The organism is Candidatus Gromoviella agglomerans (assembly GCF_021065005.1).
Classification (GTDB): domain Bacteria; phylum Pseudomonadota; class Alphaproteobacteria; order CAJXXZ01.
In genome coordinates this window covers 57,672-288,357 of sequence record NZ_CP069247.1, presented here as the reverse complement: position 1 = coordinate 288,357, position 230,686 = coordinate 57,672, and the positions used below count along the sequence as shown (strand labels likewise).

182 protein-coding genes, 13 tRNA genes and 2 pseudogenes (2 of these 197 only partly in view) are annotated in these 230,686 nt (G+C 32.6%); 123 read left to right on the top strand and 74 right to left on the bottom strand.

All coding sequences use genetic code 11. The features are described 5' to 3' along the window. The 3 genes from dnaG to Gromo_RS01185 all read right to left on the bottom strand — a co-directional run. A protein-coding gene (gene dnaG, locus Gromo_RS01195) for a DNA primase (protein ID WP_231159253.1) crosses the window boundary here: on the bottom strand, positions 1 to 1,606 show its 5' portion. 245 nt of this gene lie to the left of the window's left edge; only the first 1,606 of its 1,851 coding nucleotides appear in the window; it begins with the start codon at positions 1,604 to 1,606; its stop codon lies off the left edge, out of view. Positions 1,607 to 2,053: 447 nt separating this feature from the next. Continuing rightward, entirely contained in the window at positions 2,054 to 4,519 is a 2,466-nt protein-coding gene (locus Gromo_RS01190) for a BamA/OMP85 family outer membrane protein (RefSeq protein ID WP_231159251.1), read from the bottom strand. A 50-nt stretch (positions 4,520 to 4,569) separates the two neighbouring features. After that, a complete protein-coding gene (locus Gromo_RS01185) occupies positions 4,570 to 5,655 on the bottom strand; it encodes a M50 family metallopeptidase (RefSeq protein ID WP_274381158.1) in 1,086 nt (361 codons plus the stop codon). A gap of 65 nt (positions 5,656 to 5,720) precedes the next feature. Here Gromo_RS01185 and tilS point away from each other — a divergent pair, with 65 nt between their 5' ends. Beyond that, positions 5,721 to 7,067 carry a tRNA lysidine(34) synthetase TilS gene (gene tilS, locus Gromo_RS01180; RefSeq protein ID WP_231159248.1) on the top strand — a complete coding sequence of 449 codons (1,347 nt, stop codon included), beginning with the start codon at positions 5,721 to 5,723 and terminating at the stop codon, positions 7,065 to 7,067. Between the two features lie 538 nt (positions 7,068 to 7,605). Here tilS and Gromo_RS01175 read toward each other — a convergent pair. The 3 genes from Gromo_RS01175 to efp form a co-directional block, all read right to left on the bottom strand. Next, a tRNA-Asp gene (locus Gromo_RS01175) sits at positions 7,606 to 7,682 on the bottom strand. Between the two features lie 73 nt (positions 7,683 to 7,755). Continuing rightward, a complete protein-coding gene (locus tag Gromo_RS01170) occupies positions 7,756 to 8,967 on the bottom strand; it encodes a TolB-like translocation protein (protein WP_231159245.1) in 1,212 nt (403 codons plus the stop codon). 260 nt (positions 8,968 to 9,227) lie between these two features. After that, complete coding sequence (gene efp, locus Gromo_RS01165; RefSeq protein ID WP_231159243.1) at positions 9,228 to 9,803, bottom strand: elongation factor P; 576 nt, start codon at positions 9,801 to 9,803, stop codon at positions 9,228 to 9,230. Positions 9,804 to 9,935: 132 nt separating this feature from the next. Here efp and Gromo_RS01160 point away from each other — a divergent pair, with 132 nt between their 5' ends. From Gromo_RS01160 to Gromo_RS01130, 7 genes are all read left to right on the top strand, one after another. Further along, on the top strand, positions 9,936 to 11,252 hold the full coding sequence (locus tag Gromo_RS01160) for an aminoacyl--tRNA ligase-related protein (RefSeq protein ID WP_231159242.1): 1,317 nt from the start codon (positions 9,936 to 9,938) through the stop codon (positions 11,250 to 11,252). A 74-nt stretch (positions 11,253 to 11,326) separates the two neighbouring features. After that, positions 11,327 to 12,586: a serine--tRNA ligase gene (serS, locus tag Gromo_RS01155; protein ID WP_231159240.1), complete on the top strand. Its 1,260-nt coding sequence runs from the start codon at positions 11,327 to 11,329 to the stop codon at positions 12,584 to 12,586. Further along, a complete protein-coding gene (locus Gromo_RS01150) occupies positions 12,583 to 13,410 on the top strand; it encodes a peptidoglycan DD-metalloendopeptidase family protein (RefSeq protein ID WP_231159238.1) in 828 nt (275 codons plus the stop codon). Before serS ends, Gromo_RS01150 begins: the two co-directional genes overlap by 4 nt. Beyond that, on the top strand, positions 13,400 to 13,792 hold the full coding sequence (yajC, locus tag Gromo_RS01145) for a preprotein translocase subunit YajC (RefSeq protein ID WP_231159235.1): 393 nt from the start codon (positions 13,400 to 13,402) through the stop codon (positions 13,790 to 13,792). Before Gromo_RS01150 ends, yajC begins: the two co-directional genes overlap by 11 nt. A 9-nt stretch (positions 13,793 to 13,801) precedes the next feature. After that, positions 13,802 to 15,340 carry a protein translocase subunit SecD gene (gene secD / locus Gromo_RS01140; RefSeq protein WP_231159233.1) on the top strand — a complete coding sequence of 513 codons (1,539 nt, stop codon included), beginning with the start codon at positions 13,802 to 13,804 and terminating at the stop codon, positions 15,338 to 15,340. Between the two features lie 15 nt (positions 15,341 to 15,355). Next, positions 15,356 to 16,246 carry a protein translocase subunit SecF gene (gene secF, locus Gromo_RS01135; protein ID WP_231159231.1) on the top strand — a complete coding sequence of 297 codons (891 nt, stop codon included), beginning with the start codon at positions 15,356 to 15,358 and terminating at the stop codon, positions 16,244 to 16,246. Positions 16,247 to 16,513: 267 nt separating this feature from the next. Continuing rightward, positions 16,514 to 17,803, top strand: coding sequence for an APC family permease (locus tag Gromo_RS01130; RefSeq protein WP_231159229.1), 1,290 nt, complete (start codon positions 16,514 to 16,516; stop codon positions 17,801 to 17,803). Positions 17,804 to 18,088: 285 nt separating this feature from the next. Here Gromo_RS01130 and Gromo_RS01125 read toward each other — a convergent pair. From Gromo_RS01125 to tatC, 3 genes are all read right to left on the bottom strand, one after another. Continuing rightward, positions 18,089 to 18,161, bottom strand: a tRNA-Thr gene (locus Gromo_RS01125). A 339-nt stretch (positions 18,162 to 18,500) separates the two neighbouring features. Next, positions 18,501 to 19,016 carry a ribonuclease H family protein gene (locus tag Gromo_RS01120; RefSeq protein WP_231159227.1) on the bottom strand — a complete coding sequence of 172 codons (516 nt, stop codon included), beginning with the start codon at positions 19,014 to 19,016 and terminating at the stop codon, positions 18,501 to 18,503. A 29-nt stretch (positions 19,017 to 19,045) separates the two neighbouring features. Further along, complete coding sequence (tatC, locus tag Gromo_RS02680; RefSeq protein ID WP_420797324.1) at positions 19,046 to 19,774, bottom strand: twin-arginine translocase subunit TatC; 729 nt, start codon at positions 19,772 to 19,774, stop codon at positions 19,046 to 19,048. Between the two features lie 133 nt (positions 19,775 to 19,907). Here tatC and Gromo_RS01115 point away from each other — a divergent pair, with 133 nt between their 5' ends. The 4 genes and pseudogenes from Gromo_RS01115 (at position 19,908) to Gromo_RS01105 (ending at position 24,060) form a co-directional block, all read left to right on the top strand. Beyond that, positions 19,908 to 21,329, top strand: coding sequence for an Npt1/Npt2 family nucleotide transporter (locus Gromo_RS01115; protein ID WP_231159225.1), 1,422 nt, complete (start codon positions 19,908 to 19,910; stop codon positions 21,327 to 21,329). A gap of 209 nt (positions 21,330 to 21,538) precedes the next feature. Further along, positions 21,539 to 22,000 (top strand): annotated as a pseudogene (tssB, locus tag Gromo_RS02675) (type VI secretion system contractile sheath small subunit); the annotation flags it as partial. Then, on the top strand, positions 21,974 to 23,437 hold the full coding sequence (gene tssC, locus Gromo_RS01110) for a type VI secretion system contractile sheath large subunit (protein WP_420797330.1): 1,464 nt from the start codon (positions 21,974 to 21,976) through the stop codon (positions 23,435 to 23,437). The pseudogene tssB and the gene tssC, both read left to right, overlap by 27 nt. Before the next feature lie 29 nt (positions 23,438 to 23,466). After that, positions 23,467 to 24,060, top strand: coding sequence for a hypothetical protein (locus Gromo_RS01105; protein ID WP_231159221.1), 594 nt, complete (start codon positions 23,467 to 23,469; stop codon positions 24,058 to 24,060). 132 nt (positions 24,061 to 24,192) lie between these two features. Here Gromo_RS01105 and dnaQ read toward each other — a convergent pair whose 3' ends face one another. Continuing rightward, on the bottom strand, positions 24,193 to 24,885 hold the full coding sequence (gene dnaQ / locus Gromo_RS01100; RefSeq protein WP_231159219.1) for a DNA polymerase III subunit epsilon: 693 nt from the start codon (positions 24,883 to 24,885) through the stop codon (positions 24,193 to 24,195). A gap of 124 nt (positions 24,886 to 25,009) precedes the next feature. On the opposite strand from dnaQ, the gene Gromo_RS01095 reads away from it, so the two are divergent. Beyond that, entirely contained in the window at positions 25,010 to 25,642 is a 633-nt protein-coding gene (locus tag Gromo_RS01095) for a hypothetical protein (RefSeq protein WP_231159217.1), read from the top strand. A 79-nt stretch (positions 25,643 to 25,721) separates the two neighbouring features. Here Gromo_RS01095 and Gromo_RS01090 read toward each other — a convergent pair. Both Gromo_RS01090 and Gromo_RS01085 read right to left on the bottom strand, forming a co-directional pair. Further along, positions 25,722 to 25,795 (bottom strand) — tRNA-Arg (locus Gromo_RS01090). Between the two features lie 117 nt (positions 25,796 to 25,912). Then, positions 25,913 to 26,746: an acetyl-CoA carboxylase carboxyltransferase subunit beta gene (locus tag Gromo_RS01085; protein ID WP_231159215.1), complete on the bottom strand. Its 834-nt coding sequence runs from the start codon at positions 26,744 to 26,746 to the stop codon at positions 25,913 to 25,915. Positions 26,747 to 26,944: 198 nt separating this feature from the next. On the opposite strand from Gromo_RS01085, the gene Gromo_RS01080 reads away from it, so the two are divergent. Continuing rightward, a tRNA-Lys gene (locus tag Gromo_RS01080) sits at positions 26,945 to 27,017 on the top strand. 3 nt (positions 27,018 to 27,020) lie between these two features. Here the strand turns inward: Gromo_RS01080 and Gromo_RS01075 are convergent. Beyond that, complete coding sequence (locus Gromo_RS01075) at positions 27,021 to 27,812, bottom strand: biotin--[acetyl-CoA-carboxylase] ligase (RefSeq protein ID WP_231159214.1); 792 nt, start codon at positions 27,810 to 27,812, stop codon at positions 27,021 to 27,023. A gap of 146 nt (positions 27,813 to 27,958) precedes the next feature. Beyond that, on the bottom strand, positions 27,959 to 29,824 hold the full coding sequence (gene mutL / locus Gromo_RS01070; RefSeq protein WP_231159212.1) for a DNA mismatch repair endonuclease MutL: 1,866 nt from the start codon (positions 29,822 to 29,824) through the stop codon (positions 27,959 to 27,961). A gap of 173 nt (positions 29,825 to 29,997) precedes the next feature. On the opposite strand from mutL, the gene Gromo_RS01065 reads away from it, so the two are divergent. Both Gromo_RS01065 and Gromo_RS01060 read left to right on the top strand, forming a co-directional pair. Next, positions 29,998 to 30,990 (top strand): hypothetical protein, encoded by a 993-nt coding sequence (locus Gromo_RS01065; protein WP_231159210.1) that lies wholly within the window; start codon positions 29,998 to 30,000, stop codon positions 30,988 to 30,990. A 54-nt stretch (positions 30,991 to 31,044) separates the two neighbouring features. Further along, the gene (locus Gromo_RS01060) at positions 31,045 to 31,491 is read left to right on the top strand and encodes a signal peptidase II (RefSeq protein WP_274381157.1); all 447 of its coding nucleotides are present in this window, start codon (positions 31,045 to 31,047) and stop codon (positions 31,489 to 31,491) included. Here Gromo_RS01060 and rnpA read toward each other — a convergent pair. Continuing rightward, positions 31,475 to 31,834: a ribonuclease P protein component gene (gene rnpA, locus Gromo_RS01055; RefSeq protein WP_231159206.1), complete on the bottom strand. Its 360-nt coding sequence runs from the start codon at positions 31,832 to 31,834 to the stop codon at positions 31,475 to 31,477. The genes Gromo_RS01060 and rnpA overlap by 17 nt on opposite strands. 107 nt (positions 31,835 to 31,941) lie before the next feature. Here rnpA and rpmH point away from each other — a divergent pair, with 107 nt between their 5' ends. From rpmH to Gromo_RS00985, 14 genes are all read left to right on the top strand, one after another. Next, positions 31,942 to 32,073: a 50S ribosomal protein L34 gene (gene rpmH / locus Gromo_RS01050; protein ID WP_231159205.1), complete on the top strand. Its 132-nt coding sequence runs from the start codon at positions 31,942 to 31,944 to the stop codon at positions 32,071 to 32,073. Between the two features lie 97 nt (positions 32,074 to 32,170). Continuing rightward, a complete protein-coding gene (gene ileS / locus Gromo_RS01045) occupies positions 32,171 to 35,014 on the top strand; it encodes an isoleucine--tRNA ligase (RefSeq protein ID WP_231159201.1) in 2,844 nt (947 codons plus the stop codon). 158 nt (positions 35,015 to 35,172) lie between these two features. Beyond that, positions 35,173 to 36,876, top strand: coding sequence for an arginine--tRNA ligase (argS, locus tag Gromo_RS01040; protein WP_231159199.1), 1,704 nt, complete (start codon positions 35,173 to 35,175; stop codon positions 36,874 to 36,876). Positions 36,877 to 36,930: 54 nt separating this feature from the next. Next, the gene (locus Gromo_RS01035; protein ID WP_231159197.1) at positions 36,931 to 37,098 is read left to right on the top strand and encodes a Sec-independent protein translocase subunit TatA/TatB; all 168 of its coding nucleotides are present in this window, start codon (positions 36,931 to 36,933) and stop codon (positions 37,096 to 37,098) included. Positions 37,099 to 37,175: 77 nt separating this feature from the next. Beyond that, a complete protein-coding gene (locus Gromo_RS01030) occupies positions 37,176 to 37,403 on the top strand; it encodes a hypothetical protein (RefSeq protein WP_231159195.1) in 228 nt (75 codons plus the stop codon). Between the two features lie 78 nt (positions 37,404 to 37,481). Further along, positions 37,482 to 37,558: transfer RNA gene (locus tag Gromo_RS01025), tRNA-Met, on the top strand. A gap of 102 nt (positions 37,559 to 37,660) precedes the next feature. Further along, positions 37,661 to 39,160 (top strand): Npt1/Npt2 family nucleotide transporter, encoded by a 1,500-nt coding sequence (locus tag Gromo_RS01020; protein ID WP_231159185.1) that lies wholly within the window; start codon positions 37,661 to 37,663, stop codon positions 39,158 to 39,160. 11 nt (positions 39,161 to 39,171) lie between these two features. Continuing rightward, on the top strand, positions 39,172 to 40,230 hold the full coding sequence (locus Gromo_RS01015) for a prolipoprotein diacylglyceryl transferase (RefSeq protein ID WP_231159183.1): 1,059 nt from the start codon (positions 39,172 to 39,174) through the stop codon (positions 40,228 to 40,230). Positions 40,231 to 40,293: 63 nt separating this feature from the next. Beyond that, complete coding sequence (gene rpsM / locus Gromo_RS01010) at positions 40,294 to 40,644, top strand: 30S ribosomal protein S13 (protein WP_231159181.1); 351 nt, start codon at positions 40,294 to 40,296, stop codon at positions 40,642 to 40,644. Between the two features lie 38 nt (positions 40,645 to 40,682). Continuing rightward, the gene (gene rpsK / locus Gromo_RS01005) at positions 40,683 to 41,111 is read left to right on the top strand and encodes a 30S ribosomal protein S11 (protein WP_231159172.1); all 429 of its coding nucleotides are present in this window, start codon (positions 40,683 to 40,685) and stop codon (positions 41,109 to 41,111) included. 2 nt (positions 41,112 to 41,113) lie between these two features. Then, positions 41,114 to 42,271, top strand: coding sequence for a DNA-directed RNA polymerase subunit alpha (locus Gromo_RS01000; protein WP_231159160.1), 1,158 nt, complete (start codon positions 41,114 to 41,116; stop codon positions 42,269 to 42,271). A gap of 29 nt (positions 42,272 to 42,300) precedes the next feature. Beyond that, positions 42,301 to 42,666 carry a 50S ribosomal protein L17 gene (gene rplQ / locus Gromo_RS00995; RefSeq protein WP_231159156.1) on the top strand — a complete coding sequence of 122 codons (366 nt, stop codon included), beginning with the start codon at positions 42,301 to 42,303 and terminating at the stop codon, positions 42,664 to 42,666. A gap of 230 nt (positions 42,667 to 42,896) precedes the next feature. Next, positions 42,897 to 43,607, top strand: coding sequence for a Bax inhibitor-1/YccA family protein (locus tag Gromo_RS00990; protein ID WP_231159153.1), 711 nt, complete (start codon positions 42,897 to 42,899; stop codon positions 43,605 to 43,607). An 84-nt stretch (positions 43,608 to 43,691) separates the two neighbouring features. Further along, a complete protein-coding gene (locus tag Gromo_RS00985) occupies positions 43,692 to 44,240 on the top strand; it encodes a MotA/TolQ/ExbB proton channel family protein (RefSeq protein WP_231159152.1) in 549 nt (182 codons plus the stop codon). Positions 44,241 to 44,526: 286 nt separating this feature from the next. Here the strand turns inward: Gromo_RS00985 and Gromo_RS00980 are convergent, their stop codons facing one another. Beyond that, a complete protein-coding gene (locus Gromo_RS00980) occupies positions 44,527 to 45,468 on the bottom strand; it encodes a tyrosine-type recombinase/integrase (protein WP_231159150.1) in 942 nt (313 codons plus the stop codon). A gap of 263 nt (positions 45,469 to 45,731) precedes the next feature. Here Gromo_RS00980 and Gromo_RS00975 point away from each other — a divergent pair, with 263 nt between their 5' ends. The 7 genes from Gromo_RS00975 to rsmA all read left to right on the top strand — a co-directional run bounded on the left by Gromo_RS00975 (position 45,732) and on the right by rsmA (position 55,179). Further along, a complete protein-coding gene (locus tag Gromo_RS00975) occupies positions 45,732 to 50,606 on the top strand; it encodes a hypothetical protein (protein ID WP_231159147.1) in 4,875 nt (1,624 codons plus the stop codon). Positions 50,607 to 50,704: 98 nt separating this feature from the next. Then, positions 50,705 to 51,361 carry a cell division ATP-binding protein FtsE gene (locus tag Gromo_RS00970; protein ID WP_231159145.1) on the top strand — a complete coding sequence of 219 codons (657 nt, stop codon included), beginning with the start codon at positions 50,705 to 50,707 and terminating at the stop codon, positions 51,359 to 51,361. 13 nt (positions 51,362 to 51,374) lie between these two features. Beyond that, positions 51,375 to 52,076, top strand: a complete 702-nt coding sequence (locus Gromo_RS00965; RefSeq protein WP_231159143.1) for a hypothetical protein — start codon at positions 51,375 to 51,377, stop codon at positions 52,074 to 52,076. A gap of 62 nt (positions 52,077 to 52,138) precedes the next feature. After that, entirely contained in the window at positions 52,139 to 52,786 is a 648-nt protein-coding gene (locus Gromo_RS00960) for a lysophospholipid acyltransferase family protein (RefSeq protein WP_231159141.1), read from the top strand. Positions 52,787 to 52,800: 14 nt separating this feature from the next. Continuing rightward, positions 52,801 to 53,439 (top strand): aminoacyl-tRNA hydrolase, encoded by a 639-nt coding sequence (gene pth / locus Gromo_RS00955; protein ID WP_231159139.1) that lies wholly within the window; start codon positions 52,801 to 52,803, stop codon positions 53,437 to 53,439. A gap of 90 nt (positions 53,440 to 53,529) precedes the next feature. Beyond that, positions 53,530 to 53,838, top strand: coding sequence for a 50S ribosomal protein L28 (gene rpmB, locus Gromo_RS00950; protein ID WP_231159137.1), 309 nt, complete (start codon positions 53,530 to 53,532; stop codon positions 53,836 to 53,838). Positions 53,839 to 54,234: 396 nt separating this feature from the next. After that, on the top strand, positions 54,235 to 55,179 hold the full coding sequence (rsmA, locus tag Gromo_RS00945; protein ID WP_231159135.1) for a 16S rRNA (adenine(1518)-N(6)/adenine(1519)-N(6))-dimethyltransferase RsmA: 945 nt from the start codon (positions 54,235 to 54,237) through the stop codon (positions 55,177 to 55,179). 190 nt (positions 55,180 to 55,369) lie between these two features. On the opposite strand, the gene ychF is transcribed toward rsmA, so the two are convergent. The 3 genes from ychF to Gromo_RS00930 form a co-directional block, all read right to left on the bottom strand. After that, positions 55,370 to 56,515, bottom strand: coding sequence for a redox-regulated ATPase YchF (ychF, locus tag Gromo_RS00940; protein WP_231159133.1), 1,146 nt, complete (start codon positions 56,513 to 56,515; stop codon positions 55,370 to 55,372). A gap of 287 nt (positions 56,516 to 56,802) precedes the next feature. Further along, the gene (gene tsaD / locus Gromo_RS00935; RefSeq protein WP_420797329.1) at positions 56,803 to 57,867 is read right to left on the bottom strand and encodes a tRNA (adenosine(37)-N6)-threonylcarbamoyltransferase complex transferase subunit TsaD; all 1,065 of its coding nucleotides are present in this window, start codon (positions 57,865 to 57,867) and stop codon (positions 56,803 to 56,805) included. Positions 57,868 to 58,085: 218 nt separating this feature from the next. Beyond that, positions 58,086 to 59,081: a pyruvate dehydrogenase complex E1 component subunit beta gene (locus Gromo_RS00930; RefSeq protein ID WP_231159122.1), complete on the bottom strand. Its 996-nt coding sequence runs from the start codon at positions 59,079 to 59,081 to the stop codon at positions 58,086 to 58,088. 136 nt (positions 59,082 to 59,217) lie between these two features. Here Gromo_RS00930 and pdhA point away from each other — a divergent pair, with 136 nt between their 5' ends. Further along, a complete protein-coding gene (gene pdhA, locus Gromo_RS00925; RefSeq protein WP_231159121.1) occupies positions 59,218 to 60,243 on the top strand; it encodes a pyruvate dehydrogenase (acetyl-transferring) E1 component subunit alpha in 1,026 nt (341 codons plus the stop codon). A 371-nt stretch (positions 60,244 to 60,614) separates the two neighbouring features. On the opposite strand, the gene Gromo_RS00920 is transcribed toward pdhA, so the two are convergent. Both Gromo_RS00920 and Gromo_RS00915 read right to left on the bottom strand, forming a co-directional pair. Beyond that, positions 60,615 to 60,687: transfer RNA gene (locus Gromo_RS00920), tRNA-Ala, on the bottom strand. A gap of 205 nt (positions 60,688 to 60,892) precedes the next feature. Next, positions 60,893 to 61,483 (bottom strand): hypothetical protein, encoded by a 591-nt coding sequence (locus Gromo_RS00915; RefSeq protein WP_231159119.1) that lies wholly within the window; start codon positions 61,481 to 61,483, stop codon positions 60,893 to 60,895. 101 nt (positions 61,484 to 61,584) lie between these two features. Here Gromo_RS00915 and pgsA point away from each other — a divergent pair, with 101 nt between their 5' ends. The 4 genes from pgsA (at position 61,585) to fabZ (ending at position 67,063) form a co-directional block, all read left to right on the top strand. Next, entirely contained in the window at positions 61,585 to 62,166 is a 582-nt protein-coding gene (pgsA, locus tag Gromo_RS00910; protein ID WP_231159118.1) for a CDP-diacylglycerol--glycerol-3-phosphate 3-phosphatidyltransferase, read from the top strand. A 38-nt stretch (positions 62,167 to 62,204) separates the two neighbouring features. Beyond that, positions 62,205 to 63,275, top strand: coding sequence for an efflux RND transporter periplasmic adaptor subunit (locus Gromo_RS00905; protein WP_231159117.1), 1,071 nt, complete (start codon positions 62,205 to 62,207; stop codon positions 63,273 to 63,275). Positions 63,276 to 63,288: 13 nt separating this feature from the next. Beyond that, complete coding sequence (locus tag Gromo_RS00900; protein WP_231159115.1) at positions 63,289 to 66,336, top strand: efflux RND transporter permease subunit; 3,048 nt, start codon at positions 63,289 to 63,291, stop codon at positions 66,334 to 66,336. Positions 66,337 to 66,634: 298 nt separating this feature from the next. Further along, positions 66,635 to 67,063 carry a 3-hydroxyacyl-ACP dehydratase FabZ gene (gene fabZ, locus Gromo_RS00895; protein ID WP_231159113.1) on the top strand — a complete coding sequence of 143 codons (429 nt, stop codon included), beginning with the start codon at positions 66,635 to 66,637 and terminating at the stop codon, positions 67,061 to 67,063. A 508-nt stretch (positions 67,064 to 67,571) separates the two neighbouring features. On the opposite strand, the gene Gromo_RS00890 is transcribed toward fabZ, so the two are convergent. The 3 genes and pseudogenes from Gromo_RS00890 to Gromo_RS00885 all read right to left on the bottom strand — a co-directional run bounded on the left by Gromo_RS00890 (position 67,572) and on the right by Gromo_RS00885 (position 68,853). Beyond that, a complete protein-coding gene (locus Gromo_RS00890; RefSeq protein ID WP_231159112.1) occupies positions 67,572 to 68,033 on the bottom strand; it encodes a ComF family protein in 462 nt (153 codons plus the stop codon). 138 nt (positions 68,034 to 68,171) lie between these two features. Further along, positions 68,172 to 68,390: pseudogene (locus Gromo_RS02670) on the bottom strand (double zinc ribbon domain-containing protein); the annotation flags it as partial. 381 nt (positions 68,391 to 68,771) lie between these two features. Next, positions 68,772 to 68,853, bottom strand: a tRNA-Leu gene (locus tag Gromo_RS00885). Between the two features lie 121 nt (positions 68,854 to 68,974). On the opposite strand from Gromo_RS00885, the gene Gromo_RS00880 reads away from it, so the two are divergent. The 6 genes from Gromo_RS00880 (at position 68,975) to Gromo_RS00855 (ending at position 74,970) form a co-directional block, all read left to right on the top strand. Beyond that, positions 68,975 to 69,856 carry a tRNA pseudouridine synthase A gene (locus tag Gromo_RS00880; protein ID WP_231159111.1) on the top strand — a complete coding sequence of 294 codons (882 nt, stop codon included), beginning with the start codon at positions 68,975 to 68,977 and terminating at the stop codon, positions 69,854 to 69,856. 77 nt (positions 69,857 to 69,933) lie between these two features. After that, positions 69,934 to 70,563: an endonuclease III gene (nth, locus tag Gromo_RS00875; RefSeq protein WP_231159109.1), complete on the top strand. Its 630-nt coding sequence runs from the start codon at positions 69,934 to 69,936 to the stop codon at positions 70,561 to 70,563. Beyond that, complete coding sequence (locus Gromo_RS00870; protein WP_231159108.1) at positions 70,560 to 71,222, top strand: hypothetical protein; 663 nt, start codon at positions 70,560 to 70,562, stop codon at positions 71,220 to 71,222. The genes nth and Gromo_RS00870 overlap by 4 nt, the downstream gene beginning before the upstream one ends. Before the next feature lie 98 nt (positions 71,223 to 71,320). Then, positions 71,321 to 71,935 carry a hypothetical protein gene (locus Gromo_RS00865; RefSeq protein WP_231159107.1) on the top strand — a complete coding sequence of 205 codons (615 nt, stop codon included), beginning with the start codon at positions 71,321 to 71,323 and terminating at the stop codon, positions 71,933 to 71,935. Positions 71,936 to 71,985: 50 nt separating this feature from the next. Next, positions 71,986 to 73,587 (top strand): RadC family protein, encoded by a 1,602-nt coding sequence (radC, locus tag Gromo_RS00860; RefSeq protein ID WP_231159106.1) that lies wholly within the window; start codon positions 71,986 to 71,988, stop codon positions 73,585 to 73,587. An 849-nt stretch (positions 73,588 to 74,436) separates the two neighbouring features. Next, positions 74,437 to 74,970, top strand: a complete 534-nt coding sequence (locus Gromo_RS00855) for a hypothetical protein (protein WP_231159105.1) — start codon at positions 74,437 to 74,439, stop codon at positions 74,968 to 74,970. Position 74,971: 1 nt separating this feature from the next. Here the strand turns inward: Gromo_RS00855 and Gromo_RS00850 are convergent. Beyond that, positions 74,972 to 75,043, bottom strand: a tRNA-Thr gene (locus tag Gromo_RS00850). 59 nt (positions 75,044 to 75,102) lie between these two features. Further along, positions 75,103 to 75,579 (bottom strand): nucleoside deaminase, encoded by a 477-nt coding sequence (locus Gromo_RS00845; protein WP_231159104.1) that lies wholly within the window; start codon positions 75,577 to 75,579, stop codon positions 75,103 to 75,105. Positions 75,580 to 75,606: 27 nt separating this feature from the next. Here Gromo_RS00845 and rpmF point away from each other — a divergent pair, with 27 nt between their 5' ends. Both rpmF and plsX read left to right on the top strand, forming a co-directional pair. Then, positions 75,607 to 75,792 (top strand): 50S ribosomal protein L32, encoded by a 186-nt coding sequence (gene rpmF / locus Gromo_RS00840; protein ID WP_231159102.1) that lies wholly within the window; start codon positions 75,607 to 75,609, stop codon positions 75,790 to 75,792. A 4-nt stretch (positions 75,793 to 75,796) separates the two neighbouring features. Then, positions 75,797 to 76,807, top strand: a complete 1,011-nt coding sequence (gene plsX / locus Gromo_RS00835; RefSeq protein WP_231159096.1) for a phosphate acyltransferase PlsX — start codon at positions 75,797 to 75,799, stop codon at positions 76,805 to 76,807. 486 nt (positions 76,808 to 77,293) lie between these two features. On the opposite strand, the gene dnaE is transcribed toward plsX, so the two are convergent. The 3 genes from dnaE to murA all read right to left on the bottom strand — a co-directional run bounded on the left by dnaE (position 77,294) and on the right by murA (position 83,536). Continuing rightward, complete coding sequence (gene dnaE, locus Gromo_RS00830) at positions 77,294 to 80,719, bottom strand: DNA polymerase III subunit alpha (RefSeq protein WP_231159095.1); 3,426 nt, start codon at positions 80,717 to 80,719, stop codon at positions 77,294 to 77,296. Between the two features lie 50 nt (positions 80,720 to 80,769). Beyond that, the gene (locus Gromo_RS00825) at positions 80,770 to 81,951 is read right to left on the bottom strand and encodes a hypothetical protein (RefSeq protein WP_231159093.1); all 1,182 of its coding nucleotides are present in this window, start codon (positions 81,949 to 81,951) and stop codon (positions 80,770 to 80,772) included. Positions 81,952 to 82,201: 250 nt separating this feature from the next. Beyond that, complete coding sequence (murA, locus tag Gromo_RS00820; protein ID WP_231159092.1) at positions 82,202 to 83,536, bottom strand: UDP-N-acetylglucosamine 1-carboxyvinyltransferase; 1,335 nt, start codon at positions 83,534 to 83,536, stop codon at positions 82,202 to 82,204. Positions 83,537 to 83,718: 182 nt separating this feature from the next. Here murA and infC point away from each other — a divergent pair, with 182 nt between their 5' ends. Further along, positions 83,719 to 84,291 (top strand): translation initiation factor IF-3, encoded by a 573-nt coding sequence (infC, locus tag Gromo_RS00815; RefSeq protein WP_231159091.1) that lies wholly within the window; start codon positions 83,719 to 83,721, stop codon positions 84,289 to 84,291. 158 nt (positions 84,292 to 84,449) lie between these two features. Here the strand turns inward: infC and Gromo_RS00810 are convergent, their stop codons facing one another. Together Gromo_RS00810 and Gromo_RS00805 are read right to left on the bottom strand one after the other, a co-directional pair. Beyond that, positions 84,450 to 85,361: a hypothetical protein gene (locus tag Gromo_RS00810; RefSeq protein WP_231159089.1), complete on the bottom strand. Its 912-nt coding sequence runs from the start codon at positions 85,359 to 85,361 to the stop codon at positions 84,450 to 84,452. Positions 85,362 to 85,607: 246 nt separating this feature from the next. Next, positions 85,608 to 86,027: a winged helix DNA-binding protein gene (locus tag Gromo_RS00805; protein WP_231159087.1), complete on the bottom strand. Its 420-nt coding sequence runs from the start codon at positions 86,025 to 86,027 to the stop codon at positions 85,608 to 85,610. 288 nt (positions 86,028 to 86,315) lie between these two features. Here Gromo_RS00805 and Gromo_RS00800 point away from each other — a divergent pair, with 288 nt between their 5' ends. Then, positions 86,316 to 86,777, top strand: coding sequence for a hypothetical protein (locus Gromo_RS00800; protein WP_231159086.1), 462 nt, complete (start codon positions 86,316 to 86,318; stop codon positions 86,775 to 86,777). A gap of 28 nt (positions 86,778 to 86,805) precedes the next feature. Next, on the top strand, positions 86,806 to 87,393 hold the full coding sequence (locus Gromo_RS00795; RefSeq protein ID WP_231159085.1) for a hypothetical protein: 588 nt from the start codon (positions 86,806 to 86,808) through the stop codon (positions 87,391 to 87,393). A 528-nt stretch (positions 87,394 to 87,921) separates the two neighbouring features. Here Gromo_RS00795 and Gromo_RS00790 read toward each other — a convergent pair. Beyond that, entirely contained in the window at positions 87,922 to 88,593 is a 672-nt protein-coding gene (locus tag Gromo_RS00790) for a hypothetical protein (protein WP_231159084.1), read from the bottom strand. Positions 88,594 to 88,726: 133 nt separating this feature from the next. Between Gromo_RS00790 and Gromo_RS00785 the strand changes: the two genes are divergently transcribed. The 6 genes from Gromo_RS00785 to Gromo_RS00760 all read left to right on the top strand — a co-directional run bounded on the left by Gromo_RS00785 (position 88,727) and on the right by Gromo_RS00760 (position 95,735). Next, positions 88,727 to 90,178, top strand: coding sequence for a glutamate--tRNA ligase (locus Gromo_RS00785; RefSeq protein WP_231159083.1), 1,452 nt, complete (start codon positions 88,727 to 88,729; stop codon positions 90,176 to 90,178). Between the two features lie 73 nt (positions 90,179 to 90,251). Then, the gene (gene cysS, locus Gromo_RS00780) at positions 90,252 to 91,622 is read left to right on the top strand and encodes a cysteine--tRNA ligase (protein WP_231159082.1); all 1,371 of its coding nucleotides are present in this window, start codon (positions 90,252 to 90,254) and stop codon (positions 91,620 to 91,622) included. 118 nt (positions 91,623 to 91,740) lie between these two features. Beyond that, positions 91,741 to 91,828: transfer RNA gene (locus Gromo_RS00775), tRNA-Ser, on the top strand. 61 nt (positions 91,829 to 91,889) lie between these two features. Next, positions 91,890 to 93,209: an NTP transferase domain-containing protein gene (locus Gromo_RS00770; RefSeq protein WP_231159081.1), complete on the top strand. Its 1,320-nt coding sequence runs from the start codon at positions 91,890 to 91,892 to the stop codon at positions 93,207 to 93,209. 13 nt (positions 93,210 to 93,222) lie between these two features. Continuing rightward, the gene (glmS, locus tag Gromo_RS00765; protein ID WP_231159080.1) at positions 93,223 to 95,028 is read left to right on the top strand and encodes a glutamine--fructose-6-phosphate transaminase (isomerizing); all 1,806 of its coding nucleotides are present in this window, start codon (positions 93,223 to 93,225) and stop codon (positions 95,026 to 95,028) included. A gap of 128 nt (positions 95,029 to 95,156) precedes the next feature. After that, a complete protein-coding gene (locus Gromo_RS00760; protein ID WP_231159079.1) occupies positions 95,157 to 95,735 on the top strand; it encodes an OmpA family protein in 579 nt (192 codons plus the stop codon). A gap of 687 nt (positions 95,736 to 96,422) precedes the next feature. On the opposite strand, the gene Gromo_RS00755 is transcribed toward Gromo_RS00760, so the two are convergent. Next, positions 96,423 to 96,785: a hypothetical protein gene (locus Gromo_RS00755; RefSeq protein ID WP_231159074.1), complete on the bottom strand. Its 363-nt coding sequence runs from the start codon at positions 96,783 to 96,785 to the stop codon at positions 96,423 to 96,425. Between the two features lie 148 nt (positions 96,786 to 96,933). On the opposite strand from Gromo_RS00755, the gene Gromo_RS00750 reads away from it, so the two are divergent. The 3 genes from Gromo_RS00750 to gatB all read left to right on the top strand — a co-directional run bounded on the left by Gromo_RS00750 (position 96,934) and on the right by gatB (position 100,506). Beyond that, positions 96,934 to 97,212: an Asp-tRNA(Asn)/Glu-tRNA(Gln) amidotransferase subunit GatC gene (locus tag Gromo_RS00750; protein ID WP_231159073.1), complete on the top strand. Its 279-nt coding sequence runs from the start codon at positions 96,934 to 96,936 to the stop codon at positions 97,210 to 97,212. A gap of 16 nt (positions 97,213 to 97,228) precedes the next feature. After that, positions 97,229 to 98,680: an Asp-tRNA(Asn)/Glu-tRNA(Gln) amidotransferase subunit GatA gene (gene gatA, locus Gromo_RS00745; RefSeq protein WP_231159072.1), complete on the top strand. Its 1,452-nt coding sequence runs from the start codon at positions 97,229 to 97,231 to the stop codon at positions 98,678 to 98,680. 350 nt (positions 98,681 to 99,030) lie between these two features. Continuing rightward, complete coding sequence (gene gatB, locus Gromo_RS00740; protein WP_231159071.1) at positions 99,031 to 100,506, top strand: Asp-tRNA(Asn)/Glu-tRNA(Gln) amidotransferase subunit GatB; 1,476 nt, start codon at positions 99,031 to 99,033, stop codon at positions 100,504 to 100,506. A 159-nt stretch (positions 100,507 to 100,665) separates the two neighbouring features. Here gatB and Gromo_RS00735 read toward each other — a convergent pair. The 4 genes from Gromo_RS00735 to Gromo_RS00720 all read right to left on the bottom strand — a co-directional run bounded on the left by Gromo_RS00735 (position 100,666) and on the right by Gromo_RS00720 (position 104,107). Next, a tRNA-Arg gene (locus Gromo_RS00735) sits at positions 100,666 to 100,739 on the bottom strand. 59 nt (positions 100,740 to 100,798) lie between these two features. Further along, complete coding sequence (locus Gromo_RS00730; protein WP_231159070.1) at positions 100,799 to 101,422, bottom strand: hypothetical protein; 624 nt, start codon at positions 101,420 to 101,422, stop codon at positions 100,799 to 100,801. After that, positions 101,419 to 102,252 (bottom strand): hypothetical protein, encoded by an 834-nt coding sequence (locus Gromo_RS00725; protein ID WP_231159069.1) that lies wholly within the window; start codon positions 102,250 to 102,252, stop codon positions 101,419 to 101,421. Before Gromo_RS00725 ends, Gromo_RS00730 begins: the two co-directional genes overlap by 4 nt. After that, entirely contained in the window at positions 102,245 to 104,107 is a 1,863-nt protein-coding gene (locus Gromo_RS00720) for a hypothetical protein (protein WP_231159067.1), read from the bottom strand. The genes Gromo_RS00725 and Gromo_RS00720 overlap by 8 nt, the downstream gene beginning before the upstream one ends. Positions 104,108 to 104,186: 79 nt before the next feature. Between Gromo_RS00720 and Gromo_RS00715 the strand changes: the two genes are divergently transcribed. Next, on the top strand, positions 104,187 to 105,038 hold the full coding sequence (locus Gromo_RS00715) for a DMT family transporter (protein ID WP_231159065.1): 852 nt from the start codon (positions 104,187 to 104,189) through the stop codon (positions 105,036 to 105,038). Here the strand turns inward: Gromo_RS00715 and Gromo_RS00710 are convergent. From Gromo_RS00710 to secA, 10 genes are all read right to left on the bottom strand, one after another. Next, positions 105,035 to 105,565: a hypothetical protein gene (locus Gromo_RS00710; protein WP_231159063.1), complete on the bottom strand. Its 531-nt coding sequence runs from the start codon at positions 105,563 to 105,565 to the stop codon at positions 105,035 to 105,037. The genes Gromo_RS00715 and Gromo_RS00710 overlap by 4 nt on opposite strands. 11 nt (positions 105,566 to 105,576) lie before the next feature. Next, the gene (locus Gromo_RS00705) at positions 105,577 to 105,942 is read right to left on the bottom strand and encodes a hypothetical protein (protein ID WP_231159060.1); all 366 of its coding nucleotides are present in this window, start codon (positions 105,940 to 105,942) and stop codon (positions 105,577 to 105,579) included. Then, a complete protein-coding gene (locus Gromo_RS00700; protein ID WP_231159058.1) occupies positions 105,939 to 106,322 on the bottom strand; it encodes a hypothetical protein in 384 nt (127 codons plus the stop codon). Before Gromo_RS00700 ends, Gromo_RS00705 begins: the two co-directional genes overlap by 4 nt. 10 nt (positions 106,323 to 106,332) lie before the next feature. Further along, positions 106,333 to 106,866, bottom strand: coding sequence for a hypothetical protein (locus tag Gromo_RS00695; protein WP_231159056.1), 534 nt, complete (start codon positions 106,864 to 106,866; stop codon positions 106,333 to 106,335). 96 nt (positions 106,867 to 106,962) lie between these two features. Beyond that, the gene (locus Gromo_RS00690; RefSeq protein WP_231159055.1) at positions 106,963 to 108,102 is read right to left on the bottom strand and encodes a hypothetical protein; all 1,140 of its coding nucleotides are present in this window, start codon (positions 108,100 to 108,102) and stop codon (positions 106,963 to 106,965) included. A 268-nt stretch (positions 108,103 to 108,370) separates the two neighbouring features. Beyond that, a complete protein-coding gene (locus Gromo_RS00685) occupies positions 108,371 to 108,871 on the bottom strand; it encodes an HK97 family phage prohead protease (RefSeq protein ID WP_231159054.1) in 501 nt (166 codons plus the stop codon). Positions 108,872 to 108,926: 55 nt separating this feature from the next. After that, entirely contained in the window at positions 108,927 to 109,961 is a 1,035-nt protein-coding gene (locus Gromo_RS00680) for a phage portal protein (RefSeq protein ID WP_231159053.1), read from the bottom strand. Positions 109,962 to 110,535: 574 nt separating this feature from the next. Further along, positions 110,536 to 112,590, bottom strand: a complete 2,055-nt coding sequence (locus tag Gromo_RS00675) for a DNA translocase FtsK (protein ID WP_231159052.1) — start codon at positions 112,588 to 112,590, stop codon at positions 110,536 to 110,538. Positions 112,591 to 112,775: 185 nt separating this feature from the next. Next, complete coding sequence (locus Gromo_RS00670; RefSeq protein WP_231159051.1) at positions 112,776 to 113,900, bottom strand: NAD(P)/FAD-dependent oxidoreductase; 1,125 nt, start codon at positions 113,898 to 113,900, stop codon at positions 112,776 to 112,778. Positions 113,901 to 114,071: 171 nt separating this feature from the next. Continuing rightward, the gene (gene secA / locus Gromo_RS00665) at positions 114,072 to 117,704 is read right to left on the bottom strand and encodes a preprotein translocase subunit SecA (protein ID WP_231159050.1); all 3,633 of its coding nucleotides are present in this window, start codon (positions 117,702 to 117,704) and stop codon (positions 114,072 to 114,074) included. 157 nt (positions 117,705 to 117,861) lie between these two features. Here secA and Gromo_RS00660 point away from each other — a divergent pair, with 157 nt between their 5' ends. The 7 genes from Gromo_RS00660 to Gromo_RS00630 all read left to right on the top strand — a co-directional run bounded on the left by Gromo_RS00660 (position 117,862) and on the right by Gromo_RS00630 (position 128,148). Further along, entirely contained in the window at positions 117,862 to 118,440 is a 579-nt protein-coding gene (locus Gromo_RS00660; protein WP_420797328.1) for an ATP-dependent Clp protease proteolytic subunit, read from the top strand. A 251-nt stretch (positions 118,441 to 118,691) separates the two neighbouring features. Continuing rightward, a complete protein-coding gene (gene clpX, locus Gromo_RS00655; protein WP_231159048.1) occupies positions 118,692 to 119,957 on the top strand; it encodes an ATP-dependent Clp protease ATP-binding subunit ClpX in 1,266 nt (421 codons plus the stop codon). Continuing rightward, positions 119,947 to 122,481, top strand: coding sequence for an endopeptidase La (gene lon, locus Gromo_RS00650; protein WP_231159047.1), 2,535 nt, complete (start codon positions 119,947 to 119,949; stop codon positions 122,479 to 122,481). The genes clpX and lon overlap by 11 nt, the downstream gene beginning before the upstream one ends. A 204-nt stretch (positions 122,482 to 122,685) precedes the next feature. Beyond that, on the top strand, positions 122,686 to 124,284 hold the full coding sequence (locus tag Gromo_RS00645) for a hypothetical protein (RefSeq protein WP_231159046.1): 1,599 nt from the start codon (positions 122,686 to 122,688) through the stop codon (positions 124,282 to 124,284). Positions 124,285 to 124,488: 204 nt separating this feature from the next. Further along, the gene (locus Gromo_RS00640) at positions 124,489 to 126,132 is read left to right on the top strand and encodes a hypothetical protein (protein WP_231159045.1); all 1,644 of its coding nucleotides are present in this window, start codon (positions 124,489 to 124,491) and stop codon (positions 126,130 to 126,132) included. A gap of 448 nt (positions 126,133 to 126,580) precedes the next feature. Beyond that, a complete protein-coding gene (locus Gromo_RS00635) occupies positions 126,581 to 127,210 on the top strand; it encodes a hypothetical protein (protein ID WP_231159044.1) in 630 nt (209 codons plus the stop codon). A 173-nt stretch (positions 127,211 to 127,383) separates the two neighbouring features. After that, complete coding sequence (locus tag Gromo_RS00630) at positions 127,384 to 128,148, top strand: hypothetical protein (RefSeq protein WP_231159043.1); 765 nt, start codon at positions 127,384 to 127,386, stop codon at positions 128,146 to 128,148. Positions 128,149 to 128,239: 91 nt separating this feature from the next. Here the strand turns inward: Gromo_RS00630 and Gromo_RS00625 are convergent, their stop codons facing one another. After that, the gene (locus Gromo_RS00625) at positions 128,240 to 129,169 is read right to left on the bottom strand and encodes an RluA family pseudouridine synthase (protein ID WP_231159042.1); all 930 of its coding nucleotides are present in this window, start codon (positions 129,167 to 129,169) and stop codon (positions 128,240 to 128,242) included. Positions 129,170 to 129,444: 275 nt separating this feature from the next. Here Gromo_RS00625 and Gromo_RS00620 point away from each other — a divergent pair, with 275 nt between their 5' ends. The 10 genes from Gromo_RS00620 to Gromo_RS00575 all read left to right on the top strand — a co-directional run bounded on the left by Gromo_RS00620 (position 129,445) and on the right by Gromo_RS00575 (position 150,259). Continuing rightward, positions 129,445 to 130,260, top strand: coding sequence for a hypothetical protein (locus Gromo_RS00620; protein WP_231159041.1), 816 nt, complete (start codon positions 129,445 to 129,447; stop codon positions 130,258 to 130,260). 256 nt (positions 130,261 to 130,516) lie between these two features. Further along, positions 130,517 to 133,807, top strand: coding sequence for a coiled-coil domain-containing protein (locus Gromo_RS00615; protein WP_231159040.1), 3,291 nt, complete (start codon positions 130,517 to 130,519; stop codon positions 133,805 to 133,807). A gap of 125 nt (positions 133,808 to 133,932) precedes the next feature. Beyond that, positions 133,933 to 138,429 carry a hypothetical protein gene (locus Gromo_RS00610; protein ID WP_231159039.1) on the top strand — a complete coding sequence of 1,499 codons (4,497 nt, stop codon included), beginning with the start codon at positions 133,933 to 133,935 and terminating at the stop codon, positions 138,427 to 138,429. A 254-nt stretch (positions 138,430 to 138,683) separates the two neighbouring features. Further along, complete coding sequence (locus Gromo_RS00605) at positions 138,684 to 145,199, top strand: coiled-coil domain-containing protein (RefSeq protein ID WP_231159038.1); 6,516 nt, start codon at positions 138,684 to 138,686, stop codon at positions 145,197 to 145,199. A 933-nt stretch (positions 145,200 to 146,132) separates the two neighbouring features. Continuing rightward, a complete protein-coding gene (locus Gromo_RS00600; protein WP_231159037.1) occupies positions 146,133 to 146,339 on the top strand; it encodes a hypothetical protein in 207 nt (68 codons plus the stop codon). A gap of 256 nt (positions 146,340 to 146,595) precedes the next feature. Then, positions 146,596 to 146,775: a hypothetical protein gene (locus Gromo_RS00595; protein WP_231159036.1), complete on the top strand. Its 180-nt coding sequence runs from the start codon at positions 146,596 to 146,598 to the stop codon at positions 146,773 to 146,775. After that, a complete protein-coding gene (locus tag Gromo_RS00590; protein WP_231159035.1) occupies positions 146,738 to 147,055 on the top strand; it encodes a hypothetical protein in 318 nt (105 codons plus the stop codon). Before Gromo_RS00595 ends, Gromo_RS00590 begins: the two co-directional genes overlap by 38 nt. 11 nt (positions 147,056 to 147,066) lie before the next feature. Beyond that, positions 147,067 to 147,429 carry a hypothetical protein gene (locus Gromo_RS00585; protein ID WP_231159034.1) on the top strand — a complete coding sequence of 121 codons (363 nt, stop codon included), beginning with the start codon at positions 147,067 to 147,069 and terminating at the stop codon, positions 147,427 to 147,429. A 675-nt stretch (positions 147,430 to 148,104) separates the two neighbouring features. Then, positions 148,105 to 149,703 carry a coiled-coil domain-containing protein gene (locus Gromo_RS00580; RefSeq protein WP_231159033.1) on the top strand — a complete coding sequence of 533 codons (1,599 nt, stop codon included), beginning with the start codon at positions 148,105 to 148,107 and terminating at the stop codon, positions 149,701 to 149,703. A gap of 112 nt (positions 149,704 to 149,815) precedes the next feature. Beyond that, positions 149,816 to 150,259: a Ros/MucR family transcriptional regulator gene (locus Gromo_RS00575; RefSeq protein ID WP_231159032.1), complete on the top strand. Its 444-nt coding sequence runs from the start codon at positions 149,816 to 149,818 to the stop codon at positions 150,257 to 150,259. Between the two features lie 235 nt (positions 150,260 to 150,494). Here Gromo_RS00575 and Gromo_RS00570 read toward each other — a convergent pair whose 3' ends face one another. Then, complete coding sequence (locus tag Gromo_RS00570; RefSeq protein WP_231159031.1) at positions 150,495 to 150,860, bottom strand: DUF4167 domain-containing protein; 366 nt, start codon at positions 150,858 to 150,860, stop codon at positions 150,495 to 150,497. 93 nt (positions 150,861 to 150,953) lie between these two features. Between Gromo_RS00570 and Gromo_RS00565 the strand changes: the two genes are divergently transcribed. Then, positions 150,954 to 151,208, top strand: coding sequence for a hypothetical protein (locus Gromo_RS00565; RefSeq protein WP_231159030.1), 255 nt, complete (start codon positions 150,954 to 150,956; stop codon positions 151,206 to 151,208). Positions 151,209 to 151,443: 235 nt separating this feature from the next. Here the strand turns inward: Gromo_RS00565 and Gromo_RS00560 are convergent. The 3 genes from Gromo_RS00560 to Gromo_RS00550 form a co-directional block, all read right to left on the bottom strand. Further along, positions 151,444 to 151,525: transfer RNA gene (locus Gromo_RS00560), tRNA-Leu, on the bottom strand. A gap of 350 nt (positions 151,526 to 151,875) precedes the next feature. After that, positions 151,876 to 152,352: a HesB/IscA family protein gene (locus Gromo_RS00555; RefSeq protein WP_231159029.1), complete on the bottom strand. Its 477-nt coding sequence runs from the start codon at positions 152,350 to 152,352 to the stop codon at positions 151,876 to 151,878. Positions 152,353 to 152,521: 169 nt separating this feature from the next. Further along, complete coding sequence (locus Gromo_RS00550; RefSeq protein WP_231159028.1) at positions 152,522 to 153,910, bottom strand: CCA tRNA nucleotidyltransferase; 1,389 nt, start codon at positions 153,908 to 153,910, stop codon at positions 152,522 to 152,524. Positions 153,911 to 154,094: 184 nt separating this feature from the next. On the opposite strand from Gromo_RS00550, the gene Gromo_RS00545 reads away from it, so the two are divergent. The 3 genes from Gromo_RS00545 (at position 154,095) to Gromo_RS00535 (ending at position 155,415) form a co-directional block, all read left to right on the top strand. Then, a complete protein-coding gene (locus Gromo_RS00545) occupies positions 154,095 to 154,355 on the top strand; it encodes a proton-translocating transhydrogenase family protein (protein ID WP_231159027.1) in 261 nt (86 codons plus the stop codon). Between the two features lie 83 nt (positions 154,356 to 154,438). Further along, positions 154,439 to 155,029: a hypothetical protein gene (locus tag Gromo_RS00540; RefSeq protein ID WP_231159026.1), complete on the top strand. Its 591-nt coding sequence runs from the start codon at positions 154,439 to 154,441 to the stop codon at positions 155,027 to 155,029. Next, positions 155,029 to 155,415 (top strand): ExbD/TolR family protein, encoded by a 387-nt coding sequence (locus tag Gromo_RS00535; RefSeq protein ID WP_231159025.1) that lies wholly within the window; start codon positions 155,029 to 155,031, stop codon positions 155,413 to 155,415. Before Gromo_RS00540 ends, Gromo_RS00535 begins: the two co-directional genes overlap by 1 nt. Positions 155,416 to 155,998: 583 nt before the next feature. On the opposite strand, the gene Gromo_RS00530 is transcribed toward Gromo_RS00535, so the two are convergent. Together Gromo_RS00530 and Gromo_RS00525 are read right to left on the bottom strand one after the other, a co-directional pair. Beyond that, positions 155,999 to 156,079 (bottom strand) — tRNA-Leu (locus tag Gromo_RS00530). A gap of 147 nt (positions 156,080 to 156,226) precedes the next feature. Beyond that, positions 156,227 to 157,435 carry a cell division FtsA domain-containing protein gene (locus Gromo_RS00525; protein WP_231159024.1) on the bottom strand — a complete coding sequence of 403 codons (1,209 nt, stop codon included), beginning with the start codon at positions 157,433 to 157,435 and terminating at the stop codon, positions 156,227 to 156,229. A gap of 114 nt (positions 157,436 to 157,549) precedes the next feature. Between Gromo_RS00525 and ftsY the strand changes: the two genes are divergently transcribed. From ftsY to Gromo_RS00495, 6 genes are all read left to right on the top strand, one after another. Then, entirely contained in the window at positions 157,550 to 158,455 is a 906-nt protein-coding gene (gene ftsY / locus Gromo_RS00520) for a signal recognition particle-docking protein FtsY (protein WP_231159023.1), read from the top strand. Between the two features lie 131 nt (positions 158,456 to 158,586). Beyond that, positions 158,587 to 161,217 carry a DNA gyrase subunit A gene (gene gyrA / locus Gromo_RS00515; RefSeq protein ID WP_231159022.1) on the top strand — a complete coding sequence of 877 codons (2,631 nt, stop codon included), beginning with the start codon at positions 158,587 to 158,589 and terminating at the stop codon, positions 161,215 to 161,217. 287 nt (positions 161,218 to 161,504) lie between these two features. Beyond that, on the top strand, positions 161,505 to 163,202 hold the full coding sequence (locus Gromo_RS00510) for a Mur ligase family protein (protein WP_231159021.1): 1,698 nt from the start codon (positions 161,505 to 161,507) through the stop codon (positions 163,200 to 163,202). A gap of 63 nt (positions 163,203 to 163,265) precedes the next feature. Next, a complete protein-coding gene (locus Gromo_RS00505) occupies positions 163,266 to 164,837 on the top strand; it encodes a UDP-N-acetylmuramoyl-tripeptide--D-alanyl-D-alanine ligase (RefSeq protein WP_231159020.1) in 1,572 nt (523 codons plus the stop codon). A 30-nt stretch (positions 164,838 to 164,867) separates the two neighbouring features. Next, entirely contained in the window at positions 164,868 to 165,857 is a 990-nt protein-coding gene (locus Gromo_RS00500; protein WP_231159019.1) for an ACP S-malonyltransferase, read from the top strand. Positions 165,858 to 165,983: 126 nt separating this feature from the next. Continuing rightward, complete coding sequence (locus tag Gromo_RS00495; RefSeq protein ID WP_231159018.1) at positions 165,984 to 167,687, top strand: S1 RNA-binding domain-containing protein; 1,704 nt, start codon at positions 165,984 to 165,986, stop codon at positions 167,685 to 167,687. Between the two features lie 519 nt (positions 167,688 to 168,206). Here the strand turns inward: Gromo_RS00495 and Gromo_RS00490 are convergent. From Gromo_RS00490 to Gromo_RS00470, 5 genes are all read right to left on the bottom strand, one after another. After that, a complete protein-coding gene (locus Gromo_RS00490) occupies positions 168,207 to 169,325 on the bottom strand; it encodes an acyltransferase family protein (protein ID WP_231159017.1) in 1,119 nt (372 codons plus the stop codon). Between the two features lie 59 nt (positions 169,326 to 169,384). Further along, complete coding sequence (hisS, locus tag Gromo_RS00485; RefSeq protein WP_231159016.1) at positions 169,385 to 170,671, bottom strand: histidine--tRNA ligase; 1,287 nt, start codon at positions 170,669 to 170,671, stop codon at positions 169,385 to 169,387. A 618-nt stretch (positions 170,672 to 171,289) separates the two neighbouring features. Beyond that, on the bottom strand, positions 171,290 to 172,228 hold the full coding sequence (locus Gromo_RS00480; RefSeq protein ID WP_231159015.1) for a D-alanine--D-alanine ligase family protein: 939 nt from the start codon (positions 172,226 to 172,228) through the stop codon (positions 171,290 to 171,292). A 149-nt stretch (positions 172,229 to 172,377) separates the two neighbouring features. Beyond that, entirely contained in the window at positions 172,378 to 172,548 is a 171-nt protein-coding gene (locus tag Gromo_RS00475; RefSeq protein WP_231159014.1) for a hypothetical protein, read from the bottom strand. A 1-nt stretch (position 172,549) separates the two neighbouring features. Further along, a complete protein-coding gene (locus tag Gromo_RS00470) occupies positions 172,550 to 172,675 on the bottom strand; it encodes a ribosomal protein bL36 (RefSeq protein ID WP_231159013.1) in 126 nt (41 codons plus the stop codon). 145 nt (positions 172,676 to 172,820) lie between these two features. Between Gromo_RS00470 and acpP the strand changes: the two genes are divergently transcribed. Further along, positions 172,821 to 173,096, top strand: a complete 276-nt coding sequence (acpP, locus tag Gromo_RS00465; RefSeq protein ID WP_231159012.1) for an acyl carrier protein — start codon at positions 172,821 to 172,823, stop codon at positions 173,094 to 173,096. Positions 173,097 to 173,105: 9 nt separating this feature from the next. Next, entirely contained in the window at positions 173,106 to 174,419 is a 1,314-nt protein-coding gene (locus tag Gromo_RS00460) for a beta-ketoacyl-[acyl-carrier-protein] synthase family protein (protein WP_231159011.1), read from the top strand. 326 nt (positions 174,420 to 174,745) lie between these two features. Here Gromo_RS00460 and prfA read toward each other — a convergent pair whose 3' ends face one another. Beyond that, entirely contained in the window at positions 174,746 to 175,828 is a 1,083-nt protein-coding gene (gene prfA, locus Gromo_RS00455; RefSeq protein ID WP_231159010.1) for a peptide chain release factor 1, read from the bottom strand. Between the two features lie 138 nt (positions 175,829 to 175,966). On the opposite strand from prfA, the gene Gromo_RS00450 reads away from it, so the two are divergent. The 7 genes from Gromo_RS00450 to Gromo_RS00420 all read left to right on the top strand — a co-directional run bounded on the left by Gromo_RS00450 (position 175,967) and on the right by Gromo_RS00420 (position 183,160). After that, positions 175,967 to 176,038: transfer RNA gene (locus tag Gromo_RS00450), tRNA-Ile, on the top strand. 102 nt (positions 176,039 to 176,140) lie between these two features. Beyond that, positions 176,141 to 177,346 (top strand): hypothetical protein, encoded by a 1,206-nt coding sequence (locus tag Gromo_RS00445; protein WP_231159009.1) that lies wholly within the window; start codon positions 176,141 to 176,143, stop codon positions 177,344 to 177,346. 117 nt (positions 177,347 to 177,463) lie between these two features. Beyond that, a complete protein-coding gene (locus tag Gromo_RS00440; protein ID WP_231159008.1) occupies positions 177,464 to 179,920 on the top strand; it encodes a hypothetical protein in 2,457 nt (818 codons plus the stop codon). Positions 179,921 to 179,970: 50 nt separating this feature from the next. After that, positions 179,971 to 180,273, top strand: coding sequence for a YbaB/EbfC family nucleoid-associated protein (locus Gromo_RS00435; RefSeq protein WP_231159007.1), 303 nt, complete (start codon positions 179,971 to 179,973; stop codon positions 180,271 to 180,273). Positions 180,274 to 180,290: 17 nt separating this feature from the next. Further along, the gene (rsmH, locus tag Gromo_RS00430; protein WP_231159006.1) at positions 180,291 to 181,199 is read left to right on the top strand and encodes a 16S rRNA (cytosine(1402)-N(4))-methyltransferase RsmH; all 909 of its coding nucleotides are present in this window, start codon (positions 180,291 to 180,293) and stop codon (positions 181,197 to 181,199) included. Positions 181,200 to 181,344: 145 nt separating this feature from the next. Then, on the top strand, positions 181,345 to 181,611 hold the full coding sequence (locus tag Gromo_RS00425) for a hypothetical protein (protein ID WP_231159005.1): 267 nt from the start codon (positions 181,345 to 181,347) through the stop codon (positions 181,609 to 181,611). A gap of 118 nt (positions 181,612 to 181,729) precedes the next feature. Then, positions 181,730 to 183,160 (top strand): peptidoglycan D,D-transpeptidase FtsI family protein, encoded by a 1,431-nt coding sequence (locus Gromo_RS00420; protein WP_231159004.1) that lies wholly within the window; start codon positions 181,730 to 181,732, stop codon positions 183,158 to 183,160. A gap of 145 nt (positions 183,161 to 183,305) precedes the next feature. On the opposite strand, the gene ftsZ is transcribed toward Gromo_RS00420, so the two are convergent. From ftsZ to murJ (Gromo_RS00405), 3 genes are all read right to left on the bottom strand, one after another. Continuing rightward, complete coding sequence (ftsZ, locus tag Gromo_RS00415; protein WP_231159003.1) at positions 183,306 to 184,637, bottom strand: cell division protein FtsZ; 1,332 nt, start codon at positions 184,635 to 184,637, stop codon at positions 183,306 to 183,308. Positions 184,638 to 184,889: 252 nt separating this feature from the next. Beyond that, positions 184,890 to 186,464 (bottom strand): murein biosynthesis integral membrane protein MurJ, encoded by a 1,575-nt coding sequence (murJ, locus tag Gromo_RS00410; RefSeq protein ID WP_231159002.1) that lies wholly within the window; start codon positions 186,462 to 186,464, stop codon positions 184,890 to 184,892. A gap of 82 nt (positions 186,465 to 186,546) precedes the next feature. Beyond that, entirely contained in the window at positions 186,547 to 188,124 is a 1,578-nt protein-coding gene (gene murJ / locus Gromo_RS00405) for a murein biosynthesis integral membrane protein MurJ (protein WP_231159001.1), read from the bottom strand. A 112-nt stretch (positions 188,125 to 188,236) separates the two neighbouring features. Here murJ (Gromo_RS00405) and trpS point away from each other — a divergent pair, with 112 nt between their 5' ends. Then, a complete protein-coding gene (gene trpS, locus Gromo_RS00400; RefSeq protein WP_231159000.1) occupies positions 188,237 to 189,235 on the top strand; it encodes a tryptophan--tRNA ligase in 999 nt (332 codons plus the stop codon). A 79-nt stretch (positions 189,236 to 189,314) separates the two neighbouring features. On the opposite strand, the gene Gromo_RS00395 is transcribed toward trpS, so the two are convergent. Next, a complete protein-coding gene (locus Gromo_RS00395; RefSeq protein ID WP_231158999.1) occupies positions 189,315 to 189,788 on the bottom strand; it encodes a transcription antitermination protein NusB in 474 nt (157 codons plus the stop codon). Between the two features lie 184 nt (positions 189,789 to 189,972). Between Gromo_RS00395 and Gromo_RS00390 the strand changes: the two genes are divergently transcribed. From Gromo_RS00390 to Gromo_RS00370, 5 genes are all read left to right on the top strand, one after another. Further along, positions 189,973 to 190,950, top strand: a complete 978-nt coding sequence (locus Gromo_RS00390; RefSeq protein WP_231158998.1) for a hypothetical protein — start codon at positions 189,973 to 189,975, stop codon at positions 190,948 to 190,950. Between the two features lie 74 nt (positions 190,951 to 191,024). Beyond that, on the top strand, positions 191,025 to 192,572 hold the full coding sequence (gene atpA / locus Gromo_RS00385) for a F0F1 ATP synthase subunit alpha (RefSeq protein ID WP_231158997.1): 1,548 nt from the start codon (positions 191,025 to 191,027) through the stop codon (positions 192,570 to 192,572). Positions 192,573 to 192,625: 53 nt separating this feature from the next. After that, positions 192,626 to 193,528: a hypothetical protein gene (locus Gromo_RS00380; RefSeq protein ID WP_231158996.1), complete on the top strand. Its 903-nt coding sequence runs from the start codon at positions 192,626 to 192,628 to the stop codon at positions 193,526 to 193,528. Then, positions 193,525 to 195,843 (top strand): ATP-dependent helicase, encoded by a 2,319-nt coding sequence (locus Gromo_RS00375; RefSeq protein WP_231158995.1) that lies wholly within the window; start codon positions 193,525 to 193,527, stop codon positions 195,841 to 195,843. Before Gromo_RS00380 ends, Gromo_RS00375 begins: the two co-directional genes overlap by 4 nt. 48 nt (positions 195,844 to 195,891) lie before the next feature. Then, a complete protein-coding gene (locus Gromo_RS00370; RefSeq protein WP_231158994.1) occupies positions 195,892 to 196,641 on the top strand; it encodes an RsmE family RNA methyltransferase in 750 nt (249 codons plus the stop codon). Here Gromo_RS00370 and Gromo_RS00365 read toward each other — a convergent pair. Continuing rightward, a complete protein-coding gene (locus tag Gromo_RS00365) occupies positions 196,638 to 196,976 on the bottom strand; it encodes an HIT domain-containing protein (RefSeq protein ID WP_231158993.1) in 339 nt (112 codons plus the stop codon). The genes Gromo_RS00370 and Gromo_RS00365 overlap by 4 nt on opposite strands. A gap of 85 nt (positions 196,977 to 197,061) precedes the next feature. Here Gromo_RS00365 and hslV point away from each other — a divergent pair, with 85 nt between their 5' ends. Next, on the top strand, positions 197,062 to 197,631 hold the full coding sequence (gene hslV / locus Gromo_RS00360; RefSeq protein WP_420797323.1) for an ATP-dependent protease subunit HslV: 570 nt from the start codon (positions 197,062 to 197,064) through the stop codon (positions 197,629 to 197,631). Between the two features lie 270 nt (positions 197,632 to 197,901). Continuing rightward, on the top strand, positions 197,902 to 199,173 hold the full coding sequence (gene hslU, locus Gromo_RS00355; protein ID WP_476577886.1) for an ATP-dependent protease ATPase subunit HslU: 1,272 nt from the start codon (positions 197,902 to 197,904) through the stop codon (positions 199,171 to 199,173). Between the two features lie 204 nt (positions 199,174 to 199,377). Here hslU and Gromo_RS00350 read toward each other — a convergent pair whose 3' ends face one another. Beyond that, a complete protein-coding gene (locus Gromo_RS00350; RefSeq protein WP_231158990.1) occupies positions 199,378 to 200,733 on the bottom strand; it encodes a dihydrolipoamide acetyltransferase family protein in 1,356 nt (451 codons plus the stop codon). Between the two features lie 148 nt (positions 200,734 to 200,881). Between Gromo_RS00350 and Gromo_RS00345 the strand changes: the two genes are divergently transcribed. From Gromo_RS00345 to Gromo_RS00320, 6 genes are all read left to right on the top strand, one after another. Next, positions 200,882 to 201,769 carry an ABC transporter substrate-binding protein gene (locus Gromo_RS00345; RefSeq protein WP_231158989.1) on the top strand — a complete coding sequence of 296 codons (888 nt, stop codon included), beginning with the start codon at positions 200,882 to 200,884 and terminating at the stop codon, positions 201,767 to 201,769. A 130-nt stretch (positions 201,770 to 201,899) separates the two neighbouring features. Next, positions 201,900 to 202,550: an amino acid ABC transporter permease gene (locus Gromo_RS00340; RefSeq protein ID WP_231158988.1), complete on the top strand. Its 651-nt coding sequence runs from the start codon at positions 201,900 to 201,902 to the stop codon at positions 202,548 to 202,550. Then, positions 202,538 to 203,530 (top strand): ATP-binding cassette domain-containing protein, encoded by a 993-nt coding sequence (locus Gromo_RS00335; RefSeq protein WP_231158986.1) that lies wholly within the window; start codon positions 202,538 to 202,540, stop codon positions 203,528 to 203,530. The genes Gromo_RS00340 and Gromo_RS00335 overlap by 13 nt, the downstream gene beginning before the upstream one ends. Continuing rightward, positions 203,517 to 204,857: a M23 family metallopeptidase gene (locus Gromo_RS00330; protein WP_231158985.1), complete on the top strand. Its 1,341-nt coding sequence runs from the start codon at positions 203,517 to 203,519 to the stop codon at positions 204,855 to 204,857. Before Gromo_RS00335 ends, Gromo_RS00330 begins: the two co-directional genes overlap by 14 nt. A 43-nt stretch (positions 204,858 to 204,900) precedes the next feature. Further along, positions 204,901 to 206,130: an MFS transporter gene (locus Gromo_RS00325; RefSeq protein ID WP_231158983.1), complete on the top strand. Its 1,230-nt coding sequence runs from the start codon at positions 204,901 to 204,903 to the stop codon at positions 206,128 to 206,130. A 21-nt stretch (positions 206,131 to 206,151) separates the two neighbouring features. Further along, positions 206,152 to 206,742 carry a phospholipase D-like domain-containing protein gene (locus Gromo_RS00320; protein ID WP_231158982.1) on the top strand — a complete coding sequence of 197 codons (591 nt, stop codon included), beginning with the start codon at positions 206,152 to 206,154 and terminating at the stop codon, positions 206,740 to 206,742. 184 nt (positions 206,743 to 206,926) lie between these two features. Here the strand turns inward: Gromo_RS00320 and obgE are convergent, their stop codons facing one another. The 3 genes from obgE to Gromo_RS00305 form a co-directional block, all read right to left on the bottom strand. Then, positions 206,927 to 208,090, bottom strand: a complete 1,164-nt coding sequence (gene obgE / locus Gromo_RS00315; RefSeq protein WP_231158981.1) for a GTPase ObgE — start codon at positions 208,088 to 208,090, stop codon at positions 206,927 to 206,929. Between the two features lie 54 nt (positions 208,091 to 208,144). Beyond that, a complete protein-coding gene (locus Gromo_RS00310) occupies positions 208,145 to 208,708 on the bottom strand; it encodes a Maf family protein (RefSeq protein WP_231158980.1) in 564 nt (187 codons plus the stop codon). Between the two features lie 81 nt (positions 208,709 to 208,789). After that, entirely contained in the window at positions 208,790 to 210,307 is a 1,518-nt protein-coding gene (locus tag Gromo_RS00305) for a ribonuclease E/G (protein WP_231158979.1), read from the bottom strand. Positions 210,308 to 210,519: 212 nt separating this feature from the next. Between Gromo_RS00305 and Gromo_RS00300 the strand changes: the two genes are divergently transcribed. Together Gromo_RS00300 and Gromo_RS00295 are read left to right on the top strand one after the other, a co-directional pair. Next, positions 210,520 to 212,565, top strand: coding sequence for a hypothetical protein (locus Gromo_RS00300; protein WP_231158978.1), 2,046 nt, complete (start codon positions 210,520 to 210,522; stop codon positions 212,563 to 212,565). A gap of 73 nt (positions 212,566 to 212,638) precedes the next feature. Continuing rightward, on the top strand, positions 212,639 to 215,314 hold the full coding sequence (locus Gromo_RS00295; RefSeq protein ID WP_231158977.1) for a dihydrolipoyl dehydrogenase family protein: 2,676 nt from the start codon (positions 212,639 to 212,641) through the stop codon (positions 215,312 to 215,314). Between the two features lie 375 nt (positions 215,315 to 215,689). On the opposite strand, the gene Gromo_RS00290 is transcribed toward Gromo_RS00295, so the two are convergent. Further along, positions 215,690 to 217,120 (bottom strand): NAD(P)(+) transhydrogenase (Re/Si-specific) subunit beta, encoded by a 1,431-nt coding sequence (locus Gromo_RS00290; RefSeq protein WP_231158976.1) that lies wholly within the window; start codon positions 217,118 to 217,120, stop codon positions 215,690 to 215,692. A 161-nt stretch (positions 217,121 to 217,281) separates the two neighbouring features. Between Gromo_RS00290 and Gromo_RS00285 the strand changes: the two genes are divergently transcribed. Continuing rightward, positions 217,282 to 218,778, top strand: coding sequence for a methionine--tRNA ligase (locus tag Gromo_RS00285; RefSeq protein WP_231158975.1), 1,497 nt, complete (start codon positions 217,282 to 217,284; stop codon positions 218,776 to 218,778). A gap of 41 nt (positions 218,779 to 218,819) precedes the next feature. Here the strand turns inward: Gromo_RS00285 and Gromo_RS00280 are convergent, their stop codons facing one another. Further along, a complete protein-coding gene (locus Gromo_RS00280) occupies positions 218,820 to 219,065 on the bottom strand; it encodes an ATP synthase subunit epsilon domain-containing protein (RefSeq protein ID WP_231158973.1) in 246 nt (81 codons plus the stop codon). Positions 219,066 to 219,320: 255 nt separating this feature from the next. On the opposite strand from Gromo_RS00280, the gene dut reads away from it, so the two are divergent. Then, positions 219,321 to 219,764, top strand: a complete 444-nt coding sequence (gene dut, locus Gromo_RS00275) for a dUTP diphosphatase (protein ID WP_231158972.1) — start codon at positions 219,321 to 219,323, stop codon at positions 219,762 to 219,764. A gap of 341 nt (positions 219,765 to 220,105) precedes the next feature. Then, positions 220,106 to 220,954, top strand: coding sequence for a 4-hydroxy-tetrahydrodipicolinate synthase (dapA, locus tag Gromo_RS00270; protein WP_231158971.1), 849 nt, complete (start codon positions 220,106 to 220,108; stop codon positions 220,952 to 220,954). 757 nt (positions 220,955 to 221,711) lie between these two features. Here the strand turns inward: dapA and map are convergent. After that, positions 221,712 to 222,488 carry a type I methionyl aminopeptidase gene (map, locus tag Gromo_RS00265; protein WP_231158967.1) on the bottom strand — a complete coding sequence of 259 codons (777 nt, stop codon included), beginning with the start codon at positions 222,486 to 222,488 and terminating at the stop codon, positions 221,712 to 221,714. Between the two features lie 275 nt (positions 222,489 to 222,763). Here map and Gromo_RS00260 point away from each other — a divergent pair, with 275 nt between their 5' ends. From Gromo_RS00260 to Gromo_RS00240, 5 genes are all read left to right on the top strand, one after another. Beyond that, complete coding sequence (locus Gromo_RS00260) at positions 222,764 to 223,576, top strand: F0F1 ATP synthase subunit gamma (RefSeq protein ID WP_231158966.1); 813 nt, start codon at positions 222,764 to 222,766, stop codon at positions 223,574 to 223,576. 33 nt (positions 223,577 to 223,609) lie between these two features. Continuing rightward, complete coding sequence (gene atpD, locus Gromo_RS00255) at positions 223,610 to 225,028, top strand: F0F1 ATP synthase subunit beta (RefSeq protein WP_231158965.1); 1,419 nt, start codon at positions 223,610 to 223,612, stop codon at positions 225,026 to 225,028. 498 nt (positions 225,029 to 225,526) lie between these two features. After that, on the top strand, positions 225,527 to 227,542 hold the full coding sequence (gene thrS / locus Gromo_RS00250) for a threonine--tRNA ligase (RefSeq protein WP_231158964.1): 2,016 nt from the start codon (positions 225,527 to 225,529) through the stop codon (positions 227,540 to 227,542). A gap of 336 nt (positions 227,543 to 227,878) precedes the next feature. Further along, positions 227,879 to 229,219, top strand: coding sequence for an exodeoxyribonuclease VII large subunit (xseA, locus tag Gromo_RS00245; protein ID WP_231158963.1), 1,341 nt, complete (start codon positions 227,879 to 227,881; stop codon positions 229,217 to 229,219). Positions 229,220 to 229,264: 45 nt separating this feature from the next. Further along, on the top strand, positions 229,265 to 229,573 hold the full coding sequence (locus tag Gromo_RS00240) for a hypothetical protein (RefSeq protein ID WP_231158962.1): 309 nt from the start codon (positions 229,265 to 229,267) through the stop codon (positions 229,571 to 229,573). 109 nt (positions 229,574 to 229,682) lie between these two features. On the opposite strand, the gene ssb is transcribed toward Gromo_RS00240, so the two are convergent. Together ssb and Gromo_RS00230 are read right to left on the bottom strand one after the other, a co-directional pair. Continuing rightward, complete coding sequence (gene ssb, locus Gromo_RS00235; protein WP_231158961.1) at positions 229,683 to 230,465, bottom strand: single-stranded DNA-binding protein; 783 nt, start codon at positions 230,463 to 230,465, stop codon at positions 229,683 to 229,685. Between the two features lie 75 nt (positions 230,466 to 230,540). Next, a protein-coding gene (locus tag Gromo_RS00230) for a DedA family protein (protein ID WP_231158960.1) crosses the window boundary here: on the bottom strand, positions 230,541 to 230,686 show its 3' portion. It continues 430 nt past the right edge of the window; only the last 146 of its 576 coding nucleotides appear in the window; its start codon lies off the right edge, out of view — the gene reads right to left on this strand; it ends in the stop codon at positions 230,541 to 230,543.

Sequence of the window (230,686 nt, the reverse complement as noted above, 5' to 3'; positions counted from 1 at the left end):
ATTTCTCTTGTAGTTGTTGCGTATCAACAAATCCGTTTCGGTCAAATGAATATAGGGCATCGCTTCTAATATTATCGAAAAGTTTATCTTGTATTTCAATTAATGCGAATTGTTCTCTTACTCTTGATAAGAAATCTTTATTTTGAATGATTGGGCTGTAAATTGCAAATAAACTCCTTTTATAATTACTTAATCCTCCAGTTTGTCTTCTTTCTCTGCCAAAAGACCCGCCATAATCGGAGTTTCTTCTTTCTCTGCCAAAAGACCCGCCATAATCGGAGTTTCTTCTTTCTCTGTCAAAAGACCCGCCATAATCGGAGTTTCTTCTTTCTCTGTCAAAAGACCCGCCATAATCGGAGTTTCTTCTTTCTCTGCCAAAAGATTTCAATTGAACACTATGCATTCTTTCATTGATACTTTCTATGTAATATGATTTGGTTTTTTTATCAGGAATTTTGTCAATGATGTACATGCATCTCTTGTATATCAGAGACTTTTCTTCTGGTTTTACTTTTATTGGAAATTCATTAATAACGTGATTCCACATGAATTCTTCGAGACTTATAGATTTACTTAATATATCCTTAAATGCTTCTATTCCTCTGCTTTTGATGAAGCTATCTGGATCAAATCCAATTGGTAAAAATACAAAATTTAATGAATGGCCAGCTGTCAGGATTTCAAAAGCTTTTAGCATACAGGATATAGATGCTTTTTTTCCAGCTTCATCTCCATCGAAAATAACTATGGGATTTGAGTGAAGTTTCCATGCTTTTTGAATCTGTATATGACTGATAGCTGTCCCCATGGGAGAAATTGCACGTATTTCTTTGCTTTGATGAAGGGATATTACATCGAAATATCCTTCTACTATGACTAATGGTAAGTGTTTTTTTGTACTTGCTTGTAAATACCCGTAAAGAATTTCTCTTTTTTTGAATGTTGGACTGTCTGATGAATTGATATACTTTGATTTTGCTCCGTTTAGCATGCTTCGTCCTGCAAATCCTACTACATTCCCTTGTTCATTGGTTATAGGAAATGTGATTCTTCTTGCAAATTTTTCTCTCCTTTCTTCTGTATTATAAAAAAGATCAGAGTTGTCGATATCATTTTGTGAAAATCCACTTGATATGAGATATTGATTTAATAATCTTGTTGAACAATATCCAATCTCAAATTCTTTGATCATTTCATTAGATACATTCCGGTTCTTTAAGTAAGATCTTGCTTCTTCGCCTGATGGAGAGAAAATTCTTGATTGAAACCACTTGTTTGTTATTGAGAATATCTCGTTTATTGTATTCTCTTTGAAGTTTTCACTCTGAGATTTTAATTGTATGTCAAATTTTTTTGCAAGAATTTTTGTGGCTTCTTTTGATTCTGTTCCTTGAATTTTTGCAATAAATGATATTGCGTTTCCTCCTTCTCCGCATCCGAAGCAATAAAACAAGCCTTTTGCATCGTTGACCATGAATGATGGAGTATTTTCCTTATGAAATGGGCATAATCCCTCTTTTTCACTTCCCTTGTCAGTTAAGTTCATGTATTCAGATATTATATTGGATAAGCTTGTTCTGGAATATATTTCCGAAAGTATATCCATATTATAAATGAAGATATTAACAAAGACTATCATATTTTTGGTGATTTGAATAGATTTTGCTGTTGAAGATTGGTCAGAAGTATTCCCAACTTGATAAGCTGGATTATAGATTTTTCTGTTATGTGCTAATCTTGTTATTATGTAATCGTTAATGAGTATTAAATTCGTTCATATCTATATGAATTTCACTCGTATTGATTCAATATAACTCTGAATTAATTATGTACTTTCAGATTGCTATCAAATTATTGATTGATAGTGATTTATCTTAATAATTCTAATAAAGATCTTAATATGTTGATTATCATGAATGAGTCAAAGGCTGTGTTGTTGATTAGATCAAAATGTTCATACAAAAATAATTTCTCCAATATGGTGAGTGCAAGAAGCTATAGACATTGTTTTATAGTGACTATCTGGTTTATTAGTAAAATCTCCTTAATTGCATTAAGAGTTATTTAAAATTCCCGCATTTATTCCAAACATTATAGATGTATCTTGATCTGTTTCTCTTAATGATTTTGAGAAGTATACATTTAATGATCCAATCGGTCCAAATCGCAATGAAATTCCAGCTCCGCAAGCAACTCTTATAAAGAAATCATTATTGATTACTGTGTCTAGTTCTAATCCAGAATCATGTATAGATGCAGCATTGATGAAAATGAACCACCGTACACCGTAAGTGTGCAATAATTTTTTTGTAATTGGCAACCAAATTGTGAAATCTGCAGTGGCAAATTTCATTCCTCCTATCGATTCAAAAGTCCCTTGATGTAGATTTTTTGGTCCAAACCCGTCTTGTTCATCAAATCCTCTGATAGTTACTTCTGAGGAAAAGAATTTATCAAACACTCTAATATTTCCATCTTTGACTAGTTTAGTAATTAATCCAAGTTGCAAAGATAGTGAAGTCACGAAGAGATGTTGAGTGTCTATTGGAATAAATCCTGATAACGTAAAGATATTTTTCATCAGTGGAGAATATCTTCTATCTCCAGAATTTTTAAATATGAAACTAAATGAATTATCAAAAGAGAATAAAAATCCTTTTGTTGGAATTTGCATGCTGTTTAAAGTATTTATTGTGAATTTATGTCCTACGCTCATTATTATGAAAGATCCTGTATCTGACATAAATAAGTCAGACATATCTCCAATTATTTTTACAGTTTGAAAGGAAAACCTTAAATTTGGCCCATATGACATTGGATAAGAAATTGGAAATGCAACATTTATGCTAGCATTAAATTTCTTCAAATCTATTGATGTCTTTCTCTTGTCTTTCTTCTCTTCTTCATTAAGAGGAATAGTATGAATCATTATTTCTGGATTTTTCATCGTATTGCGCATATCTCTTTCTTCTAGAATTGTTTCTGAATTCTTTTTTTGTTCTATGATTTTGAACATTACTCTTTTGAGCATAACAAAAGACAAATTTCCAAAATATCCAATGTCAGTTATTGAAGGATTATTATCAATTGAAATTTGAAAAGTCTTGATATTAGATGCAAATCTTGCACTTAATTGAGCTGAAAATTTCTCACCTCTTGTCTCGTACGCCCCCTGAAAGAACAGTTTGTCGATGGATCCGTATCCTCCACTCATAGAAATTGATCCTAAAATATTTTTCTCTTTTACACTTATAGTGACAATAGCAGACTTGCGCTTTTTGTTTTTTTGAATATAAACGTCAGCAGAAGTGAAAAAACCTGTCAGCATTATAGATCTTATTATTGAGTCTTTATCGATTTTTTTACATCTCATTCCGTCATATATCTTAGCTTTTTTCCTGATGAAGTATGAAGATATTGATTTATTGCCTGTGACAATAACTCTTTCTATATAAAGATTTTTTTTATTTTCCACTTCAAAAATTAGCTTCACACTTTTATCTGAAGTTGATACATCGAATTGCCACTCAATTTCTTTTTTTAGTAAACTTTTATCACTCTTTTTTATTTCTTGAATAATGTTTTGAACATTTTGTATTTTAAATTTTGATTTTGCGAATTTTTGCGAAATATTTTCAGAATTTGAATTTTTCACTCCATCTATCAGGATATCTATTTCTGATATTTCAAATCGTTCTCCCTCATTAATCTTACAGATTACATCTGCAATATTATTGTTTTGAGAAAGAATGACATCAATTCCTACTTTAGCTTCAAAATATCCTTCTTGACGATAAAATGCTTGCATTATTTCGATAATATTATTCAATTTCTCTTCGGAGAGCATATCTTTTTGAGTAAAAACTGTTAAAAGATTAGTCTTTGATAAAGAGCTTATTTGTAATAATTTCTTATCTTTAAAATGCTTGTTTCCAAAAAATCTAATTGATCTTACCTTTAAGTGTTTACCTTTTGATGCAGATATTTTTACATGAATTTCTCCATTTTTTATGTAAGTTTTTGTTTGAACTTTTGCGTTTATATGACCTCTGTTTTTTAAATTATTAACAATCCATTTTGATACTTCTTCTAATATTCTAGGCTGAAAGAAATCTCCAGATTTAGGTAATTTTATGTCATGCGATAGCTCTGATCTTATTTGTACAGGTAATCCTTCAATTCTGAAACTGCCTACAATTACGTTCTCTTTTAGTTCAATTGTGACGACATTACCTTGTTGCGCGATCTTTGCATCACTGAATAGCCCTGATTTTATCATATTAGATATTGATTCAGAAGTATTTATAATTAACTCACTACCATTGTTGTGATATCTCAAATAATTTCTAATCCATTCTACAGAGACATTTTTCAATCCCGTAATAACTAATTTCAGCCCATTGTCAAGATTTACATTTAAAGACTTTTTTTCGCTATCGATTGTGTGTTTAGCTCCTTCTGAGGTTTGATATTTAGCACAAACGCACAAAAGTAATATGGGAAACAACTTATACCACATCAGTTTTGACTTAAAAACAGAAACATTTCATAGACATTATACACACTTTATCAATTTAGTAATACCTTTATGCAATTCAATTGCATTATTTCTCTAAATAGCATATACAGACTAAAAGTTGTTATAATAACAAATCCTAGTATTGTAAGAATATTTAATATATTTTTTGGTAATTTTCTTCTAGAAACAAGTTCAATGCATCCTATAAATGCGGTAAATCCGTCTAACCCTGGTAATGGAAGCATATTCATTGCACCTATGCTAAGCGACAATAGAATGAATATTGATAATATTGCTCTGATATCTGTCATTGAGCTCTTGATGATTGAAGCAATTTTTAATGGCCCAGCAAAATTGTTCACTGATTGCTTGTCCTTAATTATCAAAAAGACGTTACTGATGGATTCATAAAATATCTTGCTGCATTTATATATTGAATGAGTAAGGCAATTATGAATAGGATATTTATGATACATTACTTTCATATTTATTCCTATGATTCTTGGATATTCCGATTCTGCAAGTTCAATACAATTTTCATTAATTAATTCTCCATTTTGATTGTGTGTACGAGTTGACAAAGACATTTTTTTTCCTGATTTTATCATTTTCATTATGTCATCTATGAGGTATGTTGTTTCATTTGCCGAGTTTGCAAAATACAGCTCATCACCTACTTGCAATCCAATTTTTTCTGCTATGCTTTCTTCTGATATTTTGGATATTATGTTTGATTGGTATGGCTCTCCATACTGAAATAGTAAAATTGTACTAACTATTAGTGCTGAAAAATAATTCGCAAATGGTCCAGCAATTGCTATAATAATTTTTTGTAATGGAGTTGCATCTCCTACTCCTTTTTTTGATGTTATGCGATGTGCATGTTCTTTATTGATGGATGTTGAGTATTCTCCTGCTAGGGCTATATATCCTCCAAATGGAATTGCGCATAATTTCCATGTTGTTCCTTGTTTGTCCTCCAATGAAAATAACTTTGGTCCAAATCCTATCGAGAAAGTTTCAACAAATATGCCGAATTTTCTTGCTGCAATGTAATGTCCTAATTCGTGTAAAGTTACCATAATTACTATGAATATCACAAATGGCCAAAGATGATTGAAAAATTCAATAATCATAATTATTCTGTATAAATTTCAATCATTATAACAAAATGCTATATGAAAAGAAATTGTCTGAGTGCATGTTGGAATTACAGGTATACTCTGAGATTGCTCTGGGACAAAAAATTGCCATTGGTGTTTCTGGTGGAGTCGATAGTTTTGTATTGCTTAATATGCTTTTGAAATTTAAGCCAAAAGATGAAATTATCTGTGTTACAGTAGATCATAAATTAAGAAAAGATTCAGGTGAAAGTGCTCGATTTGTAAGTGAAATGTGCAAAAATTTAGGAATACAATGCATTGTTTTAAATTGGAATCATGGTGAAATATCTTCTGATATTCAAAATAGAGCTCGAAAAGCTCGCTACAGTTTGATTTTGCAAAAATGCAAGGATTTGAAAATATTATTTCTATATGTTGCTCACCATTTAAATGATCAGCTAGAGACTTTCATGATGCGTATTAAGAATGGGAGTGGATTGCTGGGTCTATCTTGTATGATGAGCTCTTCATATAAATCTGGAATTAATGTTATTCGTCCATTCTTAAAAATCGATAAATCATTTTTGATTGAATTTGCTGTAAAAAATGACATCAAATGGATTGAAGATTCGTCAAATTATAATCAGCTCTTTGCAAGAGTTCGTGTAAGACAAGAAATTACGAAAATTGATGCACAAACTTTGCGAAGAATTTGTGAAATTATATCTTATTGTCAAAATAGGGCAGCAAATTGTAACTTTCGTATAAATTGTATTTTAAAGGAATTTTCTCGTCTTTTTTTTGTAAATTTTAACATGATACAGAACAATATCTTTAGTTTGCTGAGCAAAGATATTAATTTGCTGGTGTCGAAATTTTTAACTCAAAGAATTTTGATGATAAGTTTGATCGGCCTAAGTGGATTATCCAAAAATGATTTGCGATGCTTGGTGAGACGAATCTCTGAGCTTGTTAATCAAGATTACTCTGCAAAGTCTTATGCTGATTATGAATATATAATTGGTTTTCTTTTAAATAATTCCGAGACAAAAAATGCCTTATTTGACAGATGTTTATGGTTGAAAATTGAAGGAAATCTGTTGGTTTTTCCTAGAATTATCTACTCTCAATCTGCTGTGAGTTTGATATGTGAGTCAATAGATTCTCAAGTCAATAAGTCAAAAATTTATATTGAATCTTCAGTGTATATTTCAAAAATACGTAAGTGTATGGTTGATAGCATGAATTCAGATATGAGTACTGCTGATTTTCGATCAAGCTATGATAATTTTAGGACATTTTTTTCCAAATACATACAATCAATATCTGAAGTGAATTACTTAGTAAGACTTATATTTCTGTATATTGATTGCCTCTATGTTGATAATGCGGTTCATCATGTTTTTTACCCTACATCCATATCAGAATCAATTCAATTTGTATGAAGTTTTAATCTATTTGACATTTCATTCATTGATGTGATCTTTGTGTGAGGTTGCTCTTTGATATTTGTTTAAAGTTGAGAGTACATTCCCTGCATTTTTAATTAAATCTTCAAAAATATTTAAGTTTCTTTTGTGATATTGTTTCAAAAGTCTTTTTTTTGATATATCATGAAAATTCGCAAATCTGATTTTGAGTTCTTTTAATACAGTACGCTTGATTTGATCGACTCTGTTTATGATTTTGTTTACGAAGCATCAAAAATTTACTTCAAGATTTGATCTTATGAAAATAGTAGTACTTACTATTTTTGTTTATTTTTGCGATCAGTTTCCTGATTTGCTTTATTAAGTTTGAATTTCAATTTATATCATTCATCTTTCAAGATAATAGAGTTTTACTCAAAATAATGCCTTAATCTTTATTAATCAGAGATATCGTTTTTGAGAAATATACAAATTCTTAAATTAACCATTTTGCAATTAGAGTAAATAAGTTATTAAAACGATACATGAAAAACATCTTACAATAAAAATCAACTGGCGGGAGCGACGGGACTCGAACCCGCGGCCTCCTGCGTGACAGGCAGGCGTTCTAACCGACTGAACTACACCCCCGAACCAGACTGATTATATCAAATTTGCATTCTAGGGCAATACGGTAATGAAAAAATTTAGAGATATCTGAGATTTATTTACTTTTGCACGCAACACATTTGTTAAAGAGCACTTCTTTTGTGCATGGAATTTCGCGTAATGATTTTGTGAGAATATTAAAGATGAACAACTGGTGTTTATTGCTTTTTTTTGCGCAAATAACAATTATGCTGTCTGATTTTGGAGCCCAAGATATTCTATCTACTGATTTGAATTCATTGCATGAATCCCATATAATTTCCGACGAGTTAGCTTTGAATATTTTTACTGATTTATTAGTTGTGCATGCTAAAAATTTTTGATTATGTGAATATTCTGCTGAAAAATAACTTTCTCTGTCGCTCGATAAAATTACCGACATTTTTTTGTTATTTAAATCTACTTTGCAGATGCTATATTTTGGCCCGTATTTATTGCAAGAAAAGATGATAGAGCTACCATCTTTGGTAAATACTGGAGACATGCTTGAGTATACATTTTCTCCTATCTGTGAAAATGACATATCTTCCATATTGAAGATTCCTATGATTACTTTATCTTTTTGAATCATGTTTATAGCTAATATATTAAGGTCGATTGGAGAAAATTCTACTGATATTAAATTGCCATTAAATAAGAATCGTCTAGTTTGTTTCGTTCGCTTGTTTATTAGGTACAAAAAAGACGATCCACTTAATGTATTTAGTTCTACACAAGCGATAAAGTCTCTGTTGCAAGTTGGGAATGAGTACATTTTCGTTGATCCACTAGCTATCCTCTTAAATCCTTTGCCTGACATGTGTTTTTTTACTAACACACCTTCTTCTACATATATGTTCTTTGAGTTGAATACGGATGAGTCTGCTTCACTTGTTGTTGCTGAGTATATTTTATCACATAATATTGCACATCCTTTGTGTAGTTTTGAGTAATTGCACTGAATTGTGTAATCAACAAATGTTTTCCCCATTTTATTTTTTAGTATAATTTGTATTTTTATATTTGATTGCATTTTTTCTGCTTTAATTATGACAATTAATGAAGATATCTTTTGTCCTTCGGTTGCATCGAATTTGAATATTCCACTCTTTTCAAGCATATTGATTATCATTTTTTTGCACTCTTGAGATATTTCAGAATCGTCTGTCTTGATATGCAGGCCTATTGGTTCTACTACGTTTCCGTATTTTATCTCTATGCAAGATGTAGAGTCTTTGCAAGTGAATATTTGTATGAAAGCTATTAAAAATATGGTTAGTATGTACATTGTTATGTATGATTTATTATCAATATAAACATCTTAATGTTAAAAGTTTGTTTTTGAAATAAGACAGAAGAATTATATAAATATCTTAAAATGAAATGCTATTTGATGTAAGTGAAGATATAGTGAATTTTTCATTTCATTGAAGTAATTGTTGAGTCATAAGTCTTGAAGTTTACTATGTTTGTTTGATGTATGTGTGTGTTGATGATTTTTGCTATTCATTGATATTTTTTATTTCATAATTGACTTTAGAAATTTTATTACTTTGTCTTTTCTACGTAAGACCTATCGTTTGTGTTTATTATGACTCGATTTCCGATTTCAACGTGAGGTGGAACTGTTGTTCTTACTCCATTACTTAGAGTCGCTGGTTTATATGAAGAGGAAGCTGTTTGGCCTTTTATAACTGGTTGAGTATCCTCTATAACGCATTCTACATGGTCTGGTAGCTTAACAGAAATAGGTGATAATTGTCCATTTTCATCTTCAGCGAAGCATATGCTAACAATCATGCCTTCTTGTAAAAATTCTGCATTGTCAACAAATTTTGATGGAAGTTCTATGATTTCGTACGATTCATTGTTCATAAAAACGAATGAATCTCCAAGTGGGTAGTTATAAATATGTTGAACATCTGTTACATGGACTAAATACACGTCTTCATCGCTTCTAAACCTGATTTCTTTGCTTGTTCCAATTTGAACTTCTTTTAATTTCATTTGTATGTATGCTCCGCCTTTTCCTGGTTTTACATGTTCTCGCGAGATTACTTTCCATTTTTTGCTTTCATAGTTTATGACATTTCCTATTTTTACTTCACTACTCTTTACTTTCATTAAAATGGTAAATATACAATCGAAAAAATTATAAGGTATGTGACGGTTTTTTGCAACTTTATGATTTACTGCAAAATAGGATTGATTTTATTCAAGATGGTCATTAAACTTCTGTAAAGTTTATTTTTTCGTGTGAAGCTTTCACAGTTTTTTATAAAGACTAAGGTTGATTCATCTCAATCCATTTATTCTCATAATATTATGATTAGGTCTGGTATGATATACCAGCTTGCTTCTGGTTTGTATGCGTGGACTCCTCTTGGAATGATAGTTCTGCAAAAGCTTCAGCTTTTGATAAGATTTTACCATGATAATCATGGGTGTCAGGAGATTCTGATTCCGACTCTTCAGCCATCTTCTTTATGGGAAAGAAGTGGAAGAATTAATGATTATGGATTGGAGTTGCTCAGAATTAAGGATAGAGGTGGCAATGAATTTGTTTATGGTCCAACTGCTGAGGAAGCTGTTGCAGATTTATTTCACCAGTATGCTTTTAGTTATAAAAGTTGTCCGCAAGTTTTGTACAATATTCAGTGGAAATTTAGAGATGAAATTCGTCCTCGGCATGGAGTTATGAGAGCTCGTGAGTTTTTAATGAGTGATGCTTATTCATTTGATGTGGATGAAGAATCGGCTATGGTAAATTACGAAAAAATGTTTGGTATTTTTGTCAGTATATTTATGGTCATAGGACTCCCGTATGTAGTTGTTAATGCAGATTCAGGTCCTATAGGTGGAGATTTCAGTCATGAATTCCATTTGTTATCGAATAATGGAGAAAGCAAGGTATGTTTTGATAAGAATTACAAGGAAAAAATCATGAATGTCCACAAGTTTTGTATGAATGACGTAAATGATGGAAGATTTTACTCTGATGAAAAAATGGGGACGATACATAAGGCAGATGTTTCTGATCTAGTTGAATGCAAAAGCATAGAAGTTGGTCATAATTTCTATTTTGGAGATAAATATACTTCATCTATGAAGTTATATATGCAAAATGCCACTGGTAGATATCACGCAAAAATGGGATCTTATGGAATAGGGATTTCTAGGTTGGTTGCAGCGATAATAGAGGCTAGTCATGATGATTTTGGAGTACGTTGGCCTTTGTGTGTTGCTCCGTTTCATGTGATGATAATTAACTTTCACAATAATGATGATGAAGTAAGAGAAATTTCAACAAATATGTATATTTCTTTGCTTGAAAATGGAGTAGATGTTGCGATTGATGATAGAAATATATCTGGTTCTGAAAAAATTGCTGATGCGTATTTGATTGGATGTGGTTACATGGTAATTTTTGGTAAAAAAGAAGTGCAAAGTGGTTTTGCTAAAGTGATTGCGAGAAATGTGATTCAAGATTTTGATCAAGATGTAGAATTGCCTAATTTGATTGAATTCCTTATTCAAAATCTGTCTTTGAATTTTGCAACATCTAATGTTTAATAATTTTGATTGATGATGTTGCGATATTCTGAATTAGGTAATATAAATAATTGATTTTGCATTTTGTATTTTTGATGCTAGACATGAAATTTATTAGGCTAAATAATGATAAGTTTTTGCATGGCTTGAAATTGAGAGGCTGTGAAGATATTGGTCTAAATTTGCTGACAGTTGATGAAAAATGGAGAGGACTACAGGTAAAGTTAGATGGTTTGCGTTGTGAAAAGAATGAGATTGATAAAAAAATTGGGCTCTTAAAAAGAGACAAGATTGATACGAGTGATTTAATGTCCCATGCTAATGAGATTGCAAAAGAATTAAATGTTCTGGAATCTAAGTGTGAAAATGTTAGATCAGAAATGAATGCAATTTTGATCAATATTCCAAATTTACCTGATGAAGATGTTCCTTTTGGAAATGAAGAAAAAGATAATATTGTGGTAAAAGTATTCAATGTAGATCGAAAATTTGATTTTACTCCTCGTATGCATGATGAAATAGGAGCAAAGCTTGGAATGAGCATTTCTGATGGAGTAAAGCTTAGTGGATCGAGATTTGTTGTTTTATACGGTAAGATGGCTCGCTTGGAAAGGGCTCTAGCAGCTTTTATGTTGGATGAGCATAGAAAAGCTGGGTATCAAGAAGTGTCTGTGCCTTATATTGTACGTGAAGAAGCTATGTATGGTAGTGGAAATTTGCCAAAATTTAGAGAAGATTTTTTTGCTACTACAAGAGGAGATTGTCTCATTCCAACTTCAGAAGTATCTCTCGTGAATTTAGCGCGTGAATATGTTTTTGATAGAGATGATTTGCCATGGAAGATGACTGCGTACACTCCTTGTTTTAGGTCCGAGGTTGGATCTGCTGGAAAGGCTAATCACGGCCTAACTAGGTTGCATCAGTTTCATAAGGTTGAGATGGTTAAGATTGTTGAGCCTAATAAATCAAATGAAGCTCATGAGTCAATGGTTCTAAATGCTGAAAATATTTTAGAGAAATTACAATTGCCATATAGGAGAGTGCTGTTATCCTCTCAGGAGATGGGATTTTCTGCTAGAAAGACGTATGATTTGGAGGTGTGGCTTCCTGGAGAAAATTGCTATAGGGAGATTTCAAGTTGCTCAAATTGTGGAGATTTTCAGGCTAGAAGAATGAAATCTAAGGTCGTAATCGGAGATGAATCTTTATATGTGCATACCTTAAATGGGTCAGGACTAGCAGTTGGTCGTACTATGATTGCGATTTTGGAAAATTATCAGAGAGCTGATGGATCTGTATTAATTCCAAATGTGCTTTTGAATTATCTCGATTTTGATGTTATGGAATGCTCATGAATAGTATAAAAATCAACACTTTTAGTGTTTTGTTTTGCGTGTTTTTTTGTGGCTGTAACACTCCGTATAGGAAGTCTATAAATTTGGAAAATTTTCTAAATGTAAATGACAGTGATGATGTGATTTTGTGTCATGTTGTAAAGAGAGGAGAAAATATTTCTCTCATTGCGTTTAAGTATTTTGTGTCTTGTCTTGATATTATTGAGCAAAACGATTTGGAATATCCTTACATTGTATATGAGGGAGATGTAATAAAAATTCCTAAGAAAAAAGAGCAGAAAAAGCAGGTTGATGGATTTAAAGTCAAAGAAAATTCATTTCAAAATGTTGAATTTACATCTGATATTGAGTTTTTACCTCCTTGGGATGAGAATGCTGAAGCTAGTTTGTTGTTAAGTTTTAGAGAAAATATGGATAAATTGAGCAAGAATTTTAATAAAAGATTTAATAACAAATATGATTTATCTAATAAATCTGACGGAATATTTATTATTTTTAATTCATTGAATAATAGATCAGTTGATATTAAATCTATATCTGACGGAAAAGTTGTAGTTGTGAGTAAAAATCCTACTTTTGGCAATCTTATTGTGATTGATATTGGAAATGGAAGGAATGTTTTGTACGGAAATTTGTCAGAAGTCTTTGTAAAGAAGGGTGATTTTATTTCTCAACAATCTTTAATAGGAAGAATAAATACTGATGGTGTTTTCAACAAACCTGTGTTATTGTTCTGTGTGTACGATGTAAAGGGCGGTCAAAGGTCTTTTGTCGATCCGTTTAAGTGTTTTGATGGATTTAGGAGGTTTTTTAATGAACGTTAAGAGTGGTATGGGAGAAATGTTGACATCTTTTCTGCCGGTTATATTAATATTTATTGTATTTTATTTCTTTTTAATTCGTCCTCAGCAAAAGAAAGCGAAAGAGCATGCTAAGATGATTGAGGCAATTCAAGTTGGTCAGTCTGTGATTACTAATTTTGGCATGACTGCTCGTATCAGTAAGCTTATTGATGATAAGTATTTTGAGGTTGAAATTTCTTCTGGTGTGAAGGTTGTTATTCTTCGCTCTGTTGTTGCTGATGTTTTGAATGATAATGTTATGTTTGATATTAAGCAAAATCGCTCTTCTTGTTGTAAGAAGAGTGGTTCAAAATGTAAAAGTGAAGAAAATTGCTCTAGTGAAGAAGAATCTGACAAAGATTAGTGAGGGTTTATGCTTACCATAAGAAGGTTTTTCATATTTTTATGTGTGCTATTTTTTTCTTGTTTGTCTGTTCTATGTATTTTGTCTAATTTGCGTTTCTTACCTAAAATCACTTTAGGTCTTGATTTAAAAGGCGGTTCTTCTATTTTGTTTTCAGTTGAAGAGAGAGATATTCAAGATTTATATATGTCTGATTTGTATAAAAAAGGACGTATGTTAATGAGAAGTAAGGGTGTTAGGTTTAGAAATATGAAGTTGAATGATGAAAATGTTCTTTCTTTTACGTTGGTGAATAAATTATCTCAGTCTGACATTGAGAGTCTTGTCAATTCTATTGATGATGGTCTTAGTTTTAACTACAAGAATTTGGATAATGATCAAGTTGAGGTAAAAATTTTTATGATTGATTCTAAGTTCAAGTCGGTGAAGTCTTCTGTTGTTAAGAGATCTATAGATGTTTTAAATAAGAGAGTAAATGAGTTTGGAACGTCAGAAGCTATAATAATGTCATACGGTTCTAGTGCGATTCTGGTGCAAATTCCCAATATTTTTGATATAGATCATGTGAAAAAAGTGCTTGGACAGACTGCTCAGCTTAGATTTTGTATTGTTCGAGATATTATTTCTGCTAAAGATTTGGGTAATAGTGGACATGACACTTTCGTAATGCCATCAAATGATGGTTCACATTATTATATTCTTGATAAAGAGGCTTCTCTATCTGGTGATCGATTGGTTGACGCTCAAGTTGTATTTGGTGAGTACAAAGAGCCTATGGTTTCATTTAAATTTGATTCTATTGGTGCTAATATTTTTGCTGACATTACTCGAAAGTATATTGGTTACAGAATGGCTATTATATTTGGAGATGTTGTTGTGAGTGCTCCAATGATTAATGTTGCTATTCTTGATGGAAATGGTGTTATACAAGGTAATTTCGATTTGAAAGATGCTGCTGATATGGCGCTGATGATGCGCTCTGGCGCTTTGCCTGTGAAGTTGGAGATATTAGAAGAGAAAGTGATAGGAGCTGGTCTTGGAGAAGAGTCAATCAGAAAGGGTATGATGGCGGTGATTTTATCTATTTTATCAGTAATTTTGTGCGTTATTTTTATGTATAAGACATTTGGGTTATTTGCTAATTTTTCTCTAATTGTGAATCTGTTAATGACTTTATCATTCTTGATAATATTTGGCGTTACATTAACATTACCTGGAATTGCTGGTATAGCACTAACGATTGGCATGGCGATTGATGCTAATATACTGATTAATGAAAGGATAAGAGAAGAATTGCAAAAGAGCACTAATTTGCTAAGTGTAGTCTTAAGTGGCTATAGAGTTGCGATGAAGACTATATTGGACTCAAATCTTACTACTATTATCGGTGGATTATCTCTCTGCATATTTGGTACTGGGCCAATAAGAGGTTTTGGAATAACTTTGATAATCGGATTAGTGGTATCTTTATTTACGGCTGTGGTTTTATCTCGGGAATTGCTTTTGATGTTTATCGAGTCTGGCAAATATAAAAATATTGAGTTTTGATTTTTTGGAGTGAGTATGTTTTGGAATTATTTGAGATCATCGAATATAGATTTCGTGAAATTTGGAAGAATTGCCATGTTTTTTTCATTATTTCTATTTGTATTGTCGTTTTTTTGCTATTTTAGATTTAACTTGAATTATGGAGTTGATTTTCAGAGTGGATATTTGTTTGAAATTAAGTCAAATGATAAAAATTCCTTGCACGAAGAAGATATTAGGCAATTTCTTGAATCGGTGAATGTTAAGGATTGTGCGGTATATAAGGATAATAAAGGAAAAGTTTGTTTTAGAATTGCTTCGTCATATGATCAAGAGTTTATATCGAGTATTAAAAGTAAAATTGTTAATGACTTTGATGTGGAGTTTGATCGATTTGAATCTGTTGGTCCAAAATTGAGTAGAGATCTAATATTAAACGGATTATTATCGATTATTTTTTCCCTAATTGGAATATTCTTATATGTCTGGGTTCGTTATAAATGGCATTTTGGATTAGCTGCTGTAATTGTATTACTTAATGATATGGTGATTTTGTTCTCTGCTTTTTCTATTCTTAGAATAGAATTCAATGAGAATGGAATCGTTGCCTTCTTGGTGACGGTGTCTTATGCTATAAACGATGTGGTGGTGATATTTGATAGAGTGCAAAGTAATTTGAGTTTTGGTTCTGATATCGATATTAAGAATTTAGTTAATAATAGTGTAAATAGCACCTTATATCGCACAGTCATGACTTCTTTTACCACCATTGTTTCTCTGATAGTTCTATATTTTTTTGGCGGGGCGGTTATTAGTTCTTTTAGTTTACCAATTATGATTGGTATATTTGGAGGTACTTTGTCTTCGATTTTTCTTGCTGCTCCTTTGTGGATGAGGATATATTCAATAAAATTTGCGTCCAGTTGATAGTTAAAAGCTAAAAAACTCTGTTTGATCTGATTCTTTTCTATTTTTTAATCCATTTTTGATTACGACTGTTTCATTTTTGTGTTATTATTAATTTTTTATCAATTACCATATATTTATAAATTTTGCCTTTATATTTACTTTGCACGTTTTTTGAAAATTTCTCTCATAATTTTACTAAAGTGATTGTGTATTGTATATTTTTTTGTTTTAGCATAGATGTTTTATATGAGCTTTACGCTTTTCGCATTTTGAGTTACCATATGTATGAGTTATGGACTAAGTGGAATGTCTATAAATAGAAAGATAGGATTTTGGGCATTGTTACCTATCGTTTTAAGCAGTCAGCTTGGTTCTGGATCATTTTTTATTCCTAGCGTTATAGCTAAGTTTGGTTTGTTTGGCTTGTTTAGTTGGTTTTATACTGGATTAGGATCTATTATTTTGGCCATTATGTTTGGCATTTTATGCGTTAAATTTCCTCAAAATGGAGGTCCTCACGTATATATCGTTGAGGCATTTGGAAAGGTTGTTGGTTTTTTTAGTGCTTGGTCTTATTGGGTGATTTCATGGCTTTCTAGTTGTGTTTTACTATTTTTAGTGACTGGATCTCTTGAAAATATTTTTAATTTCTCCAATTTTGATGAGTTTTTGATTCAAGTATCGATTTTGTTATGCATCACAATCACTAATTTATTTGGAGTTCACACATCAAGTATACAAAATACTGTGCTTTCATTTATGAAATTTTTTCCAATTGTATTAGTATGTACATTAGGTTGGTTTTATGTTGATTTTGAGAATTATGTTGTAAAAAATAACGATTGTAGTGGAGTTCTTGAGTCGTTCTCTGGAGGTGCGATTGCGACTTTGTGGGCTTTTTTGGGTGTCGAAAGTGGAACCACTCCTGCTGGTGAGGTTAAAGATGTTAAAAAGGATGTGTTTAGAGCACTAGTCATAGGTCAAATTTTAGTTTGTATGATCTACTTTGTTAGTTGTTTCGTTCTTTATGGAGTTTTTGGAAGTGAGTTGCAAAATTTGCCTACTCCTTATGTGAGTCTATTGAATCTTATTTTTAATATGTCTGATAATTTAGCAAAATGGATTCCTTTTTTGATTGTTCCTGTTTGCGTGACATCTTTTAATACTTGGACAATTGTGAGTGGGCAAATTGCTTTAGGTGCATCAGAAAGTAATCTCTTTCCGAGAATGTTTGGAATACGGAATCGTTATGGAGCTCCTTATTTTGCTATAATAATGTCAAATTTAGCGCAAATACCCTTCTTGTATGTTGCATCAGATAAGGTATTTTTGTCTAGAGTAACGGCTCTGGCGGATTTTTCATCTTCTGCATTCTTTGTAATATATTTTGTGTGTGTTTTAGCATTTATCAAAATATTTCGAGCTAAATATCTTATTGTTTCTTTATTATCTATTATGTTTTGTATGTGGATATTTTTCGTTGTAGGATGGAAAATTCTGCTTCAAGTTATGGTTATTCCTTTGACAGGAGTGTTTTTACTAGTGTTTAAGAGAAAAAACATGAGTTTTGGGTGATTGAGATGTGTATTTTTTTTCTTTGTGTTGTTGAAAAAATTTCTTTGTAAGAAAAGGTTGAATGGAGTTGAATGATTTATTTTTATGATATAATTAAGATATCATTTAATATAAATGATTTGTTTTTTGTCGATTCGGTAAAGTTGTTTGTCTCTTGATAACTAATGTGTGTTTTTTGAACCCTCCTTTTGTATTAAAGATCATGCAGTTGATCAAAATATTTGTTACTTTTTGAATAATTGCTAGATTGTATGATAAATCCCGTGTTTTTCAAAAAATTATGAATGCCGTGAAGGTGAATCGAACACCTGGCCTACTGATTACGAAACAGTCGCTCTGCCTACTGAGCTACCACGGCAATGTGTGAATTGTACACTTTTATGTCAGAAAAATAAATAATGAGTTGAAGGATATGCCTAATATGAAGCATTAATGCTTGCATCGATGTGAGTGATAAATTATTTATGAAGAATGTTTGTGAAAGAAATCTCAATTGATTAAAGTATAAATTTTAATTGACTTTCGTTTTATAATTGCATCAATTTTGTTATTTTTTAAGCTAAATGAAGTTATATTTGTTGTATTGAAAAATAAGTATTTGCTAATACAAGATTTAGGTTTTGTCTAATTAAAGCAAAGGTTTTGTTGATTTTCAGATGAATGCGAAAAGTATTATAAGATATTTTGGAGTGAAGTATTATTTTGAGATGAGATTTCTTGCGATTTTGTCCGCCAGATCGTTATATTTATTACCTGAATGACCTTTCGTCCATTCCCATTTAATGCTATAAATCTGCTTATATCGTAATATTTCTTGCCACAAATCGTAGTTTTTGACTGGTGTTTTTTGACTTGTAATCCAATTATTTTTTTGCCAATTTGTTATCCATTTTTCAATTCCATCCTTCACGTACATACTGTCAGTAATAATAGTTATTTCTTCTGTGTATTTAAAATGATTTCTCATGATTTCATAAAAATTCAGAGCCCTGATGACAGCTGTCATTTCCATTTTGTTGTTTGTTGTATCTTTATTTTTTCCTCCAATTTCATATGTTACATCTGACTCATTTAATATATGCTTGTTATGCGAGATATCTGGAATATCTATTTTGAGTGATTCCCAAGAGGTTGGTGGTATAAAAATAGCTACACAAGCCCAAGCTCCAGGTCCTGGATTGAATCTGCATGCTCCATCCGTGTAAATTATCATCTTGGTAAACTAATGAATCTTTAATGATATCATTTGTTCTTTATATTATGCAACGTTGATTGCATTTTACGTTTACATGAAAATATCAGCACTACAATTTCGTATGATATCTGCGATATTACGATCATTATTAATGCGCTAATTATGTCAGGCGGTGCAAATATTGCTGAAAATATAGTTGTAATCATGATAAAAAATCTTCGAAATTTTTTCATTTGAAATACAGAAACAAATCTCATATCCATTAATACAAACAATATCAGTGGAGTTTGAAAGCTTATACCAAAAAATATCAAAAAGTTCTTCATAGTGTTAAAATATTCACTTAATTTTGGCAGAAATATTAAATCGAAATTCTCAGAGTGAAACTGAAATGATGATAGAAAGTGCCAAGTTGTTTGAGATATCCAATATGCAAATAACACACCGCATAAGAATAGTATTGGTGCGAAAATACAGCAATATTTTGCTATGCGTTTCTCATTTTTTAATAAGCCGATCGATATGAATTTCCATATGTGATAAATTGAAAACGGGCAAGATGCGAGAGCTCCAAAATATATTGCAATTTTTATATGTATGATGAATCCTTCTGGCAATGATGTGAAGACTATTTTGCTTGTTTGTAATGGGAAAACAATAATTTTTATTATGTCTTGAGAAAAATAGTATCCGATTGAGCTAAATATTGAGAAGTGTATCAAGCATAATATTACTCGTTTTCTTATCTCTTTGATGTGAGGTATCAAGAAGTACATTTAATTTATGCATTTTTTTCTATTATATTTTATATTGCAATATTACCAATTTTTTTTTGATTTTGTGCAATTTTTCATATTGCGATACATTCTTTTTTATGTATCATAATAGAGGTATTTTTTAGTCGATGTTTTGGGGTTTTTGATATCTTTTTTTCGTAAGTATTCTCCGGTTCTTTGCGATAGAAAGTTGCTTTCTCTTTTATGGGTGAAGTTTCTCGTAACCTTTAATTTTGCGATTATTCAGACTGTTAAGGATACGCTGATTGTGTCTTCTTGTGGAGTTGAAGCTATTCCTGTTTTGAAAGGTGGACCTGTTATTGTTTTATCTGTAATTGCTACTTTTTTGTATCATAAATTGAGCAAGATTTTGTCTAGAAGAGCCCTTTTTTGCTCTGTTATATACTTTTTTGTGATATTTTACGCTGTTTATTGTTGCTTTATTATTCCATTTAAGGCATGTTTTTATCTCGATGATTCAATATTGAGATTGAAACATTTATTGGGTCCAAAGAGGTTAGCGCTGTTTAATGTTTGTGCTCATTGGGTTGATAGTTTGTTTTTTGTTGTGACTGAACTTTGGAGTACAATGGTTCTGTTGGTGTCATTTTGGGGATTTGCTAATCATATTACAAAAATTAACGAGGCCGAAAGATTTTACGGAATTATTCCGATGGCTGGTCATGCTGGTTTAATTGTTGGTGGAATGGTTGTCAGTTTTCTCTGTAGCAAATTTCTTGATTTATCCTTTATTGTGTCGACTCAATCTATTTTGGTTATATTTTGTATTTCATGTGGGTTGGCTATTTATTCCTTTATAAAGACTTATGATACTTATCAAAATGATGGAGAGCAAAGGAAAAAAGAAGATTTCGTAGCTATGTCGTTTTTGCAGAGTTTGAAGCAAATTTGGTCGAATTTGATTCTACGTGCGATTGCGTCAATTACAGTTTGCTTTGCATTTTGCATGAATATGGTTGAAGTTGGGTGGAAATCCTATCTCAAGGAGGCAACTATTGATGAAAAAGAGTATCAGTCTGTACTTGGAATAGTATCTTCATCGACGGGTTTGTCTTCATTATTTGTCTCATTATTGTTTGTTAATGTACTAGTGAAGAAGTTTGGCATATATTTTTGTGCTCAAATAACACCTATTGTTGCCGCTATCGTTAGCAGTTTGTTCTTTGCTTCATTTTTGGTTGATGAGTTGATAATATCAATTCCTCTTGTTGTCATATTATTTGGAGCAATACATAACATGATGATGAAGGCGATGAAGTTGTCTATTTTTGATCCAACGAGAGAAAGAATGTACATTCCTTTAAATGAAGATGCTAGAGTAACTGGTAAAGCTGCTGTTGATGTTTTTTGTTTCAGATTTGGTAAATCTGCATCTTCATGGGTCCAGTTGTTGTTGATTGAATTTATAGGTTTTGGTTCATTTTTGGCGAGTTTTGATGCTATTTTCCTTATTGTTGCTTTGTTAAATTTTGTGTGGATAAGATCTATTTTTAAGATCAAGGGTTATTTGTTAAAAACTAATGAGAATGAGTAGTAATTTTTGCTATCTTCACTCTTTCCAATCGATTAATAGAATGATATTTATTATATATCAATAAAATCGTTGTATTTATAATCTGATTATACTTTTATTAAAAGTAATTATGAATTTTATATTATCTTTGAGAAATTTTGTATCGAATAATATTGTAAATTTAAATATCAATTTACAGTTTTTTAAACTAAAGAATATTAAATATCATTATGTTTATTTGTTACATACCTATGTCGATAAGTACTCAGCGCAAGTTGTCTGTAGTAAGACCTCCAAGAGTGAAGATAACGTATGATGTTGAATCAGGAAATGCCATAGAAAAAAAGGAATTACCTTTTGTATTTGGTGTGCTTGCTGATATGTCTGCGCAAAATCAAGAAAAAATTCCTTTAAAAGATAGGAAATTTGTAGAAATTGATGGTGATAATTTTAGTGAAGTGATCGCTTCGTATAATCCATTCCTTCGTTTTAGCGTTGATAATGTTATTTCTGGAACTGGAACAATAAAAATTGATCTCTCTTTCAAATCAATTGATGCTTTGCATCCTTCATCAATTTTACTCGTAGTCCCAGAATTGAAAGAGATGTATGATTACAGAATTCATATTCGTGATCTTATGTCTAAGATAGATAGTAATCAGATCTTGGATGAAATTTTGAGAGATGCTCTTCCACAAAAGAGACTTGCTAGTATTGATGAAGTGCTAGTAAAGCTCAATATCAATGAGAATGATGAATCTTTTCAGTATATGCAGAAAATACTCACTACATTTAATGATTTCTTATCTAAAGATACTGCATCTATTGACATTAAAGATCCATATTTATATATGAGTGGAATTATCAATAAAATTGATGATCTTCTTTCAAAACAGATGGATAAGATAATTCATAATCCTGAATTCTTGAAGTTTGAAGGTGCTTTGCGAGGTCTTTACTATTTTGTTTCAAATACATCTATTGGGTCGAATTTGAAAATCAAAATTTTGAACATATCCAAAACTGAATTATTGAGAGATCTTGAAAAATCAGTTGAGTTTGATCAAAGTCAGATCTTTAAAAAAGTTTATGAAGAAGAATACGGTACACTTGGTGGAGTCCCATACTCATGCTTGATTGGAATATATGATTTTGGTTTGTCTGGTCAAGATATTGAGTTATTGCGCAAGGTATCTGGAGTTGCAGCTGCAGCTCATGTTCCTTTTATAACTGGAACAAGTCCAAAAATGTTTGGATTAGAGCGCTTTCGTGATATATCTATGCCAAGAGATTTGCAAAAACTCTTTGATAGTTCTGATTTTGCAAAATGGAATGGGTTTAGACAAACTGAAGATTCCCGTTATGTGACTTTAGTATTACCAAGAGTGTTAATAAGAAATGTATATGGACCATCATCATCTATAGTTGAAGAGTTTAATTACGTGGAAAATGTGAATGGAGACAATGACGATGATTTTTGCTGGACAAATGCTTCATTTTGCCTTGCTCAGAGAATAGGTGAAGCCTTTACTTTGTATGGGTGGACAGCTGCTATTAGAGGATTTGAAGGCGGAGGAGCAGTTGAAAATCTTCCAACTTATACTTATAAAACTGCAGATGGAGACAAGATTATAAAATGTCCCACAGAAGTCTGCATAACAGATCGTAGAGAAAAAGAATTAAGTGATCTTGGGTTTTTGCCTCTCTGCTACAAAAAAGGTACAGATATGGCTGTGTTTTTTGGATCGCAAACAGCTCAAAAGCCAAAAGGTTATTACGACTCATTTGCAAATGCAAATTCAGCACTTTCTGCTAGATTGCCTTATTTATTGAATGTTTCGAGATTTGCGCATTATGTTAAAGTCATGATGAGAGATAAAATCGGCAGTTTCTCTAGTAGAGAAAGTGTGAGAATTTTCTTGCAGACATGGATCGCGAATTATGTTTTGCTTAACGATACTGCATCTCAAGAAATAAAAGCCAAGTACCCATTGCGAGAAGCCCGTGTGGATATCAAAGAAAATCCAGCCTCTCCTGGTGAGTATCGAGCTATTTTCTTCTTACGACCTCATTTTCAAATGGAAGATTTGACGGTCTCAATGCGATTGGTTGCTAAATTACCAGTCTGAGCTTTTTAATAATACTTTAGGAGGTAAAAATGTTAAAAATAAAATCAGGAGAACACTCTAGACTAGATATCTTTTTTGATAAATGGATTCAGGTTTTATATGATGGAAAAAATACAAATCAGGAAATTATGCTCGTTAAGCTTATGGATAAAGATAATATATTAATTACTGAGCAGCAAACAAATATTGAGGATTACAAAGATTATTCTTCAGTTTATGCATTTGAACAAGGAATGTATAGAGAGCATGCTCCTGATTTTGGTCCATGGACGAACGTTGTTGGTAATGCTAGTATTCCTTACTTTTTGATTATGATGAAAGGTGGACGTTCTGGTGATTTATCATATAAGTTATTTCAAGGTAAAGAGATTCAGATTGAATATGCTCGTATTTTGGTTCTTGAAGGATCACAGAAAAAGATGGATAGCATAAGAGGTCGTGGTTTTATAGTTGGAGTGAAATCTCTCCAATTATATGATCAGCAATATTATTGTGGAATTGAATTTGCTACATATGCTTACGAAACACACTTCTTCAGATACAAGAATGATAATGAGGCATCTGGCCAAGAGGCTTATAGGTTTGATTTTACTTCAGGTGTATCAGAATTGATTGGAGGATGATCGAATTGCATATTATATATGAATTATTTATGCTAGTGATGTTAAATGTATGATTTATCATGCTTGATCAATATTAATGAGTGAGACATTCTTTATATTACTTTTACTAAAAATATTAATATTTGGTGAATTCTACTCATTTGTTATTTTATTTTTTCTCATCCACAAAGGGTTTTGAATTTTTTCGAGCATTTGCATGTGCTCAAATTCTTCATTTTTGGTGATTTTTATTTCTGAAATTGTATAAGAAGCAATCTCTTCTGCTGATAATATTGACTCTTGTTCTGAATTGCAATTTGCAAACATTTCTTGCTGTCTACCTCCGTTTAGTTCAAGGTATACGCTTGACAGCAATTGTGCGTCAATGAGTGCTCCATGTTTTTCTCGAGAGGAGTTGTTGATCAAAAATCTTGTGCATAACGCATCTAAATTTAGCTTACTACCTGGAAATTTTTGTCTTGCTATATCTAATGTGTCGATGACTTTATTATTTAATGGAGATTTATTAATTAATTTTAACTCATTATTAATAAAATTTATATCAAATTGCGCGTTGTGTGCAATAATATCACTTGATCCAACAAAATCAAGGAAATCTTGGCAAATCTCTTCAAATTTTGGAAATTTTGCTAGAAAATCGTTGGACAAACCATGAATTTCAAATGCTTTTTCAGATACAGTTTTCATCGGGTTAATATATGTATGATAGTGCTTGCTCGTTGGAACAAAATTTATCACTTCTACGCAGCCTATTTCTATTATTCTATCTCCATTTGATGGACTAAGGCCTGTTGTTTCAGTGTCAAGTACTACTTGCCTGCTCATTAAAATTTCTTAAAAAACTTAAATATTGTATCATACTACTATAATTTCATTGCATTTCTTACGAAATATAATGAAAATTAATAGAAAAAGGACAATAATCATTTTGATTCTCATAAACTGAGCGATGAATTCGATTTCTTCAAAATTAATTGGCAACATATTGCACGATTTCTCTTCAAATTTATCAAAAGCTTATATGGCAATTGAATTGTTAAATGATGATTCTACAAATGACCTTATGCACATGTTGATTGATACTTTTGAGATTATGAAGAAGCAAGTTGAATACTACAAAGCATTATCTTTTGATGATTTATCTAATTTTCAAGTTATAATTTCAAATTATCTATCAGTTTTTAATATTAAAATTCAGTTTGAATCATTCCATTTGCAAGATGAATTATCGTTGAAGTATCATACAATGTTAGAGAAAAAGTTTCTTGCAGATACTTCGCGAGATGAGTTTGTTATATATAAGGCAATACTTCTCATTTTTTTGTTTCTTCTAAAAAGAGGGATGAGCTGTTCTACAATTCAAATTTTTAAGTACGATTTAGCAAATGATTTGCATTTTATTATAAAAATTGACCACAAAATGAAGTTTAGAGAGGGAGAGGTTGATATGATTAATAGTTTTATCTTAGTAGAAAACCTTCCATATATTATAAATGCAATTGATCTATTGAATAGTATAAAATATAGATTCAAAATTGCCGATAGTGAGTCGGACACCATCCTTTTGATCGATCGAATTTAAGATTATTCATGTGATTATGATATTTATTGTAAGCTCTATGAAAGTGCTCATTGAGTTTTGCGAAAATGATATAAGTGAACACGCCCTGCAGGACTTGAACCTGCGACCCCAAGATTAGAAGTCTTGTGCTCTATCCAACTGAGCTAAGGACGCATATGTAATCATAACAAATATATGAAATAGTTCAAGGCTTTACACATTCGTTACCTTGGTTTTTGTCTATTTCATATTTGTACGATTTGTTATTTAACTATTTGTTTAGATTTGTTACTAGTTATTCTTTACTAAAATAGATAGCAATTTTCCGATTTCATTTTTCATATCATGTCTATGAACAATTTTATCGATAAATCCACATTCAAATTGAAATTCTGAGCTCTGAAAGTTACTAGGCATTTTTTCGCCCGTTATATTTTCTACAACTCTCTGTCCTGCAAATCCTATTATAGCTCCTGGTTCTGCTAACGTGATATCTCCTAGCATAGCGAATGAAGCTGATACTCCACCAGTGGTTGGATGAGTAAGGACTACTATGTAAAGCCCACCTTTTTTCTTAAATTCAGATATTGCGACGCACGTTCTTGGCATTTGCATCAGTGAAATAATACCTTCTTGCATTCTTGCTCCTCCTGAGGCTGTGAATATTATTATTGGTTGTTTAGTTTGAGATGCTAATTCGCATGCTTGTACTATTGATTCTCCAACATACAATCCAAGTGAGCCTCCTATAAAATCAAAATTCATAACACCGACGATTGTTGACTTCTGGCATATGTTTCCAGTTGCAAATGTGATTGCGTCAGTGAGTTGTGTTGTACTTCTAGATAGATTCAATCTATCTTTGTAACTTAATAAATCTGTAAATTCTATTGGGTCATCTTTTATATCTAAATTCAATATAATTTTGTATGAATTGTTATCAAAAATATTGCTCATTCTCTCTAATGTTCCTATTTTGTGGTGAAATGAGCATTTGCTACATACCATTTTGTTTGATAGAAGATCTGATTTTAATAGCAAGTTTGAACATTGTTTGCAAAAAGTCCATAAATCACCTTTGAAGTCTTTTCTATTAATAGTGTTTATTCCAGGTAATGAGTTCATTTAGTAAAACGGAGTCTACTCAGTAGAGTAAAATATAAAGAATTTATTCGCAAGTCTATGTTCGTATGCTAATGCTAAATTCTGTTCGTGATTAAGCTTGGAATTTTGTATTATAGTCAATATTACTCATATAAAATAAGATCTTATTAAAAATAAATATCTTTCAATTAGTAATAAACTCTGATATCGTTATTGCACGGGCGCATAGCTCAGTTGGTAGAGCAACTGACTCTTAATCAGTTGGTCCTAGGTTCGAGTCCTAGTGCGCCTGCATTTATAATATTTCTCCCATATTGACAGTGATTATTTCGTTTTTGATATTTATTATTATGCTTCCATTCTCATTTATGCCTTCAAATATTCCTTCAATTTTGCTATCTGATGTTTCTTGGCGATTTTTTATATATGGAGATGAAAATGATATAACTTCCTTAAATTTGTACGCTCTTGATATCCATATTTCTCTTATTTTGGAGAAATCTTGTCTAAGGTGTGTGTCTAATCTATAAATGAATATGTTAAGAATCTCTTCAACAGAACTGTTTATGTTATGTAATTTCAAGCATGTAGATTCTATGTTCTTTGGGTTGCTGATGATATTTAATCCTACACCTATTACGATAAAATCAATCTCATTTTTCAATTTTGAGACTTCTGTCAGGATGCCTCCAGCTTTTTTATTGTCGATATATATGTCATTTGGCCATTTGCATTTTACGAAATTTGATTTCATTGGTTGATTTTTGTCCATAAGAGATATTTCCTCTATTGTTTCTGCAATGGATATAGAAAATGCAAATATCATCTCATAAACCTTGCTGATATCTTTAATGTTCCATAGATTTGGGTATATTACTACTGAGCAATACAAATTTCCTACTACAGAACTTTCCCAATTTCTGCTAAATCTTCCTCTGCCATTAGTTTGTTGTTCTGCAATTACGATGGTATTTTTTGATTTATCTGATTGCATTGCAACGTTTTTTGCATAATCCATCGTGCTGGTTGTGCATTCTATTGAGATTAATTCATAATTATTTGGTAATTTTATGATATTATTATTCACCATTATTGAATGTTATTTTGCTGATTATAATCAGTAATGATTTAAATGAATATCTCTTATGTAATACGATTATGTCGTATAGATTTTTACATCTGATATTTCTATTGATTTCTAAATGATAATTTATATTATACAAAGTGAATTGATTAACGTCTCTTAAACATTTTCTCTATATCACAGGATGTGATTAATATGTTTGTGGGTCTGCCGTGATTGCACTGTCCTGAGTTGCTAGTATTTGACATATCTTCAATGAGTTTTTGCATTTCCAACATTGATAATTTTCTTCCAGCTTTTATGCTAGTTTTGCATGCGATTGAAGCGCATATTCGTTCTATCTTATGCATTAATTCACTTGATAATTGATCTTGATCAAGCTCGTTTATGCTTTCTATTATTATTTGTTTAATATCGAGTTGTTTCATAATACTTGGAATTGATAATATTTCTATGCCGTCCATTTTTTGATTCATTTCAAAACCTATTCTTGAAAGAATTACGATAGCTGCTGGATCGATGTTTTGCGAAATGCTTATTGGAGTTAATAATCTCTCAGATTGTATGCTATCTCTCTCAAGAATGCTTTTCTTCAACCTTTCGTATATGATTCTTTCGTGTGCTGCGTGTTGATCGATTATAACTATTCCATCTTCTGCTTGGCAAATTATGTAGCTGGATAGTATTTGACAAATTGGAATACCAAGTTCGTATTTCTTTTGTGCTAGATGGAGTTGAGATTCCATGAGAGTATGACTCTTACTTTCATTACCGTACTTCGTAAAGTTTTTCATTAGTCTGAAATGAGATGTATCTATTTCGTTCCCATTGCTGTTTTTGAAAAATTCGTTGATTTTCTCTTCTGATTGAATGTGAGATATGAATTTTTCTGTGATGTCATTTTTATAATTATGTTGAGATTGACATTGCAAGTTATGATTTTGAATTACCTCTCCGGTTGTTAAATCAGTTGAGAGTATTCCTGTTTTGAATAAGTGGTGTTTGTCGAAAGATTTGCACATATGCATACTCGAACTTATAGCCTTTGATAATGCATGAGATATAAAATTTTGTAGAAATTTCTGATTTCTAAATCTGACCTCTGATTTCGCTGGATGTACATTCATGTCTATATCTTCATTTGGAATCTCTATGAATATAGCAAGAATAGGGTACCTTCCTGTTGGAGTGTAATCTCTGTATATGTTATTTATTATGCTTATGATTATGTTATCTCTTATCAATCTTCCGTTTATGAATATGTAATATCCTGAATAATTTTGCTTATGCAGAGTTGGAAGACTGCACATACCAGATATTTTGTATTTCCCTACTTCGCTCTCAGATTCTTCTTCGCAAAGAACAGAGTTGCGTAAAAAATCTTCACCCAATATTTCTGCAATTCTCTCTTGAATAGTTTCGGATTTTTTATATGAAAATATCATTTTTTCATCGCTTATTAGTGTAAATGATATGTCTTTATAGAGTATTGCTATGGATTTTATATAATCTTCAATTAATTTTTTTTCAATTGTATCTGGTTTTAAGAATTTTAGCCTTGCAGGAGTGTTCATAAAAAGTTTGCTAACTTCTATCTTTGTGCCTTGTGACAGATTTGATGATTTGATTTGTTTTTTCAATCCATATTCAACTTCGATTGAGTAAGATTCTCTTTGAAAATGAGTTGATATTTCAATGGTTGACACTGTACTTAATGAAAACAGTGCTTCTCCTCTAAATCCAAGAGTATTTATTTTAAATAAATCATCATGATTTAATTTTGATGTAGTGTGCTGATCAGTACATATTTCAAGATCATTTTTATGCATGCCAATGCCGTTATCTACTAAGCATATGTAGCTCTTTCCTCCATTTCTTATTATGATTTTTATATCAGTTGATTTTGCGTCTATTGAATTATCTATTAACTCTCTGATTATTGATAATGGTCGATCAACAACTTCACCTGCTGATATTCTATTTACTATATAATCAGGTAGTTTTCTAATCGACATCACTTACTACTAATAATTTTATTGAGGATACTTATTTATTCCAATCTATTCAAGATCAATGATTTTTTCATATAGGTTATTTTTTAGTCTATCGAATCTTCAATGAAATAATATTAACTATTTTATAATAATAATTATATGAGAATACTAATAACTATTTATTTATATTAAATATGCAGAAAAATAAATTGCTTTTGTCTTTTATCGTTTGTCTTTTTGGTGCTTTCATTGAATCTCATTCGATGAAAATTAATTGTGTTGATTATAAGTTAGATACAGCTGTATATACAGATGCTATAAATGAAGTTCAGTCTATTCTTAAGAGAGTAAATAACGAATATGAAATGGCTCCTTCTGTTAGAATAAAACCCTCACAGAGTGAAAATAGTTGTGAGGAAGAAGTTAAAGAAAAATTAAGAGAATTATATAAAAAATACTCAGAGAATATAGTAATTGGTAATGAGCTCATTTTACATTCTAAGTTGCTTTCACAAATAAGATTAAAAGAGGATGGTTCATCTGGTAGTGTACGTCTTTCTCTTGCTCAACTTATCAAGCAAGAAAAACCAATGTCATCGGATGAAAGCGTTCTTTCCCGTTCTTATACTTTAGAGAATGGATGGGGCTTTCATGATTTTTTTGAAAATCAACAAGTAAAGGATTTGAAACAAATAAATGATTTATTTAGAGTGAATTCTCGTATTTTTGCTGCATTTCAAGATGCTAGGCATTTATGTCAATTATCTCGAGAGATTGAGGATAAAATTGAAAAAATTGATCCTATAATGATATTAATTGATATAATACAAAGGCATTCATCGTCTGATGAGCCAATCAAGATTATGGCAGAATACTATGCTAATCCAAAAATTGCTGATTTAAATGCAGATATGTCCAAGATTGCAAATATTACTTTACATGTCGTTAATTCTGGGATTCAAATGTTAAGAGATTTAAGCTTTTCTCTTGAGAATATTGATTCTACATCTCCTGTTTTTGAATATCTTACTGAGTTAGAGCAAAACTTTTCAAAAAGAGCGAAGCCTAATCAGTACTCTGCTGTAGATGCGTGGTTTCTATTGAATAGTTATATCTCAGTGTGTTTTAACTTTCTTGAATTGTCATGTGAAGAGATTGTGAAAATTGCTGCACGGTCGAAAAAATAATTTTGTTGAATCAGTTAATTTGTGTAATCATAGTGCAAAGTCTAATAACTTTTAGTGATTAAACTCATCTTTTTGATTTTTTTAGTTTGTATAGATCAATTGTGTAAGTATTATGTTCAATTATTCATGAATTTTTCTGAATCTATTGAGATTTTTGATTTGAATATACTGTCTATTTATTTTAATCTTACTAAAAATACTGGTATTGCTTTTGGATTATTTTCGGAAAGCTTGATGTTAATTTCTATTTTTTCAGTTATTTTTTTGTTATCGATTGCTATATATTTGTATTTTCGAAAGTTAAATCTTAAATTATGGATGATATTTATAATTTCTGGTGGAATAGGAAATTTAATAGACAGAATATTCTTTCAAGGAGTTGTAGATTTTATCGAATGTCGTATGTTAAACAAAACATTGTTTATATTCAATATTGCTGATTTCTGTATTACTCTTGGAGTTGCTATTTATGCTATTGATCTTTTTAAGAAAAAACCTTAACCAAATGCGTTTTTATTGCATCTTTTATGTGTACATATGAACATGTGAGTATGCTTCTTTTGCATATAAATATGAAGTCTTTAGTTGAATTTACTGATTTAGCATGATCGTTTATTATTTCAAATATTGCTGATTTTATTCTTCTTCTTATTCTGTTTCTTTCTACTGCATTCCCGATTTTTCTAGTTATTATGAAGCCAAATCGTTGACGATTACATGCGTTTTTGGCTATGTGGAGAGAAAAAATATCAGTTGTATAAGTTTTACTTGATTCAAAAACCGAAGAAAATTGACACTTTTTTTTTAATGTTTCGATTCTCATATTGTAGACACTTTTAACCATGATAACTCTTTTTTTGGAATTCTGCAGTGAATTTTTACTCCGATTGATCTAAGTATAGACATATTAGTAAGTTGAGTAGTACAATTGCAAAAATTGTTGAATGTTTTATGAAAAGGACGTATCAGCCAAATAAATTGCATAGAAAGAAGGTGCATGGTTTTCGTGCGAGAATGAAAAATGGATCTTCTAATGTTCTAAATAGAAGACGTAGAAAGGGACGTACTAGAGTTTGCTTGTGATTTGTATGTTTATGTGAATTTTTATTATTCTGCAAACATTTTATATTGATGAGATTTGAATTCCTAGTACACTTGATTAGTACGTTTCTGTGATGTTATGACTGTTTCATCTTTTCAAGATTATAAGGATACTTTGTTTTTGCCTGAAACTAATTTCAGTATGAAAGCGAATTTGAGTGATGCTGAGCCAAGGATTTTGAGTTTTTGGAAAGATATAATGTTATACGATAAGCTTCAAAATTCTGGCTCTAAGGGCAAGTTTATTTTGCATTCTGGTCCTCCATTTGCTAATGGAAAGCCTCATTTAGGTCATGTTTTGAATTTCATCTTGAAAGATGTGTTATGTCGTAATAAAGCTATGAGAGGCTATGCAGTAAGCTTTTTGTGGGGGTGGGATTGTCATGGGCTGCCCATAGAAGTGAAGGTTGAACAAGAGTATAAAGCTAATAAAAAAGATATGAATAATGTCGTTGAATTCCGTCAATCTTGTAGGGATTTTGCAAATTATTGGCTTGAAGTTCAAAAAAATGACTTGCTCAAGATTGGATTGATGACAAATTCAAAAGAGTATTATAGCACGATGGATTATAAGTCTGAAGCAGACATTTTGGCTGTATTTTTTGAATTTGTGAAAATGGGGTTGGTGTATAGAGACTCTCGTCCTGTTATGTGGTCGATTGCTGAAAAAACTGCATTTGCTGAAGCCGAAATTCAGTATGTTGATAATCATGTCTCCACGGCGTGTTATGTTGCGTTTCCTCTTATTGGTGACATAAATGGGTTTGAAAATATTAGTGTGTTGATTTGGACTACTACTACATGGACACTGCCGTGTAATCGTGCTATTGCTTATGGTGATGACATTGTATATTCACTAGTTGAATTTGGTTCAAATGAGTCAAAAAAAAGGTTTTTGATAGCAAAAGATTTGTTAAGTGATTTTGTGTCCAAACTAACCATTAGTGATGAGTGTCTCAATTATCAATTCGTGATGAAAAGCATAAATCTTTTAAAAAATTATATTGTTTTAACTGAGATAAATGGGTCATATCTATCTGGCAGAAAATGTTTCCATTGTTTGTCTGCAATTCCTGACTATTCGTTCGAAGTGCCATTGCTTTCTGCGAATTATGTTGAATCAAATGTTGGTACAGGTTTTGTTCATACTGCTCCATCTCATGGATTAGATGATTATTTTTTATGTAAAAAGAATAATATTGAAGCTATAGATTCAGTTTCAATTGACGGTAATTTTACTGATGATATACCATCCTTTGTTGGTCGAAATATATTTGATGTTATTCCTGATATTTTGCATATGATTGACCAAAGCGAGAATTTGTTTTTTGTTCACAAAATTACTCACAGTTATCCTTATTCTTGGAGATCTAATACTCCTCTGATTTTTAGAATGACTCCGCAATGGTTTATACGAATAGATGAAAGTCTAAAAAACAAATGTTTGACAGCATTGAATCAGGTGGAGTTTATTCCAAACAATTCATCTAACCGCATTAGCAGTATGATTAAAAATCGCCCTGATTGGTGCATTTCTCGTCAGAGAATGTGGGGAATTCCTTTGTTTATTTTCGTAAATAAGAGTACGAATTTACCTTTAAATGACGATGCAGTTATGACGAAAATTATTCAGCATGTTGCTAAAAATGGTGCTGATATTTGCTTTTCTGATGATGTCTTTGCGTTTATAAATGATAAATACGATAAGAGTAACTATTATGTTGTTAGAGATGTCATAGATGTTTGGTTTGAGTCTGGGGCTACTCACAATTTTGTTACGAAAAATATGTTAAATGCTGACCGTGCTGATATTTACGTTGAAGGTTCTGATCAGCATAGAGGTTGGTTTCAGTCATCTCTAATCGAGTCGTGTGTATTGCAAAATTGTGCTCCTTTTAAGAAGATTTTAACTCATGGGTTTTTGATGGATAAAGATGGAATGAAAATTTCAAAATCTAAAGGTAATGGCGTTTCTATCGATGAGCTATTGAAGAATAATGGTGCGGATATAATGAGGTTGTGGGCTCTATCATCTGAAGTGACTGGTGATATTAGAATAAGTGAGGAAATTCTTAATAGAGTTAAGGATATTTACAGAAAAATGCGAAATGTTTTGCGCTATCTTATTGGTTCTATTAGAGAATTTTCTGTTAATGAAGTTATTCATTACGCAGATATGCCAGATTTGGAGAAATATGTCTGTCATGAAATATTTGTCCTTGATGAAATAATAAAAAAATCTTTTGATGAGTGTGATTTTCAGAAAATTGTTCATTATATTCATTCTTTTTGCTCAAATATATCTGCTAGGTATTTGGATTTGCGAAAAGATTGTCTATATTGCGATTCGAATTTGTCATTAAAACGCAAAAGTGTTCGTACTATTATGGTTTTGTTAGCGAATACATTGATCAAGTGGTTATCTCCTATCTTGCCTTTTACTTCGGAGGATGCATGGAAATATTACAAAGAAGCGATGTGTTTGTTTAGTGTAAATTCTGATGGTTTGTTCTGTGATCTGTTTTATGAGCTCAATGTTGAGAGTGTTCATTTGTTATCATATTTTGAATTTCCAAAAAATTGGCAAAATTTTGATTTGTATGAGTCTTTTGAAGATCTTTTTACTCTGAAAGACGATGTTAATCAAAAGATTGAAGTTAAGAGAAATGAAAAATTGATTTCTGGTGGACTAAGTTGTGCTTTGAAATTGCATTTGCATGATAAAATTGGAGTTTTGCTAGAAAAAGTTGACGTGTGTGATTTTTTTGGTGTATCTACAGTTGAGATTGAGTCTGTTGGTGAATTTTCTGAACCGCAGATTGAGGTTTGTCATGCAAGTGGAAATAAATGTCAGAGATGTTGGAAATACTTTAATGGTATTAACAGTATTTGTGAAAGATGTTTAAATGTGCTTAATATTTGATATTTTTTAACATAATGATTTCACTGTCGGTTTGTTTGTTCTTTATATGTCAATAAATGTATTCTAAGTAAATGAAGAGTGATTATGAAAATATTCTAAGTTTAAATGAATTGATAAGATTCTATGTTACAATCTAACGATTTTGGTCTGATATTTGAATGCTTGATTTGTTGGCGAGTGACATAGTAACACATATTTTGAATTTTATAAATTCAGATCTAGATATTTCCGCGATTCGTATATTTCCTTCGCAATATGGAGATTTATCTACAAATTTACCTAAATTGTTGAGCCAAAAACACCATGAATCTATTGTTAAAGCTGCTCTTTCTCATGAATGTGTTGAATCTGCCTTGATATTAAATGAATTCTTGAATATAAATTTCAAATTGTCGATTTTTAAAACTGAGCTTGTTAAGTGTATCAAAAATAAGAGTGACTATTGCTATGGGAAATTCTTAAATATGTTTGATCTTAACAAGAAGGTTAATGTAGAGTATGTGTCTGCAAATCCAACAGGAAGACTGCATCTTGGACACGCAAGATCTGCTATTTTCGGTGATGCAGTAGCTAATTTGATGCAAAAAATTGGGTTCGATGTAGTAAGAGAGTACTATATAAATGATGGTGGAGGTCAGGTGGATGCTCTTGCAGAATCTGTCTTTGCAAGGTACAAGTCATTGTGTGGAATTGAGGTTGATTGTTCGAATATTGCTTATCCTGATGAAAGTCTCTTTTTGATTGCTCAGAAATTGGTCGATCAGTATAAAACTTATTTATTGGACGCTAATGATGTGATAGATGTAATAAAACCTTTCTGTGTTGCAGAAATGATTGAATGGATTAAAGGTGATTTGTCTAAGTTACATATTAAGCATGATGTATTTTTTTCGGAAAAATCTCTTATTTATAGCCGAGAAATGGATGATATGTACGATTTAATGCAAAAAAATCAATTGATTGTTGAGGATTATATAGATCAAAAGCTATCAAATAAAGGTGTTGCAAGTGGAGAGAAATTGTTGATGTTTAAGTCATCAAATGAAGATTTGTCGCTAAGGCCTCTCAAGAAATCAAAAGGTGAGTGGACATATTTTGCTACTGATATTGCTTATCATTTGAATAAAATTAACAGAGGATTTGATTTGCTGATAAATATTTGGGGAGCAGATCATGATAATCATGTTAAGGTTATAAAAGATGTTGTAAATGTATTGAACAACAAAGCTAAGTTGGAGATTTTGATAGTGCAGATGGTTAATCTGTTAGAAGATGGTGTGTCAGTCAAGATGTCAAAAAGGTCTGGAAATTTTGTTTCTGTACAAGAAGTTGTTGATAAAATTGGTATAAATGTATTGCGTTTTATGATGTTGATGAAAAAACCTGATACTCATTTTGATTTTGATATGAAATCTGCTCTATCTGCTAGTCTTGATAATCCGGTTTTTTATGTAAACTACGCTTATGTGCGAGCTAATTCTGTGATTAGACAATACGAAAAATTACAAGGAATTTCTTTGCAAGATTCTTTAGATGATATGATTAAGAATATGAATTTTTACTCTAATCTTATATCTGAAGAGTTAAATATTGTGAAAATGATAAGAGAATGCCCGATAATGTTTGTCTCAGCGGCGTATGATAGGGCTCCTCACAGAATAATTAATTTTTTAATTGCGTTTGCTAAAGTGTTTCATATTATGTGGAATAAAGGCAAGGAGGATTTCGGTGCTAGATTGATGATTAAAGGAGATGAGTTCGTTACACAGAGAAGGGTTTTGATATGTTTTGGAGTATCTGTTGTAATTGATTCATGTCTAAATGCATTAGGAATATTTCCAGATAAAGAAATGAGAGATTAAGTTGTAAGTATGTCATTTTGTTGATAGAATATGAGACTTTTATTGAGTTGTATCGTGTTAAGTACAAGTCACTTGATTTTGGTTGCGTTTGTAGCGCTTTTGGTTTTTGGCGGAAAGAGGCTATCTGGAATAATGAGAGAGTTTGCACTTGGTTTGAGATATTTTAAGCGTGGAGCAAATGACTTTTCTCGTAAAAGAAACCATTTTAGAAGAAATAGATAGAATTTGGTTATGAATTTTGTTTATTATCAATTGTTTTTATATTATATTGTATTTTTGGTTGATTTAGGAGGATTCTGTTGATCTCGCTTTTATTATGTGTGCTGATTGTGCTTATGATTTTATCTGATAGACGTCGCATTCCTGTTTTTTGCTATTATTTGGGTAGAATGTTTAAATTTGTTACTGATTTTGTGAATAAGTGTAAGCATGAATTTTGGATTTTGTATGATATCGGAGGAAATAGAGTAAATAAAAATAATAAAAGCAAGAAGAGTGGGCAGGAAAATAATGATAGTAAGAAATAATTGAATCTATTTTTTTATAATGATTGATATATTTTATGTTGTGTGTAACAATGTCTTGACATACTGTTGTATGTAATGAGCGGGGTAGAGCAGTTTGGTTTTAGCTCGTCAGGCTCATAACCTGAAGGTCAGTGGTTCGAATCCATTCCCCGTAACCGGTATGTAGTTAATTTTTTTTTGTAAGTTTTTTAAAAGAATTGTATTGATATGTTTCTGTCAGTGTAATACACTTCTATAGTTTGCGTTTTTTATTTAACGTGTCTAGTTCTGGCTATTTAGCTGATAAATTTTTGTCTTCCATAAAGATTGGAAGATATGAGTTCAAGAAATTTTTTGCATTATCTTTTATAATGTTTTGCATGCTCTTCAATTATACAATATTGAGAGACATAAAGGATGTTTTGATTAACACTTTGCCTGGTACAAATACTGAGTTGGTGCCTTATATTAAAGGTATATTTATTGTGGTTTTTGCTCTAATGATTACGATACTGTATATGAAGTTGTCATCTGTTTTTGATTCTAAGGTTTTGTTTTATTGGATAATTGGTGGATTTTTGACATTTTTCACTTTGTTTGCGTTTGTATTGTACCCCTTTAGAGATGTTGTACATCCATCCGAAGATTTTATTGCTAATTTGGTGTCTTTTGTTCCCTCCATGAGGATGATCTTTCTGATGTTTAAAGTTTGGTCGTATATTTTGTTTTATGTTATGGCCGAATTATGGGGTGGAACTGTATTGTCTTTGCTATTTTGGCAGTTTTCTAATGACATTGTTACTAGTGAACAGGCTAAAAGGTATTATCCTTTGTTTGGTATTGTTTCTAATTTTGCTCTTATTTTATCTGGTCAAGTCATAAAAGTGGTCTCTGATCCTTCAAATGATTTGGATTTTGATATTGTTTTGAAATATCTATGTTTGGCTTTGCTTTTTTTTGGAGTTATGTCTATGCTTTGTCATAGATATATTGTGCTTAAGATCATTCCTGATAAAGAGTTGTGTCCTACAACTAAGCATGTCAAAAATAAGGTAAAGATTAGTCTGAAAGATGGTTTGAAAGAGGTTTTTCAGTCACCATATATTGCTTTGATTGGGTTGATGGTATTTGCTTATGGTATGTCAATAAATATTATAGAGATAATCTGGAAAAAACAGCTAGCAATTAGATTTGATGGTAACAAGCAAATGTATGCATATTTTATGGGTAGTGTCTCTCAAAATACTGGTATTTTTGTTGTGTGCTCTACTCTTGTTGCTCAGAAAATATTGTCTAAATTTAAGTGGTTCACTGGTGCAGTTATTACACCTGCGGTTATGTTTATTACAGGATCTTTATTTATTGTATTTTTGCTCCTGAGTAATAATGAGGCCTTTGATAATTACTTTATGGACACGGTTGGTTATACTGCGCTGGCCTTTGCGACTTATGTAGGTGCGGTCCAAAATATATTTGGAAAAGGTTCTAAGTATATTTTATTTGATCCAACAAAGGAGATGGCGTATATTCCGCTTGATCCTGATTTGAGGGCTAGAGGTAAGGCTGCTGTTGATGTTGTTGGAGGTCGATTGGGTAAGGCTGGTGGAAGTTATTTGTGGATAATTTTGCTATCTATATTTAGTGGTAATATAATTTCGTGTGTGCCTTATGCGGTAGTAGTTTTTACTATTGTGTCTCTGAGTTGGATATTTGGTGTTAAGAAATTATCTACTATGTATGAGAGGAAGCTTGCTGAGAAAGCTAAGTCTGCAGAGTAGTCTTCTAGTTTATGCTTGACCCTGTTGCATTGTATGTCTTTGGTTTTCCAATATATTGGTACGGAGTATTATATTCTGCATCTGTTTTGCTAGTTGGGCGCTTTTCAGTTACTTATGCTTGTGTCTTTGGTTTAGATCGTATTTTATTAGCTGAAATTTTTAATTTTAGTTTAATTAGCATGATAGTTTGTGCTAGAATTTTTGATGTTTTGGTTTACAATTTTGATGAATTTTTGTCGAATCCCTGGTCTATTTTTTCTATTAGGAGTGGTGGATTGTCATTTCATGGTGGTTTAATCGGTGTAATTGTTTGTCTCTGGCGTTTATCTATCACTCGCAAATTTTCGTTCTTTCAAATTGCTGATTGTTTTGCATTTTGGTCGCCGATCGGATTGTTTTTAGTTAGGTTGGGTAATTTTATAAATTCTGAATTAATTGGAATTAAGTTGGCTCCTCCTTTTTTGTATGGAGTTGATTTTGGTGATGGCTTTATTAGACATCCTTCTCAGTTATATGAGGCTTTTTTAGAGGGATTTGCTCTGTTTGGAGTGTTATATCTTATGATGGTTTTGAAGAATTTTGATACACATAATTCGCATTATTTTAATAGAATTTCCAAATTTAATGTTATTAAAAAATATAAAACTAGTTTTGATTGTTTAGTTCTGAACAAAAGATTTTTTGATATTTTTATGAAAATTTGGTGGAATTTTATTCCAATTTTGTTGTCTATTCTTATTTTAGGAGCAATGTATTGCATTTTAGTAGGAAGTTACGTGTTGTTTTTATTTAATATTTTTTTAATTTTGATATATTTGTGCACAAATTTCTTTGTGATGTATTTTTTGCGACTATCGTATATTCTACGAAATGGGGCGATTTTTTCAACATTTTTATTATCTTACGGAATTTTTCGAGTGTTTTGTGAATCATTTAAAGAACCAGAAATAGTGGTTTGTTTAATCCCTATAGGGCAAATTTTTTGTATTTTTATGATATTTTTTGGATTTTTAATGAATTTCTTAAAGTTTATTGAAGTTGTTCGTGAGAAAAATAATCTAAAGAATTGATGTTATTATTGACAATTTTGCAAATATCACACATTATGAAGCATGTTTTTGTTTTTTTGATGAATGTTGATCATATCTGGAACTACTATTCCATCAGATAAGCGAGTTGAAATATCTTTGAGTTACATCTATGGGATTGGAAAGAAGACTGCCTTGAAGATAAGACAAGATATGAATCTCGATCCTTCTGTTAGAATTAAGGATTTGACTAATGAGCAGATCATTTTTATGCGTTCCATCATAGACAATAATTACAAGGTTGGTGGAGATCTTAGGACTCAGGTGCGTAATGATATCAGGAGATTGATTGATATAGGTTGCTATAGAGGGCTAAGGCATATAAGGGGTTTGCCTTGCAGGGGGCAGAGAACTCATACAAATGCTAAAACTCGACGTTCTTTGAAGACAATTTGATTGTTGTTGATTTTTTTTGATTTAATTGGAGATTGTTTATGAGTCGTAATGATAAAAGTAGGTCGTTAAAAGGTGGATCTAAGACTGGATCTATAGTCAAGAGAAAATTGAAGACTGTAACTTCTGGTAAAGTGTTTGTGAATGCGAGTTTTAATAACACTATAGTGACTTTGACAGATCAATTTGGGAATGTTATATGTGCGTCTTCTTCTGGAGCTAGGGGGTTTAGTGGTCCTAGAAAATCGACTCCTCATGCTGCTCAGGTTACTGCAGAGTTTGTACTCAGAAAGGCTCAATCTGAGTATGGTTTGCAAAATTTGGAAGGAGTATATGTTAAAGGTCCTGGTCCAGGAAAAGATGCAGCTGTACGTGGGTTGGCTAGTGTTGGATTGCCAATTTCGGATATATATGATGTTACTCCAGTACCACACAATGGTCCGACACCAAGAAAAAGGAGAAGAGTATAAATATGTTTTCTGCGAGATATGTATTGGAACCTTATAAGGTTTTATATAGGAATTTATCTGATAAGGGGAGAAGTGGTTCTGTTATTGTTGAACCTTTCAAATATGGATTTGGAGTCATTTTTGGTAATTCATTACGGAGAGTTGCTTTTTCTTCGATGGAGGGTATTGCGGTTTGTGCTGTAAAAATTCCTGGTGTTCGGCATGAGTTTTCAAATGTTTCTGGAGTAATTGAGGATGTTGTGGATATTTTGACAAATCTCAAAGCTCTTAGATTTCGTTGTTCTGGCGATAGTTTAAAATCTCCTGTTCTTTTGCATGTACATGCCGTTGGTCCCTGTATAGTTAATGGGAATTCGATTGTTCATAATGATGATGTTTCTTGTATTAATCCTGAAACTTATATTTGTGAGATATCTGAAGCACGAGAACTAGATATATATATATTGGTAAAATCCGGAATAGGATTTGTTGAGAAATCTTTTCATTCTGATGATGATGAGAAGTATTTGTGGAATATTGAAGGATTGTCTATGCCTGTAAGTTCTAATTATTCTCCTGTTGAGTCTTTCTCTTTTGTTATAGATGAGATTAGATCTCCAGATGGGCAAAAGTGTGAGAGATTGACTTTAAATGTTCGTACGGATGGTTCCATTACTCCTGATGATGTAGTTAAAAAGTCTGCTAGTTTTTTGGTGAATCAGTTTGCTAAAATTTCTGGTGATATGAAGGTTCTGGAAAGTAAATCTACGGGGCTTTATGATGATAATATCATGAAAAGTTCCGATAGTGATCTCTGTGAAAAATTGATGAGAAGTGTTGATCAGCTTGAGTTGACGGTTCGCTCTAGTAACTGTTTGCGGAATATGCAAAAGGAGAGAGGTGGGGTAGATCGTCCTATGAAGATTTGGCAATTGGTGCAAATGACAGATAAAGAATTGCTTTTTATAGCGAATTTTGGTCATAAGTCCCTTCTTGAGGTAAAAAGTGTGCTTGCTTCTCAGGGGTTGTCTCTTGGGATGGATATTCCTCAGCGAATTTTGGATATGATGACTGAAGTGAATGAGGATACAGCTGCATATAATGCTGCTTATTTTGGGAATTCTAGGGGTGATAGTTTTTCTGTAGAGGATGGTGATGGTGGTGATGATGGTGTATCATAAATTGATCGAGATTATGAGGAGGTGTAAAAATGCGACATAATATTTTGCGTTATAAACTTACGAAAGGTGGAAGAAATAGAGAATTTTTGTTGTCAAGTTTGAGTATGTCTTTGTTTTTGTCTGGTGATAAAATAAAGACTACTATAACTAAAGCAAAGGCTTTGAGGCCATTTGCTGAGAGGTTGATAACTCTTGGAAAGAAAGGAGATTTGTATTCTAGAAGAAGGATAATTTCTATTTTGCATGGTAGTGTGCAATCTCCTGACGTTGCATGTAAATTGATTGATGAAATAGGGAAAAAATATCAAGATAGGAATGGTGGATATACTAGAATTGTGCGCGCTGGATACAGATTGGGTGACGGTTCTGAGATGGCATACATTCAGCTTGTATAACTTCCAAAGTTATTTCATTGGATTGATTTCTATTCTTTGATACTTTTATCATCTACTTGTGTTTTGTGTCTTTCTACTAAACTTCGGTAGGGTGTTTTTTGATTGTAAATAAATTTTCAAGATTATATTGATGTTTCTTATATTTTTATTTGTCTACTTAATTGTTTTTTGATTTGTATTTTGTGAAAATTGCTTGTATAATTGTCATAACTTTGGTCTGGTGATCTGATATGCAAATAAATTATGGGCAAAACCCTCGCATGGGGTATAACATGTCGGTTGATGTTCGTTCTTTTCTATCTAGAGTTTTTTTGTTTATGTCTGGAGGCTTGGCTCTTACTGGCGTGCTTTCATTGATTCTTTCTAATATGCCTCACGTCATGCATGCTATTTTTAGCACACCTTTGTTTTTTGTTTTTGCTCTCGCGCCTCTTGGTGTGTCTATGTACATTAGTGCTAGGTTTCAATCTATGAGTGTTTATATGTTGCAAAATTTATTTTGGCTATATTGTATGCTAATGGCTGTTTCTATGTCTTCAGTTTTTCTTTTGTACACAGGAGAGAGTATAGCTAGGACTTTTTTTGTGACTTCTGGAGTTTTTTTGTCTGCTGCTATATATGGTAGAAGTACAAAAAAAGACTTGTCTTACATGGGAATGTTTATGTTTATGGGTGTTGTTGGAATAATGATTGCTTCTGTTCTTAATATATTCATTAAGAGTAGTTCACTCGATTTTGTTATTTCTCTCATTGGAGTTGTAGTTTTTACTGCTTTGACTGCTTATAATATTCAGAATTTAATATCTATTCATTCTCATTACTCTATGAATGGTGAGAGTTTAAACAAGATTGCTATAATTGGCTCTTTGTCTCTGTACGTGAATTTCGTTAATTTGTTTGTGTTTATGTTGCGTTTTTTTGGTAACAGGAGAAATGATTGATCTGTTATTGCGGAGGTTGCTGAGGTGTTTCTGATTGAGCTTTTTTTGTTGTCATCTTTGTTCGTAAAAATATTGATGATAGCTATGTTTTTAATATCTATTTGGTCTTGGGGATTTATCTTTATTAAGGTTAGGCAAATTTCGTCTGCAAAAGGTTTATGTAGAGATTTACATTCTTCTTTATCTATGTCTTCTTCTGTTTTTTCTTTTATATCTAGTATTTCTTCTCTTAGAGGCGAATTTTCTGTGAAATTCTATGCTTACATGAATAGAATGGCAGAACGAGGGTCTATAAATTTTTTTACCATGGAATCTGTTGTTGATGATTATATTTTTGATTTGAGAAGTGGGATAGACTATATAGCTTCGGTTGGTTCGATATCTCCTTTTATAGGTTTATTGGGAACTGTATGGGGTATAATGTCAAGCTTTAGGGCTATGGCAAGTGATGTCGGAATTGCCGCTATAGCTCCAGGAATTGCAGAGTCTTTGCTTGCTACTGCTATTGGTTTGTTGGTTGCGATTCCTTCGACTTTGGCGTATAACAAAATATCTTCTGATTTGGATGGAATTGAGTCTAGTCTTTACTCTTTGTTAAAGAAATTGAAGGGAGTTGGTGTGGATCGCAAGTAATTGTCTCGAGATAAATTTATATGAATCTTGCTTGTTGATAAATTTTTGATTGTCACCATTTTGATGATTTGCAATGAATTTTCTAGTATCTATTTTTGTGTATATTTGAGTCGATCTTATGGATTTGTGGCCCATCAATTCTTGAACAACGGGCTTCACTTCAATTATTATTTCGAGGATGGAATTTTTGATGGTTTGATGAATTTTCTAGTATCTATTTTTGTGTATATTTGAGTCGATCTTATGGATTTGTGATGCATCAATTCTTGAACAACGGGCTCCATCTTCAATTATTATTTCGAGGATGGAATTTTTGATGATTTGCAATGAATTTTCTAGTATCTATTTTTGTGTATATTTGAGTCGATCTTATGGATTTGTGGCCCATCAATTCTTGAACATGACGAATGGGAGCTCCATCTTCAATCATGTGAGATGCAAAGCTGTGGCGAAAGCTATGAGGTGTATATCTTTTATGTATTCCATTTTTTTCAATGATTGTTTTCATGATTATCTGAATATACCTCGCTGACAGTGGTTTATCCACATTTCTTTTCGAGGAAAATATGAATTCATTTGATTTTTGTTGAATCAAGTTTTCGAATTCTGATTCGTGAATTTTATATTTTTCTGACAAATAATCTATAATCAGTTTTATTTGTTTGCTTATAATTGGTACTAATCTTTCTTTCTCTCCTTTTCCTTTTACTATTATTTCTCTTTTTTGTATCATGCATGTGAGATCGGTTAATCTCAGTGAAAGGAGTTCTGATATTCGTAATCCCGTTGCGTACAGAGAAAAAAATACTGCGCGAGCAAGTTTGTTGGGAGAATTGTTAATAATATTAACGATTTCTTCGTATGAGATTGGTTTTGGAATTGGTTTTTCACCTTTCCCTTGTTCCATGCATAAAATGTGGCTCTCACTTAATATTTTTTTTTTAATCATGAATTTATGTAGTGATTTTATTGATGATAAAGTGCGTTTTTTGCTGTTTTTGCAAATGATTTTTGAGGTCATAAATTCACGAATTAAGGATGGAGTGGTCATCTTTATATCCCTTAAGGAAATTTTGCATTTTTGTTTGTCAAACATAAACATTAACAGTGATTTAATGTCATTTTTGTAGTTGAATAAAGTGTTTTTTGCGTAAGCCTTTTCATGCAAAATCCATGATTCATAGTCTGTTAATAATTTTATAACTTCATCTTGAAGTATATCTTGCATTTTTGATACAAAAAACTAGTATAAAAGATATGCTATTTATCAACTGAATGCAACGAGAAAATTTTATTTTTTTTGTTTAATTATGTTATTTATTGAATAGCCTTAGTATTTAGTATAGTAAATATAATTTATTTATTGTATTTTACTTGAACCATTTTATATAAAACAGCAAAATTTTCTATACATACTATTTGTTTGTTTGGGTTTAATCATATATTATTAAATGTTATTGTTAAATAAATGGACTTGCAGAGGTATAAAGTATGAAGAAAAAGGTCATATTAATAGTTTGTACTACGATTTTACCAATGTGGAGTACAGTTTCTATGTGTTCTAATTCTAATTTGGAGGCAACTTGTCCTGAGTCAAGTACTCAATTAGAAGCATTTAATAGACTCAGTGCGCAATTGCATAAAATTATTGTACAAGGTGGAAACTCAGGTACTTATAGTGTGATACAGTTATTTGCAAAGTTAATTGATGAGCTTCCTAATCAATCTCTTCAACCGAATAGCCCATCTACGGAGGCAATTTCACCCCGTCTAGAGTTGGAATATGAGATTAAATCACGTAATAGTCTTGATGAAATAGAAAAATTAAAACTCGAATTGAAAGAGAGGGACTCACGCATTGCAGTATTAGAGGAGGAAGTGCAATTTCTTCAGTTGCAATGTGCAAGTTCTGAGGATAAATTTGTAAAAAAATCCAAGCAAGATGAGCAATTTAATCAAGATGGAGATGTAGCAGAAAAACTTGAAAGATTACAGATACTTGAAAAGTTTATTATACAATTGTGTGAAAACCTTGATTTATCTAAAGAATTGGGTGACGAAGGGGAGCCTACACTACAATTCATCAGGATGATAGATGAGCTGAAAAAGCATTCAGAAACCCTTAGTAAGTCATGTGGATTAGACGCTCCAATTTCTCTTATGGATTTTGTAAGTAATGTAATACCATCCATTATAGATGAGCTGAAAAAGCATTCAGAAACCCTTAGTAAGTCATGTGGATTAGACGCTCCAATTTCTCTTATGGATTTTGTAAGTAATGTAATACCATCCATTATAGATGAGCTGAAAAAGCATTCAGAAACCCTTAGTAAGTCATGTGGATTAGACGCTCCAATTTCTCTTATGGATTTTGTAAGTAATATAATACCATCCATTATAGATGAGCTTAGTGTATCTTATGAACAAAATAAACGGGACCATGAATATCAGGTATCTTTAAAAGCAACAAATCAAGAGTACGCTCTATGTCTCGATCAAGCCAATGCAGAGATAGAACGTCTTAGAAATAAAAACAATCTTCATGAACAGTCAATTGCAGAGCTAGATATGCATAATAAGCAGTTAGTTAGAATATGCGAAGCGCGTACTGAAAAAGTGATTGAGCTTGAAGAAAAAAATAAAGCTCTAGATTCTGCTATAAAAGAACTGGAATGCATTAAAATCATTCATCAATCACCCATACAAAAAGAAAATCAGCAAAATTCAGAGAGTGATGAATCTCCAGATCACTTTAATGCGTTGATGAAGCAACTGAATCACCTGACTAAATTGATGGTGACTAACTCACCAAAAAAGGTGAGGCTAGATTTTTTGCACCAATCAATTAGTGAAGAAGAACAGATAGACCCTGACGGAAGCTTAGATCTGATAGTGGTGGATACCTTGGATAAAACTAATCCGGATGTTATTAGTCAAGGATTAATTTTTCTCGAGGAAGGATTAGGTCGTATTGTATATGATAAAGAAGAACTTCCTATATGTATGCATACCATTGATGCTTATTTGCCTAGAGAGTTACGTAATAATATTAATAATCTTAAGGAGGTCGAATATTATACTCGAAATATTAAGGGGTTTTCTGCTGTAAATCTTATTAATCAAGGATTAATTCTCTTTCGCATAGGAGGTGTTGATAAAGAGTCTATACAGAAGATTACTGGATATTTGGTTGGCCTTATTAATAGTTGTATGAGTGATCTGAAGTATCGTATTGATTCTACTAAGCCAGGTGGTGGTGTTAATCTGCTATCTCAATATTCTGAACTAAAAAAGCATCCTCAATTTGCAGGTTATGGAGAATCAATAGTCGATTCTTTGCTATTTGGAGCAGGTATAATTGAGAATTATAATCTTCAAAGTCAACATTTAGTGGAAATAAATCGACAGTTGGATTCTTTTCAACAAAAGAATGAAGCATTAGAAGCAGAATTATTAGAAGTACGTCCTTGTTTGAATGAATTGCGTGATAAAAATAATCAATTGCGTGGGGAAAATAATCAATTGCGTGGGAAAAATGAGGAATTGTGTGGTGAAAATAATCAATTGCGTGGAGAAAATGAGGAATTGCTTAGTGAATATAAGACATTGCTTGGTGAAAATGAGGAATTGCTTGCTCAATATAATATATTGCGTGGAGAAAATAAGATACTGCGTGGGGAAAATGATGAATTGCGTGGGGAAAATAAGATACTGCGTGAGCAACATGATGACTTGCCATCAAATTCATTTGATGCAGATTTTTCTGATTATGAAGCAGGTGGTCATGTGGTAGAAAGTTTAGCAGATCAATTAGCTGAATCGCAGGCTGTGGTGGATTTGAGGCAGAAGCTGGCCGATAACGAGCAGCAGGTGGTGGCTCTGAAGCAGAAGCACGAGCAGCAGTTGGCGGATTTGAGGCAGAAGCTGGCCGATAACGATCAGCAGGTGGTGGATTTGAGGCAGAAGCTGGCCGATAACGAGCAGCAGGTGGTGGCTCTGAAGGTGCAGCACGAGCAGCAGGTGGTGGCTCTGAAGCAGCAGGTGGCCGATAATGAGCGGCAGTTGGCGGATTTGCGGAAGCAGCTGGCCGATAACGAGCAGCAGTTGGTGGCTCTGAAGCAGAAGCACGAGCAGCAGGTGGCCGATAACGAGCAGCAGTTGCCGGATTTGCGGAAGCAGCTGGCCGATAACGAGCAGCAGGTGGTGGCTCTGAAGGTGCAGCACGAGCAGCAGGTGGTGGCTCTGAGGCAGAAGCTGGCCGATAACGAGCAGCAGCTGGCGGATTTGAGGCAGAAGCTGGCCGATAACGAGCAGCAGCTGGCGGATTTGAGGCAGAAGCTGGCCGATAACGAGCAGCAGGTGGTGGCTCTGAGGCAGCAGCACGAGCAGCAGGTGGTGGATTTGAGGCAGCAGGTGGCTGAGAAAGATCGGGAGTTAGCGGATTTGAGGCAGCAGGTGGCTGAGAAAGATCGGGAGCTGGCGGATTTGCGGAAGCAGCACGAGCAGCAGGTGGCTGAGAAAGATCAGCAGGTGGTGGCTCTGAGGCAGCAGCTGGCCGATAACGAGCAGCAGGTGGCTGAGAAAGATCAGCAGGTGGTGGCTCTGAGGCAGCAGCACGAGCAGCAGGTGGTGGCTCTGAGGCAGCAGGTGGCCGATAACGAGCAGCAGGTGGTGGATTTGAGGCAGCAGGTGGCTGAGAAAGATCGGGAGTTAGCGGATTTGAGGCAGCAGGTGGCTGAGAAAGATCGGGAGCTGGCGGATTTGCGGAAGCAGCACGAGCAGCAGGTGGCTGAGAAAGATCAGCAGGTGGTGGCTCTGAGGCAGCAGCTGGCCGATAACGAGCAGCAGGTGGCTGAGAAAGATCAGCAGCTGGCGGCTCTGAGGCAGCAGCACGAGCAGCAGGTGGTGGCTCTGAGGCAGCAGGTGGCCGATAACGAGCAGCAGTTGGTGGCTCTGAAGCAGAAGCACGAGCAGCAGGTGGCTGAGAAAGATCAGCAGCTGGCGGCTCTGAGGCAGCAGCACGAGCAGCAGTTAGCGGCTCTGAGGGTGCAAAAAACAGAGAATCTACAGCTACATGATGCTTTGATAGATACGACTCATCAAAAAGAAATTTTGCATAATCAGTTAAATCTATTAAGAAAGGAATTTGATGCTCTGAAATCTAAAACGTTTATAGAGAGAGATACTCAGACTGCAGATACATCTATTAAGGGTGTTGAGATTCAGGTATCTCCTCAAATGCTTGCGAAAGAAGTGCAAACGGCATTCGAGTCTCAGAATCAGGGAGTGCAAACGGCATTCGAGTCTCAGAATCAGGAAGTGCAAACGGCATTCGAGTCTCAGAATCAGGAAGTGCAAACGGCATTCGAGTCTCAGAATCAGGAAGTGCAAACGGCATTCGAGTCTCAGAATCAGGAAGTGCAAACGGCATTCGAGTCTCAGAATCAGGAAGTGCAAACGGCATTCGAGTCTCAGAATCAGGAAGTGCAGACTGGGTCACCTCATCAAATGTCTGATCAGGAAGTGCAAACTGGGTCACCTCATCAAATGTCTGATCAGGAAGTGCAAACGGCATTCGAGTCTCAGAATCAGGAAGTGCAAACGGCATTCGAGTCTCAGAATCAGGAAGTGCAGACTGGGTCGCCTCATCAAATGTCTGATCAGGAAGTGCAGACTGAATCTGTTACTGAATTGATATATTTTGATATAAATTCTCGATTTGTTGATAATTCTATGAAAACATCAGATGGCGATCACTATCATCAAGACATATGCTCTGATCATGTTTTAATTCATTATGATCCTCATCAACGACAAAAAATTCATAAAAATTACTGGAAATTGTTTAATGCTCAGCAGAAAATTGATTCACAACCTTATATGAGTGTTAATCTTCATGCTAATCCTGAGATTGTAAATGAAAAAAATTTGCCTGAGTTTAAGATAAGAGAATCTAAAGTAGATGTTATTTCTGACGAATATAATAATCATATTCCTCATGTTTGTGAAAACGATCATTCTATGTATTATGAGGGTGTTGAGGTTTTTCCTGATAATACTGGCGCTTATAACGTTATAGACATTATTAATTTTATCGATAGTGCATCACATTTAAGTGATTATGCGGTTGTATTGAAAACAGATAAAATTGAAGAGATAACTTTGCTCAAGTCAGATAATCAGGATTCTGAGAGAGACATTAAATTTCGTTTTAATTTGCCAAATCAATCACTAAGATTGTTTAGACTTGATGATAATCGCTTTGGAATTATTATAAATAAAGCCCAAAAGACGAAAAGTAGATATAGAATGGTGATGATGCCACATGAAAACAATCATGGAAATAAGGATAAAAAAAGAAAATAAAACTTGATATGGTTCAAAGTAAATTTTTTTAAAGTTAATTGATATCTTGTAATAAGAATAATTATGTAATAACCTCTTGCCAAATTGAGTTGAATGTTATGATAGCATTGTCTCTAAAAAATGTTGGTTTATCATACGATGATCGTATTATATTTGAAGGTGCTAACATAGATATTCCTTGTGGTTCGTTTTGTATTTTAACTGGAGATAGCGGAATTGGGAAAACATCTCTTCTGCGTATGATATATATGGATTTGACTCCAACATGGGGTAATTTAATTGTGTTGAATGAGGACCTTTCTCGAATAAATGATAAAGCATTTTTGCGGCAAAGATTGGGCATTATTTTTCAGGATTTCAAATTGATTGAAGATATGAATGTGCTCGATAATGTTGCTTTGCCACTGAGTGTGCGTCATTTTCCTATTTTTGAAGCAAGAGAGCAGGCGTATAAAATGCTTGATTGGGCTGGTATAAATTGTTACGACGCTTATCCTTCATTTTTATCTGGAGGAGAGAAACAGAGAGTTGGAATTGCTCGAGCTGTTATTGCAAAACCTGAGATAATAATTGCTGATGAACCTATCGAAAGTCTCGATGAAGCAAATGCATGGCATGTGATTAAATTGCTAAAAGCTTTGCAGGATATTGGAGTGACTATCATATTATCTACTCATAACCATTCTATTGTGCGTAGCTTGGGGGATGTTTTTCATATTGTTATAAAAGATACTTCAATTCGTCATATAAAATAATATAGGAGATGAAATGAGCTATTTATACCTTAAGAAAAGTAATACTTACGATTTTGGCATAAAGAAAATGATGTACTTTGTTATGATATTGCTGATGATTTTGTCTGGATTCAATCTATTCATTGATCGTTTTCAAATGTCTAAGTGCAAAGTGTTTTTGTCTCAATATGCGATGTCTTCTTGTGCAATAGTGAGTGATTCATCTATTTCAAGTACTACTCTTTTACATTTGATTAAGGATTCTTCTGAGTATTTTGAAGATAAATGCGGAGGTTTTTTTGAGGTTATTGGAGATAAGTCATTAATAGATATTATGGACTTAAATAATGTACCGTACAAAATAGAAGATTATGGATATCTTTTCGAAAATATTTGGCTGTCTTTTTTAGCATTTAATGCATTTATATTTTTTATAATTTCTATATTGTGGGCTGTGATAAGTGTTCGATTAGTTTTGTCTACTAATTTCGATAAAATACACACTTTGAGGCTAATAGGAGCGACAAGTGATTTTGTATATTATAATATCGTAAAGCAAAACATAGGGAAGAGTTTTTATATTCTTAATTTTTTCTTATTTTCTTGTTTTATTATGATTTTTTTTATGAGATCTAGTGTGGATTATTTCGTCATTAGTCTTTCATTGTTTCTTTATCTGATGTTGTTCTTATCTATATTTCATCTATTAATCAGAAGTGCTATTAAGAGGATATGATGAATCATTTTGTGGTTTTCATTAGATCATTGGTATTTAATGTATTTCTGTATGCTTGGTCTGTGGCTTTTTGTCTAATTTTTCTTCCATTTCTTGTGTTACCTTTGACGTGGATCAGAAAATTATGCGATATTTGGTGTGGAGGAGTTTTATTAAGTGCTAGATTGATATGCAAAATAAGGTTTCAAGTCCTTGGGATGGAAAATATTCCTCAATCTACAGTGATTTTTGCATCGAAGCATCAGTCGTCGTGGGATATTTTTGCATTTCCTTTTTTCTTGAGTAATATTACTGCTTTTGTTAAGAAAGAATTGATGTATATTCCTCTCTTGGGAACTTTTTTTAAGAAATTTAGAGTTATTCCGATAAATAGAAAGAAACCGAATTTAAGCTACGTTGATGATGCCAAAAAAGTAATTGATGATGGTATGTCTTTATTGATTTTTCCTGAAGGAACAAGAGTAAATGTTGGTAGTAGAAAAAAATACAAATCTGGAGTTTTTTATATATATCAGAAAACTGGAATTGATGTTGTTCCTGTCGCTTTAAACTCTGGTTTGTGTTGGCCTAGAAGATCTTTTTTGAAGTATCAAGGTATTATTACAGTTCAATTCTTACCTCCAATAAAGAGTGGAATGGATAAAGTGAGTTTTATGAATTTGCTTGAAAAATCGATTGAGGAATCTACAGCAAGTTTGTTGAATGGTTAAGATTGGAGGAGATTATGGTTAATGTTTTGCTTGTTGGTTTAGGTAATCCAGGCTACGATGGTACAAGGCATAATGTGGGATTTGATTTCCTCGACTTGGTAGCGAAAAATATGTCTCTTAAGTGGAGTAAATCTAAATTTCAAGCTGATTTGTGTAATGTTCAGATTAATGTACCAAGGGTTAAAGTTACTTCAACTAATTATGTTGATTTATTTGATAAAATTATAACCAATTCGAGTCTAGATCTCAAATTTGAAGATTCTATATTAAATTGCACCATCTTTCTTATTAAGCCGACTACTTTCATGAATTCATCTGGAATTGCAGTGAAGGAATTTTTGAAGTATAAGAGCATATCTCATGATATATTTGGTAATATGAGAATTCTTGTTTTTCATGATGAGCTAGATAAAAAATTGGGTAAAATCAGAGTGATGGTGAAAAAGAGTTCACATAATGGATTAAAGAGTTTAGATAATTCCATAGGAATGAATTATTATAAGATTGGAGTTGGAATAGATCGCCCTCAAATTGGAGATATTTCAAATTATGTACTTGGAAAATTTCTAAAAAATGAACGAGCGATAATTGATAACACTTTGATCAATCTTGCAGATAAAATTTTACAAATCATTGGCATTTTGATTGCATGAGTGATGATCTGTTGAGACTATACCATTTCATGTAGTTGACTCTTTTGAATATAAAGTGTAATATCACCAAAGTGTTTTTTGTTTTTTGACATGTCTTGGAAATGTGATCTCATGGGAGTGCGACCTTTGGTCGGTAATAATGTTAGCCATGCGAAAAATAGGACTAAGCGTAGGTTCATGCCTAATTTGCAGACTATTAGGTATTTTAGTCAGATTATGGATTCTAGTTTTAGGTTTAGAGTCTGTACTAGTACGAATAGGACCATAATGAATAATGGCGGATTTGATGCTTTTATGCTGTCTATTGACAGTCGAAAATTGACTGATTTGGGGCAAAAGGTCAAGAGAGGCTTGATGAAGCGTTTGTCAGGAAATCATGAATTTAAGATTAGGGGATGATTGATCTGCAATTTATTTTTTCATTGATTTTCTGTGTATTGTGTTTTATTTGAGATTTTATTGCATTCTAAGTTATGTATTTTCATTATCATTGTTGGTATTTTTGCGTTTCATTTGATGAATTCTCAGCTTTTGTGGTTTTAAGATCTTTTACTGTCATTAATTTGATTATCTGAGTTTTTTTCTACCGCTTTTTATCTGATTTTTGATTGTTAATTCTTGCTTGATATTACTTTTAATCTTCATTTTGATTTTTTTGATTCATTATTCGATATGTTTTACTTTACAATGCAAATCTGTTCTATTTCAATGTCTTCACTTTTGAGTTTTTGATTATTATCGTATCAATTATTTTGTATTCATCATAGTATTGCATATATTATATATTTTGATTTAATGAGTTATTTGTCTGTTTTTTTAAACGATAGAACTCCAAAGGCTTATATACGGGATATTGTCTTATTTGGAAAGAAATCTCTAGGGCAAAATTTCTTGATTGATTTAAATGTTATTAAGAGGATTCCTGATGAACTTGATTGTTTTATGCAAAATTCCAACTGTAGTATTGTTGAAATAGGTCCTGGTCCTGGTATAATGACGGCTTTCATGGCAGAGAGGTTTCCTATGAGTGATTTGTATGTTATAGAAAAAGACTCTGCTTTTGTTGATTTGTTAGCTTCGATTCCTAAGATCAATATATTTAATCATGATGTTTTGAATTTTGATTGGAACTTGGTCTTTAATAGCGAAATACTCCATAAAAAATTCGTTCTCATTGGAAATTTACCATACAATATATCTGTTCCGATTTTATTTCGCATTTTTAATCTTAAAGATCACTTTGCTGGAGCGGTTTTTATGTTTCAAAAAGAGGTTGCTGACAGAATTTTGGCTAAAGAAAATACATCTGAATATGGGAAACTCTCTGTTATGGCACAATTTCATGCAAAAATAGAAAGAGTTATGAATGTGAATCCTTCTGTATTTTGGCCAAAACCAAAGGTATATTCTAGTGTTTTGAAGTTTCACTTTTGTGATAATTTTAACGGATTTACTCATGATATACCTTCTTTGCAGAAGAATTCTCGAGATGATTTCTTTTCTTTTTATAAAAATGAAATACAAATGGAATTATTCAAATTGACTTCTGTGCTCTTTCAGCAAAGGCGTAAAAATATTGGAACTATTATCAGAAATGCTGTTTCTATGGGTTTGTATACTAGCAGTGTGAATAATGTTTTTGATGAGTGCAACATTGATATGAAATTACGCCCTGAGAACTTGAAATGCAGTGAATTTATAAAATTATCTGCATCAATTGTTTTGATGAATCTACATTAATGAGCTTGTTGTATTTGAACACCAAATTGGTTTAAATGTCTGAAAAAATTGAATGACTCGCTTAGTGTGATGTTTTTATACTTTCAATCATCTAATGATATTATTATCGCAACTATTTCTATTTGCTTTTCAAAATTTCTATTTAGCTGTTTTGATAATTCACTGTTATTATAAAATTGCTTTTCGGAATTTATTTTTGAGTAGTATGATGCTTAAATAATATAATATCTCCATCTTGCACTATACATTCTTTTCCTTCAATTCTGATTTTTCCGTTGTCTCTCGCTCCATTTCTTCCATTAAATTCAACAAAATCATTAAAAGAAATTATTTCTGCCTTGATAAATCCATCTGCGATATCATTATGAATGCATCGTGCTGCTTTTTGAGCGTTGGTACCATTTTTTATAGTCCATGCTCTAGCTTCTTTTTCTCCTACTGTGAAAAATGTAATGCAATTGAGTAATTTATATCCAGATGAGGCTATTTTATCTAATCCTGTCATTTTCATTCCAAATGACTGCATCATTTCATTTCTATCTTCTTCATTCATTTCTGCCATCTCTGATTCAATTGCGGCTGATACAATGATCGGATCGTATCCGATATATTTTGCAACATTCTTGCTGTGATCATTACCGTTAACTGAATCTATATCATTTACATTGCATATACACATTATAGGTTTATTAATGAAAATGTTGCTTTCACTTAAAACGATATTTAGTAACTCTTCCTGATCTTTGTTATCAGTGATAGATGTAAAAGGGTATTTGTATTTTGTTTGTTGTGGATTGAACTTACTCAAAGTCAATTCTATCCATTTTTGCGGAGTCCATTCCTGCAGAATTTTTATCAATTTTGTGATGATGTCGCTGACATTTTTGTCCATTTTTTTTGATATTTTTCTTTCAAGGGTATCAATATCAGACAAAATCAACTCTGTGCAGAGAATTTCCAGTTCAGATATAGGATCGATTTTATTATTTACGTGAATTATGTCTTTATTGTCAAAACATCTGAGAACAAATGCTATCACATCCATTTCCCTTATATGAGATAGAAACTTGTTCCCTAATCCATCACCTTTGTGCGCTCCACTAATTATGCCAGCGATATCAACAAGTTCTATTTGAGTGTTGACCATTCTCTGAGATTTTTCGATTGCCATCAAAGTTTTGAGTCTAGAATCAGGTACTGGAATTGTAGTTTTATTTGGTTCTATCGTGCAAAATGGGTAATTTGCTGATTCTGCCTTGTTTTTACTTGAAAGTGCATTAAATAAACTTGATTTTCCTACGTTTGGTAATCCAACAATACCACATCTAAACCCCATGATACTTAAAATGTATATTCCTGATATTATAAATCAAACTTATACAAAGTCCATTATGACTTTTGAATGAATTAGACTTGCTTGTTAGTATTTCTGAGAAATCATATGTCGAAAAAAGAGTGATTTTTATATATATTCCTGTAGTTTATTTTGAGATAAAATTCAGTAGTTAATCTACTTAGAGATTATTGATTATAATACAAAAAAATTCTGATATCATCTTTTGAATACTTTTCCAAAGTGTGAGATTTTTGCAAAATCCAAGGAAATTGTGAAAACATTTAAAATTAATTGAGTTCCCATCTAGGAGTTGGTTCGAAATATAAGTCATTTGTTTTGTATCCATAATTTATCATTTCATTTGCTGCCCATGCTATCATTCCAGCGTTATCTGTGCATAAGTGATGAATTGGTGATATAACTCTTATTCCATATTCTTTAAGTATTTTACTGTTTAAATTTGAAGATATGAATTGATTTGCTGAAACTCCGCCAGATATTACTATTGTTTCTATGGATTTTCCTGTTAATTGAATGAATTTCTGAATTGCTATTCTTGTTTTGGCTAACACTACCTCTAAAATAGCCATTTGAAATGATGCTGAAATATCTTTTATTTCTTGTTCGGAAATATTTTGTATTTTCTCTATTTGCATTCTGACAGCAGTTTTTAGTCCAGAAAATGACATGTTGCAATCATTTGTGTATAGCATCGGTCGAGGGAAATTAAATGTAGCCCCATTGCCGTTTTTTGCTGCTTCTTCTATATGAGGACCTCCAGGGTAAGGTAATTTTAGCATTTTTGCAACTTTGTCAAATGTTTCTCCTACAGAGTCGTCTAATGTCGACCCTAGTACTGTATATTTTAATGGATCATGTACGATTAATATTTGAGAATGTCCGCCAGATAATAGTAATAATAGGTATGGGAATTCAGGTTTTATTTCAAAGTCTCTTTTTTTTTCGTAATGATATTTGATGTTTTTCGATAGTATTCTTGCGGCTAGTGCGTGTCCACGCAAGTGATTCATTGCTATGAATGGCTTATCACACATGACTGCTAGCGTTTTAGTAAATGTTGCGCCTACTATTAAGCTGCCTATTAATCCTGGGCCGCATGTTGCTGTGTAGTAATCTACATCTTTAAGTGATATTTGCGCTTCGTGAATTGCTCTTTCAGCTGTGTCAATAAGGTTTTTTGCATGTTCATCTGCGGCAATGTGTGGAATAACGCCTCCATATGTATGATGAATTGATTGAGTGCTTACAATGTTTGATAAAATGTTTTCATCTTGCAAAATAGCACAAGAAGAATCGTCGCAGCTTGTTTCTATTGCAAGTATTGTACGCATTGAGGGATTGCAATATGATATAGAGGTTACTCTTTTCATCAGTGTATGACAATATTGATTAGATCATGAAGATCAATTGGTTATATAATATAATTTAACGATTGTAAAAACTATATGAGAATTTTTTAAATTATGAAAAATCACTTTATGAAGATGTATGTTTTTCATATTTTATAATAACAAAGATAATGACTGATGAGATTAATATCTATGCAAAATCATTGCTGTACGTTAAGTATGTAGCAAGCTTTATTAACAATGTCCTCTACTTGAGGAATTGTCCTCTCTTCCATTGTTTTTGCGTATGGTAAAGGAATGTCCTTTGACGATAGTCTACAAGGAGGGCCATCTAACCAATCAAACGCGTACTCCATAATTGTTGCGCATATTTCTGAGCCTATTGAAGCAAAAGGCCATCCTTCTTCTACAGATAGTAAAAATCCAGTTTTCTTAATAGAATTTGTTATCGTTTCAACATCAAGTGGTCTTAATGTGCATAAATCTATTATCTCTGCATTGATTCCGTAATTCTCCTGAAGTATGTCTGCTGCTTTTATAATTTTTTCCAGCATTATTGAAAATCCAGTGATAGTGATATCTGTTCCTTTGCGAATTATGAAGCTCTTGCCGATTTCTGCTTCTGTATCATTGGGATCAATATCAAAATACCTATTGTACAAAATTTCATTTTCTAGAAATACTACAGGATTGTTATCGCGAATTGCTGCTTTTAGTAGTATTTTAGATCTTTGAGCATCATATGGAGAGATGACCTTTAAACCAGGACAATGAGCATACCAACTTGCAAAGCATTGTGAGTGTTGTGCTGCAACTTGAGATGCTGCTCCGTTTGGTCCTCTAAAGACTATTGGGCAGTTTATAGCTCCTCCAGACATGTATGATGTTTTTGCTGCTGAATTTATTATTTGATCTATAGCCTGCATGGCGAAATTAAATGTCATGAATTCTACAATTGGTCTTAGGCCATTAAATGCAGCTCCAATTCCAAGTCCAGCAAATCCAGCTTCTGTGATAGGAGTGTCAATTACTCTCTTTGGTCCGAATTTACTCAGCAGACCTTGCGTTACTTTGTAAGCACCGTTATATTCTCCAACTTCTTCTCCTAAAATAATAACATTATAATCTCTGTCCATTTCTTCTATCATTGCATCTCGTAAGGATTCTCTAACAGTAGTTCTTGACATAGTATTCATGATTGTATTACTAAAAAGATATTATAGTTTTGATTAATATGAAAGTTGAATAGCAAAAAATATTCAATTTCTGATGATGTAAATTTACTATGATTCATAATCTTGCTATATTGTTGTACTGTTTGTGATGAACATTATGAATTTGTGCCCTTTTCATAAATTTAATGTTTTTGAGTTGGAGAAATGTCTTAAGAATCTAAACGCTAATTTTAATTCTTTGCAGCTTGAGAGCATCAGTCTTTACTATGCAATGCATCTCATAAGAAAATTTGAAGAAAAATGTGGCGCGGTGTATGGTAAAAGAGAGATTGGCGGATTTTGTCATTTATACATTGGCCAAGAAGCAGTGGCTACTTCAGTTCAGTCTGTTTTATTGCCACAAGATAGTGTAATCACAGCTTATAGGTGTCATGGTCATATGTTGTTAAGTGGAGCATCCCCATTCTCTATATTTAGTGAACTTATGGGTAAAGTTACTGGCTCTGCTAAAGGAAAAGGTGGATCAATGCACTTGTTTAACACAAAAGAAGGATTTTGGGGAGGACATGGAATAGTTGGAGCGCAAGTCCCTATTGGGACAGGTCTTGCTTTTGCTCACAAATATAAGGAAGATGGTGGAATAACTGTGACTTTTATGGGAGATGGGGCTAGTAATCAGGGGCAGGTGTATGAGGCATTCAACATGGCTGCTTTGTGGAAATTACCTGTGCTTTATATAATAGAAAATAATGGATATGGAATGGGAACTAGCTGCGAGCGTGCTTGTGCGGGAGATTTGTTTAAAAGAGGTGAGCCTTACGGAATAAAAGGTACTTTAATTGAAAGAATGGATGTAAAAACTGCCAGAAATTCCTTAATGAATATTATAGAAAATGTACGTAAAACTCAAACTCCACAGCTTGTTGAGATGAAAACTTATAGGTATAAAGGACATTCAATGTCAGATCCTGCTTTATATAGAACAAAGGATGAGGTCAATGAGATGAAAGGTATAGACCCACTTATGCGCTTAGAAGATGAGTTATCACACGATTGTGGGGCAGAAGTTGTTGATTTTGTGAAAGAGCACATTCGAGTAATAATATCAAGCGCTTACGATGATGCGAGAAACGCTATGGATGCAACAATTGATGGCATTTTTGATGGTGTTTATTCTGCTTAGTTTTGTTCATATTTATAAACGCTATGGATGCAACAATTGATGGCATTTTTGATGGTGTTTATTCTGCTTAGTTTTGTTCATATTTATAAACGCTATGGATGCAACAATTGATGGCATTTTTGATGGTGTTTATTCTGCTTAGTTTTGTTCATATTTATAAACCTTATTTATTTTCGAAGATGTAATTTCAAATTCAATTATCTTATTCACAATATGATTTTTAATATATACCTGCACTATTGATAATTGGAAAATATTTTTATTAATCCACCAAATGGCTCACTTATCTTTCAGATATTACATGATGGACAAATAATTATGATTTATGAACAAGTAAAATGTACAGAATTGATCTTGATGCAAAATAATTGTGGAGATAGTCGGACTCGAACCGACCACCCTATGCTTGCAAAGCATATGCTCTACCAGATGAGCTATATCCCCAATAGGTTCAATTGTACTATAATATTGTATTTTTTCAATCTATATTTTAAATTTTCGATAAACTATTTCTACAGTAATTCATGCATCTAGAGTCAAATGCTCGTTGAGTGGTTTTCTGCACATAATTATTGTTTGGAATTAGTGAACATTTTTTTACTCTTACTTGTGTTTTGATTGTTGATCAAATAATTAGGCAATGATTTTACTAACTGATATTGTAGTCTTGTATTGCTTCAAATATATCTTTGTTTCTGTTTGAATGAGTGTGTGGAATTTTTAAAATGTCTTTTCTAAATTCTATAAAGACGCTACTATTGTTGACTAAAACATCGTAAATTCTAAACTTCTCTTTGTTATTAGGAAGAAAGATAACGACCCATGTTATATAAATTCCTCCTGGAGCGCTAGTTTCTACGTGTATTAGGTTTTTATCAACATGTTTTGCATTTAAGAATTTTATGTTCTCACATATGTCTTTTATGTTCATAAAGAATATTTTTGCTAAAAATATAGTAAATATTTTTTTTTCTTCATTAGTGATTTTTTTGATTTTTGTTGCTAAGTAAAGTATGTGTTCTATATGAAATATTTCGTCTATTACAGATTCAGCTGTTTCCATATTGAAACATGAAAGTATTTTTTTATTAGCATTTTTGAGCCAATCTTTACTTTGCTTGATAGTACTTTCTGTTATTTTATTGATTTCTCCGCCTTCTTTTTTATTTGCTTCTTGTTTTGCAAGAGTATCTGAGCACAATAAAGCAAGTGCTACAATCATAAGTACGTTTATTTGCATGATTTTAAATATTTCGATTTTCAATGGTAACATAGAAGATTGTTAGTGATGATATTTTTTTATAAATTTTTCAGTTTATATGTACTTATATTGTTGTTATTATGAATTATTACGCCTGCTTTGTAGATGTGAAATACATTCCTAATATATTAACTGGAAGTCGTATTGCTGCTGTCCCATTTATTACTTGGATGCTTTGTTTGTCAACTCAGAAGTTTGATTGCTTTGCATTTTTTTTGTTTTTGTTTGCGACTATTACTGATTATTTTGATGGATATCTTGCTAGATTGCTTACATCTGTTTCCAAAATTGGTGCATTTATGGATCCTATAGCAGATAAATTGCTGATTACAAATGTTCTCTTGCTTTTATCTTATAGAGGAGTGTTTGATGAAGTAGGTATTGCTTGCGCTTCTGTTATAGTTTTTAGAGAAATTTTTGTCTCAGAGTTAAGGAAATTTATGACCTTTCCAGTGAGTTTAAGTGCAAAATTTAAGACTTTACTGCAAATGGTAAGTTTGGGCTGTATTTTATTTTGTTTGTCGTTTAAATTAATTTTAAGTAATGAAGTTTTAATTTTTATTGATCATGTTGGATATTATCTGTTGGTATTATCTGCGATTAATTCTTTTATAAGTTGTGTTCAATATGTAATATATTGCTTTAATTGTAATGAAACTTAGTTTATAATGGAGCAAAATTTGAGCTATATTTATTGTTTATGAACAAAATTCGTGTTTTTTATTACATTTGCGCTGTTGGGCTTTTATCAGGTTGTTCTAATCAGAAGGATAAGGAGATTTCTTATAGAAAGCAAAATGTAGAGGTATCTAGAGTTTATTCTGATAAGGTTGTTGAGTCTTATAGAACTTCTGCATCTGTTAATGCTGTTCGTACATTTGAGGTCCATTGTGATATCAAAGGGTATATAAAGAAAATACATTTTACTCCAAATTCATATGTAAAAGAGGGGCAATTATTGTATGAGATAGATTCTCAGGATATTGAGGCTAAGTATGAGTCTGCTTTGGCTACTTTAAAGAAGTCTCAAGCGACATATCAGAGGGCTTCCAATTTATATAATACTGATTCTATATCTATTAATGATCTTGAAAGCGCAAAAGAAAAGTTTGAGGTTGCTGCTGCAAACTTAAAGGAAGCGGAGGCTCTGAAGAAGAGATCAAATATTGTTTCTCCTATATCTGGAAAGATTGGTGTGTCTTATAAGCTAGTAGGTGCGACTACTGGTTATGATGATATGAGGACAAGTGCGACTACTAAATTAGCAGTTGTGGTTGATGATTCTAGTTTTTATATTGAATTTCATGTTCCACAAAGAATTGTTGAATATATTGAAAATGGTAATATTCAAGTTTTGCTCGATAATAGTGGATCTTCCTTTGTAAATGCTTCTTTTGTTGGAAGAGATGTTGTTGCTGATAATAGTAAAATGTTCTTGGTTCGTGCAAAAATTGATAATTTGGCCAAGAATTATGGTTTATTGCCTGGAAAATCTGTGACTGTTGTTGTTGATATTCAAAAGGCTTCTAGTGGTTTATTTGTGCCGAAAATTTCTATAAAGAATGAAGAAGGTAAATCGTATGTATTTTGTGTAAAGAGTGGATTTGTGCAGAAAATTGAAGTTATTGCTGGTGTTGAGAAAAAAGATAGCAATGATGTTCATGTAAGTCCTGTTGAAGATGGCTCTTTGGTAAATGGTGATGAAGTTGTTATATCTGGTGTGCATAGTATTTATGATAATATGCCTGTTGATGTAGTATCTAATAGCTAAAGGAGAGATTGATATGAATTTAAATTTCTTTATATACAGGCCAGTTTTGGCTTGGGTTATGAGTATAATGATTACTGTCGCTGGTATTGTCTGTTATTTTCAAATTGGAGTGAGGGAATATCCGAAGATATCTTATCCAGTTATTACGGTTGAGGTTAGATGTCCTGGGTTTAGCTCTGATGTTATGGAGATGCAAGTGACTAAGGTTTTGGAGGATCGGTTTGCTAGTATCGAGTCGTTAAAAAGTATCGATTCTAGAAGTGAAAATGATAGGACGCTTGTTAAGTTAAAGTTTAGAGAAGATGCTAACATTAATACAGCGTACGTTGATGTTTTATCTTCTATGCAACAGTTAAATGAAGTTTTGCCGAAAAATTTTGTTCAGAAAGTTACAAAAGCTGATGTAGACTCTTCTCCTGTTATGTATTTGGTATTGTATGGAGATGCATTTGATCGTTCATCTTTGTACGATTATTCTGTGAGAAATTTGGAGAGTTTATTAGCATCTTTGCCAGGTGTTGCAAGTGCGATAACATATGGTGGATCTCAGCCAGAGATGAGAATTTTGCTTAATTCTATAAAACTCAATCATTATGGAATATCATCTAATGATGTGGTTAAGGCTGTTTATGATATTAATATAAATCGCCTCAACATCGGTCGTTTCGAGAACAAAGATTCTGAGATGAGTGTTGTTCTAGTAAATGATTTGAAGACGGAAGAAGAATACGGTGATATTCCAATCATGACTAATGATGGGTCGATCATAAAATTTCGTGATGTTGGAAAGGTGAGTTTGTCTGCTGAGAAGGAGAAAAGTCGTGCATATTTTAATGGCAATCGTGCTATTTTTATTCATATTATTTCTCATACAAATCCTGTTGATGTTTCCAAAGAAGTGATGAAGATTTTGCCTTCACTTCGAGACAGATTGCCAGGTGGAATGAAATTGGATGTAGCTTATGATGCTTCTGATTCTGTTAAGGATTCTATATTTGAGGTTTACAAAAGTATAATAGAGGCGGTGATTTTGGTTGTTATTACGATATTGCTTTTCTTGCGTTCTTTTAGAGGTTCCATCGTTCCTGTTATTACTATTCCGATATGTTTAATTTCTACTTTCATGATCATTAAATTTTTCGGTTTTAGTATAAACGTTATTACATTGTTGGCATTAGTTTTATCCGTTGGTCTGTTAGTTGATGATGCAATTTTGGTTTTGGAGAATATATATCGCTATGTAGAGCAAGGTTACGCTCCATTTGAGGCTGCTAAGAAAGGGTTTGGCGAGATAAGCTCTGCTGTTATTGCGATGACTTTTACTTTGAGTGCAGTTTATTTGCCCATTTTGCTTTACGGTGGTACGACAGCGAAGTTTTTTAGAGAATTTGCTGTTACTCTTGCTGGTTGTGTTTTGATTTCTGGTTTTGTTGCTATTACTTTATCTCCTATGATGTGTGCAAGATTATTGTCTTCATCTAGTTCTAGTAGAGTTTTGGAAGGGTGTTTTGGTTGGTTTAGTAGTTTTGATGAAAGATTGCGTAGATTATATGAAAATTATCTGAATTTTGTGATGAATTTTAAGCATTATGTCCTTATAGGACTTGTGTTTTTATCTGTTTTTGCTACTATTTCGTTTGTATCTTTGCCTTCAGAATTTTCAAAACCTGATGATATAGGGCAGATTTATATTAGTGGGCTTACGCATTTTGGTACTCCATTAGATAAATCTGAGCCATATGTTCGAAATGTTGAGAAGTTAGCAAGAAGTTTTCCAGAGGTAAAGGATATAATATCAGCTGTTCAGTTGAGTGATGAAAATTATTTAGTTTTGACCCTAAAAAAGGGAAGAAAGCGTTCTTCATTTGAGTTAGCGAAGATTATGAATGAGGAATTTAAGAAAATGTCGAATGTTGTACAGTTTTATGCTTATGCTCCTTCTAGTTTGTTATCTTCATCTAGTAGTAAGCAGTACGATTTTACATTTTTGTTGCAAAGTAATGGAAACTATGATGATTTGATTTCAAATGCTGGTGTTGTTTTATCGCAATTAAGAATGAATCCTAATGTGCATTATGCTCAATGGGATTTATCTGAGCGAATTTCTGAGATTGAGTTAACTATAGATCTGGATATGTTAACTTCTCTTGGTGTTACTAATTTAAGAGATGTTGCAGATCAGATGTCTGCGATATGGCACGGAAAGCATGTTACTACTTTCTCTACTGATGGTTATGCTCGTTATCGGGTGTTAATTGTGGCTGATAAGGAATTTAGAGAAACTGAAAAGGATATATTTACTTTTATGTATCCTGTTAAAAAAGGATCTGTTTCATTAAATGATGTTTTCAAAATGCGACAGGTTTCGAAATTTCCAGAAGTTAAGCATTCTGGTGCGTTGCGTACGATTGGATTTGGAGTGAAAGTTCGAGAGGGATGTTCTAATCTTGATGTGTATAAATCTATAAAGAATGATGTATCTGCTTTTTTGCCTGATGGAGTATTTTTATCTCCAGGACAAGATTTAGTGCGAGTGATAGAAGAGTCAAATACTACATTGATTATGTTCTTGCTCGCTATTGTATTTGTTTTTCTTATTATGGCTGCTCAATTTGAGAGTTTTGTGTCTCCTTTGATAGTTATGTTCACTGTGCCTTTGGCTCTTAGTGGTGCGCTTTTCACATTGAGATTGATTCCTGATGGTAGCTTGAATATATTTAGTAATATTGGATTTATTACTTTAGTTGGTCTTATCACGAAGCATGGAATATTGATAGTTGATTTTGCGGATAAAATGGTCAGAGATGGATACAGTATTCAATCTGCTATTATAAATGCTTGTTTATTGAGATGGCGTGCGATATTAATGACTACATTTGCTATGGTGCTTGGATCTTTGCCTTTAGCTCTTGCTACTGGTACTGGTTCTGCTGTGAGGAGACAGCTTGGTTGGGTTATTGTTGGAGGTATGTCTACAGGAACTTTATTTATATTGTTAGTTTTTCCAGTTGTTTATTCTTATATTAAGCCTTTTGCGAAAAAGAAGGTGATTTTGGAGTAATTTTTTTATTATACATGTAAGTGTTATTGATAAAATTTATGTGTTTTTCACTTTATGGTTGTTATGCGTTGTTAGCTATGTGTTTTTCATTTGATGGTTGAGTATTTTAATATTTTTGGAGTAATTTTTTATAAACCTTTTTATTGTTAAGATTTTTCTTCATTATATACTTGCGAAATCAATCGAGAGTAAATTTTTTTTTGCAGCATGTTATGCAAAAATTATATTTGTTGAATATAAATAGGGTTGAATTTTATTATAAAAAATTTCAAAATGAGTGAGCGCTGTTTATTTTTATATGAAAGAAGTATTTATCGATGAGATTATAAAAATCTTACCTCACTCTTATCCGATGTTGCTTCTTGATAGAGTTATTGATGTTTGTGAAGATTATAGTGCTACTGGCATTAAATGTGTTTCGTTTAATGAATGGTTTTTTCAAGGGCATTTTAAGCAAGAGCCTGTGATGCCTGGAGTGCTGATTTTAGAAGCAATGGCTCAAACTTGTATAGTTACATTCAATTGTCTTACCAAGAAAGATAGCAAAATTGCATATTTATCTAGTATAACTGATGCTAAGTTTAAGAAAAAGGTTGTGCCTGGAGATTTATTGCAATTGTATGTTAAGAAGATTAAGGAATTGGGTGATTATTTTCTTTTCTCTTGTGAAGCAAAGGTCGAAGGTGATGTAGTTGCCATTGCAAAAGTTGGTGCTTTTATCAGTTGATGGTGCGAGTTGTGAGTTATGTGTGGGTGATGCCATTGCAAAAGTTGGTGCTTTTATCAGTTGATGGTGCGAGTTGTGAGTTATGTGTGGGTGATGCGATTGCAAAAGTTGGTGCTTTATATAAATGCTAATGTTTTTTTATTAACTCCTGAATTATCATTATAATACTTGTATTCATCATGATATTGATATTTCTTGTATTCATCATGATATTGATATTTGGAATAGGAATTTCCTGTTATGTGATCTTTTAAGATTTAGTGTAATTATTATATTTTTGCACTACTCAATTCAACTATTTACTACAAGATTAATTTTATCTGTATGATTGTTTGCAGTAATTTCGAAATGAGAATATTTCATATCTATTTTTTTATCTTTTATATAATTTGGTTAAGCCATATATTGCATTGTTGAAGTATTTTGAAAATCGTTAGTAATTCTGTAGTTTATTGATATTCTGAATAATTTCAAAACTTTTTTTCAAAATTTTCTATTTTGAGTAAATTCACCATTCTATTTCTTTTTGAGGATCAATAGATCTGTACAAATCATTTATAATTTTGTTTGTATTATATGTTTTGCATAAAGTGATACTAAATACATACTTTGCTCCATTATCTTTCAGCAATTTTGCTGCTTCGTTTAGTGTTGTGCCAGTAGTTATAACATCATCGACAAGTAATATTGTTTTGCCTTTAATTTGTGAGATAAATTTTTCTTTCATTTTGAATGCTTGATTTATGATTTTTTTTCTTTCTCCGATTTTCATTTTACCCAATGATTCTGTTTTTTTGCACCTGAATATACATTGAATTACTTTGATATTAATACATTTAGATAATATGATTGATAGAAATTTTGCTTGATTATATCCTCTACAAATCAATCGTGTCCAGTGTAGAGGTATTGGCACGATATAATCAATTGATTTTATAGATGGATTGCGTTGACTTAAGAAGTTGAACATATTTTTCACTATATGTAAGTGATCATAAAACTGACGATTTTTGATTTGAAGTGTGATCTTTTTACCAGATTTATTATACATAAAGATGGAGAAATTTCGATCTATATAAGATTTCTTTTGTATATTACAGTATTCGCAGATTTGTTGAAATTCAATATTAGAAGCGCTTGAAATAAATGGAGATTGAGTTATAACTGTTCCGCATAGGTTACATGAATTATATGAGACTATATCGGCATTTTTCCAACAGGTTGCGCATAGGCCTCTTGTATGGCAAGTATATTTGCATATAGGACAAGGAATTGGCCATATCCAATCTATTATGCAATTTAGTGCAATATTCAATTTGCTCAGCATATTTAATATGCAGGTGATTTGTCAATATTACATGTTTTATGTGAATAAAACAGTCTTTGACTAAGATCGAGTATTTCTTTTGATTTATAAACCATTATGCATAAGATTATTTTCTGATCGATAAGTATTTTGTATCAATGTCTATTTGAATTTTGAGTCCACATCATTTCAATAGCAAATTATATTTCAAAAAGGTTGTCCATTTGTTTTTATATCTATCACTATTTTGCGATGATATTTTTTGACCTTATTTCAATTCAGCAATAATTATCTCAAGTGAATGATTATGTTCATATTTGTTTGTTACAACCTATATTGCTCCAATTTTTTTAGTTATTTTTCATATTTTTATGAATTTATATAAATACATTAGTAGAAAAGTACGGCTGAGAAGACTCGAACTTCCACGAATCGCTTCACAGCGACCTCAACGCTGCGTGTCTACCTATTCCACCACAGCCGCATGAATGAATGGTAATCTTTTTAGATCGAAAACACAATTCAGAACTTTATAATTTTCATTTTTCATGATTAAAATTTTCCTTTCATGTATTAGAGTATATTATTAGAATTTAATGTTACTTATGAATACTTATGTGAGATACAAAATCACGATTGAGTACGATGGCAGATTTTTCTTTGGTTGGCAATTTCAAAAAGGTCTGGACTCTGTTCAAGGTATTTTGGAGTCCGCTTGCAGTAGATTTTGTGGTTTAAATGTGAGGTTTAATGGTTCTAGTCGTACAGATGCTGGAGTCCATGCTCTAAATCAAGTTGCTCACGTTGATCTGCCTATGATGGAAGAGTATTCGATAATGTGTGGAATTAATTTCCATTTGCGAGAAATATTTAAAGAAAAAGTAAAATATATGAATCGTGCGTTTTTTGAATCATCATCTCAATGTGTGATTAATGTAAATCAGTCTGAGGTTTTTAGCTCTAGATCATCTATGCATTACTTTCTTCATGTTTTAAGTGATGATTTATGTCCAGTATCTATCATAAATGTTGAAAAAGTTGCTGATGATTTTCATGCTCGTTTTGATGCTATACGGAGAGAATATTTGTACAAAATACTTAACAGATCTGCGATGTCATCATTTTGTAGAGGTAGAGAATGGCATGTTAATCAAAGTCTTAATATTGATCTCATGCAACAAGCTGCTGATATTTTTGTTGGTACTCATGATTTTGCAAATTTTCGAAGTGCACAATGTCAGAGCAAATCAACCATTAAGATGGTTGAGTCATGTTTTGTTACCAAAGAATCGCTAGATATGATTTATGTTCATATTGCATCAAAGTCATTTTTGCATAATCAAGTGAGAATCATGACTTGGTTTATAAAAGAAGTTGGGCTAAAAAAAATTAATATTTCTGATATAAAAGATATACTACATGGTAGAAAAATGAAGAGGAATATTGCACCTGCGTTTGGATTATATTTAACAAATGTTGTATATTGAAGATTTTTGATTGATTTTGATTGCGATCAACTAATGTTGATATTATGATTTAGCATTGAATTTACTATTGAATTATCTTGCAAGTCGATAAAGTTTTGATGATTTTGCATAACGCGACTCCTATTGTTGAGACTGAATTAGTCTATAAATCTCCTTATACACTTCTCATTGCTGTTATTTTGTCTGCCAGATGTAAAGACGTTGTGGTAAATAAAGTTACTCCTGTGTTGTTTAAAGATGGCGATACTCCTGAACATATTTATAGTCTTGGAATAATCGAGATAGAAAAACGTATAAATAAAATTGGCTTGTATAGATCGAAAGCTAGGTATATTAATGAATTAAGTAAGATTTTGATAGAAAAATTTAATTCAAATGTTCCAAATAATAGAAAAGATTTGGAAAGTTTACCTGGAGTGGGAAGAAAATCTGCGAATGTTATACTAAATATACTTTATGGAGAGCCAACAATTGCTGTTGATACTCATGTTTTTAGAGTTTCAAATAGGTTGGGAATTTCTCATGCAAAGACTCCGCGTGAAGTTGAAATTGTATTAAATGAGATTACTCCGAATGAAATAAAAAAAACAATTCATTCAACTATGGTAATGCATGGGAGGTATATTTGTAGATCTCGTTTGCCTTTGTGTGATAAATGTCCTGTAAGTGAGTTTTGTGCTTACTTTAGTAATTTAACTGTGATATGAATATATTTTTTCTTGATTATGATATAAGAAAATGTGCGCAATATCATTGCGATAAGCATGTCATCAAGATGATACTGGAGTATGCTCAAATTCTCTGTACATCATTTAGATCAGTTATTTTATCTATTAGTTCCATGAAGATTTTTGAAGATATTGAAATTTACAGATCTACTCATATTAAGCATCCATGCGTTTTGTGGGCAATGTCTTCTTTTAAGCATTGGTTTTATTTGTGGAGTTTATGCGCTCTGCTAGATAGAGAGTACTTATATAGATATAAGAGCAATATTTCTTGTGCAGAATTTGATGATTTCGTTGATAATTGGGATTTTGATATAATTAATGGAAATTTTTTGTCAAATTTGAATGATTTTGATGTGCAGCGTAATTTAATTGCTAATTTGTCATTGAATTATAATGATAGTCACAAATCTTTTTGTGTAGTAGCTCGATTGGCTAATAAGATAGTATCTTCTGAAGATATATTTATGTTGTTCATTTCATCTTTTCAAAATGTGGAATTTGTACATCCACCTCAGGCTATGCCAGATATTTACAGAAGTGATGACTGTGTTGAGTCTTATAGGTTGTACTACAAAATGGATAAAGTTTCATTTGCAAAATGGATTAATAGAGATATTCCGAAATGGATGGATTAAGTGAATAACAATATATGCTTGAATGTGAGTATAGCCATTTTTTTATATCAAATTTAATTTTTTGATGTATAATTAAAAACTGTGTTTTAAAGTTCATGATGAAAGTTTTATTTTTACTTGCATTTGTTGTATCTATACTTTTACATAATGATCATACTCTATCTAAAAAAGGGATGATTAGAGATAAATACAATGTACAGGAAAATGTTGCAGAAATTATCTTGAAAGCTAAGTATTTTATTTCTGTTAAGAAATATCGTGCTGCTATTAAGATCTTGAACAAAGCGAAGGATTTGGTGTCTATTGGCTCAGAAATGAGTATTCCTGTTATGCAAATGCTTATTATTGCAAATAGTTATCTTTTAAATGATCATTCTATATCTGTTGATTATGCAGAGAAATTGATTGATTCAGTGAATGAATATGTATATATGTTTCAGTTGAATGATAATGTTTCTATTGAAGATATGCAACAGATGGAAGATATAAAAAGAAGAGCGTGCAAGTTTATGTCTAATCATTATATATGTGTTGCTAATGAGTATATAAGAGAAGGAAATTACATTTCTGCTATAAAGAATGCTCAACAAGCGATATCTGTTAGTGATGATGCGAATTGTCGTCGACAATCGATCTCTATCATAAGTTATTGCATGAAGAAGCTTAAACTCAACTCAGATGTTGGTGTATTGCTAAAAGAAAAATTGAACTGATTGTGTTTATTTGATAATATTTTACTAGCTTTTTTCTGGTGCTTTTGTGAATGAAGAAGAAATTGATCAGAATCCATGAAAAGCATGTTGATTGCAGAATGCGAGATGAACAGCATCTTTTACATCAAAATAAATCCATCAGTGCCAATATAAATGATATTATAACGTCTTCAAATGATATTGATTGTGATTCTGGCTCTTTAAATTCTTTTGGAGTGCCGCATACATTACTTCTAGATGAAGTTGGTTTAAGTTTACAAGATTTTGATGATAAAGTAGAAAATTCTTGTGAGAATGTTAAAACCTTTGCTCAGTTAGTTGCGAATTCAGATGATTCTTCATTTGAAGGTGATATTAATAAGAAATTTGACTCATCTGATAATAATCATAAAGATGTTGTTTTTAGACAACGAGTTACATCCAAAAATCGTTTTAGAAGAAAACACACTTCCTTCCTTGAAGAATCTAATTTATGCCTAGATGATGTATTTGTCGATAAATTTTGTAAAATTGATGAAGATTTAAATAAAAAATATAATAACCAAGACAGAAAATGCAGTGTAACTAAGGTTCTTTTTGATAGAGATGTTTTGAGTGAAAAGATATCATTATTTAAGAGGAGAACTAATTTGAATCGTAAAGGTTCTGATGATGGAATAGAAAAAACACATCAAATAATCCGTATTATTCAACCTGATATCGATCCAAATTCTGCAGTTTTTAACAATTCTGATTGTAGAGATTTTTTTGGTACCATCGATAATAATCAGCAAAAGTATAAAGAGAATTTATCAAGTGAAAATGATGCTGCTAGCAAAGATTTGCTGAAAATAGTTCATAAAACAGAAGTATATTCATCGAGGGTTGATGAGAATAAAGATTCATTTGAATGTTCACATGAGGAGTTGAAAAAAATTCCACTGAGTGCAAAAAGTACAATGCAAGATGTAGTAATTGATCATAAAGATGAATCTGATACAGATTATTATAAAGATGGTCATAGAAGCAGAATGCGTAAGAAGATATTAAATGGAAATATAAGTTCAATGCATAATTATGAGCTCGTAGAGGTGATGATGTTTCTTGCTCAGCCCAGAAGAGATCAGAAAAAGATTGCAAAGGATATGATTAGTACATTTAAGTCTATAAATGGAATTTTAAGTGCAGATGTGAGTCAGCTAAAAAGAATAAAAAATGTAGGCGATACAACGATTTCTGTTATAAAGCTCGTTCATGAGATTTTTTGTAGAGTGTTAAAAGAAGAAGTTGCGAAAACTCCAATCCTCAGCAATAACGAGAAAGTTATAAATTACTGCAAGATATCTATGGCATGTTTACCTCGAGAAGAATTTCGAATACTGTTTCTCAACAAAAAGAATTTTTTGATCGCGGATGAAGTACAAAATAGTGGAACTATAGATCAGATGCCTATATACCCAAGAGAGGTAGTTAGAAGAGCAATTGAGATAAATGCTGGTGCTGTGATTATGGTGCATAATCACCCAACAGGAGATCCAACTCCTTCTATGTCAGATGTGCAAATAACAAAACAAGTGAAGATTGCTCTTGAATCTGTTGATATAAAATTGCATGATCACATAATTATAGGAAAATTTGGCCATTCATCGATGAAGTCGTTGGGTTTGCTATGAGATCGTTCTGTTATTTATTTGATCTTACATTTACGAATGAGTGAGTGTCGCGCAGGTGATTCTGCTCAATAATGAGTGAGTGTCGCGCAGGTGATTCTGCTCAATAATGAGTGAATGTCGCGCAGATGATTCTGCTCAATAATGAGTGAATGTCGCGCAGGTGATTCTGCATAATAATGAGTGAATGTCGCGCAGATGATTCTGCTCAATAATGAGTGAATGTCGCGCAGATGATTCTGCTCAATAATGAGTGAATGTCGCGCAGATGATTCTGCTCAATAATGAGTGAGTGTCGCGCAGGTGATTCTGCTCAATAATGAGTGAGTGTCGCGCAGGTGATTCTGCATAATAATGAGTGAATGTCGCGCAGATGATTCTGCATAATAATGAGTGAATGTCGCGCAGGTGATTCTGCATAATAATGAGTGAGTGTCGCGCAGGTGATTCTGCTCAATAATGACTTTCTGTGATGTATTGTAATTTGCTAGATATATATGAGAGTAGTTCGAATCTGTGTTAATAACTCTATTCTTTGAGTTAGAATTTGGCAATGTCTGTTATGTCCAAAGCTTTGAATATTTTTTTTAATTGATACCATTTATATGCTTTATCATATCTGTATTTTTGATTGTTAACCTTTTTTATAGATGGAATATTCTATTTGTGATCTACTTTTCTTATTCAATTTTTACACTGAACTTTCCATCGTTTTGTATATGATTATATTCTTATATTGAATGAGTATTTATAAATATTCATATCATATCATATCATTATGATAGCAGTAAATTGCGATTACGAGACCTTGTATGTCACCATTGAATGGTATACATTACACATAGGGATTTTATGATATTTGCGTGGAAATCAAAAACTGACTTTACTTCTTCTTTTAAGAAGACTAGGGGGCGACCAAGGATTCGTCAAAAATTGAATCACAACAAAGGAGATTTTCTTCGACATTCTAAATGTGGCTTATGCCCACATATATACGATTTATTTCTTCTGAAATACATAAATCAAGAGCAATTAGAAGCTGCTCGTGCATATTTTAAGATTTCTCATCAAGCTATTACATGTCTTACTCCAATTAGTTCTTGTATATTGGGTCGTATTTCAAATTCTAGAGGATATAGAGTCAAAGATATACCAATAAAACATGATAGAATTATAAAGAAATATTACAGAATTAGAGCGATTTTTGGAATGATTGATAGAAATATAGATACTATAATAGAAAAATCAGTTGTCAAAAATCAGCCAATAAATATTGATGTTAGATTTGATGTTATGAGGAGAGAGCTGTATTATTTGAAGAAAGGACTTGATATAATTCATAATTACCTTGCAAAAGATTTTCATGATAGAAATACTCTACAATAATTGCTGCTGAATGGAATTGAACCAGCGACCTCACCCTTACCAAGGGTGTGCTCTACCACTGAGCTACAGCAGCGCTTTTTATGAGTACAATATAAAACTCATTGCGTCAAGTGTATAAAAAACAAATTTACATTATTTTGTAATGAGTGTTTGTGATTCATTATATTTTCTAATATTCTTGAAAAAATTTTGAATCATTTCAGAGCAATCTTCTTCGCAGATGCCTCCAATAAACTCAGAATGATTATTGACAGTAAAATCTCTATAAGCACCGAAAAATACATTTTTGAGTCTTTTTAATTCTATTGCATGCTGACACATTGGACATGGCTCTAAAGTTACAAATAAGTAATAATTATGCAGATATTTCTGATGAACACACTTCATGGCAATGATTTCTGCATGGTCAATTGGTTCAATAAAGCTATTTCTTGCTATTGAAATGACCTGTCCATTTAGGTCAGTAATCATTGCAAATACTGGTACAGAAGATGAATAAATATCTTCATCCTTAACCAAACTATTCTTTGCAAATTCAAGTAATTTCTTCATATTTGATAATACCTTTTTATATTCCACTCTTGCTTTAAAACGAAATTTGTTATACACATTCTATTATATATTTTTATTACTAATATGGCAGTTCCAAAGAAAAAGACTTCATTACATAAAAGAAAGTTACGTAGAGGACAAAGAACGGTTCAGCTTAGGGCACATTCTGTTTGTACGAATTGTAATAGCGATAAATATCCTCATCACGTCTGCATGTCGTGTGGATTTTATAATGGCAAACCTTTTTTGGATATAAAGAAAGATAATTAGTTGTATGAATGGGAGTTGTATACTTTCTGTAGATTGTATGGGAAGTGATCGTGGATTGGATGTATTGATAGATGGCGTTGCTATGGCTGCTAATGCTATGCCTGGTGTGTATTTTTTGTTGTTTGGAGATAGTGTTGCAATACAGAAATCTGCGTCAAAACACTCTTCATTATTGAATAGATTTCGCTCCGTTGATTCGTCTTCCGTTATCACTAATGATACTTCTATATCGAGAGCAATTAGTGAAAGGATGAAAGACTCAAGTATGCGTTTGTGCTTGGAATCTGTTGCAAGTGGAGAGTCTCATGGAGCTTTATCATCTGGTAATACTGGAGCATATCTTGCTCTTGCGAAATCCATTTTAGGATCAATAGATGGTATTCGAAGGCCTGCGATTATAAGCAAAATTCCAACTCAGGTGGGAGAGAGTGTAATGCTTGACTTGGGAGCTAATTTATCCTGTTCTGCAGAGATTTTAGTACAATTTGCTATTATGGGGAGTCTGTATGCTCGTTATGTGACAAAAAAGCAGAATCCTTCGGTTGCGTTGCTAAATGTTGGAACTGAAAGTTACAAAGGAAGTGATACTCTCATTTCTGCTCGAAAGCTTATGGAGGCTGAGGATTTGAATTTTTTGGGTTTTCTTGAAGGTGATGATATATATTTTGGCAAAGCTGATGTATATGTGACTGATGGATTTACTGGGAATATTTCTCTAAAAACTGCCGAGGGAGTTATAAAAGTACTGATGGCTCAAATAAAGAGGGAGGTTAATCAATCAATTGTTGCAAAAGTTGGTGCATTTTTATTGAAGAAAGCTTTCAAGAATGTAAAAGATTTATTTGATCCTCGTCTGTATAATGGTGCGTTTTGGATAGGATTGAAGGGTGTTGCAGTGAAAAGTCATGGTTCAGCTGATGCTTTTGCATTTTATTGTGCTATAAAAACTGCCGTTGATATAATAGAGAGCAATCTGAATGAGCATATTGTACATGATATAGGAAATTGCTTGTAGTATTTTTATCTATATGTGATATTTCATTGCTGTGATATGATTTTTTGTCATTAATCTTATGATTAGGATTGTAATTTGTATAATTATTATGTATTTTGTTGCCCAACTTGGTATTTATTGTAATTTATCAGTTTATACTCTATTGAGTATGTTTTTTGTTATATGATCTTAACTTGAACCTTCGATTTTAGTTGGTTGGATTCATCTATAAAATTTGAGAATATTCTTAATTACTTGTTGATTTCAATAATATTTCTGATAATTTGAGTTATTTTCTTTCAATAATTGGGAAGTATGATTGCTATTCACTCATGCATGAAGAGTCGAAAGTGTATATTGTAGTCTTTTAATTGAGTGTTTTAACTTTTAGTCTGATCAATGATTTATAATATCTATTTCATTCTGTTGTTGTTATAAGATATTTGTGTTGTTTATAAGATTCGATCTCTTATCAGTACGATATTGTTGAGCATGATATTCAAGAATTTACCACTCGATTTTAGCATTGTTTTCATAGCAAAACTGCATTAATTTTGGTGTAACTTTAACAGAGTTATTGATTCTGAATTTGATTTGATGATTTTCAATTTGCAATATAATATAGATTTTTGCACTCGTTTTTGCCAGATTATTGGAATTTGATTGATTTAGCAAATTCTTTATTTCTGTTATTTCATCTTTGTTACTTACTCTAAATGTTATTGCCGACAGATTATCTATGACTGCATCTGTCAATTGCTGAACTGTGATGCATGATAGACTGATTGTTCCATTTTGATTTCTGCATGAAACATGAAAGAGATAATTTTCTCCTTCTCGTAGTATATCTTCGTATTGTTGCATAATTTTTGGAAAAATCGTCATTTCGCACATACCATGATTGTCTGATAATGTGACGAACGCGTATTTTTCTCTCATTTTATTTAGTTTTTTGCTTATGATTATGATAGTTGCTACAATTTTTGCCTGTTTTACTTGACTTGTGAATATGGTTTTTGTATTTAGAGCTGAAATATGAGATATATAATCTTTGTATAATTCAGTTGGATGTTTTGATAGATAAAAACCCATAGCCTCAAACTCTTTTTGCATTTTAGTATGAATTGACCAATTAGAAGCATCAGAGTTAAATATTTGTGATGAAAATAATAGTTGAGTGTTTTTATTATTTAGAATATCTTTGACTCCTTCATATATATCTCTTCTGTTGTTGTGTAATTGATCGAAAGCTCCCGCTGCGATAAGATTTTCTAGCTGTTTTTTGTTGATTGATGTGTCAGACAATCTACAGATTAAGTCGTGTATTGATGAGTAAGGTCCATTTTTTTCTCTTTCTCTTACTATTGATTCTGCGCATTGCATGCCTATACCTTTTATTGCTGATATTGCGTATCGAATTCCTCCATTTTCGATGGAAAATTTCACCATAGAGCTATTTATATTTGGAGGGAGTACTTCTATATTAAACTTTCTTATATCTTGAATTATATGAGCAATTTTTTCTGATTGTTGTATGTCACTTGTCAAGAGAGCCGTGAAAAATTCTATGGTATAATTCGCTTTGAGATATGCTGTTTGGTACGATATCATAGCGTACGATGTTGCGTGTGCTTTGTTGAATGCATACCCGGCAAATTTTGCGATTTGGTTGAACACTGATGAAGCTTTTTCTCTTTGCCCTCCATGATTTTTCATAGCTTCTTCTATGAATACATTCTCATGTTTTTTCATTTCTTCTGGTAATTTCTTACCCATTGCTCGTCTCAACAAATCCGCTTGTGCAAGACTGTATCCTGCAAGAGTTTGAGCGATTTTCATTACTTGCTCTTGATATACAGGAATGCCATATGTTTCTTTCAGAATTGGTTCGAGGCATGGGTATGCGTAAGATATTTCTTCTTCTCCATTTTTGCACGAGATATACTGAGATATATTTTCCATTGGGCCTGGTCTATACAGTGAAACTAACGCGATTATCTGTTCAAATTCATCTATTTTTAGCTGCTCAAGAACATCGCTCATACCTGAACCTTCAAGTTGGAATACTCCTAGGGTTTTTTTATCTCTCAATATTTTGAAGGTATTTTGATCTTTGAGGTCTATACAATCTATATCCACATCTATATTTCTGTACTGTTTAACAAAATTTGTTGTGTTTTTTATTACAGTTAAAGTTTTTAATCCAAGAAAATCAAATTTTATTAATCCAGATTCTTCCACTCCATACATATGAAATTGAGTGATTATATCATCAGAATCAATTTCTCTATATATTGGAATGATATTTAGGATTGGTTCAGGTGATATTACTGTGCCAGCTGCGTGAACAGATACATGTCGGTTAGTTCCTTCTAATTTTAGTGCAATTGAAAATAATTCTTTTATTTTTGCGTCTTTATCTTGCATTTCTTGTAATTTCTTTTCTTTTGCTATTGCTTCGCTCAGAGTAACCTGCTGAATAGCAGAAAATGGAATTAGTTGTGCAATATTATCTACTAATGTGTATGGCATAAGCATTACTCTGCCGATATCTTTTAAAGCTGCTTTTGGTTGTAATTTACCAAATGTAATTATATGAGCGACGCAATCATACCCATACTTTTGCTTCACGTATTCTATTACTTCATTTCTTCTTTCTTGGCAAAAATCTATATCGAAATCGGGTAAGCTTATTCTATCTGGGTTTAGAAATCTTTCAAACAGCAATGAAAATCTTATAGGGTCTATTGTTGTTATACTTAAGCTCCAAGCAACTACAGATCCTGCCCCAGAACCTCTTCCTGGTCCTACTGGAATATGATTACTCTTTGCCCATGAAATAAAATCTGCAACAATGAGAAAATATCCGGAAAATCCAACTTTTGATGTTACTGATAATTCGTATTCGATTTGTGTGGCATAATTTTCTGGAACTATTTTTTGAAGTTGAGAGTTTATGCTTGAAATGTCTGATTTATATGATACTGCTTCGTCTATTTCTTCTACGGATCGATTTTGCTTGCGTAAGAATATTTTTATCAATCCAATTTTTGCTCTTACTTCGAGTTCTTCTTCTTCAGATCTCACGCAAGAGAATTTTGGAAAAATTGTATTTCTTTTTTGCAGTAAAAAATTGCATTTTTTGGCTAAGTGTACGCTGTTTTTGAGTGCTATTGGCATATCTGAAAAAAGTATTTCCATTTCTGTGAAAGATTTAAGGTAATTCTCTTCTGTGACGTATGTATCTGTAAAGTTTGATATATACTCTCCGCGATCGATGCATCTCAAAACTTGATATGCCCTATAATCTTCTCTTTTTTCAAAAAAAACATCATTTGTGGCAATAATGGGAACATTTTCTTGTGATGACAGTTTTGTTGTAGCTGTTTCTTTTATATCTTCTCGTATTAATCTATTTCTGGATATTTCTGCGTAAAATTCAGTTTGAAATACCTTTTTAATTTGCTTAAACACTCCTATGTTTATGTTGTTTTTTAGATCATTTTGAAAGTCAAACATTATTGATAGTCCATCCTTGTTATTGATTAAATCGTTGATTGTGATTTTTTTATACATCTCATTTTTATTCATATGTGATAATGTGTTGATTTTTATGAGGTTTTTATATCCAATTTCCGTACGAGCATAAATTATGATCGATGTTAATTCTATATTGTTTTTATCATTTCTTGTTGCTACATACATTTGGCATCCGATTATAGGTTGTATAGAGTTTTTTATACATTTTGTCGAAAATTCTATTGCGCCAAATAAATTATTGTTATCAGTTATTGCAATAGCGGGGAATCCTATCTCTTTTGATGCTGCAATAAGAGTGTCTACATGCATCGGACATTCTAAAAGGGAATAATCTGTTCTGTTTCTTAGAGATACGTATGATACTTCGCATATTTCATTCTTTTCTATTTTCAAAATTCACTAATTCTTAGATGCATAGATGGTATTTTGTTTTGAATGTATATTCAATATTGATATTGTCTATTACTTTTTTCTTCATGCAAAATTTTATCTGCAATGTCTTTATTCATCAAAATTCTTGGAGTTTCTCCACGTAATGCAGGGTTAGTTCCATTAATACACAGTTTCTTAGTAGTTAATTTATGATCTATATTATTGCTAGAGTATAAATCTCCATTTTTTACTGCAATATTTGAATTTTGTACTTTTGATATATTAAATTTATACGGCGGAACTTCTATGATTAAAACCTCTTCAGATGGATTAGTTACTATTTCGCCAATTTCCACTACTACAAAGACATCGAATCTTCTCTTCATTCCTTCGTCATAAGAGTACAATTTTACTTCGATTGGATTCAAAGTGATGGCTATATTTTTTATATCATGATTGTTAATTGCTTCTGCTCCTGTGATATGTTTATACATTCCTGACTTCCAACTATTTTGGTAGAAAGTTTTGTCATTTATGATTGAGCTCGACTTTGTTTGAGTTTGAGGGATATGAGGAGTCTTGTACAACTCTATTCCATTTTTTGCATAAAATTTAAAACTAATCGCTCTATATGTTACTTGATTTTCGCTTAAGTATAATAAAGATTGAGATATTCTATTCATTATATTTACAAATGGCTTGCCTGGTATAGCTTTTTGTTTAAATGCACCATAATTTATTCCAAATGCGATTTTTTCAAATGGTTCATATACTGTATTTTTGATTGCATCTACATCTAGCCACAAGAAATGTGAGCCATTTATTTCTTCAAAGCTTTGTGTTTTTGTTTGTTCTATTATTATTCTACTAGGGGTTTGAATTTGTAGCTGCTGGTATGGTTGTGGCTGCTGGTATGGCTGTGGCTGCTGGTATGGCTGTGGCTGCTGGTATGGCTGTGGCTGCTGGTATGGCTGTGGCTGCTGGTATGGCTGTGGCTGCTGGTATGGTTGTGGCTGCTGGTATGGCTGTGGCTGCTGGTATGGTTGTGGTGGTGGCTGCAAGTATTGTGTTTGTTGTATTCTTGATTCTGGCTTTTTTTGTTGTGTAATAAATTGATTTGTCTGAATCGGTACATTTGGTACTTTATTATCTGAATCGAATTTTATGCCGTTTGATCCTAATTTTGCAGTGGAAATTCTTCCTTTATCAAATTTATATAGTGTTCCGTTGACCAATGTGCCCTCAGTTCCCATTACTAACACTAAGCATAAAATAGCTGGTATGGTTTTTTTATATTTATCAAACATTAGAAAAATGTATGTGCGACTGTGCAAGTTTAGTTTTACAAATGTTATTTTTTCGTTAAACTGGGAGTGTTGATTGAATCTTTTTGATGATACTCTCAGTGTCTGCTATAAGATTCTTTGTGAGGCGATTGTTATAATTGATGGTTACTTGGTTAATTTCATAACATTCAAATTATTTTGTTATGACTGATGGTTATTAGACTTCTTCGTACTTGATATTCATTTTGCATGATTTCAGCTTCTCAACCAAATTTCCGTATCCTCTGTGTAGATTCTCGATATTATTGATGTGAGTTTCTCCTGTCGATATTAAACCAGCGATCACCATTGCTGCTGCATCTCTTAGAGTATGAGCATCAACTGATGCGTGTGTTAATTTGCTCACTCCGTTAATGTGAATGATGCTTCCGATAGATTTTTGTGATTTTTCAAGAGTGATGCTTGCTCCCATTTTTTTTAATTCATTGACATGGTGAAATCTGTTATCAAACATTGTCTCTTCAATTTCTGATTTTCCATTTGCGATGCAAAGTATTGATACTAATTGGGGTTGTAGGTCTGTAGAAAATTCAGGATATGGCCCTGTTTTGAGGTTAATAGCTCTTAGATTTGATCTACTTATTTCTACATGTTCATCGTATTCTTTGATTGAAGCTCCAATTAACCTCAGAGTTTCGGTTGTATTTTTTACAAGAGATGGATCTATATGAATTTTGACCTTTTCTCCAATTGCGGCGGCTAGTATCATATACGTTCCAGCTTCGATTCGGTCTAAAATTACATCATGTTTTGTGCCTCTTAAATTTTGCACTCCAGTGATAGATACTGTTCGCTCTGATATGAATTCGATTTGAGCTCCCATGCATTTTAGCATTTCTATAAGATTTACGATTTCTGGTTCTATTGCGATGTTTCTCAGTATGCTACTTCCATTTGCAAGAGATGCAGCCATGATTACATTTGCAGTTGCGGTGACTGATATTTGTCGAAATGTGTAGTCGATTGATTGTAATGATTTAGGAGCTTGTGCGAAGACATATTCCTTGCCTTCGTTTTCGTTTATTGTAATTGTAGCCCCCATTTTTGTTAATGCGTCTATGTGCATGTCTATTGCGCGAGTGCCGAGGTTGAGGTTGCATCCTCCAGGTTTTTCTAAAATTACTGAGATGCCCCGAGATAACAATGGCCCCAATAAGATGATTGAAGTGCGAATCTTTCCAGCTTTATCGCTGAACTTTATTTCTGATAGTTTTGGTCTACCTATGTATTTCATTTTTGCTTCATAAGAAACACCATCCGTTGGTGAATTGTTGTGGTTTTGTTCTTTTGATAAATCTATTTTTACTCCGCATTCCTGTAATAGATCGATCATGTTAAAAATGTCTGTGATGTTGGGAATATTTCTCAAGATCAATTCATCATTTGTCAATATACTGCATGCAATTAAAAGGAGAGATGAGTTTTTTGCTCCCTGAATTTTTATCTCACCAGACATTATTTCTTTTCCTGATACTATAATTTTTTTCTCCATTTCACTGTTTTTTTTGCTCTTGGAATTATATGAATTTTTGCTTGTTTATTCTATACAATTCTTTATAACGTTGGACTTTTTTTTGCTCTTGGAATTATATGAATTTTTGCTTACGTAATAAGCTTGATTCGTTTACTATTCTTGACTAACATGTAGTCTGGTGTTTTTTTAAAGAGGTTTTTTTGTTGAATAGACATATTAGATCAGGAAAAAATTTTCAAGAAGTACAAAATAGAGTGTTGAATTATAGGATAAATGAAGAGATTTTAGCAGAATCTGTGAGATTAATTGATGCGGAAGGTAATGATAATGGAATTGTCCCGCTGAGGACTGCGATGACAATGGCTAGAGATGCAAATCTCGATTTGGTTGAAGTTTCTGGAAATGCTCCTCAATCAGTCTGCAAGATATTGGATTTTTCTAAAGAAGAGTATGAAGCAAGAAAGAAGCAGAAAAAGATGAAAAAGAATAGCAAGGCTATTGAAGTGAAAGAAATTCGCTTCACTGCTAGAATTGATGATCATGACTATGAAGTGAAAATAAAACAGGCTATAAAATTTTTACAGCAAGATAATGATAAGGTTCAGATATCGGTCATATTTAGAGGGCGCGAGCTTGATTATAAGGATATCGCATACAGAGTTGTTGATAGAATAAAGAAAGATCTTTCTGAAGTTGGAAAGATCGGTGCTGAGCCTAAAATGGAAAGAAAGAGATTGTATATGATGTTCTCTCCATTATCTGTGAAGGTATGAATCTTTACGGAAAAATTTTTATGTCGAGATATTTCTTATATGCTAGATTTTTTTTGTTGACATATATTATTTATTTTTAATAATTTTGATACTCGTTTCGATTAAGTTGCATTTAAATATTACATCATATATGTTAATTTGCTAGTATTGAATTCGCTTTACTCATCTGCTTTTATGTAGCATAAATTCGTCAAAAATTCGTCAATGTTTGGATTTTTCTCAGATAAAAGGCTTTTTATCAAATAGGCTGTGCTTATTCTACCGTCGTAGTGTCCTAACTTAAATCCTTCCTCAAATGCATCTTTTTGTACATCTAGCAATTTTGCTCTTTTGGATTGATTGTCGTAATAGTACATCAATTCTTCGTTTGAAAAAGATACTGGTTTTATCATATTTAGCATATATTTTATTATATTTATTTCATTTTCATCTATTAGATTTACATATGTTGGAGTTTCTGATTTATTCAACTCAAGAGTATTAGAATGAAAATAAAAACTATTATCAGATTCGTCAAAATATATTTGATTGCCGCATAAGAATCCGCAAATTATTTTCAGAAGGTTGTTTTGTGAGTATAAAAATCCCTTATGTAGTTCAACTATCTTTACTTTCACATTATCAAACATAGATACTCGCGGTTGATCTTTCTCTTCTGCAAATCTTTGTTGTGCGATACTTGATATATATTCGTGAATGAATACGTTGATTTGATTGAATAGGTGCTTTTTAGAAAAAAACAAAATATTTAAGTCTTTTAATTTCATTTTCTGAGATACTCGAAATACGCTGCTATAGGCCTTTTCAAAGATTTTTATTAACATTTCGTCTATTTTTACTAAAACTCCTTCAGAGAAAATGCCAACAAAAATTGAGTCGGAGTCATGAAATATCATCACACTTGACATATCACTAAGTTCAAACGCACTTAAAAATCCAAACTGCGTCTTAACATCTATTAATTCATTGTCTGATGGTAGTTCATTTATTCCAATATCAAGTGTACTAAACAGTAATTTTGCACAATCTATGTTGTTGAAAAATATTCTTTTGAGAATGTAGTAATTCATTGGGTTTATGTAGCTCGTCATATTAAAATTTCAAAATGCATGTGATATTTTTATTTGATATATATTAATTTATTAAAAATATCGTAAATGTTTCATAAGCTGATTTGTTCTTTGCTTAGTAAGGCCATATCTTTATTTTGTGTTTTTAGTGAATCTTATAATATTATTATCTAACACTGTATTAAATGCTGATCTTGAATTTTGAAGAAAATTGTTAATGCATTAGAATAATTCTTACAGAATCGTTTATCTTTTTGCGATGGAATTCAGTGCAGATTCTATTACATACATCTTTTTGAAAGTCGATTCTATATCATTTGATTGCACTTTTATTCCTTCTTTTCCTAATCCGTATTTTATGATTTTTTCATGAATTTTTTCGTATAGATCCATTCCCTTCTCAGTAAGTTGAATTTGATTGATCCTTTTATCGTATTCAGAAATTTCCTGCAAGATATACTGAGCATCGATCATTTTCTTGATATTGTATGATACATTTGAGCCTATATAATATCCTTTACTAATAATATCTCCAACTGATAGTTTTGATCTTCCGATATTGTACAATATAACTGCTTGTACACTTGTTATGTCTGTAATATTCATTTTATCAAGCTCAAATTTTAGCACATCTAAAAATAGCTTGTTTATTCTGCTTGCGGACATGAATACATCAAAATAATTGCGCGAGTTCATGAAGTGAGTTTAAAATATTCTGTTTACAATTAGCATTAATATATTTAATTTTTAATTAAAAATCAAGTATTAGTTTTTATTAATCAGGTGTAAATTGTAAAATACTTATTATATAATTTATATATTTTTTTACTCTGTTTATAACTAATCGATCTTTTTTTGATACATCATTCAGAATTTTAATGTATATCTTCAAAAAAAACTTCACGTTTTTTTAATGATTAAATCGTAACTTAATACAAAACGAATCTTAACATTATGCAAAACGAAATAATATGGGTGAAAGATGATTTGTCTAAAGAAATTCCTCAAGTTTTGACTCCTAAAATTGATTCTGATACTGTAACAGTATTTAAAAAACCATTTATAATATTTAGTCTTTCTTTGATGTGTCTAGGTGTTCTTTTTGCGATCTCAGGATTGCTGTTATCACATATTCTGAGAAACAATGAGGATATGTACGCGCAAATTCATAAACAACAGCATGATGTATTGATTGAAAATGATTATGTGATTAGTTTTGGATCATTTAAGAGGTTCAATCTGGCAAATATTATGGTGCAAAAGTTGATGAATCAGCACAAATATGACACAGAAGTCATTAATATAGATGGATTATTTTATGTCGTGAGCAAAGAAAAGTACGATAGTCATGCTGCAAATAAAAAGATTAATGAATTAAAGTCACATAATATTTACTGCACTCTCGATAAGATATAGAATACAGATTGAGCTTTTATATACGCTTATGTTCTGTAAAATCTTTGCTGTATTTGCTTTTTTGCTTGTTGGATGTACTGAAAAGAAGAAAGAGCATCATTGTAGGTTAAATACTATCAAAATACAAGCTGATAATGATATGAATGATTGTATGTCTATGCCTATGCATCTCGTTTTTATTTACGATGAAGAATTAGCTGAATTAATTAGAAACTCTCCGCCGAAGTACTATTTTGATAACTTGCAAAAGTTGTATATGGAAAATTATTCATCTATGATGATATACATTAGATATCCTATTCCAAATAAAAATATTAATCCTATTAAAGTTACTGACAAAATGAGAAAGAGGTTGGTTGCAGTATTTTTGTATGGCAGTTTTACTGCCATTGGAAAGTCAAATGAACCCAAGCCATGTAAGTTGGAGCTCACGAAGTATAGGAACGTATTTGTGACTATAAAACGAGATAGGTTTTCATTAATATCTATTAATAAAAATAATCAATACTTTCAAAAGTACGAAGATATTCAGAAGTCTTGTAGTGTAAAAATTCCAAGAGATGTTATATCTAATGAAGATCACAAGGTTGTGTTTGACGTCTCTGATTTTTTTTGATACTTCTTTATTTTTGCGATTCACTAGTTATACACATGATTTTCCTTGCATTCTATCATTTTCTCAGCTCGTTGTATTTTTGCGAATTATGTTTTGTCTAATATTTTTTTTAGAGCCTTTGATTACTCACATTGTTGGAGTTGTTGGTATGAACATAAAACAATTAATGTATATGAATTGTTGCAAATATTTTCAAAAAATCTCGAGAAATTATGAAAATTGCAATTCTTTCAACAAAAAAAAATTGTATATAATCACTATTGCAGTTTCAACAAAAAAGTACGCAAATAGTAAGATAAAAGATTGCATAATGCAACAAAAAATCACACATTAGTGAAAATGATAATATATTAATATATGAAAAAATATGCAAAAGCTATGAACGATCAAACTTTTCATAATGCAGTCAAAAATATAAAACAAGATGATGCATCAATGAAAATGATAATATGAAAAAATGCGCAAAACAAAGAAAGCAGAATTTATCTTGCTATTCAATGAATTACGCAACAGAGCTAAGAAAAGAGATTATTCGTCGCTGTCTGGGCTAATGAGATTGACGTTAACTCCAACCTGTGCAATATAGCTGTGAGCTCTTTTGAATACCTCTTCCTCATCGCTATCAGGGGTTTTATGCTTCAAATCTCCATTAAATTTAATTCCTGCAGAAAGACAAAACTCAAACATATCACCCATTTTTACAGCAACACAAGGACCAAATGCAAATCCATCATATTTACTTGCTTCTCTGAAAATAAGCCATACTTCTCCGAACAAACCAGCACTTGCTGCATTGAGCTCTGCCAAGACTTTTACTCCAACTTTAAGAAGAAAAGCAGTCTTTTTATCCATAGGATTCATTATTGTTTTACCTTCATCATCTTCGGTGTTAAAAATACTACCCATCTTTTCTTCAAAAGCTTTTTGATCTCCGATTCCATACTGTCTTGCCAAAGATGCAGGAAAGTGTGCTCCCAAAGATGTGTATAGACGTCCAGAAACGTATTCGCCTCTGTATCCAATTTCTAAATTAACAGCAGCTGCTTCTCCTGATTGACTAGTAATACCAGCTACACCAATAGATGCTAAAAATCCTGATACAGAAGAGTCAATCTGACCTGCATGGGTAACATTATTCATATGGCTACAAAAAGTGACAGCAGAAAGTAGAGCTGCCAATCTATTCTTAAAAGATTTCATAACTTTAAGATTAAAAACTACAAGACGGTAATATGATGTAGGATTGGATTGTTAGAGTCAATACTTTTTTATAAAACTTGCCTAAATATTGCTATTATGTAGAATAAAAATTGATTTTATTAAGATTATTTCAATGCCTATCCTTAGATTTGCTCCTGCTCCAAGTGGAGCTATGCATCCTGGAAATTGCCGTTCTGCACTTGTGAATTATGTTGTTGCGAAAATTTTAAATGGAGAACTTTGTCTTAGAATAGACGATACAAATGCTCCTCTTGTTCGAGAAGATTTTATTAAAAATATTTATTGTGATATGAATTGGTTGGGAATTTTTTGTAATCGAATTTTGCAGCAATCTGAAAGGCAGGAATATTACAAATCTGTGTTCAAATTGCTGTTAGAGGCAAATTTTATATACTCATCTACAAGCTTAACTGAGTCAAACCGAGTTAGACGAGCCGAGGCTGAAACTCAGAATACTCAAAGTTGCTGCTGGAGATTCGAGATTCAAAAGGATATAGTGATTTGGAATGATCTTATCAGAGGAAAAGAAAAGCATGAGCCTATATCCATGACAAGTGACCCGATTGTTTTTAGAAGTGATGGATCTATAACTTATCTGCTTGCTTCTGTTATAGATGATATAGTAATGGGCATTACTCATATAGTCAGAGGGCGAGATCATATATCTAACACTGCAATTCAGATTCAGATGATGCATGCGATATTGTGTGCGTTGAAAAATAATGGTCCATTAAAAATGAAAGATTTAACATTAAGCTATGAATCTGTACAGTGTGTTATTGATAAATTGCAGTTCGCTCATTTGCCATTACTTTCTAATGAGGATGGTAGTAAATTTTCAAAAAGAGCGAAAAGCTTAAGTATCGATTCTTTGAGAAATGCTGGAGTGATTGCAATGAGTATTAACAATTATCTTTTATCCCTTGGTTCTAGTGAAATGCTAGATTTTGATAATATGAGCGAATTAATCGAGCATATTCGACAAAAAGGTCTGGAGAATTTTTTTCAAAGTTTGGGAAATTCAGATGTGCGTTTCTCTCTTGATAATTTATGGGTTATTAACCAAAAATTAATAAGTCGCATGAGTTTCAAAAAACTGATTCAGTCTAATTTGAAATACGATCTCAGTTGGCTAAACGAAGATATGTGGGAGTGCATTAGATCAGATATGACATCTCTTGAATTCTTAAACAAATGGCGAGAAATATTTTTTGATGAGATAGATCTGTATGAGAATATTGTATCTAATCAAAATGAATATGATCTAATTGATTTTTTTGCTACAAAGGATGAGTATCGTGATACTTTAAATACTGTAGATTCAAATTTTTTTGAAATTGCTAAAAAGAACCTGCCGATTTCCTTTGACTCTGATAATTGGAGTATATGGACAAATGCAATATCAAACGAGACTGAATTAAAAGGTAAAGGACTCTTTATGCCATTGAGATTGGCTATTACTGGAATGAAGCATGGTCCGAAAATGGCTGATATCTTTAGGTTTTTCGATAAAACAGTTGTATTGCATAGGTTAAATTCTGCAATTAAATACCTAAATTCTTGATTTGCTACATTCAAAAATTTATGTTTATTAAGTCAGCAATTGAATTATAATCTTAAAAAAATTGAAGACAATCATGAGAAAATTATCAAAAAGTATGCATTTATATCTATATGATAGTTTGCAACAGCGGAAAAAGATTCTTTATCCAATTAATGATCAAGTTAAAATGTATGTATGTGGACCAACTTTATATCAGAATATTCATGTTGGTAATGCAAGGCCAACTATTGTGTTTGATGTTCTTTTTCGATTGTTAAGGTATCTTTATGAAAATGTGGTTTATGTGAGGAATATTACTGATGTTGATGATAAGATCATTCGACAAGCACAATTAAGTGAAGTTTCAGTAAGTGAATTAACTGAAAATGTAATGCAATCATTTCAGGAAGATATGAGTGCATTGAATAATATTCCTCCAACATTTGAGCCAAAAGCTACAGATCATATAGATGATATGATAAGTATGATTTGCTCTCTTATAGAAAGAGGTTTTGCGTATGAAGTTGATGGAAATGTGTTCTTTGATGTCTCTAAATTTGAAGATTATGGTCAGATTTCTAAAATAAACCAAAGTGAAATAATGTCAGGAGTGAGAGTCGATGTAATGGACATAAAGAGAAATTTTAGTGACTTTGTTCTGTGGAAGCCTTGTGTTGATCAACCAAAATGGATGTCTCCTTGGAGTGAAGGGCGACCTGGGTGGCATATAGAGTGTTCGGCTATGGGATATAAATATTTAGGGAAATATTTTGATATTCATGGAGGAGGTCATGATTTGATGTTTCCTCATCATGAAAATACAAATGCACAGTCTAGATGTTGTCATTCATCAAATAATCTTGCTAATTTTTGGATGCATAATGGAATGATTACCATTAAAAGTGGAGATGAGTCGGATAAAATGTCAAAATCAAAGGGGAATGTTATATCTGTTAAAGAAGCAATTAAGTTGTATTCTGCTCCGGTTGTGAGGTATTTTTTTCTCTCATCTCACTATCGAAAAGATGTCGTTTGGTCTCATGAGTCATTAGTTCAGTCCAAGCGTTCTTTGGAAAAACTTGTAAGTTTTTGTGATGAATCCGGAGCAGAGGTCGTTGATGAAGTGGTATTAAAAAGCTTGATGGATGACTTAAATACTCCTATGGCGATTGCACGTTTGCATGAATTGACGAAAACTTCATCTGATTCTGAGGTTGAATACAATATATCGAGAAGAATTCTCTGTGCTTCAATGAAATTTTTGGGAATTTTTAATAAAAATGATGTTGCAAATGCTGATGAAGAATTGATGGCAAAAGTGTATTTGATGATTGATGAACGAAATCAAGCTAAGAAGCGAGGAGATTATGTCACAGCTGACAAAATAAGAAAAGAACTTATAGAAATTGGAATTGACTTGAGGGATGGAAAAAATGGAACTCAAGTGCATTTTGTGAAAAAATAATAAGTATTCGTGGATCGATAATCGATATATCTATTAGTGTTTCATCATGATGCTTGTTTTAATAGATATTTAGTGTTTTTCATTTTACAAATCGTTATTTCGTGTTAAAATGAAATCTGGAAAGATGGCTGAGTGGACGAAAGCGCACGCCTGGAAAGTGTGTATACTGAAAAGTATCGAGGGTTCGAATCCCTCTCTTTCCTCCAAGAAATTTTATTTATTGATATTTTTGCTGTATATTTTATAAATACATTATTTTTTTTGACAGTGAGTTGTAGTTTTAATGTTGTTATTCTTGCTGCTGGTCGTGGTAAGAGAATGGGAAGTTTGCACTCTAAGATGCTTATGAAAATCGCCAACAGGGAGTTATTATGTCATGTGATTGATACTGCTGTTGATTTATTTCCTCGAAGTATTACTATTGTTGCATCTGCGATGGTTGTAGAGTTTTTACCCAAAAATACGAATTTGCATATTTTATTGCAAGATGAGCCGCTAGGGACTGGTCATGCTACTTTAATTGGTTGTGATTTCTTGCAAAAATCTGGCATTGATGGTGGAGTGCTTGTTCTTCTTGGAGATACACTAATTTCTCACTCGAGTTTACTGAAAGATGGCATTCTTAACAATCCACAAAGTGATGTGATTCTATTTGGTATGGAATTAAGTCAGGAGAACGATTATGGCCGAATATATATGAGTGAAAATGGAAAAGCTTGCAAAATTGTTGAAAAAAGATTTCTCACTAACACTGAATCTGATAAGTATTTATGCAATGCCGGAGCAATATTTTTATCGAAAAATGCAGTGAATTTGCTACGTGATTTAAGAAATGAAAGTGGAGAGTACCTATTGACTGATATTGTTGCTATTGCATATGAAAATTCTCTAAATATATCCTGTGTAAAATGCCAAGAAGATGATTTTATTGGAGTGAATTCTCGTGATGATTTCCTCAAAGCTGAAAGGTCTTATCAATATCGATTAAAGAGAAAATTATGGCTCAATGGTGTGACATTTATCGATGAAGAAAGCATTTACTTGTCTTATGATGTAAAAATTGCACAGGGTGCAATCGTATATCCTAACTCTTTTTTTGATGTGAATGTTTCAATCGGAGAAAATGCAAAGATATTACCTTTTTGTTATTTATCAAATTGCGTTATATCATCATTCGCCTCTGTTGGACCTTTTGCAACAATTAAAGATAGTTCTCATATTGATGAAAATGTAGTTGTGGGAAATTTTACAGAAATTAATCGATCGAGATTAGGAGCTAATACCAAAGTAAAGCACCTCTCTTATGTTGGAGATACAGAGATTGGTGATAAAGTGAATGTTGGAGCTGGTGTTGTTTTTTGTAATTTTGATGGTTTGAACAAGTATAAAACTAAGGTAGGTAGAGGATCATTTATTGGAGCAAATTCATCTATTGTTGCTCCTGTGATGATTGGAGATGACGCGATAATAACTGCAAGTTCTGTTGTTAGACAGAATGTAGAAGACAATGCAATTTGTACAACTAAAATCAAGCAATGCAATTTAAAAAATGCAGCTTCTAGGTATAAGATGATGAAGAAGAAGTGAGTTAGAGATTTTTATGTGCGGAATTGTTGGAATTGTAGGTCAAAATTGTCTTGATAATATATTAAATTCGATGAAATTGCTTGAATATCGTGGATATGATTCGTCTGGAGTTGCCGTGATTGATTCAAATGGAAATATGTTATTAAAGAAAAATGTGGGGTTTGTAGAAAATTTAATAACTAACTTAAAAGATGATTATATTTGGAATAGTCAATTTGATATTGGAATTGGCCATACTAGATGGGCCACTCATGGCGGTGTTAGTGAGATTAATGCTCATCCACAATACTTCGGTGGCTTTGCTGTTGTTCATAATGGGATCATAAGTAACTTTGCAAAATTGAAAAAAGAAATGATAACTCGTGGAATTTTGTTTGAGACTGAAACAGATACTGAATTATTTGTCAAGAGATTATTTGAAATGAATTCTGCAACGAGTGTTGGTGTTTTTGTAAAATGCTTGTCTGATATTTTGCAGGAGTTTGATGGTAATTTTGCGATTGCTCTGATATGTCAGAATTTTCCTGATAAAATTTTTGCATGTAAGAAGGGGAATGCTCCAATGATTATTGGAAGAGGTGATGCATTGAATTGCTTAGCTTCTGATATTAATGCAATTAATGATATTGCTAGTGAATATTCAGACTTAGAATCAATGGAGATTGCTGTTTTGTCTAAGAATTCTGTGAGTGTGTATCGTGATAATGAAAATGTCGAGAAGAAATTTATCTCTATAAAGATTTGTGGTTCATTATTTGATAAAGGTCATTACTCATCCTTTATGATGAAAGAGATTCATGAACAGCCTGATATATTGTCTGGTTTAGTTGAGGATTTTTTATGTCGTCGTGGCCATTATGCTGAATTGCAAGTATCTTCATTTGATGCGATTACTCTAATCGGGTGCGGTTCTGCATATTATGCATGTCTTGGTGCACGAGCTATGAGTGAACGTTTTTTAAATAAACATATATTTGTTGAATTAGCATCGGAGTTTAGATTTAAAAATCTCATTAACATAGAAGGTAAAAATTTGTGTGTTTTTGTTTCTCAGTCAGGTGAGACTTTTGACACAATTTCTGCTTGTGAGCGAGCAAAATCTTTAGGTTATACAAATTATGCAGTTTTAAATGTTCAAATTTGTACATTAGCAAGATTATGCGACAAAAGTATTTTTATTAATGCTGGAGCTGAGATTAGTGTTGCATCAACAAAGGCGTTTACAGCTCAGGTATTGACTTTACTTTTTATTCTGTTAGCGAACAGTGATGAGTTTTTTAATTTAGTTGATAGTAGTAAAAATATTCAAACTTTGTGTGAAATAGTTTTTAATTCATCTAAAGACATTCGTGATATTGCGAATGAAATTGCGCAGTTTCAAAATTGTATTTTTCTTAGTAGAGGAGATCTTCATGTCATTGCGCTTGAAGGTGCTCTGAAGATGAAGGAGTTATCTTATATTCATGCTGAAGCTATTGCTATTGGTGAGCTAAAGCACGGTAGTTTTGCTCTTTTGGATGAAAACATGCCTGTTGTCATTTTGTTTTCGAATTATATTGGTAACGTGCAAAGTGTGCTTTCTACTGTAGAAGAAATTTTATCCAGAAATGCAAAAGTTTATGTGATTTCTGATTGCGATGAATTTGATGTGGTTAATCATTTAAATTTCAAATCGATAAAGTTACCTAATTTAAAGAGTTTATTTTCTCCAATTGCATTTGCGATTTCTATGCAGTTATTAGCCTGTTTTTGTGCGGAATTTCGCAGAAAAAACGTTGATCGACCAAGAAATTTAGCTAAGTCTGTTACTGTTGAGTGATTTATATTTTTGAGTGATTTATATTTCTATAAAAATCATTACAAAACACATTAATAAATTTCACAAATTTGTTGTGTATTAATTGTCTATAATACATAATATCTCAGTCTGTGTTTAGATGATGTTTTATGGAAAAGAAGTTTAATTTTTGTGGATTAGCAGTTTGTCTTCTATCTCTAATTGCTGTAGGTTGCTCAAAGGGTAAAAAGAAAAAATTTGATGAACAGAATTCTGTGGCTGTGGTTAGTGAAGTTTCTCAAGACGATATCGTTGAAAGTTCTTTTAATTCTGCAGTAGATTCTTATGGTTATAGTCAGATTGTTAATGAAAAGATGGATAGAGTATACTTTCAGCACAATTCGTCTGTATTAAGTGCAGAGCATGCTGAGAAAGTTCGCGCTGTTGCTGCATTTTTGTTGAAAAATCCTGAGTTGAATGTTAATGTTGAAGGATTTTGTGATGATTGTGGATCTATACCTTATAATATTAAACTATCTGCAGAAAGAGCAGCTGAAGTTAGAAAAGTACTGGTTGAAGAGGGCGTTCCTGCGAATAGAATAAAAACAGTTCCTTTTGGTAAAGGTGCTTTGATGCCAAATGATCAAGAGCCTGTTGTATCTAATAAGAATTGGGCTAAAGACCTGAATGTGCAAAATAAGAGATATTTTGAGAATAAATCTGCAAGAATGCGTTTTATTAAGCAATAATTTGATTTGGTGAAATTGTTTTTTCAGTAACAGTAATTTTGTTGATAGATAATCTTGATTGATGATAGTGTTATCAATTAATTTCTGATCGATTTATGCACTCTATATGATGTTTGTATTAAGGGTTATATTTGTTTGTGTGGAAAAATTTTTTTTCTGCACCTTAGTTGAATTATGAGAAATTAAGTTATGTACAAGCTAATGTCATTCTTCATGTTAAAAAATTTCTGAAACAGTAATAATTTCTATTCTTATTTAAAGGATTGGGAAATATCGAAATTATTGAGGCAGTTAAGATGCATTTTTATAATCATTTTGACCTTCTATGGATTGAGTAAAATTCTACTGATTTATATTTCTAGAAAAATAATTGCAAAAAATATATTAATACTATTTTACAAATTTATCGTATATTCATTATCGATAATCATGGTACTAAAGAAATTGTAAATTTAATAGCAGCAAATCTTGAAAATTTATCACAATATATTTGCTATATTGTAAATGGAATTTCACATTATTTGTTGAGATAGAATGAAGATATTGCACAGTCTAAGGCTTTTAGAGACAAAATTCACAGTGGAAAAACTAAAATGCAGAAAAAATGTTCCAAATATGAAGTTGTTGTAAAATATTAATCAGTAAGATACGTATAATTGTTTACTCATTATAGAAGTTTTTTCTTAATTAATGCTCGAAAATTCGACAAGACATCAATTTGCCATTTTTCAAAAACCGAAACACAGCAATTTTGCTCTTACTAACTTTGTGATTTTTTGAGATATGATTGGGCTCTAACTCATAGTACACGTAGTACCAATTACTATAGATCAAGTTATTGTCGTTAATTTTTTCTGATGACTCTTCTGATATTATAAAGGATGGATGGCCAAATTTTTCTAAAACATCTTTCTCATTCATGGTTAATGATTGATTGTTTTCTGTGCTAATATCTCTTATTAAGCTAGCATCTACTCCGTATTTTATTCTGTTTTTGCTACAACCCATAAACATAAGCAATGTACACAAAAATAAAATCAAACGAGCCATAAATGAAAAATAAAAGACAGCTAATAAGAACCATTGTACCAAGATTTTTTAATTTTCATAGGTATTTTAGGCTTTTTTATTAAAAATTCAGTTGCAAATATTGATATTTTATTGTACAAAAAAGCTCATTGCTTTATTCAATTTTATTGTGGATAAATTGATCCTATCTAGGTTAGAGAAGTTGGCGAGTATAAAATTATCTATTGATGATATTGCTATGCTTGAGCGATCAATAGATGATGCTTTGAAGTGTATAAATGTTTTACTAAATGTTAATACTGATGGAGTGGAAGAATTTTCTGGCTTTTATCCGTATAAGTGTAAACTTTATTCTGATACCATTTGTGATTTGCCTTCTCGAAACGATGTATTGTCAAATGCCTTACAGGATAATGGTTTTATCTTGGTTCCTAAGTTTATAAAGTGATTTTATAGGAGTATTTATGTCTGTTCCTTTTCATGCGCTTTCTATAAAACAAGCGCTGGTTGCATTGAAAAATCGCGAATTTTCTGTGAGTGATCTCATAAGTCATCATTTAAAAAGGGTTGATGATACAAAGTTTGGAGCTTATATAACCATGCTTGCTGAGAGTGCCATGAATAGTGCAAAAAAAGCAGATGAGAGGATATACTCTGGTAATGTACGTACTTTGGAAGGTATTCCTATAGCTGTAAAGGATATTTTTTGTACAAAAGGTATAAGAACAACTGCTGGATCGAGAATGTTGGCGAATTTTATTCCTCCATATGAATCGACGGTAACCAGTAAGTTGCTCAATGAGGGAGCAATTTTCATTGGAAAGACTTTAATGGATGAATTTGCGATGGGTAGTGCTACTATGTATACAGATTTTGGAAGATGTATTAATCCTTGGAATTCAAATAGAATCCCAGGTGGATCTTCTGGAGGATCTGCTGTTGCGGTTGCGGCTGGGCTTGCATTTGGAGCACTTGGATCTGATACAGGTGGATCGATAAGACAGCCTGCAGCTCATACGGGGATAGTTGGAGTCCGTCCAACTTATGGAAGAATTTCTAGATATGGAATGATTCCGATGGCTCAGTCGTTAGATCAAGCTGGAGTGATGGCTAGATCTGTTTCTGATGCTGCGATTTTGTTGAGAGTTATTTCTGGTGAAGACGCAATGGATTCTACAAGTGCTGATGTAAAAGTTGATGATTACGAAAAATCTTGCGAAAAGTCTGTGAAGGGAATGACAATTGGCTTGCCAAAAGAGTGTTTTGTTGATGGATTGTGTTCGGAGATTTGTGAAGCGAGGGATAAAATTGTAAAGCACTTGGAGTCAATGGGTGCAAAATGTATCGAAGTTTCGTTACCAAATATGCATTATGCTCTTGCTGTTTATAGAGTTTTGGCTTGTGCTGAAGTTGCATCAAATATGTCTAGGTATGATGGAGTTAGGTATGGTTACAGATATGAAGGTTCTTCTGACATTGAGTCGATGTATTCTTTGACTAGGACTCATGGATTTGGTGATGAGGTGAAGAGAAGGATATTGCTTGGGACGTATGTATTGTCATCTGAAAATTATGAAGTTTATTACTCAAAAGCCCTTAAGGTAAGGAATATGATAATAAATGATTTTAATGAGGTATTTGATCGTGTGGATAGTATATTGATGCCCGTTACATCTGGTCCTGCTCCATTTTATGAAGATGTTGCAAATCCTGAATTAATGTATTATCAAGATTTGTTTACTTTGCCAATTAATATTGCTTGTTTAGGTGGAATTTCTTTGCCGGTTGGAATGTCTAATGGATTGCCAATTAGTTTGCAAGTTGTACATGGTGCTTTTAATGAAAGTGCGGCTTTTTCTTTTGCTGCTGAGATTGAGCGATTCATTAATTTCAAACAGTGGGTTGATATCAATTAATCTGTTGTATCTAGACTAAGATATCATTGCATTGATGGTAATAGTTTATCATAATTAATGTGGAATAATGAGTTTGGGATATGATTTTTGCTTTATTTCTCACTATTTTCTCTGTATTCCTGTGTTGTTTGATGAGTGGTTTTGTAATTATTGCTGGAGTTTTTTGTATTTTATTCATATTGTCATATTTAATGTATTTAGCTTTACCTTTTATTATAATGTTATTGATAATAATCATTTTATTTAAAGTATTAAGATCAAGATGAACTCAATTCAGTTTTGTATTGATTGTTGTATGATTTTGATTTCAATGATAATCTTAACTCAAATATGTTTTAATGTTGTTTTGCATGATAATTTCATCATTTCAATTTGATTATGAAGAAGTAGGAGTTGAAGAATTTGAAATGGTGTGTGGTATTGAAATACACGCTCAGATTGCTTCTGATAGTAAGTTATTTTCTCGTGCAGCTAATGAGTTTGGGTGTGATCAAAACACTAATGTTGATTTATTTGATATTGCCATTCCTGGTACTTTGCCATTATTGAACGAAAAGTGCGTTATATTAGCTATTAAGTCTTCACTTGCTTTAAATTGTGATATAAATAGAAGAAGTGTTTTTGAGAGGAAGCATTATTTTTATCCAGATTTACCTCAAGGTTATCAAATTTCTCAGCTTAGGTCACCTATTGGTCAGAAAGGTTTTGTGGATATAATTTCAAATGATGGATCTATTAAGAGGATTGGTATCAACAGGTTGCAAATGGAGCAAGATGCTGGTAAAAGCATTCACGATATGTCAAACAAATATTCTTTTTTGGATTTTAATCGCTCTGGAGCTCCGTTGATGGAGATAGTTTCTGATCCAGATATAAGGACAATTCATGAAGCGATAGAGTATATAAAGAAAATTCGTGCTATTTTGCAATGTGTAGGATCTTCTACTGCTAAGATGGAAGAAGGAGAGTTCAGAGTTGATGTTAATATGTCGATTCGCAGACATGGTGAAGAATTTGGAAACAGGGCTGAGATTAAGAATTTAAATTCTCTGAAATTTATAGAAAAAGCCATGAAGTATGAGTTATCTCGCCAAGTGACGATTGTTCGATCTGGTGAAAAGGTTGTACAGGAGACTCGAGGTTTTGATTCGAAATCTATTATTACATTTTCAATGAGGGAGAAGGAAACAGCAGTAGATTATAGATATTTTAGAGATGTTGATATTTTGCCATTATTCTTATCTGATGATTACATAAATGATATAAAGAAATCGATTCCTGAGCTGCCAGATGATAGAGTGAAGAGATTTGTTATGGATTATGGATTATCATATGATAAAGCATCCCTTATTGGAACTGAACAGTACATTGCTGATTTTTTTGAGAATAGCATTAAGGGTTGTGACAGCAATATGATTGATGTAGTTTACAATTGGATTGTTGGTGATATATTTTGCATGATGAATGAAAAGTCTGTTAATGAAATTCCATTTCCTTCTAATTTCTTATGTGAATTGGCAATATTATTGCGTGATAATGTAATATCGACAAAAATTGCAAGAGATGTTATTCAAATAATGTGGAATGATTTACGCAAGCCATTTGATATAATTAACTCTCTAGGCTTGCAGCAAGTTAATGATGTTGATGATATTAGGAAGATTGTAGTGTCAGTGATTAGTAATAATCAGAATGAAGTGAATGATTATAAAAATGGGAAAGATAGGTTGTTGGGATTTTTCGTTGGTCAGTGTATGAAACAACTGAATGGGAAGGCAAATCCTGAGTTATTGAACCGTATTGTTTTTGAAGAGTTAAATAAGTAATATTTTTATTATTTAAGTTTTTCAATTATTATTGAAAAGTTTATAGTTAATGCTATTTCGTATGATTATCATTTTACGGAATTGAAGACTAGGCGTTATGTATTTTTTCATCTTGTATCATACAATGTATGTGGCCCATTCATACAATATTTGTAGTAACACGCCTGGCAGGGGTTGAACCCACAACCTTTAGATCCGTAGTCTAACGCTCTATCCAATTGAGCTACAGGCGCAGGAGTAAATTATATTGTGATAATTGAATTTTTACAATATTGTTATACATTTTAAAAAATCAAAGATTTTTTTTAATTCCTCTAATAATTGTGGTAATAAACTTTTTTGTATTCATATGAATTTTTCGTATAATTCCATTTTTTTTAATTTCTTTATATTGATAATTTTTACTTGACTCTCCGAATTCAAATGTATATATGCTTTTCAAGCATGATCCGAATATTGTTGTAGCGGTTGATACAATTGCAACAACTTCTCCTGGGATATTATCATAAATATTTATATACCATACAATGGTCAAAGGGCACATTATAGTTCCTATTGCTGATAAAAACAGCATAATATGTGGCATATAGCTTTTATATCCATTATTATGAAGAATTATATTTCTATTTCTTGCGTTTTGACGATCTAACATTTCTATATCGAGTATTTCTTTTTTAGCTTTGATAGCCAAAGATTGAAATTCTATTAACAAATTTTCATCAGTTTTAAATTTTTGTACGACTTTATTTGTATCTTTTTCATTTGTCAACACGCGGGCTATTTCTATTAATTTTTGCATAAATTTTATTATATTATTATTTTTTGTGTTATGTATTTGCATATTAAATAGACTTAATATACTTGGAGATAATTTCACCAATTCTAATATAAAGTATATGATATTGTCATATTTCATATTTCCTCCAAATTTTGTTGTTTTTCTTTCTCTTTTTCGAAATTTATTTCATGTCTTTGAAAGAGTATTTCTGCTGTTCCAGTTTCTTGTACTGTAAATTGATCAATACTCGCTGAAGTGTATTTTATATTACATGGTGAGGAGCAGTTTTCATATTCATTTATACTGACGTTTATTGAAAATCCTCCATGTTTTAGAAAAGAGAGTAAGTTATATTTTTTTGCATTTATATCGACATAACTTACTAAATTTTGATTATTGATAGTTGTTTTGTTCATTACATCCTTGAGGGTATAGAGAGTATATCCAAAATTCAATCCATCGCAATTAAAATAGGCTTGTTCTGCAGAATTGACGTGTCCATTAAAAAATCCACCATAGTAGAAATAAGGGCACGCATTGTGTATTAGATTCGCATAATTATATCTAACAGATTGAGTTTCTCTTATCAGTCCTACTCTTATGTTTTCTTCTAACTTTTTAAATATTATTTCAAATCCATTTTTTATACAGTTGCTATTGATAGTAATTATTTCGCTCTTTCCGTATTGATCTAGTGTATACATACATCCTTTATGAGAAAATTCAGCTGATATATATTCAAAGGTAATGCCTTGGCATACATTAGGTTTTATTTCATCATATATTCCTACAAATTTCTGTTGATTTTGATTATTAGTAAAAGCAAAGGACACATTATTAGGAGTGAATGGAATTTTACGTATTTTCACTTGTATGCGTATTATTTTTGGGGCTTCATTCATTCCTGAGTGAGTTTTTATATGAGCATTTTCATTTCCTATATAATGTATATTCTCGTAGTTATTCATTTTGACCTCCGACATTTTCACATTTTGGGTATATAATTTTTTCTCCTTGTGGTTCACATTCTATATTAATAGTGTTATTTATACTTTGGGAATGCGGTTCAATGAATGATATTTTTATTTTTGTTCCAATATTATTAGGAAGTATTTTTTCTTTTTTTTGATTTATCCATGCATTTTGTTCTTTTGCGTGATTTTGGACTTTAGCTATTACCTGTACAATTTGAGGTATTGATTCAGATTCATTCATAGAGAGGTGATATTTTATATGATTGTTTGTCATGGACATTTTGCTATCTAATTCTTCATAGGTAGTTACTTTTTTTGTTTCGTCTATATTTTCATCATTTTCTCTTTCATTCAGGAGAGTTGATCGAGTCATAGATATATATGCGTATGAACCTTCAGAAGATATTTCATATTTAATATTGATAATAAATCCGTATGTTTTTTTATTTTTATTATTTAATTCAACATAATTTCCTGGATTTAGCTTGAATATATGTATATTTTTAGGATTATTTAAATCAATTTTCAAATGGATTAATGTACATTTATCTTGCAATAAGAAGTATCTATTAGCTAGTTCAATTATTTCTTCTATTACATCTGTTTTATCCATGAAGAAAGTATTTGCATTTTGTGTAATTGCAGATATGTTGTTTTCATCTGGAGAAAGGACTCTCCATACTCTTTCATTTTGTAGATCATTTTGCAATTCTGTATTATTTGCTATACATATATATCTATTATTTTCGTATTCAACTACATCATTTAAATTGTAGAGCACATCTTCTTGCCATATTTGTGGATCCCACATATCTCTTTGTTCTTCAAAATTTGTAGATATGTGTTTTTTATTGGCTTTATATACTTTTTGTAGCATTACAACATGGCTATTTACGATATATTTCACATTTTCAGTCCAAGGGTCATATTTAAGGTCAAGATTATTGAGTTTTATATCTATAATTTTTTTATATCCATCTATTTCACTATAAATTTCTTTACTACTTCTAATATTTATTAACAATATTTCTTTTCTTGGTCTAGTACATACTGTGATTGTCTTCAAGCTGCCATTTAAAGCATATTTATTACAGTATATTTGGTCAGTTTTTCTTGCAGAATAATGATTTGCGATTGTAGAGTCGATTTTATTAGCATTTATTTTACTTTCAATTACCAGATGTTTTTTAGCGATAATCATTCCTTTTTGAGGCCACATTTTCTGCACTATATTTGGAGTAAATGTTATCAATGAATTATCTGGGCAAGCATTTAGTATGCTTTTATATACGTCGGAGACAATTACATTTCGTTGATCCCATTGTGCTGTAATTCTAACGCAGAGATTTTTCATGAACTTTTTACTTGTTTTTGTGCACATTAATTCTATTGGTTTTATGGAATCAATGGCATTGACGAGGCTTCCTTTGTTTCCAGTATATATATATCTTGGGAACTGTTTAGTACAGGATAATTTTTTATAAACATTTTTCATATATTGAAAATCTATTTTATCATTTTCTTCAGTTGTTAAGTCTAGATTTTTAATATAAATTGTAATAAATTCATCTTTTTTACTAACATCTGAAATAATTCCATTAATTAAGATAAGATTTTCATGTTGAGTAATTTCACTGTTAATTACTAATTGATAGGTAGATGGCTCTCTTTTATTCAATTGAAGTCTATAATCAGCGAATGGAGTATTTTCTATATCATTTATGATAATAATTTTAGCATATGCAATTTTTCCATAATTATGCACCACAATTATGTTTTGAATAAAATCCAATTGAAAAAATTTTTGATTCTTGTTTTTTGTGTTTTTTATTAATATAAATTTAATCATTTTTTCTCCTAAAGTTTGAAGATGTATTTGAAGATGTATTTATAGTGATACAATAAGCATCTGCATTGTTATTATATTGATGAAGAATTTAAAATCATTTTTATGGTCTTTTTGCGGATGTTTTTTCAGTGCTTTGAATGATTTACTAACTAAGATTTCGGGTTTATCTTTACCTACTGAGGTCGTAATATTCTTTAGATTTACATTTGGTTGCATTGCATTAATTCCTTTATTAGACATAAGATCTTTAAAATCGTGTTGCCTATATTTTCACATTTTGAGAGCACTCATGTGGGTAATTGGCATTTTTTTATGGGCAAAGGGAGCAAATTACGTTCCAATTTACATATTGACCATCGTATCTTTTTTGATTCCAATTTTCAATATAATTTTAGCGAGATTTTTCCTTGGAGAGAATATAGATTTTATCAATATATTACTAATATTCATTGCATTTTTAGGAATAATACTGACTACAACTTTCAGCAAAATTGACATATTCGGTTTAGTATTATTAATAATTGCTGATTTACTTTTTTCCTTACTTGATTTGACAAATAAAATTCTTACTGATCGTAAGGAACCGATAATAAATATGTTATTTTTATCTAATTTGTTCTCATCATTGCTGACTTTTCCATTTGTTTGGAATTCACTTTTGATACCTTCTACTTTGGAGATAGGAATATTAATTATTTTGTCTATAAGCGGCAATTTAATTTTGCTATGTATTTTGAGGTCATTTTCATTAAATTCACTTTCATCTATTCAATATATAAGGTATTTAGAATTTCCAATTTCATGTATTTTGAGTTATTTCTTTTTTGCTGATGTTCCTGATATAATGTCGACACTAAGTTGTTTAGTAATAATATCGTCAAGTTCAGCATATTATGCGTATTCAGCAAGGATGATTAAACGTTCTGTTTAATTTTTTATAAATTTTGGTATATTTTTATCACTTTCTATACATTCCATTGTCCATTTGATGACATTTGACGTGGATTCAATTTTAAAATTAAGAACATTGACAATGAATATTGGTATATATCGTATAATACTTCCATCTATTTGAAGAGACGAGTATTGATTCTTTAGATTGATTTCAAGATTTTCTCCATTTTGTGTTTCAAGAAATACAATATTATCCATTGGGACATAAGTTGTATTAATGGCATTTCCTTTAATTTTTTCACAGACAAAGAAATTTGATTTTATTTTGAGTTCATCTTTGATATGAATAGCATGAGCAGTAAAGGATGGATCATTTGAGCAATGTATTATCATTTTAAATTTCCTACTATTTTTTTCTATTATGGACAGTTTTTTTTCTATAGAGAAGAATAAATCTGCGGTATAGCTTATTTCTTGGGTACAAAATTTTGCAGTTTCTGGCAATATTATAGATTCATTTGATTTTGCTTTATATATAGCGATGTTATTTAGAGCATGATTCATAAGATTCCTTATTAGTACAATTCATTTATTTTTTTTAAATTTTTCATAAATTTAGCTACAATGACAGTATAAACTATTTTACAGGAGTTTTTTTCATCAAATTTCAAATCTTGTATTTTGTATATTTCTGTTTCATTTGAATAATGTGGTAAAGCGCTTTCTATCAAGTGCGCAATTTTAATTATTTGTAAAGAGTCATGTATTGTATATCCTTCGAGTGAGCAAACAATGATATTTTGATTCCAAACTTCACTCATTTCTACTAATTTCACGAGGACATAAGGGTATGGATCAGAATGTGACATAACGATATTTAATTTTTTATTATTGATCATCCAATTTTTGGAATCAAAGTACTGCATAACTTTTTCTATCATTTTATCTCCTTTTCTTCATATTCTTTTATTATTTCATTTACATTCAGATTAACAATATTAACATTTGATACTATTAGTGTTAAGAATTCTTGTTCGATAGATAATTTATATATTAGGTAGAACATTTTATTTTCCCAAATGATAGCATCGATTTTGCTCACATCTGCTTCATTGATTGATTTTATTTTTATGACAACTTTATGTAGATTTTTGATTTGGTTATGAATATTTTTTGATAGAAACATAGGCATATTATTTCTACAATCATAAGGAGTCACATGTGCCCAGACTGGATATAGAATTTCAAATGTAGATTTATCTTGATTTTTATTTTTAGCTAAAAATATTTGGTGTTTAAGATTTGATACTTTTGTTTTCATATAGACTCACTTATGCGATATTATAGGAACGATACTCTTGAAAGATGTTGGATACAGTCAAATTATCGTGAATTTTTTCTGGATTGGCGTAAAAGAATGTAATTAATCGAATGATTGAATTTTTTATAGTTTGTGGTATATCATCGGTTGATTCATATCCTGCATTATAATGAACAGTAATTTCCTTATCTTTATTAGAAGGGAATGTAGTATATATTCCACATATTTCTGAATTCTTTACAATGTACTGATAAGTATTATTGGATGGTTCATCACTAAGGGTAAGTTTTTGATCTTTGTACTTGACTGAGATGATTTTGATTATTGGAGTATAAGGGAAAAAAATTGTACTATTAGAGTGTTTAAATTCTATTGTCATTTGTCCTAGAATTCGATTTAGTTCAACTTCTGCAAATTGTATTGCCATAGTCATGAGGCATTTCACATAATTTGCTTCTACTTCAGAAGATTTAATTAGAGATTGAACTTGTTTATAGTCAATAATATTATTGTACTGTCGTTTTAATATTTTTATATTATTCATGAATTACTCCAGTTATCTATGGCATGCCTGAGAGATTTATTAGTCTTTTGAGCTAATGACACCAGGCATAAAAAAGTTAAATAATTTGAAATGTTTTTATTGAGTTATATTTAATTTTGATATATATGATTTCAAATCGTTCGTATTTTGCATTCCAATTCCGCTTATTGCGTAGAGTTTTTGGTATGGCATTTGATCATTTGAGACCATTAATCTTGTTTGAGCAGTTGTTGTATGTATAGAGGAGAAATCTCCGAATAGAATGCAATCATTTTTTAATTCATTTATTACTATTACTTCGTATCCAAGTATATGGAATTTTCCATTTTGTGATTCTGTGACAATAAATCCTTGAAGATTTTTATCATAGATACTTCTGATTAGATTCAATCTCTTGTATGACATCATAAACTTTGATGACATGTTAATTGCCTGTTCTGATACTTTATCAATCAGATTGAGAAGAGTACTCCTTCCTTTATCTGATAGATCTGTTTCTTTGACGTTCATTGTTGGCAATTCTTTTGCATTTACCAATCCATTTTTTTGAGGTTCATCTTCTGCTCCTACAATTTCTTTATTGCCATATAAAACGTATGTATTTTGTAATTTTTCTATTTCTGCCATCATCAATTCAATGATTGAATCTACTGCATTTTGTGCTTGAAGCGAATCCATGTCAAACAAGTATTGATTAACGAGTGGGCACTGTTGAATTTGGACTAATTTTGTTGTATTTTTTGCATTTTGCTGTTTATTTTGTTGTTCATCTTTAACAATCACAGAGCAAGAACCTGAGGTTAAGACGTTATTGGTGTAATCTATGATTCTATTATTTTTATTTTTATTTTTACTTATAAACACAGAGTATGAATCTGGAATAAATATAGAATTTCCGTCTATTGCTATGGCTTTTCCGAGTATATTTCCAATTTTCCCAGTTCTAACAAATGAGTTCATTTCACTTTTTATGACATCGAAATTTTCCTCTTGCATTGATGTATTAGTTCCATAAGTTAATGTTTCGATATTTTGTAATCTAGACTTTATCTTAGTTAGATTAGTTTTTAATTCACCAATTTCATCATTATTTTCTTGAAATTTTTCATTTTTATCATCATTAAAATTACTTGTTGTATTTTTCAGCACATCATTATTCATAGTTTTATATACATTTTCGGATTTAGCATTTGTTAGTAATGTTGTATTTTTATCATTTTTCGATATATATTTCATATTTCTCCTTATTAGATTTATTTATTATTTTTTAAAAATTAATTATTTTTTTTAATTTGCACAGATTGTATGTAGGTCATCAATTTATTTTTCTTTATAGTCTTGTATTCTAGCCTGAGGATTTGCTGGTATTGTAACAACTGATATTTTGCACAGATTGTATGTAGGTCATCAATTTATTTTTCTTTATAGTCTTGTATTCTAGCCTGAGGATTTGCTGGTATTGTAACAACTGATATTTTGCACAGATTGTATGTAGGTCATCAATTTATTTTTCTTTATAGTCTTGTATTCTAGCCTGAGGATTTGCTGGTATTGTAACAACTGATATTTCGAGCAACTCCAATTCTTCTAAGATATCTATAATTTTATCACCTCTTTTTTCTTTACGAGCTTTTACGATTCGTGCACCTATAGATAATCCAGAGATTCGGCCATCGATTATTGCTTGTATTACTTCTTGTCCTTCACCTCTAACAGCGTGTGAGTATATTAATCCTTTAACTTTCAATCCTGCTTCGACTCCTGAATGTTGATTTTTAAGTTCTGTCCATATTCCTATTGGTGTTTTTGCGTTATGGTCGAGCAGCATAGGTAATTTATATTTTTTACTATTTATTTCTTGAATTGATTTATCGAAAGCTTTATCTTTGATGATGGAGTTATGCAGATCTACAATTTCATAGATAGATGCCCATCCAGTAATTTCCATTGTATTTGAGGATTTTTTCACTATATCTGGTTTAAAATTCACGGTTTTGATAATCATATATCTCCTTTTTTGATTGTTAATTAAATTACAATTAATAAAATATTTATATTATTCAGATTGCGATTGAATCTTTTACAAAGTCATCATCAATTTTGAAATAATGTTCTTCGTCTATAATAGAGTTATTGAATGCGCAGAGTATTTTCTGCATCATTGGGATAATTTTATTTGTAAAGAAGCTAATTTTTGCTTCTCTATAATTCGCATATGTTAATTCTTCAACTCCGAGCATTTGCACTGGCACTCCAAATGCCATTGCTATCAATTTGTATGAGGTATTAATTGCTTCTGCGTAATTAAAGTCTACTTTAGAATGCATTGGAATCCATTCAAAATCTCCTTCAAGGATCATGACTTCACCTGGATTTTTCTTATACATTGTATTGATAGTATTTCTCAATTCTTGTCTTTGTTGTTCAGTAAGTTTTGTATTTTTGACCATAAGAGCACCTGATAATTTGACACTATTTTTCAAAGTATGAGTGTTATGTTCTATAACTTCGTGATATATACAAGCAGCTTGGTGTATTGTGTTCATAAAGTTTGATTTATTTTTCTCAAAGAAATTCCCACCAGATATATAGCATGCGTTTTTTTTATCAATTTTACGAATTTTATTTCCTAATTTATATTCATATTCTTCTGGGAAATTTCTATAATTGAAAGAGATTTTTACATTATCTGCATCTATGACATGCAATTCGCATGGAGTGTTATCATCTTCACTTCTTGAAATTTCAACAATTGCATTTCCGGTTATAAGTTGGCATGCAATTTCTTCAAGGAAGCTAATTCTATTTTGGTAATCATTTGGTTTATTTATAAGTTTCATAGATTTGTGATTAATAATTTCCACATTATCTGATAGTCTGCATATTTTAATTGGTACAGAAGCTAAATTTTCTGATATCAACTGGATACATCTATTAACGATTGGGTTATTATTAACAATGTTATTAACAAAATAATTATGATTAGCATAGTGTGTATTATTTATTTTTGGAATTGTAGATAGATTATTAAATTTAACTGATTGATAATTTTTACGCATAAAGTTATGCCAAATTTTTTGAATTATATTTTCCATATTTTATTCACCTTTTTTGATTTTAATTTTTAAGGTCAGTACTCAAATAGACCAGAGGATCGCGCAATAAGAGATCCTATATTTCTTATATCATATTGATTAAAAATGAAGCAAATTTTTACAATAAATATTTTTAATTTTTCATATTATTTTTATCATCTCATGAGATATGAGAGAAATTTTCTTTGAATTTTCATTTCAAATTTTCATGCAAATTGAGCATTGTATGCTTATTTTTAGTTTTTTGTATGACAATATATATTTTTCATTTACAAAAATCATTTTTATTTTCAGTTAAATGGTTAAATATGTCGAATATGGAGTAATAAATTTTATAAATGGAAATTTGGAATGCTTTTACAATGATATTGTTGATTTTTTATTTAAGTAAAATTACTTTCAGAGGGTAGTGATATAATTTTCGAATTGGATTTTCATATAAGCATTTGACTTTGGACTTTTTATTCTTTTTTATGTATAAATTCAATTTGATGTATTAAGTTTTGATTTTTTACTATGATTCTTAATATCAGTGAAATTGCATTGATTTAATATTAGTATTTAGTTTTTTGCTTCATAGTATTTTTCTTCTACCTAAGCTATCTGGTTTTGAGACTATTCCTTTTTCTTCCATCATTTCGACAATTTTTGCTGATCTATTGTATCCGATACCAAATTTTCTCTGAAGATAGCTTATTGAAACTTTGTCTTCACATTTGATAACATTTACAGCTTGGGAGAATAGTGGATCTTCATCTAATTGTTGAGATTCACTACTTGATGTATCATTTTCAGAGAATTCTAATTTATAATCTGCGTTATAATGACTTTTTAGATAATTGACAACTGCTTCTACTTCTGAATCAGAAACGAACGGTGCATGAATTCTTTGTGGAGTGCTTCCGCTCATATATAACATATCTCCAGCTCCTAGCAACTGTTCTGCTCCTCTTTCTCCTAAAATGGTTTTGCTATCGAATGAAGATCGCATTCTAAAGCTGATTCTCGTTGGGAAGTTTGCTTTTATTAATCCAGTGATGACATCTACGGACGGTCTTTGAGTTGCCATTATAATGTGTATTCCTGCAGCTCTTGCCATTTGCGCCAATCTTTGTATAGATGATTCAACTTCTTTTCCTGCTGTAATCATTAGGTCTGCCATTTCATCTATTATTAGTACTATAAACGGCATTTTTTCTCCTTTTATAGTTTGTTTTTCTAGAATTTCTTTTCCTGAATCATCAAATCCGACATGAATTTCGCGAGTAATTTCTGATTTTTTTATAATCATTTTGTTATATGCTTCCAAATTTCTGACTCCAAAATTTGCCATCAATCTGTATCGTTTTTCCATTTCATGAATTGTCCATTTTAGTGCTGATATAGCCTTTTTATTTTCAGTTACTACAGGTGATAAAAGGTGAGGGATACCTTCATAGATTGATAATTCGAGCATTTTTGGATCAATCAGTATTAATTTGCATTCTTCTGGTGAAAATCTAAACAGTATGGACATTATCATTGCGTTAATGCCGACAGATTTGCCTGATCCAGTAGTTCCTGCTACTAATAAATGAGGCATTTTTGCGAGATCTGCGATGACAGGATTGCCAGATATATCTGATCCAAGAGCGATAGGAATATTTGTATTGCTATCAAATTTTTCGATTAAAGGCTTTATATAAACAGTTTGTTTTATTTTGTTAGGAATTTCGATACCGATTGCGTTTTTTCCTGGAATAATTGCTATTCTTACTGATATAGCGCTTAGAGATCTTGCAATATCGTCTGCCAATCCTATTACTCTAGATGATTTTGTTCCTGCAACTGGTTTAAATTCATAAAGAGTGATAACTGGTCCGACGCTTATACTGAAAATTTCACCTGATATTCCGAATTCGTTTAATACTTCTATTAATTTTTGTTCTTGTTGGTAATTGCGTGAATAGTCTACAGTATTGTTATGACTGACCAATAGATTTATAGGTATATTAAATGCATCATATATAGAAGTTTTTTTTGTATTATTATTGATTTGATTTACTTTTGATTGTACAGTTTCTGTTTGAGTGCTTTTGTTCTGATTAGTATTTTTGAGAGTTAATTTATAAATTTTTGTAGATTGGAATATGAAATATTCTGCTATTTTGTACACTCCTATCAGAAAAAAGTACAATGCAGCTTTTCTCGACCAATCCCACTTATAATTTTCATCTTGAATTTTCATAAAGTAGAATCTGAGTAACAAAATTATATTTATTAAGAAAAAAGCTATAAAAAACGCTTCTGCTATATAGTATTTTTGTAAGGTATCTATTTTATCACTGATGATGAAGTATATTATAGCATTTTTCGAACCGAATTTGCTTGATATTACTGATAGAAACAAGCAGAAGTGCAATAGAATTGCTGGAAAAAAGATAATTAATATTGGCAATATATATGCAATATTTTCTAACATTATTATCAGTATGCTAGCAATATAGGATAAAATAAGCATTAGAATATTATTTTGCACTGACGATGCGCACAAAAAGGAATTTTGGTTTTCGTTAAACAATAATAGGCTAATCAAAGTTACTACAGCAATAAATACTGAAGTGATAAAAGAGACTTTTGCACGACTCATTCTTTAAATTTTCTATCATGGCAAGATGATACATTTTATGAAATTTTATTACTAGACATCAATTATCTGTTTATTCACTAATATCTCATAGTATTTTGCTTATTGTTTAGAAAACATATAATACTCAATTATGCAAATAATGTATTTGAATATGTTTGATTTCAGACTATATTTCATCATAATTTTCAGTTAAGTTTGTGTGTAGTTTCATTTGCAAATTTTGTTGTAGAGTAATCAATTCTGCGTGTATTTGGATGCAATCTATAGAATATTTGATGGACAGCTTGAGCAGCTTCATCAAATCCAGTTGCGATTAGCTTACAAATTTTACCTGATGAAGCGCAATCGCCTATTGCAAAGACCATAGATGTTGATGTTTCACATGTAATTGGGTCAGTGATGATTTTGTTTTTTTCATCCATGTTTAGTTTCCAGTTTTTCATATGACCAATAGATGTATTGAGGCCAAAAAATGCAAGTATAGCATCTGCTTCTACATAAATTTTCTCTTTAGATTCAATATTAACGAACATTGCCCCTCTAATTTCAAAATCACCTTTGCTATCAATTGATAACAAGTTATATGGCTTTAAAACTTTTACTAGATCTGGCAATTTCTTTACATTAGAGCTCATTCCTGAGAATGTGTCTCTTCTATGTACTAAAGTAATATTTTTGCATATATTGGATAGATCATTTGCCCAATCTAATGCAGAATCTCCTCCTCCCACAATGATAATATTCTTATTTTTAAAAAAATCCTTATTTGTAATCGAATAAAATATAGAGATGTTCTCATATTGCGAAAGATTTGGCAGAGGAATTTTTCTTGGTTCAAAACTGCCCATGCCTGATGCAATTATGACTGATCGGCACAAAATTCTCGTATTTTTTGCTGTTATTACAGATATCAATTTTCCTTGATAGTCAAGATTTTCCTTGCTATTGTTTATCATATGATTTTTTGAATAGACACCTTTTTCTCTCAAAAAATTCTCATTCACGTGTTTCAAGGAATTGGATTTATTGTCAAAGTCATTATTAATGCTAACAACTTGTTCATTTGTCAATATATATATATTTTCGAATTGCATTGCTTGTTCGATAAGCTTTTTGATCAGTTCATCTCCTAAGATTGATTTTATACCTCCGATATCATGAATATATTTTTCCGGGTACAGATTTGAGCATTGTCCTCCTATTATTGTTAATGTTTCGAGTACAACGCATGAGAGGCCTAACATTCCACATTGAAAAGCTGCAAATAACCCTGATGGACCTGATCCTACTATGCAAACATCAAGTATCATTTTACCGTGCAAAAATTTACTAATTGTAGCATATTTTTTACATTATTAGTAGAGTTTCCGTTATATTGCACAATTTTTGTTATCTCTTTGAATCATGTTGATTTTTATAAGATATGTTTTGTTATAGCATTTTCAATGTTTTTTGTAGTCGGTAGATTTTTATTCATTTCATCATTTTTTCTTATCAAAATCCTTACTCATAGAATTTTTATTGAATGTTTTGCGTTTATCAAATGACCGTCCAGCCGGAGTTGCCGGCCTGCGCTCTCTTGGGGCGTCTCCAAATCTGCCTGCTCCAGTTGATGTTCCAAATCTTCCAGCCCCATCAGGAGTTCTGCGCTCTCTTGGAGAATCTCCAAATCTGCCTGCTCCAGTTGATGTTCCAAATCTTGCAGCCCCAGTTGCCGGCCTGCGCTCTCTTGGGGCGTCTCCAAATCTGCCTGCTCCAGTTGATGTTCCAAATCTTGCAGCTCCATCAGGAGTTCTGCGCTCTCTTGGAGAATCTCCAAATCTGCCTGCTCCAGTTGATGTTCCAAATCTTGCAGCTCCATCAGGAGTTCTGCGCTCTCTTGGGGCGTCTCCAAATCTGCCTGCTCCAGTTGATGTTCCAAATCTTGCAGCTCCATCAGGAGTTCTGCGCTCTCTTGGAGAATCTCCAAATCTGCCTGCTCCAGTTGATGTTCCAAATCTTGCAGCTGGCCTGCGCTCTCTTGGAGAATCTCCAAATCTGCCTGCTCCAGTTGATGTTCCAAATCTTGCAGCTGGCCTGCGCTCTCTTGGGGCGTCTCCAAATCTGCCTGCTCCATCCTTATGTTGTTCGTAAGATTTTCTTGTAATTTCCTTGGAATATATTGGATTATGATCGGTTGCATCAAGTCCATCAGAATGTATATCATTTGTCTGATTTTTACCTGTTGAGTTTTTCTCAACGTTCTCTTTAAAATTCATCGAATTTTTTTTGATATTATTTGATAATGTCCTAATATTATCTAATTTATTTTTCATATCCTCGATTTTGTTATCTTCATTTTGTTCAACAAGATCATCGATTTGATCAAAATTTTCATCGAAATCACTTTGAAACGCACTTTTTATTTCTTCGAGAGTGAATTTGTCAATTTCAGAATTCATAGACATAGATTTTATGGTAAGTTCAGGATTTTGAAATTCATTCTCTTTGATATCTTTAAATTTGGAAAAGTCAATATTCATCTTTTTTAGCAAATCCATAAATTGTTCAGGAGTTGGCATGTTATTTTGCTCTATTTCAAAAGCTGAATTTTCTGCAGAGAATTCTATATAACCAGTAAGTCTATGAAAAATATCTTTTGTGCTTTGAATATCAAAATCATCAAGCATTTGCTGAAATAGTGTAAATGATTCATTTTTGTATTCTATTACAGGATCTTTTTGCCCGTATGCTCTAAAATGAATCCCGCTCATTATATGATCTGTAGCTAACAAATGTCGGCGCCAAGATTGATCTATGTTTCTTAGTAGCACATTTTTATACATTTTTGACAAAATTTCGTAATTATTAACTTGTTGCTCCAGATCTTTTAGCTTTTGATTTGCTACATTTTTCACGTAGGCACTGAATGAATCTTTAGTCATATTGTTGAGATTTATTTGGTGAAAATTGATTGCATTAGGGCATATATCTTCAATTTTTTTGATGAGTGGAGTTAAATCAATAACATTTAAAGAAACATCATTTGAGATATGGATTTCAATTATTTTATCAAATGCAGACTTTATGATATTGCTAACATCTTCTATTAAGTTACCTCTTGATATTATTCTATCTCTTAAAGAATATATGGTCCTTCTCTCAAAATCTCTTACATCATCGTATCTTAATACGCTCTTTCTATGGCTATAATTTCTCATTTCGATTCTTTCTTGAGCTTTTTGTATTGATCGACTAACCATTGGATGAGTTATTACTTCTCCGTATTGCATTCCAAGTTTTTGCAGCATATTTTCTAATCTTTCTGATCCACACATACGCATTAGGTCATCTTCTAGTGATAGAAAGAATATTGATTCTCCTTTGTCTCCTTGTCTTCCAGCTCTTCCTCTGAGTTGGTTATCGATTCTTCTGCTTTCGTTTCTTTCTGTTCCTATGACGAGTAATCCTCCGTTATCTATAACTTTCTTTCTATTTTCGGCAATTTCTTGTTCTATGGAAGTCTTTAACTCATTTAGTTCGTTTTGCGATAGTGTTCTAAATCCTACTCTTTCTGAAAGAATTGTCTCTGCATTGCCTCCGAGTTGAATATCCGTTCCTCTTCCTGCCATATTAGTTGCTATCGTTATAGCTCCAGGCATGCCAGCGTTTGATATTATTTCTGCTTCTTTTTCGTGATTTTTTGCATTTAGTATTTTATGAGGGATGTTATTTACTTGAAGTAAATGAGAGAATACTTCTGATTTTTCGACATTAAGAGTTCCTATCAAAATAGGCTGTCCTTTTGCGTGTCGCTCACGTACGAGATTCAATAATGCTTGAGTTTTTTCATTGAAAGTCCGATAAACTTGATCATTTTTGTCTTGCCTTATCATTTTTTTGTTAGTAGGTATTTCTACGACAGATAATCCATATACTTCATAAAATTCTTTCTCTTCTGTAATTGCAGTTCCTGTCATTCCTGATATTTTAACATATAGCCTAAAGTAATTTTGTATCGTAATCGATGCCAGAGTTTGAGATTCTTCTTGAATTTCTACATTTTCTTTTGCTTCAATTGCTTGATGCATTCCATCAGAATACCTACGTCCTAGCATTTTTCGTCCAGTAAATTCATCTATTATTATTATTTGGTCATATTCTACTACATAATCCACATCGCGTTTAAAAATATGATAAGCTTTAAGTAATTGGTTAATACAATGCTGTAAATGTTTGTTCTGCGAATCATATATCGATTCATTTTCTTTGATTATATTTGACTTTATAAAAGATTCCTCAAGGAATGATATTCCTAGATCAGTGAGTAGAGCAGTTCTTTCTTTTATGTCTACTGTGTAATGCTCATTTTTCAAATTTTTGACAAATGAGTTAACCATATTCATATATTCTTTTGAAGATATCTGCTGCCCATCTATGCTCAAGTCCATTGGGCCAGATATTATCAGTGGGGTTCTTGCTTCATCTATAAGGATATTGTCAATTTCGTCAATCAGTGCAAATGTTCTAGTTTTTTTACAGAATACTTCTGATAAATCCTCTTTTAAGTTATCTCTCAAGTAATCAAATCCAAACTCACTTGCTGTACCATAGACTATATCGCATGAATATGCTTCATGTTTCGCATCAGATAGAATAGAAGATGATATGTATGATGTAGTTAAGCCCAGAAATTTATGAATTTGTCCTATATTCTCACAATCTCTTTTTGCCAAGTATTCGTTTGCAGTGACTACATGCACTTGATTTGCGAGGGCATTTAAATAAGATGGGAGAGTTGCGACTAAAGTTTTACCTTCTCCCGTTTTCATCTCAGATATTGATCCTTGATGTAGGATAATTCCTCCATAAAGTTGGACATCAAAAAGTCTTTTTTTTGTGACTCTTTTTGTAGCTTCTCTCACTACTGCAAATGCTTCAACTAATATGCTATCCAAACTTTCTCCGGATGATATTCTTGCTCTAAATTCAAATGTTTTGGCTTGAAGTTCATGATCTTGAAGTTTTTCGTAATTAGATTCTAATGAATTTATTTCTTTAACTGTGCGAGAAAGTTTTTTCAATCTTCTTGAGCTTTTTGTTCCAAACAATTGAGTAATTAAATTTTTAAACATTAATAATGCGCAGATTTTGCTCAATGATACATTAAAATTCCTGATCATTACAGATTTTTGTAATCATTTTAAGATGTTTTTTCAAATTTGTAGTTTCAAGCTATTAGCTTGATATTAATAAGTTGGTGATATAACATTTATCGTGCTTTTTGTATATATTATGATAGTCCCTTTTGTAAATGATAATGGATCTAGATCAGATCTTTATTCGCGTCTTTTGGAAGACAGAATAATTTTCCTTTGTGGAGAGATCGGAATGGACGAATCGTGTGCCATTTGTGCTCAGATGCTGTTTTTAGAATCTAAGGACTCTGAAAAAGACATATCTTTTTATATGAATTCTCCAGGCGGATCTGTGAGTGCAGCTCTTGCTATATATGATGTAATGCAGTTCATTAAATGTGATGTATCGACAGTGTGTATAGGGCAATGTGCTTCTGCTGCTTCTTTATTGCTTTCTGCTGGTAAAAAAGGTAAGAGATATTCTCTACCTCACTCTACGATTATGGTGCATCAGCCTCTCGCGTATGGATTGGGAGGGCAAGCTACAGATCTTGCTATAAGAATTGACCACATTAATAAGCAGAAAAATCTGATTGAACGAATATATGTTGAGACTACTGGAATGAATGCAGAAAAAGTTAGTGCATTACTTGACAGGGATACTTATATTGATGCAAGCACTGCTAAAGAATATGGATTGATAGATAGTGTGGTTGTTAATAACAATATGTAGTCACATGCTTATTACAGTAATTGTATTGGAAGTCAATGATTTTTTATTTTGTTTAATCCTTGTGCGTGTTTTTTTTATGAAAATTTGTAAAGTATTTTTAGCTATATGAATTTTAATTTTACAATTTTTTCAGGAGTTAAAGTTGATTGAGTGAAATTGTATGATATTTAATATAGATTTAAGATCACTTTCATAATAATCTTATCTGTAAATATCTAATGTGGACTCGATGTATTTTTATTGGAGGATTTATGGAAAAAAATGATTTGTCTGAAGAATTTCGCTGCTCTTTTTGTAATAGATCTTCCGATGGTAGTTATAGAATGGTTTCTGGAATGAAGTCGTATATATGTCAAAATTGTGCTTATGCTTGTGTTTTGATTCTTGAGGAAGATGAAAATGTAGACTTTAACTCTTCGTCAATAAATGGCTTGCCTAAGCCAAAAGAACTGAAAATGGCGTTGGATGAATATGTTATAGGTCAAGAAGAAGCAAAAGTTGTGTTATCTGTAGCTGTTTATAATCATTACAAGCGAGTGTTTTCAAAACAAAATCGTTCTGTATACTCCAATGCAGTTGAACTTGATAAATCAAATATTTTACTTATTGGCCCAAGTGGTTCAGGTAAGACTCTATTTGCGAAAACTTTGGCTAAGATGCTAAATGTGCCTTTTGCGATAGCAGATGCTACTTCTCTTACAGAAGCTGGTTATGTTGGAGAAGATGTTGAGACTATTTTGCATAAATTGATAGAAAATGCAGATGGATCTGTTGAACGAGCTCAAATGGGAATTGTATATATAGATGAAATTGATAAAATTAACAAAAAATCTGAAAATGTTTCTATCACAAGGGATGTTTCTGGTGAAGGTGTGCAACAAGCTCTACTCAAAATCATAGAAGGTACATGCGCGAATGTTCCTCCAAAGGGAGGTAGAAAGCATCCTCAGCAAGAGTTTTTGAAAGTTGATACTACTGATATATTGTTTATATGTGGAGGAGCATTTTGCGGTTTGGAAAAAATCGTTAATGCCAGAACTGGTAAATCTTTAATAGGATTTAATCCTCAAAAAACACAAGAAGAGTGTAATAAAAAATCTCAATGCTTCTTAAGTGCGAACGATATTACATCAGAAGATTTGAAAAAATTTGGTCTTATTCCAGAATTTATAGGTCGATTGCCTATTGTTGCAACTTTATCTGAATTGGATGTTGATTCACTAGTTGCTGTTTTAAAACAACCACGGAATGCTTTAACTAAGCAATATGAGACTATATTTAAGCTTGATGGACATAATCTTTCTTTTGAAGAAGGGGCTATAAAAGAAATTGCGAAGTATGCGGTGAGATTGAAGTTAGGTGCAAGAGGATTACGTGCTATTTTAGAAAAATTATTGCTGAATTTTATGTATGAAATGCCAAGTGTTGTAGAACGCCAAAATATTAAAATAACGCAAGAATTTGTCAGATCTGTTCTTGAAAATTCTAATAAGTGGATTCCTGATAATGACTATTGACTTTACCAATACTAAGAATGACGAGCTCTTAGATACTTTTATTTACCCTATGATATTTAGCAGAGATGTTGTTCTATTTCCTGATATTTCAGTGCCGTTTTTTTTTGAATTTGATAGTTTTCAACTTTCAACTATAAAATCTGCAATTGATATTTCAAGCAAGGTGTTTGTTTGTGCTGGTGATGATGAGGAATTACGCAAGCTATCGAAGGAAAATATCTGTGATAGGCATATTGTGGGAGTTGTATGTGAAATAAAGGAATTTGTTTCTCAAGGTGATGTAGTTGTCGTTTTGCTTTCTGCTTTGTGTCGTGCTAAGCTAATTGAAAAAAAAATTGTTGGTGATGAAAAAGATCTGAATGTTATTCATTCTGATATGAGTGCATCATCAATAGATGAGGAAGCAAGTGATAAAAGTTTTAATTCTGATAAATTGACAAATTCCAGACCTTTCGGTTTGTTTGCGCGAGTGCATTTAATGACTAGTGTTGTACCTAAAACTCTTGAAGAAGGTGGGGAGCTCAGATGTTCATTCGATAAGATTATATCTTACTTAAGAGATATTCACATGCTTGATGAAAGAATGATATCTAAAAATTTCATGCTTTTGATAAATGAACGCACATCTCATTGTACTAATAGCACAGAAACAGAGAAAATTTTGAATTTAGTCTCTTTTAGGGCAAATATGAATTTTATGGAAAAATTAACTTTATTGAGAGAAAGTGATTTGCTTAAAAGAGCCAGAATCATAGAGGCTTTTTTGGAAAAAGTGTACCTTTCTCTTCAAGAAAAAAGAAAAATAGATCAAAAAGTTGAGAAAAATATAAAAGAAGCACAAACAAATTATATTTTGCAAGAACAGTTAAAAGCAATACAAGAACAATTAGGTGTAAATAATCATACTAATGATTATGATTTGCTAGAAAAAAGAATAAAGGAGTGTAATTTTTCAAATGAAGCGAGAAAGGTTGCTCAATCTGAATTTAATAGGCTAAAGCAAATGAATGCAATGTCAAGTGAAGTGACGGTTTCTAAGACTTATTTAGAAGTTCTTTTGTCATTACCTTGGGGTACTATCTCGGAAGATAATTATGACATATTAAATGCACAGAAAATACTTAATGAGCACCATTATGGTCTGAGAGATATAAAAAATAGAATTTTGGAACATATATGTGTGCAAGCTAGATTAAAAAGTCCAAATAGTAGTGTGTTATGTTTAGTTGGTCCTCCTGGAGTTGGTAAAACATCTATTTGTGCATCGATTGCTAAGGCTTTAAATAGGAAGTTTATAACAATTGCCTTAGGTGGTGTGAGTGAAGAATCCTTAATACGAGGGCATAGAAGGACATATGTTGGAGCTATGAATGGAAGAATTATTGAAGGTATTAAAAAATGCGGAACAGATAATCCAGTATGTCTTTTTGATGAAATAGATAAGCTTGGAGGGGGAAGGGGTGGTGATCCTGAATCAGCCTTATTGGAGGCACTTGACCCGCAACAAAATTTTAGATTTGAGGATCATTATTTGTCTGTTGCATATGATTTATCGAAGGTTATGTTCATTTGTACTGCAAATACTATGGATATAAAGAGACCATTACTAGATAGAATGGAAGTTATTCATCTACCAAGTTATGCTCGGTCTGAAAAATTTCAAATTGCCAAGAATTATCTAGTGACAGAGTCGTTTCGTCGAAATGGAATTAATGATAATGAGATGAAATTTAAAGACGATGCCATATGGAAAATTATAGACTGTTATACGAAAGAATCTGGTGTGCGGAATTTATCTAGAAAAATTGATCAAGTTTGTAGAAAATTCTTACTATATAATGAGATGTCTGCGAACAAAAAAAATAGCACAGTTGATGAGAATAGCTTGCTTTTACGAAAATCGTCATTGATAACAAGTAAGAATTTATCAAAATTTTTGGACGAACCGATATACGGAGAGGGATATAAATATGAAGATAGCGTCGGTGTGGTAAATGGTCTCGCTTGGACTGAAGTAGGTGGAGAAATTCTCAAGATAGAGGTGATGACATTTGCAGGTAAAGGCAATGTGCAGATTACTGGTAATGTTGGTAAAGTGATGGAAGAGTCAGTAAAAGCGGCTAGGACTTTTGTGTTTGCAAATGCATTGGAATTGGGAATAAGTTGTAATCTTTATGAAATTGATATTCATGTTCATATGCCAGAAGCTGCTATTCCCAAAGATGGTCCTTCAGCAGGAATTGCGATTGTAGTTGGATTGGTTTCTTCTTTGACTAATAGATCTGTGAAATCTTCTGTAGGAATGACTGGAGAAGTTACATTGCATGGATTAGTATTGCCTATAGGAGGATTACAAGAGAAGATATTTGCAGCAGCGCGAGAAGGTATTAAAGAGATTATTATTCCCAATAAGAATGAAAAAGATCTCAATAAAATTTATAGAAGTCATTTTGATATTATGAAAGATGTAAAAATCCTCAGAGTAAGCAATGTATCAGAAGTGTTGAAGTTTGTGTTGAATTGAAGGAATGCAAACGAATTTTGACTGATTTTACAGATATTGTGTCTGCGTTTTTTTATTTATGTTGAACCGTTAATTTTAAACATGATAATAGCTAAAACCTGAATGTATGAGAAAGAATATTGTGAATGATTAAATTTTGTAAATGATTGATTTATAGTGTTTACTATATTAAAATTTTCCTGGTGATTTTTTTGAATACAGTATATGAATATTTTTTTGAGAAATTTTTTATGTTTGAGTGTGTGTTTTGGTGTTGGAAGTGTTAGTGTGTTAGCTTCAAATCGACCGGATGGGGGGCAGTTTTGTCCGGAAGCGCAGGTGCAGCAGGCGGGTTGTCAGCAGTCGATTTCGCATGTTAATGATCCTCGTCCGCAGACGCCTCAGCAGGGTTATCGGCAGCCTGCTCAGCCTCAGCAGACGCCTCCGCAGGGTTATCAGCAGCAATCGCAGGCGCGGCAGGTGCAAGGACAGCCTCCGCTTCTGTTGTACCCTAGTCCTTATTTTTTTGGTCATCTTGTATCTGCAGAGGCGTTTCAATCGCTTACTCATAAGAAGCCTGATATGTCTCCTGTGGCGCAAGTGAATAGTGCTGGAGAGGTTGAGCGTCTGCAGCCTCAGCAGGTTTATCAACAGCCTCAGCAGGGTTATCAGCAGGTTTATCAGCAGCAGCCTCAGCAGGTTTATCAGCAGGTTTATCAGCAGCCTCAGCAGGGTTATCAGCAGGTTTATCAGCAGCCTCAGCAGGTTTATCAGCAGGTTTATCAGCAGCCTCAGCAGGTTTATCAGCAGGTTTATCAGCAGCCTCAGCAGGGTTATCAGCAGGTTTATCAGCAGCCTCAGCAGGGTTATCCGCAGCAGCCTCAGCAGGTTTATCAGCAGACGCCTCCGCAGGGTTATCAGCAGCCTGCTCAGCCTCAGCAGCCGGTTCCGCAGGGTTATCAGCAGCCTGAGCAGAGGGCGCAGTTTGAGTGGCAGCCACAAGCTAGTAAGTATAAGCAGCAAAAACGATATGTGCAGCCAGTTGATGTTCAGTTGCCTAATCAAAACATCGAGTTAAGTGGTCCGTTCCATTCTTGTGTGGATTCTGATGGTTATGGCATGATGTGTTGTCCTTCCTCATATACTCCTCCTCGTATTTATTCTCTGCCTGTTGCTGAGACGAATCCTTTTGATTTGTTAAAAATCGCTCAAAATTCTAAGGATCATGTTCAGTTTTTTGAAAAAATGAACGCATACTATAATGGCTTAAAAAATGGAAAGAGATTTTTGGGTGCGTATCTTGGTCAGGTGACATTTGCAAATTCTACGACATTACTTACACCATCTATTCTTGTTTGTGCAGGAAAATATATTATGCCTGTAAATATACATGTTGGTTATAATATTAATGGCTCGCCATGTTATGATAGTTTTTATGTGTATTTGGATAAGTCTGATGAGCCTTTGTATTATGAGTGGCTGAGTAGATGGGTAGACATACAAAATGCATCAATCCAACAACCTGGACAGGTTAAATTCGATGAGTTGGAGGCGCTGCCACTTACTTGTTCAACTGGTTTTGTGATTTTGTATCATTATCCGTTTATTTGTGCGCAGCAGCCATCTACGCAGCAGCTGGCGCAAATTCCTAATGGAACACTTTCGCTGCAGTATGTGCCGCCGTCGCTGTCGCCGTCTCTGCCGCCTAAGTCGGGTACTATAGATGCGCAGTATCAGGTACCGTATGTGCAGCAGCGTCAGACTATCATGTCTCAGGGGTATCTATTGCAGCAGAATATCACTCCATCTGCGCAGCAATCGTGAGTGATAAGTGGATTGCATCAACTTGAACGCATGTAGATGACTTTATTACAAATAAATATTTTGTCTGGTCTAAGTTTAATACATGATAATAGCTAAAACCTGAATGTGTGAGAAAGAATATTGTGAATGATTAAATTTTGTAAATGATTGATTTATAGTGTTTACTATATTAGACTTTCAGTGATTTTTTTTTGAATACAGTATATGAATGTTTTTTTGAGAAATTTTTTATGTTTGAGTGTGTGTTTTGGTGTTGGAAGTGTTAGTGTGTTAGCTGCTCCTCCTATTCCTTGTTCAAATCCGCCGCAGCCGCAGGAGTTGTGTTCGATCATTGAGAAACCTGTTTGGTATATGCCCGTGACGAATTATAAAGCGCACTTTCCTGATGGCACTAGGACTGGTAAAGTTCCATATGATTATAGGGATCCTCTGTGTTTTGTGGATATATTGCGGCAGCTGGGTCATGTGCCGAATAATTGGTCGGTGCAGCCTGAGCAGGTTTATCAGCAGCCTGAGCAGAGGGCGCAGTTTGAGTGGCAGCCACAAGCTAGTAAGTATAAGCAGCAAAAACGATATGTGCAGCCAGTTGATGTTCAGTTGCCTAATCAAAACATCGAGTTAAGTGGTCCTTTCCATTCTTGTGTGGATTCTGATGGTTATGGCATGATGTGTTGTCCTTCCTCATATACTCCTCCTCGTATTTATTCTCTGCCTGTTGCTGAGACGAATCCTTTTGATTTGTTAAAAATCGCTCAAAATTCTAAGGATCATGTTCAGTTTTTTGAAAAAATGAACGCATACTATAATGGCTTAAAAAATGGAAAGAGATTTTTGGGTGCGTATCTTGGTCAGGTGACATTTGCAAATTCTACGACATTACTTACACCATCTATTCTTGTTTGTGCAGGAAAATATATTATGCCTGTAAATATACATGTTGGTTATAATATTAATGGCTCGCCATGTTATGATAGTTTTTATGTGTATTTGGATAAGTCTGATGAGCCTTTGTATTATGAGTGGCTGAGTAGATGGGTAGACATACAAAATGCATCAGAGCAACAATTTGGACATCTTAAATTGCATGAGTTGGAGGCGCTGCCACTTACTTGTTATTTTATGATAGCTTATGGGGTGAAACAACAACAGCCGACAGTAGAATACTCGAGTGGTATTATAAAACCACAGATCGTTAATAATATACGAAATTTCTTTGCCAAACAGGAGCTGGGCAATGTTAATGAAAGGCAAATCAAACAACCATTTAAATATCAAACTCAAGCCAATGCTCAGGCAGGAAATGATGGAAGTTCAGGATATAAAGTGCAACAAACTCAACAACACTCACAACAAAACAGGGGTCATCCACCTGCGTCGCCATCTGCGCAGCAATTGTCGTCGCAGAATCGTCAATCATCGTTGCCATATGTGTCGTATGAGCATCAGCAGAAATCTTCGTATGTCCAGCCAGGTCAGGCGCAGTACGTCAGTAGTAATAAAGAAGAAGCAGAATGTATTCGGATCTTGGTAGACTGTCTTGGATCATGGGAAAAAGATTTCAAAAATTGTAAACGAATGGATCTAAAGAAACGAAATGAAAATTTAGGTAGGATTGGGAGAGATATTGGTTATGTTTTCCACGTGGCTCCTGTTAAATTTCAAGAACGGATTAAACAATTGCTGATAGATATTGAGCAGGGTCAGCAGGCGGGACAGCAGCAGCAAGATCGGCAAAATCAGCTACGTGCGCAGCGGCAAAATCAGAAAAATCAGGTACGTGCGCCGCAGTTTAACGCTGAAAATGGTCATGAAATGCAAGAAATCCGACGACGTTGGAGCATTTCGTAATCGTAAAATGTTCGCATAAACTCTATAAATTTCCTTTGATTCAAGGTTCATAATGCGGAGAAAATTAACTCAAAGAAGGAGGATGCAAGTTTTATAGTCATGGAGTGAAAATTTGGTAGTATATTTAATCTTAGCCATCTCTCGCGTAGTATGAATTCTGATCTATGGGTGCATGAGATCTTATGGTAGTATAATAAAAAAATGGTGAAAAAAACTTGTAAATAGAAAAAGTTTTGTTGATATATAAAATATTTCTTGGTTTAATTGATTAATTAATGACTTCGATTAAGGTTCTATTATTATATTATGAATTTTTCATGTGAGTTTGATCAAAATTTAATATAATTCTTTATGCCATGATATTTTGATTTGTTCTTGATCTAAAATATTTATTTACAAAATATTTATTTTATAGTAAGATTTTTTATGAATTATTAATATTTGATTTATGTGTTCATATAAATTGTTGTTTGGTGTTATTTTTTGTCTGCATTTTGTTGCTAATAATATTGAATCTAATGCTGCACTTAATGAAAGTGTTTGTTCTAGTTGTAGTACAGATGATGAGTTTCGTGCAAATAATGATTGGACTGTTCTTAATGAGTTATATAATTCGAATGTTCGTCGTCCTCGTGTGCCTATTTCGCCTTATAGATTACCTCCAGTTGATTTTTTGAACGTATGTGTTGAGCGTCAAAGTAATGTTCCTAGACGTATTGATATTGATACTGGTAGTTTATTTAAGAGATGTGATGAGGCTATTAAAAAGTCTAATGAATTATTATCTGAGATTAGTAAAACTGATATTGAAAGCTTGAATTGGAAGGTTAATTGTGCTTACATAAGAACCCAATGTCTTATCGATAAGTCTAATATAGCACTTTCTAAACCTATATCATATGGAGTTGTAAATAAAATTCCATCTGTTACAAAGTTGTCTTCTAGTGCATTTGGTGGTGGTAAGGGCTGCTCTCCTTCTAGTGCATTTGGTGGCAAGGTATTAGATAAAACAGGGACTATTGATAGTAATAAAGTTGTAAATAAAACCTCTTCTCTTGTTAAAAAACTTGTATTTTGATAAATCTTTACATTATATTTTTGTTATTAACCTATGAGGTTAAATCAACGTTAGTGCTGACTTTTGTCTTTTGAATTTTTATCCGTTCTCATAGAGTAATGTTCATTCGTTAGTAAAATATTGATATTATTTATTTGATGATAATGGTAATGGCTTATTCTTATTTAATATTTATGAATAATAATTATACAAAATTTATATGTATTCTTGTTAGCTTTATTTGTTTTGTTCCTTTTCAATTTGTTAATTCAGATGCGGAATTGTCTCAAAATGTTGATTTTAATGATTCCTCAGACAATCTGAGATTGAGATATTTTGAGCATTGGAATAATAAAATTATGGAACATTATAAGAGTGAAAGAATTACTTTTGATATTTTTTCTGAATTGAATAAAACACTTGAGTCTCTTAAGGCTTCTTATAGTGCAATTGATATAAGGTCTTTATCGATATCTATTGAAGCCAAGATGGAGTACTATATTTTTCTCTCTAACATTAATATCAAGTCAGGTTATCTTGGTGTTGATCAAATTATTACTTCTGCAGATATTGAAAATCTTGAAATTTTGATGCAAAAAGTTTGGGCCAGTGGACGATCTGAAGATTATGATGCATTTAACTATTATCGTATGCAAATGAAATGGAATTTGTTATCTCAGGCAAGGCCTTTTAATTGCAGTAATATTACAGATAGTATTGAAGATTCGACAGATGATGAGATTAATGTTTTTTGTGATAGTGATTATAATTCTGATAATGTTAGTCTTGCGAATTTTGATCATATGTCAAATAAAGAAGATAATTATATCAATACTCAGCTATTGACTGATAGCGATAGTAATTCTAGTAAAATTGAGTCTTATAACAAGAGTTTCTTTGGCATGATAAAGGATAAAGTTGTTTCTTTTTTTAATAAATTGTGTAGTTTTTTTAGTTAAACTACTATACCATTTTTGTTTTGTGAGTTTCTGTAGATTTATCAATATGATTGTGAAGGAAATAAATATTCAGTGATAATTATTATCTTCATCAGAATTCTGCTTCAGCTGTGAATCTTGACATTTCATCAAATGAGATTGATGAGAAGCTAATTTCGCAGCAATGAAGTAGCATTCGCTCATTTCGTGAAGTGTTTTTCTCGTCATAGTATTTTTTGTCTCCTAATATTGGATGATTTATGAATAGCATGTGGCTCCTGAGTTGATGTTTTCTTCCTGTGATTGGAAATAAATTTACTCGTGTGTATGTTTCTTTTTCTTTGTTTAATCGTTCAATTACTTCAAGTTTGGTGATTGCGATTTGCCCATCTGTGAGAGGTGAATCTAAATCTTGAGTGAAATTTGTATCATCTATTGATCTTGATATCATGAGTTCACCCCATTTTCCTGATATTTTTTGCATTATTGTTTGAATTGTTATGCTGTTTTTTCTTACGTTTCCGTGAATTATTGCTTGATATTTTTTGAATACTCTTCTTTCTCTAAATTCTTTTGATATTAACGATGCATATTCTGCATTTTTCGCAAAAATGATGACTCCACTCGTATCTTTATCCAGTCGATGAGTGATATATGCTCTTTTCCCTATAGATTGTGAGATTACTTCTACAAGTGAGAGTTTGATATTTGTACCGCCTTGAGTAGAAATTCCTGACTTTTTATTTACAACTATAATATTGTCATTTTCATATAATTTATCAAAATATCTATGAGTATTTTTGATTGTATTCGCAGTTTTTTTTTCATTTGAATCGTAAAATTTATTAACTAATCCTGAGTAAAGCGATATTTCATCATTCTCATTTACAATAGAACTAAATTTGCATTTTTTTCCATTAATTAGAATATCTTTTTCTCTAATTGCACGAAATATTTCTGACTGTGGAATGAAACTGTAATGACTTTTGATCCATCTTAGTATTTTTGAAATATTATTGCATTTGTGAATTAAAAATTTCATTGAGAGTAGTTTTTTATGATGATATCATGAGTTTTGTGCCAATGACGACTGATTTTTTATATAAAAATTATAGCACTGAACTTTATTATGCAAACAATGAAAATATAAATGAGATTGACTAAATATAACAGATGAATAAAAAGATAACAATAACGAATGTGATTTGATTGATTGGAACAGAATCTAGAGTAATAAAATTGAGAAATCTTAATTAAGATATTGCATTAATTTTTTGTTACTGGTAAATTTATACACTTATACATTTAATTTAGTTTGTGAAAAAGATATTTGTTCCACTTTTATGTTTGATTTCTTGTCAGTTTTATATCTCATCGAAGAATGCGTCGACGGAAGCAATGTTACCTATAGATCAACAACTTCAGCAGAATCAGCAGCAGCAATTTGATGAGAAGGATACTTTGTATATCGCTAAGTTGAAGGAGTTGAATGATACCTATCAGCAGCGATTTGATGAGAAGTGTGCTTGGTATATTGGTGAGTTGAAGGCGATGGATGAGCAATATTCCGATTGGAAAGCTCAGAAAGAGGCCGAGCATCAGCATGAGTTGGATAAAAAGTCTAATGATTATATGGTTGGGTTGAAGGCGATGGAGGGGGACTATTCCGCTTGGAAAGTTCAGAAAGATGCCCAGTTGAAGGAGTTGAATGATAACTATCAGCAGCGATTTGATGAGAAGTGTGCTTGGTATATTGATGAGTTGAAGGCGATGGCTGCTAAATATTCCGATTGGAAAGCTCAGAAAGAGGCCGAGCATCAGCATGAGTTGGATAAAAAGTCTAATGATTATATGGTTGGGTTGAAGGCGATGGAGGGGGACTATTCCGCTTGGAAAGTTCAGAAAGATGCCCAGTTGAAGGAGTTGAATGATAACTATCAGCAGCGATTTGATGAGAAGTGTGCTTGGTATATCCGTGAATTGAAGGCGATGGCTGCTAAATATTCCGATTGGAAAGCTCAGAAAGAGGCCGAGCATCAGCATGAGTTGGATAAAAAGTCTAATGATTATATGGTTGGGTTGAAGGCGATGGCTGAGCAATATTCTGCTTGGAAAGCTCAGAAAGATGCCTAGTATCAGCAGGCGTTGGATAAAAAGTCTAAAGTCTAATGATTATATGGTTGGGTTGAAGAATATGTTGAACCCACGATAAGAGATATTTATCGCAAAAGTAATTCTTGGATTTGCAGTTAACGAATATGATCATTTGGTCAATCGTAAACATAGTGTCTATTTTGTAATAAATTCAGACATTTTTTTAGTTTTTTTACTTATTGCATTAATTTTTTATTACTGGTAAATTTATACACTTATACATTTAATTTAGTTTGTGAAAAAGGTATTTATTCCACTATTATGTTTGATTTCTTATCAGTTTCATCTTTCGTCGAAGAATGGGTCGACGGAAGCAGTGCCGTATGTGAATAATGTTTATAGTCCGCCATTTGGTGGATGGAATCCGGTTGGGCCGTATGGAGCAGCTGCTTACTCTTATGGGAAGCCGGTTGGCTCCGTAAATGGTGCAGCTCCTGGCTATAATCCTCAGAAGCAGGCTGCTCCAGGTGGGGTCCATATAAATCTGGTTAAGGTTCAGCCATCGCAATTGGATGCTACGCAAAAGTATTTGAATGCTCAGCGTGGATATGATCCAGAAGATATTATTCGTAATTTGCAGCAACAACTTGCTGAAAAAGATCGAAAGATTAAAGATATTACTCATTTGTTCAGTGTGAGAAATGTGCAGAGGCCTTTGTTGAAAGATTTGCTTGTGTACATTGCAGATTTGAATAACACTGATAACTTGACGGATCTGCAATCTGAATTAAAGGCATTGATCACTTCGATTGATGAGTTAAGAGATGTCGCTGATAATGATAGTTTGTCTAAAATACAGAAAGAGTTAAAACAAAAGGTTGCGTACTTCAAGTCGGGTCATAGGATGGATAGTTTGAAGGAATTGCAAGCCTCTAAGTTACTTAGTCAGTACAGGGCTTATGAGAGGGATGCGCAGAGGGTAAAGGAGAGTGAGCACGAGGTCATATCATTGATGGTGGAGAATGCAGAGTTGCAGTGTAGGTTGAAGAAGATTAATGCTTTGCATGCTGATGAAGAGAATATTGCGAAATTGAGGACTCTTTCTCATGCTGCGTGGCAGGCTTTGTATGAAGCGCAGCGGCGCTATGATGTTGAGAACGAGCCTTTGAAGGTGGAGATCGAGTGCTTGAAGGCGCGTTTGGATGAAGATAAAGGATCCTTGCCCCGTCTTGAGAATGCTATTGCAAGGAATCGTGTAGTGTATGATGATGGGACTGAAGACCCTGATATAGATTATCTGAAGCGCGCTCAACGTAGGATTGAACATTTTGAGTGGTGTTACAGCCAAGCGTTGAAAAAGTTGAATGCTAACATGAAGCGCCAGAAAGCTGAGATTCAACCTTTGAAGTATGCTCACATCCAAGCGAGCAATGATTTGAATGCTGCGATGCATAAGACTGCGAAGATGAAAAAGACAGATGAGAGTAGTATGTATGCGGTGAACGCTGAGTTGGCACAGGAGAACCGCTTGTTGAAGGCGAAATTGAAGGCGAAGGATGAAGAGATCGCGCGATTGAATGCGAGTAACGCGCAATTACAGACTCAGAACGATAAGTTGAAGGCGGGTGCGGATAGACAGAAGTTTTTCAATCAATTGTCCAATGAGAACGCTCTGTTATGTCGTGTATTATCTCAGAAGTATGATGAGATCAAGCAGTTGAAGCAGCAGATACAGCAGTTGCAGCAGCAGATACAGCAGTTGCAGCAGTTGCAGCAGGAGAACGAGCAGTTGAATGATCAATTTAAGAGGCCGGCTCTTATTTTGTTTAATAAATTGCAAGCTGCTTCTATAGATCTCCGTGAGCAGTTGCAGAAACAGCAGGAACAGGCTTTGGAGCAGTTGCAGAAACAGCAGAAAGAGGTTTTGGATGAGAACGATATTTTACACAAGCAGATATTTGCTTTGTCTAAGCAGCTGGAGGATGATTTGCAGAAGCAGAAAGAGGTTTTGCAGCAGCAGATGAGTGATTTGGAGCAGCAGCAGGAACAGGTTTTGCAGAAGCAGAAAGAGGCTTTGCAGCGGCAGGAACAGGTTTTGCAGCAGCGGCAGGAACAGGTTTTGCAGCAGCAGGAACAGGTTTTGCAGAAGCAGAAAGAGGCTTTGCAGCAGCGGCAGGAACAGGCTTTGGAGCAGTTGCAGAAACAGCAGGAACAGGCTTTGGAGCAGCAGAAAGAGGCTTTGCAAGAATGGCACGATTTGCAGCAGCAGGAACAGGTTTTGCAGCAGCAGGAACAGGTTTTGCAGCAGAAGCAGAAAGAGGCTTTGCAGAAGCAGGAACAGGTTTTGCAGCAGCAGCAGGAACAGGTTTTGCAGCAGCAGGAACAGGTTTTGCAGCAGCAGGAACAGGTTTTGCAGCAGAAGCAGAAAGAGGCTTTGCAGCAGCAGGAACAGGCTTTGGAGCAGCAGCAGGAACAGGTTTTGCAGCAGCACCAGAAAGAAATTTTAGAACAGAAGATGTGTGAGTTGCATGGTAATCAGGTGCGTTTTTTGACTAGTCAGATAACAACTGTGAATGATCGGATATATGATTTGCAGAAGGAGTATAATGAGAATTTGAAGCAGAAAAAGTTGAATCAGGAAGAGTCTTTGGGGGATCAACAATTTTTGGAGCAGAGTAATTTGTGTCGTGAGTTGAAAAAGTATCTTGAGTTTTGGGAGCAGCAGCAGAATTTGTATGAGCAGATATATTATTTGAAGACAAACATAAATGATTGCGAGCAGAAATTGCAGCAAAAGCGGCAAGGTTTGCAGAAGAAAAATCCTTCGGAGCAGGTTGATTTGCAGAATCATTCCATGCTTACTTTGTATAACAAGATGATGTACTTGCAGAATGCTTTGTATTATATGGAGAGGATGGACTTGCAGGCTTTGTTTGATAGTCAATTGAATAGACAGGATAAATTAGAGAATGAATTGAGGCTTATTATGAATCCGAATTCGAATAATCTGCTTGCTTATTTTACAGAGAATGTTGCATCTATTTCGTCTGAATGTAGAGCACAATTGGAAAGAAAGAAGGCGCAATATGAAGCAGAATTGGCAAGCAAGAAGGCGCAATATACAGTAGAATTCGACAGAAAGGGTATACAATTAGGACAATATATGCAAGGAGATCCTATGGACGCTGATCGTATAAATCTGGTTTGTCTGCGATTTGATACTCCATATCCGTTTTTGCAAAAATTTTGCTTTTTCTGTGATGAACTGTTATCTAATGCAAATTATATTCATTGTTTTAGAACAGATAATACTTTTTATAATGATTTTTATCGTGCGTTGTGTAATGCATTTAATGATTTTTTTAGTATTATTAATGAGGTTGTGTTGTCCATTCCCAAGAATAATTATAGGCAATTGTTGTTTCAACTGTTGCTAAAGAGAAAAAATGATATTATTGTTCGTTTGGATAATTTAAAGCTTGTGCAGTCGTTCGAAGGTTCAATGGGTAAGCAGCCGAATTTCATTGATCATGAAGAAAGTAGATTTTTTTATACACCACAATTAAACCGTGACTCAAATAAATAAGGTTCAGAATATTGAGTAGGATTAGAGTTTAGCTCAATATGAGTTTTCTCAGGGGAATTCAATAAGATATTGCATTAACTTTTTATTACTGGTAAATTCATACACTCATACATTTAATTTAGTTTGTGAAAAAGGTATTTATTCCACTATTATGTTTGATTTCTTATCAGTTTCATCTTTCGTCGAAGAATGGGTCGACGGAAGCAGTGCCGTATGTGAATAATGTTTATAGTCCGCCATTTGGTGGATGGAAGCCGGTTGGCTCCGTAAATGGAGCAGCTCCTGGCTATGGGGGGCCTGTTGGGCCGTATGGAGCAGCTCCGGGTTATGTGGGGAAGGTTGGCTCCGTAAATGGAGCAGCTCCTGGCTATGGGGGGGCGGTTGGGCCGTATGGAGCAGCTCCGGGTTATGTGGGGAAGGTTGGCTCCGTAAATGGTGCAGCTCCTGGCTATAATCCTCAGAAGCAGGCTGCTCCAGGTGGGGTCCATATAAATCTTCTTAAGGTTCAGAATCGGCAATTGGATGCTACGCAAAAGTATTTGAATGGTCAGCGTGGATATGATCCAGAAGATATTATTCGTAATTTGCAGCAACAACTTGCTGAAAAAGATCGAAAGATGCTCGTGTTGCAGAATCAGAACCAGATGTTGAATCATAAGCAGCAAGAGCAGTTGAAGGATATCGATTTTGTTATTCGTAACTTTAAGGAGATTGATGCACAGAACAAATCTCTTGCATTGCGGAACGAAAGATTGCAGACAGAGTTGAGCGAGCAGTTGAAGTCTCATGGCACTTCTTCGAATGTTCGGCAGAATGCGGCATTGCGTGATCGGTTGGGTGCTGAGAACGAGCAGTTGCAGGAAGCTCATCAGCAGATCGGGCAGTTGGAGATGGTGGTCGATGACTTGAAGTCTATGCACGAGATCTTGCAGCAGCAGAACGAGCAGTTGAAGAAGCAGTTGGCGGCGGAGCAGCAGATCGATCAGTTGAAGGAGGCGGAGGAGGAGATCGGGCAGTTGAAGCAGCAGAACGTGCGGTTGCAGCAGCAGATCGGGCAGTTGATGGGGCATAACAGAGAGTTGGAGCAGCAGGCTCAGCAGCAGTTGGTGGCGGAGCAGAACGTGCGGTTGCAGCAGCAGATCGGGCAGTTGAGGCAGCAGATCGATCAGTTGAAGGCGGCGGAGGACGAGAACAACGGGGCTCAGCAGCAGAACGAGCAGTTGGAGGCTCAGTTGAATGCGGCGGTGCAGGAGATCGGGCTGTTGAAGCAGCAGAACGAGCAGTTGCAGGAAGCTCAGCAGCGGATCAGGCAGTTGGAGATGGTGGTCGATGACTTGAAGTCTATGCACGATATCTTGCAGCAGCAGAACGAGCAGTTGAAGAAGCAGTTGGCGGCGGAGCAGCAGATCGATCAGTTGAAGGAGGCGGAGGAGGAGATCGGGCAGTTGAAGCAGCAGAACGTGCGGTTGCAGCAGCAGATCGGGCAGTTGATGGGGCATAACAGAGAGTTGGAGCAGCAGGCTCAGCAGCAGTTGGTGGCGGAGCAGAACGTGCGGTTGCAGCAGCAGATCGGGCAGTTGAGGCAGCAGATCGATCAGTTGAAGCAAGAGAACAATGGGTTGAATGAGCAGTTGAAGCAGCAGAACGAGCAGTTGAAGAAGCAGATCGAGCAGTTGCAGCAGCAGATCGATCAGTTGAAGGCGGCGGAGGAGGAGATCGTGCGGTTGCAGCAGCAGTTGGTGGCGAAGGAGAACGAGCAGTTGACGCTGGCTCAGCGGAAGGCGGCGGAGGACGAGAACAACGGGGCTCAGCAGCAGAACGAGCGGTTGGAGGCTCAGTTGAATGCGGCGGGGCAGCAGAACGCGGAGTTGAAGGAGCAGTTGAAGAATGCGGAGGAGGAGATCGTGCGGTTGAAGCAGCAGATCGAGCAGTTGAAGGAGGAGAACGCGGGGTTGAAGAAGGCGGCGGAGAACAACGGGGCTCAGCAGCAGTTGGCGGAGCAGAACGAGCAGTTGAAGAAGCAGTTGGCGGCGGAGCAGCAGAACGCGCAGTTGAATGAGGTGGCGGGGCAGAACGAGCGGTTGCAGCAGCAGTTGAGGCTGGTTCAGCAGCAGATCGAGCAATTGCAGCAGTTGGCGGAGCAGAACAAGTGGTTGCAGCAGCAGTTGGCGGAGCAGATCGAGCAGTTGCAGCAGCAGTTGACGCTGGCGTATGATAACGTGCCGTTGCAGCAGCACGCGGCGGAGGATGAGAACAACGGGGCTCAGCAGCAGAACGAGCAGTTGAATGAGGCGGCGGATGAGAACTGGCGGTTGCAGCAGCAGTTGAGGCTGGTTCAGCAGCAGATCGAGCAATTGCAGCAGTTGGCGGAGGAGATCGGGCAGTTGAGGCTGGCTCAGCAGCAGTTGGTGGAGCAGAACGAGCAGTTGGCGGAGGAGATCGGGCAGTTGAAGCAGCACGCGGCGGCGGATGAGAACAACGGGGCTCAGCAGCAGATCGAGCAGTTGAGGCTGGCTCAGCAGCAGTTGGCGGAGCAGATCGTGCCGTTGCCGGCGCGGTTGACGCTGGCTCAGCAGCAGTTGGCGGAGCAGAACGAGCGGTTGGAGGAGGAGATCGGGCAGTTGATGGGGCATAACAGAGAGTTGCAGCAGCAGGCTCAGCAGCAGATCGAGCGGTTGCAGCAAGAGAACGCGCAGTTGCGGGATAAGATTGCTCCTTTGGAGGCTGATATTGATTATTTCCAGTTTCAGCAGGAGCAGTGTCAGGAGGTGCAGGATCAGATTGTTAATTTGAATGCTCAGCACCAGATCGGGCGGTTGATGGGGCATAACAGAGAGTTGGAGCAGCGCGCGGCGGAGGAGATCGAGCAGTTGGTGGCTCAGTTGAATGAGGCGGTGCAGGCTCGGATTGATGTTTTGCAGGGTGAGGTTGCTAATTTGAAGGCTCAGTTGAATCAGCCGGTGCGGTATGAGATTGTTCGGTTGCAGGATGACATTGATATTTTGCACTCCCAGTTGACGGGTCAGCAGGATCAGCAGGCGGTGCAGGCGGTGCAGGCTCGGATTGATAAGTTGCAGGGTGAGGTTGTTAAATTACATGGTCAATTGGATCCGAAGCTGGTGAATAAGATTGCTGATTTGCAGCATGATCAGATTCCTCATTTGAATGCTCAGTTGAATGCCCCGCTGCAGGATCGGATTGCTCGGTTGCTGGAGGTTGAGGTTGAGAGGGATCGGTTGAAGCAGCGGATCGAGCGGTTGGAGGCTCGGTTGAATGCGGCGGTGCAGGCTCGGATTGATGAGTTGGAGGGTGAGGTTGCTAGTTTGAAGGGTCAGTTGGAACCGGTGGTGTGGAATGAGATTGTTCGGTTGCAGAAGGAGCAGCATGATATTGTTCAGTTGCAGAATCAGCTGAATCACCAGGCTCGGATTGATGAGTTGGAGGCTCAGATTCTTAAATTGCATGGTAAATTGGATCAGGATCTGGTGGATCAGATTGCTAATTTGCAGCAGAATCAGATTCCTGATTTGCAGGCTCAGTTGAATCAGTCGGTGGAGGATCGGATTGTTCGGTTGCTGGGTGTTGAGGTTGAGAATGCTCGGTTGGAGGCTCGGTTGAATGTGACGGTGCAGGCTCGGATTCTTGATTTGCGGCGTCACATGGCTCATTTGAAGGCTCAGTTGAATCAGGAGGTGCAGAATAAGATTGCTGGTTTGCAGGAGGAGATTGCTGATTTGCACTCCCAGTTGACGGGTCAGCAGAATCAGCAGGAGCAGGGTCAGCAGGAGGAGGAGCAGGGTCAGCAGGAGCAGCAGGAGCAGCAGGAGGAGCAGCAGGCGGTGCGGGCTCGGATTGATGAGTTGCAGGGTAAGGTTATTGAATTGAATGATCAATTGGATCAGGGTCTGGTGAATCAGATTGGTAATTTGCAGAATCAGATTGATTATTTGAAGGTTCAGTTGAATGATCCGCTGCATGGTCGGATTGTTCGGATGCTGGCTCAGTTGAATACGAATGTGGACCATGGTATTACTGCATTCAGGCGTCAGTTAAATAGTTACCATGAGCAGCGTCACGAAGCGGTGTTGCCGGAGGTTCAGGAGGTTCAGGAGGAGTTGTTTGAGGAGATCGATCAGTCGCAGAATGTGGCTCAGCAGCAGATCGAGCCGTTTACGACAGAGAACGATCAGTTGCAGCAGCAGTTGACGCTGGCTCAGCAGCAATTGCCGGATCTGGAGCAGATCGAGCAGTTGAAGGCTCAGTTGAATGCGGCGGTGCAGGAGGAGATTGATCGCTTGCAGGCTCGGATTGATGAGTTGCGGGCTCAGCAGGAGCAGGGTCAGCAGGAGCATGAGGATGAGGGTCAGCAGGGTCAGCAGGATGAGGATGATGGTCAGCAGGTTCAGCAGGATGAGGATGAGGAGAGTGAGATTGATCAGTTGCAGCGTCAGCTTGATTATTTGAAGGTTCAGTTGAATGATCCGCTGCAGGCTCGGATTGCTCGGTTGCTGGAGGAGAATGTTCAGTTGAAGGGTCATATTGATGACTTGGAGGCTGAGCTTGCTCAGCGGAAGCAGCAGAATGTCTATGAGCTAAGGACGATTCAAGTTGATGAGGTATGAGTTTAATTGAGTTGAACATTCTTCTGAAATTTCTGAATATCTTGAAGAATGTATGAGTTATAGCCGCTCTTCTTTGGAAAGTGATTATTTATTTGGTCAGATGAAGTGAATTTACAATTCAGTTATTATCGTGCAATCTTTTTAACAGGATTAGAGTTTAGCTCAATATGAGTTTTCTCAGGGGAATTCAATAAGATATTGCATTAACTTTTTATTACTGGTAAATTCATACACTCATACATTTAATTTAGTTTGTGAAAAAGGTATTTATTCCACTATTATGTTTGATTTCTTATCAGTTTCATCTTTCGTCGAAGAATGGGTCGACGGAAGCAGTGCCGTATGTGAATAATGTTTATAGTCCGCCATTTGGTGGATGGAAGCCGGTTGGCTCCGTAAATGGAGCAGCTCCTGGCTATGTGGGGAAGGTTGGCTCCGTAAATGGAGCAGCTCCTTACGCTTATGGGAAGCCGGTTGGCTCCGTAAATGGAGCAGCTCCTGGCTATGGGGGGCCTGTTGGGCCGTATGGAGCAGCTCCTGGCTATGTGGGGAAGGTTGGCTCCGTAAATGGTGCAGCTCCTTACGCTTATGGGAAGCCGGTTGGCTCCGTAAATGGAGCAGCTCCTGGCTATGGGGGGCCGGTTGGCTCCGTAAATGGAGCAGCTCCGGGTTATGTGGGGAAGGTTGGCTCCGTAAATGGAGCAGCTCCTTACGCTTATGGGAAGCCGGTTGGGCCGTATGGAGCAGCTCCGGGTTATAATCTGCAAAACAAGGCTGCTCCAGGTGGGGTCCATATAAATCTGGTTAAGGTTCAGCCATCGCAATTGGATGCTACGCAAAAGTATTTGAATGCTCAGCGTGGATATGATCCAGAGGATATTATTCGTAATTTGCAGCAACAACTTGCTGAAAAAGATCGAGAAAATGCGCAGTTGAAGAAAGAGAATGTGCAGTTGAAGGCTGGTGCGGATAGACAGAAATTTACCAATCAGTTGTCCAATGAGAACGAGCTGTTAAATCGTCTATTACGTGAGAAGGATGCTGAGATCAATCGGTTACAGGCTATGCATAAGAATAGTCGTAAGGTTGAGGCTTTGCGTGCGCAGTTGAACACAGATAAAGTTGAGTTGGAGAAGAGGCTGGGCTGTCTTCAGACATTGATGGAAAAGCGTATGATTGAAGATGATTGGTATGATGTGCATCAGAAATTGAATCTTCTGGATTCTGATGATGATGGTAGTTTTGTGAGATTGGTGTACTCTTATAAAGATCGGTTGAAGGCGGCGGCGGAGGAGATCGTGCGGTTGCAGCAGCGGTTGAATGCGGCGGAGGACGAGAACAACGGGGCTCAGCACCAGATCGGGCAGTTGGTGGGGCATAACAGAGAGTTGGAGCAGCAGGCTCAGCAGCAGATCGAGCGGTTGGAGGCTCAGTTGAATGCGGCGGCGGAGGAGATCGTGGTGTTGCAGCAGCGGTTGAATGCGGCGGCGGAGAACAACGGGGCTCAGCACCAGATCGGGCGGTTGGAGGCTCAGTTGAATGCGGCGGCGGCTGAGAAGGAGCAGTTGAATAAGCAGTTGGCGGAGCAGATCGTGCGGTTGCAGCAGCAGATCGAGCAGTTGCAGAATGCGGCGGAGGAGATCGGGCGGTTGCAGCAGCAGAACGCGCAGTTGAAGAAGGAGAGCGATTACAAGCAAAAGTGTATATATGAGGCGTTGGATAACATCGCGCGGTTGCAGGCTCAATTGAATGAAGATCATTTGCTGGCGGACGCTGAGATCATGAGATTGGAGAGGGAGTGTGGTATTGTTTGTTTGAATAATGAAGGGCTTAATGAGCAAAACAAATTATTGAGTAAACAGTTGAGTAATCTGCAATCTACTTTGGATAGTCTTAATACGAAGGACGGCCAGAGTTCGGGTGTTAATGTGAACACATTGTCTTTGCAGCAGGAGAATGAGCGGTTGAAGCTGGATCAGCAGCAGGCGGATAATATGATCTTGCATTTGAAGAGTGAGTTGAGTCTGGTTGTTGCTCGTGCTAAAAATGATGTCAATGAGCTTTCCTCCAAGATAAAAGAGCTTCAGAAAAATAATGAGCGGTTTGATACGAGATGTACGTTGAATAAGGTGGAGGCGGAGAACGAGCAGTTGAAGAAGCAGTTGACGGAGCTTCAGCAGCAGGCGGCGGAGGAGAACGCGCAGTTGAAGCAGCAGATCGAGCGGTTGGAGCAGCAGATCGAGCAGTTGAAGAAGGCGGCGGATGAGAACGCGGGGTTGAAGAAGGTGGCGGCGGAGGAGAACGCGCGGTTGCAGAAGGCGGCGGCGGATGAGAACGCGCGGTTGCAGAAGGAGGCTCAGCAGCAGAACGAGCGGTTGCAGAAGGCGGCGGCGGAGAACGCGCAGTTGAAGCAGCAGATCGAGCAGTTGGAGCAGCAGATCGAGCGGTTGGAGCAGCAGAACGAGCGGTTGCAGAAGGCAGCGGCGGAGAACGCGCAGTTGAAGCAGCAGATCGAGCAGTTGCAGAAGGTGGCGGCGGAGAACGCGCGGTTGCAGAAGGCGGCGGCGGAGGAGAACGCGCGGTTGAAGAAGGCGGCGGATGAGAACGCGCAGTTGAAGAAGGCGGCGGAGGAGAACGCGCAGTTGAAGCAGCAGTTGCAGCATGCGGCGGATGAGATCGATCAGTTGAAGGGGCGTCTGGAGCAGTCTAACAATGGGTTGTCTCAGGCGCATCAGCAGAACACGGGGTTGAGCCACGAGAGCACTAAGTTGAGGAATGAGATCAAGCAGTTGAAGCAGCAGATCGATCAGTTGAAGGCTCAGCAGAAGGAGGCGGCGGATGAGAACGCGGGGTTGAAGAAGGCGGCGGAGGAGAACGCGCAGTTGAAGCAGCAGTTGCAGAAGGCGGCGGATGAGAACGCGCAGTTGCAGATTAGTTTGGCATCAAAAACTCAAGAGACTGCGTATCTTAATTCTGAAATGATACAATTAAGATTGCGGTTTTGTAAATCAAGGAGTAAGTTGCTTGAATTTGCTAATATGAATGATATTTCTGATGATGCTGATACTATATTTACGACTCAGATAGTACAGAAACCCCAGCAAGCAGGAGGTTCTCCTCAGAAGTTGCCGACGAATCAGTTAAATGATTTAAAGACACAGCTGGAACAAGCGCAGGTTGATCTTACTAGACAATATAATGATAGGATTCGTAAACTAGATGAAGATTTTGGCTTTCGTATGAGAATTTTGGACACTGCCTCTGTGGCAGCTGTGCGAGACCTGTTTGTTGATTTGCTGATTGATACCTTTCAGTGTTATAAATATATTTATGACTCTACTGCTAATATAAAAAAATATCTGAACGAAATGGGAGAATGGCCGGGGGATGAGTTGTCCCGTAATGATTCTGATGAAGACATAAAAAGATTATTTTCAAATAAGGATAAGGTAGAAGGATGGCGTAAACAATGTGATGATCTGAATGTTTTTTTCGTATTGTTTAATATTACTGATATTACTACTAAGATGAATTGGAAAACTTTCAAGAATAGTGCGATGAATATTCTTGATATGATAAATTTTCCACTACGAGGATATGCTAATTTTAAACAAATATTAGGTGAAGACGTTGATTATAATCAACTGTCAAGATTATGCAATTCTACATTTGCTTCTCTAAAAGATGAGAATCAGATTAAGTCTGAAATTAAAAAATTGTATGCAAAAAATCAGCAGTTGTGGTCGTTGGAGCCTGAGGTTTGGTCTTGGAGTAAAACATTATCTTTTATTGTAAAACCTAAAGAGCTAGAGCGTGAGATAAATGAGTCGAAGAATGTTGTTGAAAAATATAGAAATGTAGTAAAAGGGGCGAGATTTATAGCTGATGATGTGCGGACAAAACAGAATGATAAAACTGTTACTGTTAGTTTTGTTAAGCAGTTATTGGCTGAACTTTGTGAACATAACACTTGTCTTTCTGGTGCTGCTAGTTATTATTTCAAACAGTTCAATGATTATCATGAGTGGTATGATGACTTGAGTACACGATTTCATACTTTAAGTGTGGAAAGTATACAAAAGGATCAACAAATTCACAGTATGCGTAATCAGATTGAATTACAAGCTGCAACACTTGTACAACTTGAGACTGCTAACGCGAAATTAGCGCTTGATCCAAGATTTTTTGAACTTCAAGTACTTAAAGATGAACATGAAAAACTTAGAGGTGAACATACAAAGCTTGGTCTTGAGTTCAAAGGTTTGAGTGATGCCAATGTTGACTTAAAGTTATATAGTGATGGATTGAAGGATGATCTTTTGTATGCACAAACACAACTAAATCAACTAAAGCAAGATAATATGAAAATGGTTGGTTTGCATAATCAAATATATGATTTGAATACTCAGAATGGAAAATTGAAGAAGCAGTTGGCTGATTTGAATACTCAATTTGAGAAAGAAAAAGGAAGATTTAATGATGAGTTGGATAGGTTGACTAATCAATCTCAGCAAGATAAAGCAAGATTTAATAATGAGTTGGATAGGTTGACTAAGCAATCTCAGCAAGAAAAAGATGGACTTGAGCAGAAGGTGGCTGATTTGAATGTGCAGTTGGCTGACTTGACTAAGCAATCTCAGCAAGAAAAAGATGGACTTCACCAGAAGGTGAGTGATTTGACTACTCAGAATGGACAATTGAATCAGCGGGTGACTAGTTTGACTAATCAATCTAAGCAAGAAAAAGATGGACTTGAGCAGAAGGTGGCTGATTTGAATGTGCAGTTGGCTGATTTGACTAATCAGAATGGACAATTGCAGCAGCAGGTGGATGCTTTGACTACTCAGAATGGACAATTGAATCAGCGGGTGACTAGTTTGATTGAGCAATCTAAGAAAGAAAAAGGAGGACTTGACCAGAATGTGCGTGATTTGACTAGTCAGAATGAACAATTGAAGCAGCAGGTGGTTCACTTTCAAAATCACAATGGACAATTGAATCAGCAGTTGATGGTTGCGCAACAATCCCAATTCTCTCTTGGTAATCTTGGGCTTGAAAATGTTTCTTTGAAAGCTCAAGTTGAAAGTTTGACAAAACGAGTACAACATTTGCAAACACAGTTGAAAGAAAAATCTAAAGAACTTGAAGAACAAGCAGCATTAGTGAATAGTCTCAAACTTAAAGTAAGGAATGCAGAAACATGTAGTACAGAATTAGAGGGCGTGATTCGATCTTTGAAAATGGAATTGGAGGATTCGACTCAGGAATTTGGTGAACAAACACGAAGACTTAACAATGATTTGGGTAATTTGACTCAGAAATCTAAGCAAGACAAAGAAAGACTTGAGGAGCAGTTGGGTGATTTGAGTACTCAGAATGCAGCATTGAAGAAGCGGTTGGCTGAGTTGGAGGACAGAGCTCAGCAAAAAGATGCACTTGACCAGCAGGTGCGTGATTTGACTAGTCAGAATGCAGCATTGAATCGGCGTGTGGATGGTTTGAATACTCAGAATGGAGAATTGAGGCGGCGGTTGACTGAGTTGGAGGAGACATCTCGGCAAAAAGATGAACTTGAGGAGCAGTTGGCTGATTTGAATACTCAATTTGAGAAAGAAAAAGGAAGATTTAATAATGAGTTGGATAGGTTGACTGATCAATCTGTGCAAGAAAAAGGAGTACTTGAGCAGCAGGTGAATAATTTGACTAGTCAGAATGAAGGATTGAATAAGCAGTTGGCTGATTTTCAAAATTGGAATGCAGCATTGAATAAGCAGTTGGATGATTTGACTCAGAAATCTAACCAAGAAAAAGGAATATCTTTGGATCAAATAGATAGTTTGAATAAGCAGGTGACTAGTTTGACTGGGGAATTGCAAGAAAGAGATGGATTTGCTATACGGATTACTGATTTGAATAAGCAGTTGGCTGAGTTGACTAATCAGAATGGACAATTGCAGCAGAAGATATTTGATTTGAATGCGAAATATGTGCAAGAAAAAGACGACCTTGAGCAGCAGGTGAATGATTTGAGTATGGGATTTGATAAAGAAAAAAATGCACTTGATAGGGTGATGGCTCAGAATGAAGAATTGAATAGTCGGGTGGAGTACTTGACTACTCAGAATGGAAAATTGCAGCAGCAGGTGGCTGAGTTGACTAATCAATCTGCGCAAGACAAAGGAAGATTTGATGAGCAGTTGGCTGATTTGAATACTCAGAATGCAGCATTGCAGCAGCAGTTGAGTGATTTGACTAATCAATCTGCGCAAGAAAAAGGTGAATTTGAGCGGCAGTTGGTTGATTTGAATACTCAGAATACACAATTGAAGAAGCAGTTGGTTGATTTGAATACTCAGAATGCACAATTGAAGAAGCAGTTGGCTGAGTTGAAGCAGCAAGCACAAGATCTAGATGAAGCAAAGTTGTCTGAATTGGAGAAAGAAAATGTCATATTGAATTCTCGTATAGATGAATTGATGCTTGATACAGTTAAATATTTTGATATATTCGATCAGTTGAAGGTGATTCCCATTAATGATAATACGAAACTTAAACAATTGAAGACTAATGTGTCTGCTTTGCAGGATAGGGTGGCTGAATTATTGAATGAGAAGAATGCCAAAGTCCAGAATCAGTTTGATGATAATCAGAATAATGCGTATTTTGCTAAGAAGAAGCATAATCAGCGGCAGGAGAAGACTATGACGCAGCAGCAGGAGCAGCAGCAGCAGAAGAAGAATCAGCAGCCGCAGAAGCCTAAGAATAGGTAATAATAATCGCGTGCAGTAATAATACATTTGCTTTGTTATCAGATTAAATAAACTCTAGTTCATTTATCGAATAATGACATTTATCGAATAATGAGCTTTCCTAGGATAAAGGTGATCTCTCAAAATGGTTATTTGACTGAGCTGATGAGTATAGTTCCTTTCTATGAAAGAGAGTTCAAGGTTAAGACTAAGGAATTGAATAATCGAAATGATTTCAAATGTCAAAATCATCTTCTTTAGTATGATTTTACGAGATGGTATCTAAATAGTAAGTTGATAATGGAATTCTGGAATATAAGTGTGCAAACATAAACGTTTTCATGGAGATGCTGTGAGCCAATTGATGTCTTGTCGATTTTCATATGAAGATGTTTAATGGTATTCTGGATGATTTGTTTGAGCAATTGCCTAAGAGTGAGAAAGCGGAGAAGGTGGAAGTCGAACAGAGTCTCTGAACAGACTTTAAATGCTCAGCTGGACTGAAGTTGTAGCAAAATGAACGCTGATAGGAAAGCAAGATCAGATGGAGTGGCAAGATCAGCGGCTCCTAAATCAGAAGTAGTATCTAAATAAGCAACAATAGCAAATGTATCAGAGATGTTGTGGAAAGAGTTTCTAATATGCACTTTCTCAGGCAATTCAATTTAGATATTGCATTAACTTTTTATTAATTATTGTTGCATTAACTTTTTATTACTGGTAGATTTATACACTTACGCATTTATATTTAGTTTATGAAAAATATATTTATTTCGCTTTTGTGTTTGGTTTCTTGTCAGTTTTATCTATCGTTGAAGAATGCGTCGACGGAAGCAATGTTACCTAGAGATTAACAACTTCAGCAGAATCAGCAGCTGAATGTTGCATTGGGGCAATTTTCGCAGTCGGTGGCTTTTCGGCATGTTCTAGAAAGTATGCAAGATTTTGAGTCCAGTGGCTTTGTTGTCTTATTTCGACTCTGTGCAGAAATTGTTTTATGAGTATGAAGAACTACAGAATATGTGGACCGATGCATTTTTGAAGAGGTATGAAGGACTATCTAATGTAGAGACCAATTCATGTAATATTCGTCAATTTAATTTGACTGATCATCAGATGGAAATGCTGGCGAATTCAGTATGGTTTGGCGAAAGATTATGAGTCGAAGTTGAAAAATTTGTGGGATCAAGCGAGAAATAATCATAGTCGTACTTTGAGTCCATGCTCGAGTAAATCGCAAAATAATGATAGTGAAGACTCGAATGAATTGCAAAATAATGATAATTTGCATTTACAAACGAAGCGCTAGTCTGAGCGAGATGGCTTTTTTTCTGCTTGTATTAATAAATTTAGTTCTATTCTTAGTAATTTGTGGCCGCAGTTGTCGAATTAAGATTAAGATCAAGAGATGTGGTCTATGCGGGAGGATAATCAATTTAACCAGTATGGAAGGCGTAAATGGCAGGATGAGCAATTTAAGCATTATGAGAAGAAGATTATGTTATTGCATAATTTGGAATCTCAAACTGAGAAGCATGAGGCTCAATTGAAGGAGAAGGATGCGGAGATTGCTCGTTTTGCAGCAAGCGTTGAATGATAAGACCCATGAGGTATTGCGGAATAGTCTTGATGAAATTGAGTATCGTGAACTGTTGATTGATGCTTATAGAAAGGATTTGCATACTTTGTACAAAGAGATTAATAAGGAGTGGCAAGATTTGCAAGAAAAAGTGGTTGTGGAGACAAATGAAGAGTGGCGGCAACAGTATGCGAAGTTGATTGCAGAAAGTAATAGAAAGTTTTTTGACGAGGTGGTATCAATTTTATTAATTTTATTGATTTTATTAATTTCCATGATGAGCGGGGAGAGTTGTTAAGAAATCATCCATTGGCTCGAAAGTATAAGCAGGAGTTGGATGAGCGATCTCAGCATGTGCTTGATCTTTTGAATGTGAAGGGAGATCATAATTTTTGTCAAAAGATGAAGGAGAAATTTCAGGAAAATTATCAGCCGCAGTTTGATGCTTTGGAGGATAAGTTTCGGAATTTAGTGATTTTGGGCGATGGGAAGCAATATAATGTTTATGGTTCTGCATTTGCGATTTTGGATGAGCTGTTTCAGTGGTTTTCGAAGTTCTTGAAGCATTTGGACGATAATTCTAAGGAGTCTCAGCTGAAGTTTGAGAATTTACAGAAAAGGATGAATAATAAGGAAATTAGCCTCAGTAGGCAGATTAGCCAGCAGCAGTAAATCAGCAGTAATGTTCCCATGATCAGCAGTAATATCAGCGGCAAAGGGCCGAAAAGCTCAGTATGAGGATAGACGATTATCTAAATCGTAGATGTAATACGAATTCGCTTATCGATCTCAAAATTAATGGGTGCTTATTTAGAGTAAATATATTTAGCAATATTAGATTCAAAAATTGCCAATTGATGGTATCTCTTATTGAATAATATGTCTTATAATTAATGAGGAAATTATTTATAAATAGATATATTAAATTTTCTTTATACTTTAATGAATCAATTGATTGATGAATCAGGCAATTGTTATGTGTTCAAGATTTTGGATATTAATCACAAAAATGTTATATAATATCGTCTTGAGAAACAATAATGAGTTTCATGATAATGTGACATATGTGAGATATGTTTTTATTGTGAGTGAATATGTTTTTTTATTCGATAATATATGATTGAGAAATGGATTTTATACCTTGTTGGTTGAATACAGTATATAGTAATAATTTCTTTGAATTATCTAATAATTCATGTTTATTATTTTTTATTTGATATGTATTATTAAATTAATTATATGTTAATGATATAAGTTTGTTGAGCTATTATTTTTTTATTTTAGATCTGCTATTGCATTAACTATATATTAATGATATAAATATCCTGTGTTATCGCTTTTTCTATAGTGAAAAAACAATTAACTTTTTTGTGTTTATTGAATTTATTTCAATCTCAGTTTGTATTTTGCAATCCAGTTGGATCAAATGCTCGTTATGGAAGTGAAATGATTCATGAGTATGGTGTGAATGTAAAAGTTCAGTCTCTATTTAAAAGAGACATGTATCATGATGATATGAGTCATATTGGTATTTGTAATACTTTGCGTAAGTATTTTCATGGTCTGAAAAATAATAAGTCTGTTGATGTGAAGATTGATGCTGTCTGGATGTATCTTAAAAGAATTGAGCTTGGAATTTGCGATGAAAAATACTTCTTATCAATGAATTCACTGATTCATTCTGATGAAGGGTTAGATCAGATAAGCCGCCTTCGAGGAGAGGTTGATAGAGTTAAAGGTGTTGAATCTGAGCTTAGAAAGCAAATTTTGATTAAGGATCAGGAAAATGTTAGGTTGCAAAAGGAGTCTAATGCTCGGTTTAGTGAAAATGTGAACTTGTTAAAAGATTTGCAAAAAGTTCTGAAAGAGAACTCTCAGCTCAAGAACGGACAGAATGAGAATGAGCAGTTGAGGCAGCAGTTGGTTCGGAAAGAGCGAGAGATGCAGGCTTTGCAGAAGGAGTACGAGCGCAGTCTGGCCGATAACGAGCAGCAGTTGGTGGGTCTGAGGCAGCAGCACGAGCAGCAGGTGGCTGAGAAAGATCGGGAGTTAGAGGATTTGCGGAAGCAACTGATTCAGAAAGATCAGCAGTTGAGTGCTAAAGATGATGAGATTGCTCAGCTTAAAAAGCAGCTCTCTTCCCTTGAAGGACAGCTTCTTGAAAAGGATAATGAATTAGATGATATCAAAAAGTGGATTGAAGATGTTAGTAAAAGGATTGATGAGTTTGATAAATTTCAAAGATTTATACTTCAACAGCAGAATAATAGTTCTCAAGTTGTTGCTCAAAAAATTCATGATCATCTTGACAAGATTAGCAAGAATTTTCCTCAAAAAAGTTTGCATGATTTGTATGAAAAATGTCTGGGACTCAAAAGTAACGCACCTGGTGCTGTACAAGAAAATCCAGAATTAAGTCATCAATTACAAAAAATAGATGCTACTATTCTTGCAGCTAGAAGTATGTTGAATCTAAATATTAATCCTGGATTGATTGCAGAATATGAAAAATTGATTGCAGAATTTAATAAATTTGCTGATGATTACAACCGTATTGTTGGTACATTATCAGATGATATTGATGAATGTATAAGATATTTGCAAGCTCGAGAAGAAGAACGGATTGCTCTAGAATTTAAAAATAATCATGAATTGAATGCAATGATTAAGGAATTGCAGAATGAGAATCTTCAATTGAGGCAAGAGAAGAATGCATTATGGGATCAGAATAATGCATTATACCGTGAGAATCTTCAATTGCGGCAAGAGAAGAGTACATTATGGGATCAGAATTCTAAATTGCGGGATAAGAATATTCAATTGATGCAAGATAGTAATGCGTTTACTGCAAAAAAAGCTGTATCTCCTAGTACACCATCTACTAGTGGTGATGAGCACAACTTTGGCAATCAGCCGTTTGAAGTGGATGAGTTTTGTGATAATTAAGCATATTATTACTTATAAATATTGATTTTTATAAGTGTTTTTATAAGTTTCTATTGAATTTTTGTAGTTTTTACTATAACATCTTCATTGAATTTCGTGTTTTGTGTTTTAAATGAGTACTGTAAATTCAGGTGTTTCAAAAGACGATTCTATATACTCTGCCGTCGGTAACATTGTTGCGTCTTATGCTGCGAAAAATGAAATGTCTTCATCTGAATTGCTTGATTTGATCAATAATGTTTATAACACTTTGATTTTTTTGCCTTATAAGCAAGTTTCATCTGGGTTTGGACAAGCTCCAGCTGTGAGTATTGAAGACTCGATTACTGATGATTATTTGATTTGTTTGGAGGATGGCAAGAAGTTGAAAATGCTTAAAAGGCATTTAAAAAGTTCTTACAATATTACTCCTGATGAGTACAGATCAAGATGGGGATTGCCATCAGATTATCCGATGGTTGCTCCGAATTATGCAAAAAAAAGAAGTGTGTTGGCGAAAAAGATTAGTTTGGGGACTAGAAAGAATTACTCTGGTAGTCAATCGAGGGTTGCTTGATTTTTATGTTAAATTTGGTTATGAAAGTCTAAATTTCTTGTTTTTGATTTTTTTACGGCGCAATGAAGTTTAAAATCCACATTATATGTATAAAGTAACGGTTTTTAGTCTTCATATTTTGTACTGTTTTTGCATTGATCAAGAACTCTATATCATGCAATTTGGCGACGTTTATTATTAAAATTTTTAAGCAGAATAATGTCTCAATATGATTTGTAAATTTTATTAAGATTGTTCACCTCGCGTCGATTTCAGTATCAATTTCTTTTGCATTCCTATTCAAATCATCGTTTTTATTTTGATCAATTACATGAATTTGCTGATTATTTTTTTGATTCGTATTATTAAATGGAGTATCATTCAAGCGGTTTTTTTTCTGCATATCATTATTCCTTTGAGTGTTTTTATTTTGAATCAAAATGCGCTGATAATGTTCTAAATACTGAGAATAAAGCTCAAATTCTACCAAATCTCCATTACTCTTAGCTTCACTTGCAAGGTTTGAATATTTTTTATACATATTCCTAAGTTGATCAACTTTATTGCTGGTAGATTGTGAATTGTTACTGTTATTTTGCTTATTGTAGGTGTTTTTTTCCATATTTTTGTGTATTATTCAATCAAGAATTATGACAAAAAATTTGAAACAATTCAATTTAAAGTTAAACTAAGCAATCATTATTTATTAAGTGTTGTGACTTATGATTTATTAATAAATACTACGAGTAATAATTGTTATATTGAATTATTTGGCAAGCGTGTTGATTTTTTATCTGAAAGTTCATATAAGAGAAGTAACGGTTTGATTTTTGTTTTATCTACTCACAGATCTGATCTAATAAAAGTTAAAAATCCTCTTCCTGTTTTAAATAATGATTCTGCTGCTGGTAATCGAGTTGCGTATGCAGCTTGTTTAGCGATAAAACTGTATGTGAAGTTCGATTGTTAATAAATCAATAATTATTAGATTTTTTATAATTAAGTTAATTTTAATAAGTTTGTTACATTAAAATAAAAATATTTTTTTTGTTGATAGCTTTATCAAGATGGACTGTTGTTCAAAATTATTATCATACTTTGAATGATAGCAGTAATATTTTTTCAAAGGTAAAGTGTAATTTCTCTTTAAATTTTTGGTCAATTACTTCATAAAAGGAAAGAATATTTATATCTTCGCAAACAAATACCCCCAGGGAGACTTGAACTCCCACATCCAATGGATAGCAGATTTTGAGTCTGCCGCGTCTACCATTCCGCCACAGGGGCATGATCAATGCTACTATAAATTATTTTTTTTTCAATAGTTGTCAAAAAATAAACTTTTGGTTGAAGGAGGATAATTGTATTTCTTTAAAAATACTTTTGTCTATTATGGGTACAAACAATCTTTAAATGGAGATTTTTGCGTAAAACAAACATTAAAATAATCATTAAAACAAGCAAAGTTATTAAAAGATTTTTGTTAAAAAATATGGAGTGAGTTAACGGATAATTGAAAAAACAAAACAGAATCTGATTAATGACTCAAATCACATATCATGGTATGAATTTAATAGAAAAATCCATTTAGTGGATTCATATTTAAATCAATTTCTAATTATGTATGTCTATCAAGTTTATGTTTTACATTCAAATGATGATCCACAGCTACATGTACCGCAAGCATTTGGATTGGATATGAGGAATCGAGATCCGATTACTTCTATTTTGTAATCTAGGTAGGCTCCAGATAAGAAATTTAGAGACATTTTGTCTATTAATAAAGATATTTGGTCTTCATCGCTTTGAATTGTTAATTCTGCATCATTTATATCTTTTTCTTGAGTAATGGAAAAATTATATTCGAATCCTGAGCACCCACCTCCTTGAATTTGAATTCTGAAATGAGTTTTTTTATCTTTATCAATTTGTATTTGATGATCATTATTTTTATTTTCAATTTGATTATCATTTATGATAAAATCATCATCGAAATCATTAATTGTTTGATTATAATTTTTCATCAATTCTTCTGTTTCATCTGGATTTTCATACACTGTAAGTGATAATATCTTTGTGAATGCTGCTTCAGATATATAAAATTCTATACTCATGTATAAATTCATGCTAGTAAAATTGTTTAATTATATAACTTAGACGATTAATTTTAAATCTTTATTAGTTTTAGTGTGTTCAATTCAACTGTTTATATAACATTTTATAGTGGATGATTTTTCAGATAGTGACTCAAAAATATTATAATTCTGTGTTTTCTCGTACAATCTAAATCAAATTATTAACATATGACAAACAATCTTCCTTAGACGCTGAACAATTTGAATTTAACCAGTATTTCATAGTATTTTGCATAATATCTCCCATATTTTTCCCTTCTTTTATTCCAAGTGTTAATAAAATTTCTCCATTAATCGGAAATACATCAGGAGGGGCTTGAAATTCTGTGAATAATATATTTTGCATATTTAGTAATTCTGCATTGTTGGAATTTTCTCGAAATGCCATCAAAAGCATTGTATCATTTATCAAGAATTTGACTAAATCTTCGTCAAAAATCTTTCTAAATTTATATAAAAATGTACGAATTTTGTTCAAAAAATTGATAGAAGATTGATTATATATAGATTTTAATGTGTTAATATATTTTAGTTGCTTATTTGATAAGCAAAGCTTTGAGAAATTATCTGTTAACAAAAACAATCTCAATAAATTCGAAGATGAAATCTTGTGACTAACTGCATTACTGATGAGAGAAAATGATTTTTTTTCAAATTGTAAGAATTCTATGAAAGTAAACAGATTTTGTCTGAACTCAGAATTTTCTTTGCGAATATCATTTTTAATTTTTTCAAAGTCATTGTCACTGATTCGTGAAATATTATCTCCAGTTGAAAATTTATTTATACACATTCTACAGTAATTTTTTAGAAAAGAGCTTTGCTCTGCAAAAATTATACTTAACAAATCAATGTCATGCATAAAGCATATTGCGAGTTCAGGAGATTCGTATTTTAACATCGTTAATATTTCTTTAGTAATTCGCTCAATTGATATACTAAGCAGTTTATATCTGTATTTTTTACATGCTTCTAGGCCATTTTCATCTATTTTCAATCCATAAGCGGCAAAAAATCTAAAAAATCTCAAAATTCGTAGATAATCTTCTTGAATTCGAGTTTCAGGATCACCAATAAATTTGATTATACCATATGATAAATCATTCACTCCCTCAAAATAGTCAAATATTTTCCCATTTTTATCCATATAGATTGCGTTTATGGTAAGATCTCTTCGTTCAGCATCGTAAATCCAATTTTTTGTAAACTCTACATCTGCGCGCCTGCCGTATGTTTGTACATCGGTTCTTAGAGTTGTTATTTCGTATGAATGACCATGCATAACAGCTGTAACCGTGCCATGTTGTAATCCAGTGGGAATGACGTTTATTTTATTTCTCTTCAAAGTTTGCATGATTTTTTCAGGGAGCATAGTTGCTGCGATATCAAAATCATGAAAATCTTGATTCAACAAGCTATTTTTAACTGCTCCTCCTACAAATCTAGCCTCTTCGTTGTCTTCGGATAATATATCAAGTATAAATTTATGCTCTTCAAGCCAAGCAAAATTATTCATGAGCAATTTCCTTTTTTTCATATAATGAATGGGATTTATCTTTGATTTGGGGTGATAATAACATATCTTGAGGCTATCTACACTCTGTTATTTTATTTTGTTGATGCATATCAATATTTGATTTGTATGCAATTTTTGTAATCAATATTATTGAACAAAATAAATTTGTATGATAATTTCATTCAATTGCTTTTATTGCAATTTCATGCTTGTTGCTTTGTTGTGTGTATTTCTTGGTTTTTATATCACTCATCGAGTTACTCATGCTTTGCATGCTCCGCTTATGTCGATTACAAATGCAATATCCAGTATTGTGGTTATAGGTAGCATGAAATGCATTTTGTGTGCAACATCTCATTTTGAATTGATATTGTCCTTTTTGTCACTGTTATTTGGATCTGTGAATATAGGAGGAGGGTTTAAAATTTCTCATAGAATGATACAAATGTTTCGCATTAAACAATAATTGTTCTATCAGTGTATACATTTTATATTGCAATAATTTAAAAATCTTAATAGAATCCTGAGAATGTTTTATGAATTTGAAATATGAATTCTTTTGTGGTAAGTTCTCGCGTGCACGGTAAGTCGCTTGTAAAAGCTTTGCGTAATAATGGGTTTGTTCCTTGTACTTTGCAGAATGGGAGTGAATGTATTAGTTACTCTATTTGTTTTAAGAGCGTGGTCAGAGCATTGATGGAAAGAGGATTTTTCAATAGATCTTTTGAGTTAATTGACGAGAATGGAAGCAAAATTTGCGATGCGTTAGCAAGAGAAGTTCAATATCACCCGATTCAGGGTTATCCTTTACATGTTAATTTCGTGAAACTATTTCCAGACAGGATGGTTGTTTTGGAAGTGCCTCTTGTATTTAAGAATATGGAAAAAGCACCAGGCATAAAGCAGGGTGGAGTGATAAAAATACACAAAAATGTCTTGAAGTTAAAGGTTCTTGGAAACAATTTAGTGTCGCATATAGATGTTGATTTGCATGCGATGAATGTTGCAGAAGCAATTACTGTGGGAGATATTGCTCTGCCAAGTGGTGCTGATTTTGTTCTCCCAAGTGGGGCTGATTCCTTGGTACAAAAGTCGCTCAGTGAAAAAGTGGCTTATATGAAAATGCCTAGAAGAGAATAATGAAGAAGCGTCCTTCAATCGATCACCGTATTAACATGACTCCTTTTATGGATGTTTTGTTGGTGCTTTTGGTGGTTTTTATGATTTTTGCTGCTGGTGCTATTTCTCATCTTGAGGTCAATTTGCCTTCTGCTAAATCTTCATCTAATCAGTCCAGTTTATCTAACACGATAGATGTTGTGTTGACTGCGAATGGTGATGTGTCTTTAAATGGCAAAAAGATTCCAGAGTTTGAATTTTTGTCGGCTATATCTTCTTTAGATAGAGGGTGTGTGGTCAGAATATATGCTGATACATCATCGATGTACGGATTTGTTGCTAGAATTATGGGAATTATGACTTCTTGCGGTTACACTAAGATTAATTTGATGATAAAGTCTGAGTAAATAAATTTGTCATTTATTGTAAGTAAAGTGAATTTGAATTTTATTATTTAGCAATAACATATTTACGGATTGCAACTATCTTTGGAATATTTTTAGGTTCTACGTCTTCTTTTTACGCTCTATGCAATGATTTAGTTGTCATTTATTGATAATATTAATTTTTTACTATTTTTTCTAGCTTGTATGTGTGGTAGTGAACAGTATTTTCATTGAAAAGAATCTAGCATTATTAACATTTTTAGTAAATCTATTAAAGAGATTTCATTGGATTTTTTTTGAAAAATTATTCAAATATTCTTTTAATTTTTCACATTTTGTTTTGATCTCATCATTTTCTTTTTTTGGAACTAATTTATAAAAACTTCTTTCTTGTGTTAATCCTTGATTCTTATCACATATTTTTTTTGTATTTAGTTGAATGTAAAAGAATGTTTTGCAATAAAACTTGAATCAGTAATTGCAGCGTCAGTTGAATGTTGATAAATTCATTGTTTAATAATAATAAAATAAATACTAACCGTTTATTTATGGAGTAAAATTCATGAAATTGATAGTCAATCAAAAGATATTTTCAGACAATCAATACGGATGGAGGGACTTGAACCCCCACAGTTTGCACCACTAGGACCTAAACCTAGCGCGTCTACCATTCCGCCACATCCGCACTGCAAATCATATCATTTTTAAGCTATTTCGTCTATATTTTTGTTGAGTAATGAAATTTATGCGATATTTTGATTCTAGGTTTGCAATTATGCTATAGAACCCTGATATGAATGATTTTTGTATACTCACGCATCGGTGTATAAATTTATTTTCTCTTATTGACCCACAATAAAATTTTCTTTATAAAAGAATTCTTTTTATTGTCATAATTATTTTTTACTCCACTCATGCCAGATTTAAGTTGTAAGAAATTTATTGCGCCGATAATCATAGCATTTTGAGCATTAAGATTTGCAAATCTTGTTTTGCTAAGTCTGTTTCTAGAAAAGTCTTTATTTGTTTGTTTAAAATTCGGTAAAATCACATTTATATCGATATTTTCTTGAAATTTATCTGTAATATGAGGTAATAAAGCAGTACCGCCTGATAGAATAAGGCAATCTCCTTGAGGAACAATTTCATTTCGAATTAATTCGATCATTTGATTAATTTGTGATGATATTATGTTGTTTATTCTTGATTTTGATACTTGAATCGAATCATTTTCCAATGATGTGGTCAATATATTATCGTCATCGCTATAAGCTCCTATATTTATTGCTGATCCGTACATTATTTTTATTCTCTCAGCTTGAGATTTTGGAATTTTTGTGGAGTGAGAAATTTCATTTGTTATGAAATCTCCGCCATATGGTAAAGTCAAGTGCTTTTGCATAATTCCATTTTCGAAGATTGATATTTTTGTCAAATGAGAACCAATATCGATAGCTGTGAAATTCCCATTCTCTGAGTAGGTTTTATATGAATACCCGAGTATGTAATTGCCAAATAATATATCCTTCACTGCTACATTAATATCATTAAAGCATATTGATATATTCTGCACAGGCGTGAATTTTGATTTTATATTTCTAATTCGTATCTTTAATTCTTGACCAATCATTCCTACTGGGTTGTTTATTGATATTCCATCATCGATCTGGTATTGCATAACATCAGAATGAATTATTATGCTATCTTTTGATGATAATCTGGATTTTTCTAGTATTTTACTTAAATCTTCTTGTTTGATTGGTGTATCTTTTAAGATTATCTTTGCGGAGATTTGATCTTCAGAAATGTATGGACCATTTAGTATTATTATAACTTCGTTTATTACAGATTTTGACTCTTGTTCTGCTTTGAAAATTATGTCATACATTGATTCTTTAAATAAATTCATATCAACGACGTATCCATTTGAAAATCCAACGGTTTTGTGAATAATCGATGACAATATTTCAGATGAATCGAAATTGATATTAGCTACGATACAATGAGTCTTACTATTACCTATATCTAGTATTGTAAACATTCCCATTATATAACAAAGAGCGAAAAGTACATTTCGCAACACTTTATCATAAAAAACTCTTGCTGAGAAGGGATATTGAAGTAAGATATGGTACTCTGATCGATTATATTTTTCATGGGATTGGTATCATTCATCAAGTCTAGTCTTAAAAAATCATCTCAAAGACTGACAGATGCAATTCAGTCAATATTTTTTTACTCTAAAAGAATTGATGAAGAAAGTTTGATTAAGTTATTTGCAATTTTGATACAGTCTGATGTTGGCCCAAAAATTAGCCAAAACATAATTGATAAAATAAAGGACAAGTATTTTGATCAAGAAATAAGCTTTGACCATCTTATGAAATTTGTATTTGAAATAATTAGACCAATTTTTACTCAAGACACAAATTATTTGTTTGATTTTCCTGCAAATATCATGATTTTTGGATTAAATGGTTCTGGAAAAACGACAACGGTTGGGAAATTAGCTTATAAATTGAAAAGTCAAAAGAAATCTGGAATGATCGTCTGTGCTGACACTTTTCGAGCTGCGGCTACTGAGCAGTTAGCAGAATGGGCAAGAAGAATTAATATTTCAATTCTTTCTGATAAAGGGAAAGATCCGTCGGGATTGGTTTTTGATGGAATCAATATGTCTCAAAATTTAGATTTTTGCATAATAGATACAGCTGGAAGACTCCATACAAATACTAACTTGATGATTGAGTTACAAAAAATGCAAAATGTCGCAAAAAAGAATTGTAAAACGAAGATAATTTCGTTAATTGTGCTAGATGGCTCTGTTGGGCAAAATCTGATAGCTCAGATGGAAAGATTTCTGAAGTACGTTGAGATTGATGGAATGATAGTTACAAAATTAGATACTAGCGCGAAAGGAGGAGCCTTGCTAAGTATTGTAGAAAAATTCAAATTGCCTATTTATTTTGTTGGAGTTGGAGAAAAAATTGATGATTTGATTGAATTTAATGCAGATGAATTTTGTTATCATTTGCTTGGAATTGATGAGATAGATAAATAACAAATTTGTATGATGAAAAATTGAGGAAAAAGAGTTACAGATTAGGAAATTAATTGTACAATTCTGTTAAATAATGGTGTCAGATTGATGATAAAGTATTTGATGCATTTGTGGAAATCTATTTGAATTATATGAATTTTTATGAATTTTTTGAAAATATAGATGTTCACTCTTCATATGAAGATGAAGAAAACAACCAAGAAAGATTGGTAGAATTTGAAAATGAAGTGACGTCGTCATATCTTGACTATGCAATGAGTGTAATAGTAAGTCGAGCTCTTCCTGATGTTCGAGATGGACTCAAACCAGTTCACAGAAGAATTTTATATGCAATGCAAGAGGGAGGGTATTTGCACAATAGAGCATATAAAAAAGCTGCTCGTATAATTGGAGATGTTCTTGGAAAATATCATCCTCATGGAGATGGATCTATATATGATGCAATGGTGAGAATGGCTCAGCCATTTGCTATGATGCATACTTTAGTAGATGGTCAAGGTAACTGGGGTTCTATTGATGGAGATAAAGCAGCAGCTAGCAGGTACACCGAAGCTCGGCTAACATATATTGCAGAGCTGTTGTGTAAAGATTACGACAACTACACTGTAGATTATGAGTCAAATTATGACAATACTTTGACAATTCCTTCAGTTTTACCAGCGATGTTCCCAAATCTGCTGGTTAATGGAGCAAATGGAATTGCAGTTGGAATGGCAACAAATATTCCAACTCATAATTTATCAGAAGTAATCGATGCAACATGTTTATTGATAGACAATCCTTCAGCTACCTTATTTGATTTGCTACAAGTTTTGCCTGGGCCAGATTTTCCAACTGGTGGAATAATAGTATCTCTGCGCGATATAGAGAATACTTATAGAACTGGTAGAGGATCAATTATTTTGCGTGCTCGTTATGATATTGAATCTGTGTCAGACAAAAAAGAGGCTATAGTCATCACAGAAATTCCATATCAAGTGAATAAAGCGAAAATGCTCGAAAAGATATTGGATTTGGTTCAAAAAAAGGAAATTGAAGGCATAGCTGATATGAGAGATGAGTCTGATAGGCATGGAATACGAGTTGTGATAGAAATTAAGAAAGATTTTAATGCAGAAAGAATAGTTTCTCAGTTATTTGCTACATCTCAGATGGAAGTGAGTTTTAGTTTTAATATGCTTGCTCTAAATAACGGCAAGCCTCAGCAGATGGGGTTGATTGATATACTCAGTGCATTTATTGAGTTTAGGAAAGAGGTAATTCAGCGTAGAACAATATACTTTTTATCGAAATGTCAAGCGAGAATTCATATTTTGTATGCTCTCATGCTGTGTATAGATAATATAGATAAAATCATCAGTATTATAAGATCTTCTACTGATTACGCTATTGCTCTAAATGCTTTGATGAATGAAAAATGGACTCTTTCTGATGAATTGATGAAATTTATGAGCTTGTCTAGTTTAGTATATAAGTTTGACGAAAAGCAAGCTCGTGCTATTCTTGACTTAAAACTACACCGACTGACTAAATTGGAAAAAAATGCCCTTTCGGATGAAATAAAGGGATTGTTAGATGAAATTGATGAATACATTAAGATACTTAATATTCCTGAGCGATTGATGTCTGTGATGAAGGAAGAGTTACTCAATATTAAGAAGATGTTTGGAGTTGATAGAAAAACTGAAATCTCTCCTTGTTTATTGGGAATAAATGAAGATTTTTGGGTGCAAAAGGATGATATGGTCGTAACAATAAGCCTTGCTGGATACGTTAAGAGAGTTCCATTAAGTACATACAGACTGCAAAAAAGAGGTGGAAAGGGCAAGACAGGAGTTGGATTAAAGGATGAAGATATTGTCACACGTATGTTCATTGCAAATACTCACTCACATATATTGTTCTTTTCTTCTAATGGTAAGGTCTATAAAGAAAAAGTGTATAAATTACCTTTAGTGAGTGCTCAATCTAGAGGAAAAACGATTATTAATTTGCTACCTCTTGAAGAAAATGAGGTTATATCTGCGATTTTACCTGTAGCATTTAAAGATGAGGCAAATCAAGATTTTGGAAGTAAATATCTCGTATTTGCAACTGCAAAAGGATTTGTACGAAGAAATAAAATTGAAGATTTTGAAAATGTTCGAATAACTGGTAAAATAGCAGTGAAATTGGATGCAAATGATAGGTTGGTATCTGTTTTGGAGTGTTCGGATCATAGCGATATTATGTTAACGACTAAAAATGGTAAAAGTATAAGATTTTCTGTTGATGAAATTAGAGTTTTTGTCGGTAGAGATTCTAGTGGAGTACAAGGAATAAAACTCATTGGAAATGATGAAGTTGTTTCGATGTGTATTTTGAAATCATCAATTGATGTAGAGGGTGATGTAGAGTCTGATATTTCTCATACATTGGGTGACCAATTGATTATGAGTATAAGTGATCATGGATTTGGGAAAATGACATCTGAAAATGCTTATAGAAGGAGCTTAAGGCGAGGGCAGGGAGTTATGTCAATGAAAGTTAAGAATGATGAATTTGTGATTTCTACATTTCCTGTAAATACAAATGATCAGATAATTTTAAGTACAAATCTCGGCCGATTAATTAGATGTAAGGTAAGTGATATCAGAATATCTAGCAGAAACACTCATGGTGTTACGATTTGCAGAATGATAGATGGAGAAAGAGTCGTTTCAGTCGCTTGTCTAGAAAACGATGACGTGGGAGATGATGAAGTAATTGACTCATGTAATTAAATTCTAAAATTCATAAGGTATAAAGCTATATTATCGACATATTATTTGAATTTTAAGCTATTTATTTTAATATATGGACAATTATTATGACAAAAAAAATGATTACTTGATATTTTTAAAAATTATATTTTGCTCTGTATATTTTATAAGAGCTTTTTGGTTCTCATTTTAAATTCACTGTAGCATTATTGAAAATTTGGATTTTTTCTTTATTTATAACTTTTAAAATATTTTGTATTTATATACAATCCATGTATGATTAGCATTTTGCTATGCAGCGAAGGCTTATGTTATTCCCTTTTCAATATTTTTCAGGAGTAAGTTGTGATTCGCGTAAAATTCTTCCCCGCGGAATATTTGTAGCAATAAATGGTTATCAAAGAAATGGGTTTGATTACATTGAAGATGCAATTTCTCGAGGCGCAATCATCGTTTTATACGATACATCTAACTACAATAATGTTTTGCAATTGAGATCAAATTATATTGTTGATAAGAGTTATGAAATTATAAAAAAAATAGGCAGTGATGTAAGTTTTGAGATTAAAAATTCTAAATGTAATAACTTGCAAGAATCATTTGCTAACGAAATTCGAAATATATTAGATAATTATGAAAATAATATTTATCCAAAAGCGATCTTGATAAGAACTGAGTGTTTGATGGAGTTTCTTGCATTCGCTTCTAGGCATTATAACTCTAAACAGCCCAATTTTATGGTTGCAGTGACTGGAACTGATGGAAAAACGTCTATATGTAACATTGCTCAGCAAGTTTTTCGAGAGATGGCAGATTTTTGGAATGGTGAATCTATATGCATAGGAAGTTTGGGTGTGAAAACTGTTTCTTATGTAAAAGGCAATCTAACTGAATCCAGTTTTCCGTTAAAGTCGGCTTTAACAACTCCAAATAGTGAGGAATTTTTTGAAATTTTAAATGAGTTTCATTACTTATCTAACTGTTTTTTTGAAGCTACGAGTATAGGATTGGATCAGCATAGAATAGATTTTGCTAACATTCAAATTGGAGTATTTTCTAATTTTCACGAAGATCATATTGATATACACAAAACATATGAGAACTATTTTAATGCAAAGCTAAGGTTATTTGGGGAATTAATTAATTCTAATGGAGTTGCAATAATAAACGATTCGATTCCTCATTTAGAAAAAATAAAAGACGTTTGTTCCGCTAGAAATATAAAGATCATAAAATATGGAGTAAGAGATGATTCAGATGTCCAGTTAGTATCAACTACGCGTAGGGGAGAGATTTTGGAAGTAGAATTCAATATTTTTGGTATGAGAATATGCACTACAAGCAAGATATTTGCTCAATTTCAAATGCTAAATTTGTGTGCTGTAATATGTATCGCAATCGCAAAATTGCAAATGAATGAATATAGTATTTCGTTAGCTGATTTTGTTAAAAAAATAGCAGAAATTATTCCAAATATCAATTCTGTGTATGGGAGATTATCTAAAATTGATGGTCACGACGTATTTGTGGATAGCGGTCACACTCCAAATGCTATGTTAACCACATTGAGAGACTTGAGAATGACATACGATAAGATTATATTGGTTTTTGGTTGTGGTGGAGATCGAGACAAACATAAAAGAAGAAGAATGGCAGAAATTGCAAAAACTTACGCAGATTTTGTTATAGTTACAGATGATAATCCTAGAAATGAACCTGCTCATTTAATTAGGAGTGAATTATTATCAGCTTCATCTTCATTTATTGAAGTTAGTAACCGACGATATGCAATATCACTTGCTATTCAATTAATGGCATGGATAAATAACTTTACATTTTTAACTCCTTTATTGAAGGAGAAAATGCTAATAAAAAATACTGGCAAATTTTGTGTATTAATAGCTGGAAAAGGTCATGAAAAAGAGCAAATTATTCTTGAAGATCGAATTCCATTTAGTGATTTTGATGCGGTAAAAAATGCGTTAAATGAACTAAATAATGTATGATGTATATACTATTTGCAATTCTATTATATACAGATATAATCTGGCAAATTCTTTACAGCCCTCATGAGCCTTTGGACAGAAGAAGAGATTCAATTGGCTCTAAATTTGAACAAACGCCCGAATTTTGCTTCTGAGTGTACTGGAGTTTCAATTGATACCAGAACTTTGTTGCCTGGAAATATATTCATAGGCATTAAAGGAGATAATTTTGATGGAAATGATTATGGACTTGAAGCACTTAGAAAAGGTGCATGTTTGGTGATATTGGAATCTGATGATTCTATCAGTAATTATGTTGTTTATGTTAAAAGAAGTAAAGATGCTCTTGGGAAAATGGCAAAATTTGCGAGATTCAGAATGACAAATACTAAGATTGTGGCAATTACTGGTAGTGCTGGTAAAACTACGACGAAGGAATTGCTTGCAAAAATCCTTAAAATGAATAGGAATGACGTTTATTACTCGATTAAGAGCTACAACAACTTCATCGGAGTTTGTTTGACAATAATTAATATGCCAAAGTATTGTAACGTTGGTATTTTTGAAGTTGGAACAAATCATATGGGTGAAATTGCTGAGTTGTCTGAAATATTGATGCCTCACATTTCAATTATAACTAGTATATTGCCAGTTCATATGGAATATTTTCGTGTATTGACTAACATTATACAAGAAAAATATAGTTTATTTGATTTTACTTCTACTTTGTGTATTCTGGACATACATGATTATGTTTATATGTGTCCTGAATTGCGAGCTATCAATTTTGTAGAATCAGTGAACACGCATGGCAAGCAGAAGTTTATTGAAAAATATCAAACCTCCATAAATTACGAAGAAAAGTTAAATATTTATGAGAAAATTGCTCAAGAAATTCGAAATAAATTTGCAACATTTGCAAAAAATCTTCTGATAATAAACTATAATTGTCGTTCTTATGAAATAATTAATTTTGTTTCAAGACATTGCGAAAATTGCAATATTTCCGTATTAAATGTTTACCAAAATTTTTCAGAATTAACATGGGAATTTTATTCATCCATTGTACAGTGGAAGAATAACTCCTTTAATAAAAATGCGTATGATATTGATTTTAAGATTTTTATGCAAAATAAAGTTCATGCAGCTCTGATGTTTTGCTTAATAAATGATGAAAAAATGGAATTGAGTCAATCAATTAATTTGCAAGAAGCTTTTTTTTCTCAAGATTCATTTGAAGAGATAAGCGGACGAGGAAAAGCATTTACCTTTCAAGAAAATGTAAAAATTATAGATGAGAGTTATAACGCAAATCCAATGTCAGTGATTGAGTCTATAAAAAATGCCTATGTCAACCATGATAAAAATAAGTTGATATGCGTGCTGGGTGATATGAGTGAAATTGGAGATCGTTCTGCTTATTACCATTCTTTAGTGTTGGATTTTGCTTTGCTTTTATCAAACGATGTGTTAGCTTTTGGAGAGAGAATGAAGATTGCAAGCGAAAATGTAATTTTACCTGCTAATTTGAAATTTTTCGATAATTGTGATGATATTGTTGAAGTTTTGTCAAAAGAGACAAATTGTAGTGTTTTGGTTAAAGGCTCACGAAGAATGAATATGGATAAAATAATTAACAGATTTCGTTCTTTATGATAAAATTCACCGCATTTTTTTTATTTTTTTATGCACTATGTCTTTATGTTTTCGGGCCAAGGAACTCAGTTTGTTGGAATGACAAGAGTTTTATATTATAAATCTGTAGAAGTGAAAATGATAATAGATTATGCAGATGATTTTTTACAAAAAAATTGTAATATTGCTTGTTCTATCAGAGATTTGATGTTCAATGGACCAGAAGATCTGCTTGCTCAGACGATGTATTCTCAATTAGCAATTTTTATATCAGAGGTGGCGATATTTAAGAAATTTATAGATCATTATGTAGATATTTCCATTGTAACTGAGCGTTGTAGTAAAAATTTTGTGAAATTTTGTAAACTTAACTCAAATACAAATTTCTCGTTTTGTGGGCATTCCTTAGGTGAATATTCTGCTTTATGTTGTGCAGGAGTTATTGATTTTGAGAGCGCATTATCATTGATTGTGAAGAGGGGGCAGCTTATGATGAATGCACCTAAAGGTGGCATGGTAGCTGTACTTGGTGTCGATGATAAGATTCATGATATTGTGCATTATGCTACAGAGAATGGAGATATTTGCGTTATTGCTAATTATAATTGTAATGGTCAAATAGTTTTAAGTGGTACAGAAAATGCTATTGCTAGAGTTGTTGAATTTTGTGAAGATAATACAATAAAACATATAAAGTTGCCTGTAAGTGGAGGATTTCATTCTCCGTTGATGATTGATGCACAAAATATTTTTGCTGAAGAATTAAAAAAAGTGAGATTTTTTGATGCAATTGGTGACTTTTATTCGTCTATTTCAGGAATCACAAATCCAATTACTAATGGAAATGATATTAAAGATATTATGATGATTCAGATGGTAAGCTCTGTGATGTGGATAGAAACGATGAAGAGTATAAAATGTATATCTGAGGTTGATGATAATACAAAATTTATTGAAATTTCTCCGAAAAGTGTATTGAAAAGTCTCGCAAAAAAAACAGGATTTGATGTGATGTGGGCAAATTTTGATGATATCCTGTGATTGGAATTTATTCAAACATTTGAATTAAACCATTTGAATTATAAGAAATATATGGTTAATTTCTATATATCTTGAAAAAAAATTATATCTTATGTAAAATCCATATTATTATTTGTTCTTTTTGTTTTGTTGTATTTTATAGAAAATTCTGAAAGTTTTTCTGATCACGAGGAAAATTTTGAAAAAATGCTTGACTCTTCCATGAATAAGATGAGCTTCAAAGAAGGAGAGATAATTTCTGGAAGAGTCACTAAAGTTGATGATGGTCTTGTTTATTTGGATGTGGGAATGAAATCTCTTGGCAAGGTTCCTTTGACTGAGTTCGAATCCGAAGATATTCGGGTTGGAATGAATGTTGATGTAATTCTCATGAGTATTGAGAAGGGAGACGGATCTGTCGGTTTGAGTCGTGAAGAAGTTAAGAAATCAGAGGTGAAGAAAAAGTTGAAGTCTTCATTTGAAAATGGAGAGAAAGTTCTGGCAACTGTAGTAGGTGTTATGAGAAATGGTAGCTATACTTTAAGCTTGTCCGGAGGGATTTTAGCTCATATGCCTTCGAATAATGTTGAGAAAGGAAGACCAAATTATCCGCTTAATTCCTCTATATATGTTACTATTCAGTCCATGGATGCTACTTGTAGTAAGATTATTGTGTCTTCAAGAGGGGCGGCCGATATTGATAAAAAAGCAGCAAAGAGAGAATTTGCGAAAACATTAAGTGAAGGGCAAATTTTGAGAGGGTGCTTGGTGAAAAATACTACCGATTACGGTGCTTTTGTTTCGTTGGATGGACAAGGAATGCATGACGGATTGGTCCATGTGACTGATATGTCCTGGAAGAGAGTGTCTAGCCCTGCAAGTGCTGGTATAAATGTTGGAGATACCATTGATGTTATAATTCTGTCCATCGATAGAGATAATGGAAACATTTCCCTTGGTGTCAAACAATTGAGTGAAGATCCTTGGGTTGTGATAGGCAGAGATCTCAAAGTCGGAGATTCTGTTCGTGGAAAAGTGACTAATATTGCAGATTATGGTGTATTCATAGAGTTACTCGATTATGGAATTGAGGGACTTGCTCACTTGTCTGAGTTGAGTTGGGTATCTAAGAATGTTGCTCCAAGTGAGGTCGTGACCGTTGGACAGGCTGTGATGTGCATTGTTTTAAATATTGACACCGCGCAACGGAGAATTTCTTTAAGTTTGAAGAGGCATTCTCCTGATCCTAGGCTTATAAATCCTGAGGATTATCCATTTGGGAAAGAAATTGATGGTAAAGTTATGAAAGTCACTCCATTTGGGTTGACCATTGAAGCTGAAAGTGGGGTTAGAGGGTTGGTTCATATATCAGATATGTCTTGGACATCTGATGGAGTCGATCTTTTGAAAAATTATAAAGATGGTGATGCTATAAAAGTTAAGGTCATTGGCACAAGTCCAGAAAAAAATAAGCTAAAATTGAGTTTAAAACATTTTACTGATAATCCTTATAAGGATAAGGCTAGTAAGTTAGCTGTTGGGAATGTTGTTACATGTACTGTTTCTGGTGTATTGTATTCTGAGGTTGAAGTTATTATTGAGGAAGGGATTGGCTTGAAGGGATTTATCAAGAGGTCTGAACTTTCTATGGATAAGTCTCAAAATAGAGTTGATCGTTTTAAACTAGGCGAAAAAATTGAAGCTAAAATTGTTTCTGTACGGGATGATGGTTCGAAGGTTGAGCTTTCTATTGCTCGATGTGAGCATGAAGATCACAAGAAAAATATGCAAGAATTTGCAAGTACCGCTGCTTCTTCTGCTTCTTTATCAGATTTTTTGTCTGATAAATAATATTAGTTACTTTTTGCGATTTACTGGAATTATATGTGCTTCGATTGATTTCTGAAAATTCGATAGTGCGCATAAATTCATACATATCTGATATGTGATATGAATGAGTCCTGCTAAGCATGTATGTGTATTTTTACAAAAATGATGTCACTTACGGTCTTAATCTTGATCAAATCCTGTGTATATTATTTTTTCAAAATTCAAATGTGTTTTTAATTATATATTCATTTAAGTTGTCATACTGATAATTAAGTTTATCTCAATAACAATTATACGGTTTGTTTTGAGCTATATTCAATGCAAGCTAAATATTAATTCTTTCAACCAATCAATAGATTATAAATTCTCGTAACGATGATATGAATGAAGTGTAATTCAAAATTATTTGATTCTCTTGAATATTCTGTCATAAAATTTGAAAACAACTTTTGTCAACTAAACATGTCTTTTTAAAAATCGTACACGTTTGAGAGGTTTTTAAAATATTGCACAAATTTTAGTGAATTTTTCTTAAAATGGTTAGAATATCTGTTTCCCTATCTGAATAAATGGCTTTTCAACGAATCTGTATGCTATATATGATGCGATGATGGAGTATGCAGTTGCACTTATTATTCCGAGAAAAATATTATCGACGAAAATATAAATTATTACGAATCCTGGGACTGCGTGCGATAGGTATATCGAGTAGCTCATATCTGAGATTTTAGAAAAAATTTCTGTCAATTTATTGCTTTTTTTATTCTCTTTTTTCATGTGTATCAATAAGCAGATCATGAATATGATAAATGCTGATATTGCTTGCAATGACTCGAAAAGTGGAGCTAATTTGTATTTGTCTGAGTATCTATAATATACTTCGCAGGCGAAAACTCCCAAAAAACTACAAGATATTAAAAATGTCAAAGAGATAGATATGACCTTTTTGTAGAAAAAGTATAAAATTATGCCAATAAATATGATATTCATATATTTTATATTGTACTTGGTGATGAATGCGTAATAATTTAGATCTGATCCAAATGGATTGCTAATTGGATCGATTAATGTCAATCCGTAAAATGCACTATTCATTAAAATAAAATATATTAGTATTTTTTTTATATTCAAATTTTTGATGGAATTGTATAATAAGAGCGATAAAATGTAGAATTTAATTTCTATTTCTAGCGTCCAAGATACAATGTCAAAGTTCTGATATACGTATCCAAATACATCACCTAATAAAAATACTCTAGGAAGCAAATCAGAAGCGCTGTATGGGAATGCGTATCCACTATATTCAGATGCTATAAATATGAATATCAGAGATATCGTGCCGCAAAAAATGTAAGTGGGATATATTCGAAAAATTCTTTGCTTGATAAATTCCATGCGAGAGTATCTCTCTAAGCTAAATGGTATCAAAAATCCACTTATTATGAAAAATATATTCACAGCCAAATGACCGAAATTAAAGTGAATTGATTCGAGTGCCGCTGCAAATGCTGGAATTTTTGGCATTTTTGGAATACTGCAGAGTGAGGATATGTCGTACAACCAAATATCATGAAAATAATGCTGAAAGATCACAACTATAGCTGATATTCCTCTTAAAATGTTAGCAAATACTATGCGTGAATTAAGTCTATAAGACACTGTAAGAATCGAATATATATCAAGAAGGTTATCACTTCATGTATTCATTTTCAATGAGTTTATATTAGTAGCTTTTCTTTTATAGATATAAATTCTTGTTCAATATTTGATGTGCTGATTGTTAGCTGAGTTTCACTCTTTTGCATATTTTTTACTATACACTCTTGGCGTGAAACTTCTTCTGGACCTAAAATCACACATATACTTATATTCCTATTATTTGCCATTTTTAGGCATTTTGATAGAGTTTGCTCGCTTATTATTTCGCAATTTAGTTTGATTCTTCTAATTTTTGTAGCGATGATCAATGCCTCTTTCATTGCTGTATCGTTCTCATCTGCAAAGACTACAATTCCAATGTTGTTAGCTTTTTGAGGAGATTGGTACGATTCTTCAATCATCATCATTGCTCGATCTATTCCAAGTGACCATCCTACAGCTGGAATTTTTTTGCTGATAATCTTTTGTGAAAGGCTATCGTATCGTCCTCCTGCTAAAATGGTTGATTGAGCTCCAAACGAATCAATTTTGAATTCAAAAACCGTGTCGCTATAATAGTCCAAACCTCGGACCAGTTTATCATTTATGCAAAAATCGACTGATAATGCAGATAAATAATTCATCACTTTTTCAAAGAATTTTCTTGATTCATAACTTAAATATTCGAGTATTTTAGGAGCATCATTAATGATCTCTTGATCACACTCAAATTTTGAGTCGAAAATTCTCAATGGATTTTTGTACATTTTATTTTTGCTTTCATTTGACAATCCATTTATGTGTTTTTCATAATAATTTATGAGAATTTGTCGATAATTTTCTCTTGTTTTTACATCTCCTAAAGTGTTAATTTCTAGTCTGTAGGGATTGATTCCGATCGAATTCAAACAATCTTGTGCGCATTTTATCAATTCTGCATCTATGAATGATGAATCGTATCCCAATAGTTCTACACTAAATTGGTTCATTTGTCTTAGTCTACCTTTTTGTGGACGTTCATATCTGAACATTGGGCCGTATGTGAAAAATCTTTTTGGCATATCGTATATTAAGTTATTTGATGAGATAAATCGCATGACAGAAGTTGTACTTTCTGGCCTGAGGACTACCTTTTCCGATGATTCTCTTTTCAAATTATTACTATTCACTTTGTACATTTCTCTTTGTACTATGTCAGACAGTTCTCCAACTGATGTTGAAAATAGCTCTTCGTGTTCAAAAATAGGAACAGATATTTCATCAATATTGTACAAATTCATTTGCGATTTCATTTGACTTATGATGGTATTGAAAAGTTGGCAATCGATTATAGAAAAATCTTTTGTTCCTCTTATTGGCCGCAACATTCAGTGTTAATACGAATATGCACATTGTTTCATACATGAGAAAATTTTACAATATTTCAAAATTGACGTACAGCAATGCTCTTTGAGTTATATTTTTATGATATTTATCTGTCATCTAAATGAAACTTGAGATTAAATCTCTTTAGCATATTTTGTATCATTATGTTCAAAATCTGTTTATATTTTTCTTATAAAAATGAGAAGAGACTAAATATAAAATACACTCTCCAATCTATTGAGTCATTGGACTTTTGTGTATTATGACTGCCACCATCTTAAATAATCTTAATTATGTACTAAGTTCATTAATTTTATATTAAGTAAAACGATGCGATTTTTTAGAGCATAAAATTTTTTGGAAACTTATTTGTTTTTGATAGTATAGTGTGAAAAATAGTAACTATGTGGTATAATAAACGAAAAAAATGCTCATATTTATTATGTCACATGCCTTGGTAATCACTAAATAGACATAAATGTTTAAGGATGAATGATCTTATTGTGATTGTTTTATGATATTTCTCATGAGGACTATTTGTCCTGACTTTTTTTGAAATATATGAAATGTCCATTAACATTTTCACCTATTTTAGTTATACGAAATGGCGCAAACTCAGTTTACTCTCTAATAATAGTAGATTGTATCATTACGGAAAGTATCTCCTTTAGAGATATTGATTTTGCCTTCAAAATGCTTGGAATTATTGACACTTCGCCTAATCCAGGCTGAGTATTTGTCTCTAGATAGTATATGCCGCGATATTCTGGAATTTGTGGATCGTATATGAAATCGCTTCTGGTTATTCCATTACATCCAATTGTGGAGTGCATTTTTTCAGCCATTCCGCATGTGATATCTCTCACAACTTTGTCATGAAAAATTTTATAATTATGAGCTTCAGGATCGTATTTTTCTTTGTTACCAAAGAAATTTCCGTTATGATCAATTTCTATACACTCCATTGCCACGCCAAACAAAACAGGAACTGTTAATTCTATTCCTTGAATAAATTCCTGAACCATTACATGTTTATCGTAAACATTTTTTCCTTCTTCAGAAGATAAGTATGCATTTGCATCGTCTTTATCTGATGACGATTTTATCAATTTCACTCCGACACTCGACCCACTACAAATTGGCTTTATGATATGTATTCCCCAATATTTTTTGGCTATGTATTCATCATAATGCATTACTTGATATAGAGGGTATTTCAAACCAATTGCATCTGCGATCAGATAAGATATGCGCTTGTTCATTGCAATTGCAGAAGCGCAAACTCCAGAGTGAGTGTAAGGTATATTGAAATACTCCAGTATAGCCTGAATTTTACCATCTTCAAAAAATTTCCCATGAAGAGCATTAAACACTAAGTCAGGTTTTTTAGAAATATTTAACAAATATTTTACTAAATCTATCTTTGATACATCAAGTACTTCAACACTTTGCTTAAGGTCATCTTTCAAGCAAGCAACTACGTTTTTGCCAGTTTCCAATGAAATATCAAACTCTTCTGAGGATCCGCCAACTAAAACAAGTATATCGTATTTATTCATTCAGGTTCCTTTGCAAAATTCCAGTAATCTATTAAACAAGAATAAGGCAAAATCAAAATAACACAAGTATAATTTATAATTAATTGAGATTATGCAAGAACTTCAGCTACATAAACAATATCGTTATATGTTCTATCGAATTCGTAAAATCACTCTTCAGTATGATGCAACCATTTCTCTACAGATTCATCTCCGGAATTGATTTTGTTTAGTGAAAAAAGCGCCAAGTTACCGTAATTTCTGTAAGAAATAGAAGAAATATCAATATGTCTAGCTAAATTAGCTGATGCAATAACCAACTCAAAATCAGAATATTTCATATTATCCCTGTCTAGCCTTGTAACGTGGATACTTTTTATTGATAACTCTCAATTTCCCCTTTCTGCGAACCAGTATACAACCGGAGTGGCGTAATAATTTCGATTTGAGAGAAGAACAAACTTGCATTGAATGAAAAAGTAAAATAATCTCAATGGTATTCTGTAAAAAAAAAAAGATCAATACATTTGTTATAAAATTTCATTCAATATCTATCTGGTATATTCATTTTTTTTTTGATATATTGTCTACGAAGTTTTTTTTACGGAGATGTATGAATCCTTGTGCGTATTCAGAAGAAGATATCAAGGCAAAGGTAATCGAAATAGTTCGATCTAAGCTTTCTGTAGATCCTGGAGTCAACATATCGGACGATACTAATTTTGTGAATGATTTAGGTGCAGATAGTTTGGATTCTGTTGAGTTGATAATGGAAATAGAAAAAAGTTTTGATATTGAAATAGGGGATGAAATTGCAAAGAATATTACATCAATTAAAGGAACAATTGATGCGATCTCGTCTAGATTATCAGAGAAAAATGCAACTTAGGTGATAGTAGTGAGAAAAAGAGTTGTTATAACCGGAATTGGTATAGTAAGCCCTCTTGGTTGTGGAGTTGATTTAAATTGGAAGAGATTGATCGCTGGAGATTCTGGAATAAGATATCTGCATGAAAAAGAATTCTTTGATTCGCCAGTTAAAATTGCTGGAGTTGTGCCTAAAGGGGAAAATGATGGTGAGCTTTTAGCCACTAAGTATTTTTCGTTGAAAGATATTAATTTAAAGAAAAATGGTCAATTCGTTTTGTATGCTGTTGCGGCTGCTGAAGAAGCTATAAAGATGGCACATTGGTACCCTTCAAATGAATATCAAAAATGCAGAACAGGAGTCATAATAGGTGCAGGAATTGGTGGCCTTGAAGAAATATATAATGCTTCGACAAGTTTATTATCTTCAGGTAAGGTCAGTACATTTTTTGTTCCTTCTTCACTGATTAACATATCCTCAGCCATGATTGCGATAAAAAATGATTTTAGAGGTCATAATAGCTCGATTGTTACGGCTTGCGCTTCTGGTGCGGATTCAATTGGTGCAGCATTTGATATGATTCAATGTGGACGGGCTGATGTATTTATTGCTGGAGGAGCTGAATCTACAGTTACACCACTAGGAATTGCTGGTTTTAATGCACTTACAGCGCTTGCAAGAAATTGCGAAGAAAGTCCGGAAAGGGCTTCTTGTCCCTACGATTTAGCAAGAAAAGGATTCATAATCAGTGAAGGTGCTGGAGTTTTGGTTATGGAAAATCTGGATCATGCTGTTTCTAGGGGGGCTAGAATCCTAGCGGAGCTAGTTGGTTATGGTAATTCTAGCGATGCTTATCATATTACTGCACCTCAAGAGAGTGGATATGGAGCATATAGGGCTATGAATTTAGCTTTGAAAGAAGCTGAAATCTCTGTTGATCAGATTTCTTATATAAATGGACATGGCACTTCAACTCCTGCTGGTGATTTGGCAGAAATTCAAGCTGTGCTTAGGCTTTTTGGAATTGAAACGTCTGTTAATGAATGTGGACTTATTGATCATAATATTGGTATCTTAAATGAACCTTTGGTAAATATGTCTTCGACAAAATCTGCAATTGGACATGCATTGGGTGCAGCTGGAGGGATTGAGGCGATTTATGTTATAATGTCGTTGATGAATGGAACTTTACCTCCTACATTAAATATAAAGAATCCGTTAACGGAGTTGATAAATTTCATTCCTACTGCGCAATCTGTGAGTAATTTTAACTATGCGATGTCAAACTCTTTTGGGTTTGGAGGTACTAATTCTTGCTTAATTTTTAAGAAGTGGAATGAATGAATTTTGCACGTAGTTTGAGTATTTTTTTGTGAAGATTTGTATGGTGTAGTCTATTTCAATCCTATAGTTGTGTTAACCATTCGGTAAATATTGATGATTTTATTATGTTAACGGAGTCGGTTGAAGTCTATGAACTCCTGATTCAAATTTGAACTTATAATATGTATGTGATTGATTTTTCAATAATTCTTATATGACTTCATTTTGAATTATAGATATGCAATGTAATTTATCGCAGAGAATGGATATATTTAAGAAAAATGTTTGTGTAAAAGGCTTATTTTTAAAAAAACTTTAACAATTTTGATAGTAATTTATAATAAATTTTATTCATCTATTGCAGACATTTTGTTTATTTTGTCTGTTGCAAGTAATTCATCGATGATTTCGTGTAAAGACTCTCCAGTTAAAACTTTTTCTAATTTATGAAGTGTGAAATTTATTCGGTGATCTGTAATTCGGTTATCGTGATAGTTGTATGTTCTTATTCTTTCAGAGCGATCTCCAGTTCCAACTTGAGATTTTCTATTCATTGATCTTTCTTTATCTTGCAACATTTTTTCGTAATCGTACAACCTAGCTCGCAAAATTTTCATAGCTTTTGCTTTGTTTTTATGCTGAGATTTTTCGTCTTGCTGACTAACGACAATTCCAGATGGAATGTGAGTAATTCTGACCGCGCTATCTGTGGTGTTAACAGATTGGCCACCTGGTCCGCTAGATCTAAACACATCGATTCTTATATCTGAATCAGCAATTTGAATGTCAACATCTTCAATTTCTGCTAAAACTGCGACTGTTGCGGTAGATGTATGTACTCTGCCTGATGATTCTGTTAATGGAACGCGTTGAACTCTATGAACTCCTGATTCAAATTTGAGTTTACTAAACACATTTGTTCCTTTTATTGATATTACTACTTCTTTTATTCCTCCAAGATCTGTGTTGCTTAAGCTGATGATATTGTATGTCCAGCCCATTCGATTTATATATCCAATGTACATATTAAATAAGTTGTTAGCGAATAGTGAGGCTTCTTCACCACCAGTACCTGCTCTTATTTCAAGTAGTGCGTTTTTTTCATCATCTTCATCAACAGGAATGAGTAAAAATTTTATATCATTTTCAAGCTGTTGAATGGATTTTTTTAAATTTATAATTTCATCTTTTATAAAATCGATCATTTCCAAATCTTTACATGATAATAATTCTGCTGTCATGTAATCAAAAGATTTGCTGTGTTCTTCTCTTTGTTTTATTTTTTCAACAATTTCAATCATTGATGCATGTTCTTTTGAAAGTTTAACAATTTCCGTTGAAGTTAATGTTTCAGATGATAAACTCTCTTCTATAGATTGAAATTTTTGCAGCAAAGTTGAAAGTTTCTTTTCAAATTCAAGTTTACTCATCCGAATTTAATATAAGATGAATAATCTTATCAGTTTATTGCAAATATTCATATAGGAAATTTATTTGATGGTGTATATAATGCAGATGAATAAAAAAAGTATTGTTTTTACTAGAATTATCTGTAGAATTTTACTGTTGGGCCTGTAACTCAGCGGTAGAGTAGGCCGCTCATAACGGCTCGGTCGCAGGTTCGATTCCTGCCGGGCCCACATTTAAGCAAGATATTGATTTTTTTTACTCATTAGCAGATGATATGTTCATCGTTCAGTGTTTTTACAATGAAAAATTATTTGTCTTTAATTCTATGTAGTATGACTTTTTTCGTTTCTTGCATTAATTCGTTTGGAAAAGAAAATCATCAGAAGTCTGTTTCTTATGAAAAATCTAACTCTATGATAGTTAGTGATAAGATTGTTGAGAAAGATTCTCATTTAGATGTTGGAGTGCAGTTTGACATTGGGTTGCAATTGTTAAAAGAATTTGAATCAAATGCGTCAATTATATCTTCATTTGCGCTGAATAAAGCTAAGTTATTTGCTAATTATTACTTTTTTGGTGACTCATGTGTGAAATTTGAGTTAAAAGGATCAAAAGATGAGAATGATGCTCTACCAATAAAAGTAGGTAGGCTGTCTTTCGATCTTGGTAATAAAGTTGGTAATATTGAATATAGATCTATGATCGGTTATTTTGATTTTGTAAGTGATTTGATGCCAGCAAGTCCGAGAGGAATGATATTTGCTTCATCACTTGATGATATATACAATACTTTTTTTATAAAGGATACAGTTTCTTTGGCTGGTTCTATAGGTTTTTGGACAGAATCTAATGGTGTTTTTGAGATAATTCCTTTTGTTGGATATAAAAAGAGTGAAATTGGATCTACTTTTTTTAAAACTCTTGGATTGGCTATGAGATATAAAAATGATATTTTTAGCTCTGCACTTGCTTATAAGGGATTTTACTTGGGTTCAAATATTGATGTAAAAGATATTTTAGGATTGATGAAGATAAATAGTGAAGAGGATGATGAGATTATCGAGTCTGTTAATGCAATATTTGATGCGGTAGTAGGTGGTAACATACAATCTATTCTACAATCAACATATGTTAATAATGTATTTTTCTCTTTTAGTATGAATCTTAATGATTTCTTTATTTCTATTCATGATTGTTTGATATGTCCTTATACATCATCCAAATTAGATGGTTTGTTGTACAACAGTTTATCTTTAACATTTGCATATCAAAATGATTTTATGTCCGTTGGATTGTTTTGGCGTAATTCATACATTAATGGCATTTCTCTTAACATGAATACATTTGGTATGTCTGCTGGTCATTCTATTAAGAATAATTTTGGATATATTCATAACTACCTTTCTGTGTGTTATCAAGTTTTATCCATGGATATGGAGCGTATTGGGATTTTGGGCGATGATTTTGAATATGGTTCCAATATGTCTCAAGTTATTGTCATGATTGGAACTTCTGTAGATTTGAAGGCTTCTCTGTAGAACATTTGGACAAAACTCTTTGAATTGTTGAATGAACCTTATTGATGTTTTATAGTATATTAGCAAATTTTAAATATTAACTTACTTATCCTTTATAATATTTTTGTTACATTTTATATGAATAAAGTATTTAATGATTTTTTTATTATTTGCATAATTGCTGGAATTGTATCTGTAGAAACTTGTGGATCAAACAACAAGATGTATCTTGATCAAGATATTAAGGATTCGACATCGCCAAAGTCTCGTATTTACCAATATATGAATCATGCAAAGCTAAATCAAAAAAGCAATTCAGAGTCTTATCAAACACCTCAGAGAATACATATACCTCCTAAACAAACGAGAGACATTCCTAAAACAAGTAAGAAATTCGTACGTATACATGAAGTTGATGATGATATTTATGTAAGGAAAGGTGAATATCCAAGATATGCAAGTCCTAAAATAAATTCAATGTATGTTGATCAATCAGATTATGTTATGGATGAAGATTATGTCAAACGTGGATTGAATTTCAAATCTGAGAAAGATAGACATGGAAAGGAATTTCAATCTAGAGTGTTTGATTTTCGTGAAATAGAAGAGATAAGAGAAAAAATGAAGATTCTGGAAAATAAAAGAAGTCAATTGGATAAGGTTTTTGAAAAAGAAATTCATTCAATTAATCAACATAAGCAAAATGAAATAGATGAATATAATGCAAGACTAAAAGCATTAAGAACTTTAGCTTCGAAGAAATCACGCTATATTGAAGATAGAATAAGAGAAATAGAAATGTATTTTGAAAGATTTGATCTTGATTTGGAAGTAATCATGAATGCTGATAAAAAACACCGAGTATACAATGAAAAGATTTGCAAATTAGTTGATGAACTTGTCCAATTAAAGGACTTACTAAAAATGTGTACGAGTTTTGGGGAAGAAGACAATCTATTGTGTGATTCCATGACTGCCGATCAATTTGGTAAGGATAGTAAAAAGAAATATTCTCGACAAAGTCAATATTTGGATGAGAGTCACCAATCTGTTCATGAACAAAAATCTGAGAGAGATGATCAGAATTTATCCAAACATTATATAGCAAAGAAAAAGAAAGAATTTGATATTCAGAATCAATTTCTGGCAATGCAAGAGAAAATGGATAATCAGATTAAGATAATTCAAGAAACACAGAAAAAGATTGAAGAGACTCAAACTTCTTCCCAAAATCTTTTTAAGATGGTGGCAGATAATAACCGAATAGTAAAGGAATTAGATGAGAAATTTCAACAACTTTCTCCGCAATCAAGTCAGTTATATCTACAACCTCAACAGCCGCAATTTCAGCAGCAGTCGCCGCTTCCTAAAAATCAAGGTTATAACCAGCAGCAACCTCAACAGCTGCAACCTCAACAGCCGCAATTTCAGCAGCAACAGCAGCTTGGTAAAAATCAAGGTTATAACCAGCACCAACCTCAACAGCCGCAATTTCAGCAGCAACAGCAGCTTGGTAAAAATCAAGGTTATAACCAGCACCAACCTCAACAGCCGCAATTTCAGCAGCAACAGCAGCTTGGTAAAAATCAAGGTTATAACCAGCACCAACCTCAACAGCCGCAATTTCAGCAGCAACAGCAGCTTGGTAAAAATCAAGGTTATAACCAGCAGCAACCTCAACAGCCGCAATTTCAGCAGCAGCCGCTTGGTAAAAATCAAGGTTATAACCAGCACCAACCTCAACAGCCGCAATTTCAGCAGCAACAGCTTGGTAAAAATCAAGGTTATAACCAGCACCAACCTCAACAGCCGCAATTTCAGCAGCAACAGCAGCTTGGTAAAAATCAAGGTTATAACCAGCAGCAACCTCAACAGCCGCAATTTCAGCAGCAGCCGCTTGGTAAAAATCAAGGTTATAACCAGCACCAACCTCAACAGCCGCAATTTCAGCAGCAACAGCTTGGTAAAAATCAAGGTTATAACCAGCACCAACCTCAACAGCCGCAATTTCAGCAGCAACAGCAGCTTGGTAAAAATCAAGGTTATAACCAGCAGCAACCTCAACAGCCGCTTCAGCAGCAACAGCTTGGTAAAAATCAAGGTTATAACCAGCACCAACCTCAACAACAGCCGTATATAGATCAACAAAATAGAACTTCACGCTTTCTTACAGGAGGCACAAATAATTTCATGCAAAATGATACACAAAAAAATGCATTGAATATGCGTAATAATACTACTGCAGAACATAGTGATGGTAAAGTGGAACCTTTTATAAATAAGTCGTTAAATCAAAGTTATACTTACGATGACACAACTTTTAATAAAGGAAATTATATCAATTCAACTCCTGGAGAACATATACAGCACTTTTCTAATAAGAGATATTATAACAATCAAACGCCTCAATCAGATCTTCTTGCTTTAATGGGTCAAGACAGTAGAAATTATGAGAATCCTCATTATATTGATTTTACTAATGTACAGAATCAAAATGTTCCATATACCCTATATGAACAGGAAGAAGGTCTTGGAGATGGAGATATTTCTATAGAGCAGACTATCCAACATAGTCTCTTTCATGAGGGTAATTGATCATTGATCCAAACTCTATTATACTGGCTAAGTAAGATGATGTTAGCACAATGTCTCAGGATTTTTTAAAAAAAGCTCAGGAACTTCAAAAGCAAATGCTCAGCATTCAGAATGATTTATCAGAAATGGTTGTTGTTGGTGAGTCTGGAGGAGGGCTTGTTAAGGTAGAGATTAGAGCTTCAGACAATAATGCTTTAAAATTTGAAGTGTCAAAAGACGTTGTAGATGATGATATTTTATTAAGTGATCTGCTTGTAGCAGCTGTGAATAATGCGATAAAAAATGCAGAAGATATTAGGCAAGAGAAAATAAGATCTGTACAGCATTTGTTTCCTGATTCATCTAATTTGTAAATAATTTCGTGACAGAAATGCAAGATTATCACTCTCCTGTAATGTTAGCCGAAGTGTTATCGTTGTTTGGTAGTTTAATAGGAGAAGATCGTATTGTTATCGATTGCACATTTGGTAGAGGTGGACACACATTGGGTCTTCTTAAGAATGGATATAAAGTGATTGCTATTGACAGAGATGAGGAGTCTATAGATTTCGGTATGAAGCAATTTGCTAGCTATATTCAAGAAAATAAACTCTATCTTGCTCATAGTAAATTTTCATCTTTGCCTGATATTTTGCATTCTCTTGGTATAGATAAAATTTACGGATTAATATTGGATTTGGGTTTATCTTCTCCTCAAATTGATTGTTCCAATCGAGGATTTTCTTATATAAGAGATGGTCCGTTAAGTATGTGTATGGGATTGAATACAATTTCTGCGCAAGATTTAGTTAACAAATTTTCACAGGATGATATTGCAAATATAATTTATCACTATGGAGAGGAGCGTTGTTCAAGAAAAATTGCAAAAATGATAGTGCTTGCTAGAAAAATTGCTCCAATTGTCAGTACATTTCAGTTAAGAGACATAATAAAAACAGTTGTAGGTGAGAGATTTTGGATAAAAACTTGCGCACGTGTTTTTCAAGCAATTCGTATATATGTTAATGATGAATTAAATGAATTGAATGTATTTTTGGAAAAAAGCTCGTCTATTCTTCAATCAGAAGGTATTTTATGCGTAATTTCTTTTCACTCTTTGGAAGATAGAATTATCAAAAGATTTTTTCAACATGGATTCTTAGATACTATGCCTAATAATAGAGAGAACAAATTTGATATTAATTTCAACAAACATCACAGAGTTTTTCCATCTGCATCAGAAATTTCTACCAATTCAAGAGCAAGATCAGCAATTTTGAGGTGGGCAGTGCATGTGTAAACGTCTTGTATTCATAAAATTATCAATAATTGACTTATTATCTTCGTTGAGATTATGGTGTAAAATTCATGTTGAATTTGTCATTTTCCCTTGATTACACCAGTGAATATTATGTAATATTCCCACATTATTTCTTTATAGTCATATGACTAGATTTGAGTATTTAATGGCGATTTTGATGATTTCTGTATCCATAGGAGTGATAATTTTTTCAGAATTTAGCTACTCTTCAACAAAATTAGAGATTTATTTGGTACAAAATGACATCAATAAATTTGCCAGAGAATTGCAAGAATTGGAGATTGATTGGGCAAGAATAACATCTCCGCATTTGTTGCAAAAATTAATAAAAACTAGAGCAATGCATCTCCTTTCGAGATATAACAATCAGTCGACGATAAATCTCAAATAAAGTATTTATCATGAAGTGGATCTCAAAATTTTCAGATAATCGTAGGCTTTTCATTTTATTTGGCTTATTCTTTCTTTGCATGATTTTCATAATTTTGTTCTTATTTAAGGTCATGCTTATGAATAATACCTTATTAGAAAATGATTATGGAAAGCAACGACCAACTATTTTGGATCGGCAGGGAGTGATTATAGCAAAAAGTGCCCTTATTCGTTCTGTATATGCAAATCCATCAAAAATACAGGATAAATCAAAAGTAATTGCAGATTTGATGAAAGTGTTTCCACAATTAAATAGAAATGAATTGAAGAAAAAATTGTACTCAACTCAAAATTTTGTTTGGATTGTAAAAAATATAACAAAGAACGAAGAGCACAACTTGTTGCGCTTGAAATTGGATTTCATAGAAGTAAGAAAAAATTATGCAAGAATTTACCCTCATGGCCGATTATTTTCGCACGTTATAGGATACGTAAATGTCGATCAAAATGGAGTAACTGGCTTAGAAAAATGGGTGAATTCTGTTAATGATTCAGTTGTCATATCAACACTTGATATTGCAATTCAGCATGTGTTACATAACGAAATTAGTTATGCGGTAAATGAATTTGGGGCAGAGTGGGGTGGAGCAATTGTAGCTGATATTGATACAGGTGAGATCTTGGGCATGGTTTCTTATCCAGATTTTGATCCTCATAAGATTAATTCTCCATTTGATAAATGTATGTTTAATCAGATGACAGCTGGAATTTACGAATTTGGTTCCATAATGAAAATTTTTAATTTAGCTCTGTGTGTTGCTCATGGAGATCCAAATAAAGAGTATGATGTATCATCGAACTTGACTATAGGATCGTTCACGATAAGAGACATAACCCCATTTAATGGTAGTTTAAATATTGTCGATGGATTTTCGAAATCATCTAATATTTGTTATGCTAAAGCCGCACTAGATATCGGAGGCGAGAAGCAAAGGAAATTTCTCGAATCTCTTAATTTGTTTGATCAGATAAATTTAGAAATAAGTGAAGTTGGCAAACCATCAAAGCCTTCTCATTGGAGTAAAAGTACTATCGTTACGGCATCTTATGGCTATGGAATTTCTCTCACTCCATTAAATGTTTTGCATGGATTAATGAAATTGTTGAATCCCAATTATGATAACCTGAAACTTGTGCGTAATGCACAATATAATTGTGAAAAGAGTCAATACCAGTACTCAAGTAATATTGCTAAATTAGTTATACATTGCCTGAATAACAATGCAAAAAAATGGCATTCTAAAGGAATTTCTGATCACCAATTTGGAGGAAAAACTGGTACTGCAAATATCATTCAAAATAAGAAATATGTTCAAAAAAAGAACATTGTCTCATTTGTGTGTATTTTCCCATCTTACAAGCCAAAATATGCTATGATTGTCATGTTTGGCGCTCCAAAACCCAGTCAATCCACTTTTGGTTTCGCGACATCAGTTTGGTTTACACTACCCGTAGCAAGAAATATTATTAATATTTTGATGAATTCTAGGTTGGCATTTGAGAAATAAATCATCAAACTTGTCAAAAGATAAAAAAACTATCAATTACTTGTGTATTATCGATTATAAATTTATATATTACAAATGCATAAAATCTCATTATCTAAAACAGTCAATTTTGAACTAGTAATATTATTTTTTGCATTTGAGAATTTCACTTATCTTCATCCAAGAACTTCGGCAAAGACTTATTTCGACTGATTGGAGTAGATTTCTGCACATTCTCAACATAATCTTTTTTCTTTTTTCCTATCAATTTCTCAAAAAATGATAACTTATCAGATGGTTTTTCAGTTTCTATGATAGCATTATCAGTAATAATTTCACTCTGGATTGTAGAATCAACCTTATCAGAGACAACTTTATCAGAAACAAAATTTTCAAATGCAAACTCTATCTCATTTTTTGATGAAGTTACAGTTGTATATTCCGCAGATGACTCCATTGCAGAGTAAATAGACTCATGATGATTTTTCGCAAAATTTTGATTTTTTTCATCAATTATTACGTTATTGTTCTCGTTTTCTATACCTGTAGCTATAAATGATATTCGAATGCTACCTTCCATATCTTTGTCGAAGACTGTGCCAAATATAACACGCGCATTTTTTGCAATTGCTGTAATATAACTCACCGCCGCATCAACTTCAAACAATTTCAAATCATTACCGCCTGTGATATTAATCAACAAACATTTAGCGCTTTTTATCGATGTCTCACTTATTAATGGGCACTGAACTGCCATTTCTGCAGCCTCAACGGCACGCCCATATCCAGAATTGTCTTCGTTTGATGCTTCTCCTGTCCCAAAAACTGCATTTCCAATCATATCATTCATTGAAGTCTTGACATCGGCAAAATCTACATTGATCAAACCTGGTTTTTGAATCAAATCCATAATGTTTCTTACAGCTGAAACAAAAAACGTGTCGGCAATCAAAAATGCCTCATTTAGACTTGTATCAGGATTGATGATGGTAAATAATTTTTGATTTGAAATTACTAAAAGAGCATCGGATTTGTTGCGAGAATTTTCAATGCCATGAGCAGCAATTCTTGCTCTTTCTGCTCCTTCAAACATAAATGGTTCTGTAACAATTGTAAACACTAACACACCTAAATTTCTCAATGCTTCAGCTATAATAGGAGTCGCTCCAGTTCCAGTTCCTCCTCCCATACCAGCAATAAGAAAAACCATATCTACACCCTTAACATGTTCCATTATTTCATTTATACTCTCGTGTGCTGATTCTGCGCCAATTTTTGGCATTCCGCCAGCTCCCAATCCTTTCGTACATTCAAGACCAAGTTGAATTTTTATATTAGCTATTGAGCGATCTTCTAAAGCCTGTGCATCAGTGTTGCAAGCGATAAAGTCATTTGCATTATCAGGAAAATGAGGAATAATATTGTTGAGTATATTTCCCCCACATCCGCCAACTCCTATTACTTTTATTTTTGGTTTTAGTTGAGTGATATTAGTCATAATTAAAAAATGTCAAGAGATAATTAAGTATCATGTATTATATACTAATCTCTTTTACTTATCCATAATAAATTTTTGTTTATAAAATAAGTTTTTTTATTATCGCGATTATTCGTATTAATTTTAAAAATTTTAAATTTTAATTAAAAATCGTCAAAAGCAAATTTCAATACATAAATTAATAATAAAAGTAATAATATAAAATAATAAATTTTACTTGTGGCATATATTTTCAAACTTACAACATATATTTCATCTCAATTGAGTCAAATCTTTTATTGTGTTTCTATCAATAATTTTAGTAACAAACATCAAAAAGCAAATCACAATTATACACACGCAAATGAGAGAAATTTCTTGAGAAATATACAACTTTAGCAAGTTTATTGAGAAAAAAGTTATTGCAGAAACAAAATACATTTTTAAAATAAACTTTAATGGAAATGTAAAATATCTTTTACGATGTAAATATATTAGAAATACAAAAGCGATTAAAGTTGCATTTATTGCAATAGCAAATGATATGCCCGTGTGGCCAAATTTTGTCATTCCAAAAAAAGATGCTAAAGTGCTAGTTATGAATGACAAAATGCTGATTTTTAGTGGTAAAGAAGTATCTTTTCGTGCAAAGCAAAATGTGTAAATAATCTTAAGCACTACAAAAAATGGCAACCCTATAGCATAGCCTTTTAAGGTATTGGATATGTTTATCAAATTCTCTGCTGTGATTTTTCCCCCCCATCCGTAAACAAATTTAGTTATAAAATCTGAGAATATATGAATGTTAATGGCGCAAATTACAGATAAAATTACTGCAATTTCAAAAATTTTGTTCTGAAATTTTTGAATTTCTTCAACACTTTCACTTGATATTTTTTTTGATAAAAATGCAAGTGAAATGGAGCCCAAACTCACGCCTATAAAGCTCAATGGCATTTGAAATATTCTGTCAGCATAACTCAAATAGGATACTCCTCCTACTTTCAGGAAAGAAGCTATGTATATTCCAACTAAAACGTCTAATTGAGATATAGATGAACTAAAAACTGAGCTCGCAAATTTCTGAAAAAATAATTTAATTGAGTTTGATGGTGTTAATTCATCACATTTGAATGAATTATGTCTTAAAATTTCCTTAAAAACCTTAAAATCACTGTATTGAAATTTCATTTTTATATCCATATACCACATGCATCCTATTACCAACAAAAATTGAGTTGTTCCAGATACCAAAGTCAATCTTGCCGCCCAATGAACGTTGAAATAGTTAAAATATCCTAAAAAGAGAAGACACAAAATATGAATTATATTCCCAAAAACCGTTGATGATGCGTAAGGCCCAAATCTCTTGAAAGAATTCAGTATACTTCCATAAAAATCAGTCATAAATGAAACTAGCAAAAACAATATAGTTATTCTGTAAAGTTCTATGAGCAGTATTTTTGATGAATCTGATATTCCAGAGAACAAAATATTGCATATATTTGGAATAAACGCTTGAAATAGTATAATAAACAATATTATTAATGCAGTTATCGATATAAAAGCTTTTCTAGCAAATTCCATTCCATTTAGTGAATTTTTTGAGTATAAGTTTGAAAATATCGGAATAAAACTGTTGCTCATCGCACCTTCTGCAAAAATCCTTCTGAAAAGAGATGGCAATCTAAGAGACAAAAATAGTAAGTCTGTTATTGCTGAGGCTCCTAATAAATTTGCTAAGATGCTTTCTCTAATAAATCCACCAATCCTACTGAGAAAAGTCCACAGAGACGTAGTAAAAAATGAATAAGCTGCGGTTTCATATTTTGTAGATTTATTTTTCATGCAACTTTCTAAAAAATATGCTGAACTGTAGCACAAAACTATATAACCCGAAAAGTATAAAATGGTCAATTAATTTGTAAATTTATGAGTTTTTTGAACTAAAATCAATCAACTTATTAATCAAAGTATGTGAAATTATGTAAACTCCAACAACTATGAAAGATGTAAAGATAGTTGATAAAATCGACCAGAAAGCTCCTTTCACCGCAAGATTTTGTATTATATTGTTTGAAATATTCAAAGAAGCATACGACATACATATTGATGAAATTCCAATAAGAGATAATCTCATTATCGACTTAAAGTTCAAAATATTGAACACTATCATCAAAATAAGCAATACAATCATCGACACCCATGATGCTATGGTCGTAGCGTAAGCAATTGCTTCGTAATCGTAATTATCTACAAACAGATAGTTCAAAGAATAGTTTATTACGATTGATACAAATGCAGAAAGTAAGACAAATTTCTGCCTCTCATAAGAGAAGCATATTCCGCTTGCGATTTTGAATATTGCTAGTGCAGGAAGTGATTTGCCCAAAATGCTCAACAGCTCTTTCATTTTATAAATTGACTCATTTGATACTGGATTAGCCGACATAACTTCAGGAATTGTTTGAAATATAGTAGTACAAATATCATGAGATAAAGAAGTGAATAGCAGTGTTATAGGTAAGCAAAACATTAGTAATTTGTTCATTATTTCAACTTTCATTGATTCCGCAATGGAATATTCTTTGCTCTCGACTAAATGCGATATTTTTGGTAGATATACTATAGTAAACGGAACGCTTGCTAACATAAGAGGGACTTTATTGATGCGATCAGCATAATAAAAGCTCGATACGGTGCCAGCTTCAAGTGAACTTGCAAAAAACATATCTATTATCGAATTTATCTGATACACACTTGCCCAAACGCATGCATATATAAAATTCTTCAAAAATTCTCTCATATTTATCGTATCAATTTTTTGCCTTCTAAGATCTAGTATATTCACATGGCGCTTTGAGCATATAATCGTGTTTATCACAAAGTGAATTATGCTAGATAAAACTATTCCGTAAGATAAGGACGTGCAAAGTGATATCGTACCGGATTTTGCGTTCATCATTACAGATATCATCAATGCATTTAGTATAAAATTTCCTAAAAATGAAAACGAAACACTTCCGTAAGAGCACATTATGCAGTTCATAACTGCTGCTAATGAAGTAAATATTATGTAAAAAAAATTCGTTCTTATCCATTGAGTGATGAGATCAAAATGCAAGTACGATTCAGTAATTCCAGAAAATAAGTATAGAAATTTGCTTGTAAAAAATTCCACTCCAAACATAAGTATTGTCAAGCATATTAAAATGACTAATATTGCATTAGCTGCGTATTTATTAGCATTCTCACTAGATTGAGTTAATTTTTTCGAAAAAGATGGCATGAATGCAAGATTTAAGCTACTCTCTGCAAAGAAATGTTTTAGAAAAAATGGCAACCTTAACGCAACAAAAAACGCATCAGATACACTACTTATGCCCAATATTGATGATAACATTATATCTCTGATAAATGTCGATATCCTAGCAAGAAGTAACATTACAACAACATTTAGAGTCTTATTTTTTTGTAGAAACTTCAATTTAAGTAAAAAATATTTCACTTAAGTGTAACTCATTTTAAGCAAAAATACACTTTATTATGTTTGCAACTAATTGTTGAAAAAAAGTCACAAACCTCTTAACATTCCATACACTATATGATGGATTAATTTTATGGCAAAAAGGAGATTATCTGGAGTTCAGCCTACAGGATCTATACACATAGGTAATTATTTGGGCGCATTAAAGAGATTTGCATCTCCATCTCATCCTCAAATAGATTCAATATTTTTTATAGCTGATCTTCATGCAATTACTTCCGGATTTATTGATGAATTAGATTATAATGTTAAGTTTTTGTTTGCTACATATTTAGCTCTTGGTTTGGATTATGAAAAATGTACTATTTTCGTTCAAAGCCATGTTCCAGAGGTTACTGAACTCTCTTGGATGCTTTCTTGTGTTACTCCATTAGGTTTTTTGAATAGAATGACTCAATATAAGTCAAAATCCGATAAAGTTGGACAATTTGCTGGTCTATATTTTTATCCTATTCTTATGGCTGCTGATATATTGCTATATGACACTGATATTGTTCCAGTAGGAGAGGATCAGGTCCAACATATAGAATTTGTTCAGGATTTGGCGAAGAAATTTAACAATATAGTTGGGACAGAGGTGATGAATATTCCTCAAATTGAGATTACAAAAGACGCTTGTAGAATAATGAGCTTGACAAATCCATCTAAAAAAATGAGCAAATCTGATGAAGATGATAATTCTAGAATAAATATAATGGATTCAAATGATTTGATAAGCAAAAAGATCAAGAGAGCAGTTACAGATTCTGATTTGATTGATAGTTTTGAAAGTATGAAGCGAGAAAATCGAGAAGCAGCCCTGAATTTGTTGTCTATAATCTCTGGAATATCAAATAAAGACCTAAATGATGTTTGCGAAGATTATCGAGGAAAGAACTTTTCTATAGTTAAAAATAACTTAGTTGATCTAATCATCAGCGAATTGGCCCCATTACGCGAAAGAATAAAAGAACAGATGGAAAGTGATGATTTAAGTAAAATGATGAAATGTGGGGCTCAAAAAGCAAAATTTATAGCTCGAGCAAAAATGAATCAATTATACGAGGTATGTAAATTTTTGAGATTAAATTGACTATGAGATTTATCAATTTATTCTGATATTATACTTAAAAAATAAAAAAATGACTTTTAAAGTGTAAATTCTTCAAATATTAATCAACTTCTGTAATTTCGTTAAAGATTTTGTCCAATACTCCGTTTATCAATTTTACTTTTGGAGATTCATCAAAAAATGATTTCGCAATTTCAAGATATTCACTTATTACGACTTGTGAGTGTACTTTTATCAGATATTTCTCATGTATTGCAGCTCTCAAAATGGATAATGAGACATTATCTAGTCTATATGCATCTCTTTCGATTTTGTCAGAGATCAAATTATCAAATCTTTGCAAATCAGATATTGATTGTACCAATTTTATAAAATACTTCTCACTCGCATCAATAAAAATACCATCAACTTCACGTCTGATAATTGAATTGAGAAAAAATTCTTTAACATCATTCATATGCTGCCCTGTCATATGAGATTGAAATATAGCCTGTACAAATGCAAGTCTAGCATACCTTTTTGTAGTATACGAGAATCTACTTTTAGATGCTTCATTATTCTGTTGAGTTTGCACTTAATATTACTTACTGTACTATAAGAGAATTGTAACATCAAAATTCAAGTGATTGATGATAATATATAAAAATTATTTGCAGATTATATGAATAGGCAGCATAAAGGTTTTTTAGCATATCAGTATTGCTTAACATCAATTCTTCCATCATAATGAGTCAGTTTATAAAAATCTTGTTTTGATTATGAATGTTTCTAATATTTTTGCGCAGTTTTTGTGTGCTATTTTGATTTTTCCTGTATGCTCTGCATCAAATGCTGATACTAAAGATGTTATTGCATCTGATGAAAGTGGATTTGAGATAACAAACGGTGAGATCGATTCGATTTTGAGATCTAATGGAGTTGATCCTGAAAGTTCAGCCGGACAAAGTATGAAAACTAAAGTGTTAATACGTTGGTATTGGATGTATTGTGCTAAGAAATATGCCGCAAAAGCTGGCCTTAACAAGAAAGCTGATTATAAGAAGCAGCTTGCTTCAGTAGAAGCTGAGCTTGCTTTTAGATCTGTTCTTGCTGAACTTGCAGAAAAACAGACTACTGAGAAGGCAATTCGAGAAGAGACACAAAATATTTTGAACAAAAACTCAGGAGGAAAAAGAAATCCTGATGCAAGAATAGTGTCTTTTATCATGATTTTGATAGAAAGTGATGATAAGAATGTTTCAGAGAAAGAGTTGGAAAAAATTTATAACACATTGGTTCAAATAAAAAAGAGTAATAAGAATAAATTTTCTATATCAAATGTAAATAAAGCCATTCAATCCTTTCCAAATGCAAGGTCTGTTCCAGTTAATCAGTTTTCTCCAAATAGAGCTCCTTCACCAGATGAGTCATCAAAAATGTCTTTGAAGAATTTGCAGAAAGCATTCTTGGTGAAGAAAGGTGAATCTTTCGATCCGATCGTTAACCTTGATTCTGATTGTGTATATATGATGAAATTCATCAATAATGATACCAAAGCTGTGCTTGTTGTCCTTGAAGAAAGAAACATTAATGCTCAAGAAGCCGAAATTATTGCAAAGGATACTGTGTATGCTACTGAAATAAGTAATTGGTATAAGAAAGTTGCAGCTGAATATCCAGCAAGCAAAGTAATAAAAGATTCAAAGGTATTAGAGAAAATACAGCAACAAATAAACCAAGAGATAAAGGATTTGTAATTTAAATTTATTCGATTTGCTTGTGATTTTATATAAGTATATTAGAATAGATCAACAATCATTCTTGTTAAACAATGAATTTCTCTGAAATTGCTGCTAAAATTCACTCTTATTCTTCATTTACTCAAGGTGCTTGCGATATTCAAGAAATTGGAAGAGTGATTGGCATTGCAGATGGAATTGCAAAGGTATTCGGTTTGTTTAACGCATTTATGAACGAAGTTGTTGTTTTTGATAGTGGTGTAAAAGGAATCGTTATGTCTTTGGAACCAGATCTCGTTTATGTTGCTGTTATAGGTGATTTTTCTTCAATTGCTGAAAATGATGTCGTTAAGCGTACATGCAATCTTCCTTGTGGTCCATATGGGAAAGGAGTATTAGGAAGAATATTTAACGCATTTGGAAGTCCTATAGATATGAGCGGCGATTGTCAAAATGTAGAAATGAGAAAAGTTGAGATTGATGCTCCTGGAATTATGATGAGAAAAGCTGTATCGGAACCTATGTATACTGGAGTGCTTGCAATAGATTCTTGTCTGGCAATAGGAATGGGTCAAAGAGAGCTTATCATCGGTGATCGACAATCTGGAAAAACTACTTTAGCAATCAATATGATTCTAAATCAGGCAAATAATACATTGAAAAAAGTTTATTGCATATATGTTTCTATAGGTCAGAGGCTCTCAGAGATCGCATCGATTGCAAAAAAATTCAGAGATCTTGGAGTGATGGATTATTCTGTTATTGTAGCAGCATCTGCATCTGATACTGCAATAGAACAATTTATGGCGCCATATTTAGCATGCACAATTGCAGAATATTTTAGAGATAATGGAATGCATGCTCTTATTGTATACGATGATTTAAGTAAACATGCAGTTGCTTATAGAGAGATCTCTCTTTTATTGCAGCGCCCCCCAGGTCGAGAAGCTTATCCAGGAGACGTATTTTATATTCATTCTAGATTGCTTGAGAGGGCAGGGAAAATGAGTGATAATATGAGAGGTGGCTCAATGACGGCAATTCCTATTATTGAAACAAAGATGGGAGATGTATCGGGATATATTGCAACTAATGTAATTTCTATAACGGATGGACAGATATTCTTGGATAAAAAGAAATTTAATAGCGGAATCATGCCTCCGATAAATTTGCCACTGTCTGTCAGTCGTATAGGAGCAAACGCTCAAGAAAGGATTATTAAAAAATTATCAGCTGGAGTGAAATTTATAATAGCTCAGTATGAAGAATTAAAAGAATTTACAAAGTTTTCAACGTCAAAAGATGCTGATACTCAGAGAGTTCTTGACAATGGAGCGATTTTGGAAAAAATACTTCAACAAGATAAGCCTATGAATTTCATTAAAACTGTTATAATTTTGTTCGCATTTAAAAATGGTCACTTTTTCACTTTAACTGAAAGATTGCGCGAAAAATCTTCAACTCCTTCAAAAATTCTGTCTATTGATAATATAGATTACATGAGTTTTATTGATTATATTCTTTCAAAAGATGATGATATATTTGAAAAAATTCATTCTAGAGAGTTTGAAAAAACAGATGAAGAAATTTTGTCGATTATAATTCAAAATGCAATAGAAGAGTGGGTAAGTAATTCATGAATATGTTAATATGTTTTTTTGTGCAATAATATTGCAAAACGATACCATTATAAATGTTGAAAAATTTTGTCGATTTTGAATACAAATCTCCAGATTGTAGAGTATGTTTATTTTATGGGTCAAACGAGGATATGATGCTTTATGCACAGCAAGCAATTTCTTTGCATAATAGCAATGTATTTTCTTATTTTGAGGATGAATTTGCAATTTCTTGTGATGATATATGTGAGAAAGAAATATTTATAGATAAAAAAATCATTCTAATTAAAGATATTACTGAGAATTTTCTTGCTTTATATAAAAAATTGGCTCCTCATACATTGAATAACATAACATTCATTTTATTTTCGACAAAATTACGTGTAAAATCGCAACTAGTGAACGAAATTAGTAAGAATTTCACAGCAATTAAGTGTTACGATTTGTTTCCTTCAGATTTATTAAAATTGATTAAGAAAGAGTGCAAAAATGCTAATATTTTATTAAGTGATAACTACCTTAACATTTTGAAAAACAAGATTAATGTAAGTAATATACATCAAATGTTAAAAAAAATTAATTTAATCGATAATCTTTCTCTATCTGATTTGGACATAATCTTACGATTAAACGAAAGCAAATATATGAATTATTTGTACGATATTTCAAACGGCTCGACAAAAATGCTTTATAAGATATCCGATATAAGCATGTTGCGCGTTTTGCAATCTCATTTTTTGATGCTATATCACGGAAGTTTGATGAACGAAGCACAAATATCAAGTGAGTCTATTGTTAGAGAACTTAACATTTTTTTCAAAAACGAAGATATTTTTCTCCGTCAGATTAAGGATTCTTCATCTAATTTTTGGAAAATAGCAATTGAAGAGCTGATTCAAGCTGAAATCGATCTGAAAAAATCGAGCAAAATTTTTGAATATAGGTTATACAAAATGGTGCGGAATCTCCAAAGATGATAAACTCTCGAGCATTTTTTTTTGATATATTTGGTCTGAATAATGAGCAAATATCTGCAGTTGAATCTCCTTTGCAATCAACAATATTAGTATTTGCTGGCCCTGGAACAGGAAAAACCCGCATACTGTCTTGTAGATACATTTACATTTTGTTAAATCACGAATTAAATTCTGATTGTCCAATTATGGCTCTAAGTTTTACTAATAAAGCAGCAAATGAAATTCGAGAGCGTATTCACATATATGCTGATAAAATTGAAAGTAAATATCCTATTAAAAATGCTATTCAGAATCAGTGGATAGGAACATTTCATAGTATTTGTTTAAAAATTCTCAGACAAAATTTGTCTCTCACTGAGTACTTTAATGGAATGCAAGTAATAGATATGCAAAGTCAATCAAAAGTGATTGAAAATTTACTTGAATTAAAAGATAAGAATAAAAAATTAAAAAATATTGCTACAAATTTCATTAATCAATTTAAAGAATCAGTTGACTATTTTGAATATTTTGAATCATTACTAACATCAAAACTATCAAATACAAGTCAGATATCTGAGTTAGATAGCAAATTTTGGACGCGTTATATGCAAAATCATTCGGAATATAAATCTTTGTTTGAAAATATTCATCCAAGTATCTTGATAAATAAATATCAGCAACATTTATCACATCATGGGATGATCGATTTTTCTGATCTTATTTCCAAAACTGTTGAGTTATTTTGTCTAAATCCTGATATCTTGGAAAAGTATAGAGAATACTTTAAAGCCATACTTGTAGATGAGTATCAAGACACAAACCATATGCAAAGAAAATTAATTAAATTATTAAATCATTCGAAATGCAACCTATTTTGTGTAGGAGATGACGATCAATCAATCTATTCTTGGAGAGGTGCAGGCGATAGTATGCTAAATTTTACTCATGATTTTGAAAATGCAAATATATTAAAATTATCGCAAAATTATAGATCAACAGTGGAGATTATACACACCGCGCAATCTCTCATACGACATAATGTCAACAGAGTGGATAAGAATTTATCCTCTAGTCACAATATTCATGGAAATTCTATAACTATCACTCAGTACGATGATTATTTGAATGAAGCAAAGATTATATCCAGACAAATTTCCATGATTTGTGCAGAAAATTCTACAAAATCTATTGCAATATTAGTTAGAAATAATGCTCAAATAATTCCATTTGAAGATGAGTTTACTGTGCAAAAAATTCCATACAAAATTGTTGGAGAATCTAAATTTTATGATTACAAGGAAATAAAATATATTGTTTATTATATCCAATCTGCGATGAATATTATGGATGATATTTCTTTTGAAAAGATTTTGAATTTTCCTAAAAGAGGCCTTGGAGAGGTGTTTTTATCAAAGCTAAAAGGAATGGCAAAAAGTTCTTTACAAGAGAGTTGTGTCTCTCTTTGTAATAAGTCAAATAGTGAGTTTTCTGAAAAGACTATATCATCTGTCAGTAAATTAATTACTGTTTTATCAACATTCAAAAGAGAAATGGACTCAAATAATGATCATGTATTTGACATAAAACAATTCAATTTGTTTGATGAAAAAATTCTAAATCAGCTAAAAATATTAACTAAAAATTCTATCGCTAAAGCTATTTTGCATCTATTGCTGAATAGCGGCATATATGAAGATTGTATTGCATTAGACTCTATTGATGCACGATCATCTTATTCAAGATTGGATCTATTAAAAAGATTGATTGAAATGGCAAACAATTTTGCAAATATTCATGATTTTTTAGATGCAATTTCTTTGCATGTGGACAATTCTGGTCATAATGAATTGCAAAATATATTTATAATGACAATGCATGGAGCTAAAGGTTTGGAATTTGATGATGTTTTTTTGCCAGGATGGGAGATGGGTATTTTACCAAATGGCCGAGCTCTTGATGAAAAAAATGGAATTGAGGAAGAACGTCGCTTGGCGTATGTTGCGATCACTAGAGCAAAAAAAAATGTTAATATATCTTACTCCGCATCAAGAAGAGTTGATGGGTTATGGAAAATTGCAGTTCCTTCATCGTTCATAATAGAATTAGACAAAAGATACGTAACAAGCTCACTTGATCGTTTTGAAAAATTTCATAAGCTTCGCAAAGTCTCTCATCAACATTCAATCTGTTCGGAATACAAAATCGGCACGGTTGTCGAGCATGCTCAATTTGGAACAGGCCTTATAATATCAATCGATCGCGAAATTTTATCAATCAGATTTGAAAGTGGAGTAAAACATATTTTAAAGAGTTTTGTTAAGAAAAAATGCTGAATTTTGATTTTATTTGAATTACAATCTTTCATAAAATTGATTTGACAAATGCAAAGGAAAGTCAGAATTTTTTTGAATTTAGATGAAATTGAAATTGGATGTCAAATATCTATCAACAATAAAAATGAGCACTACATAAAAAATGTCATGCGTTTGAAAAAAAATGATCGAATATTTATCTTCAACAAAAAAGCAGAGTGGGTTGCTGAAATATTTAATCTTTCTCCATGCATAATTATTCCAGAACGATTAGTGAGAATGCTTGAAGTAGAAAATCGAGAAATTATAGCAATAATATGCCCAATAAAGAGTAAAAGAATGCAAATACTAATAGAAAAAATCATAGAAATTGGAATAAATGGAATGATTTTTGCAAGAAGTAAAAATACAGTTATAAATGAAATCAATACAAAAAAATTCGATAGCTGGATAAACGAAGCTACAGAACAAAGTGAACAAATTCGGCACGCTGAAATTATTTATTTACCTGAATTAAATTTGAATTTAAATCAATTGGCTAATTTAACTACTACTATTAATGCTATTTCACACGAATTAATTATTGTATTCGATAAAAGAGGTCATGATATTTTTTCAAAAGAAATTGCAACAAAAATTGAAAGCATTTCGAGAATTTATTTTATAATAGGGCCAGAAGGAGGTTTCTCAATATCAGAGATCGAATATTTTAAATCTCGTTCAAATATTATAATATGCAAATTGTGCGAAACAAACCTTCGTGCTGAAACTGCTGCTACAGTTGCTGCTTATACACTCAGGAATTATCATCTGAGTTAAGATAAATTCTCACCTCCAAGGATATGAATATGCATATATGGAATTTCTTGATTACCATTTGATCCTACATTTGATACGATTCTGTAGCCATCTGATAATTTCAATAAATCAGTCACTTTGTGCACATCTTTCCAAAATAGCAATATATCCTCATCGGTGGCGTTTTGTAAAAAATCGTCAATTGATAAAAAAAATTTTTTTGGAATTACTAGCACATGAACTTTCGCTTTTGGTGAAATATCGTAAAAAGCTAGACTAGTATTACTTTCATAAACTTTATTGCAAGGTATATTCCCTCTAATGATTTTACTAAAAATATCATTTCTTTCTACCATAAATAAAAAAATTTAATTGATATTTTATTATATGCACAAATATCAAATTATGGTATAAGTGTCGTGTATTTAAGAAAAGCTTTACATGAGTGATGGTATAATGCTCCATGGAACCACTATTTTGTGTATTAGAGATGGAAAGAGTGTAATTATGATTGGAGATGGACAGGTTTCTTTGGGAAATACTGTCATGAAATCTACTGCAAAAAAATTGCGACGAATAGGCAATAATAAGCAGATCGTATCCGGATTTGCTGGAAGCACAGCAGATGCGCTGACTCTATTTGATAGGTTAGATGGAAAGTTGAATCAATATTCTGATGATTTGCAAAGAGCTTGCTTTGAACTAGCAAAAGATTGGCGATCAGATAAATTTTTACGCAAATTAGAAGCAATGATGATTGTGGCTGATTCAAAATATACTTTCTTATTGACAGGAAATGGGGATGTCTTAGACCCAGAATCAAATGTTGTTGCAATAGGATCTGGAGGAACTTATGCCTTGTCTTGCGCGTTAGGATTAATGAGAGCTCGTGAAAATGAGTCTTGCAGTATGAGTATTAAGGATATTGCACTATCTTCTATGACCATTGCATCTGAAATATGTGTATTTACTAACTCAAATTTTCTTATAGAAGAAGTAATCGGAGAATGATTGTTGTAATTTTGTATTGACGCTAGGACTTTTTTTGTGAATACTGATGGTGAATTTGAGATTTTTTATTACGTGAAGCCTCTTGCTCCGAATGTGATTCTTAATATCAATCTAGATGAGACGTGTAAAAGTAGTGGTTTTGCACAATCTTTTGTAAATATTCACTCTTATAATGATGAAGATGAGTTTGTGGAACGTGATTTTTACACAAATTCTAAATCTCATTCTGGAAGATTTGATAGTTTTAGTACTTTAAATGCACGTGATATTGTGCATAATTTAGATAAACACATTGTTGGCCAAGATGAAGCAAAAAAAGTCATGGCTATTGCTTTTAAGAATAGAGAAAGACGTCTCAAAACAAATTCAGATATAAGAGATGAAATTTCTCCGAGTAACGTTCTTATGATTGGACCAACAGGAGTAGGAAAAACAGAAATTGGAAAGAGATTAGCAAATTTAGCAAATGCTCCTTTCATTAAGGTTGATGCTACGAAATTTACAGAAGTTGGATACGTGGGGAAGGATGTTGAACAGATAATTAAGGATTTGATCGATATTTCTGTGACAAATGAGAAAGAATATCAAAAGAAATTTGTTGCTTCTCGCGTGATTGATATCGTTAATGAGCAAATTGTTTCTATTTTAGTCTCTAGCTCGGCGTCTGATATCACAAGAGATAGATTTTTACAGAAAATTAAAAATGAGGAGATGGAAGAAACAGAAATAGAGATAGATGTACCTGATAATAAAAATCAAAATTCTATGGACTTTTCTACTAATCCTATTAACATGATTAGTATTAATGATTTGTTAAATAAAACCTTTAGTTCCGGAACAAAAAAAAAGAAGGTGACTATTTCTCAAGCAAAGAAAATATTGTTTGCAAGTGAAATGGAGAAATATTTAGATAATGCTGATATGAAAGAAATGGCTTTGAAAAATGTTGAAGAACGAGGAATTGTCTTCATCGATGAGATTGATAAAATTTGCTCTACAAACGAAAATGCAAAGACTGATATTAGCAGAGAAGGGGTACAAAGAGATCTTTTGCCTCTGTTGAGTGGAACAACAGTATATACTAAATATGGCGCTGTATCTACAAATCACATACTTTTCATTGCATCAGGTGCATTTCATTCAGCAAAAGTATCAGATTTGTTGCCAGAATTGCAAGGCAGACTGCACGTAAGAGTTAATGTCAATCCATTGTCAAAGAAAGATTTTATTAGCATTCTTACAAAAACTGAATACAATCTAATATCGCAATACAAATCTCTTTTGAGAACTGATGATGTTGAGCTTGAGTTTACTGATGCTGCCATTGAAACTATTGCTGAATGTGCATTTCATATGAATGAGATTATTGAAAATATAGGTGCACGGAGGCTGAAAAATGTTATGGAACAAGTTTTGCAAGATATCAGTTTTGAGGCCCCTTATGAATCAAAAAGGCATATAATGATCGATGATACGTATGTGAAGATTAGAATGGAAAAACAAATGAAAAATAATACAAATTTTCAGCATTATATTCTCTAATTTGCACTTTATTGATTACGTTAACGAGTAACTCTGCTATAGATTACCGTCGAGATTTGCGCGGCGAATTGCAACTCACAACATCTGCATGAACAAATGATACTTACCACCTACTCGCGAATTGCAACTCACAACATCTGCATGAGCAGTGAATTATGCTTTGTAGAGACACCAATTTAACGCATTCATATATTCTGAATTCAATCAATACAACATCGAAGATGGGTCCGATAGCCCAATTTTGAAAAAACGAACCCAATGCGCAGCATCTTTTCCATCCAATATCCTATGGTCGCATGTAATCGTTACTTGAACAACATTACATATAACAATCTGGTTGTTTACCACAATTGGTTTCTTTTTACTAGCTCCGACAGCAAGTATCGCCGTCCCACTTAAAGTAGCAGCAAACATATCGATCTCAGATATACCAATATTCGAAATTGCAAATATGTAATTCTCATGCAACTTCTTTTCTCTAGATTCAGCAATAACTTCTTTCAATTGCAATGAAATCTCAGTAACGCTTTTATTAACAACATTCTTAATATTTCTTACTACAACTCCATCATCAATTGAAATTGCAACTCCAATATCAATTGTATTATGAATTATTATATCTTCATCATTCCAACTAGAATTGAATTTAGGACACTGAAAACTTGCAAATGCACATGCTTTCACAATCAAATCATTCAAAGTAACTTTCACACCAGTGATTTCTCTAGCCTTTTTCACAAACTCTATAGCATTATCAATTACGCAATCAGTTTGTACAAAAAACGTAGGAATTGTTTGCACAGAATGAACCAAATTCTTTGCTATCGCTTTACGAATATGAGATGCAGGCTGACGAATTGCAGATTCATTAATTTTTTGATAAGAAGTAATTCTAAAGTCATTAGTAAGAACTTTTTTACCATTTTCGCCTTTCAAGTCTTTATTCACTATCTGAGTTTTTGTTGACTCATCAACATTTTCAATATTACATGTGGAATTATTATTGACATGAGCATTTTCAATATGTTTCATCAAATCTTTCTGAATAATTCTTCCGTCTTGTCCCGAACCCAACACACTTAAAGCCTCATCTCGTGAAATATCATGCTGCATCGCCGTCATAACCGCTCTAGGAGAGATTTTTTTTATATTTTGATTCAAAACTCTATCAGATTGCTCATTAAATTCCTGCATCTTCAGCAAAGAATCTTGAGGTTTATAAGCTTGATTTATTTCAGTATACTTATCTACATTTTTTTTCTCTTCCTTCAGCATTTTTTTATTTTGCGACTTGCCTTTAGCAATTTCTTCGAGATCTTCATTATTATTAGCAAGTACTGCTACAACTTCATTAACATTGACAACAGCATCTTTTTCATGAAGAATACAAGCTAAAATTCCTTCATCTGCAGAAGTGACTTCCATAATCGCTTTATCTGTTTCAACCTCAAATAGCAAATCCCCAGAAATTATCTTATCACCAACCTTTTTATGCCATTCAATAATCTTTCCGCTTTCCATCGTTGGAGATAAAGCAGGCAATGTAATATCTACAGCCATAGAGTAAAAACTCACTTTCGGAATAAATGTAATACTTTTAGTATTTATTGTAAAGAAGTTTTAGAAAAATTCATTTGATCTCACTTGAGATTTATTGTTATTTATCTTAGTTTATGTGTATAATTTGTCAAATTATTATTGTTTTTTTATGTTTATTGCAAATAGAGCATTTTTATTAATTTTTTCTCTATTTATATCGTTCTTCTTGAATGGATGTGAAAAAAAATCAGAAAATAGCAATAATGCAACTGATGCCAGCGTATCAAAATTAAAAATTTTAGTTCTTCCAGATAATCCACCATTTTTGTACATAGATGTGAATGGGAAAATAAAAGGATTTGAAAAGAAAATCATCGATTTAATAGAAGAGTTTATGAATGTGGATATTGAAATTATTCCAGTAAGTGATTTTTCTTCTCTCATTGCTGGCATAATATCAAAAACCGGAGACATGGCAATGTCTGCTATCTCAATAACAGAAGAACGGAAAAAAAGTATCATTTTTTCAGTTCCATACCATAAATCATCAATAGGGCTGATTTATAGAAAATCCTCTAACCAAAAAAGATTGGGAGTCCAAGCTGGAACTTATATGGCAATCTTTGCAGAAAAACTAAAAAATAAAGATGCAAAATGCAAAGTGTTTTTGTATAACGATATACTATCCTTATTTGCAGCTCTATCTTCAAATGCGGTAGATGCTATATATTTGGATTACGAGGTTGCATTTTCGTATATCTCCAAATTAAATGATGAAATTCGAACAAAATATGGATTAGTTATGATTGATGGAAGCAATGACCCTGAAACTGAAATGCATTACGCAATAATATTTAATAAGGAAAATCAAGATTTATGTGAAAAAATAAATTCATTGATTAAATTGCAAAAAGATAAAATAGAAGAAAATATGAAAAAATATCTATCATCAATAGATTTGAGTGAACTTTACTCAAATGAAGATATTTCCTCAATGAAAAATGAAGCAAAAAGCAAGGGATTTTTGATAAATTATGATAACATCGAAAGTAATTAATAGTTAATATTTAAATAATTATTTTGTTTAAATATTATCTTACAACAATAGATTTTTATTGTTAATTAATGTATCTTGATAATACAACCAATTGATGGTAGTATTGTTCTTGAATTTGATATAAAGGCAAATGTTTTTGCATTTTGAAAGGGTATACAATTCAATTCCTTTTATACTTTCTGGCATTCCAGTGACTTTACTTTATTCTGGACTTTCTTTTTGCTTTGGGCTGATTTTAGGAATATTTTTGTGCTTTATCAGATTATTTGACATTGCATTTTTGAACAAGATTGTATCATTTTATGTGTCAATTTTCAGAGGAACTCCGCTCGTACTTCAATTAGGCATAATATTCTTTGGAATAAGGCCAGTTTTACCATTTGAGATGAGTATATTTCAATCTGGAATATTGTGTTTTTCACTTAATTCTTCCGCATACATAAGTGAAATTTTACATGGAGGATTCTTGTCTATACCTTTAAGTCAATTTGAAGCTTGCAAAGCACTAAATATTGGAAAATTTTTGATGTTTCGAGACATTCTTTTACCTCAAGCATTAAAAATTTGCATTCTTTCGCTAATGAATGAGGTGGTAGATTTAGTAAAAGAATCGGCTATTATATCTACAATTTCTGAGATGGACGTGATGAAAAGGGCTTACATTGTTGCATCTGAAAATTATCTGTATTTTGAACCTCTAATTATCGCAGGTTGCATCTATTACTGTTTGGTTATATCATTGTCGAATATCATAAAAAGAGTGGTAAAATGTTACGCATAGAAGGATTATCTTATTCTATTAATGGGACCAGAATATTACACGGAATCACAGAAGTTGCTTCTTTATCTGATTCTCCTATAGTGATATTAGGCCCTTCTGGATCTGGTAAGTCAACTTTCTTAAAATGCGTTAGTTATTTGCAAAAGCCAACTGAGGGAAAAATTTTTTTGGACAACATTGAACTAAATGATCAATATATTCGTAATATTAGACACAAAATAGGATTTGTATTTCAGGATTTTGGACTTTTTCCTCATATGAATGTTATGGAAAATGTATGTTATACTCCACAAAAGGTATATAAACAAAATTGTTATTCAAAAGCTAAAGAATTGCTTGCAAAAATGTCTATTGAGCATAGATCAAATTCTTTTCCTGATTCACTGTCCGGTGGAGAGAAACAAAAAGTTGCAATCATTCGTTCTATGATTTTAAATCCTACAATTTTGTTTTTTGATGAACCTACTTCAGCTTTAGATGAAAAATCAACGGAATCTCTAATAGACATTATAAAAATGATGGATAATGTTTTGGTGATTATAGTGACTCACGACAAATCTTTTGCAAAATCGGTAGCAAAAAAAGTATGGGAATTTCGTGATGGGAATATAGATAGTCAGTATATTAATCATCTTAATGATTATCAAGTCTTCAATAATGATTCGTTAAAAAAGAAAAAACAAATGAATGAATCAAACAAATTGATAAAATCTCCTGAGTATAAAGCTTTTTCTGATACAATTTGTAGACCTTTAATAGAAATTATTAAAAATGTCATTATTTCTTTTATTTTTTTATCTACAGGTTTTGAAAGAAATTTGATTATAATTGTATTGTTTTTTATATTAGCTCAATTTAGCATGATTATTATGGAGAATAAAATATCATTATTATCCAAAGCCAATAAATTTGTAGATGTTTTTATCAAATTGAGACATTTTTTCAAAAATTCTAAAGGAGCATTAAATGCAAATGATTAAAGAGTATATATTGAAGTACAAACTTCATTTGTCTTCATTTCTAGCATTTTTTCTCTCTTCATGCTTAATGTTTTATACATACGATGGACCAGTAAACGTTCATGAAGATTTATTCGCAGAGAATGCTGCAATATCAAATTCACAAACATGTTTGGATCTAATTTCGTTGCGAAAAGAAGAGTCTATTTCTTCTATAAATGAACCAAAATATAAAAAACCTATCATCTCAAAAAAAATTCTGTCCAAAAGCGAAAATTCTACTCATAAATATAAAATATCATCTTTCACTGCATCAATTAAAGGACTAGAGAATGAATTGGCAAAATTTTTCAAACAAAATATTGCATTACCACAGTGGTTAATTTCAAATTTGGCTTCATCAAAAGATTATTCAATAGCGAATTGCCATTGTTGCAATAAATTCGTAATATTTATTAATGGAGCTGATTACTCAGTTCACGTAAAATCATCAAATGGCAGTAAATATCCTTACATTTTTGAAAAAAGGAAATTGGCTAGGAATTTTTACTTAAGATCCATTGAAGTAAACGGAAATTTCATACAAAGTTGCAGAAAAATAGGATTGTCTCATGGAGAATCTATTAATTTAGTTAGAGTTTTGAGAGGTTTATTCAACATAAAATCTATTGATGGGAGTAAAATAACAGGGAAATTAGCACTATATTGCACTTCATATGCAGATGGAGATATTAAATTTGAAAATAAATCATTCCCATTTTTGGTCCAATTCACATCAAATGAAAAAGTTATTTCACTCTACTCATATAACAATAGTATGAGCAAGTGCACATTTTATGACAAATACGGAAAATGCATAGTCTTTGAAGGATTGGTTGCGCCTATGAAAAATTTTAGAATAAATTCACTGTTCGGATACAGAATTCACCCAGTATATGGAGTCAGAAAATTTCACGCAGGAATAGATTTGCAGTCATCAACTGGATCTGAAATTTTATCGATGGGATACGGAACAGTAGTAAAAAAGGGGTTTATTGGAGGATTTGGCAATTGCGTATTCATCAAAGATCACAGATCTGGAAAGGTATTTAGATACGCACATCTGCAATCTTTTGCCAATAACATATTTGAAGGAGGAGTTGTGGATATGAATCAGCCAATAGGGATTATGGGTAAAACTGGAACAGCAAGTGGACCACATTTGCACCTCGAAATTCGCAATGGACAGATAGCTGAAAATCCTTTATCAATATTAAACGAGCTATCTCAAGCTTTAAAAGGGACAAGCTTTCGGGATTTTAAGCTTATGTTGAGTGAATTGAGGATTTACAATGATAATTGTAGATAATTTTATATTTCTTTGATATAATCGTGTTTTGTTTTCTTGAAATATGATAACTTGGGTAATTTGGGCTTGTTCATCAATATTTTATAGTACTCAGCTAATTTTAAGAATTTTGCCAAACATACTCTTAGATGATTTGTGCTCGAATTTTTCTTTGAGTGCTCACGAAATCGGGTTATTGGCATCTTCTTATTATGTAGCTTACGCCATAACTCAATTACCTGTCGGAATTTTAACAGACAGATTTCAGATTACATCTATATTGTTATATTCAATATCTACATGCATTGTTGGAAGTCTTGTATTCTTACACTCTCAAAACTTATTTTGTGCCTATATTGGTCGTTTTTTGAGCGGATTTGGAGCTGGATTTGCTTTAATATCATCTGTAAAATCTGCACTAAATTTAAATATCAAACAAAAATACATATCCTTAATTGTAGGTTCAATCTTTGGAGTAGCTATGTTATTCCTTTCAATTATATTAAGAGTAGGTGCAAGATATATTCAAATATTAGGATGGAAAACTGTTGTGCTATATGTAATATATTTATTATCTACAATATTAATTGTAATATTTTTTATTAAATTTTTCCAAAAATCAGATAAGTTAAGAAATAAATCAATATCATTTCTTGATCTGAAGTGCAAGTTTTTTCAGCTATTTGAAAATAAAATTTTGTACATGTTTGTAGCTTTCGGATTCATGACATACGCTCCAATATCCTGCTTCGGAGATTTATGGGGAGTCAAATTTATACATTCTGTATTAGGATTTGATCATTCGGAATCAGTTTTACTTTGCATGATGTTTTACATTGGAATTGCAGTTGGATCAATTTTGCTCCCATATTTATCAAATTTTGCAGAAAAAATATCAATCATGATCTTGAGTCAAATAATATTATTTTTATTATTCTTATGCTTAATATTAATTTTCAATGAATCAACAGGAAAATTGATTACACAATTAACTTTATTTTTAATCGGAATTTGCGTATCATCCACCATTATTCCATATAGCATCTTATCACAAATATATGTAAGTACATCATCAGGAATTGTAAGCTCTGTCTACAATTTGAGTTGTATTATGAGCGGAGTTGCGCTTCAACCAACGATAGGATTTTTGATCAATAATTTTACTCAAAACTATGAATTTTGCCTCGCAATTAGACTGAGCTTCATAGTGTTTTGCATTTTATCAAGCTCATCTGTTATATTATCAATATTTATTAAAAAGCAACTAAAATCAATACTAAAGTGTTATAATTAAAGATGTATTTTGATATTCATCATGAAAAAATTTTTAAATAAACATAAAAAAGAAGGTATAAGTTCTTTAATATCTGGATCTCTTGTCGCTCTTTACTTTTTGTACTCAGATAATACTGAAAAAGTCAAAGATTTTGGCATTTTACAAAATGAAATATCAGTATTCTTTGCTCCACAAGACAAATGCACTCAATCAATCATAAAAGAAATAGCAAATGCCAGATTCAGCATAAAAATTCAAGCATATTCATTTACAGCAGAAGCAATATGGAGGGCAATCGTTGAAAGAAAAGAAGCAGGAATTGACGTTGAAATAATTCTAGATCATGGGCAAGAAACGGCTCATCACTCCTTATATAAAACAGTAATCGAATACAAAAAAATTCCATTGTATATTGATACACCTGGAAGTAGCAAAAAGCAATTAGCTCATAACAAGGTAATAATAATTGATGATAAAATCGTCATCACTGGTAGTTTCAATTTTTCAAAAAATGCAGAAAATAATGCGGAAAATTTGCTAATAATAAGAGATGAAAAAATTGCAAAGTTATATAAAGATAATTGGGAGTACAGAAAATCCCTATCGAAAAATGCAAACCAAGATAGTTAAAATTTCCGAAAATCATATAAATCGCCTATCACTCATTTTGCATAAATTCAAATCGCAGCATAATGTAAGAAAAATAGCTTTAAAAAATTAGATAATTATCCATACCACAAAATATACAGAGATAATTTCATAAAATATCAATCAAATAAGTCATAAATCAAATATATAAATACATCATCAGCATTTACTTCAAAATCGAGTATATCTCATGTAAAATATCATGCATTTTCCAATTCATTTTTGCTGAGCAGATAAATATCTTCGGAATCTTTATATCAAAAATACATTCTTTTTCTCTATCATCAAGAAGTGAATCATAATCACTATTTTCAGTATCATCATATATATCAAATTCCTGATCTATATCCCAATCATTTAGTACAATTTTCTGTTGTTGAGGAGACTCATCAAGAGAACTTATGATATCTTGTATAATTGATAAATACTTTTGTTCAAATAACTCTATTTCTTTCATTTTATTTTTTAAATTTTCATCATCAATCAAATCTGATTTATTTAAAACTATAATTTCTAGTTTATTAGCTAAATTTTTATTATATTGCAGTAACTCATTTTTAATAATTTTATAATTATTAGATATATCTTCGGATATATTTATCACATGCAATAAAATCGAACACCTCTGAATATGACGCAAGAACTCAATTCCAAGACCTTTCCCTAAGTGAGCATGCTCAATCATGCCAGGTATATCAGCAAAAACAATATCCTTTTCATATATTTTGGCAACTCCCAAATTAGGAGTAATCGTGGTAAAAGGATAATCCGCAATTTTAGGCCTTGCTTCTGATATAATCGACAATATCGTTGATTTTCCTGCATTTGGCATGCCGATAATTCCAACATTTGCTATGAGTTTTAATTGCAAAATTAATGATAATTCTTCACCAGAAACTCCTTTTCCAAATTCTCTTGGAGCACGATTAGTTGAACTTTTAAAACGCACATTGCCTTGACCACCTTTACCTCCTGAAGCTAATTTATGCATCTGACCATGATATATCATGTCACAAATAAGAGAATTCGTCTGAGCATCGTATATTTCTGTACCTATTGGAATTTTTATGTAGATATCCGCCCCAGATTTACCAGTTTTATTTCGACCCAAACCGTTCTCTCCATCTTCAGCTGTAATATGCTGCTTGTGATGGTATTCTATAAGAGAATTTACATCCTTTACTCCAATCGCATATACACTGCCTCCATCACCTCCGTCACCGCCATCGGGCCCTCCGAATTCAACAAATTTCTCTCTTCGAAAACTTGCAGATCCATTTCCTCCACTTCCTGCTTTTACAAAAATTTTAGCTTGATCGATAAATTTCATATTATTAGTGTTTTTTTACTAGGTTATATTTAGATGAGATTTAAGTCAAACAAATCATATCTCATCACAATGATGCTCATCAATAATCCTTTGGACATGAGATGATATTCTCTTTACAGGCAAACCAAATCCGTTTCCGCTTGAACGTATAAATTCAACAAACGGACTAAATTCTGGGCTAATAGTCAACCCATTGTCTTGTGAGTTGTTTTTTATAATATCAGTTTCTTTATCAGATAGACGTTTTACTTTTACAATCGTATAACAATCATCAAACCATGTATTATATTCATATTTTACGATCGAAGATGTGTATATTCTATGCCTTCTACCTGATAATTTTGGCAAAATTTCATGAGAATAGTCCAAGATTCTTGTTCCCAATATTATCTTAATACATGAATATATAATAATTTCACCGTTTATGTTCTCATTTATCATACTCAAAACATGATTTTGCATTAATTGTTTTATCAAATCTGTTCTTTTTTGAGATAATTGAATATCATTAGCACTTTGCACAAAGATATCAATATTTTTATATGGAAATCTTGCGTTCATGGACAATAACAAGTTATTTCCTACAATTTTTGAATTGCAAATTAGGCGAATATTCATAGCACAAGATCTATTTTCATTATTGTCATAAAATAAAACAATTTTGTCCACTCGTACTAAAGAACTGAATTTGTATTTGTTCTAATGAATTTTGGATGCTACATTCTTTATTTTACTAAAAATTCCTTGTATGAGCGTCTTAGGCTTGTTCTTTTTTATAAAAATTCCGATATCATTTACTAACTGTATACTGATACTTAGGTTATATTTACGTTTTATGTCATCTAAAAAATTATGATCATTTATCAATACATTTAATGTTAAGAGACTAGATGATATGAACTTTGATTCATCAATTTCCAAATTATTTGCAACAAACAAAGTCTCTCTAATAAGTTCTAATGCAGAGCTTTCTGAAGATTTCTTATAACCAGAACCATTGCACTCATCACATTGCTCTAATGTTAACTCGGCTAATGAATTTCCAACTCTTTCTCTTGATATACATATGATGTTCAATTCTTCAACATGGTATATATCAACATTGCGATCATCATGTTCCATACTTTTTTCCAGAATTTTTTTGATATTTTGAGTTTGTTTAGTTCTATTTATATCTATAAAATCTATAATAATTATTCCTGATAAATTTCTGCAAATTATCTGCTTGCCAATTTCATTAGCTGCTTCTTCGTTGATTTGAGAAGCGCTATTTATATTTGATTTATAAGAATTGACATCAATTGTCACACATGTATGAGTAATTTGAATGATTATTTTCACTCCAGAAGATGTTATGACATTTTGAGAATAAAAAGTCTCAATATCCTTGTGCACTAAATATTTTTCAAAAATATCACTTTCAATTCTTTCGATTGGAGGGCAATAAGATTTCAAATAATCTTCAATTTCTTTTTTTATTGTTTTATATCTAGATTTATCAGCTTGTATAATAATCTTTGAAGTTTCATTTTTACAATAATCACGCATGCAAGTTTTAATGATATTTGACTCTTCATACAATATTTTTGGCTCAATTTTGCTAAAATCATCTTTGCAAGCACTCACCATGCGATGAACTTCATTTTTTATACTTTCCCAAGTGTTTCTGACATTTTTGTAATCATCTAGAATCTCCTGAATTTGAGCATTTACCGCAGTGGTGCGAACAATTATTCCATAGTCTTTTTTCTCATTTTGAAATAGAGTTTTTATTTTTTCCCTTGCAACATTACCTTTAATTTTTTTAGAAATTCCAAATAAATTGGGATTTTGTGGCATCAATATGCAATATTTACTTGAGATTGAAATATTACCAGATAAATGAGCTCCTTTCTCTTCTCTAGGCTCTTTTTGCACTTGCACAATAACAAAATCTCCAACAACCATCTTTGTATTTTTTTGCAAAACATACGCATTTTTTATATCAGTTAAGCGCATTAGACCATGCTTTTTTAAACCAAAATCTAGAAAAATAGCATTTATTTTTTGATTTATTTGCTTGACTCTGGCTAGATATATATTTCCATTAAGAGAATGTTTATAATTGTTATCAACAAAAAATCTCAGAACATTATTTTCATTATTTTTTATTAAAATTTTAGTTTCATTTTCAATTAATGCATCTATCAAAATTTCTTGATCTTTATTGATATTCATTTCTTTTGATTATACGATGAGCATATGATATATTTTTCAAGTAATATATCTAGTGTAAATTAAAATTTATATTGCGAATATATGATATTGGTTACAAAAACATTTATAAGATATCATCATTTTATACTTATTTGAGGGAAAAATGTTTATTTAAGCTTGCATGCTTTGTTTCTCTTTGATATATTGAACACAGTTAATCGTTATTTTTTAATATGAAAAGAACTAAACTTCTTTCTATTTTGTCTTTGATGGCATTGGGAATTTGCAATGTTAGCCCAGAATCAAATACTCCTCGTTCTCTAGGTATTTTTGAATCATATTTCTCCACTGATAGTGAAGAGAGGACTGATTCAGTAAAAAAATCATCCCTTGAACCAATATATGTAATTACTGATCCTAATAATGCACAATCACTTGACGCGATAAGGAAAAATAAACGTACTAGGGATTTGAAGTTTGGTTCGTATTCTGTTGGAGAAATTTTGGATATCATGCCAATACATGCAGTAAAAAATGCATTGAGTGCATATAAACAGGGAAAAAGAGACAAAGACGTATCTAAATATTTTGGGCATTTTCGTGATTTCGATGTTATCTTTTCAGATAAGAATGCTCATTTATTGAATTCCCTTGTCGACACAATGTTTGATACAGACAAAAAGGGTCCTCTATCGATTCAATCGATGCTTGATACGATATTTATTCACTATACCACAACAAAAGATAAAGCATTGGCAGATAAAAAAGCTACTTATGAAGTATTTCGTTTTCTTCAGTCTCATGGTTATGCGGATTATTTAGGAGAAAACTTTGTTAATCAATATGCGCAAGATATAGACAACTTAATGAATCGCGATTTGCAAAATATTCTTAAGAATAATTTTAACAGATTGTATGCAGATTTTGGTCAATATTTACAGAGTAAGGTAGAAAAACGTCCATACGAAAAATTAATTAGATTTATTGCTGACTATTGTTCCCCTGGAGATCAAATTTTGCGGTCGTTTCTCTTGGTATTAATGACATATTATCCTTCGGAAGGTAATGCATTAATGTTGTCTTCACAGCCTGGTTTTTTACTAGACTATCAAGGGATGGACAATGATGATCAAGAAGATCAATTTATACAATTACAAAAATTTGTCAGGGTTATTTATAATTCTAAAGGAATATTCAATGTTATTGAAAAAAATGGAAAGGGTAAATTTGAAGAATCCTTGAATGATTTTTCTCAATTTTTGTCTTTAATTGTTGAAGCAAATGGACAGCTTTTGCCAGATGAAGTGGTGTTTGTATACGCTTGGAACCAGTATCAAAAATACGGACTTGACTTTATTGATAAAATTAATTCTGATTCAGATGATTTTGAAAAAATTTCTTTGAGATATATTTTTCCATCGCAACAAGCAGACGATAGTAAAGTCCCATGCCTTTATCAGAAAGAAGCGTTCTTCTTTTCGCCTTACATTTCTAGATTTTCTATCAAAAACATTGATGGATCTGAGATTAATAAGGATCAATTTGAGACTATATTAAAACTGGGTCAAATCAAATCTACTCAGAAGGTAAAGATAGGCAATATGGGTATTTCTTCAAATGCAAGAAAAATGCTTTCAGATATTTTGGCAAAAATTGGATCAGGACTTGACATAAATGACTTTTCTGATAGGATCAGGAAATTATTTGAGCAGGTTGTACTTGACTTTGATAAGTCACCTAAAGGGTCTAAGAATATGGATCAAGCAAAATTAGCTAAGAGAGTGGATCAAGCAAAATTAGCGTCATTAACCAAATTTAATAAATTTCGTTCAGCTTTTCAAGCTCTTTTGAAAAAACTTAATATGAGCTTAATGGTTGGCCAAACAGAATTTAATTTGAATTTGGAAGCATTTGATTTGGGTCGTACATTTGATTATAAGAAGCAAGATAACTTGACTTATATTTTGCAATCTTTGTCGTTGTATGCTTATACTGCAGGATCTCAGGAATTGATTAACGAGATATCAAAGGTACAGTCTGATAAAACAAAGATTAGCATTAGCGGTCTTTTGCAAATTTGTACAGTAGCTCTTGGTAGAGATGCTTCTATATTTGATTTAAATCTTATTATTAATCAGATATTAACTGTATTTGATGGAGATCAAATAAAGTTTATACCAAATAATAAATTTTTGCTTAGCTCTGTTGTAAAATCTATTAAAGATAGAACAATGTTGAATGTGTTTTATCCATGTTCTCTTCCATATGCAAGCAAATAATTGTATCTTAACTTCTTGTTGGGATTGAATTGCAACTTGACTGATGGTACATTATCACGAATGTTGATTTTTGATGAAAATGAAAGTTACGATAATCGGAGGTGGGCCTGGAGGTTATGCTGCTGCAATAAAAGCTGGACAACTTGGTTATGAAGTAATATTGATCGAGTCCAATAATTTGGGTGGGGTTTGCTTGAATTGGGGATGTATTCCCAGTAAGTCTTTGCTAAAGAGCGCTGAATTATTTATGTCTTTGTCTCATGCAAAGGATTTTGGAATTTTACTCAACAATTGTGGTATAGATGTATCTGAAGTGTTTCAACGATCGCGCAATATTGTGAATAAACTTAATGCTGGTATTAATTTGTTGATGAAAAAAAATAATGTCAAGGTAATTAATGGATTTGGTACTTTGCATGGAAAATTGTGTGAAAGTTGCCTAACAATGTTACATAATAAATCTAGTATCTTGGAACAAAAATCTCACAGAATAAATTCATTTTTTGAAGTTGAAACTTCTCAAGATTTAAAAAATGTAAACTTGCCTAATGATTCTAATAACACAACTCTAATGAGCAATAATATTTCTAATGAAGTACAAACTTATTCAGAAACAGATCTGAATTGGAAGAATTTTCAAGATAAAAATGAAATTCAGATACAAAATCAAAATATTTCTCTAATTGATAAATTAACAGGTGATGAAAAATTAATTAAACAGCAATCTAAAATTGATGAACATTTTACTCCAGTAAAAAGTGCAGAACATAATTTTGATTATGAGAGTAAAAATTTATATGTAGATCAAGAGAATTTAACAAAAAATCAAGAATATATAAACAATTTATTTTCAAACGATAACAAAAATTTATCACAGCAAAATTTGGGAAAGGATGAGCATTTTGATATAAATCATGAATATCAGAGTTTTTATCATTCACAGAATTGTCATAGAGATCATGATATTGATTATAAAAACCTTAATGAAATTAAATTTGATCAGATTGATAACATTAATTCGAAGTATTTTAATAATTTTAGCACCGAATTTTCCTACAAAATTCCATCTCAAACAGTAAATTTTGAACCTTGTTTGAATGACAATCTATTTAAGAGCGAGAAATTTTCTGCAAAATCTCCAACACTTGATAATGAGATTGAAAATATTGTCAATATAAATCATTGTCGAAATACTAGTGGTGATAAATCTATAAAGTGGAGTCATTTACTTCGTAGTAATGACACTGATTCAAGTATAGTTTCAGCAAAAATGATGAATATATCTCAGACTAGTAGCAGTGATAAACAAAATATTTGTATAAAAAATGAAAACGTAGAGAAAGTTGAACATGATACCAATGTGCAAAATTTGAGATTAGACAAAATTAACAATTTTAATGATATTTTAGAAAAAAACGTTCAAAATAGGCACACTAGTGCAAATCTTGAAGAAAAAGTAAATATGCAAATTCAGCAATTGTCTGAAGAGCGAAATTGTAATATAAATGCGAGTTTTAGTAATGTTTCATCACATAATTCAAAAAATTCTTGCAGATTATGTAAAAGTAATCTCAATATCAAAAATGTAGTTAAAGTTGAAGAAGATTTTTACTCATCTGATTATGTTATAGTTGCAACTGGCTCTCACGCTAGAGAATTAAATCCAAAACACTTTGATCATTTTGATGAGAGTATGATTTGGCTACCAAAAGACGCACTATCAAATAAATCTCATATTGAAGATTTGGTCATAATCGGAGGAGGGGCAATTGGCCTCGAATTTGCAAGTTTTTTCAATGCCATTGGCACAAAAGTTACAGTCATTGAAATGCAAGATTCCATTCTACCATCAGCAGATAAGGAAATATCAAAATTATCCAAAAAATACTTTGAATCACACGGAATAAAAATTTTAACCGGAATGTCAGTAAAGAGCATACACAACGGCCATGTTATTATTTCTAATGGTGAAAAAATTCAAGCAAGTAAGGTATTAGTATCAATCGGTGTTATTCCAAATACTTCAAATATCGGAATAGAAAACACGAATATTATACTTAATAACAAATTCATTCATGTGAAAAATAATTATGAAACTGATGATGACAATATTTTTGCAATCGGTGATGTAATAGGAATTCCATGTCTCGCCCACAAAGCTACGCACGATGCGATTCATTGTGTTAATCAAATTCATGAACTAGTTACTTTAGGAAATAAAAATTCAAGCATATTTTTGCTCGAACAATTAGTGCATATTAACAGATGCAGGTTCAGCAAAAGATATGATAGAGCAAAGACATTTGACTCTCTATGGCAAAAAGTTAACTTTGATAAATGCAAAAATACTACAAAAGATGTAGATTCCACGAGTAACACAAGTAATAATTTGATCCCCATGTGCGTTTATACATTCCCTCAAATAGCATATGTTGGCATGACAGAAGAAGAAGCTGGTCCTGATGTCAAAATTGGTAAATTCAATTTATCAGCAAACGGAAAATCAATGTGCATAGGAGAAAACGATGGTATGGTAAAAGTTATCATAGACAAAGAAAGTGAGTGCATAGTTGGAGCTCATATGATCGGAGCTGAAGTAACTGAAATGATCACAACATTTACTATAGCAATTCAGTTTCGTATTAAAGCAAGTGATTTTTTAAAGGTAATTTTCCCTCATCCAACTATATCTGAGAGCATATTTGAAGCAACATTTTCAGCAAATTATGGTCGTGGAATGCATTCTTGATTACAGAATTGTTGTGGTAAGACAAGTCTCCGCATGACTCAGAAAAAGATCGATGATAGTTTCCAAAAACTGTTTGTGAAGAAAAAAGGATTTGCAAAATATGCGGTTGAGTTTTAGAATAAACTGGTGCAATATAGGCCATTTCGTATTTAATCACGCTACTATACCCCATATATTTTGAATTTTCAAAACAATCATAAATAATTTCAATTAATACTGATGATTTTTTAATTGGTGATTCTGATGTATATTTTGACTTTTAATTTTAATTAATCTCTCACAATATTACTCACACCACCAACGTATCAGTTGTGTACAAAAAGATTTCAAATGGAGTAAAGTCTTACAGATACATAATCTAATCAATAGTGAGCTTCAAAATTCATTCATTCCAGATAAAATATCTTCGCAAATCTTTTTCGCTTCTCCTAGAACGATTCTTGCATTTGGTGCGTAAAACGAAGGATTATCTATTCCAGCATATCCATGAGACATGGATCGCTTTATTATGAATGTCTCTTGCGCATTTTCAACATCAAAGACTTGCATACCATATAGAGGAGAATATTTATCATTTTTTGCTGATGAGTTTATTATATCATTAGCTCCAACTACCAAAATTGTTGCAATAGAAATAGAAGCATTTACTTCATTTAATCCTTTAATCAAAGAATAATCGATATTAGCATCCGCAAGTAGTACATCCATATGACCTGGCATTCTTCCAGCGACAGGATGAACTCCAACCCATACTTCTATATTTTTTTGTTTAAGAACCATCATTATAGACTTTATCACATGCTGACTACGAGAAATAGACATTCCATAACCAGGAATTATCACTACAAGGGATGAATTCATGAGTGAAAAAGCAACATCATTTGGACTTGCCATTTTTACAGGTTTATCAAGACTATTTGAAAGTGTATCTTTTGCATAATGATTAAATATAACACCAAGAATAGATTTATTCATTGACTTACACATAAAATGACTTAGCATTGCACCTGATACTCCAACTATAATCCCAGTTGTGATCAGAGTATTGTTGCATATCACAAATCCCAAACACATAGCAGACCATCCAGAGTAAGAATTAAGAATAGAGATTGCAATCGCCATATCTGAACCTCCAATAAAGGTTATGCTAGTGATTCCTAATAAAATTGATAAAATAGATATCACGTATAGTACCATCATACTCTGATGGCATAAAATCACTGAAGATAAAATCAATACAATTGACAAGATAATAGCATTAAATAAATTTACTCTTTTGATATTTATAAATTTTGACAAAATGTTTGTGAGAATATTATTATTTTGTAATTTAAGAAAAGCACTGATCGATCCACTAAAAGTAATAGATCCAATGAATATGCCAAAAATCGCATCAAATTCAATTGTTTTGCCAATATTTACTCTGTGTATGCAAAAATTAAAATCTGTCATCATCGCACACAATCCTACTAAACTATGAAGGAGAGCCATGATTTCAGGAAGTAATTCCATTTGTACCTTACTCGTCGATTGGTAACCGATAAATGATCCTACTAACATTGTAATAATGATTCCAACTATTCTAGATAAATGATGAGATTCAACTAAATATGTATTAAAAATACTTATCAGAAATGAAGCAATTGATATCAATATACCAGTAATTCCAACTAAAACTGCGTATTTCAGATACTTATAGTAATTCATCACATGTAAAGAAGATATTATCAATATAATTCCAACATCTTCAAGAAATTTTGTTGATAATAAACCAAGTTGCATTGTATCTATTATTGAAGAACTCATTTGAATGAATATTCATAATACTCCGATTGTGCATCAAAAATCCTAATCCGTAAAGAAGTGTCTAAGCTGTTGCTTCCTGCAAGTGATATATTTATCTAACAACAAAACATATTTTAAACAAAACGATTCTGTTGTATATTAGGAATTGATGTATTATTACCATGAAAATGGATTCGATTTTCTCAAATAAATACCATTTAAATGTTACATCCCCTATATTTTATGTGAATGCTGACCCGCATATGGGTCATGCATATACGATTATTGCTTGTGATGTGTACGCTAGGTATTGGAGAGAAAATGGACTTAAAGTTTTGATGTGCACAGGAACTGATGAACATGGACAAAAAGTTCAAAAATCTGCAGAAAGCAAAAACATTAATCCAAAAGATTACGTTGATGAAATTTCTCAAAAATTCAAAGAATTGTGCTGTCTTATTCATGCAGATGATTATGTTTTTATTAGAACAACTGAACCTAGACACATAAAAGCAGCGATCAGTCTATGGAATAAATTATATGATAAAGGTCATATATATAAGGGAGAATATTCTGGATGGTATTCTGAACGAGATGAAACATTTTTTGATGAAAAAGAACTTGTAGATGGAAATGCTCCAACTGGTGCTCCTGTTCAATTCATAAAGGAGGATTGTTATTTTCTACGATTATCAGCATTTCAGGATAGATTACTGCATTTCCTTGAATCTAACTCGAATTTTGTAAAACCTTCAACGAGATACAACGAAGTTGTTTCCTTTGTTAAGTCCGGGCTGAGAGATCTTGCAATTTCAAGATCAAGAATTTCTTGGGGTATTCCTGTACCAAATGATAACAATCACGTAATGTATGTGTGGATTGACGCTCTGTGCAATTACATTACTTGCTTGAATTATCCTGATTTATCATCGATTGATCTTATGCAAAAAACAGATCATGTGGTCGGAAAAGATATTCTGATTTTTCATGCCGTATACTGGCCAATAATACTTATGGGAGCAGATTTACCTTTGCCAAGAAGGATAATAGCACATGGATGGTGGAAGATCAATGAACAAAAAATGTCGAAATCTCTGAGAAATGTCGTTACAGCAAATGATCTTATTGATAAATATGGCATTGATCAGACTCGATTCTATCTCTTGCGGGATGTACCTTTTGGCGAAGATGGAAGTTTTAGCTTTGAATCTATCGCTAATCGGATTAACGCTGATCTAGTAAATAATTTCGGTAACTTGATTCATAGAACGGTATCTTTTTGCAAATCAAATAAAATTGAATTAATTTGCAAGGATGAGAAATGGAATTTTTTAAATTCTGATCTAGATCTTATGCATTTTTGTCAAGATTCTATGAATAACTATATTAATAATTATGAATTTCATAAGTACTTAGATTATGTAATGACAAAAAGTAAACAAGCAAACCAATTTATTGACAAAATGAAACCATGGGAAAGGATAAAAAGTGAAAATGCATATGAAGTTATGAAAATAATATGGATATTACTATCGGTAATAACTTCGATACAGCGATCCTTGCTCCCATTCATGCCATTAAAACTAAATGAACTAAAAAAGCAAATAATACAAAATGATGATAATTCATTTAGCATAGGTGAATCTTTCATTCTGTTCTCTCGAATAGATTGTAAATGATTGATGATATTGATTAAAATAAATATATTCAATTTTTTTTGTTATATTCTAGTAATTATCTCACAATTATTGTTCAAAAAACTCAAAATACCATCTGAGAGATACAAATTCTCAACTCTATCTTCAAACACAAGAAACAACTCTCCTTCTAGAATTTTAGCAACCACATTGCTATGTCCGGGAGTAATACAAATTCTACCCTCCTCAGTAATAATGTAAATCTTCTGCACATTTTGTATGCGTTTTACTGCATTAAGACTTGATATTGTAAGATTAATATTTTTCATTTATTAAAAATATACATCGTGTAACTAATTATTGTTTATATAACTTAGGAGTACGTAAATCAATAGATATATAAAATTTATCTTATTTTCTCTTAGAGATCATCTGTTTTGTATACAATTTTACTAAAATTTAGTACCTTATTTATAAAATATATCCAAAAGCTTTTAAAGTTTTTTGAATGAATCACATTAAAATTAAGTTTATTTTTATAAACAATTCTGCTACAGTTTAGATAATACTTCGATAATTTTTTGATGTTATTGCAAGTTTTTAAATTTCCTCATGCTATTGCACTTCCAACTTATGCTACACAGTACAGTAGCGGGCTTGATCTTTATGCTTCTGTTAACGACAACGTAATACTGTTACCTATGCAAAGATGTATTATTCCAACAGGAGTAGGAATAATTTTACCTATTACAGAAGATGACGATATGTATGAAGCTCAAATACGTCCTAGATCTGGAATCGCAATTAAACACGGAGTTACGGTCTTGAATAGTCCAGGAACTATTGACTCGGACTATCATGATGAAATAAAAGTGATATTAATAAATTTAGGTGAAGAGCCTTTTATTATAAAAAGTGGAATGAGAATCGCTCAGATGGTAGTCTGCAAGAATATCAAAATTGAAATGAAAGAAATATTCGAAATAAATTCTCAAAATCGAAAAGGTTTCGGCTCAACTGGAATATGATAATTTCTCATTCGTGAATTTTGAGACACAATTATTTGGTAAAATAAACACTTAAAATCTTGTGTTAGTGAAAAATTACTTCCTTAAAAAATACTGAAATACTATACAATAGCTATATATATTCATTTCACAGTTTTGATGATTTATCAAAATGATCTGATTTTTTGAAAATTTTTATAATAGCAACACAAAAAAAATAATTGAATGAAATGCCACTTAGCCGTAATCAATCAAAAGCAATAATTTAAAATTAATGCAAATATTATAATCTATTTACTATAAATACTTGTAATAATCACTCATTCGAATTATATTTAACTGCATTTGAGTTGGACATTTTTATGCGTCTAATAACTGCATTGATTACTCCTTTTATTAACGATAATGAAATTTGTCCATCAATAGATTATGAATCTACATCTAAGATTTTGAAAGAGCAATTTGACAGTGGAGTAAGAGATATATTGGTAATGGGATCTACAGGAGAGGGTAGTGCTCTGTTATTTAGCGAAAGAAAAGAATTTCTATCATTTGTCATAAATAAATCTCGAGAATATGAAAAGCAGAATAAAGTAAATTTAAATGTAATTGCATGTGTAAATGCAAATGTAACTTCAATCGCAATAGAACAAGCTAAGGACGCAAAAACATGTGGAGCAAATCAGATAATGATTACTTCACCTTGTTACAATAAACCTACAGAAATTGGACTTTACAAGCATTTTTCATTCATTGCAAGCCAAATTGATTTGCCAATTATATTGTACAACGTGCCATCACGAACATCTATTAACATACCTATTCATATGATAAAGCAATTGTTCGATGAAAATAGCAATATTATCGGAATCAAAGATGCAACCAGTGATATTAGCAGAATTCATGAAATACTTTTCTTGTTTCGAGAAAAAGTCTTTGCTGGAGATGATGAATCGATATTAACTTTTGGATTTGAAGGAGCAGGAGGGATCATTTCAGTTATATCGAATCTTTTGATAAGAGAAATGTTGCAAATATGCTCGGCAATTCAAGAACATGACACTAAAAAAGCAATTGATGAATATAGAAAAATATATAAAATTATCAGTAATACATCTAAAATTACAAATCCTATTGGAATAAAGACCGAAATGTCGAAAAAGTATTCATACATAAAAAATTGTATGCGGTTACCTCTTTGTGCTGATTAATTACAATGTTTTACCGTCATTTGATATGTGTTCTTTCTGTTGATAAATACAGTGCAGATCGATAATAGTTCGTATTGTGAATTAAAAAGTGATTGAAGGAAGAATGAAAATCTTATACAAAATTCCGTGGTTCTTAAAGAATAGAGTTTTTACTGAGAAATTTAAATCACAACTTGCATTTTTAATAATATTTTAATAATACATTAATGTGATGAATAACCTGTAAATTAATATTGACCAACAATAGAATGAATAGTACATGTTCGTCAATCTCAAAATACATTAACAAATCTACATAATCATGATTTTAAAAATATAGTTGGTGAGAACCTTCAAACATCGCAATATAGTTGGTGAGAACCTTCAAACATCGCAATATAGTTGGTGAGAAACCTTCAAACATCGCAATATAGTTGGTGAGAACCTTCAAACATCGCAATATAGTTGGTGAGAAACCTTCAAACATCGCAATATAGTTGGTGAGAACCTTCAAACATCGCAATATAGTTGGTGAGAAACCTTCAAACATCGCAATATAGTTGGTGAGAACCTTCAAACATCGCAATATAGTTGGTGAGAACCTTCAAACATCGCAATATAGTTGGTGAGAACCTTCAAACATCGCAATATAGTTGGTGAGAACCTTCAAACATCGCAATATAGTTGGTGAGAACCTTCAAACATCGCAAATTTCAACAATATCATCAGCTAAATCAAATAATTACTTACTTACCTGTTCATCAAAATATCTATAAATTCATTCAGTAAATATCACAACACTACCATCAAAATTCACTCCTATTGTGTGTTCATATTGAGCTGATAACATACCATCTCTAGTCACAACCGTCCAACCATCTTGAAGAATTTTCACTTCACAAGAACTTTCATTAACCATTGGTTCAATGGTAAAAAACATACCAGGTAATATTTGCACTCCCGTTTTTGGAGTACCAAAGTGCCTTATTTCAGGGAAATCATGAAATTTTCTTCCAATACCGTGGCCGCAAAAATCTCTCACAACAGAGTATCCATTGCTTTCAACGAAAGACTGAATTGCATATCCCAAATCTCCTGTTGTACAGCCTGGTTTAACAGCATCTATTCCGATTTCAAGAGCTCGTTTGGTTATATCCATAATTCTATTCTGTTTCTCATATTTTTGTGCATTTTCATCGCTTAATTCATCTTTAACTAGGACTGTAATACTTGTATCTCCATGCCAACCATCAAGTATAACTGTTACATCTACATTTATAATATCTCCATCCTTTAAAATTGTTTCATCTGGTATTCCATGACATACAACGTGATTGATTGAGGTACATACAGATTTCGGGAATCCTCTATAATTTAGAGGCGCAGGTATTCCTCCATGAGATAAAATGAAATCATGAACAATGCGATTTATTTCGTTTGTAGTAATTCCACATTTTACAGAATTTATAGCATGACATAGAGTTCTTTTTGCTAAGTTTCCTGCTTTTCGCATGGATTCAAAATCACTCTTATCATGTAATACTACTTTCCTCATTGGACTATCGGAATTTTACTAAATATATCAAAAATTTGACATTTAGTCACTCATGATATGATTATTTTTTATGCATGTTTATCTATTATGCAATGCTATCTAGAATTATTAATGAAAATAGCAAAATTTTAATCAAATTTATAAATTTATTATTAATTGATTTATATATTTTTTATAAAAAGTACAAATTTCATATATTTATTATAAATTTTTTTGTTTTTATTACTTTGACATGTATAATAGATCGTATTCTTCGTGTATTTGACACATTAGTCATGAAAATTTCTAATCTAAAGTCAAGATTAAACGTCATAAAATCAATAAACAAGATATCAAATGCAATGAAATCTATTGCAATAGCTAAAATGAAGATTTGCCAATCTGAATTACAAAATACATCAGCATACTATGCTGCTCTAATTGCAGTTTATTCCAAGGTATATGGCAATAAAATTTCTAGTATATACGATATGTCAAAAGTTCTTGAGAATTATGCAATCAATTCTCAAGATTTGATTAAAGTTCTTGTGGTTTTTTCTGCTGATAACGGGTTATGCGGATCATTTTTCTCAAATTGCTTGTCTACATTGGAGAAAATCAATTTCAAAGAGTATGATCGAATTTATATTTTTGGAGAAAAAATGCGTTACATAGATTATGTAAAGGATTTTGTGAAATCTAGCCATGATTTGAATGATGTAATTTCTGAGATTATAGATCTTAATGCAAAAATAACTCTAATTTACAACCGATTTCATTCTGTATCTGTCAGAATTTTCGTAAACGAGACTATTAATACATCATTGATGCAAAAAGATCCTCCAATTAATCGAGCATATTTTAATGATATTTCAAGAGAATGCAACAATTATCTATCTCGAGAGTTGCTATTTACTCATATCAAGTATTCATATATGACAAATGCTGTCAGTGAGCATTCTGCAAGATTTTACCTAATGGATAATGCATCAAATAAAGCGAATGATCTGGAAAGTGAACTTCTAATAGAGTATAATGAGCTTCGTCAATCAAAGATTACAATGGAGTTGTTAGATATAGTATCTGGAACTTACTCTGCAAATGATTGAAGAGTGTATTTTTGTTATTGGAGGTAGAATAGTATGTATGAACAAAATACTGGTGTTGTAGTGAGAATCGCTGGAGGAATTATAGATGTTGAATTTAGTGAAAAATTACCATCAGTATTTTCCTTGTTGAGATTAGAAAATAATGAAATCGACAAAAACCATCGATTTTTTGAGGTTGTTCAGCATATCGGTGGAAGTGTTGTAAGAGCTTTGAGCTTATGCAGTACTGATGGAATTGCAAGGGGAATGAAACTTATAGACTGCGAGAGAAAAATATCTATTCCGGTTGGTAAATCGGTTCTCGGTAGACTCATGAATGTTGTGGGTGATCCAATAGACGATAGAGGTCCCATAAATTCTGAAAAAAGATGGGAAATATATCGAAATCCACCCGATATTACTATGCAATCAACTAATAATGAGATATTACTTACTGGAATAAAGATCATAGACTTGCTTTCTCCATATAAGAAGGGTGGAAAAATAGGATTATTTGGAGGAGCAGGTGTTGGAAAAACTGTTCTAATCACCGAATTAATAAATTGTATGTCAAGAATGTACCACGGATATTCAGTTTTCGTAGGAGTTGGTGAGAGAACAAGAGAAGGAAATGACATATATAATGAAATGATCAACAGCGGAATGATCGATCTAAACGGAAATGAATCAAAAGTTGCTATTTTATGTGGTCAAATGAATGAACCATCTGGGTGTAGAGCTAGAGTTGCTTTAAGCGGACTTACAATTGCTGAGTATTTCAGAGATGAAATGAATGTCGATTGCCTCCTTTTTGTGGATAATATATTTAGGTTTACTCAAGCCAATGCTGAAATTTCCACTCTTTTAGGACGGACTCCATCTGCAGTTGGATATCAGCCTACGTTAGCGAGTGAAATGGGCAAATTTCAGGACAGAATCACATCAACTCATTTAAAGTCCATTACTAGTATTCAAGCAATTTATGTTCCTGCAGATGATTTAACAGATCCAGCTCCAGACGCAACTTTTGCTCATTTGGACGCCACAACAGTGCTGAGTCGAGATATTGCAAAACTTGGAATATATCCCGCAATAGATCCACTTGATTCTACTTCTACAATCTTATCAGAAAGCATAGTTGGTAAAAGACACTTTGAGATTGCAAAGAGAACAAAAGCGATCTTGCAGCATTATAAATCTCTTCAAGATGTTATCGCAATACTTGGAATAGAGGAATTATCTAGTGAAGATAAAATCTCTGTGAAGAGGGCGCGTAAAATTCAAAGGTTTTTCTCTCAACCATTTCAGGCTGCTGAATTTTCCATAGGAATGAAGGGAGTTTCTGTTAGTTTAGAGGACACACTTTGTGGATTTGAGGCTATATTAAATGGAGATTGCGATGATATTCCAGAAGACGCATTCATGATGGTGGGTGGGCTAAAAGAAGTTTTTGAGAAAATTTCAAAGAATTAACTATAACTGTTGTTTTACATAGAAATTTTACTCTTAAATGTTGTCTTTGTTCTGTAAAGGAATGCTTGGTTATATATTTTTATTATGTTTGCTCTCATAATGGAAATTTGATTCAGGAGATGGAAGATATTTAGTCTCGGACACGGATCTATTTCTTCTGAGATAAAGAGAGCACATATACAAAATACATCATCTTTGGTGAAAATTACTAATGATGGTGTAAGATTTGTTGATTTTATGTTAAAATTTACTTGTTACTGTATATTATCATCTAATTTGCAGTCCATAATATAAAATTCTCACAATACTAATCGATCATATGTTAAGTCTTGCATCAAAATGCAACACAAAAGAAAGAGAACGATTAATGAAATGATTTTAGTATCAATTCAATTGAAATATTGTTTAATTTGACAAAACTCTTGGCAGAGTTATTTCTAAAGATATATTTTTATTGTATTTTTGATGATATCATTGCAATTATTGCAAATTATTATCATGTTGAATTTTATATACGAAAATAAAGCTGTGACGGTTCAAAGAGAAGATATCTCTTTGTATGAATTTTTCCTAAACATGAAAGTCAACTCTGTAGGTGCAAAAGTTAATGGAATTTTTAAAAATTTATCAACAAAATTAAGTGAATTGAAAAATGATTCGATAATTGAGAATATATCTCCTGATTCTCCTCAAGGTTTAGAAATTTTACGCTACGACACAGCATGTATTTTAGCACATGCTTTAAAAAATACTTATGGTAAATCAATTCAATTAGTGTCTGGTTCGACAAATGAGAATGGATTTTACTACGATATTTATGTTGAAGATTCAACTCTTTCTAATGCAGATATCTCAAACAATCTTGAAAGATTAGAGGAAGAAATGCACAAAATTGTAAATAAAAATTACAAAATCAATCAAAGACTGATTACATTGAAGAATGCATTGTCTATGTTGAATAGCAATCGTGAGTTACTAAGATTGGAGTTAATTTCCGAACTAGATTCAAATGAATTAATTGGTGTATCTTTGCATATGAATGATCAGGAATTAACTAGTACTTTGCATATGAATGATCAGGAATTAACTAGTACTTTGCATATGAATGATCAGGAATTTGTTGATATATCTTCCAATTTTAGAGGGCACCAAACTGGGACAGAGAAGTATTTTAAACTCACGCATACATCTGGAGTCTACTGGAGAAATGATGCAGAGAATATTCAGTTACAGAGAATTTATGGAACTTGTTGGAATAGCGAGCACAAGCTAAATGAGCATTTACAAATGTTGGAAAAAATAAAAGAAGTTGATCACCGTACTCTTGGTCGAAAACTTGATTTATTTCATATTCAACAAGAGGCTGCTGGATCTATATTTTGGCATAAAAATGGATGGATTTTGTATAAAACAATCGAAAATTATATGAGAAATAAAATCAATGACTTTTATGATGAGGTACATACTCCGCAGATGATAGATAGAAAGCTATGGGAGTTATCAGGACATTGGGATCATTTTAAACAAAACATGTTCTGTTTTGAATCAGAAAATGGCTCTTTTGCAATAAAGCCAATGAATTGTCCAGCTCACGTACAGATTTTTAAATCCGAAGTCAGGAGCTACAAAGATTTACCTTTAAGGTTATTTGAATTCGGTTGCTGTCATAGAAATGAGCCATCGGGGTCATTACATGGTCTTATGAGGGTGAAACAATTCGTTCAAGATGACGCACATATATTTTGCACTGAAGAACAGGTTATCGAAGAAACCAAAATGTTTTGCAGCATGCTAAAAGATGTGTATGAAGACTTTGGATTTGTTAATTTTGTAGTAAAATTTGCCACTCGTCCAGAAAATCGCGCTGGAGATGATGATTTGTGGAATAAGATGGAGTCATTGCTTCTTGAAGGAACAAAATGTAGTGGAATAAACCCGATAATAAGTACTGGAGATGGTGCATTTTATGGTCCTAAACTGGAATTTGTGATTAGAGATGCATTAGGAAGAGATTGGCAATGCGGAACAGTACAGTTAGATTTTGTAATGCCATCGAGATTAGATATTAATTATGTTAATTCTTCAAACGAACATGTACGTCCTATGATGATTCATCGAGCAATTTTAGGATCTATGCACAGGTTTATTGGCATTTTGATCGAACATTATGAGGGATGGTTCCCTTTATGGCTTGCTCCAATTCAGGTCAAGGTAATTCCGATTTCTGATGCAAATGATATTGTCGAATATTCGAGAAATGTAGTAAATTTACTCAAAAATATCAATATAAGAGCAACTTTAGACAATAGATCTGAAACACTGGATTACAGACTATCAGATAATATAAGAATCAAAAAAATTCCTTGCGTAATGATTATTGGAAAAAAAGAGTTAATCAGTAAATCTGTATCAGTTAGAATTAAATCTAATACTCGAATATTTCAGCTGAGTGAAATTCAGAGTTGGATAATGTCATATAACAATCCCAGAAGTGATTTTTACTCTTCGATCTAATCGTTATAAAATTCAGAACGATCAAAGTGTAAAGTAAGAATTTTCAATACACTGCTTAATTTTAGTTAAACTTTTAAAACGCACATTGCCTTGACCACCTTTACCTCCTGAAGCTAATTTATGCATCTGACCATGATATATCATGTCACAAATATTATTTAACATCTACAAATGCAAGAAATTGTATAATAATGATGTTTGTATTTAATATAAAGTGTGTTTTTATGTGTAAAGTGAGAATTTTTATAAAAAACTTACCATAATTTCTCATTATTAAAGAGAATGTATTGATTAAACTTACACTACTTATTATTGATCTTCATAATAAATCACAATATGATTGATATTATCACAACTTTTTCTATGAGCGAAACTTCACTACCTTTATCTGTAACCGAATTTTCGAAATTGGTAAAATCTTCATTGGAAAATACTTTTTCAACTATCTCCATAAAAGGAGAAATTTCCGGTTTAACTATGCACAGTTCTGGGCACGTATATTTCTCTCTAAAAGATGAAAACGCAGTTGTAGACTGTATAAGCTGGCGAAGTACTAAAATTGATTTTAAGCTTGAAAATGGCCTTCTCGTAATTTGCTCTGCTCGCTTAACTACATACATTATGAGATCGAAATACCAACTAATTGTAGCCAGCATAACTTTATCAGGTAGTGGAGATATGATGAAATTGCTGGAAGATAGAAAAAAGCGTTTACTCGCAGAGGGACTATTCTCAAATAACAGAAAATTACCTTACATTCCGTCAGCAATTGCAGTAATAACTTCACTTACTGGAGCTGTAATTCGAGATATTATTCACAGATTGCGCGATAGAATGGTGTGCGATTTACGAATATTTGGATCAAATATGCAAGGTGATGGGGCAATAAAAAGCATTATTAATGCAATAAGCTTGGCAAATCAAGAATTGTGTAATAACAACAAAACTGCAGTGATTATAATTGCTAGAGGAGGTGGAAGTCCTGAAGATTTGTGGACATTTCAGGAAGAAGAAATAGTTAGAGCTGTTTTTAACAGTAAAATCCCAATTATATCGGCAATAGGACATGAGACTGATACTACATTAATAGATTATGCAGCAGATTTAAGAGCTCCTACACCTACAGCGGCAGCAGAAATGGTAGCTCCTCTGAGATCTGATTTAACTCAATGGATCGATAATAAAATAGAACTTATGTATAGAAAAAGCAAAATGATAATAAGCAATGCAGAAAGCAAATTGATTATAAAAGCAAACTCATTGCGATCGATAGAAACTATGCTTAATCAATATATTCGAAGATATGACGAATTTGTGGCAAAATTGTACTCATCAATGAAGTTTTATGTTTACAATAAATCAACAAAAGTTGAACGTATATTAATACCACAAAAAAATGTTTCTGAAAAATTCAAGTTACTATCTTTATTATCGACAAAATTTAATCAAATTAACTACAATAAAATTGTTGAAAAGAAGGTTAATTCTCTATTAAGTGCATCTAAGCTACTTGATAGTATGTCATACGATAAAGTTATGGAGCGTGGTTTTTTTTTACTTGAATCAAATCATTTTCAAAGAATTAAATCAAAAAATGAAGCTATTTCTTTCAATAAATTTAACATAATTTTTAATGAAATTGATAATGTCAGTGTAATTGTTGATAAATTTACATAAAATTGTTTAAAACATACAACATTGATTTACGAAGTATTGGGTTCAGTGCACGAAAGTATTTTCGATCAAGAGATGGCTCTGGAATTTGCTCGAATGTGGGCAAAGTTTTATCTGAGGCTCAATTTGCTCGAATATGGGGCAAAGTTTTATCTGAGGCTGAATTTGCTCGAATATGGGGCAAAGTTTTATCTGAGGCTGAATTTGCTCGAATATGGGGCAAAGTTTTATCTGAGGCTGAATTTGCTCGAATACATCTCAACCAGAGTTGTCAGTCAAAGAAGGAAATGTCTGGAATTGAAGAAGCAAAATAGCTTTTTCATTGCAAATTGCAGATCTCATTCACTCCGGCTGTAGAATGAATTCTGACCGCAACCATCATCATCACTCCCGCTGTGAGAGTCATTCGTCTGTGATTTTTATATTCTAACACCGTTTCATACAATGTTTGTTACAAAAATTTCAATCAAAAAGGCATGTCATCATCGTAATCATTATCATCATCACTCCCGCTGTGAGAGTCATTCGTCTGTGATTTTGAACTCGGAGATAATATAGTCATATCTCCATTTATCATAGGGATGATGATTTCAGTACTCTGACGCTCCCCATCTTCATCTTGTCTAATTCTAGATCTTATATTACCTTCTAAGTATAATTTGGTACCTTTGCGCACGTATTGTTCAATCACTTGCGATAAGTGATTGTTAAATACTACAACATCATGCCACTCTACTTTTTGCATCTTGTTACCTTCAGAATTTTTATAACTTTCAGAAGTAGCCACAACCATCGATGCAATTTTCTTACCATTTGTACTTGAAACTCTTACTACAGGATCCTTCCCTAAATTCCCTATGAGCATTACTTTGTTAACACAACCCATGCTTGAGAAATTATCTTGCGCAAGCACTTCCAATGTTCCTCTATATTGCGGTAAAACGACTTCAACGCTAAACCTGTAATTACCAGTATTGTTATCCTGCCACTTAGAATATTGCAAAGATCCTTCGACATAACATTTTGCTCCACTTCGCAGAGACTCAACAACATTAACAAGTTTTTCATTAAAAACGACAACCATATGTTTTTCTATACTATCTTTATGAGTTCCGTCTCTATCAACCCAAGAAGATGTGGTTTTTAAGGAAAATTTTGCCATTCTCCTTCCAGAAGGTGAGCTTACTTTTACCTCAACATTCCCATCAACCTCACCAACAAGTATTACTTTATTTAAACTGCCTATCATTTAACAACTAAAAAAATCACATCCATTTTTACGATATTTACAATCAAAAAGCAATCAAAAATGCCAGAAGTCAAATTACTTGGATTTATTATTTCTGATAAATTTAATAATTTTCCACAAAAACACTCCTGCAAAAACGAATCCAATTACACCAAGTGAAATAAATTGCTGAAAGGATCCAAGATTTAGTATGAATTCACCTAAATAATATCCTATTAAAC

What these genes read in the sequence shown, in the direction of transcription:
- Gromo_RS01190 (WP_231159251.1), bottom strand. Translation starts at nt 4,519, where the DNA reads ATGTGGTATAAGTTGTTTCCCATATTACTTTTGTGCGTTTGTGCTAAA.
- Gromo_RS01185 (WP_274381158.1), bottom strand. Translation starts at nt 5,655, where the DNA reads ATGATTATTGAATTTTTCAATCATCTTTGGCCATTTGTGATATTCATA.
- tilS (WP_231159248.1), top strand. Translation starts at nt 5,721, where the DNA reads ATGTTGGAATTACAGGTATACTCTGAGATTGCTCTGGGACAAAAAATT.
- Gromo_RS01170 (WP_231159245.1), bottom strand. Translation starts at nt 8,967, where the DNA reads ATGTACATACTAACCATATTTTTAATAGCTTTCATACAAATATTCACT.
- efp (WP_231159243.1), bottom strand. Translation starts at nt 9,803, where the DNA reads ATGAAAGTAAAGAGTAGTGAAGTAAAAATAGGAAATGTCATAAACTAT.
- serS (WP_231159240.1), top strand. Translation starts at nt 11,327, where the DNA reads ATGCTAGACATGAAATTTATTAGGCTAAATAATGATAAGTTTTTGCAT.
- Gromo_RS01150 (WP_231159238.1), top strand. Translation starts at nt 12,583, where the DNA reads ATGAATAGTATAAAAATCAACACTTTTAGTGTTTTGTTTTGCGTGTTT.
- yajC (WP_231159235.1), top strand. Translation starts at nt 13,400, where the DNA reads ATGAACGTTAAGAGTGGTATGGGAGAAATGTTGACATCTTTTCTGCCG.
- secD (WP_231159233.1), top strand. Translation starts at nt 13,802, where the DNA reads ATGCTTACCATAAGAAGGTTTTTCATATTTTTATGTGTGCTATTTTTT.
- secF (WP_231159231.1), top strand. Translation starts at nt 15,356, where the DNA reads ATGTTTTGGAATTATTTGAGATCATCGAATATAGATTTCGTGAAATTT.
- Gromo_RS01130 (WP_231159229.1), top strand. Translation starts at nt 16,514, where the DNA reads ATGAGTTATGGACTAAGTGGAATGTCTATAAATAGAAAGATAGGATTT.
- Gromo_RS01120 (WP_231159227.1), bottom strand. Translation starts at nt 19,016, where the DNA reads ATGATAATTTACACGGATGGAGCATGCAGATTCAATCCAGGACCTGGA.
- tatC (WP_420797324.1), bottom strand. Translation starts at nt 19,774, where the DNA reads ATGTACTTCTTGATACCTCACATCAAAGAGATAAGAAAACGAGTAATA.
- Gromo_RS01105 (WP_231159221.1), top strand. Translation starts at nt 23,467, where the DNA reads ATGTTAAAAATAAAATCAGGAGAACACTCTAGACTAGATATCTTTTTT.
- dnaQ (WP_231159219.1), bottom strand. Translation starts at nt 24,885, where the DNA reads ATGAGCAGGCAAGTAGTACTTGACACTGAAACAACAGGCCTTAGTCCA.
- Gromo_RS01095 (WP_231159217.1), top strand. Translation starts at nt 25,010, where the DNA reads ATGAATTCGATTTCTTCAAAATTAATTGGCAACATATTGCACGATTTC.
- Gromo_RS01085 (WP_231159215.1), bottom strand. Translation starts at nt 26,746, where the DNA reads ATGAACTCATTACCTGGAATAAACACTATTAATAGAAAAGACTTCAAA.
- mutL (WP_231159212.1), bottom strand. Translation starts at nt 29,824, where the DNA reads ATGTCGATTAGAAAACTACCTGATTATATAGTAAATAGAATATCAGCA.
- Gromo_RS01065 (WP_231159210.1), top strand. Translation starts at nt 29,998, where the DNA reads ATGCAGAAAAATAAATTGCTTTTGTCTTTTATCGTTTGTCTTTTTGGT.
- rnpA (WP_231159206.1), bottom strand. Translation starts at nt 31,834, where the DNA reads ATGGTTAAAAGTGTCTACAATATGAGAATCGAAACATTAAAAAAAAAG.
- rpmH (WP_231159205.1), top strand. Translation starts at nt 31,942, where the DNA reads ATGAAAAGGACGTATCAGCCAAATAAATTGCATAGAAAGAAGGTGCAT.
- ileS (WP_231159201.1), top strand. Translation starts at nt 32,171, where the DNA reads ATGACTGTTTCATCTTTTCAAGATTATAAGGATACTTTGTTTTTGCCT.
- argS (WP_231159199.1), top strand. Translation starts at nt 35,173, where the DNA reads ATGCTTGATTTGTTGGCGAGTGACATAGTAACACATATTTTGAATTTT.
- Gromo_RS01015 (WP_231159183.1), top strand. Translation starts at nt 39,172, where the DNA reads ATGCTTGACCCTGTTGCATTGTATGTCTTTGGTTTTCCAATATATTGG.
- rpsM (WP_231159181.1), top strand. Translation starts at nt 40,294, where the DNA reads ATGTTGATCATATCTGGAACTACTATTCCATCAGATAAGCGAGTTGAA.
- rpsK (WP_231159172.1), top strand. Translation starts at nt 40,683, where the DNA reads ATGAGTCGTAATGATAAAAGTAGGTCGTTAAAAGGTGGATCTAAGACT.
- Gromo_RS01000 (WP_231159160.1), top strand. Translation starts at nt 41,114, where the DNA reads ATGTTTTCTGCGAGATATGTATTGGAACCTTATAAGGTTTTATATAGG.
- rplQ (WP_231159156.1), top strand. Translation starts at nt 42,301, where the DNA reads ATGCGACATAATATTTTGCGTTATAAACTTACGAAAGGTGGAAGAAAT.
- Gromo_RS00990 (WP_231159153.1), top strand. Translation starts at nt 42,897, where the DNA reads ATGCAAATAAATTATGGGCAAAACCCTCGCATGGGGTATAACATGTCG.
- Gromo_RS00985 (WP_231159152.1), top strand. Translation starts at nt 43,692, where the DNA reads ATGTTTTTAATATCTATTTGGTCTTGGGGATTTATCTTTATTAAGGTT.
- Gromo_RS00980 (WP_231159150.1), bottom strand. Translation starts at nt 45,468, where the DNA reads ATGCAAGATATACTTCAAGATGAAGTTATAAAATTATTAACAGACTAT.
- Gromo_RS00975 (WP_231159147.1), top strand. Translation starts at nt 45,732, where the DNA reads ATGAAGAAAAAGGTCATATTAATAGTTTGTACTACGATTTTACCAATG.
- Gromo_RS00970 (WP_231159145.1), top strand. Translation starts at nt 50,705, where the DNA reads ATGATAGCATTGTCTCTAAAAAATGTTGGTTTATCATACGATGATCGT.
- Gromo_RS00965 (WP_231159143.1), top strand. Translation starts at nt 51,375, where the DNA reads ATGAGCTATTTATACCTTAAGAAAAGTAATACTTACGATTTTGGCATA.
- pth (WP_231159139.1), top strand. Translation starts at nt 52,801, where the DNA reads ATGGTTAATGTTTTGCTTGTTGGTTTAGGTAATCCAGGCTACGATGGT.
- rpmB (WP_231159137.1), top strand. Translation starts at nt 53,530, where the DNA reads ATGTCTTGGAAATGTGATCTCATGGGAGTGCGACCTTTGGTCGGTAAT.
- rsmA (WP_231159135.1), top strand. Translation starts at nt 54,235, where the DNA reads ATGAGTTATTTGTCTGTTTTTTTAAACGATAGAACTCCAAAGGCTTAT.
- ychF (WP_231159133.1), bottom strand. Translation starts at nt 56,515, where the DNA reads ATGGGGTTTAGATGTGGTATTGTTGGATTACCAAACGTAGGAAAATCA.
- tsaD (WP_420797329.1), bottom strand. Translation starts at nt 57,867, where the DNA reads ATGCGTACAATACTTGCAATAGAAACAAGCTGCGACGATTCTTCTTGT.
- Gromo_RS00930 (WP_231159122.1), bottom strand. Translation starts at nt 59,081, where the DNA reads ATGAATACTATGTCAAGAACTACTGTTAGAGAATCCTTACGAGATGCA.
- pdhA (WP_231159121.1), top strand. Translation starts at nt 59,218, where the DNA reads ATGAATTTGTGCCCTTTTCATAAATTTAATGTTTTTGAGTTGGAGAAA.
- Gromo_RS00915 (WP_231159119.1), bottom strand. Translation starts at nt 61,483, where the DNA reads ATGCAAATAAACGTACTTATGATTGTAGCACTTGCTTTATTGTGCTCA.
- pgsA (WP_231159118.1), top strand. Translation starts at nt 61,585, where the DNA reads ATGAATTATTACGCCTGCTTTGTAGATGTGAAATACATTCCTAATATA.
- Gromo_RS00905 (WP_231159117.1), top strand. Translation starts at nt 62,205, where the DNA reads ATGAACAAAATTCGTGTTTTTTATTACATTTGCGCTGTTGGGCTTTTA.
- Gromo_RS00900 (WP_231159115.1), top strand. Translation starts at nt 63,289, where the DNA reads ATGAATTTAAATTTCTTTATATACAGGCCAGTTTTGGCTTGGGTTATG.
- fabZ (WP_231159113.1), top strand. Translation starts at nt 66,635, where the DNA reads ATGAAAGAAGTATTTATCGATGAGATTATAAAAATCTTACCTCACTCT.
- Gromo_RS00890 (WP_231159112.1), bottom strand. Translation starts at nt 68,033, where the DNA reads ATGTTCAACTTCTTAAGTCAACGCAATCCATCTATAAAATCAATTGAT.
- Gromo_RS00880 (WP_231159111.1), top strand. Translation starts at nt 68,975, where the DNA reads ATGAATACTTATGTGAGATACAAAATCACGATTGAGTACGATGGCAGA.
- Gromo_RS00870 (WP_231159108.1), top strand. Translation starts at nt 70,560, where the DNA reads ATGAATATATTTTTTCTTGATTATGATATAAGAAAATGTGCGCAATAT.
- Gromo_RS00865 (WP_231159107.1), top strand. Translation starts at nt 71,321, where the DNA reads ATGAAAGTTTTATTTTTACTTGCATTTGTTGTATCTATACTTTTACAT.
- radC (WP_231159106.1), top strand. Translation starts at nt 71,986, where the DNA reads ATGAAGAAGAAATTGATCAGAATCCATGAAAAGCATGTTGATTGCAGA.
- Gromo_RS00855 (WP_231159105.1), top strand. Translation starts at nt 74,437, where the DNA reads ATGATATTTGCGTGGAAATCAAAAACTGACTTTACTTCTTCTTTTAAG.
- rpmF (WP_231159102.1), top strand. Translation starts at nt 75,607, where the DNA reads ATGGCAGTTCCAAAGAAAAAGACTTCATTACATAAAAGAAAGTTACGT.
- plsX (WP_231159096.1), top strand. Translation starts at nt 75,797, where the DNA reads ATGAATGGGAGTTGTATACTTTCTGTAGATTGTATGGGAAGTGATCGT.
- Gromo_RS00825 (WP_231159093.1), bottom strand. Translation starts at nt 81,951, where the DNA reads ATGGGAACTGAGGGCACATTGGTCAACGGAACACTATATAAATTTGAT.
- murA (WP_231159092.1), bottom strand. Translation starts at nt 83,536, where the DNA reads ATGGAGAAAAAAATTATAGTATCAGGAAAAGAAATAATGTCTGGTGAG.
- Gromo_RS00810 (WP_231159089.1), bottom strand. Translation starts at nt 85,361, where the DNA reads ATGAATTACTACATTCTCAAAAGAATATTTTTCAACAACATAGATTGT.
- Gromo_RS00805 (WP_231159087.1), bottom strand. Translation starts at nt 86,027, where the DNA reads ATGTCCGCAAGCAGAATAAACAAGCTATTTTTAGATGTGCTAAAATTT.
- Gromo_RS00800 (WP_231159086.1), top strand. Translation starts at nt 86,316, where the DNA reads ATGCAAAACGAAATAATATGGGTGAAAGATGATTTGTCTAAAGAAATT.
- Gromo_RS00795 (WP_231159085.1), top strand. Translation starts at nt 86,806, where the DNA reads ATGTTCTGTAAAATCTTTGCTGTATTTGCTTTTTTGCTTGTTGGATGT.
- Gromo_RS00790 (WP_231159084.1), bottom strand. Translation starts at nt 88,593, where the DNA reads ATGAAATCTTTTAAGAATAGATTGGCAGCTCTACTTTCTGCTGTCACT.
- Gromo_RS00785 (WP_231159083.1), top strand. Translation starts at nt 88,727, where the DNA reads ATGCCTATCCTTAGATTTGCTCCTGCTCCAAGTGGAGCTATGCATCCT.
- cysS (WP_231159082.1), top strand. Translation starts at nt 90,252, where the DNA reads ATGAGAAAATTATCAAAAAGTATGCATTTATATCTATATGATAGTTTG.
- glmS (WP_231159080.1), top strand. Translation starts at nt 93,223, where the DNA reads ATGTGCGGAATTGTTGGAATTGTAGGTCAAAATTGTCTTGATAATATA.
- Gromo_RS00760 (WP_231159079.1), top strand. Translation starts at nt 95,157, where the DNA reads ATGGAAAAGAAGTTTAATTTTTGTGGATTAGCAGTTTGTCTTCTATCT.
- Gromo_RS00755 (WP_231159074.1), bottom strand. Translation starts at nt 96,785, where the DNA reads ATGGCTCGTTTGATTTTATTTTTGTGTACATTGCTTATGTTTATGGGT.
- gatA (WP_231159072.1), top strand. Translation starts at nt 97,229, where the DNA reads ATGTCTGTTCCTTTTCATGCGCTTTCTATAAAACAAGCGCTGGTTGCA.
- gatB (WP_231159071.1), top strand. Translation starts at nt 99,031, where the DNA reads ATGATAATTTCATCATTTCAATTTGATTATGAAGAAGTAGGAGTTGAA.
- Gromo_RS00730 (WP_231159070.1), bottom strand. Translation starts at nt 101,422, where the DNA reads ATGAAATATGACAATATCATATACTTTATATTAGAATTGGTGAAATTA.
- Gromo_RS00725 (WP_231159069.1), bottom strand. Translation starts at nt 102,252, where the DNA reads ATGAATAACTACGAGAATATACATTATATAGGAAATGAAAATGCTCAT.
- Gromo_RS00720 (WP_231159067.1), bottom strand. Translation starts at nt 104,107, where the DNA reads ATGATTAAATTTATATTAATAAAAAACACAAAAAACAAGAATCAAAAA.
- Gromo_RS00715 (WP_231159065.1), top strand. Translation starts at nt 104,187, where the DNA reads ATGAAGAATTTAAAATCATTTTTATGGTCTTTTTGCGGATGTTTTTTC.
- Gromo_RS00710 (WP_231159063.1), bottom strand. Translation starts at nt 105,565, where the DNA reads ATGAATCATGCTCTAAATAACATCGCTATATATAAAGCAAAATCAAAT.
- Gromo_RS00705 (WP_231159060.1), bottom strand. Translation starts at nt 105,942, where the DNA reads ATGATAGAAAAAGTTATGCAGTACTTTGATTCCAAAAATTGGATGATC.
- Gromo_RS00700 (WP_231159058.1), bottom strand. Translation starts at nt 106,322, where the DNA reads ATGAAAACAAAAGTATCAAATCTTAAACACCAAATATTTTTAGCTAAA.
- Gromo_RS00695 (WP_231159056.1), bottom strand. Translation starts at nt 106,866, where the DNA reads ATGAATAATATAAAAATATTAAAACGACAGTACAATAATATTATTGAC.
- Gromo_RS00690 (WP_231159055.1), bottom strand. Translation starts at nt 108,102, where the DNA reads ATGAAATATATATCGAAAAATGATAAAAATACAACATTACTAACAAAT.
- Gromo_RS00685 (WP_231159054.1), bottom strand. Translation starts at nt 108,871, where the DNA reads ATGATTATCAAAACCGTGAATTTTAAACCAGATATAGTGAAAAAATCC.
- Gromo_RS00680 (WP_231159053.1), bottom strand. Translation starts at nt 109,961, where the DNA reads ATGGAAAATATAATTCAAAAAATTTGGCATAACTTTATGCGTAAAAAT.
- Gromo_RS00675 (WP_231159052.1), bottom strand. Translation starts at nt 112,590, where the DNA reads ATGAGTCGTGCAAAAGTCTCTTTTATCACTTCAGTATTTATTGCTGTA.
- Gromo_RS00670 (WP_231159051.1), bottom strand. Translation starts at nt 113,900, where the DNA reads ATGATACTTGATGTTTGCATAGTAGGATCAGGTCCATCAGGGTTATTT.
- secA (WP_231159050.1), bottom strand. Translation starts at nt 117,704, where the DNA reads ATGTTTAAAAATTTAATTACTCAATTGTTTGGAACAAAAAGCTCAAGA.
- clpX (WP_231159048.1), top strand. Translation starts at nt 118,692, where the DNA reads ATGGAAAAAAATGATTTGTCTGAAGAATTTCGCTGCTCTTTTTGTAAT.
- lon (WP_231159047.1), top strand. Translation starts at nt 119,947, where the DNA reads ATGACTATTGACTTTACCAATACTAAGAATGACGAGCTCTTAGATACT.
- Gromo_RS00645 (WP_231159046.1), top strand. Translation starts at nt 122,686, where the DNA reads ATGAATATTTTTTTGAGAAATTTTTTATGTTTGAGTGTGTGTTTTGGT.
- Gromo_RS00640 (WP_231159045.1), top strand. Translation starts at nt 124,489, where the DNA reads ATGAATGTTTTTTTGAGAAATTTTTTATGTTTGAGTGTGTGTTTTGGT.
- Gromo_RS00635 (WP_231159044.1), top strand. Translation starts at nt 126,581, where the DNA reads ATGTGTTCATATAAATTGTTGTTTGGTGTTATTTTTTGTCTGCATTTT.
- Gromo_RS00630 (WP_231159043.1), top strand. Translation starts at nt 127,384, where the DNA reads ATGAATAATAATTATACAAAATTTATATGTATTCTTGTTAGCTTTATT.
- Gromo_RS00625 (WP_231159042.1), bottom strand. Translation starts at nt 129,169, where the DNA reads ATGAAATTTTTAATTCACAAATGCAATAATATTTCAAAAATACTAAGA.
- Gromo_RS00595 (WP_231159036.1), top strand. Translation starts at nt 146,596, where the DNA reads ATGCGGGAGGATAATCAATTTAACCAGTATGGAAGGCGTAAATGGCAG.
- Gromo_RS00590 (WP_231159035.1), top strand. Translation starts at nt 146,738, where the DNA reads ATGCGGAGATTGCTCGTTTTGCAGCAAGCGTTGAATGATAAGACCCAT.
- Gromo_RS00575 (WP_231159032.1), top strand. Translation starts at nt 149,816, where the DNA reads ATGAGTACTGTAAATTCAGGTGTTTCAAAAGACGATTCTATATACTCT.
- Gromo_RS00570 (WP_231159031.1), bottom strand. Translation starts at nt 150,860, where the DNA reads ATGGAAAAAAACACCTACAATAAGCAAAATAACAGTAACAATTCACAA.
- Gromo_RS00555 (WP_231159029.1), bottom strand. Translation starts at nt 152,352, where the DNA reads ATGAGTATAGAATTTTATATATCTGAAGCAGCATTCACAAAGATATTA.
- Gromo_RS00550 (WP_231159028.1), bottom strand. Translation starts at nt 153,910, where the DNA reads ATGAAAAAAAGGAAATTGCTCATGAATAATTTTGCTTGGCTTGAAGAG.
- Gromo_RS00545 (WP_231159027.1), top strand. Translation starts at nt 154,095, where the DNA reads ATGCTTGTTGCTTTGTTGTGTGTATTTCTTGGTTTTTATATCACTCAT.
- Gromo_RS00540 (WP_231159026.1), top strand. Translation starts at nt 154,439, where the DNA reads ATGAATTCTTTTGTGGTAAGTTCTCGCGTGCACGGTAAGTCGCTTGTA.
- Gromo_RS00535 (WP_231159025.1), top strand. Translation starts at nt 155,029, where the DNA reads ATGAAGAAGCGTCCTTCAATCGATCACCGTATTAACATGACTCCTTTT.
- Gromo_RS00525 (WP_231159024.1), bottom strand. Translation starts at nt 157,435, where the DNA reads ATGTTTACAATACTAGATATAGGTAATAGTAAGACTCATTGTATCGTA.
- ftsY (WP_231159023.1), top strand. Translation starts at nt 157,550, where the DNA reads ATGGGATTGGTATCATTCATCAAGTCTAGTCTTAAAAAATCATCTCAA.
- gyrA (WP_231159022.1), top strand. Translation starts at nt 158,587, where the DNA reads ATGAATTTTTATGAATTTTTTGAAAATATAGATGTTCACTCTTCATAT.
- Gromo_RS00510 (WP_231159021.1), top strand. Translation starts at nt 161,505, where the DNA reads ATGTTATTCCCTTTTCAATATTTTTCAGGAGTAAGTTGTGATTCGCGT.
- Gromo_RS00505 (WP_231159020.1), top strand. Translation starts at nt 163,266, where the DNA reads ATGAGCCTTTGGACAGAAGAAGAGATTCAATTGGCTCTAAATTTGAAC.
- Gromo_RS00500 (WP_231159019.1), top strand. Translation starts at nt 164,868, where the DNA reads ATGCACTATGTCTTTATGTTTTCGGGCCAAGGAACTCAGTTTGTTGGA.
- hisS (WP_231159016.1), bottom strand. Translation starts at nt 170,671, where the DNA reads ATGTTGCGGCCAATAAGAGGAACAAAAGATTTTTCTATAATCGATTGC.
- Gromo_RS00480 (WP_231159015.1), bottom strand. Translation starts at nt 172,228, where the DNA reads ATGAATAAATACGATATACTTGTTTTAGTTGGCGGATCCTCAGAAGAG.
- Gromo_RS00475 (WP_231159014.1), bottom strand. Translation starts at nt 172,548, where the DNA reads ATGAAATATTCTGATTTTGAGTTGGTTATTGCATCAGCTAATTTAGCT.
- Gromo_RS00470 (WP_231159013.1), bottom strand. Translation starts at nt 172,675, where the DNA reads ATGCAAGTTTGTTCTTCTCTCAAATCGAAATTATTACGCCACTCCGGT.
- acpP (WP_231159012.1), top strand. Translation starts at nt 172,821, where the DNA reads ATGAATCCTTGTGCGTATTCAGAAGAAGATATCAAGGCAAAGGTAATC.
- prfA (WP_231159010.1), bottom strand. Translation starts at nt 175,828, where the DNA reads ATGAGTAAACTTGAATTTGAAAAGAAACTTTCAACTTTGCTGCAAAAA.
- Gromo_RS00445 (WP_231159009.1), top strand. Translation starts at nt 176,141, where the DNA reads ATGACTTTTTTCGTTTCTTGCATTAATTCGTTTGGAAAAGAAAATCAT.
- Gromo_RS00440 (WP_231159008.1), top strand. Translation starts at nt 177,464, where the DNA reads ATGAATAAAGTATTTAATGATTTTTTTATTATTTGCATAATTGCTGGA.
- Gromo_RS00435 (WP_231159007.1), top strand. Translation starts at nt 179,971, where the DNA reads ATGTCTCAGGATTTTTTAAAAAAAGCTCAGGAACTTCAAAAGCAAATG.
- rsmH (WP_231159006.1), top strand. Translation starts at nt 180,291, where the DNA reads ATGCAAGATTATCACTCTCCTGTAATGTTAGCCGAAGTGTTATCGTTG.
- Gromo_RS00425 (WP_231159005.1), top strand. Translation starts at nt 181,345, where the DNA reads ATGACTAGATTTGAGTATTTAATGGCGATTTTGATGATTTCTGTATCC.
- Gromo_RS00420 (WP_231159004.1), top strand. Translation starts at nt 181,730, where the DNA reads ATGAATAATACCTTATTAGAAAATGATTATGGAAAGCAACGACCAACT.
- ftsZ (WP_231159003.1), bottom strand. Translation starts at nt 184,637, where the DNA reads ATGACTAATATCACTCAACTAAAACCAAAAATAAAAGTAATAGGAGTT.
- murJ (WP_231159002.1), bottom strand. Translation starts at nt 186,464, where the DNA reads ATGAAAAATAAATCTACAAAATATGAAACCGCAGCTTATTCATTTTTT.
- trpS (WP_231159000.1), top strand. Translation starts at nt 188,237, where the DNA reads ATGGCAAAAAGGAGATTATCTGGAGTTCAGCCTACAGGATCTATACAC.
- Gromo_RS00390 (WP_231158998.1), top strand. Translation starts at nt 189,973, where the DNA reads ATGAATGTTTCTAATATTTTTGCGCAGTTTTTGTGTGCTATTTTGATT.
- atpA (WP_231158997.1), top strand. Translation starts at nt 191,025, where the DNA reads ATGAATTTCTCTGAAATTGCTGCTAAAATTCACTCTTATTCTTCATTT.
- Gromo_RS00380 (WP_231158996.1), top strand. Translation starts at nt 192,626, where the DNA reads ATGTTGAAAAATTTTGTCGATTTTGAATACAAATCTCCAGATTGTAGA.
- Gromo_RS00375 (WP_231158995.1), top strand. Translation starts at nt 193,525, where the DNA reads ATGATAAACTCTCGAGCATTTTTTTTTGATATATTTGGTCTGAATAAT.
- Gromo_RS00370 (WP_231158994.1), top strand. Translation starts at nt 195,892, where the DNA reads ATGCAAAGGAAAGTCAGAATTTTTTTGAATTTAGATGAAATTGAAATT.
- Gromo_RS00365 (WP_231158993.1), bottom strand. Translation starts at nt 196,976, where the DNA reads ATGGTAGAAAGAAATGATATTTTTAGTAAAATCATTAGAGGGAATATA.
- hslV (WP_420797323.1), top strand. Translation starts at nt 197,062, where the DNA reads ATGAGTGATGGTATAATGCTCCATGGAACCACTATTTTGTGTATTAGA.
- Gromo_RS00350 (WP_231158990.1), bottom strand. Translation starts at nt 200,733, where the DNA reads ATGGCTGTAGATATTACATTGCCTGCTTTATCTCCAACGATGGAAAGC.
- Gromo_RS00345 (WP_231158989.1), top strand. Translation starts at nt 200,882, where the DNA reads ATGTTTATTGCAAATAGAGCATTTTTATTAATTTTTTCTCTATTTATA.
- Gromo_RS00340 (WP_231158988.1), top strand. Translation starts at nt 201,900, where the DNA reads ATGTTTTTGCATTTTGAAAGGGTATACAATTCAATTCCTTTTATACTT.
- Gromo_RS00335 (WP_231158986.1), top strand. Translation starts at nt 202,538, where the DNA reads ATGTTACGCATAGAAGGATTATCTTATTCTATTAATGGGACCAGAATA.
- Gromo_RS00330 (WP_231158985.1), top strand. Translation starts at nt 203,517, where the DNA reads ATGCAAATGATTAAAGAGTATATATTGAAGTACAAACTTCATTTGTCT.
- Gromo_RS00325 (WP_231158983.1), top strand. Translation starts at nt 204,901, where the DNA reads ATGATAACTTGGGTAATTTGGGCTTGTTCATCAATATTTTATAGTACT.
- Gromo_RS00320 (WP_231158982.1), top strand. Translation starts at nt 206,152, where the DNA reads ATGAAAAAATTTTTAAATAAACATAAAAAAGAAGGTATAAGTTCTTTA.
- obgE (WP_231158981.1), bottom strand. Translation starts at nt 208,090, where the DNA reads ATGAAATTTATCGATCAAGCTAAAATTTTTGTAAAAGCAGGAAGTGGA.
- Gromo_RS00310 (WP_231158980.1), bottom strand. Translation starts at nt 208,708, where the DNA reads ATGAATATTCGCCTAATTTGCAATTCAAAAATTGTAGGAAATAACTTG.
- Gromo_RS00305 (WP_231158979.1), bottom strand. Translation starts at nt 210,307, where the DNA reads ATGAATATCAATAAAGATCAAGAAATTTTGATAGATGCATTAATTGAA.
- Gromo_RS00300 (WP_231158978.1), top strand. Translation starts at nt 210,520, where the DNA reads ATGAAAAGAACTAAACTTCTTTCTATTTTGTCTTTGATGGCATTGGGA.
- Gromo_RS00295 (WP_231158977.1), top strand. Translation starts at nt 212,639, where the DNA reads ATGAAAATGAAAGTTACGATAATCGGAGGTGGGCCTGGAGGTTATGCT.
- Gromo_RS00290 (WP_231158976.1), bottom strand. Translation starts at nt 217,120, where the DNA reads ATGAGTTCTTCAATAATAGATACAATGCAACTTGGTTTATTATCAACA.
- Gromo_RS00285 (WP_231158975.1), top strand. Translation starts at nt 217,282, where the DNA reads ATGAAAATGGATTCGATTTTCTCAAATAAATACCATTTAAATGTTACA.
- Gromo_RS00280 (WP_231158973.1), bottom strand. Translation starts at nt 219,065, where the DNA reads ATGAAAAATATTAATCTTACAATATCAAGTCTTAATGCAGTAAAACGC.
- dut (WP_231158972.1), top strand. Translation starts at nt 219,321, where the DNA reads ATGTTATTGCAAGTTTTTAAATTTCCTCATGCTATTGCACTTCCAACT.
- dapA (WP_231158971.1), top strand. Translation starts at nt 220,106, where the DNA reads ATGCGTCTAATAACTGCATTGATTACTCCTTTTATTAACGATAATGAA.
- map (WP_231158967.1), bottom strand. Translation starts at nt 222,488, where the DNA reads ATGAGGAAAGTAGTATTACATGATAAGAGTGATTTTGAATCCATGCGA.
- Gromo_RS00260 (WP_231158966.1), top strand. Translation starts at nt 222,764, where the DNA reads ATGAAAATTTCTAATCTAAAGTCAAGATTAAACGTCATAAAATCAATA.
- atpD (WP_231158965.1), top strand. Translation starts at nt 223,610, where the DNA reads ATGTATGAACAAAATACTGGTGTTGTAGTGAGAATCGCTGGAGGAATT.
- thrS (WP_231158964.1), top strand. Translation starts at nt 225,527, where the DNA reads ATGTTGAATTTTATATACGAAAATAAAGCTGTGACGGTTCAAAGAGAA.
- xseA (WP_231158963.1), top strand. Translation starts at nt 227,879, where the DNA reads ATGATTGATATTATCACAACTTTTTCTATGAGCGAAACTTCACTACCT.
- ssb (WP_231158961.1), bottom strand. Translation starts at nt 230,465, where the DNA reads ATGATAGGCAGTTTAAATAAAGTAATACTTGTTGGTGAGGTTGATGGG.